This window comes from Streptomyces inusitatus (assembly GCF_014651115.1).
GTDB classification, from domain to species: domain Bacteria; phylum Actinomycetota; class Actinomycetes; order Streptomycetales; family Streptomycetaceae; genus Streptomyces; species Streptomyces amakusaensis.
The window spans coordinates 1-187,426 of record NZ_BMWG01000013.1 but is presented as its reverse complement, the minus strand read 5'-3'; the positions used below and the strand labels follow the sequence as shown (position 1 = coordinate 187,426).

The following is a 187,426-nucleotide window of genomic DNA, read 5'->3' as shown; positions in this document are numbered from 1 at the left end:
ACCCGCGGTACCCCCGGGACGGCGGGGGCGCGCCCGTGGAGCGGCCCCGCCCGGTCCCGCGGGGAGGCCGGGACAAGTCTCCCGCCCGGGTGAAGCGCCCCGCGCCTTCGTCGTGTCCGGCGCACGGCCGGCGAGCCGGGACCCGGCGACGGGCCCCGAGCGCCCCCGCTCACTCCCCGCTCACTCCCGGATCTCTCCCCGATCCCTCCCGGGCTCCCTCCGGCCCCCTCAGAAGCGCCTCCCGATCCACCTCCCGATCCGCTTCCCGAACCGCCTCCCGAAGCGGCCCCAGGGCCCCGGCAGGGCTCGGGAAAGGCCTCGCGAAGCCCTCGGGCCGACCCCGCGAGCCCTTCGGAGGAGTGACCTTCCGTAGGGCCTCCGACACCCCCGCGACACAACATCTGGTGGGTGCCGCCACCCCCCGCCCCCACATGTATGCTCGTCTCGCTGTCGCCGCAGAGGAATCCGGTGTGAATCCGGAACTGTCCCGCAACGGTGTGCTGTGGTGCGCTTTGTCGTACCCGCGAGTCCGGGCGTCTGCCGACAGCGCACCCGGCTCGACCGACCCGGGTGCCGAGACGTCCGGGCCTCGCGGTTGGGTCGGCGGACGCCGTGCGGAGTGCTGCCCCGAAACGGGTACGCGCGCCCCGCGGCGCGCCTCCCTCCCGCCGGCCCGTGAGCCGAGCGAGTGGAGAGCACCACGTGACCATCGCGCCAGCCGATCCGGCTTCAGGCACCTCCGCGAACGCCTTCGGGCAGAGCGCCGAGAAGGTGTCGGAACAGCTTCCCGGACGGGTGCCCGCACCCGTCTCCGGGAAGCCCGGGGACGGACCGGGGACCGCTCTGCTGCGGACCCTGACCGACCTCACCGCCGATCTGCCGGACACCGACCCCGGCAAGGTCGCCGCGGCCGCGCTGCGCGGCCGCAACGCCGGGTCGGACGCGGCCGAGCTGCGCGGGCTCGCCACCGATGCCGCCGCGGGCCTCATCTCCGAGGACCCGGCCTACTCCCGGCTCGCCGCCCGGCTGCTCACCCGCACCATCGCGGACGAGGCCGCCTCCCAGGGCTCGGTCGCCTTCTCCGCGTCGGTCGCCGTCGGCCACACCGAGGGCCTGATCGCCGACCGCACCGCCGAGTTCGTCACGCTCCATGCCGCCGCCCTGGACGAGCTGATCGACCAGAGCGCCGACGACCGCTTCGGCTACTTCGGTCTGCGCACCCTCTACAGCCGCTATCTGCTGCGCCACCCGATCACCCGCCAGGTGATCGAGACCCCGCAGCACTTCCTGCTCCGGGTCGCCTGCGGCCTCGCCGAGGACGACTCCACCCGCGCGCTGAACGAGGTGGCGGCGCTCTACCGGCTGATGAGCCGGCTGGACTATCTGCCCTCCTCCCCCACGCTCTTCAACTCCGGCACCCGCCACCCGCAGATGTCCTCCTGCTATCTGCTGGACTCCCCGCAGGACGAGCTGGACTCCATCTACGACCGCTACCACCAGGTCGCCCGGCTCTCCAAGCACGCGGGCGGCATCGGTCTCTCGTACTCCCGCGTCCGCGCCCGCGGCTCGCTGATCCGCGGCACCAACGGCCACTCCAACGGCATTGTGCCGTTCCTGAAGACCCTCGACGCCTCGGTCGCCGCGGTGAACCAGGGCGGTCGGCGCAAGGGCGCCGCAGCCGTCTACCTGGAGACCTGGCACGCGGACATCGAGGAGTTCCTGGAGCTGCGCGACAACACCGGCGAGGACGCCCGGCGCACCCACAACCTCAACCTCGCGCACTGGATCCCCGACGAGTTCATGCGCCGGGTGCAGGCCGACACCGACTGGTCGCTCTTCTCCCCGGCCGACGTGCCCGAGCTGGTCGACCTGTGGGGCGACGAGTTCGACGCCGCCTACCGCGCGGCCGAGGCGGCGGGCCTGGCCCGCAAGACGATGCCCGCGCGCGAGCTGTACGGCCGGATGATGCGTACCCTCGCCCAGACCGGCAACGGCTGGATGACCTTCAAGGACGCCTCCAACCGGACCGCCAACCAGACCGCCGAGCCCGGCCACACCGTCCACTCCTCGAATCTCTGCACCGAGATCCTGGAGGTCACCGACGACGGCGAGACCGCGGTCTGCAACCTGGGCTCGGTCAACCTCGGCGCCTTCGTCGTCGGCGACGACATCGACTGGGAGCGGCTGGACGAGACCGTCCGCACCGCGGTCACCTTCCTCGACCGCGTGGTCGACATCAACTTCTACCCGACCGAGCAGGCCGGCCGCTCCAACAGCCGGTGGCGTCCGGTGGGCCTGGGCGCGATGGGTCTCCAGGACGTCTTCTTCCAGCTGAAGCTGCCCTTCGACTCCCCCGCCGCCCGCGCGCTCTCCACCCGGATCGCCGAGCGGATCATGCTCGCCGCCTACGAGGCCTCCGCCGACCTCGCCGAGCGCAACGGCCCGCTCCCCGCCTGGGAGAAGACCCGCACCGCGCGCGGCGTGCTGCACCCGGACCACTACGGCGTCGAGCTGAACTGGCCCGAGCGCTGGGCCGCGCTGCGCGAGCGCATCGCCACCACCGGGATGCGCAACTCGCTGCTCCTCGCCATCGCCCCGACGGCGACCATCGCCTCCATCGCGGGTGTGTACGAGTGCATCGAGCCGCAGGTCTCCAACCTCTTCAAGCGCGAGACCCTCTCCGGCGAGTTCCTCCAGGTCAACTCCTACCTGGTGGCCGAGTTGAAGAAGCTCGGCGTCTGGGACGCCCAGACCCGTGAGGCGCTGCGCGACTCCAGCGGCTCGATCCAGGACTTCACCTGGGTCCCGGCCGACGTCCGCGAGCTGTACCGCACGGCGTGGGAGATCCCGCAGCGCGGTCTGATCGACATGGCCGCGGCCCGCACCCCCTTCCTGGACCAGTCGCAGTCGCTGAACCTGTTCCTGGAGACGCCGACCATCGGCAAGCTCAGCTCGATGTACGCGTACGCCTGGAAGCAGGGGCTGAAGACGACGTACTACCTGCGCTCCCGTCCGGCCACCCGGATCGCCCGCGCCGCGTCCGCCGCCGCCGCTCCGGCCGCCGCCCCCGTACCCGTACCCACGCAGGCAGCCGACGACGAAGCGCTCGCCTGCTCCCTGGAAAACCCCGAGTCCTGCGAAGCCTGCCAGTAATTCCCGCCCGTCACCCGACCACCGCCCCCACTGGAGGACGGCGCTTCGCGCCTTACCCGTATGTCTCAGAAAAACCTGCTCGACCCCGGCTTCGAGCTCACCCTTCGCCCGATGCGCTACCCCGACTTCTACGAGCGCTACCGGGACGCGATCAAGAACACCTGGACGGTGGAGGAGGTCGACCTCCACTCCGACGTCGCCGACCTCGCCAAGATGACCCCCGCCGAGCAGCATCTGATCGGCCGGCTCGTGGCCTTCTTCGCCACCGGTGACTCGATCGTCGCCAACAACCTGGTGCTGACGCTCTACAAGCACATCAACTCCCCGGAGGCGCGTCTCTATCTGAGCCGTCAGCTCTTCGAGGAGGCGGTGCACGTCCAGTTCTATCTGACGCTGCTGGACACCTATCTGCCCGACCCCGAGGACCGTACGGCGGCCTTCGCGGCGGTGGAGAACATCCCGTCGATCCGCGAGAAGGCGCAGTTCTGCTTCAAGTGGATGGACTCGGTCGAGAAGATCGACCAGCTGGAGAGCAAGGCCGACCGCCGTCGCTTCCTGCTGAACCTGATCTGCTTCGCGGCCTGCATCGAGGGGCTGTTCTTCTACGGCGCGTTCGCCTATGTGTACTGGTTCCGCTCGCGCGGCCTGCTGCACGGCCTGGCCACCGGCACCAACTGGGTCTTCCGTGACGAGACCATGCACATGAACTTCGCCTTCGAGGTCGTGGACACGGTCCGCAAGGAGGAGCCGGACCTCTTTGACGACGCCCTCCAGCAGCAGGTCACCGACATGCTGAAGGAGGCCGTCGAGGCCGAGCTCCAGTTCGGTCAGGACCTGTGCGGCGACGGCCTCCCGGGCATGAACACCGAGTCGATGCGCGAGTACCTCCAGTGCGTCGCCGACCAGCGGCTGACCCGGCTGGGCTTCGCCCCGGTGTACGGCTCGGAGAACCCGTTCTCCTTCATGGAGCTTCAGGGCGTCCAGGAGCTGACGAACTTCTTCGAGCGCCGTCCCTCCGCCTATCAGGTCGCGGTCGAGGGCTCCGTCGACCTGGGCGAGGACTTCTGATTCCGAGCCGGCGCTGACACCTCAGCACCCCGCGCGGGGCCGCGGACCGCGGATCGGTCCGCGGCCCCGCCGCGTTCCCGGACCGCTCCGAGCTGCCGGTCGATCCTCCGCTCACGGGCGTGTCCGAACAGCGAAGGAAGGAGGACCAGGACGATCAGGACGAGGACGGCGAGCAGGCCGAGAAGTGTTTCCATGCCCTCAACTGTCTTACCCGGCAGGGTGATTCATCAGTGGCAGCACTGTCATGGGACATCGAATTGCTGCCACACTCTCCCCATGCTGAGAAACGTCGCCGCGGTCCTCCTCGAAGGCGTCCACCCCTTCGAACTGGGGGTGCTCTGCGAGGTCTTCGGCCATGACCGCAGCGCGGACGGGCTGCCGCTCTACGACTTCGCGGTGGTCTCGGCCGCCGGTCCCGCGCTGGCGACCGACGCCGGATTCGGCATCACCACGCCCCACGGCCTCGAACGGCTGGAGGAGGCGGACCTCGTCGCCGTGCCCACCGGGGACGCCTACCCCACCCGGGAGTTCCCCGGGGAGCTGCTCGAAGCGCTGCGCCGCGCCGTGGACCGGGGCGCGAGGGTGCTGGGCGTGTGCAGCGGCGCCTTCGTCCTGGGCGCGGCGGGCCTGCTCGACGGCCGCCGCTGCACCACCCACTGGCGGCACGCCGAGGCCCTCGCCGAGCGGTGTCCGCGGGCCGTCGTCGACCCCGATGTGCTGTACGTGGACGAGGGGCCGGTCATCACCTCCGCAGGCACCGCCGCCGCGATCGACGCCTGTATGCATCTGCTCCGCCAGGAGCACGGCCCCGAGGTCGCCAACCACATCGCCCGCCGGATGGTGGTGCCGCCGCACCGCGACGGCGGCCAGGCGCAGTACATCGAACGGCCGCTGCCGCGCGCCCGGTACGACACCGTGGGCGCCGTGCTGGCCTGGATGGAACGCCATCTGGACCGGGAGACGACGGTCGAGCAGCTGGCCGCGCGGGCGCACATGTCGCCGCGCACCTTCGCCCGCCGCTTCCACCAGGAGACGGGGACCACCCCGTACCGCTGGCTGCTGCGGCAGCGGGTGCTGCTGGCGCAGGAGCTGCTGGAGTCCACGGACGAGACGGTCGAGGCGATCGCGGCCCGCTCCGGATTCGGCAACGCGGCGGCGCTGCGCCACCACTTCCTCCGTACGCTCGGGACGACGCCGAACATCTACCGCCGGACCTTCCGGGGCCCGGTCCGTCTGGCGGCGGTCCCCGCGGAGACGGGACAGGGCCCGCTCACCGGTGTGAGCGGGCCCTGAACGGCGGGGAGGGTCAGTCGTTGGGGACGACCGGGTAGCGCGGGGTGCCCTCCGCCATCTGCTTCAGCGCGTCCTTGCGGTCGCGCTTGGAGAGGCGGTCGATGTAGAGGTACCCGTAGAGATGGTCGGTCTCGTGCTGGAGGCAGCGCGCGAAGTAGCCGTTGCCCCGGATCTTGACCGGGTTGCCGAACCTGTCCTGGCCGCGCACCACCGCGTAGTCGGGGCGGGCCAGCTCCGCGTAGGCGGTCGGCACGGAGAGGCAGCCCTCGTTGGAGTCGTCGAGCACCCGCAGCTCGGACGGCAGCTCCTCCAGGACCGGGTTGCAGATGTACCCGGTGTGCCGGTTTCCGTCGTCGTCCGGGCAGTCGTAGACGAAGACCTTGAGGTCGACGCCGATCTGGTTGGCGGCCAGGCCCACGCCCTCGGCGGTGCGCTGGCTGGCGAACATGTCGTCGATCAGCGACGCGAGCGCGTCGTCGAACTCGGTGACGTCCGCGCACTCCTTGTGGAGCACGGGATTGCCCACGACCGTGATCGGGCGCGAGGTGCCGCGCTCCCGGTGGGCGAGCTCACGTGCCTCGCAGTCCTCCGTGTCCACGACGTATCCCTCGTCGTCCACGACGGGACCCTCGTTGACCTGCTGGTCCGTCTCCTGCTGCGACGCCATGTCAGCCGTACGCCTTCCTCGGTCCCTCGTGGCCCGCCCGGCGGGGGGCCACTGTGTCCGTACAGCCTAAGGGCAGGGGTCAGCAGACTTCCTCAAGATCTCGCCACTCGCGGCTGTCGGGGCTGTCCGCGACCCAGCCGTCCAGGAGTCCGCGCACCAGGCCGGCGGGGGCCGCGATGCCGCATTCGCGCTCGGGCGACCACAGCTCCCCGGCGGTGCGGTGGCCGAGCGGCCCCGGGTGGCCCGGTTCGCTGTGGTCGTGGGGGTCGAGGTGCTCGCCCTCGCCCTCGGCGCTCGGCATCCGGCTCTCGGAGCAGGAGCGGCAGAGCAGCCGCACGGAGGAGGACCAGTCCTCGGCGGCGTATCCGGCGTCGGAGGCGAGCTGCTCCAGGGCGTCCCGGTCGGCCTCGGTGTCGGCCTCCAGCAGCACCACCCAGGTGGGGACGGGTGAGGGGGCCCACAGCTCGATCTCGTCGAAGACGGGGTAGGAGGGGCCCGCGGCGGTGGTCCGCTCGCCGTTGGGCACACCGTCGTGGAGGACGACCTCGCCCCAGCGGCGCCCGGAGGACGGCAGCGGGATCGACAGCACCTCCATCCGGGCCGGATCCAGTCTGCGGCCCCAGACCACCTCGGCCTCGCCCTCGGGCGAGAGCCGCACGGCGGCGCTGCCGAGGTCCATGGCGAGCGGCTCGCCGCCGGGCCCGGCCCCCACCCCGCCGGTGCGGGTGGGCACCCCGGGCACCTTGAGTCCGTAGGCCTGCCAGGCGCGGCGGGCCAGCGGCCAGTCCTGGAGGGCGGTGGCGGCGATGCCGACGTTCCACCAGTCGGGGGCTCCCGCCTCCTTGTCCAGCAGGGCCACGGCGCGCAGCCCGGCGGCCCGCGCCTGCTCCCAGTCGTGCCGGAATTTATGCAGGAGCGCCAGATTGAACCAGGACTCGGAGAGCCAGGGCTCAAGGTCGGCCGCCCGTGTCAGCAGCGCGCCGGCGTCCTCGTACCGGCCGTCGCCGATCAGCGTGAACGCGCGGTCGGTGGCCTGCCGCCACGAGGCTGAGGGCCGATGCCGTACCTTCCCGAAGATCCTCACGATTCCCGCCTGCCGGTCGTTCGGGTCACCGCCCCGGACGCTGTTGGTGTGATTCCCGATGCTGCTTCGTGTGTCTGCTTGACGCTGGTTGTCTCTCCTCTTTCGCATCCAACCATGCCCGGCAAAGGGGTGGCTCATTACCCATGGGTTACCCCTTCGGCACCGGGGTCAGACCCCTGGGGCTCACCGGCCGGAAAAAGGGCCGTAATCACAGGTCAGCCGGGGTGTGCCTCGGTGGCGGGGGCGGCGGGCCCGGTCTCGTCGCCCAAGGGCTCCCGGGGACCCTGGGCGGCGGGAGCGGCCGGGGCCGCCGGGGCGGTGCGGCGGCTCAGCACCTTCGCCAGGGCCTCGATCACCCCGGGGTGATAGTCCCGGCCGGTGCCGGCCCGCAGCCGCTCCAGCGCGCCGGGGGCGTGCGCGGGGTCTCCCCCGGTCAGATCGTCGTACGCGTTGACGGCCCGGACGATCCGGGCGGGCAGCGGCTGGTCCCGGTAGGGGTCGGCCTGCCGCTCGACCACGACGGCGACCTCGGCGGGCACCCCCGTCTGCCGGACGACGGCCCCGCCGAGCAGGGCGATCCGGCGCTGCCGGTCGGCCGGGAGCGGCGCGGTCGCGCCGCCGGGCACGGGGTCCACCAGGGAGAGCTGGCCAATGTCGTGCATCAGCGCCGCGTACTCCAGCACGGTCAGCCGGTTTCCGGTCAGCCCCATCTCCCGGCCGACGGCACAGCTCAGCTCGGCGACCCGGCGGGCGTGGCCGGGCGGGGTGTAACCGGCGATCTCGGTCGAGCGGGCGAGGGAGGCGATGGTCTGCCGGTAGGTGGTCCGGATCGCCTCGTACCGCCGGAAGGAGAGCTGGGCGAGGAGGAGGGGGGCGCAGAAGACGGGCAGCGCCCAGAGTCCGGCGACGGCGACGGCGAGCGCGATGACGGCCCCGGTGGCGCAGACGGCGGAGCCGATGCCGGGCAGCGCGCGCAGCTCCTCGCGGAGCAGCGGGCCGTAGGGGAATCCGCTGCGGACGCGCAGTACCAGCGCGGCGAGCACCGCGTCGCAGAGCGCGGTGAGCGCCATCAGGACCATGAGGAAGAGGGCGTACGGGGCGCCCTTGCCCCACTCCTGGAGTGCGCCGGAGTTGTAGAGCGGCTGGAAGCAGACGGCGGCGAAGGCGACGCTCAGCACCCGGCGTGCGACGTGGTCGAGCGCGGTCCGCTGGCCCCTGGCCAGTTGGGGGACGGCTCCGGCGAGGGTGCCGGCGAAGACGACGGCGACGACCTGGAGGACGCCGTGGGTGGTGGGGCGGCCGCCGCACTCGCCGAGGAGGGCGTAGGCGAGGGCTCCGGCGGCGCCGAGGGGGGCGGGTTCGCGTTCGCGGGGCGCGGCGCCCCAGCGGACGGTCTCGCCGATGGCGACGAGGGCGCCGAAGGCGAGGGCGTAGGCGGGTTCGTGGAGGCCGTGCCAGAGGGTGACGGAGAGCGCGGCGCAGACGAGGAGGGCGGCGGCGGTGTGGACGAGGGCGAGGACGGCGGTGCTGAGGGCGCTGTCGGGTCGGGCGGCCGTGCGGGGGGCGGGGACGGCTCCCCTCAGCGGCGGGTACGGTTCGTCGCCCTCTCTCACGCCGGGCCGCCCGGGGTGCGGTCGGCGACACGGACGGGCTGGGGCGGGATGCCCCGGACGTCGGGCGGACTCGCGGCGGCGGACTCGCCGGGGGCGATCTCGGTGCAGTTGGCCTCGGTGGAGGTGACCTCGGTCTCCCAGCCGTGCCGGTCCAGGGCTTTGACCAGCGCTTTGACCATGCGGGGGTCGAAGTGCGCGCCCGCGCACCGCTCCAGTTCGGCGAGGGCGACGGGGACCGGGCGGGCCCGTGAGTAGGAGCGGGTGGAGGTCATGGCGTCGAAGGCGTCCGCGACGGCGACCACCCGGGCGAATTCCGGGATGCGTTCGCCGGCCAGTCCGCAGGGGTAGCCGGTGCCGTCCATGCGTTCGTGGTGGTGCAGGATGGCGCCCCTCGCCTCGCCGAGGAAGCCGATGCCCCGGACGATCTCATGGCCGTACTCGGGGTGGAGCTGGATCACCCGTCGCTCCTCGGGGGTGAGCGGGCCGTCCTTGCGGAGGATCCGGGTGGGCACTCCGAGCTTGCCCACGTCGTGGAGGATGCCTGCGAACCGAATGATTTCGATTCGTTCCTCGTCCATCTCCAGTTCTCGGGCGATGAGCACCGAAGCGCGGCCCACTCTCTCGCTGTGGCCCCGGGTGTAGCGGTCCTTGAGGTCGACCGCCTGGACGAGGGCGCGGATGGTGGCCTGGTGGGCGGTGCGTTCGCGGTGGTACTGGGCGAAGAGCCAGCAGGAGATGTACATGGGCAGCAGGACCAGGAGCGCGGAGACGGGCCCGTAGGGGCTGGTCCACAGCACGGCCATCATCAGCCCCGCCAGTCCATGGACGAGGTGCGGGACCAGGGAGTGGAGCACCAGGCCGCGCCAGGCGACGCCCGCCGGCTGCCGTTCGGCGGTGGCGAGGATGCCCGCTTCGAGGAGGGTCAGCACCAGGCAGAAGACGACGGCCGCGGCGGCGGCGGGCGCGAGGGCGTGCGGGAAGTCGGGTTCGCTCAGGGTGCGCGCGCCGCCGAGGAGGGTGTGGGTGCTGGCCGCGCTCCAGGTGGCGAGGGCGAGCTGCGCGGCGCGCCAGATCCTGCGCGGCCCGGCGGGGGCGCGCTCGACCCTTCCGAGGAGTGAGCCGGGGACGGCGACGAGCATGGCGGCGGGGGCCGGCAGCAGGAAGGCCGCGGTGAGCAGGACCGGGAAGAAGGAGGCCGCGCTGATCGGGAGCGCCTTGCGCAGATGGCGGCAGCGCGGGGGCAGCTCACATCCCGCGTAGAGCGCGGCGAGCAGCGCCACGGCGCTCCAGCCGACGGTGGTCCGCTGCCCGAATAAGGGCAGCAGGCATGCCGCTGCGCAGAGCACGGCACCGAGAATGTACGCGCGTGCCGTCGCCGGTACGGACCTCACTGTCCCGCCCCCTTCGCGTCTGGCGCGTCACGGTAGCGAGTTGAGGAGGGGGGTGCGGGTGCGGCGACGGTTTGTTCGCACAGACGAGTGACAGCGGTGCGTACGAAGAGGGCGCGCCGCGGGATTCACGGCGCGCCCTCTTCGTACATCCGGGTCATGCGGGTACGGTCACTCGGCCCGGGGGGCCTGTGCGCGGGCGATGCTGATGTCCTCAGTGGGCACCGTCTCGCCGGAGCGGATCAGATCGATCCGGCCCATGACCTTGGCTCTCAGGTCGGTGGGGACGTCGTCGTGTCCGCAGCACCGCTTGACCAGCTTCTTCACGGCCTGCTCCAGCCCGTACTTCTCCAGGCAGGGGGAGCATTCCCCGAAGTGCACCTCGAATTTGGTGCAGTCGCTGTCGGGCATCTCACGGTCGAGGAACTCATAGAGGTGGTCGAGCACCTCCGAGCAGTCCGTCTCGTGCGGCTCTTCGCAGCTCATGAGCCCGAGCCTTTCGCTTCGTTCGACTCCCCTGCACCGGCCGGGACCAGCCCGCGCTCACGGGCGTAGTCCTCCAGCATGCCGCGCAGCTGGCGACGGCCCCGGTGCAGGCGGGACATCACCGTCCCGATGGGTGTACCCATGATGTCCGCGATCTCCTTGTACGCAAAGCCCTCTACGTCAGCGAGATAGACGGCGATACGGAACTCTTCCGGGATGGCCTGGAGCGCGGACTTCACATCGGAGTCCGGCAGGTGGTCGAGGGCCTGGGACTCGGCCGAGCGCAGTCCGGTGGACATGTGCGACTCGGCGCGGGCGAGCTGCCAGTCCTCGATCTCCTCGGCGGCGCTGCGCTGAGGTTCCCGCTGCTTCTTGCGGTAGGAGTTGATGAAGGTGTTGGTGAGGATGCGGTAGAGCCATGCCTTGAGGTTGGTGCCCTCGCGGAACTGGTGGAAGGAGCCGTACGCCTTGGCGTAGGTCTCCTGCACCAGGTCCTCGGCGTCGGCGGGGTTGCGCGTCATACGGAGCGCGGCCGAGTACATCTGGTCGAGGAAGCCGAGGGCGTCCCGCTCGAAGCGGGCATTGCGCTCGGCGGTCGTCTCGGCGGCGGCTCGCGCGGGCTGCGCGGCGCTGTCCGCCGGGGCTTCCGGCTGTCCCTGTCCCGGTGCCGCCCGGCCGTCGTCGGCCCCTGCGTCGGTCCCAGTGACCGGACCCACCTCCTCCAACGCTGTGACGGGCCCAAGTGCGGACCCGCTCGAATCGGAGAATAGTCGACCTTCGCCCGACGGCTCTTGCCGACCGGTGCCGCCCTGGGCCAGGACCGGGGCGGTCTTGGCCGCCGTGAGCACGGTCCACTCCAGGTCAGCGGGGTGCGTGCGGCGGGGGCAGATGGTCGGACCCATGCTTGGGACTCCCTACTCCATGCTCTGTTGCCTACGTCCTGACATCCGCTGCAACAGAGCCGGGCGGCTGGTCATTCCCGCAGGGGGAGGGCCCACTCGCGGACCGCCTCTGTGATGGTTTTCACGGTCCGCTCCTCGGTGATGGGGGCGCGCTTGGGGACGGCGAAGCCGTGGTCGGCGAAGGGGACTTCCACCAGGCCGTACGTCCCTTCGGGGAATTCGGCGGGCTTGCCGAAGGGGTCGCCCGCGCCCTGGACGACGAGGGTGGGCAGGTCCGTGCCGAGGAGTTCGGCGGCGCGGGAGCTCTCGGGTCGGCCGGGCGGGTGCAGGGGGAAGGAGAGCGCGAGCACGGCGGCGGCCCCCAGCTCCCGGCCGGTGCGGCAGGCGACCCGGGCCCCTGCGCTGCGCCCGCCCGCGACGACGGGGACGCCGGGGCGCTCCAGCGCGGGCCAGAGCGCGCGCCAGGCGGTGTCGAGGGTGCTGGGGGCGGGGGCGACCTTCTTTCCGGCGACCCGCCAGGGCTGCTCCACCAGGGCGACGGCGATCCCGTCGGCGGGCAGCGCCCCGGCGAGTGCGCGCAGGTCGCGGGCCTCGATTCCGCCGCCCGCGCCGTGGCCGAGCGCGAGGACGAGCCGCGCGCCGCCGGGGGCGCGGTGCCAGGTGATGCGCGCGGGGCCCGCGGGGGTGTCGACGAGCTCGGGGGGTTCGGTGGGCTCGGGCGGCTCGGTGTTCACGGGTTTCATCCTGCCGGGCGGGGGTGCGGGGGCCGGTGCGCGGTGACGGGGCCGTACGGGTGAGGCCGGGGCCGGGGCGGAAGTCGGGCCGCCGGGCCGTCGGGCTGCCGGGGCCGTCCCGGGGTCGTCGGAGCCGTCGGAGCCGTCGGGTTCAGAAGAGGGTGGCCTCCTCCGGGCCCTCCCACTCCGTCAGCAGCTCGGGCCCGTTGTTGCGGACATTGCTGACCGCCGTGCCCACCGCGTACGCCCGCATCAGCCCCTCGGGCGGCGGCTCCAGCAGCGCCCTGAGCGCCGCCGGGTCCGTGTGCGCGGGGTCGAGCCAGGCGTCCCAGCGGTCCGGCGTCAGCATCAGCGGCATCCGGGGGTGGATGTCGGCGAGCGAGCGCGGGCCGTCGGCGGGGGCCACTCCGAGCGGTGCCCGCTCCGCCTCGGTGGTGAGGATCGCGCACGTCACCCACCAGGCCGAGGGATGGTCGTCGGGCAGCGTCCGGTCGCGCCAGAACTCGTACAGACCCGCCATCGCGAACACCGACCCGTCGACCGGGGTCACGAAGTACGGCTGTTTACGGGCGCGCTTGCGTCTGCCCCGCTCCTCCAGCTCGCGTTCCGCCTCGCCGGTGACCCACTCGTAGTAGCCGTCGGCGGGGAGCACACAGCGCCGGGAGGCGAAGGCCCGCCGGAAGGAGGGCCTCTCGTGCACGGTCTCGGACCGGGCGTTGATCATCCGGGCCGCGCCCTCCGGGGAATTCGCCCAGGACGGCACGAGCCCCCACTTCAGGGTTCTCAGCTGGCGAACCGGACGAGGGTCTTCCGCGTCTTTCAAGGGGTGTTCGAGAATCGCGTGGACCCCTTTGGTGGGGGCCACGTTCCAGTCGGGGGCCAGCGTCTCGGCCGGCTCCCACTTCTGGACCCCGAAGATCCCCACCAGATCCTCGGGCCGACGGCTCACCGCATACCTGCCACACATGACTGCCAGACTGCCATCCCGTCCCGCCGCAGAAGGAGCCGCCCCAGAAATGGAAAGCACCTATTCCGCTTCCGCCGCGAGCGGCCTCTGGGACCGTGTGCTCGGCACCCAGCCCGCCCCCGAGGCCTGGCTCGTCATCGCCACCGGTGTGCTCGCCCTCGCGATCACCGTGCCCCGGCCGCTCTGGCGGCTCTCCCGCAACGCCGTCACCATCGCCCACGAGGGCGGCCACGGGCTGCTCGCCCTGCTCACCGGCCGCAGCCTGCAAGGCATACGGCTGCACTCCGACACCAGCGGGCTGACCGTCAGCCGGGGCAGACCGACCGGCCTCGGCATGGTGCTCACCGCCGCCGCCGGCTACCCCGCGCCCTCCCTGCTCGGCCTCGGCGGGGCCGCCCTGCTCGGCTCGGGACGCGTCACCCTGCTGCTGTGGCTGGCCACCGCCCTGCTCCTGGGGATGCTGGTGATGATCCGCAACGCGTACGGAGCGCTCACGGTGATCCTCACCGGCGCGGCCTTCCTGCTGGTCTCCTGGCTCGCGGAGCCCGAGGTACAGGCCGCCTTCGCCTACACCGCCGTCTGGTTCCTGCTGCTCGGCGGCGTACGGCCGGTCTTCGAACTCCAGAGCAAGCGCCGGCACGGCGGAGCGCCCGACTCGGACGCCGACCAGCTCTCCCGGCTCACCCATGTGCCGCCCGCCATGTGGCTCTTTCTCTTCCACGCGGTGTCGATCTGCGCGCTGCTCGGCGGCGGACGCTGGCTCCTGGACCGCTGACGGCCGGGTCCCCCGACCGTGCGCGGGGGCAGGGGCCGGGTCCGGGCACGGATGAGATCCGGCCTTTTATCACCTGAGGGTTACACCGCTGTTTCAGAGCATTTGATCAAGATACGGGTGTTCGGGGAGCCACTAAAGTGAGGGACATGACCGAAGCCCCCGTGCACCCTGCCCTCTGGCCCGCCCCCTTCGCGACCGGAGCCGTCGACGCGACGGTGACCGTGCCCGGTTCGAAATCGGTCACCAACCGAGCCCTGGTGCTGGCCTCCCTCGCCGCCGAGCCCGGCTGGCTGCGCCGCCCGCTGCGCTCCCGCGACAGCCTGCTGATGGCCGAGGCGCTGCGCGCCCTCGGCGTCGGCATCGAGGAGACCGTCTCCTCCAGCTCCTCCATCGCCGGCGGCCCCGAGTCCGAGGGCGAGGCCTGGCGGATCATCCCGGCCGGTCTGCACGGCCCCGCCACGGTCGACGTCGGCAACGCCGGCACCGTAATGCGCTTCCTGCCGCCCGTCGCCGCGCTGGCCGACGGACCGGTCCGCTTCGACGGCGACCCCCGCTCCTACGAGCGCCCGCTGCACGGAGTGATCGACGCGCTGCGCGCCCTCGGAGCCCGGATCGACGACGACGGGCGCGGCGCGCTCCCGATGACCGTCCACGGCGGCGGCGCGCTCGACGGCGGCGCGGTGGAGATAGACGCCTCCTCGTCCTCCCAGTTCGTCTCCGCGCTGCTGCTCTCCGCGCCCCGCTTCAACCAGGGGGTGGAGGTCCGGCACATCGGCGGACGCCTCCCCTCCATGCCGCACATCCGGATGACCGTGGACATGCTGCGCGCCGTCGGCGCGCAGGTGGACGAGCCGGAGACCGGGGGCGAGCCCAATGTCTGGCGGGTCTCCCCCTCCGCCGTGCTCGGCCGCGACGTCACCATCGAGCCCGACCTCTCCAACGCCCAGCCCTTCCTCGCCGCCGCGCTGATCACCGGCGGCAGGGTCGTCATCCCGGACTGGCCGAGCCGCACCACCCAGCCCGGTGACGCCCTGCGCGAGATCTTCACCGAGATGGGCGGCTCCTGCGAGCTGACCGACGAGGGCCTGGTCTTCACCGGCACCGGCAAGATCCACGGCATCGACGTCGACCTCGGCGAGGTCGGCGAGCTGACGCCGGGCATCGCGGCCGTCGCGGCGCTCGCCGACTCCCCCTCGACGCTGCGCGGCGTGGCCCATCTGCGACTCCACGAGACGGACCGGCTGGCCGCGCTCACCAAGGAGATCAATGAGCTGGGCGGCGATGTGACCGAGACCGAGGACGGTCTGCACATCCGGCCGCGCCCGCTGCACGGCGGGATCTTCCACACCTACGACGACCACCGGATGGCGACCGCCGGATCGATCATCGGCCTCGCGGTCGAGGGCGTCGAGATCGAGAATGTGGCCACCACCGCGAAGACCCTGCCTGACTTTCCGCGGATGTGGACAGCCATGCTCGGAGCGGGAAACTGAGCGGGGTCTGACATGCGTCGCTACGGCAAGAACCCCGACGAGGACGACATCCGCGTACGCCCGAATCGCAAGGGCAACCGACCGCGGACCAGCATCCGCCCCAAGCACGAGGACGCGGCGGAGGGCATGGTCCTCACCGTCGACCGGGGACGGCTGACCTGCCTCGTCGAGGATCGTGTCGTCATGGCGATGAAGGCGCGCGAGCTGGGCCGCAAGGCCGCCGTCGTCGGCGACCGGGTGTCCATCGTCGGAGATCTCTCCGGCGCGAAGGACACCCTGGCCCGGATCGTGCGCATCGAACCGCGCGCGTCCGTGCTCCGCCGCACCGCCGACGACGACGACCCCTTCGAGCGGGTCGTCGTCGCCAACGCGGACCAGCTCGCCATCGTCACGGCCCTGGCCGACCCCGAGCCGCGCCCGCGCATGATCGACCGATGTCTGGTGGCGGCGTACGACGGGGGGCTCACCCCGCTGCTCGTGCTGACCAAGTCGGACCTCGCCCCGCCGGACGAGCTGCTGGAGATGTACGGGGCGCTGGGCGTCCCCCATGTCGTCACCACCCGCGAGGAGTTCGTGGACGGGGTGGCCGCCGACCGGGTGCACGAGCATCTCTCGGGCCGGACCACCGCGTTCGTCGGCCATTCGGGCGTCGGCAAGACCACCCTGGTCAACGCGCTGGTCCCGGAGGACCGGCGGCGCACCACCGGACATGTCAACGCGGTCACCGGCCGCGGCCGGCACACCACCACCTCGGCGCTCGCCCTCCCGCTCGCCGACGCCAGGGGCGGCTGGGTGATCGACACCCCGGGGGTGCGCTCCTTCGGGCTGAACCATGTGGACCCCTCCCGGGTGATCCTCGCCTTCCCCGATCTCGTACCGGGCACGGAGGACTGCCCCCGCGGTTGCAGCCACGACGAGCCCGAGTGCGCGCTGGACGCGTGGGTGGCCGATGGACACGCCGATCCGGCCCGGCTGAACTCGCTGCGGCGGCTGCTCGCGACCCGTGAGCGACGCGAGGGCGACTGACGCGAGGGCGACCGGCGATACGAGGACCGCTAGCGCGAGGGCGATCGGCGCGGGCGAGCGCGATCGGCGCGGGCGAAATCGGCGCGAGGGCGATTGGTTCGTCTGCGTTTGCGGCGTCTGCGGTCTTTCCGGGGTCGGCGAGTGCATAATCGCACCAAGTCCGACGAAGCAGTCACCGACTGACGGGGAGGCTGTCCATGGCGTGGCTGCTGGTGGTGGTCGCCGGGATCCTGGAGACGGGATTCGCCGTCTGTCTGAAGCTGTCGCACGGATTCACCCGGCTCTGGCCGACGGTCGCCTTCGCCGCCTTCGCCCTCGGCAGCTTCGGACTGCTGACCCTGGCGCTGAAGAAACTGGACGTGGGGCCCGCCTACGCGGTGTGGACCGGGATCGGGGCGGCGGGCACCGCGATCTACGGGATGGTCTTTCTCGGGGATCTGGTCTCCACTCTCAAGATCGTGTCGATTTCGCTGGTGATCCTCGGTGTCATCGGTCTTCAGCTGTCGGGGTCGGCCCACTGAGCCGCAGATCGCCGACGACCGTGCGGACCAGCGGTCCGACGCCGTGGCCCGCCGGGGCGATCACACAGGAGAGGGCGAGCCGCACCGCCAGCTCACAGCGGTGGGCCAGATCGGGTGCCCCCTCCCCCGGCTCCCCGGAGTCGCCTGGGTCGTTCGGATCGCCGCCCGCGCACCGGCCCTGTTCCAGCGCGGCGACGGAGCGGTCCCGCACCAGGGCGACCACCTCGGACGGCACGGGCAGCCCGGCGTCCGCCCGGCGCTGAGCGGGGACCCCGGCCGGCGGCGTACCGCTCAGCACCGGTTTGGGGGCGGGCAGCCGCTCGCCCCAGCAGCCGGTGAGCAGCGCCTTCAGCAGTGGTTTCGCCGTGGCCTCGCCGACGGTCCACTCGGCGACGGCGACCAGTGGATCGACCGTCCCGCTCCACTGGTCCAGCAGTCGGTCCACCCCCTGGAGATAGGCGTCGGCCTCGCACCGCACCAGCGCCCTGGCCAGCCCGTCCTTGCTGCCGAACTCGTTGTACAGCGTCTGGCGGGACAGGCCGGCGGCGGCCGCGACATCGACCATCCGCACGCCTGACCAGGGTGTTTCGGCGAGTGCCGCATGTGCGGCGCTCAACAGGGACTCACGGGCCGTAGGCATCGTCGCCTCCCACTCCGCACGGCTCCCCGGGCCCACTGCCCACCCGCCGTACGGCGCTTCGCACAGAGTTGACGCGGCGTGCACGGGTGTCAAGAGATGCGGCGCCCGGAGGCCGGAGCACTCGCCCGGTTGGCGTTTTCCGGTCCATGTCCCGCTCCTCGATAGAGTGATGGTCATGCCCGACTACGACGACGATCTGCGTCTCGCCCATGTCCTCGCGGACGCCGCCGACGCCGCCACCATGGACCGCTTCAAGGCTCTGGACCTCAAGGTCGAGACCAAGCCGGACATGACTCCGGTGAGCGAGGCCGACAAGGCGGCGGAGGAGCTGATCCGCGGCCATCTCCAGCGGGAGCGCCCCCATGACGCGATCCTGGGCGAGGAGTACGGCCTTGAGGGCACGGGCCCCCGGCGGTGGGTCGTCGATCCCATCGACGGGACCAAGAACTATGTGCGCGGCGTGCCGGTCTGGGCGACGCTGATCTCGCTGATGGCGGAGGGTGCGGACGGCTATCGGCCCGTGGTGGGCGTGGTCTCGGCCCCGGCGCTGGGCCGGCGCTGGTGGGCCTCGGAGGGCGGGGGCGCCTATACGGGGCGCTCGCCGGCCTCCGCGACCAGGCTTCGGGTCTCCTCGGTGGGCAGGATCCAGGACGCCTCCTTCGCGTACTCCTCACTGACGGGGTGGGAGGAGCAGGGGCGACTGGGCGGCTTCCTGGACCTTACCCGCGCCTGCTGGCGCACACGCGGATATGGCGACTTCTGGCCATACATGATGGTGGCCGAGGGTTCGATCGACATCTGCGCGGAGCCGGAGCTGTCGCTGTGGGACATGGCCGCGAACGCGATCGTGGTCCAGGAGGCGGGCGGCTCCTTCACCGGCCTCGACGGGACCCCGGGCCCGCACAGCGGGAACGCCGCCGCGTCGAACGGCCTGCTCCACGAGGAGATGCTGAGCCGCCTCGCCCCGCGCCCCTGACGCCCGAGCGCGCCGGACACGGGTTCCGGGGCGGCGAACCGGAACCCGTCACGCCACCCCCTTGCCCTGCCCCGCCGGGGCTGCGACTCTGAGAGTCCCCCCACTTGTGAACTTGTGAATCGGTTCTCGAAAGAGCCGTTCCCCTTCAAGGAGTCCCCAGGACTCCCAAGGACTCTCAAGGAGGTGGCTCCATCCATGCTCGTCCGTGACGCCATGAGCACGGTGGTCCTCACCATCGGACCCGCCCACACCCTCCGCCAGGCAGCCCGGCTGATGTCCGCCCGCCGGGTCGGCGCGGCCGTCGTCCTCGACTGCGACGCCGAGGGCATGGGCATTCTGACCGAGCGCGACATCCTCACGTCCGTCGGCACGGGGCAGGACCCCGACCGGGAGACCGCGGGGGCCCACACCACCACCGACGTCGTCTTCGCCGCCCCGGCCTGGACCCTGGAGGAGGCCGCGGAGGCGATGGCCCACGGCGGTTTCCGCCATCTGATCGTCATGGACGGCCAGGGGCCCGTCGGCATCGTCTCCGTGCGCGACATCATCCGCTGCTGGGTCCCGGTGCGCCGCGAGCGGAGGACGCTGGTCGGCTGACCGCGGCCGGCCCGCGGCCCGTACCGCTCGCACCGCTCGCACCCGCGGGCACGCGGGCACGCCGAGAGGGCCGGACTCCCCTGGACAAGGATCCGGCCCTCAGCATCATCGGCAGTCGTCGTCCGTCAGCCCCGCAGGGCCTGGACCGCGGCGTCGAGCCGCTTGCCGAAGTCTCCGTCCGCCTGGCGGAAGTTGTTGATCGCGCGCTCGGCGATGTCGTCGCGCGAGACCTTGGCGATGAAACCGGACAGATTCTCGATCAGCCGGGCCCGCTCGTCCTCCGACATCAGCCGGTAGAGGTTGCCCGCCTGGACGAAGTCGGTGTCCTCGGCGTGGCTCGGGGCCGCCTGGCTGCCGGTGGCGCCCGTGACAGCCTCCCCGGACCACAGCGGCCGGTCGGTCTGGAAGGGGCCGCCGAAGCTGTTCGGCTCGTAGTTCTTCGCGCCCTTGTGGCGGCCGTCGTAGAGGAAGCCGTCCCGGCTGTTGGTCCGCGCCTCGGTGGCGTGCGGACGGTTCACCGGCAGATGGTCGGCGTTGATGCCGACGCGGTAGCGGTGGGCGTCGCCGTAAGCGAAGAGACGGCCCTGGAGCATCTTGTCCGGCGACGGACCGATGCCCGGGACGAAGTGCGCGGGCGAGAAGATGGACTGCTCGACCTCGGCGAAGACGTTCTCCGGGTTGCGGTTCAGCTCCAGCTTCCCGATCTCGACCGGCGGGTAGTCCTCGTGCGGCCACACCTTGGTGAGGTCGAACGGGTTGAAGCGGTAGGTCGCCGCGTCGGCCGCCGGCATGATCTGCACCTGCACCGTCCAGCTCGGGTAGTCCCCGCGCTCGATGGACTCCCGCAGATCGCGCTGGTGGCTGTCCGGGTCCGTGCCGGCCAGCTTGTCGGCCTCGGCCTGGGTGAGGTTCTTGATGCCCTGGTCGGTCTTGAAGTGGTACTTCACCCAGAAGACCTCGCCCGCGGCGTTGTTCCACTGGAAGGTGTGCGAGCCGTAGCCGTTCATGTGGCGCAGCGTGGCCGGGATGCCCCGGTCACCGAAGAGCCAGGTCACCTGGTGCGTGGACTCGGGCGACAGACCCCAGAAGTCCCATACGTTGTCGGCCTCCTGGGAGCCCGTGTACGGGTCGCGCTTCTGCGTGTGGATGAAGTCCGGGAACTTGATGGCGTCCTTGATGAAGAACACCGGGGTGTTGTTGCCGACGAGGTCGTAGTTGCCGTCCTCGGTGTAGAACTTCAGCGCGAAGCCCCGGGGGTCGCGCACCGCGTCGGCGGAGCCCAGGTTGCCGGCCACGGTGGAGAAGCGCAGAAACGTCTCGGTCTGCTTGCCGACCTCGGAGAGGAACGAGGCACGGGTGTACGCCGTGACATCGGCGGTGACGGTGAAGGTGCCGTAGGCGCCCGCGCCCCGCGCGTGGACCACCCGCTCCGGGATGCGCTCGCGGTTGAAGTGCGCGAGCTTCTCCATCAGCAGCTGGTCCTGCACCAGGACCGGGCCGCCGACGCCCGCGGTCTCGCTGTTCTGATTGTCGGCGACCGGAGCTCCGGCCTCCGTGGTGAGCGGTCCCTGCGTCACGTACGCCTCCTGCGTGATCCTTGTCCTGGCCCTTGTGCCGATCCGATCCTACGATGGACTTTGTCTAAGTCAAGTGAACATCCAAAGTCACACCCGTTCGGGATCACGGTCCCCCCGCTGTTAGGCTGGTCCTTATGAGTGACCTGTTGGAACGACTTCGCGGACGCGGCTGGCGGATGACCGCCCAGAGGCGTGTCGTGGCCGAGGTCCTCGACGGCGAGCATGTTCACCTGACGGCCGACGAGGTGCACTCGCGCGCGGTGGAGCGGCTGCCGGAGATCTCCCGCGCGACCGTCTACAACACGCTCGGCGAGATGGTCTCCCTGGGCGAGGTGCTGGAGGTCGCGACCGACCGCCGCGCCAAGCGCTACGACCCGAACGCCCACCGCCCCCACCAGCACCTGGTCTGCGGGCAGTGCGGCGCGATCCGCGACGTCCACCCCTCGGGGAACCCGCTGGCGAATCTGCCGGACTCGGAGCGGTTCGGCTTCACGATCTCCGACGTCGAAGTGACGTACCGGGGCCTCTGTCCGTCCTGCGCCGGCGCGTAGAACCCTCTTCCGCGCCGGTCGCGCCCCGGGGCCTCACGGCCCTTGGCGTCCCTATTGGCGTCTTCGCGGGCCTGAAACATGACGAAGGCCCGGATCCTGTTGGATCCGGGCCTTCGTCTTTTCAGTAGCGGGGACAGGATTTGAACCTGCGACCTCTGGGTTATGAGCCCAGCGAGCTACCGAGCTGCTCCACCCCGCGTCGTTGAACCCAACTCTACGGGAACCGACCGACCGGTGCAAATTCATGATCCAGAGGCCCGGGGCGGGCCCCTGGGCCGGGCCCGGGAGCGCCGCTCACGCGGTCAGCTCCTGGTGCAGGGCCTCCCGCAGCCGGGCCGCCCGCTCGGCCACCTCCGCCGGGCCCAGCTCGACCGCGCGGGCGCACCAGCGCTGCCCCTCGGTCAGCTCGCCCCGCCGCGCGGCGAGCAGCGCCAGCCGGAGCGCGGCCCGGCCGTGCCCCGCCCGGGCGGCCCGGCTCCACCAGAGCGCGGCCTCCCGCTCATTGCCCTCGCGCGCCAGCAGCAGCCCGAGGTTGAACGCGCCGTTGCGGCTGCCCGCCTCGGCGGCCTCCCGGTACCAGCGGGCCGCGTCCGTCATGTCGCCCCGGGACGCGGCGAGCATCCCCACCCGGACCTGGGCCCGGCGGTGCCCCTGCTCGGCGGCGCGCGCGTACCACTCCTCGCACTCCGTCTTCTCCGCCATCGGCTCGCCGAGCACCGGCGAGCCCGGCGGCGGCTGGCGCGCGTCCAGCAGCGAGGCGAGCCGGAACGCGGCCTCCGTGCTGCCGCCCCCCGCCGCGCAGCGCAGATGGCGCTCGGCGCCGAGGTCGTCGCCGTCCCGCAGCCGGGCGATGCCCACCTGGAGCGCGGCCTCCGTGTGTCCGGCCGCCGCGGCCCGCTCGTACCAGACCAGGGCCGTACGGTCGTCGTCCCGGCCCGCGTGGAGGATGCCCAGGTTGAACGCGGCGTCCACGCTTCCGGCCTCGGCCGCCTTGGAGAACCACGGCTCGGCCCCGATGGCGTCGCCGGCCTGGAGGAGGAGGACCGCCAGCGCGTTGGAGGCCTCCCGGTGGCCGGTGTAGGCGGCCTGGCGGTACCACTGCTCGGCCTGCTGGGTGCGGTCCTGGGAGGCGCAGAGCAGCCCGAGGTTGTACGCGCCGTTCACATCGCCCGCGGTCATGGCGGCGCGGTACCAGCGCTCGGCGGTCTGCTGCTGGCCCCGGGCCGCGTGCAGCGCGCCCAGGGCGTTGGCGGCGTTGCCGTCGCCCTCCTGGGCGGCGCGCAGCCACCAGATCGCGGCGCTCTCCTCGTCGCCCGCGTCGCGCAGCAGGAAGCCGAGCGCGCAGGCGGCGCGGGTCTCGCCGTCCTTGGCCGCGCTCAGGTACCAGCGGCCGGCCTCCTTGAGCTCGCCGCGCTTCTCCAGGATCGAGCCGAGGTGCAGGGCGGCACGGCGGTGCCCCCGGGCGGCGGCCTGCTGATACCACTGGGCGGCCTCGTCGAGGGTGGAGAGCCGGAGCCGGGCCGCGGTGTCCACCGGACCCGGCTCGGGCCCGGAGAGGCCCGCTCCCGGGCCCGGAGGGCGTACGCCCGCCCCGGGCGGCGGCGCGCCGGGGGCCGGGGGCCGCGCTCCCGGGCCGACGGCGCTCGCGAGCATGCCCGGACGCGCGGGCGGACGGGTCTCGTCCGCCGCGCGCAGCTCCAGTGTGCGGGCGAGGCGGTACGCGGCCTCGCGGTGCCCCTGTTCGGCCGCCGCGCGCAGCCAGCGCTCGGCCCCGGCGTCGCCCCGGTGCTCCAGCAGGTCGGCGAGGGCGTACGCCCCCAGCGCGTGGCCCTGCTCGGCGGACTGGCGCAGCCAGTACTCGGCGGCCGGCTCGTCGCCGCGCTCGCGGAAGTGCCGTCCCAGGGCGTGGGCCGCGGCGGCGGAGCCCGCGACGGCGGCGATCCGCCACCAGCCCGCCGCCTCGTCGGGATAGCCGCGCTGGTGGAGCAGTACGCCCAGGTTGTTGGCGGCGGCGCGGTCGCCCTCGGCGGTCGCGCCGCGCAGATAGGACTCGGCGCCGTCGAGGTCGCCCCGGCGCAGCAGGAGCGCGCCGAGCATGCTCATCGAGGCGGTGTCCCCGGCGTCGGCCGCGCGGCGGTGCCGCTCCTCGGCGCCGGCGCTCTCCAGGGTGTCGGCGATGGCCCCGTCGGCCGCTTCGACGTCGACCGGGTCCGTGTCGGAGCCCTCGCGCACAGTAGTGCCGGCGGTGCCGTCCGGGACGGGCTCGATCCCGTCCGCTGCTCCTCCGGCGTCCCGCTGCACAAACCGCCCTGTCTCCAACAGAGTTGCCCTGTCCCCCATATATTCCATCGTCGCACCACCCGCAACCCGCTCACACCCGGTATACCGCAACCAGGAAGGTCACTTCAGCGTTTTGTCGACATGCCCACAGGGAGACAAGTCAAAACGCTCACCCTGTCAACTCGCCGCGCCCCGTGTCTGGTTCCCGGCGGTCTTCATGGGCACATACGCATGAAGAGGGCCCGGATCCTCAAAGGATCCGGGCCCTCTTCGATTTCAGTAGCGGGGACAGGATTTGAACCTGCGACCTCTGGGTTATGAGCCCAGCGAGCTACCGAGCTGCTCCACCCCGCGTCGTTGTGTTCACACACTATCACGGCACGAGATGTTGCCTGCTCACAGGCGTTGCCGCGGGGGCCTCGACGGCCCCCGCGGCAGCCCCCGAAAGGGCTATGCGTCCGCTAGGGCGACTTTGACGCCGCCGGGCTCTTCTTGCCCTCGGCCGCCGACAGCCGCTCCAGGGCCGCGTCGAGATCCTCCTGGGCCCTGCCGTACGCGCCCCAGTCCTTCGGGTCCTTCGAGAGCGCCGCGTCGGCGTCCGTGTGGGCCTTCAGAACGTCGGCGATCGCCTTCTCCAGCGAGTCGCCCCCGGTGGCCGGCGGCTTGGTGGGCGGCGGCGTGGTGGTGCCGTCGCCCGGCGGCTCGGTGCCGCCCTTCTGCTCGAAGACCGCGTCGAGCGCCTCCGTCAGGCTGTCCTTGAAGACCGGCTTGCCACCGCCGTAGGCGACGGCGACCTTCTTGAGCAGCGGATAGTTGGCGCTGCCACCCCGGGCGTAGACCGGCTCGACGTAGAGGAACCCGCCGTCCAGGGGGATTGTCAGCAGGTTTCCGTACTCGATGTCCGAGTCGGTGCCCCTCAGGTCGCGGACGAAGGTGGCGACCTCCGGCACACCGTTCAGCTCGGACTGCACCTGGGACGGGCCCTGCACGGTCTTGGTGACCCTCAGCAGCCTTATCGTTCCGTAGCCCTTGCTGTTGGCGTCGGCGTCGACCGCCATGAAGGCGCCCAGATTCGGACGGCCGGCCGGAGTGAAGGTGGTCGTCAGCGAGAACTTCTGCTCACTCTCGCCGGGCATCTTCAGGCTCAGGTAGTACGGCGGTACCGCGCTGGTGTCCTTCTTGTTCGTCGGGTCGTCCGGCACCTGCCAGGCGTCACTGCCGCTGTAGAACTGCTCGGGCTCGGTCACGTGGTACCGGGTGAGCAGCTCGCGCTGGACCTTGAACATGTCCTGCGGGTAGCGCAGGTGGGAGCGGAGCTCGTCGGAGATCTCGCTCTTGGCCTTGACCGTGCCGGGGAACGCCTTCATCCAGGTCTTCAGGACGGGGTCCTGGGTGTCCCACTGGTAGAGCTTCACCGAGCCGTCGTAGGCGTCGACGGTGGCCTTCACCGAGTTGCGGATGTAGTTGACCTGGTTCTGCTGGGCGACGACCGCGCGCTGGTTGGTGGTCAGCGAGTCGGCGGTGGTGTCTCCCAGCGTGGTCCGCGAGGCGTAGGGGTAGCCGTTGGTCGTGGTGTAGGCGTCCACGATCCACTGGATACGGCCGTCGACCACCGCGGGGTAGGCGTCGCCGTCGATGGTGAGCCAGGGGGCCACCGCCTCCAGGCGCTCCTTGGGCGTGCGGTTGTAGAGAATCCGCGAGCCCTCGCCGACGGCTCCCGAGTACAGGATCTGCGGCTCGCCGAAGGCCACCGCGTACGCGGCGCGGTTCAGCGTGTTGGAGATGCTGACGCCGCTCTTGCCCTGGTAGCTGGTGTACTTCGTGGGGCCGGTGCTGGCCTCGTAGTCCAGCTCCTTCTGCGGACCGCCGACGATCGAGTACTGCTCGGTCTTCTCGCCGTAGTAGATCCGCTGCTCGTACTTCTTGCCCTTGTTGTCGTCGCTCAGCTGACCGGTGGTGGGCATTCCGGACTCGGTGAAGTCCGGCGAGCCCACCGTGCCCTCGGTCGGATCGGTGATCGCGCTGGTGCCCTTGGCCGCGATCGCGCCGTAGCCGTGGGTGTAGGTGAAGTGATCGTTGATCCAGTTCCGCTTCGGGATACCGGTGATGTCCAGCTCACGCAGGCCGATGACGGTGTCCTGCGGCTTTCCGTCGGGGCCGGTGTACCGGTCGACGTCCAGCGTCTCGGGGAACTGGTAGTACTTCCGCTCCTGCTGGAGCTGCTGGAAGGCCGGGGAGACGACATTCGAGTCGACCACCCGGTAGCTGGCCGCCGAGGTGGCCTCGTCCCGCTGCTGAGCCTTCCGGTTGGGGTCGCCCTTGCCCTCGTAGTCCTCGGGCTTGGCCCCGTCGATGCCGTACGCCTTGCGCGTGGCATCGATGTTCTTCTGGATGTACGGGCTCTCCTTGGCCTGCTCATTCGGCTGGACCTGGAACTTCTGCACGATGGCCGGGTACAGACCGCCGATGAGGATCGCCGACAGCACCATCAGACCGAAGCCGATCATCGGCAGCTGCCAGGTGCGCCGCCAGAGCGTCGCGAAGAAGAGCACGGCGCAGATGACGGCGATGCAGAAGAGGATCGTCTTCGCCGGGAGATAGGCGTTGGCGTCGACGTACCGAAGGCCCGTCCAGTTGCCGGTGGCCTTGAAGTCGCTGGACTTCACCGCGAGGCCGTACCGGTCCAGCCAGTACGCCACCGCCTTCAGCGAGACGAAGAGGCCGAGCAGGACCGACAGATGTCCGGTGGCCGCGGCCGTGGCGCGCGCGCCGGGGCTGGTGATGCGCAGCCCGCCGTACAGATAGTGGGTGAGCGCGGCGGCGATCAGCGAGAGCACCGCCGTGGCGAAGCCGAAGCCGAGCAGGAACCGGTACCAGGGCAGGTCGAACGCGTAGAACGACACGTCCATGCTGAACTGGGGGTCCTTCTGGCCGAAGGCCACCCCGTTGACCCACATCAGCCAGGTGCGCCACTGTCCGGTGGCGGAGGCTCCGGCGATCAGCCCGACGAGGGCGGTGATCGCGAGGAGCACCCACTTCTTGAACGGGGCGATCCCCATCCGGTAGCGGTCCAGGCTCTGCTGCTCCAGCGACATGGCGCTGAGCGGCGGGCGCAGCCGGTGCGCGAGCCAGATGTTCACCCCGACGGCTGTCGCCATCAGCAGACCGAAGACGGCGAACAGGCCGATCTTGGTCCACAGGGTGGTGGTGAACACCGATGAGTAATCGACGGAGCGGTACCAGAGCCAGTCGGTCCAGAACCCGGCGAACATGACGAACGCCATGGCCAGGACCGCCAGCACGCCCAAAGTCATCAGCAGGGTGCGGACACGCCGAGACGGCCGGCCCACTCTGATCCGTGGCCCGGTCGGGGGGCCTCCGCCGCGGTCCGGCATCTGGAAAGCCAACGTGCGCACCTCGAAGTTCGCGGTTGTGTAGATATTCGCGGTCTGTCGTACGGGCCCCGCGATCCTAGAGCCCCACTGATGCAACTTACCGAGGCTTTACCTAGTTCCCATATCGGGGCCGGAAGGAGGCAGGATATTGGGCATGTCCAATGTTTCCCCTTCCACCCCCTCTTCCGGGGGCCCCGGCCAGACGCCTTCCGCGCCGGGTCCCATCGCCGCCAGCCCGCTCACCCGTGCCGTACTGGAGATCGACGAGTACGCCTCGGGGCTCGGCTGGGACCAGCCCGCCAGGCTCTTCGCCCTGGTCGACACCGCGAAGCTGCGCACCCAGGAGCCGGGCCTCGCGGCTCAGCTCGGTCTCGACGGGGACGAGGCGGCCTCGCCGCTGACCCCGATCGAGCAGGACGAGATCCCGCCGGGCACCGCGCTCGACGAGTTCCTCGGCCGGATCGCCTGGCCGGACGCGATCGTCGGCTGCGCGCTGACGGTGGAGCGCCACATGCTGCCCTCGACGGCGGAGGCCGCCGTTCCCAAGGGACTCGACGATGCCTCGCTGAGGAAGTGGGTGGCCGCTCACCCGGACCGTCAGGAGGTCCGGATGACGGTGGCGGTCCTCCGTGACGGCGCTCGTGAGTCCGCGCTGCGGCTGCGCGAGAAGGACTCCCCGAAGGAGGTTCTGACCGGCTCCGACCTGGTGCCCGGGCTGGCGGACGCGCTCTCGGCGACGTTCGAGGGATAGCGCGCCCGCCCTGCCTCGGCCCGCGCGGGCCGAGGCAGGGCGGTACAGAGCGGTACGGAGCGGTACGGGTCGGTACGGGGTCAGCGGGCGGAGCAGCTCGGCAGCTTCGCCGTGTCCCCGGATTTGATCTTCTTCAGCGATTCCGTCGCGTCGGCGATGTTCTCCACCTTCACCAGGGTCAGTCCGTCGGGAACGTCCGACACCGCCGTCGCGCAGTTGTCGCTGGGCGTCAGAAAGTACTTCGCCCCGGCCTCCCGGGCCCCGACCAGCTTCATCTGGATGCCGCCGATCGGGCCGACCTCGCCCGCGTCGTCGATCGTCCCGGTGCCCGCCACGAACTCCCCGCCGGTCAGATCGCCCGGGGTCAGCTTGTCGACCAGGCCCAGCGCGAACATCAGACCGGCGCTCGGCCCGCCCACATCGGCGAGATTGATGTCGATGGTGAACGGGAACGCGTGATCGGTCCCGGCCTGGATGCCGACGATCGCCCGGTCGCCGCTCTCCGACTTCGCGGTGGTGATCGTCACCTTCTCGGTCGTGTCAGGTTCCTTGCCGGCCTTCTCCGCCGCGGCGGCCTCCTTGGCCGGGACGATGGTGAAGACGACGTCCTGGCCCGGCTTGTGCCGGGTGACCAGCTTGGCGACATCGGCCGGCGCCTTGACCCGCTCGCCGTCCACGGCCAGGATCACATCGCCCGCGTGGAGTCTGTCCTCGGCGGGGGTGTCCTTGACGACCGTGGAGACCACCGTCTGCGTCCGTACCGGAATCTTCAGCTGCTTGAGTGCGGCGACTTTCGCGCTCTCCTGCGACTGGGTGAACTCCTCGGCGTTCTCCTGCGTCGACTGCTCCTCGGTCTTCCCGTCCGGGTAGAGCGTCTCGTGCGGCACCACGACATTGTCATGAGCCAGCCAGCCGTAGATCGTCTCCACCAGGTTCAGCCGGTAGTCCGCGCCCGTGACCCGGACCGTCGTCATATTGAGATGACCGGTCGTGGGGTAGGTCTTGCGTCCGGAGATCCGCAGAACCGGTTCACCGCCGGCGTTGCCGAGCGTGTTGACCGTCGGTCCGGGAGACATCTCCGAGTACGGCACGGGGATGAGCACCCCGGCACAGAGCAGCGCGATGAAGATCAAGGTGGAGGCGAGCATCGTCGCGGTGCGGCGTGGCATGGAACGACAGTACGGGACCTTGCTGTCAATGCACTGTCGGGGCCGGGCCGTACGAGGGCCGCTCCGGGGCGGCGTACGGCGGGCGGCGCGAAGGGCCTGGCCGGTCGGCCGGCACCGCTACTCGGCGGGCCTGTCGGCGGAGCCCGCTTTCTCCATCGCATCACGGAAACGCGCGTAGCCCGCCAGCTCGGCCACGTCTCCGGTGGTCCGGTTCCGAGAGGCCCAGCCTCCCCATATCGCTGCACCGACAACAGCGAAAAGCGGAATCAACAACCAGGCAAGTGCTGCCATCGCGACCTCCCTACCCCATGGGTGAACTCGACTGAATGATCAGCAGATTAGCCATCCGCCAGTTCAACGCTCGTGGCAGGGGGGCGGTTACGCAAATCGGGGCGCTTGAGCACTCTGAGGGTTTCAGCCGCCCCCCGTCCCCCGAACGATCCACCAGTGCGAGGGCGCTACGCGCCCACCCTCCCACCCGTCGCCCGACCACCGCCCCCAGAAGAGGGGCGCTACGCGCCCACCCACTCGTCTGTCCCGTCCGAGAAGGTCTGGTGTTTCCAGATGGGGACCTCGCGTTTGAGGTCGTCGATGAGGCTGCGGCAGGCCTCGAAGGCATCCCCCCGATGGGCACACGCCACCGCCACGACGACCGCGAGATCGCCGACCTTCAGATCCCCCACCCGGTGGACCGCGGCCAGCGCCCGGACCGGGAACTTCTCGGCGACCGCTTCGGCTATCCGGCGTATCTCCGCCTCGGCCGTCGGATGACAGGAGTACCCGAGGGCCGCCACGTCCGCGCCGCCGTCATGATCGCGCACGGTGCCGACGAAGAGCGCGGTGCCGCCCGCCGAGTCCTCCCCGACCGCGGCGAAGACCTCGTCGAGCGAGAGCGGGGTGTCACGGATCGCGATCAGCCGGACCGGATCCCGCCCCGTCTGTTCACCAGGATGGTCGTACCTGTTGCCGTTGTGCCCCACCGTGCCCAAGGGCACTGACAGGGGGTAACCGCCCTGGGGGGGGCGAGTGCCGCGGGCCGGGCGGGCCGGGCGGCGGGCCCGCCCCGGCCGCTACAGCCGCCGCCTCGCCTTGCGGGCTCGGCGTACCAGTGCCGCCGTGCCGAGCAGCGCGACGGTGGCCCCGGCCGCACCCGCGGCGGTGGCGTCCTTGCGGCCGAGACGGCGGCCCGCGAGGGTGTGGCGGCCCTCCACCTCTTCGAGCAGGGCGGCGAGGACCTCCTCGTTCGTCCAGCGCGGACGCCAGCCCGCGTCGTGGAGGCGGCTCACGCTCACCACCCAGGGGTGCATGGTGTACGCGAGGTCCCCGGCCGGGGACGGGGTCAGACCGATGCGGTGGAGCCGGGCGGCCGCGCCGAGCGCCACCGCCGAGGGCAGCTCCATCCGCCGGATGCCGCTGAGCTCCTCGACCTGGTCCTGTTCGAGCCAGCCGTCGCAGCCGACGGCGAACTCTCCGTCGACCTTCTCCAGGGCCGCGTACTCCAGGGCGCTCACCAGGTCGTCGACATGGCAGAACTGCCAGGTCGGACGCGACCCCGCGACCACCAGCAGCCGGGGTGACTCGAAGTAGCGGGTCAGCGCCGTGTCGGTGCCGCCCACCAGGACAGTGGGCCGCACCACGGTCACATTGAGCCCGGGGTGCGCGCGCGGGGCCCGTCGGCCCAGACGCTCGATCTCCAGGAGATCGCCCACGCCGGTGGCCTCGGCTGTGGCGCGCAGCTCGGCATCCTCGGAGAGCGGCACATCATTGTCCGGCAGTGCTCCGTAGACCATGGCGGAGGTGCACAGGACCACCCTGTGCACACCGGCCGCCGCGGCGGCCGTCAGCACGGTCTGTGTACCGCGTACGTTGTACGCGGTACGGGCGGCGGCGTCGGCCTCCAGGTCGAGATCGAGCGCGAGGTGCACGACCACGTCCACGCCGCGCAGCTTCTCGGCGATCGCGGGGTCGCGAACGTCGAGAATGTGCCACTGCGCCTCGGAGACCTCGCCCCGGCGCTCGTCGATCGCGATGACCTGCTTGACCTCGTCGGACGCGGCCAGCCGTCGGGCGAGCAGTTCGCCGATGCCGGTGGCGGCTCCGGTGACCGCGACAACGGGCCCCCTGTTCGGGGGCCCGTCGCCGATGGCCGGGGTTGAGCGGTTTCGCGCTCCGCGAACCTGCGGATCTGGGGAACTCACCAGGCGTCTCCAGCGGTTGTCTTCAGTACGTTAGCGAATGACGCGTACGTACCAGGTGGCGTCCATCCTGCCCCAGGCCACGAGCCGACGGAGCACCGAGCCCGCCCGCGGGCTCGGGTGTCTACGCTGGGAGTGTTGTCGGGCATTCGCCGCCGGCCCGGAGCCGGCGGCCCTACGAGCCGAGGAAACCCGTGAGTGACACCCCATTCGGATTCGGCCTTCCGCCGGAGGAGCCGGAGAACGGCGACGAAGGCAAGAAGAAAGATCCCGCCGGCGGTGGCCCCACCCCGGGGAACCCCTTCGGATTCGGCGGCTTCGGCGGAGACGGCGGGGACAATCCCTTCGCCGCCATGTTCGGCTCGCTGAACCCCAATGACCTGGGCGCCGCCTTCCAGCAGCTCGGCCAGATGCTGAGCTACGAGGGCGGCCCGGTGAACTGGGACATGGCCAAGCAGATCGCCCGCCAGACGGTCTCCCAGGGCACGGCGGACGGCACCAAGGACGAGAGCGTGGGCCCCGCCGAGCGCACGGCGGTCGAGGAGGCCCTGCGGCTGGCCGATCTCTGGCTGGACGGGGTGACCTCGCTGCCGTCCGGCGCGAGCACCGCCGTGGCCTGGAGCCGCGCCGAGTGGGTCGAGCAGACCCTGCCCGCGTGGCAGCAGCTCGCCGACCCGGTCGCCGAGCGGGTCGGCATGGCCATGGGCGGCGTACTGCCCGAGGAGATGCAGGCCATGGCGGGCCCGCTGATCGGCATGATGCGCTCCATGGGCGGCGCGATGTTCGGCCAGCAGATCGGCCAGGCCGTGGGCGTGCTGGCGGGCGAGGTGGTCGGCTCGACCGACATCGGTCTGCCGCTCGGCCCGGCCGGCAAGGCCGCCCTCCTTCCGCTGAACATCGAGGCGCTCGGCAAGGACCTCGGGGTGGCGAAGGAGGAGGTCCGCCTCTATCTGGCGCTGCGCGAGGCCGCCCATCAGCGGCTCTTCGCCCATGTGCCGTGGCTGCGGTCCCACCTCTTCGGCGCGGTCGAGGGATACGCCCGGGGCATCAAGGTCGACACCACCAAGCTGGAGGACGTGGTCGGGCAGTTCGACCCCTCGCACCCCGAGCAGCTTCAGGAAGCCCTTCAGCAGGGCATGTTCCAGCCCGAGGACACCCCCGAGCAGAAGGCCGCCCTGGCGCGTCTGGAGACGGCGCTCGCGCTGGTCGAGGGCTGGGTCGACGCGGTGGTGCACGAGGCCGCCTCGACGCGCCTCACCTCCGCCGGAGCCCTGCGGGAGACCCTGCGCAGGCGGCGGGCCTCCGGCGGTCCCGCCGAGCAGACCTTCGCGACGCTGATCGGGCTCCAGCTGCGTCCGCGCAGGCTGCGGGACGCCTCGCGGCTGTGGGCCTCGCTCACGGACGCCCGCGGGGTGGACGGCCGGGACGCCCTCTGGGAGCACCCGGACATGCTGCCGACGGCGACCGACCTGGACGACCCCGACGGCTTTGTCCACCGTGAGCACCTCGACTTCTCGGAGCTGGACAAGATGCTCGGGGAGGCCGCCTCCAAGGACCGGTACTCCGACCCGGGCTCCGGTTCCGGTTCCGCTTCGGAGGACGACGAGGGCAGCGACGGCGACGAGGACGGCAAGGGCGGCAAGGGCGGTTCCGGCCGGTGAGTCTGCACGACGACGCCCTACGGACGCTGAAGGAGTACGCGGACGGGGACCAGGAGGAGCTGCGCGGGCTCTATCTGGACCACCTCGCCGCGTACCCCGACGGGATGTGGAAGGCCTGCACGGCGGGCCATCTCACGGCCAGCGCGCTGGTGATCGATCCGGCGCGTGAGCAGGTTCTGCTGACCCTGCACAAGAAGCTCGGGATGTGGCTCCAGATGGGCGGCCACTGCGAGCCCGGCGACACCACGGTGGCGCGCGCCGCGCTGCGCGAGGCCGCCGAGGAGTCCGGCGTGGCGGGTCTGACGCTGCTGCGGGGAGGGACCCCGGTGCGGCTGGACCGGCATCCGATCCCGGCCCCGTGCCACTGGCACCTGGATGTGCAGTACGCGGCGCTCGCCCCGGCCGGCTCGGTCGCGGAGATCAGCGACGAGTCGCTGGATCTGCGCTGGTTCGGCTACGACGAGGTGGCGAATGTGGCCGATGTCTCAGTCGTACAGCTGCTGGAGCGCACTCGCGCGCTGCTGTGAGGTCCGGTCGACCGGTCTGAGTCGTGGGCGCGGTAAGGGGCGGTCTCCCTGGAGACCGCCCCTTACGCATGCTCTCGGTGCTCAGCTCCAGGCGTTGCCCTGGTTCTGCCCGTCGTTGCCGTACCGGCCGCGCAGGCCCTCGCCGATCCGTGCCTCCTGGGGCGGCATGACCTCGCTGGGCTGGACCAGTGCGAAGCCCTGGCCGAGGAAGTTCAGCTCCCAGCCCTCCCCGGTGCTGCCGCGCCGGCGCAGGACGTTGAAGGAGTGCGTCTGGGCCTGCATCTGCACCCTCAGCGCGGTGGACCAGGCGACGATCGCGTCGGAGTCGACATTGACGTACTTCTCCGGGGTGACCGTCATCATGAGCGGCCGTCCCGAGGTCATCAGCGCGATCCTACCCCGGCCGGTGACATTGAGCTGGTACTTGCCGGATCCGGAGATTCCGTACTGGCTGTCCACCGCGATGACCTCGGTGTGCAGGGTGGAGTCCAGGGCCAGGACGTAGTCACTGTCGACCGTGATGCCCTCATGGTCCACGTCCACGACATGGATGTACTGCGCGAGATTGGCGAAGTAGACGGTGCCCTGGCCCGAGCAGCGCATCAGATCCAGGCCCTCGCCGGTGCTCCGCCGGGCTCCCCGGTGGTGGGCGGACTCGTACTCGGCGTCGAAGTCGATCAGCCCCTGGTGGGCGACCATCGCGCCCTTGCGGGCGAGCACATCGTCGTGGCCGGTGAGGGAGACCCTGAGCAACTGCGGGTTCTGCACCGTGTAGCGGTCCTGGGACTGCTGCTCGGCGTGGTTGAAGAGTGGACTCTGCATGGTGTGTTCTCGCTCCCTCAGCCCCGGATCCGCAGCCGGTCGGAGCTGTCCTCACTCGGCTGTACGACGACGATTCCCTGGCCCGAGAAGGCCATCTGGAAGGCCTCACCGCTGCCCCGCCCGATCAGGGAGGACGCCTTGAAACTGCGCTTGCCCTTGACCTTGAGCTTCGGGGACCAGGCGACCAGGGCGTCCGGGTCGACATAGGTCTCGTCCTCGCCCCTGCCGCAGTCCACGACGATCGGGGTGCCGCGCGAGGTCAGTGCGACCCAGCCGGTGCCCGAGATCTCCACGTTCCACAGGCCCTGGCCGGCGAGCTTGGCGAGGCCCTTGACCCTTTCGACGCGCCACTGGAGATGGGCGTCGAAGGCGAGCAGATTGGAGCCGTTGACCGAGATGGAGTCGTTGTCGAGATTGACGACGACCACATCGGCGCCGTAGTCGGCGAGATAGAGCAGTCCGTCGCCGGAGCACTTCATGACGGGCGAGCCCTCGCCGGTCATCCACTGGGCGGCGGCCTGCCGGGCGGCGGGCGGATTCGGCTCGTACTGGATGAAGCCCTCGTACGCCACGATCGAGCCGGTGCGTGCGAACAGGTCCTGGCCGGTGGCCATGGCGACCTTGAGCATGGTGCGGCCGTGGTTCTCCATCCGGGCTGTGACGGGGGTCGGGGCGTGGCCCGCGAGTTGCTGGTTCATGTCCGGGCTCCCTCAGACCTCGTAGGGCTGAACGACGATGAAATTGCCGGGGGCGCCCCGGAACTGGAGGTTGACCGCCTCGCCGCTGTGCCCGGGATAGGCGTTGCGGCGCAGCCTGACCTGGCTGGAGAGGATCACCTGCGACGCGGCGGACCAGGCGACGACCGCGTTGGCGTCGGCGAAGGTGGTCGGGGTCACGGGCAGTACGACGGGGATGCCCCGGGTCTTGACGACGACGGTGCCGGTGCCGGTGAACTGCATGGTGAACAGCGCACCGCCGGGAATGCCGTGGCCCTCGATACGGCGGACCTCGTAGTGGAGTTCCTCGTCGAAGGCGAGGACGTTCTCGGCGGAGACGCAGATGCCGTCGCCCTGGAGCTCGATGGGGTGCAGATGGGCGGCGTTCTCGGCGAGGAAGACCTGCCCCCGGCCGGAGCAGCGCATCAGCTGCATCTCCTGGCCGGTGGCGTCGCCGATCACCCGGCCGGCGAACCCCGCGCTCTTGTGGCTGAAGTCGACCTTGCCCTGATACATCACCATGCTGCCCTGCCGGGCGAGGACGGCCGAGCTGCCCACGGCCAGCTCGACGCGCATGAGCTGCTCATTCTGCGCGGCCCAGCGAAGGCCCGCGGGCGTCTCGCGGTACGGCCGAAGCGCGGCCTCAAGACCGGGGCCCGCCGTCGTCGGCACCCCCTGGGGGACACCCTGCGGAAGCCCGGGGGGCTGTGCGTACGGAGGCGGGGTGTGCTGCCCGTACGGCGCGGGCGCGCTCGGCGGCGCGGCCTGCGCCGGGAACGGCGCAGGTGCCGGGGGTGGTGCCGGGGGCGGCGGCACGGTGCCGGTGAGCGGGGGCATCGGGGCCATGACGGTGGGCGCGCTGTGCGTATGCGCCGGTGCGGGGGCCGGTGCCGGTGCCGGTACGGGGGCCGGTGCGGCGGGCGTGCCGAAGGCGGGCGCGGGCGGCGGCTGGGGTGCCGACGGGACGGCCGGGGCGGCCGGGACTCCGAATGCCGGGGGCGCGTCGGACGGGGGCGCGAAGGCCAGCACTCCGCCCTGCGCGGGCTGCTCGGGCGGCTCCTCGTCGGCGACCTCGCCGCCGAAGTTCTTCAGCAGGGCCTCCAGGCCGCCGTCGAAGCCCTGTCCGATGGCGGCGAAACGCCAGACGTCCTTCAGATAGAAATCGCCCAGCATCACCGCGCGCTCGGTGGTGAACTCCGAGCCGTCGAAGGGGTAGCGGGCGACTTCCTGCCCACCGGCCACGATACGGAGGTAACCGGGGCCGATCTGCGACATCTGACCGGCGCCGTCGAGGGTGGCGGTGAAGGAGAGCTTGTGGATGTGCGGGGGAAGGCGGTCGAGCGTGACACGGAAGGACTCGGTGTCACCGGCCTGCGCGCCCAGTAGCTGAATCGACTCTTCCGGCGACTTGGGCTGGTTGAAGAAGATGAAGTAGCGGTCGTCGGAAAGCTGTTCATCGGCATCCAGACCGAAACAGCTGATGTCGAAGGTCAGCCCCGGGGCCGTGATCTGGACGCCCACGTACAGATCGATTCCTGCTGTGAGATCACTGATCCTGGCCTTGTGGCCGCGTTGAAATTCCCTGGCCATACGTAACGACCGTCCCCCATCCCAATAATATGAATACGTCGCGCCAGGCTAACCGTTGTCCACTGCATTGAGGCAGGGTCGGCCGCGGCTGGGACACATTCGATACGGTGCGGACGCACCGCCCGGTCATGAGCCGTCCGGCTCGCTTCCGACCGGCTCGCCCTCCGAGCGACTCGCGCCCGGGGCCGGGGCCGGGGCCGGCCCCTCGTCGTCGCTCTCGTCGCCGTCGCCGTCGGGGGCGGAGTGCCGCAGTCGGTCGGCCGCCACGATGCCCTCCAGATATCCACGGGCCCGCTCGGTGCGGGGATACGCCTCCAGAAGCCGCCAGAAGCGCGGCCCGTGTCCGGGGACCAGGAGATGCGCCAGCTCGTGCACGAGTACGTAGTCCACGACGTACTCCGGCATGCCCTGGAGACGGTGGGAGAGCCGGATGCTTCCCTCGGCGGGGGTGCAGGAGCCCCAGCGGGTGTTCTGATTGGTCACCCACCGGACGGAGGCGGGCCTCGCCCGGCCGCCGAAGTACTGACCGGACAGACGCTCCGCCCGCTCGGCCAGTTCACCGTCGCCGAGAGTCCGTTTGCTCTCCTGGGCCGCGAGTTTGTCGAGCATGACGCCGACCCAGCGCTGTTCCTCCGCCTCGGACATCCGGGCGGGGATCAGGACGATGGTGCGATCGCCCTCCCGATAGGCGGAGACCGTGCGGCGGCGGCGCGCACTTCTGCGGACCTCGACCGCGCTCGTCCGCGATCCGCGGGACGGACGGGGCGGGGTCTCCCCGGCGACGCTGGGGGATGGGTCGACTGACACGCCCCGACGTTACCCGCTGACCATGGGGGAAGTCCCGCCTCCGGAAGGGTTCAGACATGATCCACTTCATGACTGCACCATTTGAACGACTAATACCCCGGACCTGTGGACAACTTTTCACAGGCTTCGGCGCGGGCGGGCATTCTGGCGACTGAACCGCGAAGGATCCACGGGGAGATCCGAGCGCGTTCTTCTGTACACGCACAAACGGGGGAAGCTGAAATGCATCCGATGCTGAAACCCGCCCTGCGGCGGGCATGGCGTGAACGGCAGAGTGTTCAGTTCGGGGTGACACCGGCACACGCGGTGACGGTCGGCCCGATCGACACCACCACCGGCACACTGATCGAACTGCTCGACGGGACGAGGGGGCTGCCGCTGCTGCGCCAGGAGGCCCGCGCGATGGGGCTGCCCGAAGGACACCTGGACGCCCTGGTGCGGCGGTTCTCGGCCGCGGGGCTGCTGGACGACGCCACGGCGGGCGGCCCGGCCGTCGACGCCCTGCGCGGCAGGGCGGAGGGCCTCGACCGGCTGCGCCCCGATCTGGCGGCGCTCTCGGTGGTCCACCCGGAGCCGGGCGAGCCGATACGGCGGCTGGCGGCGCGCCGGGCCGTCCGGGTCCGGATCCGGGGCGCGGGCAGGGTGGGCGCGGCGGTCGCGGGGCTGCTGTCCGCCGCCGGGGTGGGGCGGATCGAGGTGCTGGACGGCGGGAGCGCCGAGCCCTGGGACGTGTCGCCCGGCGGGCTGCCTCAGGAGGCGGTCGGCGAGCGGCGGGAGGCGGCGGCGCGGCGGCTGGTCCGCCGGTCCGCGCCGATACCGCAGCCGCGCTCGGCCGGTGCCGGGCGGGACGGCGCACGGGCGGAGGGAGGTGGCGAGGCCGGGCTGTCACTGATCGTCGTCTGCCCTCGTGACGGGCTGGCGGCCTACGCTCCCGATCCGGCGGCGGCTTCGGAGTGGATCGCCACCGGGACCCCTCATCTCTACGCGGGGGTCATCGAGGCGACGGGTGTGATCGGCCCGCTGGTGCTGCCCGGCGGCACCGGATGCGCGGGCTGTCTGGAGCTGAACCGGACCGGGGAGGACCCGGGCTGGCCGAGGCTGCTGGCCCAGTGGCGCTCGGGGCGGCGGCGGAATCCGGTGCCGGCCTGTGACATCGCTCTCGCCGCCGCGGTCGCGGGCACCGCCGCGGCCCATGCGCTGTCTTTCCTGGACGGGGAGCTGCCGACGAGCACGGGAGCCCGCTGGGAGACCTCGCTGCCGCTGCTCGACTGGCGGTCCGAGCGGATCACACCGCATCCGGAGTGCGTCTGCGGCTCACGGGGGAAAAGTGAGGGGCAGGACACCTCGGGCTTCGGCCCTCCTCACGAGACAATGGCCGGGTAATCGCCGTCGACGGACTCGGGCCGTACGGCGCACACGGCAGGGCCTGCTGGGTTTTTGGAGGGGTATATGTCTGATCTTCCCCGGAAAGCGGTCACCCGTACCGCCAAGTTGGCCGCACTGCCATTGGGGTTCGCCGGCCGGGCGACCTGGGGGCTGGGCAAACGGATCGGCGGCAAGTCCGCCGAGATAGTCGCCCGCGAGCTTCAGCAGCGCACGGCGGACCAGCTCTTCCGGGTCCTCGGTGAGCTGAAGGGAGGGGCGATGAAGTTCGGGCAGGCCATGTCCGTCTTCGAGTCCGCGCTCCCGGAGGATGTCGCGGGCCCCTACCGCGCGGCCCTGACCAAGCTTCAGGACGCCGCGCCCCCGATGCCGACGCGCACACTTCACACCGTGATGGCCGAGCGGCTGGGCGAGGAGTGGCGGGAGCTGTTCCTGACCTTCGAGGACAAGCCCTCGGCCGCCGCCTCCATCGGGCAGGTGCACCGGGCGGTGTGGCAGGACGGCCGCGAGGTCGCGGTGAAGGTGCAGTACCCCGGGGCGGGTGAGGCACTGCTCTCCGATCTGACCCAGCTCAGCAGGTTCGCCAAGCTGCTGGGGCCGCTGATCCCGGGCATGGACATCAAGCCCCTGATCAACGAACTCCGCGACCGGGTGGCGGAGGAGCTGGACTACGCGCTGGAGGCCCGGGCCCAGGCCGAGCACGCGGCCGAGTTCGCGGACGATCCCGATGTGCTGGTGCCGGATGTGGTGTTCCAGTCGGACCAGGTGCTGGTGACCGAGTGGATCGACGGGATCCCGCTGGCCGAGGTGATCTCCGAGGGCACCGAGGAGCAGCGGGACCGGGCGGGGCAGCTGCTGGCCCGCTTCCTCTTCTCGGGCCCCGCCCGCACGGGGCTGCTGCACGCGGACCCGCACCCGGGGAACTTCCGGCTGCTCCCCGAGGAGGACGGCGAGGGCTGGCGGCTCGGGGTGCTGGACTTCGGCACGGTGGACCGGCTGCCCGGCGGTCTGCCGCGGCCCATCGGCGACTGTCTGCGGATGACGCTGGAGGGTCAGGCCGACACGGTGTACGAGCTGCTGTGCGAGGAGGGCTTCGTCAAGGAGGAGATAGAGCTCGACCCGGACGCGGTGCTGGAGTATCTGCTGCCGATCATCGAGCCGGCCCAGGCCGAGGAGTTCACCTTCACCCGGGGCTGGATGCGCGCGCAGGCCGCCCGTATCGCCGACATTCGCTCCCCCGCGCACCAGCTGGGCAAGCAGCTCAATCTGCCCCCGTCCTATCTGCTGATACACCGGGTGACGCTGAGCACGATCGGGGTGCTCTGCCAGCTGAACGCCACGGTGCGGCTGCGGGACGAGCTGGAGTCGTGGCTGCCCGGGTTCCTCCCCGAGTACGAGACGGCCCCCGGGCACGAGGCGGAGGAGCCGGGCCCGGCGGAGAAGGCGGCGGAGGCCGAGGATCCCGACGGCACGGCGGTCGAGGCCCCGGCGTAACCGGGGCGGGCCGCCGGGGGCCGCCGGGGGCGGGTCACCACCAGGCGGAATCGAGGCGGCTCTCGATGGCGCGGAGGTTGGCCCGGGCGCAGGCCTCGCAGAAGTAGTGACGGGTGTGGTTCTCCACGGAGCAGGTCCAGGTGGGCTGGGTCCCCTCCGCGACCTCGCCGCAGTGGGAACACACGGTGCTCTCGGCACCCGGTCGCACCGGGCGGGGGCTCTGCTGCTGGTCCACCCGGTGACGATAACCCCGCACCGGCCCCGGGGCCGGGACAACGCACCGCGGGGACCGGTCCGTTCGGACCGGTCCCCGCGGGAGTACTGGGCCGTCGTCAGTTCATGACGGCCATGGCGAGCGCACGACGGGCGCGCAGGGAGACACGCTCCGCGCGGCGCTGCATGCGCCGGGCGGCGACCAGGCGCACGGCCCGGCGTTCCGCGTCGGCTTCCCGCATGCGCTCGTGCATATGCGCACGGGCGAGCGCTTCTGGGATGAGTTGCATCTCACGGGTCCTGTTCTGACGCGAGGCGGTCGCGCCGATGGTGGTGACTACTGGGGCGGCGGAGCCGGAGGGCTCGCTCGTGGAAGTGGGCATGGGGGCCTGCTTCTTGGGATCGTGCGTGGAGGGGCGGTCGATGGTCCCGATGACGTTCATGCCGAGACCGGGTTCTTGCGCGGACGGCCACGCGGACGCTTCCGGGCGACGACGACACCCTGGACGAAGAGCTCTCCGCCCCAGACGCCCCAAGGCTCGCGACGCTCCTGAGCGCCCGCGAGGCATGCCTCCATCAGCGGGCAGGTGCGGCAGAGAGACTTGGCGTACTCCACGTCCGCGGGCGACTCGGCGAAGAAGACCTCCGGGTCGTTGGAACGGCAGGGCACGGGCACGCCGAGGTTCTCGATGGCGTCATCGAGCGCGGTCAATGCGGTGAGTGGAGTGAGCGGGGCGAGCGGGGTCAAGGTGGAGTCCTCCGTGAGGGCGGGCGGCGGAACGATCTCGGAATGCGGTACGGACGGGGCGTGCGCTTCGAGTTGCACGGTGGTGTCGTTCCTCGTCTGGTCGGTCCGGCCTGTCGGCCGGTTGCGGGTCCCCCGGCGGGGCCGGGGGGCTGGTACCGGGGTGCTGCTGTCCCGAGGCCCCTTCGCTCCGGTTCCCCTGGTTCAGGGAAAACAGAAGGGCCGCGGATCCCGAGTGGGATTCCGCGGCCCTGAAGGCGCCGGCCTGATCAGATCAGGCTGGATCGCTCCAGGGTTCGAGCCCACGGAAGGCCCACTTCGTGTGGTGCTGGTTGTGCTTCTGGTTTTTGGCACCGGCCGCCGCAAAGGCATAGGTCCTGGCCTCTGCCGCCGCTGCTTCGCCTGCTTCCAGTGCCTTGGTCGGTCGCTCGCCGCCCGTCCGAACGGGGAACCCGTTCGGAGGAAGCAGGCGGGACATCTCTGCCAGGGCACCCGGGACGACAGCGGACAGACCGGTCCCGTTGAGCGAAGCGGAGAAGCCGAGCGAGAAGACGGAGGCGGCCATCGAGCGATCGGTCACTCGGGCGCACTTGACGGAGCTGGTCTGGATAATCGTGATCACTGGGCTCGCCTCCTCTCGGCGTCTCGGGACCGGCCGGAGCCGGTCACTGCTATTCGGATAAGTACAACACGAACACAGGGCTTCGGAGAAGCCGCTGTTTCCCGTGGTTAAGAACCTATGGGGACGGTCGGGGCGGGCGCAAACTATTTTTCCCACGAGTTTGGCTCAGTCTTCGACGTCGTCCCCCTCCGAGCCCTCCTCCAGCTCCTGACCTGTGCAGATGGCGAGCACATCGGCCCCGAAGCGCTCCAGCTTCCGGCCTCCGACGCCGGAGATACGGGACAGCTCCCCCTCGTCCGAGGGGACGGTCTCGGCGATGGCCATCAGCGTCTTGTCGGTGAAGACGCAGTACGCGGGCTGGCCCAGCTGCTTCGCCTGCTCGGAGCGCCAGTCCCGGAGGCGCTCGTACAGCGCCTCGTCCATGTCGGAGGGGCAGCCCTCGCAGCGCATCAGCTTCATCTCGCCCGCGTCGGTGAGCGTCGTGCCGCAGACCCGGCAGAGCACCGGGCCGCGCCGCTTGCGGCGGCCGGCGCGCTCGGTGCCGGCCGCGGCCCCCGCGCCCCGGGCCCCGGGAGCGGCCGAGCCGGGGCGGAGCCCGCTCAGGAAGCGCGTGGGGCGGCGGGAGGCACGGCCGCCCGGGGAGCGGGAGAGCGCCCAGGACAGACAGAGATGGAAACGGGCCCGGGTGACCCCCACATAGAGCAGCCGGCGCTCCTCCTCGACCTGCTCGTCGGTCTTGGCATAGGTGATCGGCATCATGCCCTCGGTGAGCCCGACGAGGAAGACCGCGTCCCACTCCAGGCCCTTCGCCGCGTGCAGCGAGGCGAGGGTGACGCCCTGGACGGTGGGGGCGTGCTGGGCGGCGGCCCGCTCGTCCAGCTCGGTGACCAGATCGGCGAGGGTGGCCCCCGGCCGGACCCGGACGAAGTCCTCCGCGAGACGGACCAGCGAGGCCAGGGACTCCCAGCGGTCCCGCACCGCCCCCGAGCCGGCGGGCGGCTCGCTGGTCCAGCCCTTGGTGGAGAGCACCGCGCGGACCTGCGAGGGCAGATCCTCCGCGTCGTCGAGCAGGGAGTCATTGGATCCGGCGCGCGCGGCCCCGCGCAGCGCGACACCCGCCTCCCGGACCTCCTGGCGCTCGAAGAACCGCTCCGCCCCGCGCAGCTGGTAGGGGACTCCGGCGTCGGCGAGGGCCTGCTCGTAGACCTCCGACTGGGCGTTGATCCGGTAGAGCACGGCGATCTCTCCGGCGGGCACGCCCGCGTCGATCAGATCGCGGATCCGGCGGGCGGTGCCCTCGGCCTCGGCGGGCTCGTCCGCGTACTCCTCGTAGGAGGGGTCGGGGCCGGCTTCCCGCTGCGAGATCAGTTCGAGCCGGTGCTCGGCGGCCCGGCCCCGGGCCTGATTCAGCAGACCGTTGGCGAGCTGGACGACCTGGGGGGTGGAGCGGTAGTCGCGGACCAGCTTGACCATGGTCGCGGAGGGATGGCGGGTGCGGAAGTTCAGCAGATGGTCGGGGGTGGCCCCGGTGAAGGAGTAGATCGTCTGGCTGGCGTCGCCGACGACGCAGAGACTGTCGCGGTCGCCGAGCCACAGATCGAGCAGCCGCTGCTGGAGCGGGCTGACGTCCTGGTACTCGTCCACGACGAAGTGCTGATACTGGCCGCGGATCTGGTCGGCGATGTCGTGCCGGTCCTGGAGGATGCCGACCGTGAGCAGCAGGACGTCCTCGAAGTCAATCACCGTGCGATCGCGCTTGAGCTGCTCGTACATCGCGTAGATCTGGCTGATTTCAGCCGGGTCGCGCGGGGCGTCACGGAGGGACTTGGCGACCGCCGCCGGGTAGTCGCCCGGCACCGTCTGGGTGACCTTCGCCCATTCGATCTCGCTTGTCACATCGCGCAGTTCATTGCGGTCGAGCCGGATCCGGCAGCGGGCCGCGGACTCGGCGACCAGCTGGATCTTGCGCTCCAGCAGCCTGGGCAGCTCTCCACCGACGGCTTTCGGCCAGAAGTACTGAAGCTGGCGGAGGGCGGCGGCGTGGAAGGTGCGCGCCTGGACGCCGCCCGCGCCGAGCTGGCGCAGCCGTCCCCGCATCTCGCCCGCCGCCCGGCTGGTGAAGGTGACGGCCAGCACACTGGCGGGCGGAAGTATCCCGGCGCGGACGCCGTAGGCGATGCGATGGGTGATCGCGCGGGTCTTGCCCGTGCCGGCTCCCGCCAGCACGCACACGGGGCCGTGCAGGGCGGTCGCGACTTCGCGCTGCTCGGGGTCGAGCCCGTCGAGCACCGCGTCCGCCGACTCGGGGACCTGCGGGAAAAGCGAGGAGTGCGTTGCTGCTGTCACCCTGCCATGCTGCCAGGTCCAGGGGGGCGGGTGCGGCGGTTGTCCACAGCGGGGCGAATCCGGTCGTACCAATCCGCCCCGTGCCCGCCCCGGGGCGGGAATGGGGGACGGTCCACGTATGTTCTATGCGGTGCGCGGAACCACCGCGTGTGGGCGATGGCACACTCAGCGGGCCAGTGAAGGAGCCGGAAAAGATGTCGGGCACTGTGACGATGTACAGCACCACCTGGTGCGGATACTGCCGTCGGCTGAAGAGCCAGATGGATCGCGAGGGCATCGCGTACACCGAGATAAACATCGAGCAGGACCCGGACTCCGCGGCCTTCGTGGAGAAGGCCAACGGTGGGAACCAGACCGTCCCGACGCTCCTCGTGGTCTCCCCCGCCGGCAGCGAGTCGGTCATGACCAACCCGAGCCTCGCCCAGGTCAAGCAGGCGCTGAGCGCCTGACGCCACCCCGTTTCGCCGAGAGGGCCCCCGCCGCGGCGGGGGCCTCTCCGTTTTCCGGCGTCTCCGTGTTTCCGGCGTCTCCGTGTTCCCGGCCCGGCGCTCGGTCAGAGGGGGTTTCCGGGCCTGGGCAGGGGCTCCCCGTACCAGAGCTCGATCAGCCGGGCCGCGATCGAGATGCCGAACGGGGGCAGGACCTCTCCGGACTCGAAGGCGGCGCGCAGATCGTCCCGGGAGAACCAGCGCGCCTCGTGGAGTTCCTCGCCGTCGACGGTGATCCGGGAAGAGGTGGCCCGGGCCGTGAAGCCGAGCATGAGGCTGGAGGGGAAGGGCCAGGGCTGGCTGGCGATGTACTCGACCTCGCCGACCGTCACCCCCGCCTCCTCCCAGACCTCGCGGCGCACCGACTGCTCGATGGACTCGCCCGGCTCCACGAAGCCCGCGAGCGTCGAGAAGCGGCCCTCCGGCCAGTGCACCTGCCGGCCCAGCAGGGCGCGGTCCTCCTCGTCCGTGACCAGCATGATCACGGCGGGGTCGGTGCGCGGGTAGTGCTCGGCCCCGCACGCCTGGCAGCGGCGCACATGGCCGGCCGCCGCGATCACGGTGCGCTCGCCGCAGCGCGAGCAGAAGCGGTGCAGCCGCTGCCAGTTCTCCAGCGCCACCGCGTGGACCAGCAGACCCGCGTCCCTCGGGGAGAGCAGCAGCCCGGCCTCCCGGAGACCGGCCGGGCGGGCCGACTGGTCCATCCGGCCCGGCAGGCTGTCCTTCTGGAGCGCGAAGTAGCGCACGCCCTTCTCGTCGGTGCCCAGGAAGTAGCGGTGGGTCTCGGTGACGGGGGCCTCGAAGGCCGGGGTCATGACCAGCTCGGTGCGGCCGTCAGGGGTGTCGTCGATCAGCGCCTGCCCGCCGCAGACCACGAAGACCCTGGTCGTGGGGTGGCTCCAGGCGGCCGCGAGCCATGCCTCGTCCAGCCGGTGATGCGCCTCACGGTCGATCCCGCTGGGCACGGTCAGGCTGACGGGCGGTGCGGTGAGGCCGGTGGCTGGGCTCGCGGTGACACGGCCGTTGGTACTCACGTACTTCCAACTCCCCCGGTGGATCGGGTCGACATCAGACGGATCGGCTAAGGGCTGCGGCGAGGTCGTCCCAGAGGTGCGCGGCGGTCTCCACGCCCTTGAGGAGCAGTTCGACCTCGACCTTCTCGTTGGGCGCGTGCCAGCCGTCGGACGGTACGGAGATCCCGAGGAACAGCACGGGCGCGCCCAGCACGTCCTGGAGATCGGCGGCCGGTCCCGAGCCGCCCTCACGGGTGAAGAGGATCTTCTGCCCGTCGAAAGCGCGGCTCATGGCCCGGGCCACCGACTGGAGCGCGGGGTGGTCCAGCGGCGTCAGACAGGGGCGGGTGGAGGCCCCGAAGGCGAGGTCGTAGCGGATGCCCGCCGGGACGCGCTGGGCGATCCACTGGCTCACCGCGACCTCGATCAGGTCCGGGTCCTGCCCGGCGACCAGCCGGAACGAGAGCTTCAGCGTCGCGGACGAGGGAATGATCGTCTTGCCGCCGGGGCCCTGGTACCCGCCGCCGATGCCATTGACCTCGGCCGTGGGGCGGGCCCAGATCCGCTCCAGGGTGGAGTAGCCGTCCTCGCCGAGCGTGCCGTGCGACTTCGCCGTGGACAGCCAGGCCTTCTCGTCGAAGGGCAGCTCGGCGAAGAGCGCGCGCTCGGCGTCGGTGAGCGGGGCGACCCCGTCGTAGAAACCGGGGATGGTGACCCGTTCGTCGGCGTCGTGGAGCGCGGCCACCAGCCGGGCCGCGACGGTGGCCGGGTTGGGCACCGCGCCGCCGAAGGAGCCGGAGTGGATGTCCTGGTCGGGGCCGTACAGCTCGATCTCGCAGTCGGCGAGCCCGCGCATCCCGGTACAGACGGTGGGGGTGGTCTCGGACCACATGCCGGTGTCCGAGACGATCACGGCGTCGGCGGCCAGCCGGTCCGCGCCTGCCTCCACCAGGGCGCGGAAGTGCGGGGAGCCCGACTCCTCCTCGCCCTCGATCAGCAGCTTCAGACGGACGGCGGGAGCGGTGCGCCCGGTGGCGGCGAGATGCGCCCGCACGCCCAGGGTGTGGAAGAACACCTGGCCCTTGTCGTCGGCGGCGCCCCGGGCGTGGAGCCTGCCGTCGGCGAGGACCGGCTCGAAGGGGTCCGTGTGCCAGCCGTCCGCGCGGGCGGCGGGCTGCACGTCGTGGTGGCCGTAGACCAGCACGGTGGGCGCTTCCGGGTCATCCGACGGCCACTCGGCGAAGACGGCGGGCGCACCGGCCGTCGGCCACACCTCGGCGACCGGGAAGCCGGTCTCCTTGAGCTTGGCCACCAGCCAGTCGGCGCTGCGCGCCACGTCCCCCGCGTGCTCGGGCTGGGCCGAGACGGAGGGGATGCGGAGCCATTCCGCGAGGTCGTCGAGGAAGGCGGCGCGGTGCTGCTGGATGTACGTACGGACGGCGCTGTCCGGGGTGTCGCTCATGTGTCTGAGCCTAACGGGCGCCGGTGACCCCGTCGTCTGCCGTCTCGCCCAGCAGGATGTTCTCCAGGCCCGCCCGGCCGGGCAGGGAACGGGGTCGGACGACCTCGCCGCCGCGTATGAAGACGAACGCGGCGTCGACCTCCTCCGGGCGCAGACCGTGCTGCTCGGCCCAGGCCAGCCGGTAGACGGCGAGCTGGACGGGGTCGGCGGCGAGGGCGTGCCCGGTCTTCCAGTCGACGATCTCGTAGCGATGCGTCTCGGTGCCGTCCTCGCTGGTCAGGGAGGTGCGGTAGACGGCGTCGATCCGGCCCCGGACGACCCGGCCGGCGAGGGTGATCTGGAAGGGCGTCTCGACGCGGTAGGGGGTGCGGCGGGCGTACGGGGTGCGCTCGAAGGCCTCTTTCAGCAGCTCCAGATCGCGTTCGTCGGCGATCTCGGCCCGGTCGGGGCCGGAGGTGTCGCCGCCGGGCAGCTCGTCGGGGCCGAGCATGGGCAGCGGGAGCTCCTCGAAGCGGGACTCCACCCAGGCGTGGAAGCGGGTGCCCCGGCGGGCCGCCGGGGCCGGGGGCCTGGGCATCGGCCGGGCCAGCTCCGCCGCGAATCCGTCCGGGTCGGCGGCGAGACGCATCAGCTGGGAGGCGGTGAGAGAGGCCGGGAGCGGGACGTCGTGGGTGGCGGCGCGAGTGTGGCGGAGTTCACGGGTGAGGGCGCGCAGATCCCGGTCCCAGGAGGCGATGGCACGCGCCTCCTCGGGGGTGAGCTCGCTCTCGGCCGGGTCCTCGGCGGCTTCCCTGGGAGCCGGTACGAGGTCGGCGGCGCCGGGGCCGGGCTCCTGCGGCTCGTCCCCCTCCCCGTACCCCTCCTCGGGCGCTTCCGGCTCGTACGGCTCGTACGGCTCGTACGGCTCGTACGGCTCGTACGGCTCGTACGGCTCCTCCAGGTCGTCCCAGAACAGCTGCCCGGCCTCGGCCTCCGGAGCCTCCGGGTCCTGCGGGAGCGGCGGGTCCTGCGGGAGCGGCGCGGGGCCGCCCTGGGCCGGCACCCGGGCGAGGTGGGCCAGCACCGTGTCGCGGGCCCTGCGGCGGCGGGAGAGTGAGTCAGGGTCCAGCGGGAGGGGCCAGGCCCGGTCGGGGGACGACTCCAGCAGATGCGGGTTCTCCGCGCCCTCCTCGGGTTCGTCCGCCCATGCCTCGATCTCGCCGAAGCCCTCCGCGCAGTGGTCGTGGAGCGCCTTCAGGAAGGACGAGGGGCCTCTTCTGCCCTTCTGGGTCGGGCCCCACCAGTGGCCTGAGCCCAGCAGCAGGGAGCGGGGCCGGGTGAAGGTGACATAGCCGAGGCGCAGCTCCTCGGTGTGCTGATGGGTCTTCATGGCGTCCTTGAACGCCTTCATGCCCTTGGTGTCCCACGCCTCGATGTCCGGGAGGGTCGCCGCGTCCCCGCGCAGGGAGTGCGGCAGGATCTGGGGATTGGAGGTCCAGCCCTCGCGCGGCCGCTCGCTCGGGAACTGTCTGGCGATCAGCCCGGGGACGGCGACCACGTCCCACTCCAGGCCCTTGGACTTGTGCGCGGTCAGCACCTTGACCGTGTTCTCGCCGCCGGGCAGGGCGTTGTCCAGGCCCTTCTCGTACTGCGCGGCGGTCCGCAGGAAGGCGAGGAAGGCGAGGAGCGAGGCCTCGCCGTCCAGACCGGCGAATCCGGCGGCCGTGTCGAGGAAATTGCCGAGGGTCTCGCGGCGGCGGGCGGCCAGGGCGTGCGGGGAGGCCGACAGCTCGACGTCGAGGCCGGTGGTGGAGAGCACCCGGTGCAGGACGTCCATCAGGGGGTCGGACAGCGAGCGGCGCAGATCGCGCAGCTCCCCGGCGAGATGGGCGAAGCGGACCCGGGCCTCGGCGGAGAACGGCAGGCCGTCGTCGGCGCCGGTCTGTTCGAGGAAGGTGTCCAGGGCGTCGGCGAGGGAGACGACCTCGGCCGGGTCGGTGCCCTCCACGGCGGCGGCGAGCCGCTCGTCGGCGTCGGCCTCGCCGGTGGGGGCGCGGTGGACCAGCAGCCGGGCGCGGCGGCCCAGCAGGGCGAGGTCCCTCGGGCCGATCCGCCAGCGCGGGCCGGTCAGCAGGCGTACCAGCGAGGCATTGGCCCCCGGGTCCTGGAGCACCTCGCAGACCGCGACGAGGTCGGCGACCTCGGGGAGCTGGAGCAGCCCGGAGAGGCCGACGACCTCGACCGGGACATCGCGGGCGACCAGTGCGCCCTGGATCTCGGGGAAGTCCCCGGCGGTGCGGCAGAGCACGGCGATCTCGCCGGGCTCCTTGCCGGTGCGCACCAGGTGCGCGATGGAGTCGGCGAGCCAGGCGATCTCCTCCGCGTGCGAGGGCAGCAGGGCGATGCGCACCGATCCGTCGCGCTCGGCCCCCGGGGCGGGGCGCAGCGCCTCGACTCCCGCGTGGCGGGCGCGCAGGGGCTCCGCCAGGCCGTTGGCGAGGTGGAGCAGCCGGCCGCCGCTGCGGCGGTTCTCGCTGAGCGAGAAGCGGGTGGCGGGGGTGCCGTCGGCGTGGGCGAAGTGCTCGGGGAAGTCGTCGAGGTTGGCCACGGAGGCTCCGCGCCAGCCGTAGATGGCCTGGCAGGGGTCGCCGACGGCGGTCACGGCATGGCCGCTGCCGTCGCCGAAGAGCCCGGACAGCAGCAGCCGCTGGGCGACCGAGGTGTCCTGGTACTCGTCGAGGAGGACGACCTTGAACTCCTCGCGGAGGATCGTCCCGACGGCGGGGCGGGTGAGCGCCAGCTCGGCGGAGAGGGCTATCTGGTCGCCGAAGTCGAGCAGCTCGCGGGCGCGCTTGGCCTCCCGGTAGCGGAGGGTGAGATCGAGCAGCTCGCGGCGGGCGGCGGCGGTCTCGGGGACGGCGCGCAGCTCGGCGTTGGAGAGGCGGACGCCGTCCAGGGCGCGCAGCAGCCCGGCGTCGTGGGAGCCGAGGCGCTCGGGCGGGACCAGATGCTCGGACAGCTCGCCGTCGAGCGCCAGGAGATCGCTCACCAGGGTGGAGAAGGACCGGGTCAGCGCCGGATACGGGCCGGGGGCCTCGCGCAGCACCCGGGCGGCGAGCTGGTAGCGGGTGGCGTCGGCGAGGAGCCGGGCGGTCGGCTCCAGTCCTATGCGCAGTCCGTGGTCGGCGAGGAGCTGTCCGGCGAAGGCGTGGTACGTGGAGATGCGGGGCTCGCCCGGGGGGTGGTCCGGGTCGATGACGTCGGGGTCGGTGACGCCCGCGCGGACGAGCGCGGTGCGCACCCGCTCGGACAGCTCGCCCGCGGCCTTGTTGGTGAAGGTGAGGCCGAGGACCTGCTCGGGGGCGACCTGCCCGGTGCCGACGAGCCAGACCACGCGGGCGGCCATGACCGTCGTCTTCCCCGAGCCGGCTCCGGCCACGATGACCTGCGGGGCGGGCGGCGCGGTGATGCAGGCCGTCTGCTCCGGGGTGAAGGGGATCCCGAGGAGCTCCTTGAGCTGCTCGGGGTCGCTGATGCGAGCGGTCACATCAAAGAGGCTACTGGCGGCCACTGACACTCCGGCTCCGCGCCGGTCCGGCGCGGAGGCGGGAGGGCTCATTCGACGATGTGGCGGCCCTCGGGCTGGGCACTGCACGAGGCGCGGAAGGCGCAGTTCGAGCAGTGCGCGCCGGTGGACGGGGTGAAGCGCTCGTCCAGGACGCGGCCCGCGGCGGTGGCGAGCAGCTCCGAGACCCACTCCCCGTCGAGCGGCGGCTGTGTCTGCACCTTGGGCAGAGCGTCGCCGCCCTCCTTCTTGATCGCGCCCTGCCGCAGATGGACGAGTTCCGCGCCGCCGGACTCGGTCGGCGGCGCGCCGGAGGCGGAGTCCGCGCCGGAGGCCGAGTCCGGGTCGGTGGCGGAGGCCGGGTCCGAGTCCGGGTCGAGGGCTCCCTCGCGCACGGCGAGCTGGTAGACGGCGAGCTGGGGGTGGCGGGCGACCTGGGGGCCGGTGGGGGCCTGCTTGCCGGTCTTGAAGTCCACGACATAGGCGCGTCCCTCGGCGTCCCTCTCGACACGGTCCATGGAGCCCCGGATGCGTACCGCGTACTCCCCGGCCTCCAGGGTGACGTCGAAGCCGTGCTCGGTGGCGGTGGGGATGCGGCCGCCCCGGTCCATGACGTGCCAGCGCAGAAAGCGCTCCAGGGCGGCGCGGGCGTGCTCCTTCTCCTGCCGCGACTTCCAGGGCGCGTCGAAGACGAGGGCGTCCCAGACGGAGTCGAGGCGCTCCATGAGGACGGCCAGATCGGCGGGGGTACGGCCGGAGGCCACCTCGTCGGCGAGGACGTGGATGACGTTTCCGAAGCCCTGGGCGGTGGTGGCGGGGGCGTCCGCCTTGACCTCGCGGCCCAGGAACCACTGGAGGGCGCAGGCGTTGGCGAGCTGGTCCAGGGCGCTGCCGGAGAGCGCGACGGGCTGGTCGCGGTCGCGCAGCGGCTCCGGGGCCCGGGTGGGGTCGTGCAGGCCCCACCAGCGGTCGGGGTGCGCGGCGGGTACGAGGGGCATGTCCTCGTCGTCGCGGAGCGCGGCGAGGGCGGCGAGCCGCCGGGCGGCGGCGTCGCGGAGCGCCGGGGTGGCCCCGGGGTCGACGGTGGTGGCGCGCAGTTCGGCGACGAGCGCGGGGACGGCGAGGGGGCGGCGGGGGCGTCCGGTGACGTCCTTGGGCTCCGCGCCCAGTTCGGCGAGGAAGCGGGAGGGCTGGTCGCCGTCGTCGGCGGGGGCCTTGACGGCGGTGACGACGAGGCGGTCGCGGGCGCGGGTGGCGGCGACGTAGAAGAGCCGGCGCTCCTCGGCGAGGAGGGCCCCGGGGGAGAGCGGTTCGGCGAGGCCGTCGCGCCCGATGCGGTCGGCCTCCAGGAGGGAGCCCCGGCGGCGCAGATCGGGCCAGAGGCCCTCCTGGACCCCGGCGACGACGACGAGGCTCCACTCCAGGCCCTTGGCGCGGTGGGCGGTCATCAGCCGGACCGCGCCGGAGCGGGTCTCCCGGGTGGAGAGGGTGTCGGCGGCGATGTCCTGCGCCTCGATCTCCTCGATGAAGTTGAGCGCGCCCCGGCCGCCGGTGCGCTCCTCGGCGCGGGCGGCGGTGTCGAAGAGCGCGCACACGGCGTCGAGGTCGCGGTCGGCGTTGCGCCCGGCCGCGCCGCCGCGCCGGGCGGCGCGCTCCAGCCTGCCGGGCCAGCCGGTGCCGTCCCACAGCTCCCAGAGGGCCTCTTCGGCGGTGCCGCCGCCTTCGAGGAGTTCCCGGGCGGCGCCGAGCAGCCTGCCGAGCCGCTGCGCGCCGAAGGCGTACGAGGGGTCGTGCGCGACGAGCCGGGCGGGCTCGGCGAGGGCGCGGGCTATGAGCAGGTCGGAGGGGGGCGGTACGCGATTGCCCGCCGCGCGCTCCTCGTCCCGCAGGGCCCGGCCGAGCCGGCGGAGGTCCGCGCTGTCCATCCCGGCGAGGGGCGAGGCGAGCAGGGTGAGCGCGGTCTCGGTGTCGAGCCAGGGGGCGGTGCTCGCGCTGCCCGGGACGGGGTGGTCCGTGCCGGAGGACGGCTCGGCGGCCCCGGCCGCCTCCCGGGGGCCGGACCCCGCCGCGCCGGGGGCCTCGGCGGAGGACTCGGCCGTGCGAGCCGTGGCGGGCGGCTCGGCAGCCGCCGCACGCTCGGCCCGGGCCTGCGGATACGCCGGGTCAGGGTCGGCCCCCGGCGCTGCGGCGGCGGCCGAGGCGACGGCGCGGAGGGCGGTCAGCAGGGGGGACACCGCGGGCTCGTGGCGGAGCGGGACGTCCGCGCCGTCGACCTCCAGGGGGACGCCCGCGGAGGTCAGGGCGCGGCGGATCGACGGGATCGTACGGCTGCCCGCCCGCACCAGGACGGCCATCTCGTGCCAGGGGACGCCGTCCTCCAGATGGGCGCGGCGCACGATGTCGGCAATGTTGTCGAGTTCGGCGGAGGCCGTGGGGAAGGTGTAGGTCTCGACCGTGCCGCCGTCGCGGACCGCCGCCAGCTCGCGGTGGGCGCGGACCTTGTCGGAGGGCAGCCGGGTCAGCGGCATCCGGCGGGTGAGCAGCCGGGTCGCCGCCAGGAGCTGTTTCCCGCTGCGCCGGGAGGCGGTGAGGACGGCCACCGCCGACGGGGTGCCGTCGGCGTGCCGGAAGGTGTCGGGGAAGTCGAGGATGCCGTTCACGTCCGCGCCCCGGAAGGCGTAGATCGACTGGTCGGGGTCGCCGAAGGCGACCAGGGTCCGCCCGCCGCCCGCCAGCGCCTGGAGCAGCCGCACCTGGGAGGGGTCGGTGTCCTGGTACTCGTCCACCAGGACCAGGTCGTACGGGAAGGCCCGCGGCGACGCGGTCCGCTCGGCCAGCAGCACAGCCCGGTGCACCAGCTCCGCGTAGTCCAGTACGCCCTGCATATCCAGAACGTCCAGGTACTCCGCGAGGAAGGCGGCGGCCGCCCTCCAGTCCGGCCGCCCGATGCGGACGGCGAAGCGGCGCAGCGAGTCGGGGCCCAGCCCCAGCTCCCTGCTGCGGGCCAGCACCGCGCGGACCTCGTCGGCGAATCCCCGCGTGGTGAGGCACGCCCGCAGCTCGTCGGGCCACTGCTCGCGGGCGAGTCCGTGCGCCTCCAGGTCGATCTGTCCGGTGAGGAGTTCTCGTACGGTGACGTCCTGCTCGGGGCCGGAGAGCAGCCGCAGCGGCTCGGCGAAGAGATCGGCGTCCTGGTGGGCGCGGACCAGGGCGTAACAGAACGAGTGGAAGGTGGTCGCCTGCGGGCCGCGCGCGCCGCCGAGCCGCAGCGCCATGCGGTCCCGCAGTTCCACGGCGGCCTTGCGGCTGAAGGTGAGCACCAGGATCCGCGCGGGGTCGGTCCCTTGGGCGACGCGGGAGGCGACCGTCTCCACCAGGGTGGTGGTCTTGCCGGTGCCGGGTCCCGCGAGGACGAGAAGCGGTCCCGAGACATGCTCAACCACGGCGCGCTGGGCCGCGTCCAGCTGAGGAGGGGCGACGGCTCCCGGAGGTGTGCGCACCAGCCGGTACGCGCCCGGAGTCCGCCGCCGTACCTGTCGCTGGTACGGCGGACGTCCGGTGGTGGAGGAGGAGCTCACGTGGATCGCCGGTCCTGGTGGGTCTGCTGGTGCTGATGGAGCGGCGCGTGCCGCGTGCCGACGACGCTACGCCAGCGCGGGGGGTGGATGCGGCGGTCCGGTCGCGGCCCTCGCGTACTCCGTACGGTCCTTCCGCCGCCCGCCGGGCACTCGATGGGCTGAAGCTGTCATATGTGAGCGCCCTCACCGTCCCAGCGGGCCCGCCGCATGTCGAGGCGGGGCACATGCCCCTCGGCGCTCCGCGGCGCCTCGCGCAGCGGTGTGCCCTCCGCGCGGTACTCCGCGAGGGCGCTCGGCTCGTGCCCGGGCAGCAGGGTGCCGTCCGCGCGCACCACGCGCCACCAGGGCACCGCGCCTCCGTAGAGCGCCAGGACCCGGCCGACCTGGCGCGGGCCGCCCTCTCCCAGCCACTCGGCGATGTCGCCGTAGGTCATCACCCGGCCCGGCGGGATCAGCTCGGCGACTTCGAGCACCCGCTCCGCGTACTCCGGCAGCTCTTCCACCCGGCCCATCCTGCCGTACGCCACCGACAACGCACCGGACTCCCGGGGACGGCCACCCGGGGTGCAGAATGGTGCGCAGCAGGTGATGTGGCGTATTTCGCACCGCTCGGATCCCCCCATCACCCCCTCCGGCCCCCGCCGACCGCCCGGTCGTGCCACCATCGTGCGGGCGGTGACTGGTGATACGAGATCAAGAAGAGACCGAGACGGCGAAGGAGCGGGGCGTGCAGCCTGGCAGGGCGGCGAGCACCCCTGAGCCGCAGTCGTACCCGGAGCCGCCCGGCGGCCCCGAGGACGGTCCGGAGGACGGTTCCGCGGACGGGCCGGAGGACGGGCCCGAGGACGGGCCCGAGGACAGCCCCGGGGACGGGAAGACGTCCCTGAGGAAGCGGCGGACCCCGGCCCCGGAGAGCGCGGAGAGCACGGAGAGCGCGGAGAGCACCGTCCCCGAGCCCGAGGACTGTCCCGACGTCCCCGACGTGGCGGGCGCGGACCGGGTCTCGGGCGACGAGCCCCTGCTCGCCGCCCGTGTCCACCGCCCCTCCGACCTGATGCGGCTGCTCGGCGGCATCCTCGCGATCGCCGTGGTGCTCGGCGTCGCCGCCTTCGCCCAGGGCACCGCCACCGGCCTCGCGTCGGACATCAGCAAGGGCACCGGCCAGGCCCCCGACCTGCTGGTCAAGCTGGCCGGCCTGGTCTCGTCCATCGCCGTCCTGCTGGTCCCGGTCGCCTTCGCCATCGAACGGCTGATCAAACGGGACGGGCTGCGCATCGCCGACGGCGTGCTCGCCGCCGTGCTCGCCCACGGCGTCACCCTCGCCACCGACCTCTGGGTCGCCAAGGCCGCGCCCGGCAGCATCCAGGACGCGCTCACCCAGCACCACAACGGCGAGCTGACCGACCCCGTGCACGGCTATCTCGCACCCGTCATCGCCTATATGACCGCCGTCGGAATGGCCCGCAGACCCCGCTGGCGCGTGGTCCTGTGGGTGGTGCTGCTGCTCGACGCCTTCGCGATGCTCGTCGCCGGTTACACCACCCCCTTCTCGATCATCCTCACCGTCCTCCTCGGCTGGACCGTCGCGTACGGAACGCTGTACGCCGTCGGCTCGCCCAACGTCCGCCCCACCGGGCAGACCCTGCTGGCGGGCCTGCGCCACGTCGGCTTCCACCCGGTCACCGCGATGCGCGCCGAGGACGTACTCGGCACTCCCGGGGCCTCCGACGGCGGCGGCGAGCGCGGCCCCGCCGAACAGGGCGACCGGGGGCGGCGCTATCTCGTCACCCTGGAGGACGGACCACCGCTCGACGTCACCGTCGTCGACCGGGAGCAGCAGGCGCAAGGATTCTTCTACCGGGTCTGGCGGCGGCTGACGCTGCGCTCCATCACCACCCGCCGCTCGCTCCAGTCGCTGCGCCAGGCGCTCGAACAGGAGGCGCTGCTCGCCTACGCGGCGATCGCCGCCGGGGCCAACGCCCCCAAGCTGATCGCCACCTCGGAGCTGGGCCCCGACGCCGTGATGCTGGTCTACGAGCACCTGGGCGGCCGCTCGCTCGACGCCCTGGACGACGACGAGATCACCGACGAGGTCGTCCACGGGGCATGGCGGCAGGTCAAGGCGCTCCAGTCGCGCCGGATCGCGCACCGCAGGCTCAACGGCGACGCGATCCTGGTGGCCGGAGACGGCGAGGTCATCCTGACCGATCTGCGCGGCGGCGAGATCGCCGCGGGCGATGTGGTGCTCCGTATGGACATCGCCCAGCTCCTCACCACCGTGGGACTGCGGGTGGGCGCGGAGCGCGCGGTGGCCACCGCCGTCGAGGTGCTCGGCCCGGACACGGTCGCCGACTGTCTGCCGCTGCTCCAGCCGATCGCGCTCACCCGCTCGGCCCGCGCGACCCTGCGCAAGCTCGCCCGCGAGCGCGCCCACCGCGAGCGGGAGGCGCTGCTCGAAGCGGCCGCCGCGGCGAAGCGGGCCCGCGCCGAGGCCGCCGCCCAGACCGCCCGGGGCGAGAGCGCGGACACGGCGGCCGACGGCCGCAGGACCGGCCGGAAGTCGGAGCGCGCCGAGAAGCAGGCCGACAAGCGCGCCATGGACGAGGCCATGGACGAGGTCCGCGAGGAGGATCTGCTCTCCCAGATCCGCCATCAGGTGCTGCTGATCCGGCCGCAGGCCCCGGTGGAGCCGGTGCGGCTGGAGCGCATCAGGCCCAAGACCCTCTTCAGTCTGATCGCGGGCGCGATCGCCGCGTACTTCCTGCTCACCACGATCGCGGGCAATGACTTCGTCGCGGACTTCAGCCACGCCCACTGGGGCTGGGTGGCTGCCGCCGCCGCCTTCTCCGCGCTCAGCTATGTGGCGGCGGCGATGAGCCTGCTGGGCTTCGTGCCCGAGCGGGTGCCGTTCCTGAGGACCGTCGCGGCCCAGGTCGCCGGCTCCTTCGTCAAGATCGTCGCCCCGGCGGCGGTCGGCGGGGTCGCGCTGAACACCCGGTTCCTCCAGCGCGCGGGGGTGCGCCCGGGGCTCGCGGTGGCGAGCGTGGGCGCGTCGCAGCTCTTCGGGCTCGGCGCGCACATCCTGCTCCTGCTCACCTTCGGCTATCTGACCGGGACCGAGAAGACCCCGTCGCTCAACCCGTCCAGAACGGTGATCGCGGGCCTGCTCACGGTCGCGGTGCTGGTGCTGGTGGTGACCGCGATCCCGTTCCTGCGCAAGTTCGTCGTCACCCGGCTGCGGTCGCTGTTCGCCGGTGTGGTGCCGCGCATGCTCGATGTGCTCCAGCGCCCGGTGAAGCTGCTCACCGGCATCGGCGGCATGCTGATGCTGACCGGCGTGTTCGTGATGTGCCTGGACGCCTCGGTACGCGCCTTCGGCGACGGCACCCAGCCGCTGAGCTACGCGAGCCTCGCGGTCGTCTTCCTCGCGGGCAACGCCCTGGGCTCGGCCGCGCCCACCCCCGGCGGCGTCGGCGCGGTCGAGGGCGCGCTGATCCTCGGCCTGATCGCGGCGGGCGTCCCCAAGGAGGTCGCGACCCCCGCGGTGCTGCTGTACCGGACGCTGACGCTCTGGCTGCCGGTGCTGCCCGGGTGGTTCGTCTTCAACCATCTGACCCGCAAGGGCGCGCTCTAGACCGCTCGCTCTGGACCACGGAAGGGTCCCCGGCGAGCCGGAGGGCGGCGAAGCACTCGCATGGCCCTCCGCACGGGCACCGCGCGCGCCCCCGGCGCACGATGGGGACATGCCGACCACTTCTTCCGCACTGCGCGCCGTGGCCCTCACCGCTTCGCTCGCCGTGCTGCTGGCCGCGGGGTGCTCCGACAGCGGCGAAGGGGGCCGGGCGGGCGGGGACACGAACACCACGGGCGCGGGCGGGCTGAAGGGGCTCGCCGCCCAGGAACTGACCTGGCAGAAGTGCCCGGCGCCCTCCGAGGCGGAGGGCGGCGGCCCCGCGCCCTCGGCGCTGCCCGGGGGCACCGCCTGGGAGTGCTCCTTCATGGATGTGCCCCTCGACTACGCGAAGCCCGACGGCGAGACCATGGAGCTGGCCCTGATCCGCGCCGCCGCCGTGGACCAGCAGAAACGAATCGGCTCGCTGATCTTCAACTTCGGCGGGCCCGGCGGCTCCGGAGTCGCCTCGCTGCCCGGCTTCGGCGAGGACTTCGCCGATCTGCGCACCCGCTACGACCTGGTCAGCTTCGACCCGCGCGGGGTCGGCCGCAGCGTACCCGTGGAGTGCGAGGGGAACCGGGAGCTCGACGTGTACTACGCCAAGGACTCCTCGCCCGACGACGCCGCCGAGGAGAAGGCGTACCAGGACAGCCAGCGCGCCTACACCGACGCCTGCGAGCGGAACTCCGGCCCCGAACTGCCGCATGTGGGCACCGCCAACGCGGCCCGCGACCTGGATCTGATGCGCCAGGTCCTCGGCGACAGGAAACTCCACTACTTCGGCATCTCCTACGGCACCGAACTCGGCGGCGTCTACGCCCATCTCTTCCCCAAGAATGTCGGCCGGGCGGTGCTCGACGCCTCCATCGACCCCACCAAGACCTCCGAACAGGCCTCCCTCGGCCAGGCGAAGGGCTTCCAGCTGGCCTTCGAGAACTTCGCGAACGCCTGCGTCGACCGGGGCGACGACTGCCCGCTGCCGGGGAACTCGGCGCGGGAGATCCAGGACTGGGTCGTCGAGCTCCTCGACCGGCTGGACGAGAAGCCGATCCCCGCCATCGGGGAACGGAAGCTGACCCAGTCCCTCGCCACCACCGGCATCGCGCAGACGCTGTACGCCAAGGAGCTGTGGCAGTACCTGGAACAGGGGCTGGACGAGGCCGACGGCGGCAACGGCGGGCTGCTGCTGACCTTCGCCGACCTCATGAACGGACGCGGCGACACCGGGCACTACGACAACAGCGCCGCCGCCAACACCGCCATCACCTGCGCCGACTTCACGGGCCGCTACTCCCTGGCCCAGACGAAGGCCAGACTCCCCGAATTCCGCGCGGCCTCCCCCCTCTTCGGCGACTTCCTGGGCTGGGGCCTGATGGGCTGCGACGGCTGGCCCGTCCCCGGCGAGTGGGCCCACCCCGACGTCTCCGCGCCGGGCTCGGCCCCCATCGTCGTCATCGGCGCGACCGGCGACCCGGCGACGCCGTACGAGGGGACGAAGGCGATGGCCGACGCGCTCGGCGAGGGCGTCGGCGTCGAACTCACCTACAAGGGCGAGGGACACGGCTCGTACAACAGCGGCGACAAGTGCGTACGCGATGTGGTCAACGCCTATCTGCTGGACGGCGAGGTCCCGCCGAACGGCAAGGTCTGCCCGTAGCGCCCCGGGCCGCGGGCGTCCCGGGGCGCTGTCAGTGCCCCTGCTTAGGATGGCGGGACAGTACGGAGAGTCTTGGGGGCGGAATGACGATGAGGGTACGGATGGGGGCCCTGGCCGCGGCGGCGGCGCTGCTGGCGGTCACCGGCTGCGGCGGCGGGGACAAGCCGGGCGCGCCGGAGAAGAGCGCGTCCAAGAGCGCCGCCGCCCCCGCCGCCGCCTCGGACACCGCCGGGGTGTCGCTGCCCGCCGCGCTCACCGGCCAGCGGCTCGACTGGAAGCGGTGCGAGGCCCCCGTGGCGGCGCACGGCAGCTATGCCGAGCGCCCCGGAAAGCTGTGGCAGTGCGCCACCCTCAAGGCCCCGCTCGACTACCGCGAGCCGGCCGGCGAGACGATCGGCATCGCCCTGGTCCGCGCCGAGGCGAAGGGCCCCGGAAAGCGCATCGGCTCCCTGCTGTTCAACTTCGGCGGGCCCGGCGGCTCCGGAGTCGCCTCGCTGCCCGCCTCCGGCGAGGACTTCGCCGAGCTGCGCACCCGCTACGACCTGGTCAGCTTCGACCCGCGCGGAGTCGCCCAGAGCTCCGCCGTGGTCTGCCGCGACAGCGAGCAGACGGAGGCCGCCCACCGGCTGGACGGCACCCCGGACACCCCCGCCGAGCAGAAGGCGTACATGAAGAACGCCGCCGCCTTCGGCGCGGGCTGCGCCGAGCGGTCCGGCAAGGTGCTGCCGCATGTCGGCACTGTCAGCGCCGCCCGGGACATGGATCTGCTGCGCCAGGTCCTCGGCGACGAGAAACTCCACTATCTGGGCTTCTCCTACGGCACGGAGCTGGGCGCGGTCTACGCCCATCTCTTCCCCGCCAAGGTCGGTCGGCTCGCCCTGGACGCCGTGGTCGACCCCACCGCCGACTTCGCCGGCGGAGCTCGCAATCAGGTCCTCGGCTTCCAGCGCACCCTGGAGAACTACTTCAAGAGCCGCGGCGTCTCCGCCGAGGACGGCACCGACCGCATAGTGCGGCTGCTGGCGAAGGCGGACCGCGAGCCGCTGCCCACCGACACCGACCGCGAGCTGACCGAGAGCCTGGCGCTCACCGGCATCATCCTCCCGCTGTACTCGGAGAAGCAGTGGCCCTATCTGACCGCCGCCCTCAAGGCGGCGGAGGACGGTGACGGCACCCAGCTGCTGATGCTCGCCGACTCCTACAACAACCGCGACGAGAACGGCGAGTACTCCACCCAGGACCACTCGCAGCGCGCCATATCCTGCGCCGACAGCAAGGGCCGGATGACGCCGGAGCAGGTCACCTCCCGCTATCTGGCCGAGTTCACCGAGGTGTCGCCGGTCTTCGGGCCGTTCCTGGCCTGGGATCTGGCCGGCTGGTGCGCCGACTGGCCGGTGCCCGGGGAGTGGGAGACGCCGGACGTCTCCGCGAAGGGCGCGGCCCCGATCCTGGTCGTCGGCACCACGGGCGACTCGGCGACCCCCTACGAGGGCGCGAAGAAGATGGCGGACGAGCTGGGCCCGGGCGTCGGTGTGCTGGTCACCAACAAGGGCGACACCCATGGCGCTTACGGCACTTCGGAGTGCACGACCCGCACGATGAACGACTATCTGCTGGACGGCGAGGTCCCGCCGAACGGCAAGGTCTGCTCCTCCTGAGCGGCTGAACCGCTCAGCGGCTCAGCCGCTCAGCCGCCGCGCCCCGGCGGACAGCGCGAGGGCCCCGGACCGCCGAAGCGGTACGGGGCCCTGGCGAGCGGCCTGTCGGTGTTGTGCGGCTCGTCTAGTAGACGGGCTTGCTCGGCTCGATCTGGTGGACCCAGCCGATCACTCCGCCGCCGACGTGCACGGCGTCGGCGAAGCCCGCCGACTTGAGCACCGCGAGGACCTCCGCGCTGCGGACGCCCGTCTTGCAGTGCAGAACGATCTTCTTGTCCTGCGGCAGGGTCGCCAGGGCGGTGCCCATCAGGAACTCGTTCTTGGGGATCAGCTTCGCGCCGGGGATCGAGACGATCTCGTACTCGTTGACCTCGCGGACATCGATGATCTCGATGTTCTCGCCGTCGTCGATCCACTCCTTGAGCTGCTTGGGAGTGATCGTGGAACCGGCCGCCGCCTCCTGGGCCTCCTCGGACACGACGCCGCAGAAGGCCTCGTAGTCGATCAGCTCGGTGACGGTGGCGTTCTCGCCGCAGACCGCGCAGTCGGGGTCCTTGCGGACCTTGACCTGGCGGTACTGCATCTCCAGGGCGTCATAGATCATCAGCCGGCCGACCAGCGGGTCGCCGACCCCGGCCAGCAGCTTGATCGCCTCGGTGACCTGGATGGAGCCGATGGAGGCGCAGAGCACTCCGAGGACACCGCCCTCGGCGCAGCTGGGGACCATGCCCGGCGGCGGGGGCTCCGGGTAGAGGCAGCGGTAGCAGGGGCCGTGCTCGGACCAGAAGACGGACGCCTGGCCGTCGAAGCGGTAGATGGAGCCCCACACATAGGGCTTGTTCAGCAGCACACAGGCGTCGTTGACCAGGTAGCGGGTCGCGAAGTTGTCGGTGCCGTCCACGATCAGGTCGTACTGACCGAAGATGTCCATCACGTTCTCGGCTTCGAGCCGCTCTTCGTGGAGGACGACATTGACATACGGGTTGATGCCGAGGACCGAGTCCTTGGCGGACTGGGCCTTGGAGCGGCCGATGTCGGCCTGGCTGTGGATGATCTGGCGCTGCAGGTTCGACTCGTCGACCTCGTCGAACTCCACGATGCCGAGGGTGCCGACACCTGCCGCGGCGAGATACATCAGCGCCGGGGAGCCGAGGCCCCCGGCACCCACACACAGCACCTTCGCGTTCTTCAGCCGCTTCTGCCCGTCCATTCCGACATCCGGAATGATCAGGTGGCGGGAGTACCTGCGAACCTCGTCAACGGTGAGCTCATCGGCTGGCTCGACCAGGGGTGGCAGCGACACGGGGACTCCGTTGCGTCGATAAGTCAGTACGGTTGTTCCCTCGTAACACTGCCACGCGTCCCCTCATTCCGAGACACCCGGTCCGATCTGCGAGACGATTTCGTCCCAGTAGCCGGGCACCGTCTCATATGGCCCGACCTGCGCCCTCTGTCCGCGGAGGCCGATCGGGCCCGCGGCGGCGTCGTCATCGGCCGGGGCGGTGCGGTCGGTGCGGTCGGTGAAGAAGATCGTGCCCGCGCCCTGCCAGCGGGCGATCCGGGTGGCCTCGGCCAGATGGGTGCGGGGCACTCCGTGGACGAAGTGCGCGAATCGTTCCGGCGGGTACTCCGCCGTCCACTCCGCGACTTGGGACCAGCGGTAGTCGGTCCACGGCCCGGAGAAGGTCACCAGCTGGTCGGCGGCCTCGGCGTAGCCGGGGTACGGGTGGGCGCCGTGCCCCAGCACCACATGGCCGCCGTCCACCACCGCTTCCAGGGTCGCGGTGATCCGCCGCACGGCGGGCAGCCCGGCCCGGTCGCCGGGGCAGCGGTCCAGCAGGAAGCCGTCGACGCGATACCACTCCGCGAAGCGGTGGGCGTCCGCGATCACCTCGCCGAAGGGACGCGCGCCCCCGGCCAGATCGAGATGGCCGAGCACCCGTACGCCCGCGTTGCTGAGCGTGCCCGCCGCCGCCAGACAGTGCGGGTCGGGGCGGTCCCCGGGCCCGTCCGCGACATTGAGGACGACCCAGTGCAGCGGGGCCCTGGAGCGGGTGAGCCCGGTCCATTCGGCGGGCGCGAGCAGCGGGTGGGCGTAGCCGGGGACGCCGATCCCGAGGCCGCCCCAGCCGCCCCGGCCGCCCTCCTGCTCCGTCCCTCGTCCGTCCGCCGTGGAGAGCCCCGTGGAGCGCCCCGCGGGGCGGCCCGCGGAGAGCGCCGTTTCCCCGCCGGTCAGATGCGGCACGCCGCCTCCATCCAGATGTCGGCGAGTGACTCCTCCAGATTGATCCGGGGACGCCAGCCGAGCCGGTCGCGGGCGGTGCGCACATCCGCCTGCTGCCAGCTGCCGCAGCCGTCCGGGTAGGGCACCGGGGTCGCCGCCAGATGTTCGAGCACGGATTCGGAGCGCGGCGCGCCGATGCCGGGGGCGAGGGGCCTGCCGGGCGGGGTGTCCAGCTCATGGAGCGCGCCCGCGAATCCGGCGACCCTGGCGAGCACCGCGGCGGCGTCCCGCAGCCGTACGGCGCGGCCCGTGCCGATGTTGACCACGCCCTGCGCGGCCGAGAGCGAGGCCGCGTGGACCGCCCGGGCGACATCGCGCACATCGACGAAGTCGCGCTGGACGCCGAGTCCGCTGAGCTTCAGCTCTCCGTCGCCGGACTGCATCGCGCGCCGCATGGCCTCGGCGAGCCGGCCGAGCGGGGAGCCGGCCGGGGTGCCGGGGCCGACGGGCGAGAAGACGCGCAGGACGACGGCGTCCAGGCCGGAGCCGAGCACCAGCTCGGTGGCGGCGAGCTTGCTGACGCCATAGGGGCCGCCCGGCCTCGGAATGGCGTCCTCCGCTGTGGAGGAGCCCTGTTGGGAGGGTCCGTACTCCGAGGCGCAGCCGACCTGGACGAGACGGGCTCCGCAGCCGCTGCGGCGCAGCGCCTCGCAGACGGTGGCGACGGCGACGGTGTTGTGCCGGGTGAGGTCGCGGGCTCCGCCCCGGGTGGCTCCGGCGCAGTTGATGACCACTCCGGGGTGGACGGCGCTCAGAAAGCGGGTGAGCGCCCCCGGGCTGCCTCCGGCGAGGTCGAAGCGGACGTCCGCGTCGTCGCCCCGGCCGAGCGCGGTGAGGTGGACGGCGGGGTCGGCGAGCAGTCGGTCGGCGACGAACCGGCCGAGGAATCCGTTGGCCCCGAGCAGCAGCACCCTCATCGCGCGCTCCCTCTGTGCCGACGGGCCGCGGTTCGGGTTCGGGGTTGCGGTTGCGGTTGGGGTCGGGCAGTCATCTCGGTCTCTCCTTAGGGATCTTCGGTGGTGTGCGGCCGGGGCGGCCGGGATCTCAGCCGGGCCGCGGCGGAGCCCCGAAGAAGCGTTTGGCCTGTGGGACGGCGCGGCGGACCGCCCGGCGTGCGCCGGGGGCACTCACGAGCGGCGCGCCGGGGAGCCCGGTGTGCGCACGAGCGCGGGCCGGGGGGCGGGGGTCGAACACGGAAGGCGCGAGCCCGCGTGCGATCCGGTGGCACCGGGCATGGCGATCACCCGGGGCACGCGAATGATCACTGATGGTGAGCGGTCCATCCCGCACTGATCCCCCCCCCGATCTCCCTGGTGCCAGGGCCGCCCCCGCCCGGCGACCCGCGGCGCAAAGACCGTAAGCCGGTACGGCGGTGGCGCGAGGGACGGTTGCCCGTCGCGCCACCGGAAGGGGTGAATGCTCGTAACTTTCGCCCCCCGGTAGCGTTCTGTCGCGCTAAAGGGACGATCCGTCACCGCGGGCGCGGATCCGGGGGTTCACGGGCTCACGGGTTCAGGCCGCGGCCAGCTCCCCGCGGGCGGAGCGGCGGGCGCGGGCGAGCGCCGGGTCGAGGGCGGGGACGGCGGCGAGCAGCTCCCGGGTGTAGGGGTCGCGGGGCGCGCCGTACACCTCGTCCACCGGGCCCTGTTCGACGATGCGGCCGTGGCGCATGACGGCGACCCGGTCGCTGATCTGCCGGACGACGGCGAGGTCGTGCGCGATGAAGACGAGCGCCAGGCCGAGTTCGCGCTGGAGTTCCCGCAGCAACCCGGTCACCTGGGCCTGTGTCGTCACATCGAGCGCGGAGACGGGCTCGTCGCAGACGATGAGGCGGGGTTCGGCGATCAGGGCGCGGGCGATGCCGACGCGCTGGCGCTGGCCGCCGCTGAACTCGTGCGGATAGGCCGCGTACCGGTCGGGGTCGAGTCCGACCCGTTCCAGGGACTCCTGGACGCGCCGCCGGATCAGCTCTTCGTCGCGGACGCCCGCCGCGCGCAGCGGGTCGGCGATGGACTCGCCGACGGAGCGGCGGGGGTTGAGGGAGGCGACGGGGTCCTGGAAGACCATCTGGAGTTCGCGCCGGTAGGGCCGCAGGGCCTTCTCCGAGAGGCCGCCGATCTCGGTGCCGTCGTAGCGGACCTGTCCGGCGGTGGGGTCGAGGAGGCGCACGAGGACCCGGCCGAGGGTGGTCTTGCCGCTGCCGCTCTCGCCGACGACGCCGAGGGTGGTTCCGGCGTGGACGGTGAGGTCGACGCCGTCGAGGGCGACGACCCGGCCCTTCCCGCGCCCGAATTCGCGCCGCAGCCCGGAGACTTCGAGGAGCGCATCCCCGGGCCCGGAGCTCTCCCGCGCGCCCGGCACCGGCACCGGCACCGGAGCCGGCACCGGGGCCGGAGCCGGGGAGGGTACGGCGGTGATGCGGGGCACGGCGGCCAGCAGGGCCCTGGTGTACGGCTGCCGAGGGGCGGTCAGCACCTCGCCGACCGGCCCCCGTTCCACCTCCCGTCCCTCCTTCATCACCAGCACCTCGTCCACGCTCTCGGCCGCCACCCCCACGTCATGGGTGACCAGCAGCAGCCCCATCCCGGTCTCCTCGCGCAGCCCGTGCAGCAGATCGAGGATCTGCGCCTGCACGGTCACATCGAGCGCGGTCGTCGGCTCGTCCGCGATCAGCAGCCGGGGTTCGCAGGCCAGCGCCATCGCGATCAGGGCGCGCTGGCGCATCCCGCCGCTGAACTCGTGCGGGCGGGAGCGGGAGCGCCGGGGCGCGTCCGGGATGCCGACCCGCTCCAGCACCTCGACAGCGCGGGCGCGGGCGGCCCGCCGGGAGGCCCGGGTGTGCACCCGGTACACCTCGGCGATCTGGTCGCCGATCGCGTAGTACGGGTCCAGGGAGGAGAGCGGGTCCTGGAAGACCATCGCCGCGACCCCGCCGCGGAGTTCGCGCAGGGCGGCCGGGCTCGCCTCGGCCACGTCCGTGCCGCCGACCCGTACGCTCCCCGAGGTGAGCGCGCCGGTCCCCCGGTGCAGTCCGAGCAGCGCGCCCGCGACCGTGCTCTTGCCGCTGCCCGACTCGCCGACCAGGCCGAGCGCGCGCCCCTGCGGGAGGGTGAACGACAGCCCGTCGACCGCCCGCGCACCGCGACCGCCGCCACCGCCACCACTGCCGCCGCCGGGGAACTCCACGACGAGGTTCTCGACCTCGACCAGCGGTGTCGTCATGACAGGACCACCCTTCGGTCCGCGGCGGCGTACAGCAGATCCGCGACCACGTTCGCCAGCACCACAGCGGCGCCGATCACCAGCACCACACCCACCACCACGGGCAGGTCGATCACGCGTACCCCGTCGATCAGCGTCTTGCCGAGACCGGGGATGCCGAACAGCGACTCGGTGAGGACCGCGCCGCCGAACATCGTGCCGAGATCGAGCGCACTGAGCGCGATCACCGGCGGTACCGCGCCCCGCAGGGCGTGGCGTCCGACGATGGCCCGCTCCCCCACCCCGTACGCCCTGAAGGTACGGATGTGGTCCTCGGCCAGGGTCTCCAGCGTCGAGGCGCGGGTCAGCCGGGCGTACTTCGCCGACTCGAAGAATCCCAGGGTCAGCCAGGGCAGCAGCATGTTCCAGGCCCACTGCTCGGGGTCCTCGCCGAGCGGCACATAGGTCGGGAAGGGCAGCCACTGGAGATAGGCGCAGACGACCATGAGCATCAGCAGTCCGAGGATGAAGACGGGCGTGCCGGTCGCGGCCAGGGTGGCCACGGTCAGGGCCCGCTCGGTGAGGCCGCCGCGCCGGAGCGCGGAGAGCGCTCCGGTGCCGACGCCGACGGTCAGCCAGATGACCATCGCGCCCAGCGCGAGCGAGGCGGTGGCGGGCAGCCGGTCCAGGATCAGTTCGGTGACCTGCTGGTCGCTCTGGTACGAGAAGCCGAGGCAGGGCGCGTCGCAGCGCAGCGTCGAGACGCCGGTGCTGTAGTCGCGGCCGGTGAACACGCCCTGGAGGAACTGCGCGTACTGCGTCAGCACCGACTCGTCGAGTCCGAGCTGTTCGCGGACCTGGGCGATCTGCGCGGGCGAGCAGCGCTCCCCGCAGGCGAGCCGGGCGGGGTCGCTGGGGGCCAGATAGAACAGTCCGTAGACCAGTGCCGAGAGCACCAGCAGGACGAATACCGCGCCGCCGAGACGCTTGACGACGAATCTCGTCATGATGAGGTCTTCCTCCGCTCCTTGCGGGTGCCGATCCGCAGCCGGCTCGCCTCCCTGGGGTCCAGTGCCGTGCGGACCGCGTCGCCGAGGACGGTGAACGCGAGGACGGTCACGAAGAGCAGTCCGGCGGGGAGCAGGACGTACATCGGGTCGGCGCGGAACCAGGTCTGGGCGTTCGACAGCATCTGTCCCCAGGAGGGGGTCGGCGGCTTCACTCCGACGCCGACGAAGGACAGCGAGGCCTCGACCACGATGTTCACCGGCAGCAGGATCGCCGCGTAGGTGATCACGGGGGCGGCCAGCGAGGGCAGCAGTTCGCGCCGCGCCACCCGCCAGGGGCCGTTGCCGCCGAGCCGGGCGGCGGCGACGAAGTCGAGCCGTTTGAGGCTGAGGGTCTGCGCCCGGACGATTCTGGCGGTGCCGCCCCAGCCCAGCGCGCCGATGATCAGGATCAGCAGCAGCGGACGGGGGAAGTCCGGGTGGACGACGGCGGTGAGCGCGATGCCGAGGACCAGCATCGGGAGCGAGACCATCACATCGGTGACGCGGCTGAGCAGGGAGTCCACGAAGCGGTTGCCGAGTCCGGCCGCGAGGCCGACGGCGACGCCGATCGCGACCTGCACCGCCGTGGCTCCGACGGCGACCAGCAGCGAGATCCTGGCCCCGTACAGCAGCCGGGCGAACAGATCGCGCCCGGTGCCGGGCTCGACGCCGAGCCAGTGATCGGCGCTCACCCCGCCGAAGGAGCCGATCGGGACTCCGCCGCGCGCCGAGTCCACGAGCGAGTCGTGGTACGTGTGGGGGTCCTGGCCCTCCAGGGCGGTCAGCAGCGGAGCGGCGAGCGCGGCCACGACCAGCAGGGCGAGCACCCCGGCGGAGATCAGCGCGGCCGGCCGGGCGGCGAGCCGCCGCAGGGCGCCCCCGGCCGCGGGCGCCCGGTGGGCGTCCGCGGCCGGGAGGTCGAGGGTGGTGGTGCTCACTTGACCGAGACCTGCGAGATGTCGAGAACGCCGGTCCAGTCGCTGATGACGATGTTCTTGACGTTCTTGCCGTAGAGCCGCTTGTAGACGGGGTGGAAGAGCGGGACGTCGAGCGCCCGCTCGCCGATCTTCTTGTCGAGCGCGCCCCAGCGGGCGGCGGCGGCGTCCAGATCGGTCAGCTTGTTGATCTCGTCGATCTCCTTGTTGACCGCGGGGTCGTTCAGCTGGGCGTGGTTGTAGTTGGAGCCGTCCTTGACGATCTGGCGGCCGTCGAAGATCGGCGCGAGGAAGGGGGCTCCGGACGGCCAGTCCGCGCCCCAGCGGGAGAGGAAGAAGCCGGGGCCGCTCTTGGCGTTCCAGCGGGCCTCGTTGAAGGCGTTGTTCTCCAGCCCTTCGAGCTTGAGGTTGATCCCGGCCTTCTTGAGGGCCTGCTGCACGGCGGTGGCGACCTCGGGGCTGGTCTGCCGGTTCTGCTCGGTGGAGTGGGTCAGCGTGATGGTGAGGTTCTCGTGCCCGGCCTCCTTGAGGAGCTGGCGCGCCTTCTCCGGATCGCCCGTCTTCCCGGCCGGGAAGTGGTCGTACGGGGTGTACCCGAAGGCCTTGGTCTCGGGCAGGAAGGTGGTCGCGGGCTCGGCGAGGGCGGAGCCGCCGGCGGCGTTGATCACGCTGGTGCGGTTGATGGCGTACGAGATCGCCTGGCGCACCTTGATGTCGTCGAACGGCTTCACCTTCGGGTTGAAGGCGAGGTAGTTGACATAGCCGAAGCGGCCGGTGCCCACGCGGCCGGCCAGCTCCTTGTCGCCGCCGATCCGGGCCAGCTCGGCGGGGCCGAGGTTGGTGTCGGTGGTGACGGCGGAGGCGTCGGCCCCGGAGCCGGTGGAGAGCCGCTGGTTGATGACGGCGGAGTCGAGGCCGGAGGTGACGTCGATGGTGTCGGGGTAGGCCTTGCGCTCCGGGTCGGTCTTCTCGGACCAGTGCGGGTTGCGCTCCAGGACCAGCCGCTCGCCGTCGCCCTCGTTCTTGACGACCTTGTACGGGCCCGAGGAGATCGGGTGCTCCTCGTACTTGGCGCCGGTGTCCTTGGCCTTGGGCACGGGGGTGAACTGGGTCTGGGTGGCGAGGTAGGGGAACTCGCCCTCGGGCTTCCTCAGCTTGAAGACGATCGTCTTCGCGTCGGGTGTGACGATCGACGCGAGGCCCTTCTTGTCCTTGTAGGGGCCCTGGTAGGTGTCGCCGCCGATGAGCCAGTCCCGCAGATAGGGCGCGCCGCCGGAGAGTTCGGCGGCGAAGGAGCGCTCGATGCCGTACTTGATGTCGGCGGTGGTGATCGGGGTGCCGTCCTCGTACTTGAGCCCGTCCTTGAGGGTGTACGTCCACTCGGTGGCGTCCTTGTTGGGACGGCCGAGGTCGGTGGCGAGGTCGGGCACGACCTTGGTGCCCGCCTGGCCGTCCTCGCGGTTGCGGGTGGTCAGGGTGCGGAAGACGAGTGAGGGGACGTTTCCTCCGCCGGAGGTGTAGAGCCGGGCGGGGTCGAAGTCGGTCTGCGGCTCGCTGTTGAGCACGGTGAGGGTGCCGCCCCGGGCGGGCTTGTCGCCGCCGGCCGCGTCGTTCTTCTTCGCGCCGTCGTCCTGGGGTCCGGCGCAGGCGGCGGCGGACGAGACCACGACGAGGCTGACGGCGGCCGCTGCCACACGGCGGGATATGACGGACAGTTGACGCATTGGAAGAAGACCTCTCATTGAGCGCGGGAAATACGGAAATGTCCGCACAGGCGTCGACGAGGGGTGCGTGCGTCAAGCACACGGAAAGGCCGGAAGCCGCGCCTGCGGACGTGGGGAACGCCCGGGCGCGACCATCAGGAGAATTCGGCTTCGAATGAAGGGAATCGACTGAAGGGGCCGGCTCACTAAGGGCCGGCGGGCACCGGGGCAGGCTTCAGCGACAGTGGATGTCTGCCACGCTGTGCCCGGCCACGCCGATGAGCGCCAGCTCAATGGCGGCGCGTTCGAAGGCGGCGTGACGGTGCGACATGCCGAGAAATATGGACGACCCCGCCGCCGATGTCAAAGCTTTGGCGGCCAAACGTGAGACAGCCGTCTCACAGAGTGGACAGCGGGCGGAGCCGGGGACATACCCTCCCGGAGGGGGCGTGAGCCCTCAACTTCCGGGGTAGGGCCAGGGGTTGGGCCGGCATTCGATCCCGCCGATGTTCAGGGATTTCGTCTGCTGCTGCATCACCGGGGCGAGGGCCCCCTCGGTGCCGCAGTTCACATGGCCGTGGCCGAGCCGGTGCCCCACCTCGTGGTTGATGAGCATCTGGCGGTAGGCGTGCATCGCCTCGGGGCCGTAGGTCTCGGAGCCCTGGCCCCAGCGATAGGCGTTGATCATCACTCGATCGGTGGAGGCGGAATCACAGCTGACATCCTCGATGTCGGTGTTCAGTCCGGATTTCGCACACCAGATGTTCGTCGTACCGGGGCTGGCGAGTGTGACGACGAATTCCGGTTCGCCGGACGAGATGCGCTCGAATGTCACCGCGCCTTTTCCGGCCCAACTGCGCTCGTCGTTCAGAGTTCGCTGAATGGCATTGGCGAACAATGCGCCGTCCATGTCGAGCCCTTTTTCGATGTCGACGCGATAGCGGATCTTCTCTCCGCGGCCCGGGGCCCGGTCGTTGCCGGGAACAGCCTCGAATACGCCGTCGGCCTTCTCGTCGCGACTGATGGGAAATCGTTCGGCCATCAGCTCGGCATAGGCCGGGCGGGGAACCGTCTTCTGCACGGCCGGGGAGGGCACGGGGCCGGAGTGGATGTCCGGCCCGGAGGCGGGGGCGCTCTTGGGACGGTCGGGTTCGGAGGTGGTCGGGGTCTTCTTCCGGCCACTCTCCTCGGCGACCTGCCCGGCCACGACGACGGCGAGAACGGTGGTCACGGCGGCGGCCGCGATCCCGGTGAAGGTGCGGCCCTTGCCGCCCCCCTTGCCGCCTCCCTTGCCGCTCCTGCCCGCCCGGCCCGAACCGCTCGCGTCACCGCTGCCGCCGCCCTCACCCTCACCCTCGCTCTCGCCGGGATGGCGCTGGCCGGGGATCGGGCCGCCGGCCGGAGCCAGCGGCCCGGCCTCGGCGGCCGACCGGCCGCGCGGTCCCGGTATCCGGGCCTGGGCCGGGGGCGCCTCCGGCCGCTGCCGCCTCCGGCCGCCCGGCGCGGGCGGCTGGGGCCCGGCCGCCGCGGCGGCTTCCGGGCCGCCCCAGCCGCCGCCCGTCTCATGCTGCTCGGGATGGCCGCCGCGGGTCCGCGCCCCCGGCTGCCCGGCGGGGCCGGTGTGCTCGCCGCCCGGCTGCCCGGAGCGCCTGCGGCGTCCGCTGCCGGGAGCGACGGCCCCCGGGGCGGGGGCCGGGGCGGTGCCGTACGCCGGATCCGTGCCGTAGGAGGGGGCGGGCCGCTGATACGCGTGGGCCTCGGCCGCGGGCGGCCCGGCGCTCTCCCGGGGGGCCGGGCCGGGGTCCACCGGGGCGGCCTTGGGCGCGGGGCCCTTGCGGCTGTGTCGTCCCACGAGCTTCGATCAGCTCCTACCGGTGTCGTCGAGCAGTTCCCGGACGGCCTGCGCGACGGCCTCCGGATACTCCATCATCGCCACGTGTCCGGCGTCCGGCAGGGTCAGCAGCCGGGAGTCCCGGAAGGCGTTCGCCGCCTTGAGCGCCATACGGTACGCGACGAGCTTGTCCCTCCCGCCGTACACCAGCAGGGTCGGCGCGAGCACCCGCTCGGCCTGACGCCACAGCCCGTGCTGGCCGCCGAGGGTGTAGGCGTCGACGATGCCGCGCGCCGAACGGGCGGTCGCGTCCCAGAAGTGGGGCAGCCTGCCGCGCCGCTCCATCTCCGCCACCGCGTGGCGCAGCCCCTCCTCGGAGACCCGCCCGGGATCCCCGTAACAGAGCGCCATCACCCCCCGGGTGCGGCGCTCGGCCGTCCAGTCCCGGGAGACGCGGCCGAAGAGCCGGGCGACGCCCGGCAGCGCGAGCATCGCGGTGGGCACGGCGGTGCGCTGCACCCTCAGCTCGGGCAGCGCGGGAGAGATCAGAGTGAGGGTGCGCACCAGATCGGGGCGGACGGCGGCGACCCGGGTGGTGACCGCGCCGCCCAGGGAGTTCCCCAGCAGATGCACGGGGCCGCGGCCCGCCGCGTCGAGATGGCGGATGACCGCGCGGGCGTGACCGGTGATCGAGTAATCGCCGTCCACGGGCGGCGGGGAGTCCCCGAAGCCCGGCAGATCGACCGCCTCGCCGTCCACCGCGTCCGCGAGCAGCGGCATCAGCGCCGACCAGTTCAGCGAGGAGCCGCCCAGACCGTGGACGTAGAGCGCGGGCGGCAGCCCGGTGCGGGACGGCGGGCGCGACCGTACATTGAGGGTGAGCCCCGGCAGCGTCACGGAGCGCAGCGTCTCGCCCTCGGCGACCCGCACGGCCGCCACCACGGGATCCGCGGCGGCGGTGACGGCGCGGACGCCGGGCAGCTCGGTCGAAGACATGCGCCAATGTTACGAGACGATCACACCGGGAATCGTGTGTTCGGCGTCACAGGCCGCATAGCGCCCGGCCCCTTCAGCTTCTACGCTCTTGAGTAGGGCCGTACGCACAGTCCGCCGACCGGATTCGCCGGACCGTGGACGGGTCACTGAGGGGACGTGTCTTCCCCCTTCAGGGAAAGCGGTGCCGCATGGCTGTCGACCCCACCGACCCGGACATCCCCTACGACTACGACGAGAGCGCCGGGGACGGCGCGGACGCCGGAGGCGCGAGCGGGGAGACCGAGGCGCTCGGCACGGAGGTCCCGGAGGCCGACGCCGCCGAGCAGCGGACGGAGGTGAGCCCCGAGCCGGACGAGCCCCCGGCGCACATCGATTCGGACACCGCCAGCGAGGCGGACGCGGTCGAACAGGCGCGCGTGGTAGGTCTCGACGAGGACGACTATCGGTGACCTGCCCCTCTTTGCCCACCAATAGGGAACTACCGCGGCTGTCCGGTCCGTGAAATTCTGCGTCCGCGACGCGCGTGCCCGGGTTACCCAAAAGTACGATGGCGGCGCGGCGCACAGCGCGCACGGAACGAATTTGGGAGGCGGCGTGACAGCCATCGAGCAGACAGAGGCGACGCGCCCACGAGGCACGCGCCTGCCACGCCGAGCCCGCAGGAATCAGCTTCTGGGGGCCGCCCAGGAAGTATTCGTGGCGCAGGGTTACCACGCGGCCGCCATGGATGACATCGCCGAGCGTGCGGGGGTCAGCAAGCCGGTTCTCTATCAGCATTTCCCGGGGAAACTGGATCTCTATCTCGCCCTGCTCGACCAGCACTGCGAGGCGCTGCTGGCGGGGGTGCGCACCGCGCTCGCGTCCACCACCGACAACAAGCTGCGGGTGGCGGCCACCATGGACGCCTATTTCGCGTACGTGGAGGACGAGGGCGGGGCCTTCCGGCTGGTCTTCGAGTCGGACCTGACCAATGAGCCGGCCGTGCGCGAGCGCGTCGACCGGGTCTCCCTCCAGTGCGCCGAGGCGATCTCGGACGTGATCGCCGGCGACACGGGCCTGTCCAAGGACGAGTCCATGCTGCTGGCGGTGGGCCTGGGCGGAGTCTCCCAGGTGGTGGCCAGATACTGGCTCTCCAGCGAGTCGGCCATCCCTCGCGAGCAGGCGGTGCGGCTGCTCACCTCCCTCGCCTGGCGGGGCATCGCGGGCTTCCCGCTGCACGGCGCGGACGCCGGAGACGAGGAGCACTGACCCCGGGGGCGCCGGTTGTTCGCTCTTGGCGTTCCCCTGGGCGGTGGGCGAGTGCTCCGGCCCGGCTAATGTGTGCTGGGTACGGCGCGGCCGACCGCGCAACGCTGACCGTTCGGAGGGACATAGCCGTGGAGGTCAAGATCGGCGTGCAGCACGCACCCCGGGAGATCGTTCTGGAGAGCGGGCAGTCCGCCGAGGAGGTCGAGCGCGCGGTGGGTGACGCGCTCGCCGGCAAGGCGCGGCTGCTCAGCCTCGCGGACGACAAGGGCCGCAGGGTCCTGATCCCGGCGGACCGGATCGCCTACGTCGAGATCGGTGAGCCCGCGACACGGCGTGTGGGCTTCGGCGCGCTCTAGGGAGTCCCCTGGGCGCACCACGCGGGAGAAGAAGTACGGCCAAGGGGCCCGGGCGGGAGTGATTCCGCCCGGGCCCCTGGCGCGTGCCGGGGCGGGACTTCCGACACGCCGGTGCCCGCCGGAGGGTTGCTTGTCGAGGTCAGCGGGTAGTACGGGCTGTGACCGCCCCATCCCCACCCGTGTCCGCGAGGTGATCGGCAGTGCTGCTGGAAGTGCTCGGCTCGGTTCTGCTGGGTCTCGGCCTCGCCTGGGCGGCCCACCGCCAGTTCTCCGCCCGGCTCCCGGCCCGCCGGGCGGTCTTCCTCGCGGGCCCGATCGGCGCGCTCTTCGGAGCCTGGGTGACGCATCTGGCGCTCGGCCCCGGACAGCTGCTGGGGACCCTGGTGGGCGCGCTGCTCATCGGGGCCGTCCTGCTGTCGCTGCTGCTGAGACCCCCGGCGCGGCTGCGCGGGGCGCTGCGTTACTGAGCGGCCGCCGGCCTCCCCGTCCTCGACATGCCGTCCTCAGCAGCCGACGCCGCGCGGGTGACCTTCCGGCCGGACCGCCCCGGCGGGTCAGGCCGCGAGCCCCAGGGCCGCCATCCGCTTGGTGTGGGCCTTGGTGATCCTGGCGAACATCTCGCCGACCGCCGCCAGGTCGAAGCCGTCGGCGACCCCGCCGACCAGCATGGTGGAGAGCGCGTCGCGCTCCGCCACGACCCGCTGGGCCTGGGAGAGCGCCTCGCCCATCAGCCGCCGCGCCCACAGCGCGAGCCGTCCGCCGAGGCGGGGGTCGGCCTCGATGGCCGCGCGCACCTTCTCCACGGCGAAGTTCCCGTGGCCGGTGTCGTCGAGCACCGCGAGCACCAGGGCGCGGGTGTCGGAGTCGAGCCGGGCGGCGACCTCACGGTAGAAGTCACTGGCGATCGAGTCGCCGACGTACGCCTTGACCAGGCCCTCCAGCCAGTCGGACGGCGCGGTCTGGCGGTGGAAGTCGTCCAGCGCCTGGGCGAAGGGCTCCATGGCGGCAGTCGGGTCGGTGTCGATCGCGGAGAGCCGGTCCCGCAGCCGCTCGAAGTGATGGAATTCGGCGGAGGCCATCTTCGCCAGTTCCGCCTTGTCGCCGAGGGTCGGCGCGAGTTTGGCGTCCTCCGCGAGCCGTTCAAAAGCGGCCAGCTCTCCATAGGCGAGCGCGCCCAGGAGATCCACGACGGCGGCCCGGTACTGGGGCTCGACGGAGGCCGTGTCCCAGTTCTGGGCCGCGATACCGGTGTGCACCACCGTGTCGGTGGTGTCTGCGGAGTCAGTGGTCTCCGCGGGCTTTGCGGGGTCCTCGGGCTTTGCGGGGTCAATGGGCCGAGCGGCGTTGTCAGGCGTCTCCATGAAGCGCACAATAGCCCGCCCGCACCTCCTCGTAAGGGGCTGGTCAGCCGGGCCAGGGGCTCTCCCGTACCCCTTCGGCACCACGGTTCCTACGAAATCGCCCAACACACATGCGCGAATCCGGGGTACAGTGGTATTGCGCCCGCTGAGCGTTTTTCTGATTCTCGGTGGGCGATCACAGTGTTTGACTGAGGGATTCATTCCTTCTGATCTCTCATGAGGATGCCCGGTCGGTAGCACGATCGGCTCCGAACCGACCGCCCTCCACGCGGACCGTGCGCCAGTCGCGCAGACCGTGGATGAGGGGCCCCCTCAGCGGCGAAAGCGGCTAGAGCGACGGCAGTGGTCCCGCACCGTCCGGCCAACCCACGGCCGGCCCGATACCCGGGTGCGGTACGACCCCCTTCGTTCGCCTCGCGTCGCGTCTCACAGAAGAGGCAATACCCTGACTACGCAGCAAACGACGTTCCGGGATCTCGGCATCCTGGCCGAGACCGCCGAAGCGCTCGAAGCCGTCGGCATCGTGCACCCCTTCCCGATCCAGGAGATGACGCTCCCCGTAGCGCTCTCCGGTACCGATGTGATCGGCCAGGCCAAGACCGGCACCGGCAAGACGCTCGGTTTCGGCCTCCCGATCCTGGAGCGCGTCACCGTTCCGGCGGACGTCGAGGCGGGCCGGGCCAAGCCCGAGCAGCTGACCGACGCCCCGCAGGCCCTGGTGGTCGTTCCCACCCGCGAGCTGTGCACCCAGGTCACCAATGACCTGCTGACCGCCGGCAAGGTGCGCAATGTGCGCGTGCTGGCGATCTACGGCGGCCGGGCCTACGAGCCCCAGGTCGAGGCGCTCCGCAAGGGCGTCGACGTGATCGTCGGCACCCCCGGCCGGCTGCTCGACCTCGCGGGCCAGAAGAAGCTCGACCTCTCCAAGGTGCGGGTGCTCGTCCTCGACGAGGCCGACGAGATGCTCGACCTGGGCTTCCTCCCGGACGTCGAGAAGATCATCCAGCATCTGCCCCCGCGCCGTCAGACGATGCTGTTCTCGGCGACCATGCCGGGCGCGGTCATCGGCCTGGCCCGTCGCTACATGTCGCAGCCCACGCACATCCGCGCCACCGCGCCGGACGACGAGGGCGCGACCGTCGCCAACATCACGCAGCGCGTCTACCGCGCGCACTCGATGGACAAGCCCGAGATGGTCTCGCGGATCCTCCAGTCCGAGGGCCGCGGGCTCGCCATGATCTTCTGCCGTACCAAGCGCACGGCCGCGGACATCGCGGACCAGCTCGCCCAGCGCGGCTTCGCCTCCGGCGCGGTCCACGGCGACCTCGGCCAGGGCGCGCGCGAGCAGGCCCTGCGCGCCTTCCGCAACGGCAAGGTCGACGTCCTCGTCTGCACCGACGTCGCCGCCCGGGGCATCGACGTCGACGGTGTGACGCACGTCATCAACTACCAGTCCCCCGAGGACGAGAAGACCTATCTGCACCGCGTCGGCCGCACCGGCCGCGCCGGCAAGTCCGGCACCGCGGTCACTCTGGTCGACTGGGACGACATCCCGCGCTGGCAGCTGATCAACAAGGCGCTGGACCTGGGCTTCCCGGACCCGCCGGAGACGTACTCGACCTCGCCGCACCTCTTCGAGGAGCTGGGCATCCCGGCGGGCACCAAGGGTGTGCTGCCGCGTGCCGAGCGCACCCGGGCCGGGCTGGCCGCCGAGGCCGTCGAGGACCTGGGCGAGACGGGGCCGCGCAACCGCCGGCCCGCCGCCGCCCCGGTCCAGGAGGAGCGCCCCGCGCGCACCAGGACGCCGCGTCAGCGCCGTCGCACCCGTGGCGGCGCGGACTCGGCCGCCCCGGCCCCCGCCGCCGTCACCACGGGCGCCCCGAGCGCCCCGGAGACGGTGTCGGAGCCCCGCACCCCGAGGCGTCGCCGCCGTACCCGGGTCGGCGCCTCGTCGGAGGCCGTCGCCCAGCCCCAGGCCCAGGCCCAGGCTCCGGTCGCTGCCGTCGCCGTCGCCGAGGTCGTCGCGGACGCCGTGGCCGAGACCGAGGCCAGGCAGCCGCGCCGCCGCCGTACCCGCGCCGTCAAGGCCGTGGAGCCGGCGGAGGCCGCCCCGGCGGTCGTGGCGTTCGTCGAGCCGGTGGTGACCCCGGCGGCGGAGCCCGTCGCGGTCGAGGCCGAGACCAAGCCGCGCCGTACGCGCAAGGCCGCCGTCAAGGCCGTCGCCACCGCCGAGCCCGTCGCGGTCGAGGCGGAGCCGGAGCCGGAGGTCAAGCCGCGCCGCACCCGCAAGGCCGCCGTCAAGGCCGTCGCCACACCCGACGCCACGGTGGAAGCCGTCGAGACCGAGGTCAAGACCGAGACCAAGCCCCGCCGTACGCGCAAGGCCGCCGTCAAGGCAGTCACCACCGCCGAGCCCGTCGCGGCCGAGGCCGAGGCGGAGGTCAAGCCGCGCCGCACCCGCAAGGCCGCCGTCAAGGCAGTCGCCACCGCCGAGCCGGAAGCGGTCGAGGCCAAGCCCCGCCGTACGCGCAAGGCCGTCGCCAAGGCCGAGCCCGTCGCCGCCGAGGCGGCGGAGACCGAGGCCGAGGTCAAGCCGCGTCGCCGCACCCGCAAGGCGGCCGTCAAGGCCGTAGCCGCGCCCGACGCCTGATCGGTGCGCCCGAAAGGCCCGGTCCCCGATCAGGGGGCCGGGCCTTCGGCGTACCCCCCGTACCCCCGTGCCCGCGCGGCTCCCCCGTGCGGCCGGGGCGGGGCGGGATGGGTAGCCTCGGGGGCATGAGCCGGCCGCCGACCTTCCTGCCCCCCGCCTGCGCGCGAGCCCGTACGCTGCACACCTCGCGCGGCGGCTTCGCCGTGCTCGACGCGGTCCCCGACGGCGGGCCGGCCAGGGGCACCGCGCTCCTCCTCCCCGGTTTCACCGGGAGCAAGGAGGACTTCATCGCGATGCTCGAACCCCTCACCCTCGCGGGTTACCGGGCGGTCGCCGTCGACGGGCGCGGGCAGTACGAGACCGAGGGCCCCGCCGACGAGGACGCCTACGCCAGGACCGAGCTGGCGCTCGATGTGCTCGCCCAGGCCGAGGCCGTCGGCGACGGCCCGGTCCATCTGCTCGGGCACTCCCTCGGCGGCCAGATCGCCCGCGCCGCCGTACTCCTCGACCACACCCCGTTCCGTACGTACACGGCCATGTCCTCGGGGCCCGCCCGGGTCAGCCCCGCGCAGCAGGAGCGGATCCGGCTGCTCCGCGACGCGCTGACGGTGCTGGGGATGGGGATGGACGCGGTCTGGGACGCGATGCGGGCGGCCGAGCCGCCCGAGCAGGCGGCCCTGGAGGGCCGGGAGGATCTGCGGCTCCGCTGGCTGCGCCACAACCCCGTACAGCTGATCGCCACCGGCCGGCAGCTGGCGGCCGAGCCCGACCGCGTGGCGGAGCTGCACGCCGTACGGGCCCTGCCCAAGCATGTGATCAGCGGCGAGCGCGACGACACCTGGCCGGTACCGCTGCTCGACGAGATGGCGCTGCGGCTCGGCGCGCCCAGGACCGTGATCGCCGGGGCGGAGCACTCCCCCAACACCGACCGTCCGCGGGAGACGGCGGCGGCGGTCACGGCCTTCTGGGACCTGCACTGACCCGCGGGCCCTGGCAGGTGGCCGGGGGCGCGCGACGGCTCAGAACTGCGCCTGGAGGTGCTGCCAGAAGCCGTCCCGGAGCGCCCTTCTGAGCACCCCGTGTCCGCGCAGCGAGCGCTGGAGCAGCCGCTCCGCCTCATTCAGCAGATCCTGGTCGACCGGCCCCGGCAGATAGGGGTGGCCCGGCAGCAGCTCCGCCATCGCCTCCCGGCCGCGCTCCACCAGCCAGGTGGCCGCGATCTGCGCGCCGACGAACCGCACCTCGTCGCGGGACGGCGGCGGCGCGCCCTCGTTCTCGTACACCGTCACGGGACGGCGGGTGATGTACGGGCGGCAGAACTCCAGGTCGAAGGTGCGCTGGCTGTCGACCTCCCACAGCAGCGGCTCCGCCTGGTTGCGGCCGTCGCCCGCCTCGATGCCCCACAGATGGACGCGGGCCCCGTACCCCTGCGCCGCCTCCACCGCCGAGACGAGGTCCTCGTCGCCGCCGACGAGCGCCGCGTCGCTGATCGCGCGCTGGCGGGCGAGTGACTCCAGGTCCGTGCGGATGAGGGAGTCGACGCCCTTCTGCTGGTTGTTGGCGTTGAGATTGCCCAGCCGGACCTTCACATCGGGCAGTTCGGCGATGGACTGCTGCTCGGGTGTGTGGATGCGCCGCCGGGCGCCGTCGTACCAGTAGACGCGGAGCAGTCTGCTGTCCGCGAAGATCGTGCGGGCCTTGTCGATGAAGGCGTCGATCATGCCTTCGGCGTCGAGGTCGAAGGAGCGCCGGTCCTCGGTGCCCGTGACCAGCAGGCCGGCGGCGGCGTAGACATAGCCCGCGTCGACGAAGATCGCGTGGGTGGAGGGCGTCTTGGCGACCTCCGCGAGCATGCGCTGGAGCAGCTCGTTGGTGTGGTCGACCCGGGCGGCGAGCGCGGCCAGTGCGTCGCTCGTCTCCAGAGGGTGGTCCGGGTGGTGGTCCGGGTCGTCCGGGTGGTGGTCCGAACCGGTGGCCGGGGCGTACTCGGGGTCGTCGTTCATACGCAGCCCATTTTCCGGCCGTTCGCGGGTACCCGCCAGTAGTTAGACAAGGAAAGATTTTCTTTAGTGTAGGGAATATTTGCAGGCTACATCGCTGTTGTGCCTGGTGACACCCAGTTCTCCTCAGGAGGATCAGACGAAGGGAGAAGCCTTGCGCTTCGAGATCATGCGCCTGGACGACGTCGACGGCAGCGCCGTGGACAGTACCGTCGTGGACGCCGCCTCCGTCAATCGGATCGTGCAGCAGGCCGCCGCAACCGGCCAGCGCATTTATATCCGACCGGTCGAATCATCGGCCTTGTAACGCGTAAACGCGCTCATGATGTGAGACGCCCCCGTACGGATGATCCGTACGGGGGCGTCCTTGTGGTACCGGAGCGACGGTCGGGCTCAGGAGCCCTGGACGACCTGGGTGACACCGTTGATGATCTGCTGCACGGCGATCGCGGAGAGCATCATTCCGGCGAGCCGGGTCACCAGCACCACACCGCCGTCCTTGATCACCCGAATGATCAGCAGCGAGTAGCGCATGGCCACCCAGAGCACCGCGTGCATCGCCACGATCGCCGACCAGACCGCGATCTGCCCCGAGGCGCCGTCCGCGTTCTGCACCGCCAGGATCACCGAGACGATCGCGCCGGGCCCGGCCAGCAGGGGCATGCCCAGCGGTACGAGCGCGACATTGACGTCCTTGGTCTGCTTGGGCTCGTCGGTCTTGCCGGTGAGCAGATCCAGCGCGATGAGCAGGAGCAGCAGACCGCCCGCGATCATCAGCGCCGGGACGGAGACATGCAGATAGTCCAGGATCTGCTGGCCCACCAGACCGAAGACGGCGATCACGCCGAAGGCGACCGCGACGGCCTGCCAGGCCATCCGGCGCTGCACCTTGGCGGGCCGGCCGGAGGTCAGGGCGAGGAAGATCGGAGTGACCCCGGGCGGATCCATGATCACGAAAAGGGTCAGAAAGAGGGAGCCGAAGACGGCAGCGTCGAACACGTTGAGGGCCTTGCGAGGAGAAGCGGAAGAAGAGGTGGAGGAGGGGGCGCGGAGCCCGGTCGCTCACGGGAGCCGGTTGCTCACGGAAGCCGGTCGCTCACGCGCGTTACGCGCGGATTCCCCCCGCGCCGGGGACCGGGAAGGCCCCGGTGGCGCGCCGTGTGATCTCGCCGTAGATCTCCGGGTCGGTGGTGTACGCGCCGAGCGCGACGTCCTTGCGGCTGCCGTGGTAGTCGCTGGACCCGGTGGTGAGCAGCCCGAGGTCGGCGGCGAGAGCGCTCAGCCGGGCGCGGGTCGGACCGTCGTGGTCCATGTGGTCGACCTCTATGCCGTCCAGCCCTGCGGCGGCCAGCCCGGCGATCGCCTCATCGGACACCGTACGGCCGCGCTTGGCGGCTCCGGGGTGGGCGAATACGGCGACCCCGCCGGCCGCCTTGACCAGGCGGACCAGGGTGAACGGGTCGAGTTCGTGCTTGGTGACATGGGCCCGGCCGCCGTCGGCGATCCAGTCGGCGGTGAAGGCGTCGGAGACGGTCGGCACGACGCCCAGCTCGACCAGCGCGGTCGCGATGTGCGGACGGCCGACGGAGCCGTCACCGGCTATCTCGGCGACCCGGTCCCAGGTGAGGGGTACGCCCAGCTCCTGGAGCTTGCCGACCATGGCACGGGCGCGCGGCACCCGGTCGTCGCGGAGCAGCTCGCGCTCGCGCAGCAGCTCGGGCTCGGCGGGGTCGAAGAGATACGCCAGCATGTGCAGGCTCACCCCGTCGAGCGCGCAGGAGATCTCGGCCCCGGTGACCAGCGTGAGCCCTTCGGGGAGCGCGGCGAGCGCCGCCGCGTGGCCCCGGGTGGTGTCGTGGTCGGTGAGGGCGACGACGTCGAGGCCGGCCTCGGCCGCGTGGCGCACCAGCTCGGCGGGGGTGTCCGTACCGTCCGAAGCGGTGGAGTGGGTGTGCAGATCGATGCGCACGACGCTGACTCCAGTTGCTGAGGCCGGACAGAGGACGGAACGAGTGTATCGGGCAACCGGAACCGTCCGGTCCCGCGCGGGGGGCGGGGGCGTACGGCCGCGCGGGGGCGGGCTACGAGAGCAGTCTCGGCGAGAGCGCTCCGCAAGGCACCAGCTCCACCTCCGCGCCCGCGTCCCGGAGATCGGTGAGGACGAGTTCGTCGTACATCAGCAGTCCGGACTGCTCCGGCCAGACGATGGCCCACAGCCACAGCCCCCGCGCCTCGCCGGCGAAGACGGCCCGGTCGTCGGGGGCGGCGGCGACGTGCCACAGGGGGGTGGGGCGGCCGGCGGCGAGCACCTTGGTGTGCGGCGGTCCCGAGACATTGATGTACGGCCCGGGGTCGGGTCCGTCGATGCCCGCGTACCGCGCGCCGAGACCCACGCCCAACTCCTCTGCGACCAGCAGTAGTTCGCCGATGCCGCCGAGCGGTCCGGGCCCCGAGCAGGCGACGGCGGTGGCACGCCCGCCGCTGCGGTCGTCGCCCGCGTAGGCGACGCCGGTGAAGAGCCAGCCGACCGGCAGCGGCCAGGGCATCCACACCGGGACCCTGGCGCGGTGCACGACGACATTGAGGGCCTCGACACTGGGCGGGATCACCGGCTGGAGCGGATGCACCGTGCCGTGCACATCACACTGCCAGGATTCGGCGAAGAGACCGGGCGCCCTGACCCGGCCACCGCACTTCGGGCAACTGGGTTCGCCCCTCATAGCGCTCAACGGTCCTACCAGGCCGCCGCCGCGTCAAGGACGATCACCCGTCCGGCGTGTGCGCGTACGCTCCGCAGCCGTCCGTTCGACCCCGGCGGCCGGGGCGAACGGGCGGGGTCGAACGGGCGGGGCTCAGTCGAGGGCCACGGAGGCCCGCAGGGGGTCCCGCAGATCCGTCCCCCGGGCCAGCCAGCGCTCCTGGAGCGCCTGGGCCCCGTGCACCCGCTTCCAGGCGGCCTCGTTCGGGGTCATCGGCAGCAGCGGCAGGAATCGCACCGGGTCCATCGGGGCGGGTGTCTCCAGGTCCGCCACCAGCCCGCCGGGCTCCGCGACCAGGACCGAGGTGAAGGGCGCGGAGGGCCACAGCGGACCGCCGACGTCCAGGGAGGCCCCGGGGGCCACCACCAGGCCCTCGACCTGGGGCGAGGCGGCGAGCACGGCCAGCGGGCGCAGCACCTTGTCGGTGTCGGCGAGCCCGGCCCGTACCGACAGGACCAATTCGGCGCGGGGGCCCTTCACGGGGTCCGCGAGCGGCGATGTCGGGTCGCTCATCGGGTGCGCGGACATGCCGAGCGTGGCATAGCGGACCACGCCACCGGCGGGGCTTTCGGCCGGGTCTCCGGCGGGGTCTCCGGCCCGGTCGATGAACCGGAGTACCTCGATCCGATCCGTCCCGAGAAAGGTCACCGCGGCGCGGGCGTCCGGTTCGCCGAGCGCCGTGAACAGCCTGGCCTCGACCAGCTCAAGAACTTCTCCCATCCGGCGAGCATAAATCGCACGGCGAACGGGCAAACCCAGGGATTGGCCCTCAGTTGACTGCTAGTCTTGGCCGCTGGCCGGGGTGGCGTGCTTGGAGCACGCGGAGGCGGTACGCGAAAGCGGCGATCTCCACTCCCGGCGACACGTCTATCCCCTACGGGGGACCGGCCGGAGGAGGTGGGGTCCGCGGTGGATCGAAGTCGACCGTGCAGTACTGACCGCTCTTCCGTACGGCATCACTTCCCGGTGATCTGAGGCCTTCCAGCACAGGGCCCACGGCATTCCGTACGCGGCGCTCCGTACCCCGGCATCCCGTCCGGCAGCGTCCCGTCCAGCGGAATTTCGCACGACGGAAGAGCACTTCGTTTTTGCCTGTCTGTAGCGAACGCCGTCACCGCGACCCCGCGGTGCCGCCCGCTTTGCGGACGTAATGCTCACGTCCCCATTCCGGGCTGTGCCACGCCCCTCGCCGACGGCCTCTCCGTGAAGGAGCCAGCCATGTCGATGATCCGTGACCTGCGGGCGGCTGTCCGCCCCGCGCTGCGCAAGACCAGCGCCCCTTACCACTCGTACGACGCCACCCGCGATCCCTCCGCCTCCAGCGCCGTGGTCGACTGCGCCGTCTACCGCGACGGCCACCGGCTGGAGAGCCGGGGCGGCTGCCCCTCGCCGCGCGAGGCCATGCTGAAGGTGCGCGAGGGCGGCGGCTTCGCCTGGATCGGGCTGCACGAGCCCACCGAGGAGGAATTCGCGGGCATCGCCGCCGAGTTCGGACTCCACCCGCTCGCCGTCGAGGACGCGGTCCACGCCCATCAGCGGCCCAAGCTGGAGCGGTACGACGACACGCTCTTCACCGTCTTCAAGACGATCCACTACGTCGAACACGCCGAACTCACCGCGACCAGCGAGGTCGTGGAGACCGGCGAGGTCATGTGCTTCACCGGCCGGGACTTCGTCATCACCGTCCGGCACGGCGGCAAGGGCTCCCTGCGGGCCCTGCGCCACGGCCTCCAGAAGGACGCCGAACTGCTGTCGAAAGGACCGTCGGCGGTCCTCCACGCCATCGCCGACCATGTCGTCGACGGCTATATCGGGGTCGCGGCGGCCGTCCAGGACGATATCGACGAGGTCGAGATCGATGTCTTCTCCGCCCCCGCCAAGGGCCGGCAGCGCGGCAGCGACGCCGGGCGGATCTACCAGCTCAAGCGGGAGGTGCTGGAGTTCAAGCGGGCGGTCTCGCCGCTGCTGCGGCCGATGCAGCTGCTGAGCGAGCGGCCGATGCGGCTGATCGACCCCGACATCCAGAAGTACTTCCGCGACGTCGCCGACCACCTCGCCCGCGTACAGGAGGAGGTCATCGGCTTTGACGAGCTGCTGAACTCGATCCTCCAGGCCAATCTGGCCCAGGCGACCGTGGCCCAGAACGAGGACATGCGCAAGATCACCTCCTGGGCGGCGATCATCGCCGTACCGACGGCGGTGTGCGGGGTGTACGGGATGAACTTCGAGCACATGCCCGAGCTGAAGTGGGAGTACGGCTACCCGGCGGTCCTCACCGCCATCGCCGGGATCTGCTTCGCGATCCACCGCACACTCAAGCGCAACGGCTGGCTGTAGGCGCGGGTGTACACGCGGGGGCGGACGGGCGTATGCGCAGGTGCGGGCGCGGGTGCGGGTGTAGGTAGGGTGCGGGCATGACAGATCAGCTGCTCGGCCAGGCCCTCGTCGAGGAGGCCACCAAGAAGTCAGGGCTCGTCTGGGTCCGGGGCGAGGGCCCGGAGCGGGCACTGTGGCATGTGTGGCACGAGGGGGCCGCCCATCTCGTCGGCGACGGCCCGGGCGAGCAGCCGCTCACCGGCCTCGTCGACGGCGGTACGGCCACGGTCACCGTACGGAGCAAGGACAAGGGCGGCCGGCTCGTCGCCTGGACGGCCTCGGTGACCGAGCTGAAGCCGGGCTCCGAGCGGTGGGAGGAGGTGCTGCCGGAGCTGAAGGGCAAGCGCCTCAACGCGCCCGACGCGGAGCAGGTGCCCGAGCGCTGGGCCCGCGAGTGCCGGGTGCTGCGCCTGGAGCCGGTGGCCTCGACCACCGACCATCCGACCGGCTCCCTCGCCGCCGTCCCGCCCGTCACACCCGCCACCACCCGCAACGCCGTCCCGGCCGCCCTGCCCCGGCTGCTGCGGAAGAAGAAGCGGAAGCAGGGCTGAGCCGGCCCGGGACCTCAGGGCCCCGGGCCCCGGGCCCCGCCGTCAGTCGCTGCTCTTGGGGAGCTGCCCGCCGTAGTCCACCGTCTCCCCCTTGGCGGGCGCGGCCAGCTCGAACTCCGCGTCCCACTCCCCCAGGGTCAGTACGCCCTTCCCGCCGGCCCTGGCGAACTGGAGCGGATACGGCTCGCCCTCCAGCGAGACGTCCAGCACACCGCCCACGCCGTCCGCCGCCTGCACCTTGATCGTCTGGATGCCGCCGACCTTGGTGCGCTCCCCCTTGCTCAGCTCGCCCTGCATCCCCAGCAGCCCGTCCAGCAGGACGTCCATCTCGGTGAAGCCCCGGAACTCCTTGTACGCCGGATCGCCCTGAGGCACCTTCACATACTTGTCGCCGAGCTTCCCCGCCGCCTCCGCGTCGGCCTCGCTGAGCGGGGCGCCGGTGCCGCCCGGCGCGGCCTTGCCGTCCTTGCCGCCCTCGCCCCCGGCGCCGCCCGTGCCTCCGCCCGCGTCGCCGCTCCCCGCGCCGTCCTCATGGGTCCAGAAGCCCGCGTCGGCCTTGAGATAGAGATCGTCGGCGACCCTCAGCAGCTCGAAGGTGTTCTCCTTCGACGTCACGGAACCCGTGCCGCCGTCCTCCTTGAGCCGCATGTTCAGCTTGAAGGTGCCGCCCTTGCTCACCAGCGTCCCCGAGAGGCGCACCGCGGTCGCCGCCTCAGCCGCCGCGCGCGCCTTGTTCTCGATCTCCTCGGCGGTGAGTTTCCCGATGCCGTTGGTCCCCTTGTCGGGGTCCGGCTTCTCCTCGGCGGCGCAGGCCGTCGCCGAGAGGACCAGACCGGCGCAGAGCGCCAGGGCGAGCACGGCCCTGCGGGTCCGGGAGCCCCGGGAATCCGAAGAAACCGGGGAAACCGAGGGGAGGGAAGCCACCAGCACACTGCCTCTCATCTGCTTGTCATCCGCCTGATACGGGAGCGCAGTCCGCAGCGTACCGGTGCCGGAGACACCCCTACGCAGCCCGTCGTACCGACGCCGTACGGACCAGGGCCGACAGCGGCACGGAACGGTACGAGCTAGCCTTAAGCCCTTGAACAACGGCTTTTCCGGCAGGAGGGCCCAGAGGAGCACAGAGCGAGGCGGGAGGTGCGGACCATGGTCACGAGCGCGCACCGGATCTTCGTCTCCCATCTCGCCGGTGTGCCCGTCTTCGACCCCAACGGCGACCAGGTCGGCCGGGTCCGCGACCTGGTCGCGATGCTGCGCGTCGGCGGCCGCCCGCCCCGGCTGCTCGGCCTGGTGGTCGAGGTGCTCAGCAGACGGCGCATCTTCCTCCCGATGACCCGGGTCACCGGCATTGAATCCGGCCAGGTCATCACCACCGGAGTGCTGAACGTCCGCCGCTTCGAGCAGCGCCCCACCGAGCGGCTGGTCCTCGGCCAGCTGCTGGACCGGGGCGTACGGCTGGTGGACGCCGACGAGGAGGCCACCGTCCTCGATGTGTCGATCCGGCGGCTGCCCGCCCGCCGCGACTGGGAGATCGACAAGGTCTTCGTCCGCCGGGGCCGCGCCGGGGCGCTCCGCCGCCGGGGGGAGACGCTGACCGTCGAATGGTCGGCGGTCACCGGCTTCTCCCTGGAGGAGGACGCCCAGAGCGCCGAGAGCCTGATCGCCACCTTCGAGCGACTGCGCCCCGCCGACCTCGCCAACGCGCTGCACCATCTGACGCCCAAACGGCGCGCCGAGGTCGCGGCGGCCCTCGACGACGACCGGCTCGCCGATGTGCTGGAGGAGCTGCCGGAGGACGACCAGGTGGAGATCCTCGGCAAGCTCCAGGAGGAGCGCGCCGCCGACGTCCTGGAGGCGATGGACCCCGACGACGCGGCCGACCTCCTCTCCGAGCTGCCCGAGGCCGACAAGGAGCGGCTGCTCGCCCTGATGCGCCCGGACGACGCCGCCGACGTACGCCGGCTGCTGTCGTACGAGGAGCGCACGGCGGGCGGTCTGATGACCACCGAGCCGATCGTGCTGCGCCCGGACGCGACGGTCGCGGACGCCCTGGCGCGGGTGCGCCAGCAGGATCTGTCGCCCGCGCTCGCCGCCCAGGTGTATGTCTGCCGGCCGCCGGACGAGACGCCGACCGGCAAGTACCTGGGCACCGTGCACTTCCAGCGGCTGCTGAGGGATCCGCCGTTCACCCTGGTCGGCGCGGTCGTGGACAGCGATCTGCCGCCGCTGTCGCCGGACACCCCGCTGCGGGCGGTGACCAGCTATCTCGCCACGTACAACATGGTCGCGGCCCCGGTGGTGGACGAGAGCGGCTCACTGCTGGGCGCGGTGACGGTGGACGACGTGCTCGACCATCTGCTGCCCGACGACTGGCGGGAGACGGAGTTCGAGGAGTCGGCCCATGAGTAGCGCCGTCGTCACCACCGGCCGGCGGGGGGAGCGCGCCCATGGGTAGCGGCGACCCCGGTACGCCCGAGCGGGGCGAGCAGCAGCGGGAGCGGGTCCCCTCGGGGGCGACCGCCGCGCCCCGGACCCGGGTGCGGCTCGATCTGCCGCTGGCGCGGCGGCGCACGCTGCTGCCGGAGTACGACCCCGAGGCCTTCGGGCGGCTCTCCGAGCGGACCGCCCGCTTCCTGGGCACCGGCCGGTTCATCGTCTGGATGACGCTGATCGTCGTGGTGTGGGTGGTGTGGAATGTGGCGGCCCCCGAGGAGCTGCGCTTCGACCAGTACCCGTTCATCTTCCTGACGCTGATGCTCTCCCTCCAGGCCTCGTACGCGGCCCCCCTGATCCTGCTGGCGCAGAACCGCCAGGACGACCGGGACCGGGTCACCCATGAGCAGGACCGCAAGCAGAACGAGCGGTCGATCGCGGACACCGAGTATCTGACCCGGGAGATCGCCGCGCTGCGGATGGGCCTGGGCGAGGTCGCGACCCGGGACTGGATCCGCTCGGAACTGGAGGACCTCGTCCGGGAGATGCAGGAACGCCGCGCGGTATTCCCGCCGGAGGCCGGTCCGGGGAATCCGGGGAGTGACGAAGCTGACCGGTGAAGGGCTTCCCGGGCCCGGGAGTCAGCGCCGTACCATCGTCGTATGGCTACGGAAGACGCGGTGCTCGCGGCACTGGCGACGGTGAACGACCCCGAGATCCACCGACCCATCACCGACCTCGGCATGGTCAAATCAGTGGAGATCGGGGCGGACGGGACGGTCGCGGTCACCGTGTCTCTGACCGTCTCCGGATGTCCCATGCGAGAGACGATCACCAACAATGTGACGGACGCGGTGGCGCGCGTCGAGGGAGTCACCCGCGTCGATGTCACGCTCGATGTGATGAGCGACGAGCAGCGGCGGGAGCTGGCCTCCTCACTGCGCGGCGGCACCGCGGAGCGCGAGGTTCCATTCGCTCAGCCCGGGTCGCTGACCAGGGTGTACGCGGTGGCCTCCGGCAAGGGCGGCGTCGGCAAGTCCTCGGTGACGGTGAATCTGGCCGCGGCGATGGCGGCCGACGGGCTGAAGGTCGGCGTCGTGGACGCGGACATCTACGGCCACTCGGTGCCCCGGATGCTGGGCGCGGACGGGCGGCCCACCCAGGTCGAGAACATGATCATGCCGCCGTCGGCGCACGGTGTGAAGGTCATCTCGATCGGCATGTTCACCCCGGGCAACGCCCCGGTGGTGTGGCGCGGCCCGATGCTGCACCGGGCGCTCCAGCAGTTCCTGGCGGATGTGTTCTGGGGCGATCTGGACGTACTCCTGCTCGACCTGCCCCCGGGCACCGGCGACATCGCGATCTCGGTGGCCCAGCTGGTGCCGAACGCGGAGATCCTGGTCGTCACCACCCCGCAGCAGGCCGCGGCCGAGGTCGCCGAGCGGGCGGGCTCGATCGCCGTGCAGACGCATCAGAAGATCGTGGGCGTGGTCGAGAACATGTCCGGCCTGCCCTGCCCGCACTGCGACGAGATGATCGACGTCTTCGGCACCGGCGGCGGCCAGCGGGTCGCCGAGGGGCTGACGCAGACGACCGGGGCGCATGTGCCGGTCCTGGGAGCGATCCCGATCGACGTACGGCTGAGGGAGGGCGGCGACGAGGGCAAGCCCGTGGTCCTCTCCGACCCCGACTCCCCGGCGGGCGCGGCGCTGCGGGCGATCGCGGGCAAGCTGGGCGGCCGTCAGCGCGGTCTGTCCGGGATGAGCCTGGGGATCACCCCGAGGAACAAGTTCTAGCTCTTCCGGGGAAACGCACGGGAAAGCGCGTACGGGGGCGCGGGCGGGGCTTCGGCAGCCCGGCCCGCGCCCCCGGCGCGCACCGGCTCGTCAGGCGTACGGTGTGAGGTCGTCCACCGCGCTGAAGCCGAGGCCGAAGGCGCTCAGGCCCCGTCCGTACGCGCCGATGTGCACTCCCCCGGCGGCCGATCCGGCGAGGACCCAGCCGAACTCCGACTCCCGGTAGTGGAACGGCGTGGGCTCTCCGTCGACGGGCAGGGAGAGGGCGGACCACTCGGGTCCGTCGAGGTCGTCGGCGAGTTCGAAGGCGGCCTCGGTCTGCTGGTCCAGCCAGTCGTCCCGCAGGGAGTGGTCCAGCTGGGCGGGCCAGGTGTGGGCGAGCAGCCCGGAGCCGGCCAGCCAGGCGGCGGAGGAGGCGGTGGTGGCCTCCAGCACACCGGTGCCGTCGCCGGTGCGGCGGAGCGGGCTGGCGGCGACGGTGATGACCACCGCGAAGCGCTCCTTCTCGGCCGCGCCCGCCTCGGACCGTATCGACGGCTCGTCGCCGTGGCCGATGGAGCCGTGCTGGACGGCGCCGTCGGGCTCGGCGGCGATCTGCATCAGCCGGCGCGGGCCGGTGAAGGCCTCGTCCAGGGCGTACCAGGAGAAGGACGCCCCCGCGTACGCCTCGGCCGTACGGCGGGCCGCGGCGGCCGGGCCCGCGTCCGGGGCCCCGTCCGGAGCCTCGGCCCCGGCTTCGGCTTCGGCCTCGGGCGAGCCGGGCGCGTCCGGGCCGGGGGAATCGCCGACCGGGCTCTCCGCCGCTGTTCGACTGGTCGTCTCCATCTGGCCGGCCGCCTCCTCTTGTGTCCGGGGTCCGGAGCGGACCCGCCCCCCTCGGGCGTCCTCGCGTCCTGACAGATGGAGAGAATAGCCACCCCGGCCCGACTCACACGGATTGACCGCCGCCCGGCGGCGTGTACACCCGGCTCGGTCGGCACCCATTGGTGTATACGGCGGGACGGCTCAGGGGGGTACGGGGGAGGCGCACGGGGCCGGACGGGACCGGACGGGGGATCAGGTGGCGTCGGCGTCGAAGGGCGCGCGCTCGTCCGGGTCGACCTTGTCGCGCTTCTTGAACGGGTCGGGGGCGTCGGCCGGCTTCTTGAGGAGGTCCGGAGTCCCGGCGGAGCCGCCCGCCGCGGCCGGGACCGGGTCGGGGGACTCCTTGGTGTTCACCGCGTCCGCGACCTCGTTGATCTCCTTGCGGAGGTCGAAGGAGGCGCCGAGCTCTCTCAGCTCCTTGAGGTCGTCGCTCTCGCCGAGGTGCTTGCGGACGAAGGTCTTCGGGTTCAGGTCCTCGAACTCGAAGTCCTTGAACTCGGGGCCCAGCTCGGTGCGGATGTCCTGCTTGGCGTTGTCGGAGAACTGCCGGACCTTGCGGATGAATCCGGTGACGTCCTGGATGACCTTCGGCAGTTTGTCGGGACCGAAGACGAGCACGGCGAGCACCACCAGCGTCACCAGCTCCAGTGCGCCTATGTCGTTGAACACCCTGTCGCTCCTCGTGCTCTCGGCGGCCCGGGGGCCTGGTCGGTTCAGGACCCGCTCCACGGTACCCGCCGGGTCTCGGGTGAGTCACGTGCTACAGGAGGTCAGTCGTCCCCGCCCGCGCTGCCGAGGGTGAGGGTGACGGTCCGCTCGTCGCCGGAACGGGTGAGGGTCAGTTTCAGCCGGTCGCCCGGGCGATGGGCGCGAATCTTGACGATCAGCTCCTCGCCGCTGTGCACCCGCCGGCCGTCGACCTCGGTGATCACATCGCCGGGGCGGACCCCGGCCTTGGCGCTGGGGCCGTCCGGGGTGACCGAGGGGGTGCCGTCCTTGCCCTTCTCGCCGACGCGCGCGCCGTCGCCGGTGTACTTCATGTCGAGGCTGACGCCGATCACGGGATGGGTGGCCCGGCCGGTGTTGATCAGCTCCTCGGCCACGCGCTTGCCCTGGTTGATGGGGATGGCGAAGCCGAGGCCGATGGATCCGGACTGGGCTCCCTCGCCGCCGCCCCCGCCGGTGTCGGCGGCGCGGATCGCGCTGTTGATGCCGATGACCCGGGCCTTGGCGTCCACCAGCGGGCCGCCGGAGTTGCCGGGGTTTATCGGGGCGTCGGTCTGGAGCGCGTCGACATAGCTGACATCGCTGCCGTCGCCCTTCTCGCCGCCCGCGGTGATGGGCCGCTCCTTGGCGCTGATGATGCCGGAGGTGACCGTGTTCTGGAGGTCGAAGGGCGCGCCGATGGCGACGACGGGGTCGCCGACCCGCACATTGTCGGAGTTGCCCAGCGGCAGCGGGGTGAGGCCGGAGACGCCGGAGACCTTGACGACGGCGAGGTCGTAGCCGCTGTCCTTGCCGACGAGGGTGCCTCTGGCGGTCTCGCCGCCGCTGAAGGTGACGGAGATCTCGCCGCCGGGTCCGGCGGGGGCCACGACATGGTGGTTGGTGAGGATGTGGCCCCGGCGGTCGAGGACGAAGCCGGTGCCGGTGCCCTGTTCGCCGCCGCCGCTGACATGGAGGGTGACGACGCTGGGCAGGGCGCTGGCGGCGATCCCGGCGACGCTGTCGGGGGCGCGGTCCCGGCTCTCCCTGGGCGCCTGGTCCAGCTCGACCTGGGTGAGGCCGCCCCGGCGCTCGACGTACGCGCCGACGCCGCCGCCGATCGCGCCGGAGGCGAGCGCCAGCACCACCGCGCCGATCAGCAGCGCGCCCCGGCGGCTCTTGCGCCGGGGCGGCTCACCGGGGTGTGTGAGCGGCGCGGGGGCCGCCGGTGATCCCCAGGGGTCGTACTGGAGCCACTGCGGCGTCTGAGGGCCGGTGGGGGCGTCCTGGGGGTGCGGCTGGTGGGCGGCGGCGGGCTGGAGCGGCGGGTGCCCCGCGTACTGCGGGGGCACGGGCGGTACGGGGGTGCCCCCGGCGGGTGTGGGCACGGGCCGCTGCACGGGCGGGGCCGGGGCCCAGGGGCCCGGGCCGCCGTACGGCGGGGTGCCGTACTCGTCGGGCTCGTGGAGCGGCCGGGGCGGGGCCGCCTCGGCCGGGGCCGCCGGGGTGTCCTGAGGCGACGGGGTGTCCTGGGGTGAACTGTCCGGGACTGACGAGGTGGTGTCCCGGTCCGGGGCGGCGGCCGTCCCCGGCTCGTCCTCCCCCGCCCGGGCGGGCGGGGGCACGACGGGGCCGGGCACCGGCGGAAGCTGCTCCGGCCGCTGCGGAGGCCGCTCCGCGCTGGGCCGGCTCCACCACTTGGCCTTGGCTTCGGTGGGCTTCCCGTCGTCCATGCTCTCCCCGCAAACTGCCGTCCGCCGCGGCGCCCCGCGGGCACCCCTATCGAGGATTCAACCAGGTTCGTGAATCTCCGCGCAGGGGGCCGGACAGGGTGCCGCGTCAGCGGGTGGACGCGAGCGGCGGCGTGGGGTGCGCCGGGGCAACGAGGTGGGTGGGAGCGGGCGTTGCCGGCGGGGCGAGCACGGGGACCTCGGTGAGATGGAGCGCCGTGCCGGTGGGATGTATCAGCGGCGGCGGGGCGAAGGCCGCCCCGAGCGTGGCCGGGACGGTCAGCGGCCGGTGCGGCGATTCCCCGGGGGTGAGCGGCCCGGTGACGGAGCGGCCTATGGCCCGCTCCTCGGACCGGCCCGAGGACTGGCCCGAGGTGCGGCGGCGCTCGTAGTCGGCGCTCCTGGCGCTGGCGGAGGTGGTGGGGAGACCGCCCGCGGTACCGGCGGTACCGGCGGATCCCGTGCCGGTGCCCGCCTGCATGGGAGTGACGGTGTTGCCCGGGGCGCCGCCCCTGGCGGTGGCCGTGGTGTCGGCCGCGGGCAGCGCCCCGCCGAGGGCGATCGCCGCGAAGGAGACCGCGCTGGCCGCGGCGAAGGCGAACCTCCGGCCCCGCCAGGGAGAGCGCTCGCCCTCCGGGCGGCCCACCTCATGGATGCGGAAGCCCCCGGAGCGGCCGGGCAGCGCGGGCACGCCCGACGGACCCGACGGGCCGCCGGGGACGTATCCGAAGGTCTCCGGGCGGCCGCCGGGTCTTCCCGACGAGGGGGTCACCCCGGCGAACACGGAATCGATGACCCGGCCCCCGTCGAAGGGACCGCCCCGGTCCTCGCCGCCGGGGCCCGCGGGCAGGCCCTGGAGCCGGGCGAGCAGCCCTTCGGAGAGGGGCGGGGGCGCGGACTGCGCGAAGACGTCCTTCAGCCGCCGCTGGGCGTCGGCCTCGGCCTTGCACTTGGGGCAGGTCGCCAGATGCGCCAGCACCCGGTCCCTGGCGTCGTGTTTCAGCTCGCCGTCGACGAGGGCGGCGAGCCGGTCCCCCAGATGCTGTTCCGCCGGGGTCGGACCGAATCCACTCACGCGGCTCCGCCCTCCCCTGCCAATCCGACCGCTCCCGCCAGGGTGCGCTGCTCGGCGCGGGCCTCGGGGGAACGGTGCTTGAGGGCCTTGCGCAGATGCGAGCGGCCCCGGTGGATACGGCTGCGGACCGTGCCGAGCTTGACGCCCAGGGTCGCGGCGATCTCCTCGTACGACAGGCCCTCGATGTCGCAGAGGACCACGGCGGCGCGGAACTCGGGCGCGAGGGTGTCCAGCGCCTGCTGCACATCGGCGTCGAAGTGCGTGTCGTTGAAGACCTGCTGGGGGGAGGGCTCACGGCTGGGCAGCCGCTCGGCCGCGTCGTCCCCGAGGGCATCGAAACGGATGCGCTGCTTCCGGCGGACCATGTCCAGGAAGAGATTGGTGGTGATGCGGTGCAGCCAGCCCTCGAAGGTGCCGGGCGTGTAGGTGGACAGCGAGCGGAAGACCCGGACGAAGACTTCCTGGGTCAGATCCTCGGCGTCGTGCTGGTTGCCCGTGAGGCGGTAGGCGAGACGGTAGACCCGGCCGCTGTGCGTGCTGACGATCTCCTCCCAGGTGGGAGGGGTCCACGCCGGCGATTCCGCATCCGATGCGAAGGTCGCGGTTGCCGCGGAGTCGGTGGTGCGGGAGCGGTCAGCGGTGTTGGTCACGGATTTCGGCTCACCCGGTGACCTGAGGAAGCGCCGGAGCACTCCCTTACGATCCGCAGGTGCAGCCGCACCTCCCCTATCGGCTCTGGTGGTGTCCAGCGGAGCCCCTACCATAGCCACCTCGCCCGTTAGCTCCGGATAAGAATCTTTACGCGAATTTGGGTGCCGCTTCCAGCTCTGCTCCATTGCTCCCCCCTGCCTCCTACAACGCCCGGTCCCATCTGCGGGTTCCCGGGAGCAGCGGATACAGTCAACGTCGCGTTCAACTACGGGGACAGGAGAGGCCCATTACCGCCAACCGGCAGACAAGCTGGGCGTTCGCCGACGCCTTTGTCGCCGAGGACGACGCGCTGCACTGGGCCCGTGAGCGGGCCCGTGACTCAGGGCTCCCCTCGGTGTCGCCAGGGACCGGCGCCGCGCTGCGACTGCTGGCCGCCACCGCTGATGCGAAAGCGGTGGCGGAGATCGGCACGGGGACGGGCGTCTCCGGCATCTATCTGCTCCAGGGCATGCGGCCGGACGGGGTGCTGACCACGGTGGACCCGGAGCCGGAGCGCCAGCAGTTCGCCAAACAGGCGTTCCGCGCGGCGGGCTTCGCGAGCAACCGGGCGCGGTTCATCCCCGGCCGCGCCCTCGATGTGCTGCCGAGGCTCGCGGACGGCGGGTACGACCTGGTCTTCTGCGACGGCGACCGGATGGAGTCGCTGGAGTGTCTGGCGGAGTCGCTGCGGCTGCTGAGGCCCGGCGGGCTGGTCTGCTTCGAGGGCGTCTTCGCCCGCGGCCGTACGGTCGACTCGGCGGCGCAGCCGGCCGAGGTGCTGCGGCTGCGGGAGCTGCTGCGCGCGGTGCGGGAGAGCCAGGAGCTGCTGCCCTCGCTGCTGCCGGTGGGGGACGGGCTGCTCTGCGCGGTCCGCCGCGGCTGACCCGGCCGGCTTCCCCGCCGGCCGGGAAACAAACCGCCCCGGCGCCTGTACGGCACCGGGGCGGGATGACTGTGGCGCGTCGCGCGCTCGTCAGCCGACGACCTTCTTCAGAGCATCGCCCAGCGCTTCGGCTTCGTCGGGAGTCAGCTCGACGACTAGCCGACCGCCGCCTTCGAGCGGAACGCGCATGACGATGCCCCGCCCCTCCTTGGTCACCTCGAGCGGGCCATCACCCGTCCGCGGCTTCATGGCCGCCATGCTCGTTCCCCTTCCTGAAACCAGCTCATCGTCAGCCGACGGCCGCCCGGGTAGGCGCTCGCACCGGCATCGAACACATTGCTTCCAGGTCATTATCCCGCATCACGGGACCCGATGACCAACATCGGCCTGCATCGCTTAGGCAACGCGCTCTCGCAAAACCACTCAATTCGGCGATCCGCCTGCGATACTTCGCCGCCCCGCCAAGACTTTGCGGCCAAAGTCCGGCCGGTCCCGGTTTGACGCAGGTCACATGCCCGGAGTCGAAGATCTCCGCCATGCTGGGCCCGGACACCACCGCAGAGCCGCGAAGGGGAGCTGACAGACATGGCCGACTCCGTGCTGTACGAGGTGAGCGACGGGCTCGCGACGATCACGATCAACCGGCCCGAGGCCATGAACGCGATGAACATCGAGGCCAAGAACGCCCTCAGGGAGGCCGCCGAGGCCGCGGCCGGGGATTGCGCCGTACGCGCGGTGCTGCTCACCGCCGCCGGGCGCGCCTTCTGCGTCGGCCAGGATCTGAAGGAGCATGTGTCGCTCCTCGCCGAGGACCGGGAGTCCGGGGCGGGCGGCACCATGAACACCGTCCGGGAGCACTACAACCCGATCGTCCGGGCCCTGGCGGGGATGGCGAAGCCGGTGGTGGCCGGGGTGAACGGGGTGGCCGCCGGGGCGGGCCTCGGTTTCGCCCTCGCGGCGGACTACCGGGTGGTCGCCGACACCGCCACTTTCACCACGGCCTTCGCGGGGGTCGCGCTGACCGCCGACTCCGGGGTCTCCTGGGCGCTGCCCCGGCTGGTCGGCCGGAGCAGGGCCGCTGATCTGCTGCTCTTCCCGCGCTCGTTCTCCGCGCGGGAGGCGTACGACTGGGGCCTCGCGAACCGGCTGGTCCCGGCCGCCGAGCTGGCCGCCGAGGCCGCGGCGGTGGCCCGGGCGCTGGCGGACGGCCCGACCCTGGCCTATGCCGCGATCAAGGAGTCCCTCGCCTTCGGGGCCGATCACTCGCTCGACGAGGCCCTGGAGCGGGAGGGCGACCTCCAGGCGCGCGCGGGGGCGTCCGAGGACCACACGATCGCGGTCGAGGCCTTCATCGCGAAGGAGAAGCCGGTCTATCTGGGCCGGTAGGCACGGCTCCCCCCGGGGCCTCCAAGGCCCCGGGGAAGCCCTAGGGCCGGGCTTCGCGGGCGAAGCAGCCGGCCAGGTGGTCGTCGACCAGGCCGCAGGCCTGCATCAGGGCGTAGGCGGTGGTGGGGCCGATGAAGCGCAGGCCCTTCTTCTTGAGCTCCTTGGCGAGGGCCGTGGACTCGTCGGTGACGGCGGGCACGTCGGCGACGGTCGTCGGCGCCGGGCGCTTCGCCGGGTCCGGAGCGTACGACCAGATGAGGGTGTCCAGCTCGCCGGGGGCCCAGCCGGCCAGCTCCCGGGCGTTGGCGAGGGTGGCGTCGATCTTGGCGCGGTTGCGGATGATGCCCTCGTCGGCGAGGAGCCGCTCCCGGTCGGCCTCGGTGAACTCCGCCACCGAGGCGATCTTGAACTCGTCGAAGGCGCGGCGGAATCCCTCGCGCCGCCGCAGGATGGTGATCCAGGAGAGCCCGGACTGGAAGGCCTCCAGACAGAGCCGTTCGAAGAGCGCGTCGTCGCCGTGGACCGGACGGCCCCACTCCGTGTCGTGGTAGGCGATGTAGTCCTCGGTGGAGAGCCCCCAGGGGCAGCGGGGCATTCCGTCGGGCCCGGCCGCGGTGCCGCCGTCGCTCATCGGCCCGTCCCCTCGCCCTGCTCGGTGAAACCGCCCGGCTCGGTGCGCCCGCCGCCCGGTTCGGTGAAGAGGTCCGGCCCGGCCACTGCGGTGGCCTGCGCCCCGGCGAGGGCGGACTCCAGCTCGGCGATCCGGGCGTCCCGCTCGGCCAGCTCGGCCCCGAGGCGGCCGAGCGCGTCGTCGACGTCGGCCATCCGGTAGCCGCGCACGGTCACCGGCAGCCGCAGCGCCTCCACATCGGCGCGGCCGACCGGCCGGTTCGCCGGCAGGGGGTCCACCAGCCGCTCGGGCGCGACCTCGGGCAGCGCGGCGCTGTCGCCGCCGCCGACCACGGCCAGCGTGACCGCCCCGACGACCACGACCATCGCGATCAGCAAGAACAAGAACACGAACGATCCTCCCCGGCCTCCGGCGGGTCGCCGGACGGAAACTGTCCCGGCTGATCGTGCCACGCCGGTGTGACAGTTAGGGTCGCAGCCGGACGACCTGAGGAGGAATACCGCTGATGCTGCGGCTGGGACAGCGTGAATTCGACACACGTGAGCCGGTGATCATGGCGATCGTCAACCGTACGCCCGACTCGTTCTACGACCAGGGCGCGACGTTCCACGACGAGCCGGCGCTCGCCCGGGTCGAGCGGGCGGTGTCGGAGGGTGCCGCCATCATCGACATCGGCGGGGTCAAGGCCGGTCCCGGGGAGGAGGTCACGGCGGCGGAGGAGGCGCGCCGGACGGTCGGTTTCGTGGCCGAGGTGCGCAGACGCTTCCCCGATGTGGTGATCAGCGTGGACACCTGGCGGCACGATGTGGGCGAGGCGGTCTGCGAGGCGGGCGCGGATCTGCTGAACGACGCGTGGGGCGGGGTGGACCCGAGACTCGCGGAGGTCGCCGCGCGGTACGGCGCGGGTCTGGTCTGCACCCACGCGGGCGGCGCCGAGCCGAGGACCAGGCCGCACCGGATCGCCTACGACGACGTGGTGGCGGACATCCTGCGGGTGACGCTGGGGCTGGCCGAGCGGGCGGTGGAGCTGGGGGTGCGACGGGACGGGATCATGATCGACCCCGGTCATGACTTCGGGAAGAACACCCGGCACTCGCTGGAGGCCACGCGCCGGCTCGGGGAGCTGGTGGAGACGGGGTGGCCGGTGCTGGTCTCGCTGTCGAACAAGGACTTCGTCGGGGAGACGCTGGACCGCCCGGTGAAGGAGCGGGTGATCGGGACGCTCGCGACGACGGCCGTCTCGGCGTGGCTGGGGGCACAGGTGTACCGGGTGCACGAGGTGGCGGAGACCCGTCAGGTGCTGGACATGGTCGCCACGATCGCGGGCCACCGCGAACCCTCGGTGGCCCGCCGGGGCCTCGCCTGAGACCACCCGTGCGGGCCGGGCCGGATACCGGGACCGGCCCGCACCGGGTGGGACGAGGGCTCTAGAGCAGCTCTAGAGCCCCGTCTCCTTCGTCACCAGGGAGACCGCCTCGTCGACGTCGTCCGTCACATGGAAGAGCAGCAGATCCCGCTCCGAGGCCTTCCCCTGTGCCACCACCGTGTTCCGCAGCCAGTCCACCAGGCCGCTCCAGTACTCCGTCCCGAACAGCACGATCGGGAAGCGGGTCACCTTGCCCGTCTGCACCAGGGTGAGCGCCTCGAACAGCTCGTCGAGGGTGCCCAGGCCGCCGGGGAGGACCACGAAGCCCGAGGCGTACTTCACGAACATCGTCTTGCGGACGAAGAAGTAGCGGAAGTTCACCCCGATGTCGACATGCTGATTGATCCCCTGTTCGAAGGGGAGCTCGATGCCCAGGCCCACCGAGATGCCCTTGGCCTCCCGGGCGCCCCGGTTCGCCGCCTCCATCGCGCCCGGGCCACCGCCCGTGATCACCGCGAAGCCCGCGTCCACCAGGGCCTTGCCGATGCGGATGCCCGCCTCGTACTCGGGGGTGTCGACCGGGGTGCGGGCCGAGCCGAAGACGCTGATCGCGCTGGGCAGTTCGGCGAGCGCGCCGAAGCCCTCCACGAACTCGGACTGGATGCGCATGACCCGCCAGGGGTCGGTGTGCACCCACTCGGAGTCGCCCTCGGTGTCCAGCAGCCGCTGGTCCGTGGTCCCGGGCTGCACCTGCTCCCTGCGGCGCAGCACCGGTCCCTGCCTCCGCTCCTCGAACGATCGCGCACCCTCGGGGTTGCCCATGACCTGCTCCCTCCGCCGAACATCGTTGCCGGTCCCCAGGGTAGGTCGACGAAGGCGACAAGAGGGGAAACTCAGGACGTCAGCCACTCCCGTAGCCGATTTTCACAGTGTGTGATCTTCTCCACGGCCACGTGCTCGTCCCGCTTGTGGGCGTAGAGCGCGTCCCCCGGTCCGTAGTTCACGGCGGGCACGCCGAGCGCGCTGAAGCGCGAGACGTCCGTCCAGCCGAATTTGGGCCGGGCGCTGCCGCCGACGGCCGCCATGAAGGCGGCGGCGGCCGGGTGCGAGAGCCCGGGCAGCGCGCCGCCCGAGTGGTCGTCCACGGTGAACCCGGCGACGCCGCAGCCCTCGAAGACCTCCCGCACATGGGCGATGGCCTCGGCCTCGCTCCGGTCCGGCGCGTACCGGTAGTTCACGGTGACGACGCACTCGTCGGGGATGACGTTGTTGGCGACGCCGCCCTCGATCCGTACCGCGTTGAGGCCCTCCCGGTACTCCAGCCCGTCGATCACCGGCCGCCTCGGCTCGTACGCGGCGAGGCGGGCCAGGATCGGCCCGGCGGCGTGGATCGCGTTGGAGCCCATCCAGGAGCGCGCGGAGTGCGCCCGCTCCCCCTCCGTCCGCAGCAGGACCCGCAGGGTGCCCTGGCAGCCCCCCTCGACCTCGGCGTCGGAGGGCTCCAGGAGTACGGCGAAGTCGCCCTCCAGCCAGTCGGGATGCGCCTCGGCGACATGGCCGAGACCGTTGAGGTGGGCCGCGACCTCCTCGTTGTCGTAGAAGACGAAGGTGAGATCGCGGTTGGGCGCGGGCACGGTGGCGGCGATCCGCAGCTGGAGCGCGACACCGGACTTCATGTCGCTGGTGCCGCAGCCCCAGAGCACGCCGTTCTCGTCCAGCCGGGAGGGGACGTTGTCGGCGATCGGCACGGTGTCGATGTGCCCGGCGAGCACGACCCGCTCGGCACGGCCGAGCCGGGTGCGCGCGACCACATTGTTCCCGTGCCGGTCGACGGTGAGGTGGGGCAGCGCGCGCAGGGCCTGCTCGATGGCATCCGCGAGAGGTTTCTCCTGGCCGCTGACGGAGGGGAAGTCGACCAGTGCGGCGGTCAGCGCGGGAGCGTCGAGGGTGAGGTCAAGCGCGGTGTGGGACATGCCCACGACGATAGCGCGGCCCTTCCCGCCCGGGCCCGGACCGAACCCGTCCGACTCCCGGCACCGGCCCGGGTCCAACTCCGCCCGACCCTAGTACGGTGGGCGGGTGTCCGAGCCCGTCTCTCCCGTCCGGCGCAGCCGTCTCACGCGTTTCACGGCTGCGTTCGTCGTACTGCTGGCGCTGGTCGGCTATGTCGTGGTGCAGCACGTCTCGGACGGGTCGCCCCCGGGCTGTGTCGTCCGCGCGGGCTCCGGCGGCGGTCCGCGCTATGAACTCCAGCCGGAGATGGCGGCGAACGCCGCGACCATCTCGGCCGTGGGCACCACCCGGGGCCTGCCGGAGCGGGCGGTGACCATCGCGCTGGCGACCGCTCTCCAGGAGTCGGCGCTGCGCAACATCGAGCACGGCGACCGGGACTCGCTGGGGCTCTTCCAGCAGCGGCCGTCCAAGGGCTGGGGCACTCCGAAGCAGATCCTCGACCCGGTGTACTCGGCGGGGAAGTTCTACGAGCATCTCGTCCAGGTGCCCGGCTATTCGCGGCTGCCGCTGACGGTCGCCGCCCAGCGGGTGCAGCGCAGCGGTTTCCCGCAGGCGTACGCGAAGCACGAGCCGGACGCCGCGCTGCTGGCCGCCGCGCTCACCGGGCGCGCGGGCGCGACGCTGAACTGCGTCGGGAGCGACGGCGCGGCCGAGGCGGGCGATCCGGCGCGGGTCCGCTCCGAGCTGGTGCGGGCGTTCGGCCCCAAGGTGCTGCCCGCCGTCTCCGGGGGGCCGGGCCGTACGGCGGCGCCCGGCGTACGGGAGATCAGCGTCCCGGTGCCGGCGGCGGGCGGCGCGGACAAGGGGGCTGCGGCCAGGCGCGGCTGGGAGCTGGCGCACTGGGCGGTGGCCCGCGCCGACGGGCTCCGGATCGAGGAGATCGCCTACGGGGGGCGGGTCTGGAGCGCCGCCAGGGCCGACGAGGGCTGGCGCGCCGAGGACCGTTCCGGGCCTTCCGCGTCGTCCGCGTCGTCCGGGCAGAGCAGCGGCGTCCGGCTGCGCGTCGCACGCTGATACGGACGCTCCCCCTCAGGAGGGAGGTTCGCCCGCGCCGCCGGCCGCCCGGCCGGACCGTGCCGGTCCCCGCGCCCGGTTCGGGCCGCACCCCTTGGCGGCACTGGGGAGCAACGCTTCGGCGGCCTTGGGCGACCCCTCGAAGAAGAGTGGCGTTTGCCCGTTTTTATCCATGACTGATAATGCGACGCATTGCCAATTCTTTACCTTGGCCCACCGCAACTTCCCCCGCCCCCCGAGCGGTTGTCACGGCGTCCGACGGCACGGACCGGCGGCACCGTCCGGTGGGCCGGTCCATCCGCTCGCCGGACGACAGAGACCTTCCAGCACTTCTCGTGCACTTCTCGTCCCAAGGAGCATCATGTCCCTCCCCCTGACCCGTCGGATCGCCCGTGTCGCGCTGATCGTCGCGGCGGGCGCGGCTCCCGTGATCGGCGCGGCCTCGTCCGCGAGCGCCGTGGAGCTCTCGTCGGCCAACCCGCTCGGCGGCATCTCCTCCGTCGACGCGGGGAGCGTCGCCGCCACCGCCGACGGCACCGCGTCGAAGGGCTCGCAGCTCGTCGGGAACACCGGCGGCGACGCGGTCAAGAAGGCCGTGCCGACCGCGGGCAAGACCGTCGGCAAGGCGGGCAGGACGGCCACCCCCGCCGCCCAGAAGGCCGCCGGGGAGACCGCCGCCACGGCGGGCGGCGTCATCGGCGACACCGCGAGCGGCGCGACCGGCGCCCTGGGCAACGCCTCCACCGGCCCGACGGGCGGCCTGCCCACCGACCAGCTGCCGGTGAACGCCCTGCCGCTGGGCTGAGCCGCGTACCGAAAGGCACGCGAAGGGGCCCGGGAGCCGCACACTCCCGGGCCCCTTCGCGTACACGTCCTCAGCCGCCGAGGCGCTTGACCGCCGCCTCCACCCGCTCGTCGGTCGCGGTGAAGGCGACCCGGACGAACCGGTCGCCGGCGGGCCCGTAGAAGTCCCCGGGCGCGACCAGGATGCCCAGCCCCGCCAGGTGCGCCACCGTCTCCCAGCACGGCTCGTCGCGGGTGGCCCACAGATACAGACTGGCCTCGCTGTGCTCGATCCGGAAGCCGTGCCCCTCCAGCGCGCCCCGCAGCGCGGCCCGCCGGGCCGCGTACCGCGCGCGCTGCTCGGCGACATGGGCGTCGTCGCCGAGGGCGGCGACGGTGGCCGCCTGGACCGGCGCGGGGACCATCATCCCGCCGTGCTTGCGGATCTGGAGCAGCTCGCCCAGCACCCGCTCGTCACCGGCGATGAAGGCGGCACGGTACCCGGCCAGATTGGAGCGCTTGGAGAGCGAGTGGACGGCGACCACTCCCTCGTACCCGCCACCGCACACATCGGGGTGCAGCACCGAGACGGGGTCGGCCTCCCAGCCCAGTTCGAGATAGCACTCGTCGCTGAAGACGAGCACCCCGTGCTCACGGGCCCAGGCGACGATCCGGATCAGCTCGTCCTTGGCGAGGACACGACCGGTGGGGTTGGAGGGCGAGTTCAGCCAGAGCAGCTTCAGCCCGGCCGGGTCCAGGTCCGTCGGGTCGTCGTAGGCGACCGCGTTCGCGCCGCAGAGCCGCGCGCCGACCTCGTACGTCGGATAGGCGAGCCGGGGATGGGCCACCGTGTCCCCGGGGCCCAGGCCGAGCTGGGTCGGCAGCCAGGCCACCAGCTCCTTGGAGCCGACGACGGGCAGCACATTGGCGTGCGTCACGCCGGTCGCGCCGAGACGCTCCCCCACCCAGCCGGTGAGCGCGTTCCGCAGCGCGACCGTCCCCCACACGGTGGGGTAGCCGGGCGAGTCGGCGGCCTCGATCAGCGCCTTCTGGATCAGCTCCGGGACCGGGTCGACCGGCGTCCCCACGGAGAGATCCACGATGCCGTCGGCGTGAGCCGCGGCCGTCGCCTTATAAGGCTCCAGCCGGTCCCAGGGAAAGACGGGAAGGCGGGAAGAGACTGCGGACACGGGCTTTCTCTCTCTCGTACGCGTGACGGTGCGCCCGGGGCCGCACGAGGCCCCGAACACCTCGGCCCCGCACGGACGACGACCGTACGGGACCGGAAGGTGATGGACTCGGGCTGCTAGGCCTGCGGCGGCAGCGAGGCCACGAAGGGGTGGTCGCGCTCGATCAGCCCCAGCTTGGAGGCGCCGCCGGGCGAGCCCAGCTCGTCGAAGAACTCGACGTTCGCCTTGTAGTAGTCCTTCCACTCCTCCGGAGTGTCGTCCTCGTAGAAGATCGCCTCAACGGGGCACACCGGCTCGCAGGCTCCACAGTCGACGCATTCGTCCGGGTGGATGTACAAGGACCGGGAGCCCTCATAGATGCAGTCGACGGGGCACTCCTCGATGCATGCCTTGTCCTTGACGTCGACACAAGGCTGCGCGATGACGTAGGTCACGCTGTCGTTCCTCCTCGGTAGGGCTGGCATTTGCGCGGGAGCGCGGCGTCGTCGATGCCCGCCTCTAGTATCTCCGTTCCTGAGGACGATCCGAACAGGAGGGGCTCGCAGACCTGTGGAATTCATCGGCTCCGGACGACTCGAAGTCCGTATTACACCCCTTGACGTAGGCAAACGGGTATCAATCAGACGCCTTGTCGACATGGCGACCGAAAGCCCCACCTTCACCGACGTGGTCGGCGTTCTCACATCCTGGGACAACGGTGTGCTGCTGATCACACGGAAAACCGGTGAGACCGTCGGCGTCCCGGAGGAATCCCTGGTCGCGGGCAAGGTCGTCCCCGCCGCGCCCGCCCGCAGACGGGGGCCCGCGACGGACTTCGCGGAGCTGACCCGGGTGACCGCGAGGGCCTGGCAGCCGGTGGAGAGCGAACCGCTCGGAGAGTGGCGGCTGCGGGCCGCCGCCGGGTTCACCCGGCGGGCGAACTCGGCGCTGCCGACCGGCGACCCCGGAGTCCCGCTCTCCGAGGCACTGGCACAGGTGAACGACTGGTACCGGGCGCGGGATCTGCCCCCGTACGTACAGGCCGCGACCGGGGCCGCCGGGACCCAGGAGGAACTCGCCGCCGAGCTGGCGGCGCGCGGCTGGCGGCGCGAGGTCTCGGCCGACGTACGGATCGCGGGGCTCGCGCCCGTCGCCGATCTCGACGCCGATGTGGACCGGGTGACCCTGGCGCGCTCCTTCGACGAGGCGTGGCTGCGCCGCTACCAACGCTCCGGCGAGGCCGGCGCGCATGTGCTGAAGGTGCTGGGCAGCGGACCCTCCGTGTGGTTCGCCTCGGTGTCCGGCGGCGGCGACGTGCCCGCGGCGATCGGCCGGTGCGTGGTCGACGGCCGGTGGGCCGGGTTCATGGCCGTGGAGGTCGACCCTGCCCACCGCAGACAGGGGCTCGCCACGGCCGTGATGGCCGCGCTCGCCCGGCGGGCGCTGACGGAGGGGGCGTCCGCCGCCTGGCTCCAGGTGGAGACGGACAATGAAGGGGCACGCGCGCTGTACCGGGGCATGGGCTTCGAGACCCACCACAGCTACCACCACTTCCGGCCCGGCCCCTGAAACCCCCGACAGACGGGTACGAGTGAACATGCACGACGATCGCGCCGAGCACCGGAACCGGTTCGCCGAGGAGGCCCGCTCGGAGCACCCCGACCTCTCGCTGCTCGCCCTGCTGATCGGCGCGGTCGCCGATCCGGCGATGGGCGAGACCGGGATCGACGCGGCCCAGATTGAACTGGACCGGCTCGCCGGACAGCTGCCGTACGGGGCGAAGAGCCCGCACGGCTGGGCGGCGGCCCTGGCGGAGCTGCTGGGCGGCCGCGAGGGCTTCCACGGCACCGCGGGCGACTACGAGCGCCTGGAGTCCTCCCTGCTGCACGAGGTGCTGCGCCGCCGCCGGGGACTGCCGATCCTGCTCTCCGTGGTCTGGTCGGAGGTGGCCCGGCGGGCCGGGGCGCCGGTGTACGGGGTGGCTCTCCCCGGCCACTTCGTGGTCGGCTTCGGGGAGAGCGACGCCCTCGCCGGGCCGGTGCTCGCGGACCCCTTCGCCGGTGGCAGGCCGCTGACCGGGACCGACGCCGAGCTGCTGGTGACAGGGGCGACGGGCGCGCCGCTCGACCCCGCGTCGCTGGCCCCGGCGTCCACGCTCGATGGGGTGCTGCGGATCCTGAACAACATCCGCGCCTGGGCGGCGGCCCGGCCGGAGCGCTCGGAGGTCGGCCTCTGGGCGGTGGAGCTGGCGCTGCTGCTGCCCTCCCATCCGGCCCGGCTGCGCCACGAGCGGGCGGAACTGCTCGTGCGGCGCGGAGACTTCCTGACCGGCGCGGCGGAGCTGGAGGCGTACGCCGAGCTGGTGGCCGCGGTGGATCCCCCGGCCGCCGAGTCGATCCGGGGACGGGCCAGGGCGGCCCGAGCGAGGCTGAACTGAGCGCGCACCGCGCTGCCGCTGCCGCTGCCGCTGCCGCTGCCGCCCGAGCACCGGTGTATCCGGAAAGCGCGATGCCCGGCCGGGCCTGACGGCCTGGCCGGGCATCGGGTCAGCCCTGGTACAGCTCGGTTCAGCTCGGGTTCAGCGGAATCTCCACCGTGCGCTCCTCGGGCGTCTTGCCGCGCAGCGCCGGTCCCATCGCCTGGGCGATGTCGGTGGGGGTGAGCTGGTGCTGCTTGCCGTCGCCCTTGGTGATCAGCACGCCGACGAAGGTCTGCCCCATGAGCCGCTCGATGGCCTCCTTGTCGTAGACCTCGACCAGCTTGCCGTCCACCGGCTTCATGGAGAGGATCTGCGGCAGTGAGATCGAGGGGCCGAAGGGGATGTCCCTGCCGCCGGCCTTGATGGTGATCAGACCGGACATCGCGGGCTCGGCGAACTCCTTCATGGCCCGGTCGATCTCGTCCTGGCCGATCGTCGGCTCGCGCTTGGCGACCGGAAGCTGGACCTCGCTGGGCTTCCCCGTCTCGACCTGGGCGCGGAACGCGTCCTTCACCGAGATCATGGAACGGGAGACGTCCAGCGTCTGGCCCGGCTTCCCGGGGACGGCGACGGCCTTGCCGGGCTCGAACTTGATCGTGCCCTCGACCGCCGAGCCCGACTCGCCCGCGAGGTCGGTGAGCGCGACGCTCAGCTTCTCCTCGTCCACCGGGATCTCCGGCTCCACGACCCGCGCATCGCCGAAGAGCGAACCGATCACCGAGACGGGGTTGTAGTCGCTGCCGGCCGCCTTGCGCACGGTCTCCTGGCTGTCCAGCACCAGACCGGCCTTGTCCGGGGCGAGCTGGACCTTCTTGCCGCCGACGGTGAGCTGGAGGGGGGTGGCCGCCCGCTTGCCGAGGGCCTGTTGCAGCTTGACGACCGCCTGCTCCTTGGTGCCGCCGCCGATGTCCACACCGAGAACCTTGGTGCTCTTGGGCACCTCGGAGTGGTTCAGCAGCAGACCGGCGCCGTAGGCGACACCGGCGAGACCGACCACGGCGACGCCGAGGAGGACCAGCTTGGAGCGGCCCTTCTTCTTGTTCTTGGCGGGCGGCGCGGAACGCGCGGGCGCGGGCGTCGGGGCCGGGAAGGGGAACGCGGGGGCGGCGGACCCTTCAGGACCGGCGGAACCCGCGGGACCCGCTGAGCCGCCCGGGCCACCGGCCGGACCGGGACCGGGACCGGGACCGCTGGGGAACGCCGACGCCGGGGGAGCCCCGCCGCCCTTGGCCTTGGGACCGCCCTTGGTCTTGGGGCCGCGCGCGCCCGGACCCCGCTGCTCGGCCGGGACGACCGGGATGCCGCTGGTGAGCGTGTCCCCGGAGACCTGGCCGCCGGGGCCGGGTCCGGCCGCCGGTCCGGGGGCGGGCTTCTGCGGGGTGAGCACGGCGGTGTCGTCGGACATCCGGGGCGGGCCGCCCGCGGGACCGCCGGGGCCCGCCGGAGCGCCCTTGCCGGAGCGCCGGCCCAGCGGCATGGTGCCGCGCGCCGGTCCCGAGGTCGCTCCGGTCGGAGCCGCCGGGCCGTCGGAGGGCATGCCGCCGCCCGCCGCCAGATCGCTCAGCGCGCTGCGGGGCTGGGAGGCCCCGGCCGGGTGGGCGCCGCCCTGCGGACCGGGGACCGGGCCCCGGGGCGCGGGCAGCGCGTCCTGCGCGGCGGGCTGCGTGGGCGCGGTGCCCTGGAGGCCCGCCATCATGCCCTGCGCGCCGGACGCGGGACGCCGCGGGGCGGGCACCGCGTCGGGACCGGCCGGAGCCGCCCCCCGCGAGCTGTCCGCCGGGCCCTGGGACTGGCCCTGCGCCTGGCCCTGTGCCTGTGTCTGGAAAGGGTCCTGAGGGCCGGGAGCCGTACCCGCGAAAGCGCCGCCCGGGACCGGGCCCTGGTAGCCGGACGGAATGTCCAGCGGACCCGGCGGCAGACCGTGCGGGGTCGGCGGAAGGCCCTGGGCGGGCGTCGGAGGCTGCGGAGCGGCCGGGACGCCCGGCGGAGCGGGCTGCGCCGCCGGGGCGTCGGCCCCGGCCGCCGGGGACGGCATGCCGGCCCCATTGGTGGAGCCCCGCCGTGGCGCGAACCAGTCGTTGGGCGCGGCCTTCTCCTCGGCCGGCGGAACGGCGGCCGGCGCGGGGGCGGGTGCGGGCGCGGCGGGGGCCGAGGCGTCCGGACCGCCTATCACCGGCATCGCCGCCGTACGCTCGATGTCCGCCTCGGCGGCTCCCGGAGCCCCCGGAGCGCCGGGAGCGGAATCCGCGTCGGCCATCGGCTTGCGCATCACCACGGGCGGAATCGGCCGCGATCCCGGAATGTTGATCCGGATGCGCGTCGTCAGCGTCGTCTCCGTCTTCGGCTCGGACTTGGTCCTGGCGCCGTCCGCCCGCTGCTCGGGGGACCCGTCGGCGGCACCGGCCGCCGCGCCGTCAGGAGTGTCCTGCGTCGATTGCGGGGACGGATACTGGCGCGATCCGTACGGCGGTGTCCCCGAGGGGTACGCGGCTCCACCGCGCCCCTGGGGCCCGGAGGACGAACTGTCAGTTTCACGACTCAAAGCAGGTTCTCCCGGTTGGCTTCGCCGCCCGTTTCTTACTGGATAGCTACTGCTGTGGGCGGCTCGGCGGCGCGCACCACCATACTGGCCGCCACGGACACTGATCTCTGCGACGGTACGGAGCGCCATGCCGTCCGGCCGTACGGGCATGGCCGGCACGGGAATGCGACGCTCTCCGTGGCGACACCCTAGTTCGTGTCCTCGAAGTTCCGCCTGCCCGCCCTACGGGCGGACGACGCCACTTCGACGACACTCCTGGGCGGACCCGGCGAACGCCGGACCCCGGGGGTGCCGCACGTCCTTTATCTGTCAAGTCGGGTGCTGGTGCCGCCCGGTTGCGTCGAACGCGCCATGGTGGCACACATCACAGCGAGGGTCATCCCTCCGATGATGTAGATGATCGGTCCGATTCCGGCGGAGAAGACCCCGTCCCCCTCCGGGCGTCCACCGCTCAGCCACAGGACGGTGACCAGCCATCCGGCACCGGAGGCGAGGACCGCGAGCTGGGTGCCGACGGCCCGGGCGGAGCCCAGGAAGAGGCCCGCCGAGGCCAGCAGCGCGAGCAGCAGACCGCCGGGGAACCAGCCTCCCTGGACCAGGGATCCGGCCGCGCCGACCACCGCGCCGAGCAGCAGAAGTCCCAGGTACGCGGCGATCCGCAGGGGTCCCGCGGCCTTGGCGCGCCCGCTCCCGGCGGGGGTCTCGCGGGCGCTCATCCGGCGATTCCCGCGAAGAGGTCGCGCTCACGTTCGCCGGTGGGCGCGCCGGGCGCGCCCTGGACCAACTCGTAGTACTCGGTCGTGAAGATCGGCTGGGCGAGATGGTTGGAGAGCGCGAAACGGTCGCCGTCGACCACGACTTGGGTGGCGTGGGCGCGCATGGCCGCCGCCTTGGCCTCGGCGTGGGCGGTGCCGTCGATCTCGGTGGTGATCAGGGTGTCGTCCACGACTCCGGGGACGTCGTCGACGCGGGCGACGCCGTCCGCGAACCCCGTCAGGGACTGGGCGCGCAGGCGCTCGAAGCTCTCCTCGGCCACCGAGCGCGGCACCCGGTTCCAGTAGATCTTCGCGATGGTGTGGGGTTCGCCGAGGTCCTGGCGGTGGCCGGGGTCCGCGGCGAGTCCGGCGGCGAGCGTGGCGACCCGGTGTGCCTGGATGTGGTCGGGGTGGCCGTAGCCGCCGTCGGGGTCGTAGGTGACCAGGACCTGGGGACGCACCGATCGGATGATCTCCACCAGGGGTGCGGCGGCCGTCTCGACGGGGGTGCGCCAGAAGACGCCCTCGCGCTCGTTCTGTCCGACGCCCATCATCCCGGAGTCGCGAAAGCGTCCCTGCCCGCCGAGGAAGCGGTGGTCGGTGACGCCCAGCTCTTTCATCGCGGCGGCCAGTTCGGTCGCCCGGTACGGGCCCAGCCGGTCCTCGCGGTCGGAGGTGAGGGCGGCGAGTTCCGGCGGGATGACCTCGCCCTCTTCCCCGAGGGTGCAGGTCACCAGGGTGACCTGGGCGCCCGATGCGGCGTACCGGGCCATCGTCGCGCCATTGTTGATCGACTCGTCGTCGGGGTGCGCGTGCACCAGGAGCAGACGACGGGCGGAAGGATCCTTCATGGGGACACCCTACGAGGCAAGGGGGTGCCACCGCGCCGGCTCGGCGAGCCGGCGGTCCTTACGGGTACGGCGGGTGGGACGGCTCAGAACTTGAAGTCGCCGATCATCCCCGCCACGTTCGACGTCAGATCGGCGATCGTCGGCGCGATGGACGAGCTGGCGAGATAGAACCCGAGCAACATGCAGACCGCGGCATGTCCCCCCTTGAGTCCGGACTTCCGGATCAGCAGGAAGACGATGATCGCCAGCAGCAGCACCGCCGAAATCGAGAGTGCCACGGCGGTTCACCTCCACAGATATTCGGTCGGGACAGGCAGCTTGCATGTGCCAGATGGTTCTACCCACCTTGCGCTACGGATCATAACTATCCGTGCGAACGCATTGATCGGTGCACGGCAGCACACGGGGGCGCACGACCGACGGGAGTGTCTTCAATGTGACGTCGTCCGACCGGAATACGAGCACCGGTGACGGGAGGGGGAGTTGGGCGCAGGGCGGACCGTCGCCGCCGGGGCCCTGTCGGGCCTCCTCGGTGGGCTCTCAGATCTGGCCGAATCTTTTCCCCGGCACCGGCACCGGACATGGCCCCGGACATGGCCCCGGACATGGACACGGGGCGGGCCCGACCGTCCGGAAGTGACATGACGAACTTCCGGACGGTCCACGGCACCCGCACGGCCGTACGCGCCCCAGCCTGGCGAGTCCGTGTGTCAGGCCGGCGACGGGCGCGTTGCCCCGGCGTAAAAGAGGCCGCTCAGGCGCTTGGACGTGCTCGGGCGCTCAGCCGTCCGGACCGCCCGGGCCGCCCGGGCCGCTCAGTCGCTCGGGCCGGCGGTCGGCACGACGCGCTTCTCCTCGGCGAAGTGGCAGGCCGAGGGGTGTTTCGCCGGGCCCTCGGCGAGTCTGAACTCGGCGGGGACCGCGAGCAGGGGCACCTCCAGGGCGCATCTCTCCCGCGCCTTCCAGCAGCGGGTGCGGAAGCGGCAGCCGGAGGGGATGTGCGCGGGCGAGGGGACGTCGCCGCCGAGCAGGATCCGTTCGCGGTGCTCGCGGGCGAGCGGGTCCGGCACGGGCACGGCGGAGAGCAGGGCCTGGGTGTACGGGTGGGTGGGGTGGTCGTAGATCTCCTCGTCGCGGCCCAGCTCCACCACCCGTCCGAGGTACATCACCCCGACCCGGTCGGAGATGTGGCGGACGATCGACAGATCGTGGGAGATGAAGACGAGGCTGAGGCCCAGTTCCCGCTGGAGCGCGGCGAGCAGATTGATGACCTGGGCCTGGACGGAGACGTCGAGCGCCGAGACGGGCTCGTCGGCGACGATGATCTCCGGCCGGAGCGCCAGTCCCCGGGCGATGCCGATGCGCTGGCGCTGGCCGCCGCTGAACTGGTGGGGGTAGCGGTTGATGTACTCGGGGTTGAGTCCGACCACGTCGAGCAGTTCGCGCACCCTGCGCCGACGGTCGCCCTTGGGGGCCACTTCGGGGTGGATGTCGAACGGTTCGCCGATGATGTCGCCGACGGTCATCCGGGGGTTGAGCGAGGTGTACGGGTCCTGGAAGACCATCTGGATATTGCGGCGCACCCGCTTCAGGGCGCGGCCGGAGAGCTGGGTGATGTCCTCGCCCTTGTAGCGGAGCACCCCGGCGGTGGGGCGTTCGAGATGGACCATCATCTTGGCGAGGGTGGACTTCCCGCAGCCGGACTCGCCCACGATGCCGAGGGTCTCGCCGGGCAGCAGATCGAGGTCGACGCCGTCGACGGCCTTGACCGCGCCGATCTGCTTCTTGAACAGGATGCCCCGGGTGAGCGGGTAGTGCTTGACCAGTCCGCGCATTTCGAGGATCGGCTCACTCATCGGCCTTCTCCTCGCTCGTGGCCCCGGGCCCGCCCCCGGGTTCGCCCCCGGGCTTCCCCCGCGGCTTCTCTCCGGGCTTCTCCCGGCCGAGCGTCTCCCGCCAGAAGTGGCAGGCGCTGCGGCGCCCGGGGGCGACCTCGTACAGCGGTGGTTCGTCGGTGCGGCAGATGTCCTGGGCGATGGGGCAGCGGGGGTTGAAGGCGCAACCGGGCGGGATGCGGGTGAGATTGGGCGGCAGGCCCTTGATCGCGTACAGCTCCCGGCCCTTCTGGTCCAGGCGGGGGATCGATTCGAGCAGGCCCCGGGTGTAGGGGTGGGCGGGGGCCCGGTAGATGTCGTGGACGGGGGCGGTCTCCACGATCCGGCCCGCGTACATCACCGCGATCCGGTCGGCGACGTCGGCGACGACTCCGAGGTCGTGGGTGATGAGGATCAGCCCCATGTTCAGCTCGCGCTGGAGTCCGGCGAGCAGCTCCATCACCTGGGCCTGGACGGTGACGTCGAGGGCGGTGGTGGGCTCGTCGGCGATGATCAGGGCGGGCTCCAGGGCCAGCGCCATGGCGATCATGATGCGCTGGCGCATGCCGCCGGAGAACTGGTGGGGGTACTGCCGTACGCGCTCCTCCGCGCCGGGGATGCCGACCCGCTCCATCAGCTCGACGGCGCGGGCGCGGGCCGCCTTGCGGGACAGTCCCCGGTGGACGGTGAACATCTCGCCGAGCTGGTCGCCGACGTTGAGCACCGGGTTGAGCGAGGAGAGGGCGTCCTGGAAGATCATCGCCATTCCCGCGCCGCGGATCCTCCGCCGCTGTTCCTCCTTGAGTTTCAGCAGGTCCTCGCCCTGGAAGAGGATCTGGCCGCCGGTGATCCGGCCCGGGGGCGTGTCGAGGATGCCCATGACGGCCTGGGCGGTGACGGACTTCCCGGATCCCGACTCGCCGAGGACGGCGAGGGTCCGGCCCTCCTCGACGGCGTAGTCGACGCCGTTGACGGCCCGCGCGGTCCCCTCCCTGGTACGGAACTCGACGTGAAGATCTCGTACTTCGAGCAGCATCGCGGGCTCCTCAGCGCAGCTTGGGGTCGAGGGCGTCGCGCACCGCGTCGCCGAGCATGATGAACGCGAGCACCGTGACGGCCAGCGCGCCGGCCGGCCAGAGCAGCATGTGCGGGGCGTTGCGGATGTAGGGCGAGGCGGAGGAGATGTCGATGCCCCAGGAGACGGTGGGCGGTCTCAGCCCGACGCCGAGGTAGGAGAGGGTCGCCTCCAGGGAGATGTAGGTGCCCAGCGCGATGGTGGCGACGACGATGACGGGGGCGATCGCGTTGGGCGCGATGTGGCGGAGCAGCATCCGGGCGTTGGACGCGCCGAGGGCGCGGGCGGCCTGGACGTAGTCGTTGTGTTTGGCGGTGATGACCGAGCCCCGGGCGATGCGGGAGATCTGGGGCCAGCCGAGCAGCACCATGAATCCGACGACGGGCCAGACGGTGGTGGACTGGACGACAGAGAGGAGGACGAGTCCGCCGAGGATGACGGGGATGGCGAAGAAGACGTCGGTGAGCCGGGAGAGCACGGCGTCCGGCGCTCCCCCGTAGAAGCCCGCGAGCCCGCCGAGGGCGCAGCCGAGGAGCGCGACGCCGAGGGTGGCGCAGACGCCGACGGTGACGGAGGTGCGCGCGCCGTAGACGGTACGGGTGTAGACGTCGCAGCCCTGGCCGTTGAAGCCGAAGGGGTGGCCGGGCTGGGAGCCCTCCTGGGCCTTGGCCAGATCGCACTGGAGGGGGTTTCCGGAGGCGATCAGGGAGGGCCAGATCGCGATGGTCACCAGGAAGAGGATGAACAGCGCGGAGAGGATGAAGACGGGGTTGCGGCGCAGATCGCGCCAGGCGTCGGACCAGAGGCTGCGGGCTTTCTCCGGGCCGGTGCCGAGGGGGCCGCCGGGGAGGTGTTCCAGGCTCCCGCCCTCTTCGGTGGCGAGGTCCATCGTGCCGCCCGCGCCGGTCGGCGCGATGGCTCCTTGGTCGTCGAACGGCGGCTCAGGCATAGCGGATCCTCGGGTCGAGTACGGCGTACAGCAGGTCCACGAGCAGATTCGCCAGGAGGAAGACCAGCACCAGCACGGTGACGAAGCCGACGACGGTCTGGGTGCTCTGGCGGAGGATGCCTTGGTAGAGCTGGTAGCCGACGCCGTGGATGTTGAAGATGCGCTCGGTGACAATCGCTCCGCCCATCAGCGCGCCGATGTCGGTGCCGATGAAGGTGACGACGGGGATGAGGGAGTTGCGGAGCAGATGGCGGGTGATGACCCGGCGGCGGGGCAGTCCCTTGGCCTTGGCGGTGCGGACGTAGTCGGAGCGGGCGTTCTCGGCGATGGAGGTCCGGGTGAGCCGGGTGACGTAGGCGAGCGAGACGGAGGCGAGGACCAGGCCGGGGACGATCAGCTCGTCGAGGGGGGCGGCGGGTGAGACGGCGGGCTTGATGATGCCCCATTCGACGCCGAGGAGGAGTTGGAGCAGCAGGCCGGTGACGAAGGTGGGGACGGAGATGACGACGAGGGTGAGGAGGAGGACGGAGGTGTCGACGGGGCGGCCCCGGCGCAGTCCGGTGATCACTCCGAGGGTGATGCCGATGACGATCTCGAAGAAGATCGCGACCAGGGTGAGCCGGATGGTGACCGGGAAGGCGTCGGCCATCAGCTCGATGACGGGCTGGCCGTTGAAGGCGGTGCCGAAGTCGCCGGTGAAGACGTTGCCCATGTAGGTGAGGTATTGCTGCCACACCGGCTTGTCGAGGCCGAACTCCTTGCGAAGCTGGGCGGCGGTGGCGGGGTCGCAGGCCCGCTGGCCGCAGAGGCCCTGGACGGGGTCGCCCATCACATTGACCATGAGGAAGATCAGCAGCGTGGCGCCGAAGAAGACGGGGATCATCTGCAGCAGCCGCCGGATCACATAGCGTCCCATCAGGGGCTCCCGGGGTCGTGGTCACGGTGGAAGGGGTGGTCCGGCGGGGCGGGTGGGCGCGGGGGCCGGGGGCCTTCCGGTCAGGCGACCTTGATCTCGTTGTAGACCGGGACGCTGAACGGGTTCAGGGCGACGTTGGAGATCCGGTGCGAGTAGCCCGCGCTGCCGTTCTGGTACCAGAGCGGGATGGCCGCCATCTGGTCGCGCAGGACCTCTTCGGCCTGTTGGAAGAGGGCCACGGCCTTGGCGGTGTCGCTCTCGGCGTTGGCCCGGTCGACGAGGCGGTCGAAGTCCTTGTTGCTCCACTTGCCGTCGTTGGAGGAGGCGTTGGTGTAGTAGAGCGGCTGGAGGAAGTTCTGGATCAGCGGGTAGTCCATCTGCCAGCCGGCCCGGAAGGGGCCGGGCATCTTGGACTGGGTGATCTGGCCGCGGAAGTCGGCGAAGGTGCCGATGGGGTTGCCGACGCACGCCTGGTCCTCGCCGAGGGCGTTGTTGATGCTGTTGCAGACGGCGTCGACCCAGTCCTTGTGGGAACCGGTGTCCGCGTTGTAGGTGATCTTCATCTGGCCGCCGGGGATGCCGCCGGCCTCGTCGATCAGTTTCTTCGCCGCGGCGGGGTCGTACTCGCAGGAGGCGCCGCAGAGGGTGTCCTGGAAGCCGCCCTCGGTGCCGAGTACGGGGGAGGTCCAGTCCTTGGCGGGGGTGCGGGTCTTCTGGAAGATGGTGTCGGTGATCTGCTGCCGGTTGATCGCCCGGGAGAGCCCGGTGCGGAGCTTCGCGCCGTCGGGGGCGTTCCAGGCCTTGTCGTAGTAGGGGAAGGCGAGGGTCTGGATGATGCCGGCGGGGGTGTTGATGTACCGGCCTTCGAGGTCGGTCTTCACATTCTTGAGCTGGGCGGCGGGTACGTCGTCGACGAGGTCGAGGTTGCCCGCGAGGAGATTGGTGTAGGCGGTGTTGTTGTCGGTGTAGACGACGAGGTCGACTCCCCCGTTGAGGGCCTTGTCGGAGCCGGGGTAGCCGTCCCATCTCCGCAGGGACATCTGCGAGCCCCTGGCGTACGCGTCGACGGTGTACGGGCCGTTGCCGACGGGTTTGGCGAGCCAGCCGGCGTGGTCGTCGAAGAACGCCCTGGGCAGCGGGGCGAAGGCGGCGTAGCCGAGGGTGTCGGGCCAGGTGGAGAACTTCTGGCTGAGTTTGACGGTGAAGGTGCGCTCGCCGGTGATCTTGAGGCCGGAGAGGGTGGTGGCGGTGGGGTCGCCGGAGTCGGGGTGGAGCGCGGTGTAACCGTCGATGTAGCCGAAGAAGTAGGCGTTGCGCTGGTTGTTGCGGAGGTCCGCGCCGTAGTTCCAGGCGTCGACGAAGGAGCGGGCGGTGACCTTCTCGCCGTTGCTGAAGGTCCAGCCGTCCTTGACGGTGATGGCGAAGTTGACCGAGTCGGAGGTGTCGATCTTCTCGGCGAGCATGTCCTTGGCCTCGCCGGTTTTGGGGTCGTATCTCTTGAGCCCCCGGAAGACCATGTCGAGGACCTTGCCGCCCTGCACCTCATTGGTGTTCGCGGGCTCCAGCGGGTTCTGCGGATCGCCCCAGGAGGCGCTGACGACGCCGTCGACCCCGCTGCCGCTCGCGCCGCCCCCGCCGCAGGCCGTCGCCGTGAGGGCGGCGGCCATCGCGCAGGCGGCCCATGTGGCGTGCCTGGCTCCACGCATGGGCGCCTCCTCGGTCCGCAGTGTCACTTAGGACCGAATATCACCCCGAAGTACGGCGATCCGCATGCCGGAGACCGCCGGACGGACGAGCGCGGGGGTGCCGGGAGGCGGAGGAGAGGCGTCGGGAGGCGGGGAGGGAGGCGTCAGGAGGCGGGGGCCGGGGTGACCGGCAGGGTGACCTCCCAGGTGTCCGCGGCGAAGTGCTGGGCCATGCCGTGCGCCTCGTACAGCCGCAGCGCGCCGGTCTCGTTCCCGGTGTCCACGCCGAGGCCGATCTCGGCGCGGCCCAGCCCCGCGTACACCCCGAAGGCGTGGCGCAGCAGATACGAGGCGATGCCGCGGCCCCGGGCCCGCTCGCGCACCCCGAGGCTGTTGATCCAGCCCTGGGCCTCGCGGTGGTTCGAGGTCACCAGTACGGCGACGTCACCGGAGCCGTCGCCCTTGCCGTCGCCGTCGCCGTCGAGGGAGGCGATCCACACCAGCGACCAGTCGATGGTCTCGCCGAGGTCGTCGAGCCACTGCCGGTAGGTGCGCGGCTGGTGGTCGAAGTGCCGGGCGAAGGTGTCCTGGATCAGCTCGTGGGCGATGACGCGGTCGGCCTCGGCGCGGCAGTCGCGCAGGGTGAGGCCCGGCGGGAGCGGGGGGGCGGGGTCGGCGGCGGGGTCGAGCGGGCGGGTGAGCACGTGGTAGCGGCGCACGGTGCGCCAGCCCCGGCGGACGGGGATCGCGGTGTCCAGGGTGGGGTGCGCGTTCAGATGCAGATGGACGACGGCCCGGTCCGCGCCGTTGCCCGCCGCCCGCCGGACCGCCTGGGCCTCCATCAGCTCGAAGAGCCGCTCCGCCGCGTCCTGGCGGTCCGGGAGGATGTACTGGTCCATGTCGATGCGCTCGGCGCCGGAGTCGTCCCACATCAGTCCGTACCCGACCGGCTCGCCGCCGGCGAGGGCCAGCCAGGAGTTGTCGGGGAGGCCCGCTTCGGGGTGGGAGAGATCGGCCTCGACGGAGCGCAGGTCGGTCTCCGCCCGGCCGATCTCGATCATGTCCACGGCGTTGAGGAGGCGGCAGATCGCCGGCGCGTCCCCCGGGACCACAGGTCTGATGGTGAGATCGTCCATCGGATCACTGTCGGGGGTGCGCGACGGGCCGCGCAACGCGTTTTCCGCCCCAGAGGCCGCCGGAGGCCCCCAGCGGCCCCTGGCGGCCCCTGGCGGCCTCCGGAGCCCCCGTCGGTCTCCGGACATGGCGAAGGGCCCCGGGCCGCCCGTGAGGCGGCCCGGGGCCCTTCGCCGCCGTGGATCAGTCCTTGGCGGTGTGTCCGTCTTCCAGCGCGGCGAGCGCGGGGTCCAGGACGACGTCCTTGCCGCGGGAGAGCGTGGGCTCCTCCGGGAAGTGGCAGGCGGTCAGGTGACCCTCCCGGTTGCCGGAGATCTGCACCAGCGGCGGGTCCTCCGACGCGCACTTCTCCGTCGCCTTCCAGCAGCGGGTGCGGAAGCGGCAGCCGGAGGGCGGCATGATCGGCGAGGGGACGTCTCCGGAGAGCCGGATGCGGTCCTTCTTCGCCGAGTCCACGTCCGCCTCGGGCACGGCCGAGAGCAGGGCGTGGGTGTACGGGTGCCGGGGCCGGGTGTAGAGGGAGTCGCGGTCGGCGACCTCCACCACCTTGCCCAGGTACATCACGGCCACGCGCTGCGAGAAGTGCCGGACGATCGCCAGGTCGTGGGCGATGAACATGAAGGCGATGCCCAGCTCGCTCTGCACCTTCTGGAGCAGATTGACGACCTGTGCCTGGATCGAGACGTCCAGCGCCGAGACCGGCTCGTCCGCGACGATCAGCTTCGGCTCCAGCGCGAGGGCCCGCGCCACGCCGATGCGCTGCCGCTGACCGCCGGAGAACTCGTGCGGGAAGCGGTTGTAGTGCTCGGGGTTGAGACCGACGGTCTCCAGCAGCTCCCGCACCCGGGTCTCGCGACCGCCGGGCGGGTTGATGCCGTTGACCTCCATCGGGCTCTTGATGATGGTGCCGACGGTCTGCCTCGGGTTCAGCGAGGAGAACGGGTCCTGGAAGATCATCTGGATCTCGGACCGGATCGGCGCCAGCTGCTTGCGGCCCGCGTGGGTGATGTCCTGACCGGCGTAGGTGATCTTGCCGCCGGTGGGCTCCAGCAGCCGGGTCACCAGCCGTCCGGTGGTGGACTTGCCACAACCGGACTCGCCGACGACGCCGAGCGCCTCGCCCGGGTAGATCTGGAGGTCGACACCGTCGACCGCCTTGACCGCGCCGACCTGCTTGCGGAAGGGGAAACCGCCGTAGATCGGGAAGTGCTTCTCCAGTCCTTCGACGGAGAGAAGCGGCTCACCCGGCCCGGCGTCCGTTGATCCCTGCTGATGCGGCAGGGTGACATTCTTGCTCATGTCTCTGCGTCTCCCTAGCCCAGCCTGGGCTTGATCTGATCGATGAAGATGGTCTGCTTCTGCTCGGCCGAGAGGTGGCAGGCAGCGGCCCGTCCGGTGGCCAGCAGCGGCTTCTCACTGGAGCACAGCCCGCCGTTCACCTCGTCCGTGAAGGCGCAACGCGGGTGGAAGGCACAGCCCGGAGGCGGGTTGAGAAGGCTCGGCGGGGATCCGGGGATCGGCACCAGCGGCTCGTCGAGGTCGCCCCCGAGGCGGGGCATCGAGCTGAGCAGGCCCCAGGTGTAGGGGTGCTTGGGCGTCTGGAGCACCTCGCGGACGCTGCCGCGCTCCACGGCCCGGCCGCCGTACATCACCAGCAGGTCGTCGGCCATGTTGGCGATGACGCCCAGGTCGTGGGTGATGAAGATGATCGCCGAGCCGAACTCCTGCTGGAGGTCCTTGAGCAGATCGAGGATCTGGGCCTGAACGGTCACATCGAGCGCGGTGGTCGGCTCGTCGGCGATCAGGAGGTCGGGGTCGCAGATCAGCGCCATGGCGATCATCGCGCGCTGGCGCATACCGCCGGAGAACTGGTGCGGGTAGTCGTTGAAGCGCGTCGCGGGCTGCGGGATGCCGACCTTGTCGAGCATCTCGATGGCCCGCGCCTTCGCCTCCTTCTTGGAGGCGCCGGTGTGCTTCATGAACGGCTCGGCGATCTGCCGTCCGACCGTGTAGTACGGCGAGAGCGCCGTCAGCGGGTCCTGGAAGATCATCGCGGCCTTGTTGCCGCGGATCTTCTCCATCTCCTTCTCGGAGGCGCTGACCAGCTCCTGGCCGTCCAGGATGATCTCACCCTCGACGGCGGAGCTCTTCGGGTTGTGCAGTCCGAGCACCGCGAGGTTGGTCACGGACTTTCCGGAGCCCGACTCGCCCACGATGCCCAGCGTCTTGCCGCGCTCGACATCGAAGGAGAGGCCGCTGACCGCGTTGACGACGCCGTCCTCGGTGGAGAACCGCACCCGCAGGTCGCGAACCGAGAGGAAGGCCTCCGGCCCGGTCGGGGCCGGTGTGTCTTCGGTCTTGGTCAGTGTGGTCACGGTCGATCTCCTAGGCGAGGCGCACGCGCGGGTCGATGTAGGCATAGGCGAGGTCCACGATGATGTTCAGGATCAGGATGAAGAACGCTCCGAACAGCATCACCCCCATCGTCAGCGGCAGGTCCTTGCTGAGCGAGGAGTTCACGGCGAGACGGCCGATGCCGGCCAGGTCGAAGGTGAACTCGGTGACGACCGCGCCGGCGAGCAGACCGCTCAGGTCCATGCCGAGGATGGTCACGATGGGAGTCAGCGAACCGCGCCAGGCATAACGGAAGAATACGTAGCCCTGCTTCATGCCCTTGGCCCGGGCGGTGCGGACATGCTCTTCCTGAAGCTGCTCGATCATGGTCGAGCGCGCCATACGCGTGTACTGGGCGGTGAAGATGGTCGCCATGACCGCCCAGGGGATCAGCAGACCCAGGGCCCAGGCCGCCGGATTCTCGGTGAACGGCACGTACTTGGGATTCTCCAGCCAGCCCGTGCTGTAGACGAAGATGCCGAGGACGATCGGCCCCAGGAAGTAGATCTGGAAAGAGCTGAGAACCATCGAGGTGCTGCTGACCAGCTTGTCGACCCAGGTGCCGCGCTTCCAGGCGGCGAGCAGACCCGATCCGAGTCCGAGAACCAGGAAGATGACCAGACCACCGACGGTCAGGGAGAGCGTCAGCGGGAAACGGTCGATGATCGAGGCCCAGACGAATTCACTCGTCTCGAAAGAGACACCCAGACACGGCGCGGGGCAGTGCCCGGTGGCGAAGTCACGGCCGGTCAGGATGCCGCCCATGAACTCCCAGAACTGGGTGGTGATGGGCTTGTCGAGGCCGAGATTCTCACGGATGACCGCGATGCTCTGCGGCGAGCAGTTCTTGCCGCAGGCGAGTTCGGCGAAGTCCTGGGGGATTGTGTAGAACAGGAAGAACGTGAACGCGCCGATCAGAAACATGATCACTACGGCGCCGGTCAACCTGCGGAGAAGGAACTGAAGCATCGCGGGAGGCTGCTCTCTTCGGTAGGCGGCGGGGGTTGTGAGAAAAAGGGCCCGTGGGGGTGCGCTCCGCCTGGCGCGCACCCCCACGGATCAACCGTGAGCCGGTGAGGTGTGGACCGGGGTTACGGGTTCTTCAGGAACAGGTCGTTGATGTCGATGTAGCTCGACTCAACGCTGTACTTGACGCCGCCGACATTCGAACCGGTCAGCTGGATCTGCTTCGAGTAGTAGACCGGGGCAGCCGGGTTGATCTCTTCCACGATGCGCTTGTGGATCTCGGTCCACTTCTTCGCGGCAGCCGCGGGCTCCAGCGTCAGAGCCTCGTCGATGCCCTTGTTGACCTGCTCGTCGTTGATGTGCGAGTAGTTCGACGCACCGTCGGAGATCAGGTCACCGTCGTAGACGGGGGTGATGACGGTGGACGGCGACGGCCAGTCCTGGCCCCAGCCGCTCATGTACAGGTCGAACGGGTTGTCCAGCTTGCCGATCTGCTGGTAGTACGTCGCCCGGTCGATCTCCTTGGCCTGCACGTCGAAGCCGAGCTTCTCCAGCATGCCGCGGACGACGACCATCTGCTTCTGGCTGCGCGGGGCGCTGGAGTACGCGTAGGTCAGCTTGGTGCCTTCCTTGACACCCGCCTCCTTCAGCAGCTCCTTGGCCTTGGCCAGGTCACCGTTCGGCTTCTTCAGCTTGCCGAAGGGGTCGTACGAGGGGTCGAAGCCCGGCAGGGTCGGACCCATCAGACCGCCGGCCAGCTCGCCGCCGTACTTGCCGCCGTCCTGCGCGATCATGCGCTGGCTCGGCATCGCGTGCGTGATGGCGTCGCGGACCTTCTTGTCCTTCATCTTGTCCAGGTTGAAGGAGAGCTGCCAGACGTAGGGCTGGTAGCCCTTGATGCTGCGCTTGTTGACGTCGGGCTTGGAGATGACGTCCTTGATCATGGTCGGGTCGACCTGGTCGGTCCACTGGATGGCGTTCTTGGCGTCACCCTGGTCCGCGATCAGGCGCTTGCTCTGGCTGGCCTGGTCGATGGTGAGCGAGAAGTCGTAACCGTCGACGTACTGGTGACGGACGGAGTCGGTCTTCGGGTCCCAGTTGGTGTTCTTGACCAGCTTGAGGGACTTGCCCGGCTTGTACTCGGCGATCTTGTAGGGGCCGAGGGCGACCGGGGCCTTGTCGTACTTCGCCTTGGTGTCGGCCTTCTCCGGAACGACGGAGTAGCCGGCCATCGCGAGGGCCTGCGGCAGGTCGGGCTGCGCCTTCTTGAACTTGAAGACCACGGTCTTCGCGTCCGGGGTCGCGAGCACGCTGTCCGGGAGGTGCTTGCCCTTGTAGGGGCCGTCCGGGAGCGCCTTGCGGTAGTCGTCGCCGGAGAGCCAGCTCTGGACGTAGGGCGGGCCGTCGAAGATCACCTTCGAGTACATGCGCTCGATGGAGTGGCGGACGTCGGCGGACGTGATGGCGTTGCCATTCTGGTCCTTGACGCCGTCCTTGAGCGTGTACGTCCAGACCTTGCCGCCCTCGGAGGGGGTACCCGAGTCGGTGGCGATGTCGCCGACGACGGTCAGGTTGCCCTTGTCGTCCTCCTGGAAGTTGGTCAGACCCCGGTGGAGCAGGTTGGCCAGCTGACCCGCGTCACTGACGTAGATCTGACCCGGGTCCATGTGGCTCATGTCGGACTCCATCAGCACGTTGATCGTGCCGCCCGACTTGGCGCCCGGAACCTCGGCCGCGGGGCCGGTGGACTCCGCCGCCTTGGCGTAGACAACCGGCTTCGACTGCGAGGCCGCGTCCTTCTGGCTCTTGGACTCGTCCTTGGTGTTGCCGGTTTCGTTCTTGGAGCACCCGGTGAGCGCCAGGGAGCCGGCCGCAGCGGCGACGACTATGACGCGCGCGGAACGTGAGCGAAGGGGCTTCATGATGCGCGTTGCACCTACCTGTCCGTTGTTATCCATCAAGAGCTGCCATGACCGACCGGTTGCCCGGCGACGCGGGGGCGGCAGCCACCCCCGCCCAAGGACGTCATCGTCCGGTCTTGGGGTCGAACGCGTCCCGGACGGAGTCGCCGAGAAGGTTGAAGGCGAGAACGAAGATCACCATGGCGACGCCGGGGAAGAACATGAACGCGGGGTTCTGCTCGTAGACCTTGGCGCCGATGGCGAACATGCGTCCCCAGTCCGGGGTGGGCTCCACGAAGCCGACGCCTACATACGAGAGGAAGGCGATCGTCAGGATGGAGCTCGGAAGGGTGTAGGTGCCCTGTACCAGGATCGGCGTGACGATGTTGGGCAGGATCTCCTTGCGGACGATCCGCCAGCGGGAGGCTCCGGAGACCTTGGCGGCCTCCACGAACTCGCGCTCACGCAGGGACAGTACGGAGCTGCGCACCAGACGGGCCATGCCCATCCATCCCAGGAACCACATCACCAGGATGATCGAGACGGCGCGCAGATAGGTGGGGGTCTCGTCCGTCGGGGAGACGAACAGCGCGGTCACGACGGGCATGAAGGCGATGAAGAAGAGCTGGTTCGGGAAGGCGAGGAAGAAGTCCGTCGTCCGGCCGATCCAGTAGTCCGCCTTGCCGCCGAAGTAGCCGCCGACCATGCCGATGATCACGCCGGTCATCACGGCCAGGAAGGTGATGACGAGCGCCATGTAGAGCGAGGTGCGCATGCCGTAGAGCAGCATGGTGAACACATCGCGACCCAGCTCCGGCTCGATGCCGAACCAGAAGTCCCCGGAGACTCCGCCGAAGGTGCCCACGGGCATCGAGAAGTCGTCGAGCAGCTCGGGGAACTCGTCCGGGTAGAGCGTGTACGGATCCTTGCCGTACAGCTTGGAGATCACGGGCGCCAGTGCGGCGATCGCGAAGAAGAAGATGACGACGCCGGCGGAGATCATTCCGACGCGGTCGCGCTTGAAGCGCGACCACATCAGCTGACCGGGCGAGCGACCGGTGTGGTTGGTGCCGTCCGCGGCGTCGTTCTTGGTCGCGGTCTCTTTGTCCAAGGCGACAGAGGCTTCCGTGACCTCGGCCTCGATTGGACTGGTCATGATGTGTCCATTCACGGGTGTCGGGTGACCCGCGATCCTGCGCACGTCGGCGGTGACGGTCGAGTGGGTGCACTCGTACCGTCGGTTCCGCCGCCGCATGACGATCCCCTCGCCGGCCGTACCGCCCTGGGCGGGCGGATGGCCGTACTGCCTACGCCTGTGGATCAGCCACGGGCGTATCAGCTGGAAAGTGCGTCAATGGGGATAGATTCCACCCTCAGGAGCGCGAGCCGAGCGGTTGACCGGGGCTCAGGATCGGCGGCCGACGTCGGCGGCCTGACCGGATGGAATGCGCTGGAAACCGGCCGTACAAGCCATCTGTGACGACCCGACCCCACTGGCGCTCGTGGCACCGCGCATGGGTTCCTCCTCATGAGTCCACGTGTTCACTGCAAGGCTGGGCACAAGACACCCACCGACACCCCTGACGGCGAAGAGCTGTACCCCGTGTGCTCGTGAGTCGGCGCTCCCCACAGCGCATGACCCGTTGACCCGAGCTCAGTGAAGCCAACTATTGGGTAAGTTCGGGCTGTAAACCACACTTAAAGCATCTCGTTTTGGCAACATCGATGCGGGCCCGGGGACCACAATTCGGACAAAGGGATCGCAGACAGACACCCCCGAAACGGACTGTTAATGCAGGTTTCCGGTGAGCTACGCCCGATAGTCGGACAGACGGGGTAGGAAAACCTGTTGACGGGCTTCCGGAGACCGCTGGCCCAAACTGTCAGTTTCCCACGGGACGGGCGAACGAGAACGGCCCGGGTGACCCCTCGTGGAGGGGTCACCCGGGCCGTTTTCAGCCAGAAGGGCACCTGACGGGCTCGGAGCGCGTCAGGGGGTCTGTCAGGAGCTTGTCAGCCCTGCTCGGCCCTGCTCAGCCGTGCTTGGCGCGGGAGGCGGCGCGGGCGCGCTCGCGGCCGTCCAGGTTGACCTTGCGGATGCGCACGGCCTCCGGGGTGACCTCGACGCACTCGTCGTCGCGGCAGAACTCCAGCGACTGCTCCAGCGACAGCTTCCGCGGCGGAACGATCGCCTCGAAGGAGTCGGCCGAGGAGGAGCGCATGTTGGTGAGCTTCTTCTCCTTGGTGATGTTGACGTCCATGTCGTCGGCGCGGGAGTTCTCGCCGACGATCATGCCCTCGTAGACCTCGGTGCCGGGCTCGGTGAAGAGCACACCGCGCTCCTGGAGGTTGGTCATCGCGAAGGCGGTGACCGCGCCCGAGCGGTCGGCGACCAGCGAGCCGTTGTTACGGGTCTTCAGCTCGCCGAACCAGGCCTCGTGGCCCTCGTGGATGGAGTGGGCGATTCCGGTGCCGCGGGTGTTGGTCAGGAACTCCGTACGGAAGCCGATGAGGCCCCGGGACGGGACGACGAACTCCATGCGGACCCAGCCGGAGCCGTGGTTGGACATGTTGTCCATCCGGCCCTTGCGGGTGCCCATGAGCTGCGTGACCGCGCCCATGTGCTCCTCGGGGACGTCGACCGTGAGGCGCTCGACCGGCTCGTGGACCTTGCCGTCGACCAGCTTGGTGACCACCTGGGGCTTGCCGATGGTCAGCTCGAAGCCCTCACGGCGCATCTGCTCGACCAGGATGGCCAGCGCCAGCTCACCGCGGCCCTGCACCTCCCAGGCGTCCGGGCGCTCGGTCTCCAGGACACGGAGCGAGACATTGCCGACCAGCTCGCGCTCCAGACGGTCCTTGACCTGGCGGGCGGTGACCTTGCGGTCCTTGACCGCGGCCTTGTTGTCCGCGCCCTTGCCGGTGCCGCCCCGGCCGACCAGCGGCGAGGTGTTGGTGCCGACGGTCATGGAGATGGCGGGCTCGTCCACCGTGATCAGCGGCAGCGCGATCGGGTTCTCCGGGTCGGCCAGCGTCTCGCCGATCATGATGTCGGGGATGCCCGCGACGGCGCAGATGTCGCCGGGACCGGCCACCTCGGCCGGCTTGCGGGTGAGCGCCTCGGTCATCATCAGCTCGGAGATGCGGACATTGGCGATGGTGCCGTCCCGCTTGATCCAGGCGACGGTCTGGCCCTTGCGCAGCTCGCCCTGCTCGACGCGGAGAAGCGCGATACGGCCGAGGAAGTTGTCGGCGTCCAGGTTGGTGACATGGGCCTGGAGCGGCGCGGACTCGTCGAACTCGGGGGCCGGGACCGTCTCCAGGATGGTGGAGAAGAAGGGCTCCAGGCTGTCGCTGTCGGTGGGGACCGTGCCGTCGGCAGGCTTGGTCAGCGACGCGACGCCGTCACGGGCGCAGGCGTAGACGATCGGGAACTCGATCTGGTCCTCGTCGGCGTCCAGGTCGAGGAAGAGGTCGTAGGTCTCGTTGACGACCTCGTCGATACGGGAGTCGGGACGGTCCGTCTTGTTGATGCAGAGGATGACGGGCATCCGGGCCTGGAGGGCCTTGCGCAGCACGAAGCGGGTCTGCGGAAGCGGGCCCTCGGAGGCGTCGACCAGGAGGACGACCGCGTCGACCATGGACAGACCGCGCTCCACCTCGCCACCGAAGTCGGCGTGGCCGGGGGTGTCGATGATGTTGATCGTGATGGGCGCCCCGCCGGCCTTGGGGTGGTACTTCACCGCCGTGTTCTTGGCGAGGATCGTGATGCCCTTCTCGCGCTCCAGGTCGTTCGAGTCCATGACCCGGTCATCGACCTGCTGGTGCGCTGCGAAGGCTCCGGCCTGCTTCAGCATGGCGTCGACCAGGGTGGTCTTGCCGTGGTCGACGTGGGCGACGATGGCGACGTTACGAATGTCATGGCGCGTGGGCATGCTGGCTGGCGCTTCTCTCGATCGTGGGATGCGGCGTCGAATGCGGCGATTTCCTCGTACGCCCCGCCGGGGCGGACGCGCCGCGGCTCTGTCCCATGGTACGGGGCCCGCGCGCGCGGGGCCTCCCGGTCCGGTTTCGGGGCCCCGGACACGGGCGGGAGAGGGGGGTGGGGGGCCTGGCCAAAGGGCGTGAACCGTGGTCAACGGGTGGGCATGATCTTGCCCGCCGGGGAATCCGGCGGGCAAGGGAGTTGAGCCAGTTCTGAGGTTTTGGCAATGAGGTTGCGGAAGTGGGCGGGTCCCGGTCAGTGCTGGTCAGAGCGGTTCTGGTCGGTTTCGACGCGGTGGGCGGGGGCCGCTGCGGCCTTCGCCTTCGCCTTGGGCTTCGGGGCGGCGAAGCCGATGTCCTGGTAGCGGGGAGCGGCGAAGCCGAAGGCCCCGGCGTTGCGTACGGCGGGCCTGGCCGCGACCAGCTCGGGCCGCTGATAGAGCGGGATCGACCCGGCGGCGGCCCAGATCCGGGCGTCGGCCCGGCGCACCAGGTCCCGGGCCTCCTCCTCGTCCAGCTCGGACGCCGCCTGCTCGAAGAGCTGGTCGATGTAGTCGGTTCCCACCCGGGTGTAGTTCTGCTCCACCAGCAGCGAGCCGTCGCCCGCGGGCTCGGGCTTGGCGTAGATGGGGCGGGCGTCCGTCGCCGGGTAGGCGGTGGCGGGCCAGGAGTAGAGCGCCAGGTCGTACTGGCCCGAGGCGATGTGGTCCTTGAAGTAGTTCTCGTCCGGGACCTTGCTGATCTCCGTGCGGATGCCGATGCGGTCCAGCATTCGGGCGATCTTGCTCCCGACGGCGCGCAGCGACTCCGAGCCGGGGCCCGACGGCAGGACGAACCGCAGAGTGAGCGGCTTGCCGTCCTTGCCCAGCCGTCCCCCGGCGGCGACGGCAGGGGGGCCCCCCGGGGGGCCCGCGCCCCCCGGGGGGGCATGGGCCCCCGCGCCCCCCCCCGGGGCGCCGCCGCGCGCCCGCTGGGACGCCGCCGCTCTGACGCGGCTCTCGCGCGGAGCGGCGGCGGTCCGGGGCTGGACGGCCAGCTCCTGGAAGGTCACCGGGGCCGGGGCGAGGACGTACGCGGTGCCCGAGCCGCTGCCGTGGGCGGCCCTGGCCTCACCGGCGGCCTCGTCGTCACCGACGATGTACAGACCGTCATTGGAGGGGACGTCGGCCTCCTCGGCCTTCGCCGCGCGTCCGGTGTTCTTGCCGTCCCCGCTCTTCCCGTCCTCTCCGTCTTCCGCGTCCTCCGCGTCCTCCGCGTCCCCGTCCTCGGGGGACGCGCTCTCCTCCGCCTCGCCGCCCGCCTTGGCCGGCTGGGGCTTCTTGAGCGCGCCGCCGGGCACCCAGCCCGCGTCGGCGAGGAGGGCCTGTGCCTCCTGGGTGTTCTGTTCGCCGAGCGCCCCGCTGTTGTCGGTGTACGCGCGCTGGCCCGCGAGCGCCAGATGGCTTCCGGGCGGGGCAGCGGGCAGCCCGAGCGGGCCCAGCACGGTCTCGGCGAGTTCCTCGCGGTCCAGCGCGCGGGCGATGGCCCGGCGCACCCGGTCGTCGGCGAGCGGGCCCGACTCCCCGTTCAGCGCGAGCTGGGTGAAGGCGGGCTCCAGGGATTTGCGGACCACCAGGCCGCGCAGACCCTGCTGCTCCCCGGCGTAGGCGGTGACGGCCTTGGCGTGCCGTGCGCGGGCGGCCTGCGCGGCTTCGGCCTTCTCCTCGTCGGAGCCGTTGGCCAGCGCCCAGGAGCGCAGGACGGCGGAGGTGGTGAGGGCGGCGGCGGGGCCGTGGGCGGGCCGGGCGGCGCTCGTGTCCCCCTCTTCGCGGGCGGCCGAGGCGCCCTCGGTGGCCCGGGCGGCCTGTGCGTTCCGTGCGTCCTCGGCGTCCCGCTCGGCCAGGGCGATCCGGTTCACGGTCGTCCGGTCGATCTCCGCGAGGTCGACCTTTCCGCTCGCGAGGGCGGCGGCCCGCTTCTCGCGCGGTACGGCGGTGAGCACCAGCGAGTCGAGTTTGGCCTGCTCGCCCCACCAGCGGGGGTTGCGTACGAGGGTGGTGGTGCCCGCCTTGCGGTCGAGCGCCGCAAGCTGGAACGGGCCCGCCGTGGCCTTGAGCTTGTTCCGCGCCCCGTCGTTGAACGCGTTCGGGGAACCGGTCACGTCCTTGGGATAGAGGGGGGTGAACAGGGACCGCCAGTCGGCGTAGGGCTTCTTGAAGGTCACCTTGACCTCCAGGTCGTTGGCGCCCTTCTGGATCTCCTCGATCCGGTCGTACCCGGCGTTGCGGGCGGTCCAGAACGCGGTGTCCCGGCCGCTGAGGGCGCGCCACTGGGCGACGAAGTCGGGGGCGCCGATCTCCCGGCCGTCGCTCCAGACCCCCTTCTGGTTGAGCTTGTAGAGGACGACCTGTTTGGGTTCGCGCTCCACGATCTCGGCCGACTCCACATAGTCGGGGTTGCGCTGCGGGCGGCCGGCCGCGTCGATCGTGAAGAGAGAGGGGAGTACGGCCCCGGCGACCCGGGCGGTGGCGGCGTCGGCGTCGGCCTGGAAGGCGTTCAGGGTGGCGGGGGTCGCGTCGACCGCCCAGCGGAGCTTCCCCCCGTCGGCGACCTTGTCCCGCTTCGCCGCCGCGATGTCCTGGGCGGCGGCGCGGCCGGCTGAGTCGTCGGCCGCGCACCCCGACAGGGCGGGCAGCGCGAGCGCTCCGCCGGCGAGCAGCGCGACGGAGCGGAGCGCCCGGGAGGCCCGGATGCCGCCGGTGGCCCGCGAGGTCCGGGAGCCGGGCCTCCCGTTTGGCTCGTCGACCTGGGACATGGTCTATACCTCTTCATCCTGTTTTACGGAATTGGGATGATCACACTGGTCTCACTTCACTGAAGGGGAAGGAGGCGCGCCGCCACCGCAGACACGGCGCGCCCCACCCCGAAACCACCCGTGCGGTGCAATGACCAGCCGCACATCTTCCGGTAAAAACGGTGAAAATGGGGTCACCACGGCAGAACCCATCAGGGGAGCGTCGGGCGCAGGCGACGAGAGCGCATGAGAGGGGATGAGAATCCCGCGCATCCCCTTCCCAAGGGGGATGTGAGGCGCAACACTCGCAGGCGCATGAGCGACGCCACCCGCACCCTGCGGAAGTGAGGGCAAGTCATGTCCCAGCAGGCAGAACTGGACACACTGAGAAACCGCCTCGACGAGCTGGCACAGCGGGTCGAGGAGCTGGAACGGACCGTCGGCCGGCCGCCCGGCCGCGGCGACCTGCCGCCGGTCCGCGAAGCGGCCGGGCAGACCCGGCAGGACCGCCCGGAGCTGGTCACCATCCCCGACACGCCCTACGACACCGCACTGTGGACGGACTCGGACGACGAGGGTCTGGGAGTCCGCGACCGGCACGCTCCCTGATCCGCTCTGCCCCAACCGGCAGGTTCTAGGAGAACTCGTTGGCCACTGGTACGGAACCACCTCCTACTCATTCGGGCGTGCACGGCGCGACGCGCGCCACCATCGGGGCCCGTCATCTGCGGACGGACCGATGGTGGCTCTCCCCGGCGCTGACCGCCGGCGGACTGCTCGCCTTCGTCCTCTACTCGACCTGGCGGGCGTTCGCCAACGCGGACTACTACGCCGCGCCCTATGTCTCGCCCTTCTACTCGCCCTGCCTCTCGGAGAACTGCGCACCGATGAGGGGCGGCCCGAACTGGGAGATCATCGGCGGCTGGTGGGGGCTCTCCCCCGCGCTGCTGATCCTGATCTTCCCGCTGGGCTTCCGGCTGACCTGCTACTACTACCGCAAGGCCTACTACCGGGGCTTCTGGGCCTCACCGCCGGCCTGCGCGGTCGCCGAGCCGCACAAGAAGTACACCGGGGAGACCCGCTTCCCGCTGATCCTCCAGAATCTCCACCGGTACTTCTTCTACGCGGCTCTGCTGGTCGCCGGGATCCTCACCTACGACACCGTGCTCACCTTCCGCGACGAGCAGTACGCCTGGGGACACATGGGCCTCGGCACCGTCGTCTTCCTGGTGAACATCGTGCTGATCTGGGCGTACACCCTCTCCTGCCACTCCTGCCGGCACATCGTCGGCGGACGGCTGAAGCACTTCTCCCGGCATCCGGTGCGCTACCGGCTGTGGGGCTGGGTCAGCAAGCTGAACGCACGTCATATGCAGCTCGCCTGGGCATCGCTGATCAGCGTCGGACTCGCCGACTTCTATGTCTATCTCGTCGCCTCCGGCGCCTTCGACGATCCGAGGTTCTTCTGATGACGCGGCTCGAACGACAGCAGTGGGACGTCGTCGTGGTGGGCGCGGGAGGGGCCGGGCTGCGGGCCGCGATCGAGGCCCGGGAGCGGGGCGCGCGTACCGCCGTGATCTGCAAGTCCCTCTTCGGCAAGGCCCACACCGTGATGGCGGAGGGCGGCATCGCCGCCTCCATGGGCAATGTGAACTCCGGGGACAACTGGCAGGTCCACTTCCGCGACACCATGCGCGGCGGCAAGTTCCTCAACCAGTGGCGGATGGCCGAGCTCCACGCCCAGGAGGCCCCGGAACGGGTCTGGGAGCTGGAGACCTGGGGAGCGCTCTTCGACCGCACCGCCGACGGCAGGATCTCCCAGCGCAACTTCGGCGGCCATGAGTACCCCCGGCTCGCCCATGTCGGCGACCGGACCGGTCTGGAGCTGATCCGCACCCTCCAGCAGAAGATCGTCTCGCTCCAGCAGGAGGACGAGAAGGAGTTCGGCGACTACGAGGCACGGCTCAAGATCTTCCAGGAGTGCACCGTCACCAGGATTCTCAAGGACCACGGCCCCGGAGACGATCCCGGGAACGGGAACGGGAACGGGGGCGCGGGCCGGGTCGCGGGGGCGTTCTGCTACGAGCGGGAGTCCGGCCGCTTCTTCGTGCTGGAGGCCCCCGCGGTCGTCCTCGCCACCGGCGGGATCGGCAAGTCCTTCAAGGTGACCTCCAACTCCTGGGAGTACACCGGCGACGGACACGCGCTGGCACTGCTCGCCGGAGCGCCGCTGCTCAACATGGAGTTCGTGCAGTTCCATCCGACCGGGATGGTCTGGCCCCCCTCGGTCAAGGGCATCCTCGTCACCGAGTCGGTGCGCGGCGACGGCGGGGTGCTGCGCAACTCCGAGGGCAAACGGTTCATGTTCGACTATGTGCCGGACGTGTTCAAGGAGAAGTACGCGCAGACCGAGGCCGAGGGCGACCGCTGGTACGAGGACCCGGACCACAACCGCCGCCCGCCCGAGCTGCTCCCCCGCGACGAGGTCGCGCGCGCCATCAACTCCGAGGTGAAGGCGGGCCGGGGCTCCCCGCACGGCGGGGTCTTCCTCGATGTCTCCACCCGGATGCCGGCCGAGGTGATCCGGCGGCGGCTGCCGTCGATGTACCACCAGTTCAAGGAGCTGGCGGACGTCGACATCACCGCCGAGGCCATGGAGGTCGGCCCCACCTGCCACTACGTCATGGGCGGCATCGCGGTCGACTCCGACAGCGCGGCCGCCCTCGGCGTCCCCGGGCTGTTCGCGGCGGGCGAGGTCGCGGGCGGGATGCACGGATCGAACCGGCTCGGCGGCAACTCCCTCTCCGATCTGCTGGTCTTCGGCCGACGCGCCGGACTCCACGCGGCCGGCCACGCGACGGCCTCCGCCGTCCGGCCGGAGGTGAGCGAGGCCGAGATCGAGACCGCCGCCGCCGAGGCGCTGCGCCCCTTCAGCGCCCCGGACACGACGGACGGCGCTCCCCCGGAGAATCCGTACACCCTCCATCAGGAGCTCCAGCAGACCATGAACGACCTGGTCGGGATCATCCGCCGGGAGGGCGAGATGACCCAGGCCCTGAAACGCCTGGCCGAGCTGCGCGTACGGGCCGGGCGGGCCGGGGTGGAGGGACACCGGCAGTTCAACCCCGGCTGGCACCTCGCCCTGGATCTGCGGAACATGCTGCTGGTCAGCGAGTGTGTGGCCCGGGCCGCCCGGGAGCGCACCGAGAGCCGGGGCGGGCACACCCGGGAGGACTGCCCCACGATGGAACGCGACTGGCGGCGGGTGAATCTGCTCTGCCGGCTGACCGGCCCCGACACCCCCGGTGACGAACCGGCGCGCGGCCGGATCGCACTGGAACGCCGCACCACCGAGCCCATCCGTCCGGACCTGCTCGCTCTCTTCGAGAAGGAGGAGCTGGTCAAGTACCTCGCCGAAGAGGAGCTCTACGAGTGAGTTCGTACCAAGCCGGCTTCAGGGTGTGGCGGGGCGACCAGGACGGCGGGGAGCTGGAGGACTTCACCGTCGAGGTCAACGAGGGCGAGGTGGTCCTGGACATCATCCACCGGCTCCAGGCCACCCAGGCCTCCGATCTCGCGGTCCGCTGGAACTGCAAGGCGGGCAAGTGCGGCTCGTGCAGCGCGGAGATCAACGGCAGGCCGCGGCTGATGTGCATGACCCGGATGTCCGTCTTCACGCGTGAGGAGACGATCACCGTGACCCCGCTGCGGGCCTTTCCCGTGGTGCGCGATCTGGTGACGGACGTGTCCTTCAACTACGCCAAGGCCAGGGATGTGCCCTCCTTCGTCCCGCCGCCCGGGGTGGCGGCGGGCGACTACCGGATGCGGCAGGTCGATGTGGACCGCTCCCAGGAGTTCCGCAAGTGCATCGAGTGCTTCCTCTGCCAGGACACCTGTCATGTGGTGCGGGACCACGAGGAGAACAAACCGGCCTTCGCCGGTCCGCGCTTTCTGATGCGGGTGGCCGAACTGGACATGCACCCCCTGGACGCGGCGGCCGAGTCGGGCCTCGACCGCAAGAAGACCGCTCAGGAGGAGCACGGGCTCGGCTACTGCAACATCACCAAGTGCTGCACCGAGGTGTGCCCCGAAGGGATCAAGATCACGGACAATGCGCTGATTCCTCTCAAGGAACGGGCCGCGGACCGGAAGTACGACCCTCTGGTGTGGCTGGGGAACAAGATCAGACGGCGGGGGGAGTGAGCTCCGGCCTTCACGCACCACGGTAGACGCCACCACTGACAGTGACGGCCGCCCGCCCCGGCGGGCGGCCCGTCATGCGGCCGGGTCGCGCGGCCCGAGTGGCGGACATAGCCTCCCAAATGTGACACGAACAGCCGCCCGGGCCCTGCCTGCCTCACTGGTGGCGGCGTGCTGGCTGCTCGTGCCCGCCGCTCCCGGCTCCACCGCCGCGGGAGACGCCACCACGGGGAACGCCGTCCGGGCGCTGCCCGCCGACGAGCCGGTGACCCTCTCCCGCGAAGGCCAGATCACCGACCGGGTGAACGCCCTCGGCGACCGCGAACCCGAGGTCGCGGCGGCCCTCGACCGCCTCTACGACGAGCAGCGGATCCAGCTCTTCACCGTCTATGTCCGGGACTTCTCCGGCCGCTCCGCCCAGGAGTGGGCCGACGCCACCGCCCGGAAGAACGGCCTCGGCCAGAACGACGTACTCCTCGCGATCGCCACCCACGACCGCCAGTACGCCTACCGGGTGGACGCCTCCTCCCGCCTCACCGACGCCCAGCTCGCCCGGGTCGCGAGCACCGCCGTCGAACCCTCGCTCCGGCAGAGCGACTGGGCGGGCGCGGCCATCGGCGCGGCCGACGGCTACGCGGCGGTGCTGAGCGGCCGGCCCGTGCCGACGCCCGCCGTCACCCCCGGTCCGCGCGACCCCGGCGGACCGGGCTCCGGACCGGACTCCGGGGCGGGCGCGAGCGATCTGGTGCTCCCCGTCGCCCTGCTCGGCGGGGCCGCCGCGATCGGGGCGTACGCGTACACCAGACGCCGAAGGCGCGCCACAGCCCGGACCACCCCGCGCGGCGACGGCGGCTGGAGCGGCGGGCCGCCCCCGCCGAAGCCGCTCGCCGAGCTGGACGCGGACGCCCGGCAGGCGCTGGTCGACACGGACGACGCCCTGCGCACCAGCCAGGAGGAGCTGGGCTTCGCCGCGGCCCAGTTCGGCGACGACGCGGCGAGACCGTTCCAGGAGGCGGCCGGATACGCCAAGACCCAGCTGATGGCCGCCTTCCGGCTGCGGCAGCAGCTCGACGACGCCCACCCGGAGGACGACGGGACCCGCCGGCGGATGCTCGACGAGATCCTGTCCCGCTGCGCGGACGCCAACCGCCGCCTCGACTCGGAGTCGGCCGCCTTCGACCGGCTGCGCGATCTGGAGCGGAACGCCCCCGCCGCGCTCGCCGGGGCCGCCGCGGCCTTCACCCGGCTCGACGGACGGCTGATCACCGCCGAGGCGACCCTCTCGGTGATGCGCGAGCGGTACGCCCCCTCCGCCGCCGCGCCCGTCGCCGACAGCGCCGTACAGGCCAAGGAGCGCCTGGACTTCGCGCGCGCCGGTCTGGACCGGGCCCAAGAGGCGGTCGCGGCCGGCGACAACGGGGCGGCGGCCGTGCGGGTGCGCGCGGCGGAGGGGGCGCTCGCCCAGGCCGGACAGCTGATGGACGCCGTGGAGCGGCGCGCCGGGGAACTCGCCGAGGCGGTGGGCCGGCTGCCGGGCGCGCTCACCGAGACCGACAGCGATCTCGCCGAGGCGCGCGGGCTGCTGAAGGGCGTTCCCACGGGCACCCCGACCGCCGCCCTCCAGGGCCGGATCGCCCGCGCCGAGACGGTCGCGGCGGAGGTGCGTACGGAGCTGGCGGCAGGTCCCTACGACCCGATCGACGCGCTGCGGCGGGTCGAGGAGGCGGACGCGGGGCTGGACGAGGCGCTGGCCGGGGCCCGGGAGAACGAGCGCGGGACCCGGCGGGCCAGGGCGCTGCTGGAGCAGGCGACGCTCACCGCCGGTTCGGCGATCGGCGCGGCGGCCGACTACATCACCACACACCGGGGGGCCGTCGGCAGCGAGGCCAGGACCCGGCTCGCGGAGGCCCAGCGGCGGCTGCGCCGCTCCGGCGAGCTGGCCGGGGCGGCGGCGGACCAGGGCGACGTCCAGGGCGCGCTGGCCGAGGCGCAGCAGGCGGACGCGCTGGCGCGGCAGGCGCAGAGCCTGGCCGAGAACGATGTACGGGGGTACGGGGGCGGCGGCGGCTTCGGTCCGGGCGGCGGCTTCGGCGGGGGCCGGGCGGGCGGCCCCGGCGGCGGGCTCGGCGGCGCGGTGCTCGGCGGGATCATCCTCGGCGGGCTCTTCGGCGGCGGCGGTGGGGGCGGCGGCTTCGGCGGCGGCGGGCCCGGCAGCTTCGGCGGCGGTGGGACGCGCGGCCGGATGGGAGGCGGCCGGTTCTGAGACGACCTGGGCCCCCTTTCCCGTACCCCCCACGCACAAGGAGAAGCGCCATGACCAAGCAGACCGTACTCGGCCGGGTCACCCGGTTGGCGAAGGCCAACATCAACGCCCTGCTCGACCAGGCCGAGGATCCGGAGAAGATGCTCGATCAGCTCATCAGGGACTACACCAACAACATCGCCGACGCGGAGCAGGCGGTGGCGGGCACCATCGGCAATCTGCGGCTGCTGGAGCTGGATCATCAGGAGGATGTGGAGGCGGCGCGGGAGTGGGGCGGCAAGGCGCTGGCGGCCAGCCGCAAGGGGGACGGGCTGAGGGCGGCCGGGCAGATCGCGGAGGCGGACAAGTTCGACAATCTCGCGAAGGTCGCGCTCCAGCGGCAGCTGGCCTCCGAGGGGGAGGCGAGGACGGCGGAGCCGGTGATCGCCTCCCAGACAGAAGTCGTGGAGAAGCTCAAGACCGGGCTCGATCAGATGAAGTCCAAGCTGGCCCAGTTGGGGTCCAAGCGGGACGAGCTGGTGGCCCGCTCCCGGTCGGCGCAGGCCCAGAACCGGATGATGGACGCGGTGAAGAGCGTCGATGTGCTCGACCCGACGAGCGAGCTGCACCGGTTCGAGGACAAGGTGCGCCGAGAGGAGGCGAGGGCGCTGGGCAAGCAGGAGCTGGCCGCCTCCTCGCTGGACGCGCAGTTCGAGCAGCTGGACAGCCTCGGCGACACAGCGGAGGTGGAGGCGCGGCTGGCGGCCCTGAAGGCGGGCTCCGGCTCCGGGTCCGGGGGCTGAGGCCGTCAGTACATGCTCAGCAGCTGATCCACCGTGGGTTCGGACGGGGAGCCGTCGCCGGGCAGGGCCAGTTCGAACCAGACCGTCTTGCCGCGCGGGGTGCGGCGCGAGCCCCAGGCCGCGCTCATCAGATCGACCAGCTGGAGCCCCCGGCCGCCCTCGTCGGTGTCGCGGGCCCTTCGGCGGCGGGGCTGGACCAGACCGGCGTCCCACACCTCGCAGACGAGGGTGCGGTCGAGCAGCAGCCGCAGCCTGATCTCGCCCTCGCCGTACCGCAGCGCGTTGGTGACCAGCTCGCTGACGAGCAGTTCGACCGTGTCGACCAGGGCGGAGAGCCCCCAGGAGGCCAGCAGCGCGCGGGCCAGCTCGCGGGCCCTGCCCACCGAGCGCGGCTCGCGCGGCAGCTGCCAGTCCCCGACGGCCTCCGCGGGCAGACCCTGGACCCTGGCCATCAGCAGGGCGATGTCGTCCTCGCCGTGCCGGGTGTCGAGGGTGCTCAGCACATGGTCGCAGATGCCCTCCAGCGACCTGGGGAGTCCGGCGGGGGCCGGCTCCGCCGGGGGCTGCTCGCGGCGCGGGCTCACGGGCCGGGCGGGCGCGGGCACGGGCACGGGCCTCGCCGCCGCGGGCCCGGGGGTCTCGGGCCGCCTGGGGAGTCCGGGGAGTCCAGGGGGTCCGGGCCTCGGGACGAGGGGCCCGGGGCGGCCGGCCGGCCGGGGGCCCGGGGGGGCCGGGGGGAGCGCGGCGTTCGGCCCGGCCGGTTCCGGGCGGGCCTCCGGCCTGGCGCGAGTGGCGGTGAGGGCGGTGCGGAAGGCGCTGAGGCCCTCGTCCAGCGGGTGGTGCCGGGACTCGACGAGACCGTCGGTGTAGAGGGCGAGCAGCGCGCCCTCGGGAAGCTCCACCTCGACCTCCTCGAAGGGTTCGCCGCCCACCCCGAGCGGCATCCCCGGCGGCACGTCGAGCAGCAGCGCCTCCTGGCCCGGCTCCACCACCACGGGCGGCAGATGCCCGGCGTTGGCGAAGGTGCAGCGGCGGGTGACCGGGTCGTAGACCGCGTAGACGCAGGTGGCGAGGTAGACCTCGGAGAGGTCGGCCTCGCGGGACTTGTGGGCCACCCTGGAGGCCTGCTGGGTGCCGCTGGGGCTGCCCAGGCCGCGGGCGATCTCGTCGAGCGCGGAGAGCACCTCGGCGGGCTCCAGGTCGAGCAGCGCCAGGGTCCGCACGGCGGTGCGCAGTTCGCCCATGGCGACCGCGGCGCGCAGCCCCCGGCCCATCACATCGCCCACCACGAGGGCGGTCCGGTGGCCGGGGAGTTCGATGACGTCGAACCAGTCCCCGCCGACCTCGGTCGCGGCGTTCGCGGGGAGATAGCGGGCGGCGATGGTGAGCCCCGCCGCCTCCGGGTCGCCGGGCGGGAGCAGGCTGCGCTGGAGGATCAGCGCGCGCTCGTGCTCCCTGCGGTAGAGCCGGGCGTTGTCGATGCAGACGGCGGCGCGGGCGGCCAGCTCGACGGCGAGCGCCCGGTCGCGCTCGCCGAAGGGCTCGCTGCCCTTCGTCCGGGAGAACTGGACCAGTCCGACGACGCTGTCGTGGGCCACCATCGGCACAGCGAGCGTGGAGTGGACGAGGCTGCCCTCCTCGCCCGGGATGGACCGCACCCTGGCGGTGCGCAGGGCCTCGGCGCAGGGCGAGTGGAAGGTGTAGCGGTGGACCTCGCCGACCGCGGTGGGGTGGCCGTCCCGCGAGCCGCAGCCCGGGGTGGTGACCAGCGGGGCGTCGGAGACGGCGCTGGCGAAGGCGACCCTGCGCAGGGCGGCGCTGCCGCCGTGGGCCTCGGAGCCGGGTGAGCCCCACCGTCCGGGCGGCGCCTCGTCGCCGGTCACCAGGGACTGGTAGAGATCGACGGAGGCCAGGTCGCAGAAGCCGGGGACGGCCACGTCGAGCAGTTCGCGGGCGGTGGTCTCCAGATCGAGGGAGTTGCCGATGCGGGCGCTCGCCTCGTTGAGGAGGGCGAGATTGCGGCGGGCGCTGGCCGCCTCGCGGGCGGCGACATTGCGGCGGGTCACATCGGTGCCGACGCCCGCCACTCCGATGGGCCGGCCGGATCCGCTGTGCACCCGGTAGAGGTTGACCGACCAGTGCCTGCGCTCCGCGCTGTTCGGCGCGGTGCCGACGAGCTGGAGCTCGACGGCGGGCTCCCCGGTCTCCAGCACCCGGCGCAGCGAGGCGTTCATCCGCTCGGCCTCGGGCCGGGAGAGATAGTCGTGGACGGTGCGTCCCCGGTGGTCGTCGACCTCGCCGCCGAAGACGGTGGCGAACCGCTGGTTGGCGCGCTGGACCCGCAGATCGGTGCCGAAGAGAAGAAACCCGAAAGGAGACTGGCCGAAAATGGCCTGTGAAGCGGCGAGGTCGGTCTCGATCTGCCGCAGCGCGTGAACGTCGACGACGATACAGAGCGCTGCGCGTTCGCCGGCCTCCGTCTCGCTGGGCATCACATAGACCTCGGCGACCCCGTGGCCGGCCCCGTGGCCGCGGTCCTCCCGGCGGCCGGGAATCCGGAAGGGGACCAGCCCCGTCCACTCCTTGCCGTCGAGGATCTCCGCGACATGGCGTCGGCCGCGCGGGCGCAGCTCCGCCGCGAGGAAGACCTCGACCGGGTCCTTGCCCCTGACCTCGGCGGCAGTCACGCCGAAGAGGTCGGCGGCGCGCCGGCTCCACTGGTCGACCCGGCCGTCGGGGCCTATCGAGAAGGCGGCAGCCCTGATGTAGTCATAGATCGAGCCAGGCGGGCTGCTCTGCCACACGACGCCGCCCGTCGTCCCGGATATCTCGCTCACGCGACCGTCCCCTCCAGCTCACCGCACCGGACCGGCCATGACCGCAGTATTCAGCACTACGGCTCCGAGGCACACGGCGTTCACGATCACAGCACGGTCTCGTTCATTTTGCGCCGCCCACAGCGGTGATCGTTATCTCTTCAGACTCTTAACCAGGAAGTGGCAGCTCGAACCACACCGTCTTGCCCGTCCTGCCGCGCCGGGTCCCCCAGCGGCGCGCGGATCCGGCTACCAGCTGGAGCCCGCGCCCCCCTTCGTCATCCGGCGCCGCGGTCCGCTCGGTCGGCGGATCCGGAAGCGGATCGGAGACCTCCACCAGCAGAAAGGGAGCGTTCTCGCCCGGTGGTTCACAGAGCGTCAGCCCCACTCCGATGGGGCCGGAGGCATAGCGCAGCGAGTTGGTCACCAACTCGCTGACCAGCAGGACCGTCACATCACCGAGTACCGGATCGAGCCCCCAGGCCCGCAGGGCGTCCCGTACGGAGTGCCGGGCGGTGCGCACCGCTCCGGGCTCGGCGGGGAAGGTCCATTCGGCGCGCGCGCCATCGGTGTCGATCACGCCGCTCACTTCCAGAACCAGCAGCAGACACAGACCCCTTTTCAGGGGCTTAATCAGGACATACCCGATAATCGGTCTGGGGTACCGTGTGCGGCCCGGTAAGAGGTGCGTGGTTGACGCGAACGGCGTACGGACCGCGCCTCGGCGCCCCCGCGCTCCCCGGCGGCCGGTCCGCTCGCGCCGGTCCGTACGGTCGTCATGCCTTCCTCGCGGCTTCGCGCAGCCGGCGGGCGGCCTCGGCCACGGCGGGGCGGTCCTGATCCAGCCAGTCGACGGTGTCGATCTCGTCGGGGCCGAGCCAGCGCAGCTCGTCGTGGTCCTCCAGCGGCCGGGGCTCGCCGGAGACCAGCCGGGCGGTCCACGCCTGGAGCACATAACCGGGGCGGTTCAGCGGCCACTCGCCGGGGATCCGCTCCAGCGGCTCCGCCTCGACGCCCAGCTCCTCGCGCAACTCGCGGACGAGGGCCTCCGGCGCGCTCTCGCCCGGCTCCAGCTTGCCGCCGGGCAGTTCCCAGCGGCCGGCGACTTCCTGGGGAGCGCTGCGGCGCGCGGCCAGCAGCCGCCCCCGGTCGTACAGGGCTCCGGCGACCACCACCACGCGATCCGTCATGCGCCGGAGCGTACTGTGCCGCGCCGTTCGGTGCGCCCCCGGGGGTTCGGGACGGCGCGGGGCCGGCCCGGGACCGGCCTAGAGAGGGGTCGGCCGACCCGCCCGCTCCACCCAGTAGAGCTGCTTGTGCCCCTTGGCCTCAAGGGTGTCGGCGAGCTGCCGCGCCTCCTCCTCGGTGGCGTAGCGGCCGACCCGATAGCAGTTGTCGTTGTCGTCCTGACGTATGACGAGCCAGGGCAGCACAGGGCTTCCGTCGTTCATCGCACCCCTCCCTCAGTGGGTCCGCATGTCATCGGCAATGGCCCGGAAACCGCACTACGCATATGCCCGAGCCTACGCCTGACCTTCACTCAGCGGATACGGGTTTACACAAAGAGAGAGAAATGAGGGGGCGCATCCGGCCGAACGCGCCCCCTTGAAGGGGTCGCCCTGAGGGTCGCCCCGAGGGTCGCCCGAAGGGGTCAGCGCACCGGAAGGCGGTAGCCGATCCGGAAGCGGTCCGCGGGGACGACGATGTCCGCCGTCTCCACCGCGCGCCCCGAGGCGTAGTACGTACGCTCCACGACCATCACCACATGGCCCGGCACCCCCCCGAGCGCCAGCAGCTCCTCGGCCAGCCCCGGACGGGCCCCGACCTCCTCCGACACGTTGTCCACGACGATGTCGATCGCGGCCATCCGCTCCACCACCCCGCAGCCGCCGAGCGGCCCCTCCTCGGGCAGCATCACCGGCGTGCGCCCGGTGACGGCGAGCGGCTCCCAGGAGGTGGAGAGCATCATCGGCTCGCCCCCGTCGCGGAACACATAGCGCGTACGCATCACCCGCGCGCCGGTCTCGACGCCGAGCCGGTCCGCGATCTCCGCCGGGGCCTGTTCCTGCTCGCTGCTGGACTCCCAGGTGCCGCGCGCGCCGCCGACCGCCTGCTCCTGCCGGAAGGGGTTGGCCCCGGCCGCCGGGCGGTGGCCGGAGCGGGAGATACGGCGGGGCTCGGGGCGCTCCCGCACATAGGTGCCCGAGCCGGAGCGGCCCTCGACCAGCCCCTCCGCCATCAGCACCTTGCGCGCCTCCAGGGCGACTGTGTCGGAGACCCCGTACTCCTCGCGGATCCGGGCCTGGGAGGGGAGCCGGGTGTGCGGCGGCAGCGAGCCGTTGACGATCTGATGACGGAGATCGCTCGCAATGCGCAGATACGCGGGCTGCTCACCGAATGCCACTGAATCACTCCCATCACCTTGACAGACGGCAACAGACTGACAACGGTGGGTTGTTGGCCGCAACCATGGGCCAAAGTTTCACCCGAAGTGATGAGTTGGGACTTCATCGGCGGTTACCCCGGGTACTGCGCGCAAGACCATTGACCTCAATGGTCCAGACCAATACGGTCCTGAGCTGCACGACGCCCCGTTCACGGAAATGTTCCGGCATCCGCGCATGCCGCGAGCACGCACAGGAATGAGTCCCATGCGTCGAAAAACCCTCGTACGTACGGCCGTCGGAGTCAGCTCCCTCGCGCTCCTCGCGACGATCGCCCCCGCCGCCACGGCCGACGTGTCCGCCGAACCCGGTCCGCGCGCGACGCGGCCCGCCGCTCCCGCCCCGGGCGCGACGCAGGCCGCCGTCCCCGACCGGAACGGCGACGATGACGACGACGACAAGCGCTCGTACAAGCGCGTCGGCTACTTCAGCCAGTGGGGCATCTACGGCCGGGACTACCACGTCAAGAATCTGGACACCAGCGGCCAGGCGGCGAAGCTCACCCACATCAACTACGCCTTCGGCAATGTCAGCGCCGAGGGCAAGTGCTTCATCACCGGCCCCCTCGGCGAGGCGGACTCCTGGGCCGACTACGTACGCCCGGTGGACGCGGCCGGATCGGTGGACGGCGTCGGCGACACCGCCGACCAGAAGCTCGCGGGCAACTTCAACCAGCTGCGCGAGCTGAAGGCGAAGAACCCGAACCTCAAGGTCCTGATCTCGCTGGGCGGCTGGAGCTGGTCCACCCACTTCTCCGACGCGGTCCTCACCGAGGCCAAGCGCAAGGCGCTGGTCTCCTCCTGCATCGACATCTACATCAAGGGCAATCTGCCCGCGGACGGCGCGCGCGGCGGCCAGGGCGCGGCGGCCGGGCTCTTCGACGGCATCGACGTCGACTGGGAGTGGCCCGGCTCCTCGGGCGAGGCGGACACCCCCTACCGCCCGGAGGACAAGAAGAACTTCACCGCCCTCATCCGGGAGTTCCGCGTCCAGCTCGACGCGTACGCCAAGAGCGAGGCGCGCCGGACCGGCGCGAAGAAGGCCAAGCACTACGACCTCTCCGCGTTCGTGCCCACCGCCCCCGCGAAGATCGACGCGGGCTTCGAGGTCCGCAAGATCATGAAGGACTTCGACTGGGTCAACCTCCAGGGCTACGACTTCCATGTCTCGGGCGAGAAGACCACCGCGCAGCAGTCCGCGCTCTACGCCAAGAACGACTTCAGCGTCCACCAGACCGTGGGCGACTGGCTGAAGCGCGGCGCACCGGCCCACAAGCTCGTGGTCGGCATGCCCTTCTACGGCCAGGGCTGGACGGGTGTGACCGGCGGCGGCGACGGCATGGGGCAGCCCGCCGAGCGGCCCGCGCCGGCGATCCACCAGCCGGGCTTCGAGGACTACAAGGTCCTCAAGGGACTGGCCGACTCGGGCAAGTACAAGATCCACCGGAAGTACGGCCAGGCCTGGCTGTTCGACGGCAAGACCCTGTGGACGTACGACGACCCCAAGGTGCTCAACGCCAAGACCTCGTACATCCGTGACCTGGGTCTCGGCGGCGCGATGTTCTGGTCCCTGGACGGGGACACCGCCGACGGCCAGCTGGTCAAGGCCGTCGACCGCGGGCTGAAGCGCCGCTAGCGGCGCGCGGCGCCGCCGCGACCGCGACCGTGTGTCCCCGGGCCCTTCCGGCCCGGGACGCGCGCCCTGAGCGAGGCCGGTGTTCCGCGGGCTGTCGGTGGCCCCGGGACGCCGGCCTCTTCCGTGCTTCTTCGCCCTTTCCCTCAGGCCTGCGGAGCGCCTTCCTCCGGTGCCTCCGAGGACTCGGATCCCTCCGGCTCCTCCGGCGGGGGTACGTGGGCCAGCCCCAGCGCGCGGCGGGCGGCGACCCCCTTGGGCCCGTCCCCCGGCGCCTCCAGGGCCGCACTGGCATGGATCCAGTAGTCGTCCGCACCGCCCCGGACCGCCTTGTCCCACTCCGTCCGGGCCTTCTCCAGCTGCGCCGCGCGCGCGGCCACCGCACCGGCGGCCTTCCCCGGCCAGTCGTGCTCCCGCAGGGCGCGCGCCTTGTCCCCGAAGACCTCGGACGCCTCCCGCGCATAGCTCCGGTGCGCCTCGGGATCGTCCTCGTACTCCGCCTCGGGCATCTTGCCCGAGGCCTCCTCGACCGCCTGCTCGGCCTTCAGATAGAGCAGCTGGTGCGCGTCGAGAACGGTGGCGTCCCGCCGCGCCGAACCGGCCGTCCGGTCACCGTCGGAGCTGACGAGACCGCAGGTGATGCCCCGGTCGCCGAGCCGCCAGCTCTGCTTGGTGGGCATGAGGTAGTAGCCGTCCAGCTTGCCCTCGACCGCCCAGGGGTCCAGCGCGTACGCGCTGTTGATCCCGTCGCAGCGCTCCGAGGCCAGCGTCTCGATCGGGTCCGTGCCGGGGAACTTCTCGTACCCCGTGACCTTGAAGGTGCCCGTGATCTCCAGCTCGTGCTTCTCGGCGCAGTCCACCACCTCGGCGGTCTCGGCCTCCCCGCTGGCCGCCGCGACGCCGGCCGGCAGATTGACGCACTCCCCCTTGCGCAGATCCAGCGTGCTCCGGGTGCGGGAAACGTCCTCCATCCCCTCCTGGAGCCCGTCCCAGGCATCCCCCGCCACACCGCTGACCAGCAGGACTCCCACCAGCGCCGTGCTCACGGCCGACAGCGACGCTCCCGCGATCGCCATCCCCCGCCCGCGCTGCCCGTGCTTCTTGATCCGCGCCAGCGCCACCAGCCCCAGAACGAGCCCGAGCGGCGGCAGACAGCAGACGAGCCCGGCCACCAGGGAGCCGACCGAGAGCCCGCTGAGGGGAGGGACCGCCGGGGGCGCGGGATATCCGGGAGGCTGCTGGTGCGGTGGGTACGCCTGGTACGCGGGGTGCTGGGCCGGGCGGGGTGCGAGGTGCGGCGCGAAGGGCGGTGCCGGACTGGGCGCGGGACTCGGTGCGGGGTCGGGCTGGGGCGGCGGGTTCTCGCCCGGCTGCGCTGGGTCCACGGGTGGAGTGCTCCTCGTCGGAGTGGAGTTCGGGGACAGTTCGCGATCGTATAAACCGACCGATGCTCCCCGATACGCCGGGTTCCGTAAAAAGCGCGCCCACGACGGAAGGGGCGGCCGCCCAAGGCGACCGCCCCCGTCTCTCAGGGCCGTACGGATCTCAGAGGTTCAGGGCCTCAGAACTGGAGCGCCCAGGAGTCGATCTTCCCGGTGTCCTGCGCGGCGTTGTCGTTGACCCGCAGCTTCCAGACACCGTTGGCGACCTCGGAGGAGGCGTTCACCGAGTAGGTGGTGATCACATTGTCGGCGCTGCCGCCGGTCCCGTGCGCCTTCAGGTTGTAGACGGTGCCGTCGGGCGCGACCAGGTCGATCCGGAGGTCGCCGATGTAGGTGTGCTTGATGTCGACCGGCACGCTCAGGGCGGCGGGAGCGTTACCGGAGACCCCGCTGACCGTGATCGGGGACTCCGTGGTGGCGTTGTCGCTGATCGCGTAGTCGTTGATGTTCTCGAAGCGGTCGCCGGGGGGCTGGGTGTCGCCCGATCCGACCTTGAGCAGACGGTTCGGCGAGCCGGTACCCGGGGAGGTCACGACACCGCTGGTGGCGGCCGTGGTCAGCGCGGTGGCGACCTGCGCCGGGCTCGCGGTCGGGTTCGCCGCGAGATGCAGCGCCGCCGCGCCCGCGACGTGCGGCGCGGCCATCGAGGTGCCGGAGATCGTGTTGGTCGCCGTGTCGTTGGTGTTCCAGGCCGAGGTGATCCCCGTGCCCGGGGCGAATATGTCCAGCACACTGCCGTAGTTGGAGAAGCTGGAGCGCGCGTCGGTATTGGTCGTCGAGCCGACCGTGAGCGCCTCGCTCACCCGGGCGGGCGAGTAGTTGTTGGCATCGGCGTTGGAATTGCCCGCCGCGATCGCGTACGTGATGCCGGAGGCGATCGAGTTCCGCACCGCCGCGTCGAGCGTCGCGTCCGCCCCGCCACCGAGGCTCAGGTTCGCCACCGCCGGCTTGACCGCGTTCTGCGTCACCCAGTCAATGCCCGCCACGACCTGCGCGGTCGTACCCGAGCCCTGGTTGTTCAGCACCCTGACCCCGACGACCTTCGCCTTCTTCGCGACCCCGTACGCCGTGCCCGCCACGGTGCCGGCCACATGCGTGCCATGACCATGGCCGTCCTGCGCGGTGTTGTCGTTGTCGATCGCGTCATAGCCGTAGCTGGCCCGGCCGCCGAAGTCACCGTGCGAGATCCGCACACCGGTGTCGATGACGTACGCCGTCACCCCCTCACCCGCCGTGTCCGGATACGTATAACTCTGATTCAGCGGCAGCGCCGACTGATCGATCCGGTCCAGCCCCCACGACGGCGGATTGGTCTGCGTCGCCGTCGTTCTGAACACCCTGTTCTGCGCCACCGACGCCACCGCCGGGTCCGCCGCGAACTTCTTCGCCTGCGCCTCCGACAGGCTCACCGCATAACCGTTCAGCACCGCCTCATACGTCCGGTCGATCTTCGCCCCGTACCCGGCCGCCAGCGCCTTCCCCGCCTTCGAGCCGGCGTCCACCGCCGACTCCCTCAGCGTCACGATGTAACTGTCCTTCACCGCTCCCGGAGCGCCCGCGTTCTGAATCACTCCCTCCGCCGCCCGGCCGGCCGCTGTGGCGGCGGTGGCCGGTAACGCGGAGACCGTACCGAGCGCGAGGGCCGCTACGGCCGCCGCGCTGACCGTGGTGAGTACTCGACGCGAGTTGCGCATCACTGACATGTGGGGGGTCCTCCTCGTTGGATGACACATCACCGAGCAAATCATCAGGTACATGACATGAAATGGCCCCTGGATCTGCCATGTCCATGTCTTGCCTGCCAGCGAAAGATTGGCCGATCCATAGGAATGGCACAAGAGCGCCTGTGATGCTGTAACACGTGCGCCACACAGGTCATCCGCCTGTCACGCCCCGCAAGCTCGCCGTCTCCCCCGTCCACACCGGGGACACAGAAGCCCCCTCCGACCCGAGCCGTGGACCGCTACCGTGGAGCCATGACCGCACCGCCCGACTGGATGCGCCCACCGCGCGCGGAAGGCTGGTTCGCGGAGGCTGAAACGAAGGATGCCACCCGCCACCCCCATCCCAGTTGTGTACACATGGGACACTCGGTACGCTTGAGCGCATGACGCAGCCGCTGCCCATAGAGTCCATCCGTGACGTGCGCGCGCATCTGGCGGAGGTCGTGGAGCGCGCCGACCGCGATGACGTGCCCACCGTGATCACACGCCGCGGCAAGGAAGTCGCCGCCGTCGTCTCCATCGAGGTACTGCGCAAGTACCAGGAATGGGAAGAGCGCGAGATCAACCGGATCATCGACGAGCGCATGGCCAATCCCGCACCCGGCATCCCGATCGAGGACATCATGAGGGAGACGCTGGCCCGCAGTGAATGAGCACAGCGTGAGCGAGTACCGAACCGTCTTCCACCCCGAGGCGCAGGCCGAGCTTCGGAAGATCCCGCGCGAGATGGCGCTGCGCATCCTGGCCAAGCTGACCGAGCTGGAAAGCGACCCGCTCGGCTTCAACACCACCGCACTCGTGTCCCAGCCAGACCGCCGGCGCCTACGGGTTGGCGACTACCGCGTCGTCTACACGATCGACAACGGGGAACTGGTGGTCTGGGTCGTTCACGTGGGGCACCGGTCCACCGTTTACGACACCTGACCACCGCTGACCACACGTCAGGATATCCAGCACCCATCCAGCACAGGGACGACGAAGGGGTCGGGCTCAACAGAGCCCGACCCCTTCTGACATGCACGTTCGACTCAACACCTAACATGCAGTAACCACACGGCTACACGTTGAAACGGAACTCCACGACGTCCCCGTCCTGCATCACATACTCCTTGCCCTCCATGCGCGCCTTCCCCTTCGCGCGCGCCTCCGCCACCGAGCCGGTCTCGACCAGGTCGGCGAAGGAGATGACCTCGGCCTTGATGAAGCCCTTCTGGAAGTCGGTGTGGATCACACCGGCGGCCTCGGGGGCGGTGGCGCCCTTCTTGATGGTCCAGGCGCGGGTCTCCTTGGGGCCTGCCGTGAGGTAGGTCTGGAGGCCGAGGGTGTCGAAGCCGACGCGGCCGAGGACGGCGAGGCCGGGCTCTTCCTGGCCCATGGACTGGAGGAGTTCGAGGGCCTCCTCGTCGTCGAGTTCGATCAGCTCGGACTCGATCTTGGCGTTGAGGAAGATGGCCTCGGCGGGGGCGACGAGGGCGCGCTGCTCGTTCTTGAAGTCCTCGTCGACCAGCTCGTCCTCGTCGACGTTGAAGACGTAGAGGAAGGGCTTGGTGGTGAGCAGGTGCAGCTCGTGGAGGAGGGCGCCCTGCTCGGTGCCGTGGGTGATGCCGGCGGAGAAGAGGGTGTCGCCGGCCTCAAGGATCTTCTGGGCGGCCTCGACGGCGGCGAGGACGGCGACCTTCTCCTTCTGGAGGCGGGACTCCTTGGTCAGGCGGGGGATCGCCTTCTCGACGGACTGGAGGTCGGCGAGGATCAGCTCGGTGTTGATGGTCTCGATGTCGTCCTTGGGCGAGACCTTGCCGTCGACGTGGACGACGTTCTCGTCCTTGAAGGCGCGGATGACCTGGCAGATCGCATCCGACTCACGGATGTTCGCCAGGAACTTGTTGCCCAGGCCCTCGCCCTCGCTCGCGCCGCGCACGATGCCGGCGATGTCGACGAAGTCGACCGTGGCCGGGAGGATGCGCTGGGACCCGAAGATGCCGGCCAGGACGGCGAGGCGGGGGTCGGGGACGCCGACGACGCCCACGTTGGGCTCGATGGTGGCGAACGGGTAGTTGGCCGCCAGCACGTCGTTCTTGGTCAGGGCGTTGAACAGGGTCGACTTGCCGACATTCGGCAGACCGACGATTCCGATCGTGAGCGACACGTTGGCGACTTCCTGAGTGAGAGCTGGGTGTGGGCGGCGGGAGGCCGGGCGGTGAGGCCGGCCGGGGCCGTACGGCAGCGACCCGAACGGGGGCCGATCCCCCAGTTTACGGGCGGGCGGAAGCGGGCAGCGACGGCAGCGGGCGGTCGAACCTTTCGCCAAGGTCACCCAAAGGGCGTGTCCTGTGCCTGATTACTCCCCGCTCCCCGCCTACGTTGGTCGCGTGGAGCAGCCCAGGACCCGTCACCCCCAGAGCCGACAGCGGCCTCAGCCGCCGCTGTCGTCGCAGAGCGCACTCGCCGACGGCCCCGCCGTGTACGGCGTACGGCCCCCCGCGCGGCCCGGCCGCCCGGTGCCCCCGGTGGTGCTGGCGCTGCGGAGACTGCCCAGTCCCCGGCTGACCGGGCTGGGGGCCGGGCTCTTCGCCTCGGTGGCCATGGTGGTGATCGGGACGCTGGACTGGCTGCTGCTGGACGGCTCGCCGGTGGCGTACGGGCTGCTCTTCCTGCCCGTGTGCGCGCTGACGGCGCTCTGGGTGCGGGAGGCGGACATCGTCACCGCGCCCATCGGTGTGCCGATCGCCTTCGCCGCCGGGATCGTGCCGATCTCCGGCGGGGAGGGCGGGCTCGGCGGGCAGATCATGGCCGTGGTGACGTCGCTGGCCGTGCACGCAGGCTGGCTGTACGGCGGGACGCTGATCGCCGGGGTGATCGCCTCCGTACGGAAGGTGCGGCAGATGGGCCGCCGCAGACGGCGGCCCCGCCCCGGACCGCCGCCATCGGCGTCGGCGTCGCCGAGCCGACGCTAGCGTCCGCCGCGGCCGTTGGACGAGGAGGCCATCGCCGCTCCCACGATCCCCGCGTTGTTCTGGAGCTGCGCCGGGACGACCTCCGCCCGGATCCCCTCCAGGTGCGGGATGAACTTGTCCGCCTTTCGGCTGACCCCGCCGCCGATGATGAACAGCTCCGGCGAGAAGAGCATCTCCACATGGGCCAGATACTTCTCCAGCCGCCGCGACCAGTGGGGCCAGCTGAGGTCCTCGTCCTCCTTGGCCTTGGTCGAGGCGTGCTTCTCGGCCTCCCGGCCGTGCAGCTCCAGATGGCCCAGCTCGGTGTTGGGCACGAGCCGCCCGTCGATGAAGACGGCGCTGCCGATGCCGGTGCCGAGGGTCAGCAGCATCACGGTGCCCTTGCGGCCCCGGCCGGCCCCGAAGGTCATCTCGGCGACGCCCGCCGCGTCCGCGTCGTTGAGCAGGGTGACCGGAGCGCCGTCGAGCCGGTTGCTCAGCAGTGTGGCGGCGTCCCGGTCGATCCAGCCCTTGTCGACATTGGCCGCGGTGCGGGTGACGCCGTCCGTCACCACGCCCGGGAAGGTGATGCCGACCGGACCGGACCACTCGAAGTGCCGCACCACCTCGGCGACCCCGTCCGCCACCGCGTCCGGCGTCGCCGGATGCGGTGTCAGCACCTTGTGGCGCTCCTGCGCCAGATCGCCGCGCTCCAGATCCACGGGAGCGCCCTTGATGCCCGAGCCGCCGATGTCCACTCCGAAGACGTTCATGGAGTCAACGTTAAGGGCAGCCCCCGGCTGTTACTTGTCGAACGGCTCGGACGCACCGGCGGACGCACCGGCGGAACCGGCCGCACCGGCGGACGCACCGGCGGAGGCGTCGGCCATCAGCCGTGCCGCCTCGGCGCGCAGATCGCGGCGCAGCTCCTTGGGCAGCGAGAAGGTGATCGTCTCCTCGGCGGCCTTCACCAGCTCGACGTCCTCGAAGCCGCGCTGGGAGAGCCACTCCAGCACCTCTTCGACCAGCACCTCCGGCACGGAGGCGCCCGAGGTCAGACCGACCGTGGAGACGCCTTCCAGCCAGGCCTCGTCGATCTCCTTCGCGTAGTCGACCAGATGGGCGGCGCTCGCGCCGGCGCCCAGGGCGACCTCGACCAGACGGACCGAGTTGGAGGAGTTCTTCGAGCCGACGACGATGACCAGGTCCGCCTCGGCGCCCATCTGCTTCACGGCGGTCTGGCGGTTCGAGGTGGCGTAGCAGATGTCGTCGCTCGGCGGCGCGATCAGCTGGGGGAACTTCTCCTTCAGCCGGTCCACGGTCTCCATGGTCTCGTCGACCGAGAGGGTGGTCTGGGAGAGCCAGACGACCTTGGACTCGTCGCGGACCTCGACCTTCGCGACATCGTCGGGGCCGTCGACCAGGGTGATGTGGTCGGGGGCCTCGCCGGAGGTGCCGATGACCTCCTCGTGGCCCTCGTGGCCGATGAGCAGGATGTCGTAGTCCTCGGCCGCGAAGCGGACGGCCTCCTTGTGCACCTTGGTGACCAGGGGGCAGGTCGCGTCGATGGTCGCCAGATTGCGCCGGGCGGCCTCGTCGTGGACGACGGGGGCGACGCCGTGCGCGGAGAACATGACGATGGATCCCTCGGGGACCTCCGCCGTGGTGTCGACGAAGATCGCGCCTTTTCGCTCCAGCGTCTGGACGACGTACTTGTTGTGGACGATCTCATGGCGGACATAGACCGGTGAGCCGTACTGCTCCAGGGCCTTCTCCACGGCGATCACGGCGCGGTCCACGCCCGCGCAGTAGCCACGGGGAGCGGCGAGAAGGACGCGGCGGGCCGGAGACGTAGCAGTCATGCCTCCCATCGTAAGGCCGCTCAGAAGAGGCGGGATCTCACCGCCCGGGGGAAGACTTGAGGACGCACGCGACCCGCACGCGGCAGACACGGCGGCGGGCACGACGGCGGGCACGACGGCGGACGCGCCGCCCGCGACGGACGGAGGGCCGGATGGCCACAGCTGAAGAGGTCCCCGGCCCGGCCGGGGAGGGCGGCGGGCTGCGGCGGACTCTCGGCTTCCGCGATCTGGTGGTGTACGGGCTGCTGTTCATCGCCCCGATGGCCCCGGTCGGGGTCTTCGGCACGCTCGACGCCAAGTCTCACGGCGCGGTGGCGCTGGTGTACGCGGTCGCCACGGTGGCCATGGCGTTCACGGCGCTGAGCTACGCGCAGATGGTGCGGGTCGCGCCGCAGGCCGGGTCGGTCTTCACCTATGCCCGCAAGGCGCTGGGCGAGGGGCCCGGGTTCATCGCCGGGTGGATGGCGCTGCTCGACTATCTCCTCATCCCGGCCGTCGCGTACCTCTTCTCGGGGATCGCGATGGAGGCGCTGGTACCGCAGGTCGACCGGTGGGTGTGGACGGGGATCGCCGTCGTGGTGACCACGCTGCTGAATCTGTGGGGCGTACGGGCGGCGGCCCGGGTCGGCTTCGCGGTGCTGGCGATGGAGATCGTGGTGCTGGTGGTGTTCGTAGTGTCGGCGGTGGTCGTGCTGGCCCGGGACGGGGCGCGGCGGGACTGGCTCTCGCCGCTCGTCGGGGACACCGCGTTCTCGATGGCGGCCGTGTTCGGCGCGGTGTCGGTGGCGGTCCTGTCGTATCTGGGCTTCGACGCCATCGCCTCCTTCGCGGAGGAGGTGACCGGCGGGTCGCGGAAGGTCGCGAGGGCGGTGCTGCTCTGTCTGGCCCTGGCGGGGGTGCTCTTCTTCGTGCAGACGTATCTGGCGGCGCTGCTGGAGCCGGTGTCCTCGGCGGAGCTGGCGGCGAATCCGGCCAAGCAGGGCGCGGCGTTCTACGACGCGGTGGACGCCTCGGTCGGCTCCTGGCTGCACGATCTGATCGCGGTGAGCAAGGCGATCGGGGCGGCCTTCGCGGCGCTGGCGGGGCAGGCGGCGGCGGGCCGGCTGCTCTTCGCCATGGCGCGGGAGCAGCGGCTGCCGCGCGTGCTGGCCCGTACGGACGGCGGTACGCCCCGGGTCGCGCTGCTGCTGGCGGCGGCGGTGAACCTGGTGGCGGCGGTGTGGGCGGCGCGGCGGGCGGACGGTCTGGGCCTGCTGGTGTCGGTGGTGGACATCGGCGCGCTGACGGCGTTCGTGCTGCTGCACGCGAGCGTGATCGGCTGGTTCGTGGTCCGGCGGATGGAGGGCCCGCCGCACTGGCTGCGCCATCTGGTGGCCCCGGCGCTGGGCGCGGCGATCCTGATCGCGGTGATCGTGGAGGCGTCCGGCACAGCGCAGCTGGTGGGTGTGGTGTGGCTGGGGGTGGGTCTGGTGGTGCTCGCGGTGCTGTGGGGGCGTGCGGTGCGCCCAGGGGGCGGGGACGGGCCCCAGGAGCCCCGGAGGGCCCGGAGGCTCTGAGGCGGGGCCTGAGGCGTGTCGCGCGGCGGGGTACGCGCGCGGCCGGCCGGGTCCCCCGGGGCGGGCTCAGGTCGTCGGGGGGCATTGTCGGACCCGGCCGTTACGCTCGCTCGTATGGCTCTCAACACGTCCCCGGACGCCCCGCTCCCCGTCGGCGAGGTGTCCCGGCTGATCGGCGGCTGGATCGACCGGCTCGGGGCGGTCTGGGTGGAGGGGCAGATCACCCAGTTGTCGCGGCGGCCCGGGCAGGGCGTGGTCTTTCTGACCCTGCGGGATCCCGCGCACGACATCTCGGTGGGCGTCACCTGCTACCGGCAAGTGTTCGACGCCGTGGCCGACATCGTGACCGAGGGCGCCAGGGTCGTGGTGCACGCCAAGCCGGAGTGGTACGCGCCCCGGGGGCAGCTGTCGCTGCGGGCCGTGGAGATACGGCCGGTGGGCATCGGCGAGCTGCTGGCCCGGCTGGAGCAGCTGAAGCGCCGCCTCGGCGCCGAGGGTCTCTTCGCCGCCGACCGGAAGAAGCCGCTCCCGTTTCTGCCGCACCGGGTGGGGCTGGTCTGCGGCCGGGCCTCCGCCGCCGAGCGCGATGTCCTGGAGAACGCGCGGCGGCGCTGGCCCGCCGTCCGCTTCGAGGTGCGCAATGTCGCGGTCCAGGGGGTGCGCGCGGTCAGCCAGGTGGTCCAGGCCGTCCAGGAGCTGGACGAGCTGGCCGAGGTGGATGTGATCATCGTGGCGCGGGGCGGCGGCAGCGTGGAGGATCTGCTGCCGTTCTCGGACGAGCGGCTGGTGCGCGCGGTCGCCGAGTGCCGTACGCCGGTGGTCTCGGCGATCGGGCACGAGCCGGACGCCCCGCTGCTCGACCTGGTCGCCGATCTGAGGGCCTCGACGCCGACCGACGCCGCCAAGAAGGTGGTGCCGGACGTGGGCGAGGAGCTGGAGCGGGTGCGGCAGCTCAGGGACCGTTCGCTGCGGACGGTCCGGTCGCTGCTGGAGCGCGAGGAGCGGGGGCTGGCCCATGCCCTCTCCCGTCCCTCGATGGAGCATCCGCACCGGATGGTCGACCAGCGGGAGGCGGAGGCCGACGCCCTGGTCGCCCGCAGCCGGCGGGTGCTGGGGCATCTGCTGGACCGCGCGGACTCGGAGCTGGCGCACACCCGGGCGCGCGTGGTCTCGCTCTCCCCCGCCGCGACCCTGGAGCGGGGGTACGCGGTGCTGCGGCGCGACGACGGCACGGTGGTGCGCTCGGCCGGCGAGGTGACGGCGGGCGAGGCGCTGCGGGCCCGGGTCTCGGAGGGCGAGTTCGCCGTACGGGTCACGGACTGAGCCCCGCACCGCCGTCCCCGTACCCCCAGGAAGCCCCGCATCCCGCGGAAAACAGTAGCCACAGGCAGGAATGGATCGCATGACCGCTGACACGGACGAGACCGCGCTCGGATACGAGCAGGCCAGGGACGAGCTGATCGACGTCGTACGCCGGCTGGAGGCGGGCGGCACCACGCTGGAGGAGTCGCTGGCGCTCTGGGAGCGCGGCGAGGAGCTGGCCCGGATCTGCCGCCACTGGCTGGAGGGCGCGCGCGCCCGGCTGGACGCGGCACTGCGCGGCCCCGCACCGGACACGGAGGGCGACGAGGAAACCTCGGAGTGAGAGAAGAGGCAGGTGGGGCCGCCCGGGGGTGAAGAGCGGCCGATGTGAGGCGGCTCACCCGAGCAGATTAGTTGAAATTTAATCTACTGCGCTACGGTTGCACCCGGTCGTACACCCCCACCGCCCTGAAAGGTGCGCCGCATGTCTCTCGTCCTTGACCCCGTCGCCCAGGACCTCCTCTTCCGCGAGGCTCGTACCGCCAACACGTTCACCGATGAGCAGGTGACCGATGAGCAGGTCCAGGCGATCTACGACCTCGTCAAGTTCGGGCCGACCGCCTTCAACCAGACCCCCATGCGGGTCGTCCTGGTCCGCTCGGAGGAGGCCCGTGAGCGTCTGGCGCCCCACATGTCCGAGGGGAACCGGGCCAAGACCCGCACCGCGCCGCTCGTCGCGATCCTCGCCGCGGACAATGAGTTCCACGAGGAGCTGCCCCGGCTGCTCCCGCACTTCCCGCAGGCGAAGGACGTCTTCTTCTCGGAGCGTTCGACCCGCGAGTCGAACGCCGGCATGAACAGCGCGCTCCAGGCCGCGTACTTCATCGTCGGCGTGCGCGCCGCCGGTCTGGCCGCGGGCCCGATGACCGGCTTCGACTTCGCCGGCGTCCAGAAGGAGTTCCTGGACGACGACCACACCCCGCTGATGATCGTCAACATCGGCCGGCCGGGCGAGGGCGCCTCCCTCCCGCGCCTGCCGCGCCTCGACTACGACGACGTGGTCACCACCGTCTGACCGGTCGACGCCACCGGCCCACCGGCCGGTACGCACAAGGGCCGCCGCACCCCTGCCGGGTGCGGCGGCCCTTGCGCAGGGGAAGCCTCAGGTCTTGGGGATCGCCGGGGAGGGCTTCGGCACGGGCTTCGACTCCAGCGCCGCCGCCATCTCCGTCAGCCGGGACAGCGGGGCGGTGCCCGTCACCACCGTGATCGCGCCCTTCTCCTCGCGCACCAGGGCGTCGTACTTCGGCCCCTCCCAGCGCTGCCAGGCCTCGCCGTTCACCTGCTGCGTCTTGCCGGTGTTCTCGGCCCGGTGGGTGACCTTGGGAATGAACTTGGCCTTGACCTCGGTCGACTGCTCGACCGCCACATACTCCTTGTCCGGGTCGAGGAACCCGAGGTGCCAGGCGTCGCCGTCGTACCCCTTGTAGGAGACCGAGGTCGGCTTCCACGCCTCGGGCAGGCCCTTGGGCGCGACGATCGGATACGGCGCGGCGCGCTGTGCCGTCACCTGCTCCACGCGATAGTCGACCCGCTTGAGCGGATCGCCCTCGTCGTCGTTGGGAAGAGCCGTGTAGTAGATCACGCCGACGACGCCTCCGATGGCCAGCATCGAAAGAATCATGTCGCGGATCGTCTGTCTGCCTCGCATACCTGCCACGACACCATCGTCGCATCCGAGGTGCGCGCTCAAACGTGGGCCCCACTGCTCATTCTGTCGGTGGGCGGATAATGTGTCTTCCTGGGGGCACCCCCGGAAACCCCCTCAAAACCCTCATTCCGGCCGTCGTCGTACAGAAAGGTGCGCTCCGATGACCGAGCACATGCCGTCCCAGCTGGAGGTCTCGCCCGAGGCCCCCGACCGCAACCTCGCCCTGGAGCTGGTCCGGGTCACCGAGGCCGCCGCCATGGCCGCCGGCCGCTGGGTGGGGCGCGGCGACAAGAACGGCGCCGACGGCGCGGCCGTCAGGGCCATGCGCACCCTCGTCCACACCGTCTCGATGAACGGCGTCGTCGTCATCGGCGAGGGCGAGAAGGACGAAGCGCCCATGCTCTTCAACGGGGAGCGCATCGGCGACGGCACCGGGGCCGAGTGCGACATCGCCGTGGACCCGATCGACGGCACCACCCTGGCGGCCAAGGGCATGCCGAACGCGATCGCGGTGCTCGCCGCCACCGACCGGGGCGCGATGTTCGACCCGTCGGCCGTCTTCTACATGGACAAGCTGGTGACCGGCCCGGAGGCGGCCGACTTCGTCGACATCAACGCCCCCGTTCAGGTCAACATCCGCCGCGTCGCCAAGGCCAAGGGCGTCGCCCCCGAGGATGTGACCGTCGTCGTCCTGGACCGGCCGCGCCACGAGTCCATCGTCAAGGAGATCCGCGAGACCGGCGCGCGCATCAAGTTCATCTCGGACGGCGATGTGGCCGGCGCGATCATGGCGGTGCGCGAGGGCACCGGCGTCGATCTGCTGATGGGCGTCGGCGGCACCCCCGAGGGCATCATCACGGCCTGCGCGATCAAGTGCCTCGGCGGCACGATCCAGGGCAAGCTCTGGCCGAAGGACGAGGCCGAGCGCCGCCGGGCGCTGGACGCGGGCCACGACCTGGACCGGGTGCTCCTCACCGACGACCTGGTGAAGGGGGACAACGTCTTCTTCGTCGCGACCGGGATCACCGACGGCGAGCTGCTGCGCGGGGTGCGGTACGGGGGCGCCACGGCCACCACCCAGTCGCTGGTGATGCGCTCCAAGTCGGGCACCATCCGCCAGATCGACTCCACGCACCGGCTGTCGAAGCTGCGCGCCTACAGCCAGGTCGACTTCGACCGCGCCCAGTAGAGAACAAGCCCGGAAGAGACGACACAGACGAAAGACGCAGACGAAAGGGGTCGCCCAGTGCGGTGGGCGACCCCTGGCCGGGAATCCGGCTCAGGCCGCGGACTGGGTCTTCTTGACGTCGACATCGCGCCGCCTGCGCCGGGCCAGCACCACCCGGCGCTCCGCGGCCGTCAGCCCGCCCCACACCCCGTAAGGCTCGGGCTGGAGCAGCGCGTGCTCCTGGCACTCGACCATCACCGGGCAGCGGGCACAGACCTGTTTGGCGGCCTCCTCACGGGACAGCCGCGCGGCTGTCGGCTCCTTGGACGGGGCGAAGAACAGCCCGGCCTCGTCCCGACGGCACACCGCCTCCGCGTGCCAGGGTCCGTCCTGGTCTTCCCTCGCGGGGACACGCTGAGACGGAACAGCGGTCACCTGCAAGGACTGGTACGGCAGTTGCAGCACGGTCTACTCCTGACGACGGCTTCGCGAGCGAGAGACGATGCAGCACTCCCTACCCGCTGTACGCACTCCTATGCACTGAGTGGCGCAGAGGCCGGGGGCGCGAAACCGCGCGCGGGCGCTCAAGGCCGAAAACCGCTCCGGAGCGCGCGGCCGTCAGCCGAGGTATTTGCGCAGGCGATCCTGGAGGTCGGAGACCCTGTGCCCCCGCTTGGGCCGGGCCTCGACATTTCCGAAAACCGAGTATCCGTTGACGATCACCACCGGAGCATCCGGATTGGCCGCCTCCAAGGTGCTGACCTCGAAGTTCCCGAAGATCCCGTTCCCATTGCCGCGCAGGGTGATGTTCTCCGGGACGCGCACCTCGACATTGCCGAAGACCGAGGTCGCATTGATCACCGTGGTCCGCTGCTCGAACAGGGCCTGGGTGAGGTCCAGCTCGATGTTCCCGAAGAGGGCGAAGGCATTGGTGCGGCGGCCGACGCGCCAGCGCCCCTTGCGGACGGAGGAGGAGAAGACGGCGACCAGATTCTCACCGGCCTCCCCCTCGGCCTCGGGGCCGTACGCATAGGTCTCGGAGGTCTTCTCCGCCGGGACCGCGGGGAGGTCCTGGACGATGGGCTGGAGCTCGCCCACGGTCTTGGCCCGGTAGACGCGGTCGATCCGCTCGGAGTGCTCCTCGGGGTCGAGCCGCCCCTCCGCCAGGGCGTCCCGGAGAATGTCGGCGATCCGGTCACGGTCGGCGTCGGACGCGCGAAGGGCATCGGAAGCACGGGAGGGCGCGCCGGGCTCCAGGGGGGCGACAGGCTTCTGGGGCTGCTTTTCGAGGTCCACAGAGCCAGGGTAGCGAAACGCGATAGATCGCGACCAGGGGCCACACGGCACAGCGCGCCCCGGGCCTCGGCGACTGAGCCTTACCTCACCGAACCCCACCGCCGGGCGCGCTCTACGCTGGAAGCCGCCCCGCCGCCCGCCAAGTGTGTTATGTCCGTCAAGTCTGCCGAGTGAGGAATGGCCGCGATGCCAGAGTTTACGTACTCAGATCTGCTCCCCCTGGGAGAAGACACCACGCCGTACCGGCTGGTGACCGTCGAAGGCGTCTCCACCTTCGAGGCGGACGGACGTACATTCCTCAAGGTCGAGCCGGAGGCGCTGCGCACCCTCGCCGCCGAGGCGATGCACGACATCTCGCACTATCTGCGCCCCGCCCATCTGGCGCAGCTGCGCCGGATCGTGGACGACCCGGAGGCCTCGTCCAACGACAAGTTCGTCGCGCTCGACCTGCTGAAGAACGCGAACATCGCGGCGGCGGGCGTGCTGCCGATGTGCCAGGACACCGGCACGGCGATCGTGATGGGCAAGCGCGGCCAGCAGGTGCTGACGGCGGGCGGTGACGAGGCGGCGCTGTCGCACGGCATCTACGACGCGTACACCAAGCTCAACCTCCGCTACTCGCAGATGGCTCCGCTCACCATGTGGGAGGAGAAGAACACCGGCTCGAACCTGCCCGCGCAGATCGAGCTGTACGCGACCGACGGCGGCGCGTACAAGTTCCTCTTCATGGCCAAGGGCGGCGGCTCGGCGAACAAGTCCTTCCTCTACCAGGAGACCAAGGCGGTCCTCAACGAGGCCTCCATGATGAAGTTCCTGGAGGAGAAGATCCGCTCGCTGGGGACGGCCGCATGCCCGCCGTACCACCTGGCGATCGTCGTCGGCGGCACCTCCGCGGAGTTCGCGCTCAAGACCGCGAAGTACGCCTCCGCGCACTATCTGGACGAGCTTCCCGCCGAGGGCTCCCCCACCGGACACGGCTTCCGGGACAAGGAGCTGGAGGAGAAGGTCTTCGAGCTGACCCAGCGGATCGGGATCGGCGCGCAGTTCGGCGGCAAGTACTTCTGCCACGATGTGCGCGTGGTGCGGCTGCCCCGGCACGGGGCCTCGCTGCCGGTGGCGATCGCGGTGTCGTGCTCGGCCGACCGCCAGGCGGTCGCGAAGATCACCGCCGAGGGCGTCTTCCTGGAGCAGCTGGAGAAGGACCCGGCGCGGTTCCTCCCCGAGACCACGGACGAGCACCTCGAAACCGACGGCGACGTGGTCCGGATCGACCTCAACCGCCCGATGGACGACGTCCTGGCGGAGCTGACCAAGTACCCGGTCAAGACCAGGCTCTCCCTCTCCGGCCCGCTGGTGGTGGCGCGGGACATCGCCCACGCCAAGATCAAGGAGCGGCTGGACGCGGGCGAGGAGATGCCGCAGTACCTCAAGGACCACCCCGTCTACTACGCCGGTCCCGCGAAGACCCCCGAGGGCTACGCCTCCGGCTCCTTCGGCCCCACCACGGCGGGCCGGATGGACTCCTACGTGGAGCAGTTCCAGGCGGCCGGCGGGTCGAAGGTGATGCTGGCGAAGGGGAACCGCTCACGGCAGGTGACGGACGCGTGCGGCGCGCACGGCGGCTTCTACCTGGGGTCGATCGGCGGACCCGCGGCGCGGCTGGCGCAGGACTGCATCAAGAAGGTCGAGGTCGTGGAGTACGAGGAGCTGGGCATGGAGGCGGTGTGGCGGATCGAGGTGGAGGACTTCCCCGCGTTCATCGTCGTCGACGACAAGGGCAACGACTTCTTCACCGAGCCCGCGCCCGCGCCGACCTTCACCTCGATCCCGGTGCGGGGCCCGGGTCTCGGCTAGCAGCGGAACGCCTCGCTCTCGTCCCTCCGGCGAGAGCGAGGCGTTTCCGGCGAGGAGGCGGATCACTTGGGGACTCCGGCGAGCTTGGCCTGAAGTCTGCTCTCCACCTCGGTGAGCGCCGCCAACTGGGCCTGGACGGCTCGAAGCCGCTGTTGGTACAGGACGTACGCCTCGCAGTTCGGAATATGCTCAAGTTGCTTCTCGTCCAGGGACAGGTTGAGTTCGCGGATGTCGTCGACTTTGAGACCCGCGTCCAGGAGCGCCCGGACGTTGTGCACACGGATGACGGCGGAATCGTCGTACTCGCGGTATCCATTGTCCCGGCGACGGGCTTGGAGCAGTCCGCGCTGTTCGTAGTACCGGAGAGCCCGCGTCGAAACGCCGGCCGCCCTGGCGAGTTCCCCGATCCGCACCGCGCCCCCCTTTTTTTCAAAGACCTGTCTGCTGTCCAGTGTGCTGGTGAACCTCTTCGTCCCGGCCGGTGAGGTGGTGACGGGAAGGGCCCTCGGCATCGGTGTCGCCCTCGGGCACGCGGGTGGGAGAGGGGTAGCGGCGTACGGACAGCGCCATCACCACGATGGTGATCAGGCCGGCGGCGCAAGCGGCCGCCAGGACGCCGATGCCGCCGGAGGCGTTGACCGTGCCGCCGCCGATGGCACCGGCCAGTGCGATGCCCGCGTAGAGTCCGCTGGTGTTCAGCGCCAGCGCCTCGGTGGCGGCGTCGCCGCCCAGGTGCATGGCCCGGGCGTTCATCGGGGGGTTGTTGCCCCATCCGGGGACCCCCCACAGCACCAGCACGACCCCGACCGCCCACACCGGCACCGCCCCCTGCCCGACGGCGCCGACCACGAGCAGCACCAGAACGGCCGCCACCACGCCGCCGAACATGGTCAGCAGGGTGCGGTCCACACCCCATCGGTCGGTCAGCCGTCCGCCCAGCACGGTGCCCACCGCGCCCGAGACGCCCACGATCGCGATGAACACGCCCACGTACTGGCCGCCGACGCCGGTGAGATCGTGGGTGATGGGGGCCATGTAGACATAGGGCATCAACCCGCCGCAGGCCGCGAGCATCGTGCCCAGCACACACAGCAGCACCGGGGGCCGACGCAGCAGCCGCAGCCGCTCGGCGACCCCGATCACCCGGGCCCGCGGGATCGAGGGGAGCATCAGCGCCGTGACGGCGACCGCCAGACAGGAGAGCGCCCCCACCGCGATGAAGGCGGCCTCCCACCGCCACACACCGCTCACCCACGAGCCGAGGGGCACGCCTGCCACCAGCGACAGGGTCAGCCCCGCGGCCACGGTGCCGATCGCCCTGCCGGTGCGCTCCGGCGCGGCGAGCCGGCCCGCGGCCGCGAAGGCCGCCGGTGAGAGTGTGGCGGCCACCAGCGCCGCCACCACCCGGAGCGCCATCAGCGTCCCGAAGGAGGGCGCCAGCGCGGTGATGAAGTTGACCAGCGCGAACACCGCCAGCCCTGCCACGATCAGCGCCTTGCGCGGGACCCGGCCGGTGGCGACCGCGAGTACCGGACAGGCGATGGCGTAGGTGATCGAGAACACCGTCACCAACTGGCCCGCCGCCCCCTCGCTCACCCCCAAGTCGGCGGAGATCTCCGGGAGGATCCCCGCGATGATGAAGTCGTCCGTGCCGATGACGAAAGCCGTCAGCAGCAGGCCCGAGAGCCACCCCGAACCGGTCGGGAGCGGTGTCGGTGTGCGCTCGTGTCGCGATTCCATGTGTTCACTGGTCCTTCGTGCGTCCCGTGTTTACCGAGTCGCACGCCACGCTAAAACTTTGACACTGCGTCAATGTCAACCCTCGAAAGCCGCCGGGGCAGGCCGGGGCCGGGCCGGATGTGCCCGGCCCGGCCCCGGTGGCTGAGGGCCCGCGCGGAGGCGGGGATCAGGACCAGCGCTGGGACGGGGTGTCGGTGCAGGGCTGGAGGCGGAGGGGCTCGCGGGGGCCGCCGTGGGTGACGCAGAGCTGTGGGGCGTCGGCCGGGCGCAGGGTGGCGCCGGAGGTGAGGAAGCGCTGGTTGGCGGAGCCGGAGCAGTTCCAGACGATCAGGGCGGCTCCGGCGCGGTAGTCGGAGCCGGGGACGTCGAGGCAGCGGTCGTGGCTGAGTTCGGTGTGGAGGGAGCCACGCGCCGGGTCGTGCCACCAGCCCTGGTTGCGGCCGTTGTGGCACTCCCAGCCGACCACGGCGCTCCCGTTGCGCGTCACCGAGCCGGTGACGTCCGCGCAGGCCCCGGTCCCGGCGTTCCGCAGGGGCCGGTAGAGGTCGTCCCACGCCCCGGTCACCAGCTCGGCCCGGCCGGTGGACGCGCCGTCGGCGCAGCTCGCCTCGCGGGCGCCGGAGGCGTACAGCTGGGTGAGGCAGGAGGCGAAGGCCGCGTGGCCCCGGGCGTTGGGGTGGAAGGACTGGCGGACGGAGTTCTCGTCCGGCGGGAAGTGGCCGAGGTCGATGAAGAGCCCGCGCGCCCAGGTGTTGTCGGAGCAGACCTCGTGGCCGTGGAAGAGCCGTGAGTTGTCGAGGTAGACCGCGCCGGTGGCGGCCGCCGCCCGGCGCATTCCGCGTTCGAAGACGGGGACGGCCGTGTTCCGGCCCCAGGCGGTGTCGGAGTCGTACCCCTGCCCCCCGCAGATCAGTTTGCCGGGGAAGTTCGGGTTGTCGCGGAAGTCCGGGCCGATCGGGCTGGGGTAGCCCATGACCACGAGCTTGTAGTCGCCGTCCGCGTACCCCGCGTCCCGCATCACCGTGCGCAGATCGCGGACGGTCGCCTCGACCTTGGGGACGAGCGCGTCCACCCGGGCCTGCCAGCCGCCGGCGTACTTCGGCTCGCAGGGGCCCTGGAGGGTGACATAGCGGGTGACGCAGTCGGTCATCACCGGGGCGAATTCGAGGTCGTCGTTGGCCCCGGCGACCAGCAGGACCATCTTGACGCGGGTGTTGCGCGCCTTCACGGCGAGGCTGTCGCTCTGGACCGGCTCGTCCGCGTACTGCCGGACGCCGCCGATGCGGATGTTCCCGGTGTCCGCCCCGGAGCAGGCGACGTTGTACGTCACATCGGCGGGGATCCCGGTCCGGTGGATCGCCGCGTCGGGCGAGCGGTGGCACCAGTTGGCGGGGCCGTCGGTGCCGGGCTCGTAGGAGCCGATGCCCTCGCCGGAGATCTCGCTGTCGCCGAGCGAGATCAGCGCGGTCCTGCGCTCGGCGAGCGGGCGCTCGCCGGGGCTGCCGTACAGCTTCACGGCCTCGGCGGCGCGCACCGCCTCCAGCGGGGGCGGGAGCGGCACGGCGGCGGTCCGTACGGGGTTCCCCGCGCCCCCGTCGGCGGCGGCCGGGGCCGTCAGCCCCAGCAGCCCGGCGGTCAGCGCGGCAGCGGCGGCGGCCGCCGCCGTACAGCGAAGTCGGTGCCCGGTGGTACGTGCGGTACGTCTCACAGCGCCTCCCCGGCGATCGGCCGGCCGCGTCGGCCGACCTCATCGGTTGACGTCATCGGTTGACCCCCGATGTTTACTGGCCGGTAGCCAAGATGGGAATAGGCTCGTCACGACGAATGCTCAAGCTCGGTACGGGGGCGCCCCCCGTTCGAACCCAGCCAGGAGGCAGAGCGGCCATGACCGACGCCGGCGACGACTACCGCATCGAGCACGACTCCATGGGCGAGGTGCGGGTGCCCGCGCACGCCAAGTGGCGGGCTCAGACACAGCGCGCCGTGGAGAACTTCCCGGTGTCGGGGCAGCGGCTGGAGCGGTCCCACATCGAGGCGCTCGCCCGGATCAAGGGCGCCGCCGCCCGGGTCAACGCGGAGCTGGGCGTCGTCGACAAGGACATCGCGGCCGCCGTCGCCGACGCCGCCGAGGAGGTCGCCGAGGGCCGCTGGGACGAGCACTTCCCGGTGGACGTCTTCCAGACCGGCTCGGGCACCTCGTCCAACATGAACACCAACGAGGTGCTGGCGACGCTGGCCACCGAGCGGCTGGGCCGCCCGGTCCACCCCAACGACCATGTGAACGCCTCGCAGTCCTCCAACGACGTCTTCCCCTCCTCGATCCACATCGCGGCCACCGCCGCCGTGACCGCCGATCTGATCCCGGCGCTGGAGCATCTCGCGGCCGCCCTGGAGCGCAAGTCGGCCGAGTTCGCCGAGGTCGTGAAGTCCGGGCGGACCCATCTGATGGACGCCACCCCGGTCACCCTGGGCCAGGAGTTCGGCGGCTACGCCGCGCAGATCCGGTACGGGGTGGAGCGGCTGCGCTCCGCCCTGCCCCGGCTGGCCGAACTGCCCCTGGGCGGCACCGCCGTCGGCACCGGCATCAACACCCCGCCCGGGTTCTCGGCCGCCGTCATCGCCGAGGTCGCGCGCGCCACCGGGCTGCCGCTGACCGAGGCCCGCGACCACTTCGAGGCGCAGGGCGCGCGGGACGGGCTGGTGGAGACCTCCGGCCAGCTCCGGACCGTCGCCGTCTCCCTCACCAAGATCGCCAACGATCTGCGCTGGATGGCGAGCGGCCCGCGCACCGGCCTCGCGGAGATCAACCTCCCCGACCTCCAGCCCGGCTCCTCGATCATGCCCGGCAAGGTCAACCCGGTGATCCCCGAGGCGGTGCTGATGGTCGCCGCCCAGGTGACCGGCAACGACACCACCGTCGCGATCGCCGGCGCCGCCGGCAACTTCGAGCTGAACGTGATGCTCCCGGTGATCGCCAAGAATCTGCTGGAGTCGATCCGGCTGCTGGCCGCCGCCTCCCGGCTGCTCGCGGACCGTACCGTCGACGGCGTCACCGCCAACGTCGAACGGGCCAGGGAGTACGCCGAGTCCTCGCCGTCCGTGGTCACCCCGCTCAACAAGTACATCGGCTACGAGGAGGCCGCCAAGGTCGCCAAGAAGTCGCTCGCCGAACGCCGGACGATCCGTGAAGTCGTCCTGGAATCGGGTTACGTGGAGCGCGGCGACCTCACTCTGGAGCAGCTCGACGAGGCCCTGGACGTGCTCCGGATGACGCGCCCGTGATCCGCGTCGCTGCGCGAACGGACGGGTACTCCTAAAATCCGCTCATGACAGGCACGGATCGCACCGCACGCTGGAGCCCGGGGGACCACATCCTCTGGCGCTATCGCGGCCATGCCCCGGACCGCTCGGGGCGTGAACACGTGGACATCTGCCGTCCCGTGACCGTTGTCCAGGACACCGAGGAGATACTCGCGGTGTGGATGGCCCCGGGCACGGAGTGCGTCAAACCGGTCCTCGCCGACGGCACCCCCGTCCATCAGCAGCCCCTCGCCACCCGCTACACGGCCCCGCGCAAGATCGTGCGGGACCGCTGGTTCGGCAACGGGGTGCTGAAGCTCGCCCGGCCCGGGGTGCCGTGGTCGGTCTGGCTCTTCTGGGACGCCGGCTGGGAGTTCCGCAGCTGGTACGTCAACCTGGAGGAGCCTCGTACCCGATGGGCTGGCGGAGTGGACTCCGAGGATCATTTTCTGGACATCTCGGTCTACCCCGACCGCAGTTGGCTCTGGCGGGACGAGGACGAGTTCGAGCAGGCGCAGCGGGTGGGGCTGATGAGCCCGGAGAAGGCCCGCCGGGTGCGGGAGGCGGGCGACGCGGCGGTCGCGGCCATCAGGGCCTGGGAAAGCCCCTTTCCGGACGGCTGGGAGGAGTGGCGGCCCGATCCCTCGTGGCGGGTGCCCGAGCTTCCCGAGGACTGGAGCCGTGTCCCGGCCCGGCTGGCGTCATGAGCGGTGCCGGGGTCCGGCCGGTCCGGACGGGCGGCCGGGCCGCCCGCGCAAGATGTCCGACTCCCGTACGGGAAGACGCTCCGGCGTATACGGCGTCGTGAGACTCTTGATACGCCCCCTGGGGGCAAACGTAGGATCGTCGTCCGCAGGCTGCGCCGTTCGGCAGGTGTTCGGTAATCATTGAGCGCAGCACCGGATCTGACCGCAAGTCATCACGAGTCACTTCTAGGGGGTGGAGCCGTGCCGGATGCCCGCCACCCTGTCGACGCCACCCGTAGAGCGGGTATACCGCCTCACGAGGCGTTTGCATCGCACACCCGGCCCAGACGGACGGAAGCCCACGCGTGACGGAGCAGCCCACCTCCCACGAAGGCCGGCAGCCCTTGGCTGCCCGGCCGCAGGAACGCACCCGGCCCCGGGCCGAGGCGGCCGGTGCCACGGCCGTGCCCGGGCCTGCCGTCCCCGCGCCCAACGGGCCGCCGCAGGATCTCCAGGATCTCGCGGCGACGGCCCGGCGCGAGGGGGACCGACTGCGTTTCGTCGGCGCCGCCACCCGTCGGATCGCCCGCGGGATAGACCTGGACGAGATCGTGCTGGGGCTGTGCCGGGCCACCGTGCCCACCTTCTCCGACGCGATCCTGGTCTATCTGCGCGATCCGCTGCCGGTCGGCGACGAGCGCCCGGTCTCGCCGTTCGTGCTACGGCTGCGCCGTACCGACCGGCTGCGTTTAGCCGAAGACATCGCCGACTTCGGCGCGGCCTCCGCGATCCCGGTCATCGACCCGCACAACGACCTCACCCCGGCCGCCGAGCTGTGCGAGGTGCGCTCCGGCGGGGCGCTCTCCGAGGTGCTGCGCGGGGTGCGGCCGGTCTTCGGCGACTCCGCCGCGGCCCGGGCGGCCCTGCCCGAGCTGCTCGGCGCGGACCGTACGGTGCCCAACGGCCACCGCGCCATACTGGCCCCGCTGCGCGGCCGGCGCCGGGTGATCGGCGCGGCCGTCTTCCTGCGCAGGCCCGACCGGCCCGCGTTCGAGCCCAATGATCTGCTGGTCGCCGCCCAGCTCGCGACCCACACCGCGCTCGGCATCGACAAGGCGGTGCTGTACGGCCGGGAGGCGTACATCGCGGACGAGCTCCAGCGCACCATGCTGCCGGACTCGCTGCCGCAGCCGACCGGGGTGCGCCTCGCCTCGCGGTATCTGCCCGCCGCCGAGACCGCGCGGGTCGGCGGCGACTGGTACGACGCGATCCCGCTGCCCGGCAGCCGGGTGGCGCTGGTCGTCGGCGATGTGATGGGCCACTCGATGACCTCGGCCGCGATCATGGGCCAGCTTCGGACCACGGCGCAGACCCTGGCGGGTCTGGATCTGCCGCCGCAGGAGGTGCTGCACCATCTGGACGAGCAGGCCCAGCGGCTGGGCACCGACCGGATGGCCACCTGCATGTACGCGGTGTACGACCCGGTATCGCACCGGATCACCATCGCCAACGCGGGCCATCCGCCGCCGGTGCTGCTGCATCTGGGCGGGCGGGCCGAGGTGCTGCGGGTGCCGCCCGGAGCGCCGATCGGTGTCGGCGGGGTGGACTTCGAGGCGGTGGAGCTGGACGCTCCGGCGGGCGCGACCCTGCTGCTGTACACGGACGGTCTGGTGGAGTCCCGGCTGCGGGACGTGTGGACCGGCATCGAGCAGCTCCGGGAGCGGCTGGCCGCGGCCGCCCAGCTCACCGGCCCGGACCACTCGCCGCCGCTGGAGGCGCTCTGCGACGACGTCCTGGACATGCTCGGCCCCGGCGACCGGGACGACGACATCGCGCTGCTCGCGGCCCGTTTCGACGGGATCGCGCCCAGTGATGTCGCCTACTGGTTCCTGGAGCCGGAGGACGCCGCTCCGGGCCGGGCCAGGCGGCTCGCCCGCAGGGCGCTCGCCCGATGGGGTCTGGAGGAGCTGAGCGACGCGGTGGAGCTGCTGGTCAGCGAGGTGGTCACCAATGCGGTGCGGTACGCGGAGCGGCCGGTGACCCTGCGGCTGCTGAAGACCGACGTACTGCGCTGCGAGGTCGGCGACGACTCCCCGCAGCTGCCCAGACAGCGCAAGGCGCGGGACACCGACGAGGGCGGGCGAGGGCTCTTCCTGGTGAACCGGCTGGCGCGGAGGTGGGGCGCGACCCGGCTCTCCAGCGGCAAGGTCGTCTGGTTCGAGCTGCCCACCCGTCCCTAGGGACCGCGGAAAGACACATATGAGCGCCGGTGCGGGGAGACTCCGCACCGGCGCTCAAATGTTGCCGACAACGTGTCGGCGGCGTTGACTGGGGAACACGGCCGAAGCGGCAGCACCCTCATCCCTCAAGGACGGAGGACGCTCGTGACCGAGTCATCCCCCAAGGTCGCGTACACGACTGACAACGCCGGGATCCCGGTGGAGAGCGACGAGCACTCGCTCACCGTGAGCCCCGACGGCCCGATCCTGCTCCACGACCACTATGTGATCGAGAAGATGGCCCAGTTCAACCGTGAACGGGTCCCGGAGCGGGTGGTGCACGCCAAGGGCGCGGGCGCGTACGGCTTCTTCGAGGTCACCCAGGACATCAGCCAGTACACCAAGGCCGATCTCTTCCAGCCGGGCAGGCGCACCGAACTGCTGGCCCGGTTCTCCACGGTCGCCGGTGAGCAGGGCTCCCCGGACACCTGGCGGGATCCGCGCGGCTTCGCGCTGAAGTTCTACACCGACCACGGAAACTACGACATGGTCGGCAACAACACGCCGATCTTCTTCGTCCGGGACCCGCAGAAGTTCCAGGACTTCATCCACTCGCAGAAGCGCCATCCGGCCACCGGGCTGCGGAACAACGAGATGCAGTGGGACTTCTGGACCCTCTCCCCCGAGACGGCCCACCAGGTCACCTGGCTGATGGGCGACCGGGGCATCCCCAGGTCGTACCGGTTCATGAACGGCTACAGCTCGCACACCTATATGTGGGTGAACGGCGGCGGTGAGCGGTTCTGGGTGAAGTACCACTTCAAGACCGATCAGGGTGTCGACTTCATCCCGCAGGCGGAGGCGGACGAGCTGGCCGGGCACGACGCGGACCGGCACCGCAGGGATCTGCACGAGGCGATCGAGTCGGGCGACGCGCCGAGCTGGAGCCTGAAGGTGCAGATCATGCCCTTCGAGGACGCCCCGGACTACCGCTTCAACCCCTTCGATCTGACCAAGGTGTGGCCGCACGGCGACTACCCGCTGATCGATGTGGGCCGCTTCACGCTGAACCGGAACCCGGAGGACTACTTCGTCCATATCGAGCAGGCGGCCTTCGAGCCCTCGAATCTGGTGCCGGGCATCGGCCCCTCCCCGGACAAGATGCTGCTGGGCAGGCTCTTCTCGTACCCGGACGCCCATCGGTACCGGATCGGCACCAACTACAGCCAGCTGCCGCCGAACCGGCCGCGCTCGGGTGTGAACTCCTACGCCAAGGACGGCTCGATGCGGTACTTCCCGTCGAACGCGTCGATGCCGTACGCGCCGAATTCCTTCGGCGGGCCCGCGGCCGATGTGGAGCACTTCGGCACACCGGCGGGGTGGGCCAGCGCGGGCGAGATGGTGCGCGCGGCGTACACGCTGCACTCCGAGGACGACGACTGGGGGCAGGCGGGCACGCTGGTCCGTGAGGTGATGGACGAGGCGGCCCGGGACCGGCTGGTCTCCAATGTCGCCGGGCATCTGAGCCAGGGAGTCTCCCGGCCAGTCCTGGAGCGGGCCTTCCAGTACTGGCGCAAGGTCGACAAGGAGACCGGCGACCGGATCGCCAAGCAGGTGAACGGCGGCTGATCCGCAGGAGCGGCCCCGGAACCACGACCGCGCCCGTGCCCCCGGTGAATTCCGGGGGCACGGGCGCGGTCGTTACGCCGTTCGGGTGGTGTCTGTCCGGGTCAGCGGCCGGGGCCGCCTGCCGCGGCTCCGCCGCCGGGCTGGCCCGTCGCTCCCGGCCCGCCCGTCGCGGGCGGCGAGGAGGACGAGGTCTGGCTCGGCCGGCCGGACGTGGACATGGTCGGCAGCGTCGGCAGCGAGGGCTCCGTCGGAGGCGCGGACGAGGTGGCGGGCGGGGAGGTCATCCGGGTCTGCTCCTCCTCGGGCTCCTCCTCTTCCTCCTCCCGGGTCGCGGACGTCGTCGGCGTGGGGGACGGCGAGACGGGGGCCGAGGACGAGGCGGCGGGCGAGGGCTTGGTCTTCACGGGCGCGTTGACGTCCAGGTCGAACCTGGCGCTCGCGTCGGCCCCGAGGGCTCCGGTGGTGTACGCCTTCCAGATCTGGGCCGGGATCGCGCCGCCGTTGACACGGCCCTCGCTGATGGTGTCGGTGAGGGTGACCTGGCTGGTGCCGTCGGGCCGCTCGCCGAACAGGGCGACGGCGGTGACCAGCTTGGGCGTGTAGCCGACGTACCACGCCGACTTGTTGTTCTCCGAGGTGCCGGTCTTGCCCGCGGCCTGGTAGGCGCCCGCGGCGGCCATGCCCGAGCCCTCCTGGACGACGCCCTCCAGGGAGCGGGTCACGGTGTCCGCGGTGCCCCGGCTGATGGCCTCGTCGGAGGCGGGGTCCTTCAGCTCCGCCTCACGGACCTCGTGCTCGGCGGACTTCACGATGGTCGGCGTGATCAGCTTTCCATGGTTGGCGAAGGTCGCGTACACCCCGGCCATGTCCCAGGTGGAGGCGTTCATCGTGCCGAGCGACATGGCGGGCTGGGCGGGCCAGCCCGCGCCGTCGCGCATGCCCATCGCGAGCGCGGTCTTCTTGGTCTCCGCCGGGCCCGCGTCCACGATCATCTGCGCGTAGACGGAGTTGACCGAGTTGTTGGTCGCCTCCTGGACGGTGATCTCGCCGTGGTCCTTGTCATTGATGTTCTCGGGCGCGAAGGCGATGTCGCTGCCCTCGACCGGACGCTTGCTGTCGCCGTTGTAGATGGTCTCCAGCCCGATCGGCAGCTCGTCCTGCGTCAGCGACTCGTTCTCCAGCGCGGTGGCGAGCACCACGGGCTTGAAGGTCGACGCGGGCTGGTAGTCGCGGCGGGTGGCGTTGGAGAGCCAGTGCTCCGTCGCGCCGACGCCGCCGTAGAGGGCGAGGACCTCGCCGGTCTCGGGGTGGACCGAGGTCGCGCCCGCCTGGACGGTGGCGTGCTTCTTGTTGCCCTTGCGGTCGAGCTTGCTCTCCAGCTCGCCCTTGACCGCCCGCTCCAGCGTCTGCTGGCGCTTCTTGTCGACGTTGAGGGTGATCGTCCAGCCGCCGGCCTTGATGTCCTTCTCGCCGATGCCCTGGCGCGCCAGCTCGGCGTTGGCCGCCTCCACCAGATAGCCGACCTGGCCCTCCATGCCGGGGGCGGCCTGCGGGGCCTTGGGCACCGCGAACTTCTGCGCGTCGCGCACGGAGTCCTCCAGCCAGCCCTCCTCGACCATGTTGTTCAGGGCGTAGGCCCAGCGCTCCTTGGCCAGGGCCTTGCCGTTCTCCGTGGCGATGGCCCAGTCGTACTGATTGGGAGCCTGGAGCAGGGCCGCGAGATACGCGCCCTGGGAGAGGGTCAGCTTCTCGGCGTCGACGCGGTAGTACGCCTGGGCCGCGGCCTGGATGCCGTAGGCCCCGCGGCCGTAGTAGCTGGTGTTGATGTACCCGGCGAGGATCTCTTCCTTGCTCTTCTCGTCGTCGACCTTGAGCGAGATGACCAGTTCCTTGAGCTTGCGGCTCACCGTCTGGTCCTGGTTGAGGTAGTAATTCTTGACGTACTGCTGGGTGATGGTCGAGCCACCCTGCTTGCCCTTGCCGGTGACGGTGTTCAGCAGACCGCGCGCGGTGCCCTTGAGGTCGACCCCGTGGTCCTTGAAGAAGGACTTGTTCTCGGCGGCGACGAAGGCGTCCTGGACGTCCTTGGGTATCTTCTCCAGGCCGATGATCTCGCGGTTGCGCTCACCGGTGCGGGCGAGGATCGAGCCGTCCCGGTACTTGTAGACATTGCTCTGCAACTCGGCCTCGGCGTTGGCCTTCGGCACCGGGACCATCACATAGACGGCGTAGAACGCGCCCATGGCGAGCAGGCAGACCCCGAGGAATGTGCCCAGAACCTTCTTCCAGGTGAAGAAGCGCCGTATGCCCTTGGGCTTGCCGGCCCGTCTGGTCTCCCGCGCCCCGCGCTCCCGCGCCTTCCGCGCCTCAGCTCGGCCCATCGCTCGTTCCGCTCCGCTCTTCGCTTCTTCGGTCTCGTCCACAGGTGCCGCACCGCCGCCGTGATCTTCTCTGCCCGCCGTCGGCACCCCGCTCCACCGAATACCCCGCGCGCATGAGCAGCTCAGAAAACTAGCACCGGCCGCTACGACAAAGGTCGACCGATCCGGACTTTCCCGACGTGACAATCAGCACCTCGTTCCCTGGAACCGACTCACGAGAGGTGCACAAGGTTGCGAGAACGATTAATGTGTAATCACATTGCTAGCACGTGGCACGACACGGAAGACGGGGGAACGGCATGGCCGACACCGGCACCACTACGGACAACAACACAGCGCGGACGACGGCGCCCGGAGTCAGGGAGTTCGCGGCCCACAGCATCGGCGGCGGGCTCGCCCTGCTGCTCGGGCTGGTCGGCCTCGCCTCCGGCATCGCGCTCGTCGTCGCGGGCGCGGCGGCCGCCGCGGCCGGTCTGAAGGTCGGCCTGATCGTCGCCGGAGTGGCCGTCGGCCTCGCTGCGGTCTTCGCGATGGGCGGGCTGAACATGGTCGCCCCCGGCGAGGCCCGCGTCGTCCAGCTCTTCGGCCGCTACCGGGGCACCATCCGCACCGACGGTCTGCGCTGGGTCAACCCGCTGACCTCCCGCGAGAAGATCTCCACCCGGGTGCGCAACCACGAGACCGCCGTCCTCAAGGTCAACGACGCCTACGGCAATCCGATCGAGCTGGCCGCCGTCGTGGTGTGGCGGGTCGAGGACACCGCGCAGGCGCTCTTCGAGGTCGACGACTTCATGGAGTTCGTCTCCAGCCAGACCGAGGCCGCCGTCCGCCACATCGCCATCGAGTACCCGTACGACGCGCACGAGGAGGACGCCCTCTCGCTGCGGGACAACGCCGAAGAGGTCACCGAGACGCTCGCGACCGAGCTGCGCGCCCGGGTCGAGGCGGCGGGCGTGCACATCATCGAGTCCCGCTTCACCCACCTCGCGTACGCCCCGGAGATCGCCTCAGCGATGCTCCAGCGCCAGCAGGCCGGCGCGGTCGTCGCGGCCCGGCGGCTGATCGTCGACGGCGCGGTGGGCATGGTCGAGGAGGCCATCGACCGCATCACCGAGCGCGACATCGTGGAGCTGGACACCGAGCGCAAGGCCGCGATGGTCTCCAATCTGATGGTGGTGCTCTGCGGCGACCGCTCCGCGCAGCCGGTCCTCAACACGGGCACGCTCTACCAGTGACCCCGCCCCCCGAGCGCAAACAGGTACTGCTGAGGCTGGACCCGGCGGTGTACGAGGCGCTGGCCCGGTGGGCGTCGGACGAGCTGCGCAGCGCCAACGCGCAGATCGAGTTCCTGTTGCGGAAGGCGCTGGCCGACGCCGGACGGCTGCCCGGCGGCGCGGCGCCCATCCGCCGGCGCGGCCGGCCGCCCAAACCGCCCGAGAAGTGAGCGGCGGGGACCTGTGCCACGGTGTCGCACGGGTCCCCCCGGTCGTCTGTGTCACGGTGTCGCACGGTCCCCTCGGTCGTCTGTGTGCGCGCTATACACACCCCGTACAGTGCTGGGCATGTCCATCGGCCACACCCTCCTCGCGCTTCTGGAGTCCGGTCCGCGCCACGGTTACGACCTCAAGCGCGCCTTCGACGAGAAGTTCGGTCACGACCGGCCGCTCCACTACGGCCAGGTCTACTCGACCATGTCCCGGCTCCTGAAGAACGGCCTGGTCGCCGTGGACGGCGTCGAAGCAGGCGGCGGTCCCGAGCGCAAGCGCTACGCCATCACCGAGGCCGGTGTCACCGATGTCTCGCAGTGGCTCGCCCAGCCGGAGAAACCCGAGCCCTATCTCCAGTCGACCCTGTACACCAAGGTCGTCCTCGCGCTGCTCACCGGCCGCAGCGCCGCCGAGCTGCTGGATCTCCAGCGCACCGAGCATCTGCGGCTGATGCGGATCCTCACCGACCGCAAGCGCCAGGGCGACCTCGCCGACCAGCTCATCTGCGATCACGCCCTCTTCCATCTGGAGGCGGATCTGCGCTGGCTGGAGCTGACCTCGGCCAGGCTCTCCCGGCTGGCCTCGGAGATCGGCGCACCCGGCCGGCCGGGGCCGGGCGACCAGAAGAAGGCGGGCGCATGATCCCCGCGGGCTCGCTCCTCGTCGCCGAGGATCTGCACAAGACCTACGGCCGCACCACCGCGCTCGACGGGGCCGGCTTCTCCATCCACCCCGGCGAGGTCGTCGCCGTGATGGGCTCCTCCGGCTCCGGCAAGTCGACCCTGCTGCACTGCCTCGCCGGAATCGTCCCGCCCGACTCGGGGACGCTCCGCTACGACGGGCAGGACCTCGTCGCCATGACGGACGCCCGGCGCAGCGCGCTGCGGCGGACCGAGTTCGGCTTCGTCTTCCAGTTCGGCCAGCTCGTGCCCGAGCTGACCTGCACGGAGAATGTGGCGCTGCCGCTGCGGCTGGCGGGGGTCCGGCGCAGGGCCGCCGAGCTGACCGCGCTCCAGTGGCTGGAGCGGCTGGAGGTCGAGGACATCGGCCATCAGCGCCCCAGCGAGGTCTCCGGCGGGCAGGGCCAGCGGGTCGCGGTCGCCCGCGCGCTGGTCACCTCGCCCCGGGTGGTCTTCGCCGACGAGCCCACCGGGGCCCTGGACACCTACAGCGGCGAGCGGGTGATGCAACTGCTGACGGACGCCGCCCGCACCACCAACGCCGCCGTGGTGCTGGTCACCCACGAGCCCCGGGTGGCCGCCTACTCGGACCGCGAGATCGTGGTGCGCGACGGACGGACCCGGGATGTGGACCACACCGTATGACCCTGCTGAACGAGGCCGACGCGATCACTCCTCCGGTACGGGAGGAACTCGGCCCGCTCCGGTCACGGCTGCGGGACATCGGGCTCGGGATCCGCTTCGGCGCGTTCGGCGGCCGTGAGGGCTGGATCCGCAACGCGCTGACGGCCACCGGGGTCGGGCTCGGGGTCGCGCTGCTGCTCATGGCCGCCTCGCTGCCCCAGATCATGAGCGCCCGCGAGGACCGGCTGCACGCCCGGACCCAGAACTGGGAGACGGCGACCGAGCGGATCGAGCGCTCCGACTCGACGGTGGTGTGGCTGAACGTCTCCACCGAGTACCGCGACAACGTCATCGGCGGCCGGCTGCTGCGGGCGGACGGCGACCGGCCCGCGCTGCCGCCGGGGGTGGACCGGATGCCGGGCCCCGGCGAGATGCTCGTCTCCCCCGCGCTGGCCGACCTCCTCGCCTCGCCCGACGGCAGCTCACTGGCCGACGGACGGCTCGATTACCGGGTGGTCGGCGTCATCGGGGAGGCCGGTCTGATCGACCCCGGGGAGCGCTTCTTCTACGCGGGCAGCTCGACCCTGACCGCGGAGAGCGGCGGCGAGCGGAGCGACGGCTACGGCCGCAGCAGAATGGCGATGGGGCCGGTCGACCCCATGCTCACCGCGCTGGCGACCCTCATCTCCGTGGTGCTGCTGGCCCCGGTCGCGGTCTTCATCGGCACCAGCGTCCGGTTCTGCGGCGACCGCCGGGACGGCAGACTCGCCGCGCTCCGGCTGATCGGGGCCGACTCCAGGACCATCCGCCGGATCGCCGTCGGCGAGTCGCTGTTCGGCTCCGCGCTGGGACTGGCCGTCGGCGTCGCGACCTTCGCGGTGGCCCGGCTCTTCGCCGGTTCGGTACGGATCTGGGGGCTGAGCGCCTTCCCCTCGGACGTGGTCCCGGCACCCGCGCTGGGCGGGCTGATCCTGCTGGCCGTTCCGGTGGTGTCCGTCGTGGTCACCCTGGTCACCCTGCGCTCGGTACTGATCGAGCCGCTCGGCGTCGTCCGCAGATCGGCGCCGCGCCGGCGGCGGCTGTGGTGGCGGCTGGTGCTGCCGTCGGCGGGGGTGCTGGTGCTGCTGACGGCGGAGCGCACCGTCACCCCGGGGTACACGACGGGGATCGTCCATCCGCTGCCGCTGGCGGGCGGCGCGATCCTGGTGCTCCTCGGGGTCACCGCGCTCTTCCCCTGGGTGGTCGACGCGGTGGTGTCCCGGCTGCGGGGCGGTCCCGTCTCCTGGCAGCTCGCCGTGCGCGGGCTCCAGCTCCGGGGCGGTTCGGCCGGGCGCGCGGTGAGCGGGATCCTGGTCGCGGTGGCCGGGGCCATAGCCCTCCAGATGGTCTTCGCGGGCATGCACGACGCCTCCCGGCAGAGCGTGGGCAACAGTCCGATGTGGGGCAGGGTGGACATATCCGCCGGGTATCCGAGCAGCGAACTCGCCGCCCGGATGAACCACGAGCTGCGCAGGACGCCGGGGGTCAGCGAGGCGATCGGCTTCGTCCGCTCCTGGGTCAGGCCCTCGGCCCGCCCCGCCGACCAGCCTCCGCACGTGTCCGAGGAACAGTGGCCCGCGGCCTCGCTGGTGGTCGCCGACTGCCCGGTGCTGCGGAAGCTGGCCCGGATCGGCGCCTGCGCCGACGGCGACACCTTCATCGTCAACAACAGCTGGAGCCAGTCCGAGACGGATTGGCTCGAACGGGCCGCCCGCGACGGCGACCGGCTGACGCTGTCGGGCGGCGGTCCCCGTACCGGGCCCGGGGCCGGGGCCGAGCCGGACGCCTGGCGGCTCCCTTCCGGCACGCGGACCGTGAAGGCTCCCCCGGGGTCCGGTGTGAGCTGGGAGTACGAGGGGATCTACGCGACCCCCGGCGCGCTCGACCCCGCCCGGCTCACCGAGGGCGCGACCACCGCCCTGGTCACCTCGGACGAGAACGTCCCCCACGCGCACGACCACATCCGCGACACGGCCTCCCGGCTCGATCCCATGCTCCAGGTGTGGACGGTCCGGATGCCCGAGCGGGACCAGAAGTACGCCAGCATCCACAACGGGCTGCTGGCGGGCGCGACCGGCACGATGGCGCTGATCGCGGTCTCGATGCTGGTCTCCCAGATCGAGCAGTTGCGGGAGCGCCGCCGGCTGCTGCCGGTGCTGGTGGCGTTCGGCACCCGGCGCTCCACACTGGCCCGGTCGCTGCTGTGGCAGACCGCGCTGCCGGTGGCGCTGGGGACCGTGGTCGCGGTGGCGGGCGGGCTGGTGCTCGGTGTGGTGATGCTGAGGCTGACGGGCAAGCCGATGGTGGACTGGTGGATGTTCCTGCCGGTGTCGGCGACGGCGGTGGGGGTGATTCTGCTGGTGACGGTGTTGAGCCTGCCGGCGCTGTGGCGGATGATGCGGCCGGACGGGCTGCGTACGGAGTAAGCGGTACGCAGCCCGTCCTCGCGGCTCAGTCCGGGACGCGGACCGGCAGTGGGCGCAGGGAGGTCCGCAGCGCGGCGGCGAACTCCTCGAACTCGTCCTGCCGGGCGGCCCCGGTGCGCATCGCCAGCGCGATCCGGCGGGCGGGGGCGGGGTCGGCGAAGTACGCCGTCTGAAGCCCTCCCCGGCCGGTCTCCACCTCGACGGCGATACGCGGCAGCAGGGTCACCCCGAGCCCCCCGGCCACCAGCTGGACCAGGGTGGAGAGCCCGGCGGCGGTGGTGGTGACGGGGGTGTCCTCCCCGCGCCCGGCCTCCCGGCAGACGTCGAGCGCCTGGTCACGGAGGCAGTGCCCCTCGTCGAGCAGCAGCAGCGGCAGCTCCCGCAGCGCCTCGCGGGGCAGATCCTCCCGCCCGCCGAGCCAGTGGTCCTGCGGGGTGACCAGGACGAAGTCCTCGTCGAACAGCGGCAGCTCAGTGACCCCGGGGACCCCGAGGGGGACCGCCAGCAGCAGCAGATCCAGCCGCCCGCCGGTCAGCCCCTCCAGCAGCGAGGAGGTCTGCTCCTCGTGCACCTGGAGATCGAGATCCGGGTACGTGCTGTGCACCAGCCTCAGCACATTCGGCAGCAGATAGGGCGCGACGGTGGGAATCACCCCGAGCCTCAGCACACCGGTGAAGGGCGCGCGCACCGCCTCCGCCTCCTCCATCAGCGCGCCGACGGCTTCGAGTACGGCCTTGGCACGGACCGCGAGACGCTCCCCGGCCGGGGAGAGCAGCACCTTGCGGGTGGTGCGCTCCAGCAGCTGTACGCCGAGGACCTCCTCCAGCGCGGAGACGGCCCCGGAGAGCGCGGGCTGGCTCATGCCGATCGCGGCGGCGGCGTCCCGGAAGTGCAGATGCTCGGCGACGGCCGCGAAGGCGCGCAGCTGCGCGACGCTGGGCTGTTTGCCCCGGGCGACCCCGCTCATTGATAGCCTCCTCCGATCAAGAATCCTTCTTCTCATCGTAGGCTCTCGTCGGCTCTCGTCGACGGACGAGCGGGATCGCGGGGGCAGTGTTGGGCAGGGGTGGGTCCGGGGCCGGGGAACCGTCGGCGGAGGTGCTCCGCTCGGGGGACGAGAACGCCTTCGCCGAGCTGGCCGAGCGGTACCGCCACGAGCTGCGGGTCCATCTCTACCGGATGCTGGGCTCCTTCACCGAGGCCGAGGACCTGGTGCAGGAGACCCTGCTGAGGGCCTGGCGCAAGCGCGCCGACTTCGCCGGACGGTCGACGTTCCGCGCCTGGCTGTACGGCATCGCCACCCACGCCGCCCTCGACACACTGGCGAGCCCCGCCCGCCGCCGCGAGGTGACGTCCGCCCTCGACGCCTCCGGCGGCCCCGCCCGCTCGGCCGTGGCCGAGGTGACCTGGCTGGAGCCCTACCCGGACGAGCTGCTGGACCTCGCCGCCCCGGCCGACGGCGAGCCGGAGGCCGCCGCCATCGCCCGGGAGACGATCGAGCTGGCCTTCCTCGCCGCGATCCAGCACCTGCCGCCCCGGCAGCGCGCCGTGCTGATCCTCCGCGACGTGGTCGGCACACCCGCCCCCGAGACCGCCGAGACCCTCCGCATGAGCGTCGCGTCCGTCAAGAGCGCCCTCCAACGGGCCCGCGCGACCCTCCGCGAACAGCTCCCCCCGCGCCGCGCCGAATGGGGCGCGGCGACCACCCCCAGCGACTCCGAGCGGGCCCTGCTGCGGCGCTATGTCGACGCCTCCCGGCGCGCCGACCTCTCCGCCCTCTCCGAGCTGCTCCGCGAGGACGCCCGGCAGACCATGCCCCCGGCCCACCTCGTCTTCGAGGGCCGCGCCGCGATCCTGGACCTGTGGCGTCCGGTCCTGACGGGCGAGAGCGCCTGGGGCGACTGGCGCCCGGTCCCACTGACCCTGAACCGGATGCCCGCCGTGGCCAACCATGTCCGCCGCCCCGGCGAGCACTCCTTCTCCCCCGTCAACATCGACGTCCTCCGCATCGAGGACGGCCTCATCGCCGAGATCACCACCTTCGGCCCGGAGCTGCTCCCCCGTTTCGGCCAGGGACTCCCCGGGTGACGCGGGACCTGTGACGCGCACCACACTCCCGTACCGATTCCTTCTCCCGGCCCCACCCGTCACATGAACGCCGCCGCACCCCGCGCCGGCATTCCGGCCCCGGCGAAAGGCCCGCCCTCATGTCCCATCCCCGCCCCGACGCCTCCCTCCAGCGCCTCGACCGCCTGACCGGCACCTGGCGCGTGACCGGCGGAGTGGAAGGCACCGTCACCTACCGCTGGCTCGAAGGCGGCTTCTTCCTCCTCCAGGACATCGACATGACGCAGTACGGCCGGCGCGTCACCGGCCTCGAAGTCATCGGCCGCGAGAAGCCCTTCGGCTCGGACGAGCCCGGCGAGGACATCAAGTCCCGCTTCTACGACAGCCTCGGCCACACCTTCGACTACGTCTACGAACCCAACGGCGACACCCTCACCATCTGGGGCGGCGAAAAGGGCTCCCCCGCCTACTACCAGGGCGCCTTCAGCCCCGACGGCGACACCCTCACCGGCTCCTGGGTCTACCCGGGCGGCGGTGGCTACGAGTCCGTGATGACCCGTATTCGCTAGACATCGCACAGGAAGGGCGTGACAGCATGCCCGTCATGCCCTTCCCCCACCCCGGCGGCGACTACGCGATCACCACCATGTACTCCGTGCCCGACGACGCCTGGTACCTGGAGCTGGACCTCGTCGGCAAGCAGCGAAACCTTCTCACCGCGATCGTCCCCGACGAGGACCCCGCCCGAGAACCGACGATCTGCTCCGACCCCCAGGGCCCGCACCAGGACATCCCGTACGAGATCGTGCGCTGGTTCATGGGCTAGGTCGAGAAGGAGATCCACACCTCCCGCTCCTGGATGCTGCTGCGCCCCGAGATCGTCGAGGTCATCCACCGACTCCGCCAGGAGCACCAGGGAGCCATCAGCGACGACGACTTCCCCGACGTCCTGACGGAGATCCGCGCCACGGTCCCCGAGGCCGACCTCCCCGACGTCCTCTCCGCCGCCTTCGGCCGCGATCCCGACGGCAGCACGGGAACCTCCGGCTGAACCCTCCGCGTTCATCCGACATGACGAGCACGGTGTGGCAGGCCATCGCCGGATTATGCGCCCTGGGCGCGGCCCTGTTCCTCCTGGACCGCGTTCTGTTGTGGGTGGAAGCACGCGGCTGGATCTACTGGCGCAAACGCAAAAGCATGACCTCCATCGGCACGGAATTCCTCCAGGAGATCACCCCCGGCGCCCAGGCCCAGAAACACGCCCTCCAACAGGAACGCGTCCGCAAAAACATCCGCCCCGCCGAGGAACCCCCCTTCCACGTCGACCTCGACGCGAACCTCGTCCGCATCCGCCACCCCGACCGGCCGGCACCCTAACGCCCTCTACCCTGCCCCCATGACCCCCGCCGACCTCGCCCTCGTAACCACCACCACAGCCACCGAGCCCCAGGCCCGCGCCCTCGCCGACGCCGCCATCACCGAACGCCTCGCCGCCTGCGCCCAGATCCACCCCATCTCCTCGGTCTACCGCTGGGAGGGGAAGATCCAGCACGACCAGGAATGGCGCATCGACTTCAAAACGCGCGGCTCACTGGTGCGGTCCCTGACCGACTTCATCCTCGACCACCACGACTACGACACCCCCGAGGTCATCGCCGTCCCGGTGACAGGGGGGTCGGCGGCCTATCTGGAGTGGGTGGCGGCGGAGACCCGGGTCATGTGAGGTGTCCAACCGGGCACGGACGCGACGATGAGTTTTCCCGGCCCGGCGAGTCTCACCACTGTTGCCGACAACACAGGAGGAACACATGGCTCAGCTGCTGAGGGTCCAGAACTTCAATGTCTCAAGCGACGGAATCGGTGCCGGTGAGGACCAGACCCTGAAGAGGCCGTTCGGCCATGTAGAGCCGGAGCGGCTGTTCGCCTGGGCCGGTGCCACGGCGAGCTGGCCCATGCGGACCGACCCCGGGGGCAGCCGGGGCCTGGACGACTACTTCACTCGGGACTACGGCCGCAACATCGGTGCCGAGATCATGGGCCGCAACAAGTTCGGCCCCCAGCGTGGACCCTGGCTCAACCACGAGTGGCAGGGCTGGTGGGGTGACGAGCCCCCTTTCCACACCCCGGTGTTCGTCCTGACCCACCACAAGCGTCCCTCGCTCACCCTCTCCGACACCACCTTCCACTTCGTCGACGCCGACCCGGCCACGGTCCTCGAACAGGCCCGGGAGGCAGCACAGGGCAAGGACGTCCGTCTCGGCGGCGGAGCCACCACCATCCGGGAGTTCCTCGACGCCGACCTCGTCGACACCCTGCACGTGGCCGTCTCCCCCATCAAGCTCGGCTCCGGGGTCCGGCTCTGGGAGTCCCCCGACGAGCTGCTCGACCGCTTCCACCTGGAGGTCGTCCCCAGTCCCAGCGGGGTGGCACACCATCTGTTCTGGCGAAAGTAACCCACCCCCGGGGCCGCCGCCCGGGCCAGTGACCACCCGCCCCACCCGGATCACCCCCGGCGTACGGCCCCCTCCGGCCACACCACATCCACCGGCACCCCCGCCGCCCTGGCCAGCTCCACCGTGTCCGCCGTCCCGCCCTTCCCGGACGGCGGACCGCCGTCCCACACCGCGACGAGCCGATCGGCCCGCCTGAGCAGCTCGGCATTGGCCGACTCGTACGCGTCCCGGTTCGCCGCCTCGTGCGGCAGCGTCACCACCTCCACAGCCGCACCGACCAAACGGTCGAAGAGCGGGGCGTGCGCGGGCTTCACCTTCCTGGCCCGGTAGTCCTGCGACGGGATCACGACGACCAGCCGGCCGCCTGCGGCAACCAGCTCCTCCGCGAAGACGGAGTCGGAACCGGCGGCGATGCACGACACGCCCGTGAGGTCGTCGTGTCCGACGAGGAGGTCGCGGAGCGCGGCCCTCACCGCAGGCACGCTTTCGGCGGCCAGGTCCATGTGTCCGGTCACGGCCAGGGTCGTCATATCTACTCCTCAGCTCGACAGTGGAAGGGATCAACAACCGGATGCCCCATCTGAAGGGCCCGTCATATCGGCGGGCCCTTTTTGCGCTATGCGAGCGCCAGACGCGACCGCTCGTAGATCTCGCGCGCGCCCGCGTTCGCCAGATGCGGCCGGAGCAAAGCGCGAATGCCGAAGATCGCCCTGTCCACCCGTCCGGAATGGATCGTCGGATGCTCGTCCAGGACACCGCTCCATGTGGCACACGCGGCGTCCAGGTGACCCAGCTGAAGCTGCCGTTCGGCAAGCATCGCGCTGAATCGCATCCGGGACACATGGGTGTCAGTGGAGTCCCGAAGCCGAAAATGCGCGTGCAGTGACTCGACGCTCCCCTTTACGTCCCCAGCCGCGTACCGGACTTGCGATGTCGAGTAGGCCAGTGTGGCGTAGTTGAAGCCACCAAACGAGCCCGTTCCGCTCTCAGCCACGTCTAGAGATCGCTCTGTCTCTCGCAGGCTGTGGAGCGCGGCCGTGCGGTCGCCGGCCACGGCATAGCTGTGCGCCATCTGGCCTCCCATGAACGCGCGCATTCGGGGTCCAGTAGTCGGGGACGCAGCTGAGGCAGCCTCTGCCAGTCGTACGGCAGTGGGACCGTGTCCTAGATCGGCGGCTTGGACGCTCATCCCCCGAAGGACATGACAGTACGCCAGATGGTCACCACTGGCTCCGGCCAGCTCCAGCCCCTTGACGTAGTACCTCTGGGCCAGGCCGTGAAGACTTTCGTCCACCGCCATCCAGCCCGTCAGATAGCTGAGGAACGAAGCTGCGGACATCATGGATTTGCGTACGTTCTCGGGACCGTCGGCGCGCAGATACGGAGCCACGGTGTTGATGAGGAATGCCGCAGCCATGGGCCTCGCGTGCCTTCCGCCGAAATCATCGTAGAGAGCCCCCAGCCGGTCCGTCATATCCGAGACCATGGTGACGTCGGGCATACCGATGCGACGATGGCTCGCCGCCGACGCGGCCTCCATTCTTCCCACCACGTCCGGCCATCCAGGAACCGTCAGTGCAACGGAGAACAGTGCGGCACCTATAACGCCGCGCCGCCCGGGAACGGCGTCCACCGATCCCAGATTGATAAGTCCGTCAATGGTTCCCGGGGACGTCGATGACGGAGGCGTCGACGGAAAACCTGCGTCTGCCTCTGTGATTGGCCTGCGCAGGCGACGGGACAGGGCTTCGATGATCAGCGGCCGGACCGATGCTTTGGGCATGTGCCCCTTCAGCCACTGGCTCACGGAAGGGCGCTGGTACTGAGTGGTGGTTCCCCGTTCAGTACCGAGCCTGTTCACCTCCTGGCAGAGCTGCCGCATGGTCCATCCGCTCTCGATGAACAGCGCGGCCAGGCGCTCGTTGGGCTCCGGTGACGTCATCGTGTTCAGCTCCTTCACGCGGCTGTCTTCACGCTTTTACGCCGTGGTGCGCCATCCACGGTACCGCTCTACGTGACAGCGCAGTTGCCTAGAGCGAGGAGAAGCCGCCACACGAGAGGACCCCGCTCGGCATGACCGTTGATCGCCCACCCGCCGCCGAATCACCTCCGGGCAATGCTCTGCCCCGGCGACGACGTCTGCTGACCGGCCCCGAGATGCGGCCCCGCGAGATGGTCCGTCAGCACCACCTGGCAGCCCAGTGGGATGTACCGGAGGAAACACATCAGGGGCGCAGACATGACGAACGTTAGGCATCGGCTGGTGCGGGCCACCGTCGCCCCGGCCGGCGGGTGGGCACCCCGCTCGCGGAACCTGCTGACCAGGATGCTCGCCGGTCTGGCCGACATACGGAACCGGCTGCCCATCCGCAGCGGTGAACCCGTACCGCCCGATCCCGTGACCGCCGAGCCGGAAGTACCACTGGTAAGAATGCCCGCCTCCCCCACACACCCCGAGCGCCACCGCCGCGTCTACCTCTCAACCATCCACGCCCCCGGGCTGGCCCGCGCCGACACCACCCGGTACCTCGACACCTGGGGCCTCGCCCACGGCACGGACGACCTGGCCGTCCTCGTCACGGAACTCGTCACCAACTCCGTCACCCACACCGAAACAGAACAGGTCGGCGTCTCCCTCACCCGCACCGGCCCCTCCACCGTGCGGCTGGTGGTCACCGACACCTCACGCGAACTCCCTCCCCCATGCCCGACGGCGGCGGGCGAGAGCGAGGTCCACGGCCGGGGGCTGATCCTGGTCGACGCACTCGCCTCCCGGTGGGGCGCAGAACGGGTCGTCACCGGGAAGCGGGTCTGGGCCGAGCTGGACATCCCACCGAAGAGCCGGGATCCGCACGGGCGGAGCGGGCTGTGAGCGGGGTCGCGACCGGGATACGGAGTCGCCGGGACGACCGGGAGTGGAGCACGGGCATGTGCTGGCTCTACTGCCGCATGTCCGAGATACCCGTGCTGCGACTCGGACCCATCACCGCCGCAGGGCTGGAGACAGGGATGTACGGGTGCGAGATGTGCGTGGCCGAACTGGAACACATGGTCAAGGACGCCGCGACAGGACGGGACACATGACCACCGAACCCCACCCAGTCGTCGCACGCCTCGGCGAGGACTTCCTCACCAAGGTGTACGGCCACACCTACCGCTTCCTCCCCGGCGACGCGAAGTCCATCCCCGGACTCCCCACCTGGGACGACCTCAACGACACCCTCGCCCGCCACCACCACCTCGCCCACGGCACCACGCTGACCATCGAGTCGTTCGACGAACTCCACCCCGGAA

General features: G+C 71.4%; 167 protein-coding genes, 2 tRNA genes, 2 pseudogenes and 1 riboswitch. Of the genes and pseudogenes, 74 read left to right on the top strand and 97 right to left on the bottom strand.

Annotated features, from left to right (window positions below; all coding sequences use genetic code 11):
- The first annotated feature begins 434 nt into the window (after nucleotides 1-434).
- Nucleotides 435-559, top strand: a riboswitch (cobalamin riboswitch).
- 143 nt (nucleotides 560-702) lie between these two features.
- The 3 genes from IE247_RS20635 (at nucleotide 703) to IE247_RS20625 (ending at nucleotide 5,514) form a co-directional block, all read left to right on the top strand.
- The gene (locus IE247_RS20635) at nucleotides 703-3,153 is read left to right on the top strand and encodes a ribonucleoside-diphosphate reductase subunit alpha (RefSeq protein ID WP_190124669.1); all 2,451 of its coding nucleotides are present in this window, start codon (nucleotides 703-705) and stop codon (nucleotides 3,151-3,153) included.
- A gap of 60 nt (nucleotides 3,154-3,213) precedes the next feature.
- The gene (locus IE247_RS20630) at nucleotides 3,214-4,221 is read left to right on the top strand and encodes a ribonucleotide-diphosphate reductase subunit beta (RefSeq protein ID WP_190124668.1); all 1,008 of its coding nucleotides are present in this window, start codon (nucleotides 3,214-3,216) and stop codon (nucleotides 4,219-4,221) included.
- 276 nt (nucleotides 4,222-4,497) lie between these two features.
- Nucleotides 4,498-5,514 (top strand): GlxA family transcriptional regulator, encoded by a 1,017-nt coding sequence (locus IE247_RS20625; protein WP_190124667.1) that lies wholly within the window; start codon nucleotides 4,498-4,500, stop codon nucleotides 5,512-5,514.
- Between the two features lie 13 nt (nucleotides 5,515-5,527).
- Here the strand turns inward: IE247_RS20625 and def are convergent, their stop codons facing one another.
- The 8 genes from def to IE247_RS20585 form a co-directional block, all read right to left on the bottom strand.
- Nucleotides 5,528-6,181, bottom strand: coding sequence for a peptide deformylase (gene def, locus IE247_RS20620; RefSeq protein WP_190124666.1), 654 nt, complete (start codon nucleotides 6,179-6,181; stop codon nucleotides 5,528-5,530).
- A gap of 79 nt (nucleotides 6,182-6,260) precedes the next feature.
- Nucleotides 6,261-7,265 carry a tetratricopeptide repeat protein gene (locus tag IE247_RS20615; protein WP_190124665.1) on the bottom strand — a complete coding sequence of 335 codons (1,005 nt, stop codon included), beginning with the start codon at nucleotides 7,263-7,265 and terminating at the stop codon, nucleotides 6,261-6,263.
- A 215-nt stretch (nucleotides 7,266-7,480) separates the two neighbouring features.
- Nucleotides 7,481-8,878, bottom strand: coding sequence for an HD-GYP domain-containing protein (locus tag IE247_RS20610; RefSeq protein ID WP_373305587.1), 1,398 nt, complete (start codon nucleotides 8,876-8,878; stop codon nucleotides 7,481-7,483).
- Nucleotides 8,875-10,269 carry an HD-GYP domain-containing protein gene (locus IE247_RS20605; RefSeq protein ID WP_190124664.1) on the bottom strand — a complete coding sequence of 465 codons (1,395 nt, stop codon included), beginning with the start codon at nucleotides 10,267-10,269 and terminating at the stop codon, nucleotides 8,875-8,877. The genes IE247_RS20610 and IE247_RS20605 overlap by 4 nt, the downstream gene beginning before the upstream one ends.
- Nucleotides 10,270-10,437: 168 nt before the next feature.
- Entirely contained in the window at nucleotides 10,438-10,752 is a 315-nt protein-coding gene (rsrA, locus tag IE247_RS20600) for a mycothiol system anti-sigma-R factor (protein ID WP_190124663.1), read from the bottom strand.
- The gene (locus IE247_RS20595) at nucleotides 10,749-11,468 is read right to left on the bottom strand and encodes a sigma-70 family RNA polymerase sigma factor (RefSeq protein ID WP_190124662.1); all 720 of its coding nucleotides are present in this window, start codon (nucleotides 11,466-11,468) and stop codon (nucleotides 10,749-10,751) included. The genes rsrA and IE247_RS20595 overlap by 4 nt, the downstream gene beginning before the upstream one ends.
- Nucleotides 11,469-11,725: 257 nt before the next feature.
- Nucleotides 11,726-12,397 carry an alpha/beta hydrolase family protein gene (locus IE247_RS20590; RefSeq protein ID WP_190124661.1) on the bottom strand — a complete coding sequence of 224 codons (672 nt, stop codon included), beginning with the start codon at nucleotides 12,395-12,397 and terminating at the stop codon, nucleotides 11,726-11,728.
- 142 nt (nucleotides 12,398-12,539) lie between these two features.
- Nucleotides 12,540-13,355, bottom strand: a complete 816-nt coding sequence (locus IE247_RS20585) for an SOS response-associated peptidase (protein ID WP_190124660.1) — start codon at nucleotides 13,353-13,355, stop codon at nucleotides 12,540-12,542.
- Nucleotides 13,356-13,404: 49 nt separating this feature from the next.
- Between IE247_RS20585 and IE247_RS20580 the strand changes: the two genes are divergently transcribed.
- The 4 genes from IE247_RS20580 to IE247_RS20565 all read left to right on the top strand — a co-directional run bounded on the left by IE247_RS20580 (nucleotide 13,405) and on the right by IE247_RS20565 (nucleotide 17,170).
- On the top strand, nucleotides 13,405-14,130 hold the full coding sequence (locus IE247_RS20580) for a M50 family metallopeptidase (RefSeq protein ID WP_190124659.1): 726 nt from the start codon (nucleotides 13,405-13,407) through the stop codon (nucleotides 14,128-14,130).
- Nucleotides 14,131-14,276: 146 nt separating this feature from the next.
- A complete protein-coding gene (gene aroA, locus IE247_RS20575) occupies nucleotides 14,277-15,623 on the top strand; it encodes a 3-phosphoshikimate 1-carboxyvinyltransferase (RefSeq protein ID WP_190124658.1) in 1,347 nt (448 codons plus the stop codon).
- A 12-nt stretch (nucleotides 15,624-15,635) separates the two neighbouring features.
- Nucleotides 15,636-16,649 (top strand): ribosome small subunit-dependent GTPase A, encoded by a 1,014-nt coding sequence (gene rsgA, locus IE247_RS20570; protein ID WP_190124657.1) that lies wholly within the window; start codon nucleotides 15,636-15,638, stop codon nucleotides 16,647-16,649.
- Between the two features lie 197 nt (nucleotides 16,650-16,846).
- On the top strand, nucleotides 16,847-17,170 hold the full coding sequence (locus IE247_RS20565) for a DMT family transporter (protein WP_190124656.1): 324 nt from the start codon (nucleotides 16,847-16,849) through the stop codon (nucleotides 17,168-17,170).
- Here the strand turns inward: IE247_RS20565 and IE247_RS20560 are convergent.
- On the bottom strand, nucleotides 17,136-17,810 hold the full coding sequence (locus tag IE247_RS20560; protein WP_190124655.1) for a TetR/AcrR family transcriptional regulator: 675 nt from the start codon (nucleotides 17,808-17,810) through the stop codon (nucleotides 17,136-17,138). The two genes, IE247_RS20565 and IE247_RS20560, sit on opposite strands and share 35 nt — an antisense overlap.
- Before the next feature lie 175 nt (nucleotides 17,811-17,985).
- Here IE247_RS20560 and hisN point away from each other — a divergent pair, with 175 nt between their 5' ends.
- Complete coding sequence (gene hisN, locus IE247_RS20555; protein WP_190124654.1) at nucleotides 17,986-18,786, top strand: histidinol-phosphatase; 801 nt, start codon at nucleotides 17,986-17,988, stop codon at nucleotides 18,784-18,786.
- A gap of 195 nt (nucleotides 18,787-18,981) precedes the next feature.
- On the top strand, nucleotides 18,982-19,383 hold the full coding sequence (locus IE247_RS20550; RefSeq protein WP_190124653.1) for a CBS domain-containing protein: 402 nt from the start codon (nucleotides 18,982-18,984) through the stop codon (nucleotides 19,381-19,383).
- A 125-nt stretch (nucleotides 19,384-19,508) separates the two neighbouring features.
- Here the strand turns inward: IE247_RS20550 and IE247_RS20545 are convergent, their stop codons facing one another.
- Nucleotides 19,509-20,978 carry a catalase gene (locus IE247_RS20545; protein WP_190124688.1) on the bottom strand — a complete coding sequence of 490 codons (1,470 nt, stop codon included), beginning with the start codon at nucleotides 20,976-20,978 and terminating at the stop codon, nucleotides 19,509-19,511.
- A gap of 116 nt (nucleotides 20,979-21,094) precedes the next feature.
- Here IE247_RS20545 and IE247_RS20540 point away from each other — a divergent pair, with 116 nt between their 5' ends.
- Complete coding sequence (locus tag IE247_RS20540; protein ID WP_190124652.1) at nucleotides 21,095-21,511, top strand: Fur family transcriptional regulator; 417 nt, start codon at nucleotides 21,095-21,097, stop codon at nucleotides 21,509-21,511.
- Nucleotides 21,512-21,636: 125 nt separating this feature from the next.
- Here IE247_RS20540 and IE247_RS20535 read toward each other — a convergent pair.
- From IE247_RS20535 to IE247_RS20520, 4 genes are all read right to left on the bottom strand, one after another.
- A tRNA-Met gene (locus IE247_RS20535) sits at nucleotides 21,637-21,710 on the bottom strand.
- 95 nt (nucleotides 21,711-21,805) lie between these two features.
- On the bottom strand, nucleotides 21,806-23,860 hold the full coding sequence (locus tag IE247_RS20530) for a tetratricopeptide repeat protein (RefSeq protein WP_190124651.1): 2,055 nt from the start codon (nucleotides 23,858-23,860) through the stop codon (nucleotides 21,806-21,808).
- 211 nt (nucleotides 23,861-24,071) lie between these two features.
- A tRNA-Met gene (locus IE247_RS20525) sits at nucleotides 24,072-24,145 on the bottom strand.
- A gap of 107 nt (nucleotides 24,146-24,252) precedes the next feature.
- Entirely contained in the window at nucleotides 24,253-27,186 is a 2,934-nt protein-coding gene (locus IE247_RS20520) for a UPF0182 family membrane protein (RefSeq protein WP_190124687.1), read from the bottom strand.
- A gap of 154 nt (nucleotides 27,187-27,340) precedes the next feature.
- Between IE247_RS20520 and IE247_RS20515 the strand changes: the two genes are divergently transcribed.
- Nucleotides 27,341-27,937: a PPA1309 family protein gene (locus IE247_RS20515; RefSeq protein ID WP_190124650.1), complete on the top strand. Its 597-nt coding sequence runs from the start codon at nucleotides 27,341-27,343 to the stop codon at nucleotides 27,935-27,937.
- Nucleotides 27,938-28,017: 80 nt separating this feature from the next.
- On the opposite strand, the gene IE247_RS20510 is transcribed toward IE247_RS20515, so the two are convergent.
- The 3 genes from IE247_RS20510 to IE247_RS20500 form a co-directional block, all read right to left on the bottom strand.
- Complete coding sequence (locus tag IE247_RS20510; protein ID WP_190124649.1) at nucleotides 28,018-29,106, bottom strand: YlbL family protein; 1,089 nt, start codon at nucleotides 29,104-29,106, stop codon at nucleotides 28,018-28,020.
- Between the two features lie 512 nt (nucleotides 29,107-29,618).
- Entirely contained in the window at nucleotides 29,619-30,095 is a 477-nt protein-coding gene (locus IE247_RS20505) for a molybdenum cofactor biosynthesis protein MoaE (RefSeq protein WP_229869250.1), read from the bottom strand.
- Nucleotides 30,096-30,176: 81 nt separating this feature from the next.
- A complete protein-coding gene (locus tag IE247_RS20500) occupies nucleotides 30,177-31,304 on the bottom strand; it encodes an SDR family oxidoreductase (RefSeq protein ID WP_190124648.1) in 1,128 nt (375 codons plus the stop codon).
- 191 nt (nucleotides 31,305-31,495) lie between these two features.
- Here IE247_RS20500 and IE247_RS20495 point away from each other — a divergent pair, with 191 nt between their 5' ends.
- Both IE247_RS20495 and IE247_RS20490 read left to right on the top strand, forming a co-directional pair.
- A complete protein-coding gene (locus IE247_RS20495; protein ID WP_190124647.1) occupies nucleotides 31,496-32,962 on the top strand; it encodes a zinc-dependent metalloprotease in 1,467 nt (488 codons plus the stop codon).
- On the top strand, nucleotides 32,959-33,489 hold the full coding sequence (locus tag IE247_RS20490; protein ID WP_190124646.1) for an NUDIX hydrolase: 531 nt from the start codon (nucleotides 32,959-32,961) through the stop codon (nucleotides 33,487-33,489). Before IE247_RS20495 ends, IE247_RS20490 begins: the two co-directional genes overlap by 4 nt.
- 81 nt (nucleotides 33,490-33,570) lie before the next feature.
- Here IE247_RS20490 and IE247_RS20485 read toward each other — a convergent pair whose 3' ends face one another.
- The 4 genes from IE247_RS20485 to IE247_RS20470 form a co-directional block, all read right to left on the bottom strand.
- Nucleotides 33,571-34,311, bottom strand: coding sequence for an AIM24 family protein (locus tag IE247_RS20485; RefSeq protein ID WP_190124645.1), 741 nt, complete (start codon nucleotides 34,309-34,311; stop codon nucleotides 33,571-33,573).
- Nucleotides 34,312-34,328: 17 nt separating this feature from the next.
- Nucleotides 34,329-35,009 (bottom strand): AIM24 family protein, encoded by a 681-nt coding sequence (locus tag IE247_RS20480; protein WP_190124644.1) that lies wholly within the window; start codon nucleotides 35,007-35,009, stop codon nucleotides 34,329-34,331.
- Between the two features lie 12 nt (nucleotides 35,010-35,021).
- Nucleotides 35,022-36,617, bottom strand: a complete 1,596-nt coding sequence (locus IE247_RS20475; protein WP_190124643.1) for a TerD family protein — start codon at nucleotides 36,615-36,617, stop codon at nucleotides 35,022-35,024.
- Between the two features lie 126 nt (nucleotides 36,618-36,743).
- Nucleotides 36,744-37,424: a M48 metallopeptidase family protein gene (locus IE247_RS20470; protein ID WP_229869242.1), complete on the bottom strand. Its 681-nt coding sequence runs from the start codon at nucleotides 37,422-37,424 to the stop codon at nucleotides 36,744-36,746.
- Nucleotides 37,425-37,646: 222 nt separating this feature from the next.
- On the opposite strand from IE247_RS20470, the gene IE247_RS20465 reads away from it, so the two are divergent.
- Together IE247_RS20465 and IE247_RS20460 are read left to right on the top strand one after the other, a co-directional pair.
- Complete coding sequence (locus tag IE247_RS20465; protein WP_190124642.1) at nucleotides 37,647-38,807, top strand: TOMM precursor leader peptide-binding protein; 1,161 nt, start codon at nucleotides 37,647-37,649, stop codon at nucleotides 38,805-38,807.
- A gap of 66 nt (nucleotides 38,808-38,873) precedes the next feature.
- Nucleotides 38,874-40,301 (top strand): ABC1 kinase family protein, encoded by a 1,428-nt coding sequence (locus IE247_RS20460; RefSeq protein WP_190124641.1) that lies wholly within the window; start codon nucleotides 38,874-38,876, stop codon nucleotides 40,299-40,301.
- Between the two features lie 34 nt (nucleotides 40,302-40,335).
- On the opposite strand, the gene IE247_RS20455 is transcribed toward IE247_RS20460, so the two are convergent.
- The 5 genes from IE247_RS20455 to IE247_RS20435 all read right to left on the bottom strand — a co-directional run bounded on the left by IE247_RS20455 (nucleotide 40,336) and on the right by IE247_RS20435 (nucleotide 44,227).
- Nucleotides 40,336-40,536, bottom strand: a complete 201-nt coding sequence (locus IE247_RS20455) for a hypothetical protein (RefSeq protein WP_190124640.1) — start codon at nucleotides 40,534-40,536, stop codon at nucleotides 40,336-40,338.
- A 97-nt stretch (nucleotides 40,537-40,633) separates the two neighbouring features.
- A complete protein-coding gene (locus IE247_RS20450) occupies nucleotides 40,634-40,957 on the bottom strand; it encodes a putative WhiB-interacting protein (RefSeq protein WP_190124639.1) in 324 nt (107 codons plus the stop codon).
- On the bottom strand, nucleotides 40,954-41,340 hold the full coding sequence (locus IE247_RS20445; protein WP_190124638.1) for a WhiB family transcriptional regulator: 387 nt from the start codon (nucleotides 41,338-41,340) through the stop codon (nucleotides 40,954-40,956). The genes IE247_RS20450 and IE247_RS20445 overlap by 4 nt, the downstream gene beginning before the upstream one ends.
- A gap of 193 nt (nucleotides 41,341-41,533) precedes the next feature.
- The gene (locus tag IE247_RS20440) at nucleotides 41,534-41,878 is read right to left on the bottom strand and encodes a hypothetical protein (RefSeq protein ID WP_190124685.1); all 345 of its coding nucleotides are present in this window, start codon (nucleotides 41,876-41,878) and stop codon (nucleotides 41,534-41,536) included.
- Between the two features lie 168 nt (nucleotides 41,879-42,046).
- The gene (locus IE247_RS20435; protein WP_190124637.1) at nucleotides 42,047-44,227 is read right to left on the bottom strand and encodes an ATP-dependent DNA helicase UvrD2; all 2,181 of its coding nucleotides are present in this window, start codon (nucleotides 44,225-44,227) and stop codon (nucleotides 42,047-42,049) included.
- A gap of 194 nt (nucleotides 44,228-44,421) precedes the next feature.
- Between IE247_RS20435 and IE247_RS20430 the strand changes: the two genes are divergently transcribed.
- A complete protein-coding gene (locus tag IE247_RS20430) occupies nucleotides 44,422-44,676 on the top strand; it encodes a mycoredoxin (RefSeq protein ID WP_190124636.1) in 255 nt (84 codons plus the stop codon).
- Between the two features lie 104 nt (nucleotides 44,677-44,780).
- Here the strand turns inward: IE247_RS20430 and nudC are convergent, their stop codons facing one another.
- The 5 genes from nudC to IE247_RS20405 all read right to left on the bottom strand — a co-directional run bounded on the left by nudC (nucleotide 44,781) and on the right by IE247_RS20405 (nucleotide 54,824).
- On the bottom strand, nucleotides 44,781-45,749 hold the full coding sequence (nudC, locus tag IE247_RS20425) for an NAD(+) diphosphatase (RefSeq protein WP_190124635.1): 969 nt from the start codon (nucleotides 45,747-45,749) through the stop codon (nucleotides 44,781-44,783).
- Nucleotides 45,750-45,783: 34 nt separating this feature from the next.
- Nucleotides 45,784-47,190, bottom strand: coding sequence for a dipeptidase (locus tag IE247_RS20420; RefSeq protein WP_190124634.1), 1,407 nt, complete (start codon nucleotides 47,188-47,190; stop codon nucleotides 45,784-45,786).
- A 10-nt stretch (nucleotides 47,191-47,200) separates the two neighbouring features.
- The gene (locus IE247_RS20415) at nucleotides 47,201-50,716 is read right to left on the bottom strand and encodes an ATP-dependent helicase (RefSeq protein WP_190124633.1); all 3,516 of its coding nucleotides are present in this window, start codon (nucleotides 50,714-50,716) and stop codon (nucleotides 47,201-47,203) included.
- Between the two features lie 68 nt (nucleotides 50,717-50,784).
- Nucleotides 50,785-54,312 carry an ATP-dependent helicase gene (locus tag IE247_RS20410; RefSeq protein ID WP_190124632.1) on the bottom strand — a complete coding sequence of 1,176 codons (3,528 nt, stop codon included), beginning with the start codon at nucleotides 54,310-54,312 and terminating at the stop codon, nucleotides 50,785-50,787.
- Between the two features lie 167 nt (nucleotides 54,313-54,479).
- Complete coding sequence (locus IE247_RS20405; protein WP_229869249.1) at nucleotides 54,480-54,824, bottom strand: MGMT family protein; 345 nt, start codon at nucleotides 54,822-54,824, stop codon at nucleotides 54,480-54,482.
- Between the two features lie 215 nt (nucleotides 54,825-55,039).
- Between IE247_RS20405 and IE247_RS20400 the strand changes: the two genes are divergently transcribed.
- The 3 genes from IE247_RS20400 to IE247_RS20390 all read left to right on the top strand — a co-directional run bounded on the left by IE247_RS20400 (nucleotide 55,040) and on the right by IE247_RS20390 (nucleotide 61,300).
- The gene (locus tag IE247_RS20400) at nucleotides 55,040-57,946 is read left to right on the top strand and encodes a lysylphosphatidylglycerol synthase domain-containing protein (RefSeq protein ID WP_190124630.1); all 2,907 of its coding nucleotides are present in this window, start codon (nucleotides 55,040-55,042) and stop codon (nucleotides 57,944-57,946) included.
- A gap of 109 nt (nucleotides 57,947-58,055) precedes the next feature.
- Nucleotides 58,056-59,642 (top strand): alpha/beta hydrolase, encoded by a 1,587-nt coding sequence (locus IE247_RS20395; protein WP_190124629.1) that lies wholly within the window; start codon nucleotides 58,056-58,058, stop codon nucleotides 59,640-59,642.
- An 83-nt stretch (nucleotides 59,643-59,725) separates the two neighbouring features.
- Nucleotides 59,726-61,300 carry an alpha/beta hydrolase gene (locus tag IE247_RS20390; RefSeq protein WP_229869241.1) on the top strand — a complete coding sequence of 525 codons (1,575 nt, stop codon included), beginning with the start codon at nucleotides 59,726-59,728 and terminating at the stop codon, nucleotides 61,298-61,300.
- Between the two features lie 124 nt (nucleotides 61,301-61,424).
- Here IE247_RS20390 and moeZ read toward each other — a convergent pair whose 3' ends face one another.
- From moeZ to IE247_RS20345, 10 genes are all read right to left on the bottom strand, one after another.
- A complete protein-coding gene (moeZ, locus tag IE247_RS20385; RefSeq protein ID WP_190124628.1) occupies nucleotides 61,425-62,603 on the bottom strand; it encodes an adenylyltransferase/sulfurtransferase MoeZ in 1,179 nt (392 codons plus the stop codon).
- A 63-nt stretch (nucleotides 62,604-62,666) separates the two neighbouring features.
- Nucleotides 62,667-63,545, bottom strand: a complete 879-nt coding sequence (locus IE247_RS20380; protein WP_373305586.1) for a spherulation-specific family 4 protein — start codon at nucleotides 63,543-63,545, stop codon at nucleotides 62,667-62,669.
- Nucleotides 63,533-64,501, bottom strand: coding sequence for an NAD-dependent epimerase/dehydratase family protein (locus tag IE247_RS20375; RefSeq protein ID WP_190124627.1), 969 nt, complete (start codon nucleotides 64,499-64,501; stop codon nucleotides 63,533-63,535). The genes IE247_RS20380 and IE247_RS20375 overlap by 13 nt, the downstream gene beginning before the upstream one ends.
- Before the next feature lie 595 nt (nucleotides 64,502-65,096).
- Nucleotides 65,097-66,806 (bottom strand): dipeptide ABC transporter ATP-binding protein, encoded by a 1,710-nt coding sequence (locus tag IE247_RS20370; protein ID WP_190124626.1) that lies wholly within the window; start codon nucleotides 66,804-66,806, stop codon nucleotides 65,097-65,099.
- A complete protein-coding gene (locus IE247_RS20365) occupies nucleotides 66,803-67,792 on the bottom strand; it encodes an ABC transporter permease (protein WP_190124625.1) in 990 nt (329 codons plus the stop codon). The genes IE247_RS20370 and IE247_RS20365 overlap by 4 nt, the downstream gene beginning before the upstream one ends.
- Nucleotides 67,789-68,772, bottom strand: coding sequence for an ABC transporter permease (locus IE247_RS20360; RefSeq protein WP_373305585.1), 984 nt, complete (start codon nucleotides 68,770-68,772; stop codon nucleotides 67,789-67,791). Before IE247_RS20360 ends, IE247_RS20365 begins: the two co-directional genes overlap by 4 nt.
- On the bottom strand, nucleotides 68,769-70,493 hold the full coding sequence (locus IE247_RS20355) for an ABC transporter substrate-binding protein (RefSeq protein ID WP_190124624.1): 1,725 nt from the start codon (nucleotides 70,491-70,493) through the stop codon (nucleotides 68,769-68,771). The genes IE247_RS20360 and IE247_RS20355 overlap by 4 nt, the downstream gene beginning before the upstream one ends.
- Nucleotides 70,494-70,707: 214 nt before the next feature.
- On the bottom strand, nucleotides 70,708-70,803 hold the full coding sequence (locus tag IE247_RS35040; protein WP_344476763.1) for an Ms4533A family Cys-rich leader peptide: 96 nt from the start codon (nucleotides 70,801-70,803) through the stop codon (nucleotides 70,708-70,710).
- A 126-nt stretch (nucleotides 70,804-70,929) separates the two neighbouring features.
- The gene (locus IE247_RS20350) at nucleotides 70,930-72,324 is read right to left on the bottom strand and encodes a DUF3152 domain-containing protein (protein WP_190124623.1); all 1,395 of its coding nucleotides are present in this window, start codon (nucleotides 72,322-72,324) and stop codon (nucleotides 70,930-70,932) included.
- 9 nt (nucleotides 72,325-72,333) lie between these two features.
- A complete protein-coding gene (locus tag IE247_RS20345) occupies nucleotides 72,334-73,299 on the bottom strand; it encodes an alpha/beta fold hydrolase (RefSeq protein ID WP_190124622.1) in 966 nt (321 codons plus the stop codon).
- Between the two features lie 188 nt (nucleotides 73,300-73,487).
- On the opposite strand from IE247_RS20345, the gene IE247_RS20340 reads away from it, so the two are divergent.
- From IE247_RS20340 to IE247_RS20325, 4 genes are all read left to right on the top strand, one after another.
- Nucleotides 73,488-73,748 (top strand): Rv3202a family protein, encoded by a 261-nt coding sequence (locus tag IE247_RS20340; protein WP_190124621.1) that lies wholly within the window; start codon nucleotides 73,488-73,490, stop codon nucleotides 73,746-73,748.
- A 145-nt stretch (nucleotides 73,749-73,893) separates the two neighbouring features.
- A complete protein-coding gene (locus IE247_RS20335; RefSeq protein ID WP_190124620.1) occupies nucleotides 73,894-74,547 on the top strand; it encodes a TetR/AcrR family transcriptional regulator in 654 nt (217 codons plus the stop codon).
- Nucleotides 74,548-74,675: 128 nt separating this feature from the next.
- Nucleotides 74,676-74,903 carry a DUF3107 domain-containing protein gene (locus tag IE247_RS20330; protein WP_190124619.1) on the top strand — a complete coding sequence of 76 codons (228 nt, stop codon included), beginning with the start codon at nucleotides 74,676-74,678 and terminating at the stop codon, nucleotides 74,901-74,903.
- Nucleotides 74,904-75,103: 200 nt separating this feature from the next.
- Nucleotides 75,104-75,370: a hypothetical protein gene (locus tag IE247_RS20325; protein ID WP_190124618.1), complete on the top strand. Its 267-nt coding sequence runs from the start codon at nucleotides 75,104-75,106 to the stop codon at nucleotides 75,368-75,370.
- 87 nt (nucleotides 75,371-75,457) lie between these two features.
- On the opposite strand, the gene IE247_RS20320 is transcribed toward IE247_RS20325, so the two are convergent.
- On the bottom strand, nucleotides 75,458-76,264 hold the full coding sequence (locus IE247_RS20320; protein ID WP_229869240.1) for a ferritin-like fold-containing protein: 807 nt from the start codon (nucleotides 76,262-76,264) through the stop codon (nucleotides 75,458-75,460).
- Nucleotides 76,265-76,811: 547 nt separating this feature from the next.
- Between IE247_RS20320 and IE247_RS20315 the strand changes: the two genes are divergently transcribed.
- Together IE247_RS20315 and IE247_RS20310 are read left to right on the top strand one after the other, a co-directional pair.
- Nucleotides 76,812-78,914, top strand: coding sequence for a DEAD/DEAH box helicase (locus IE247_RS20315; protein WP_229869239.1), 2,103 nt, complete (start codon nucleotides 76,812-76,814; stop codon nucleotides 78,912-78,914).
- A gap of 125 nt (nucleotides 78,915-79,039) precedes the next feature.
- On the top strand, nucleotides 79,040-79,894 hold the full coding sequence (locus IE247_RS20310) for an alpha/beta fold hydrolase (protein WP_190124616.1): 855 nt from the start codon (nucleotides 79,040-79,042) through the stop codon (nucleotides 79,892-79,894).
- Between the two features lie 39 nt (nucleotides 79,895-79,933).
- Here IE247_RS20310 and IE247_RS20305 read toward each other — a convergent pair whose 3' ends face one another.
- Nucleotides 79,934-80,767, bottom strand: a complete 834-nt coding sequence (locus IE247_RS20305) for an NYN domain-containing protein (RefSeq protein ID WP_229869246.1) — start codon at nucleotides 80,765-80,767, stop codon at nucleotides 79,934-79,936.
- Between the two features lie 301 nt (nucleotides 80,768-81,068).
- On the opposite strand from IE247_RS20305, the gene IE247_RS20300 reads away from it, so the two are divergent.
- Entirely contained in the window at nucleotides 81,069-81,221 is a 153-nt protein-coding gene (locus IE247_RS20300) for a DUF8834 family protein (RefSeq protein WP_190124615.1), read from the top strand.
- An 86-nt stretch (nucleotides 81,222-81,307) separates the two neighbouring features.
- Here the strand turns inward: IE247_RS20300 and IE247_RS20295 are convergent, their stop codons facing one another.
- The 4 genes from IE247_RS20295 to IE247_RS20280 all read right to left on the bottom strand — a co-directional run bounded on the left by IE247_RS20295 (nucleotide 81,308) and on the right by IE247_RS20280 (nucleotide 84,393).
- On the bottom strand, nucleotides 81,308-81,913 hold the full coding sequence (locus IE247_RS20295) for a MarC family protein (protein ID WP_190124614.1): 606 nt from the start codon (nucleotides 81,911-81,913) through the stop codon (nucleotides 81,308-81,310).
- A 106-nt stretch (nucleotides 81,914-82,019) separates the two neighbouring features.
- Nucleotides 82,020-82,883, bottom strand: a complete 864-nt coding sequence (locus tag IE247_RS20290; protein WP_190124613.1) for a PHP domain-containing protein — start codon at nucleotides 82,881-82,883, stop codon at nucleotides 82,020-82,022.
- Between the two features lie 112 nt (nucleotides 82,884-82,995).
- Nucleotides 82,996-83,634 (bottom strand): DUF6758 family protein, encoded by a 639-nt coding sequence (locus IE247_RS20285; protein ID WP_190124612.1) that lies wholly within the window; start codon nucleotides 83,632-83,634, stop codon nucleotides 82,996-82,998.
- 132 nt (nucleotides 83,635-83,766) lie between these two features.
- Nucleotides 83,767-84,393 carry a suppressor of fused domain protein gene (locus tag IE247_RS20280; RefSeq protein WP_190124611.1) on the bottom strand — a complete coding sequence of 209 codons (627 nt, stop codon included), beginning with the start codon at nucleotides 84,391-84,393 and terminating at the stop codon, nucleotides 83,767-83,769.
- A gap of 498 nt (nucleotides 84,394-84,891) precedes the next feature.
- Between IE247_RS20280 and IE247_RS20275 the strand changes: the two genes are divergently transcribed.
- Nucleotides 84,892-86,010 (top strand): magnesium and cobalt transport protein CorA, encoded by a 1,119-nt coding sequence (locus IE247_RS20275; RefSeq protein WP_190124610.1) that lies wholly within the window; start codon nucleotides 84,892-84,894, stop codon nucleotides 86,008-86,010.
- Between the two features lie 77 nt (nucleotides 86,011-86,087).
- Entirely contained in the window at nucleotides 86,088-86,600 is a 513-nt protein-coding gene (locus tag IE247_RS20270; RefSeq protein ID WP_190124609.1) for a hypothetical protein, read from the top strand.
- Between the two features lie 42 nt (nucleotides 86,601-86,642).
- Here the strand turns inward: IE247_RS20270 and IE247_RS20265 are convergent, their stop codons facing one another.
- Nucleotides 86,643-87,542: a hypothetical protein gene (locus IE247_RS20265; protein WP_229869238.1), complete on the bottom strand. Its 900-nt coding sequence runs from the start codon at nucleotides 87,540-87,542 to the stop codon at nucleotides 86,643-86,645.
- 204 nt (nucleotides 87,543-87,746) lie between these two features.
- On the opposite strand from IE247_RS20265, the gene IE247_RS20260 reads away from it, so the two are divergent.
- From IE247_RS20260 to IE247_RS20250, 3 genes are read left to right on the top strand one after another with little or no spacing between them, the layout of a single operon-like run.
- On the top strand, nucleotides 87,747-89,009 hold the full coding sequence (locus IE247_RS20260) for a magnesium transporter MgtE N-terminal domain-containing protein (RefSeq protein ID WP_190124608.1): 1,263 nt from the start codon (nucleotides 87,747-87,749) through the stop codon (nucleotides 89,007-89,009).
- 38 nt (nucleotides 89,010-89,047) lie between these two features.
- Nucleotides 89,048-89,653, top strand: a complete 606-nt coding sequence (locus tag IE247_RS20255) for a DUF1003 domain-containing protein (RefSeq protein WP_190124607.1) — start codon at nucleotides 89,048-89,050, stop codon at nucleotides 89,651-89,653.
- Between the two features lie 42 nt (nucleotides 89,654-89,695).
- A complete protein-coding gene (locus IE247_RS20250) occupies nucleotides 89,696-90,829 on the top strand; it encodes an Mrp/NBP35 family ATP-binding protein (RefSeq protein WP_190124606.1) in 1,134 nt (377 codons plus the stop codon).
- A gap of 90 nt (nucleotides 90,830-90,919) precedes the next feature.
- On the opposite strand, the gene IE247_RS20245 is transcribed toward IE247_RS20250, so the two are convergent.
- From IE247_RS20245 to sigE, 5 genes are all read right to left on the bottom strand, one after another.
- Entirely contained in the window at nucleotides 90,920-91,654 is a 735-nt protein-coding gene (locus IE247_RS20245; RefSeq protein ID WP_229869237.1) for a hypothetical protein, read from the bottom strand.
- A 231-nt stretch (nucleotides 91,655-91,885) separates the two neighbouring features.
- Nucleotides 91,886-92,362, bottom strand: coding sequence for a sec-independent translocase (locus IE247_RS20240; protein WP_190124605.1), 477 nt, complete (start codon nucleotides 92,360-92,362; stop codon nucleotides 91,886-91,888).
- 101 nt (nucleotides 92,363-92,463) lie between these two features.
- The gene (locus IE247_RS20235) at nucleotides 92,464-94,131 is read right to left on the bottom strand and encodes a S1C family serine protease (RefSeq protein WP_190124604.1); all 1,668 of its coding nucleotides are present in this window, start codon (nucleotides 94,129-94,131) and stop codon (nucleotides 92,464-92,466) included.
- 106 nt (nucleotides 94,132-94,237) lie between these two features.
- A complete protein-coding gene (locus IE247_RS20230; RefSeq protein ID WP_190124603.1) occupies nucleotides 94,238-95,203 on the bottom strand; it encodes a zf-HC2 domain-containing protein in 966 nt (321 codons plus the stop codon).
- Nucleotides 95,200-95,967 carry an RNA polymerase sigma factor SigE gene (gene sigE / locus IE247_RS20225; RefSeq protein WP_190124677.1) on the bottom strand — a complete coding sequence of 256 codons (768 nt, stop codon included), beginning with the start codon at nucleotides 95,965-95,967 and terminating at the stop codon, nucleotides 95,200-95,202. Before sigE ends, IE247_RS20230 begins: the two co-directional genes overlap by 4 nt.
- Before the next feature lie 107 nt (nucleotides 95,968-96,074).
- Between sigE and IE247_RS20220 the strand changes: the two genes are divergently transcribed.
- Nucleotides 96,075-96,776, top strand: a complete 702-nt coding sequence (locus IE247_RS20220) for an O-methyltransferase (protein WP_308433253.1) — start codon at nucleotides 96,075-96,077, stop codon at nucleotides 96,774-96,776.
- A 90-nt stretch (nucleotides 96,777-96,866) separates the two neighbouring features.
- Here the strand turns inward: IE247_RS20220 and IE247_RS20215 are convergent, their stop codons facing one another.
- On the bottom strand, nucleotides 96,867-97,034 hold the full coding sequence (locus IE247_RS20215; RefSeq protein WP_009997451.1) for a DUF3117 domain-containing protein: 168 nt from the start codon (nucleotides 97,032-97,034) through the stop codon (nucleotides 96,867-96,869).
- A gap of 327 nt (nucleotides 97,035-97,361) precedes the next feature.
- Here IE247_RS20215 and chcB point away from each other — a divergent pair, with 327 nt between their 5' ends.
- On the top strand, nucleotides 97,362-98,162 hold the full coding sequence (gene chcB, locus IE247_RS20210) for a 2-cyclohexenylcarbonyl CoA isomerase (protein ID WP_190124602.1): 801 nt from the start codon (nucleotides 97,362-97,364) through the stop codon (nucleotides 98,160-98,162).
- 40 nt (nucleotides 98,163-98,202) lie between these two features.
- Here chcB and IE247_RS20205 read toward each other — a convergent pair whose 3' ends face one another.
- Nucleotides 98,203-98,793, bottom strand: a complete 591-nt coding sequence (locus IE247_RS20205; RefSeq protein WP_190124601.1) for a DNA-3-methyladenine glycosylase I — start codon at nucleotides 98,791-98,793, stop codon at nucleotides 98,203-98,205.
- Entirely contained in the window at nucleotides 98,790-99,182 is a 393-nt protein-coding gene (locus IE247_RS20200) for a DivIVA domain-containing protein (RefSeq protein ID WP_190124600.1), read from the bottom strand. Before IE247_RS20200 ends, IE247_RS20205 begins: the two co-directional genes overlap by 4 nt.
- A gap of 116 nt (nucleotides 99,183-99,298) precedes the next feature.
- On the opposite strand from IE247_RS20200, the gene folP reads away from it, so the two are divergent.
- Nucleotides 99,299-100,159, top strand: coding sequence for a dihydropteroate synthase (folP, locus tag IE247_RS20195; protein WP_190124599.1), 861 nt, complete (start codon nucleotides 99,299-99,301; stop codon nucleotides 100,157-100,159).
- A 72-nt stretch (nucleotides 100,160-100,231) separates the two neighbouring features.
- Here the strand turns inward: folP and IE247_RS20190 are convergent, their stop codons facing one another.
- Together IE247_RS20190 and dapE are read right to left on the bottom strand one after the other, a co-directional pair.
- A complete protein-coding gene (locus tag IE247_RS20190; RefSeq protein WP_190124598.1) occupies nucleotides 100,232-100,981 on the bottom strand; it encodes an LOG family protein in 750 nt (249 codons plus the stop codon).
- 71 nt (nucleotides 100,982-101,052) lie between these two features.
- Nucleotides 101,053-102,132: a succinyl-diaminopimelate desuccinylase gene (dapE, locus tag IE247_RS20185; protein WP_190124597.1), complete on the bottom strand. Its 1,080-nt coding sequence runs from the start codon at nucleotides 102,130-102,132 to the stop codon at nucleotides 101,053-101,055.
- A 106-nt stretch (nucleotides 102,133-102,238) separates the two neighbouring features.
- On the opposite strand from dapE, the gene IE247_RS20180 reads away from it, so the two are divergent.
- Nucleotides 102,239-103,186, top strand: coding sequence for a VldE C-terminal domain-containing protein (locus IE247_RS20180; RefSeq protein ID WP_190124596.1), 948 nt, complete (start codon nucleotides 102,239-102,241; stop codon nucleotides 103,184-103,186).
- 361 nt (nucleotides 103,187-103,547) lie between these two features.
- On the top strand, nucleotides 103,548-103,991 hold the full coding sequence (locus IE247_RS20175) for an ATP-binding protein (RefSeq protein ID WP_190124595.1): 444 nt from the start codon (nucleotides 103,548-103,550) through the stop codon (nucleotides 103,989-103,991).
- A gap of 70 nt (nucleotides 103,992-104,061) precedes the next feature.
- Here IE247_RS20175 and dapC read toward each other — a convergent pair whose 3' ends face one another.
- Both dapC and fdxA read right to left on the bottom strand, forming a co-directional pair.
- The gene (gene dapC / locus IE247_RS20170) at nucleotides 104,062-105,159 is read right to left on the bottom strand and encodes a succinyldiaminopimelate transaminase (RefSeq protein WP_190124594.1); all 1,098 of its coding nucleotides are present in this window, start codon (nucleotides 105,157-105,159) and stop codon (nucleotides 104,062-104,064) included.
- Nucleotides 105,160-105,275: 116 nt separating this feature from the next.
- Nucleotides 105,276-105,593: a ferredoxin gene (fdxA, locus tag IE247_RS20165; RefSeq protein ID WP_190124593.1), complete on the bottom strand. Its 318-nt coding sequence runs from the start codon at nucleotides 105,591-105,593 to the stop codon at nucleotides 105,276-105,278.
- A 115-nt stretch (nucleotides 105,594-105,708) separates the two neighbouring features.
- Here fdxA and IE247_RS20160 point away from each other — a divergent pair, with 115 nt between their 5' ends.
- Nucleotides 105,709-106,707, top strand: a complete 999-nt coding sequence (locus IE247_RS20160; RefSeq protein ID WP_190124592.1) for a GNAT family N-acetyltransferase — start codon at nucleotides 105,709-105,711, stop codon at nucleotides 106,705-106,707.
- Between the two features lie 28 nt (nucleotides 106,708-106,735).
- Nucleotides 106,736-107,575, top strand: coding sequence for a transglutaminase family protein (locus tag IE247_RS20155; RefSeq protein WP_190124591.1), 840 nt, complete (start codon nucleotides 106,736-106,738; stop codon nucleotides 107,573-107,575).
- A 130-nt stretch (nucleotides 107,576-107,705) separates the two neighbouring features.
- Here IE247_RS20155 and IE247_RS20150 read toward each other — a convergent pair whose 3' ends face one another.
- From IE247_RS20150 to IE247_RS20070, 17 genes are all read right to left on the bottom strand, one after another.
- On the bottom strand, nucleotides 107,706-110,159 hold the full coding sequence (locus IE247_RS20150; protein ID WP_190124590.1) for a hypothetical protein: 2,454 nt from the start codon (nucleotides 110,157-110,159) through the stop codon (nucleotides 107,706-107,708).
- Between the two features lie 302 nt (nucleotides 110,160-110,461).
- A complete protein-coding gene (locus IE247_RS20145; RefSeq protein WP_190124589.1) occupies nucleotides 110,462-110,875 on the bottom strand; it encodes a DUF6113 family protein in 414 nt (137 codons plus the stop codon).
- Nucleotides 110,872-111,765 carry an N-acetyl-1-D-myo-inositol-2-amino-2-deoxy-alpha-D-glucopyranoside deacetylase gene (gene mshB, locus IE247_RS20140; RefSeq protein ID WP_190124588.1) on the bottom strand — a complete coding sequence of 298 codons (894 nt, stop codon included), beginning with the start codon at nucleotides 111,763-111,765 and terminating at the stop codon, nucleotides 110,872-110,874. Before mshB ends, IE247_RS20145 begins: the two co-directional genes overlap by 4 nt.
- Before the next feature lie 83 nt (nucleotides 111,766-111,848).
- Complete coding sequence (locus IE247_RS20135; RefSeq protein WP_190124587.1) at nucleotides 111,849-112,043, bottom strand: hypothetical protein; 195 nt, start codon at nucleotides 112,041-112,043, stop codon at nucleotides 111,849-111,851.
- A 537-nt stretch (nucleotides 112,044-112,580) separates the two neighbouring features.
- A complete protein-coding gene (locus tag IE247_RS20130; protein WP_190124586.1) occupies nucleotides 112,581-113,621 on the bottom strand; it encodes an ABC transporter ATP-binding protein in 1,041 nt (346 codons plus the stop codon).
- The gene (locus tag IE247_RS20125; protein ID WP_190124585.1) at nucleotides 113,614-114,675 is read right to left on the bottom strand and encodes an ABC transporter ATP-binding protein; all 1,062 of its coding nucleotides are present in this window, start codon (nucleotides 114,673-114,675) and stop codon (nucleotides 113,614-113,616) included. The genes IE247_RS20130 and IE247_RS20125 overlap by 8 nt, the downstream gene beginning before the upstream one ends.
- Before the next feature lie 10 nt (nucleotides 114,676-114,685).
- On the bottom strand, nucleotides 114,686-115,663 hold the full coding sequence (locus IE247_RS20120) for an ABC transporter permease (protein WP_190124584.1): 978 nt from the start codon (nucleotides 115,661-115,663) through the stop codon (nucleotides 114,686-114,688).
- Complete coding sequence (locus IE247_RS20115) at nucleotides 115,656-116,579, bottom strand: ABC transporter permease (protein ID WP_190124583.1); 924 nt, start codon at nucleotides 116,577-116,579, stop codon at nucleotides 115,656-115,658. Before IE247_RS20115 ends, IE247_RS20120 begins: the two co-directional genes overlap by 8 nt.
- A gap of 80 nt (nucleotides 116,580-116,659) precedes the next feature.
- Complete coding sequence (locus IE247_RS20110; RefSeq protein WP_190124582.1) at nucleotides 116,660-118,285, bottom strand: peptide ABC transporter substrate-binding protein; 1,626 nt, start codon at nucleotides 118,283-118,285, stop codon at nucleotides 116,660-116,662.
- Nucleotides 118,286-118,428: 143 nt separating this feature from the next.
- Nucleotides 118,429-119,400, bottom strand: a complete 972-nt coding sequence (locus IE247_RS20105) for a GNAT family N-acetyltransferase (RefSeq protein ID WP_190124581.1) — start codon at nucleotides 119,398-119,400, stop codon at nucleotides 118,429-118,431.
- A gap of 181 nt (nucleotides 119,401-119,581) precedes the next feature.
- Complete coding sequence (locus tag IE247_RS20100) at nucleotides 119,582-120,697, bottom strand: ABC transporter ATP-binding protein (protein ID WP_190124580.1); 1,116 nt, start codon at nucleotides 120,695-120,697, stop codon at nucleotides 119,582-119,584.
- 14 nt (nucleotides 120,698-120,711) lie between these two features.
- Nucleotides 120,712-121,773 (bottom strand): ABC transporter ATP-binding protein, encoded by a 1,062-nt coding sequence (locus IE247_RS20095; protein ID WP_190124579.1) that lies wholly within the window; start codon nucleotides 121,771-121,773, stop codon nucleotides 120,712-120,714.
- A gap of 10 nt (nucleotides 121,774-121,783) precedes the next feature.
- Nucleotides 121,784-122,761 (bottom strand): ABC transporter permease, encoded by a 978-nt coding sequence (locus tag IE247_RS20090; RefSeq protein WP_190124578.1) that lies wholly within the window; start codon nucleotides 122,759-122,761, stop codon nucleotides 121,784-121,786.
- A gap of 122 nt (nucleotides 122,762-122,883) precedes the next feature.
- Entirely contained in the window at nucleotides 122,884-124,680 is a 1,797-nt protein-coding gene (locus IE247_RS20085; RefSeq protein ID WP_190124577.1) for an ABC transporter substrate-binding protein, read from the bottom strand.
- Nucleotides 124,681-124,783: 103 nt separating this feature from the next.
- On the bottom strand, nucleotides 124,784-125,815 hold the full coding sequence (locus IE247_RS20080; RefSeq protein WP_190124576.1) for an ABC transporter permease: 1,032 nt from the start codon (nucleotides 125,813-125,815) through the stop codon (nucleotides 124,784-124,786).
- Nucleotides 125,816-126,692: 877 nt separating this feature from the next.
- Nucleotides 126,693-128,594 (bottom strand): translational GTPase TypA, encoded by a 1,902-nt coding sequence (typA, locus tag IE247_RS20075; protein ID WP_190124575.1) that lies wholly within the window; start codon nucleotides 128,592-128,594, stop codon nucleotides 126,693-126,695.
- A 305-nt stretch (nucleotides 128,595-128,899) separates the two neighbouring features.
- Nucleotides 128,900-131,437: an ABC transporter family substrate-binding protein gene (locus tag IE247_RS20070; protein ID WP_190124574.1), complete on the bottom strand. Its 2,538-nt coding sequence runs from the start codon at nucleotides 131,435-131,437 to the stop codon at nucleotides 128,900-128,902.
- Between the two features lie 336 nt (nucleotides 131,438-131,773).
- Between IE247_RS20070 and IE247_RS20065 the strand changes: the two genes are divergently transcribed.
- From IE247_RS20065 to IE247_RS20040, 6 genes are all read left to right on the top strand, one after another.
- A complete protein-coding gene (locus tag IE247_RS20065) occupies nucleotides 131,774-132,025 on the top strand; it encodes an Rv0250c family protein (RefSeq protein WP_190124573.1) in 252 nt (83 codons plus the stop codon).
- Nucleotides 132,026-132,063: 38 nt separating this feature from the next.
- Complete coding sequence (sdhC, locus tag IE247_RS20060) at nucleotides 132,064-132,885, top strand: succinate dehydrogenase subunit SdhC (protein WP_190124572.1); 822 nt, start codon at nucleotides 132,064-132,066, stop codon at nucleotides 132,883-132,885.
- Nucleotides 132,885-134,852, top strand: a complete 1,968-nt coding sequence (locus IE247_RS20055; RefSeq protein WP_190124571.1) for a fumarate reductase/succinate dehydrogenase flavoprotein subunit — start codon at nucleotides 132,885-132,887, stop codon at nucleotides 134,850-134,852. Before sdhC ends, IE247_RS20055 begins: the two co-directional genes overlap by 1 nt.
- Entirely contained in the window at nucleotides 134,849-135,619 is a 771-nt protein-coding gene (locus IE247_RS20050) for a succinate dehydrogenase/fumarate reductase iron-sulfur subunit (RefSeq protein ID WP_190124570.1), read from the top strand. The genes IE247_RS20055 and IE247_RS20050 overlap by 4 nt, the downstream gene beginning before the upstream one ends.
- Nucleotides 135,620-135,740: 121 nt before the next feature.
- On the top strand, nucleotides 135,741-137,879 hold the full coding sequence (locus tag IE247_RS20045; protein ID WP_190124569.1) for a TPM domain-containing protein: 2,139 nt from the start codon (nucleotides 135,741-135,743) through the stop codon (nucleotides 137,877-137,879).
- Nucleotides 137,880-137,929: 50 nt separating this feature from the next.
- Complete coding sequence (locus IE247_RS20040; protein WP_190124568.1) at nucleotides 137,930-138,661, top strand: PspA/IM30 family protein; 732 nt, start codon at nucleotides 137,930-137,932, stop codon at nucleotides 138,659-138,661.
- Nucleotides 138,662-138,666: 5 nt separating this feature from the next.
- On the opposite strand, the gene IE247_RS20035 is transcribed toward IE247_RS20040, so the two are convergent.
- The 5 genes from IE247_RS20035 to IE247_RS20015 all read right to left on the bottom strand — a co-directional run bounded on the left by IE247_RS20035 (nucleotide 138,667) and on the right by IE247_RS20015 (nucleotide 143,881).
- Nucleotides 138,667-141,498, bottom strand: a complete 2,832-nt coding sequence (locus IE247_RS20035) for a SpoIIE family protein phosphatase (protein WP_190124567.1) — start codon at nucleotides 141,496-141,498, stop codon at nucleotides 138,667-138,669.
- 148 nt (nucleotides 141,499-141,646) lie between these two features.
- Entirely contained in the window at nucleotides 141,647-142,066 is a 420-nt protein-coding gene (locus tag IE247_RS20030) for an ATP-binding protein (protein ID WP_190124566.1), read from the bottom strand.
- A gap of 187 nt (nucleotides 142,067-142,253) precedes the next feature.
- Entirely contained in the window at nucleotides 142,254-142,667 is a 414-nt protein-coding gene (locus IE247_RS20025; RefSeq protein ID WP_190124565.1) for a (deoxy)nucleoside triphosphate pyrophosphohydrolase, read from the bottom strand.
- Nucleotides 142,668-142,745: 78 nt separating this feature from the next.
- On the bottom strand, nucleotides 142,746-142,928 hold the full coding sequence (locus IE247_RS20020) for an SPOR domain-containing protein (RefSeq protein WP_190124564.1): 183 nt from the start codon (nucleotides 142,926-142,928) through the stop codon (nucleotides 142,746-142,748).
- Between the two features lie 200 nt (nucleotides 142,929-143,128).
- Nucleotides 143,129-143,881, bottom strand: coding sequence for a GntR family transcriptional regulator (locus IE247_RS20015; protein WP_190124563.1), 753 nt, complete (start codon nucleotides 143,879-143,881; stop codon nucleotides 143,129-143,131).
- A gap of 247 nt (nucleotides 143,882-144,128) precedes the next feature.
- Between IE247_RS20015 and IE247_RS20010 the strand changes: the two genes are divergently transcribed.
- Complete coding sequence (locus tag IE247_RS20010) at nucleotides 144,129-145,556, top strand: glycoside hydrolase family 18 protein (protein ID WP_190124562.1); 1,428 nt, start codon at nucleotides 144,129-144,131, stop codon at nucleotides 145,554-145,556.
- Nucleotides 145,557-145,699: 143 nt separating this feature from the next.
- Here IE247_RS20010 and IE247_RS20005 read toward each other — a convergent pair whose 3' ends face one another.
- Together IE247_RS20005 and IE247_RS20000 are read right to left on the bottom strand one after the other, a co-directional pair.
- Nucleotides 145,700-146,938, bottom strand: a complete 1,239-nt coding sequence (locus tag IE247_RS20005) for a DUF4190 domain-containing protein (protein ID WP_229869236.1) — start codon at nucleotides 146,936-146,938, stop codon at nucleotides 145,700-145,702.
- A 176-nt stretch (nucleotides 146,939-147,114) separates the two neighbouring features.
- On the bottom strand, nucleotides 147,115-148,698 hold the full coding sequence (locus tag IE247_RS20000; protein WP_190124561.1) for a S8 family peptidase: 1,584 nt from the start codon (nucleotides 148,696-148,698) through the stop codon (nucleotides 147,115-147,117).
- Nucleotides 148,699-148,971: 273 nt separating this feature from the next.
- Here IE247_RS20000 and IE247_RS35035 point away from each other — a divergent pair.
- From IE247_RS35035 to IE247_RS19990, 3 genes and pseudogenes are all read left to right on the top strand, one after another.
- A pseudogene (locus tag IE247_RS35035) lies at nucleotides 148,972-149,055 on the top strand (Uma2 family endonuclease); the annotation flags it as partial.
- 47 nt (nucleotides 149,056-149,102) lie between these two features.
- Nucleotides 149,103-149,372 carry a type II toxin-antitoxin system Phd/YefM family antitoxin gene (locus IE247_RS19995; RefSeq protein WP_007266282.1) on the top strand — a complete coding sequence of 90 codons (270 nt, stop codon included), beginning with the start codon at nucleotides 149,103-149,105 and terminating at the stop codon, nucleotides 149,370-149,372.
- A 7-nt stretch (nucleotides 149,373-149,379) separates the two neighbouring features.
- Nucleotides 149,380-149,643, top strand: coding sequence for a type II toxin-antitoxin system RelE family toxin (locus tag IE247_RS19990; RefSeq protein ID WP_190124560.1), 264 nt, complete (start codon nucleotides 149,380-149,382; stop codon nucleotides 149,641-149,643).
- A 133-nt stretch (nucleotides 149,644-149,776) separates the two neighbouring features.
- Here the strand turns inward: IE247_RS19990 and ychF are convergent, their stop codons facing one another.
- Nucleotides 149,777-150,865, bottom strand: a complete 1,089-nt coding sequence (ychF, locus tag IE247_RS19985) for a redox-regulated ATPase YchF (RefSeq protein WP_190124559.1) — start codon at nucleotides 150,863-150,865, stop codon at nucleotides 149,777-149,779.
- 223 nt (nucleotides 150,866-151,088) lie between these two features.
- Between ychF and IE247_RS19980 the strand changes: the two genes are divergently transcribed.
- Entirely contained in the window at nucleotides 151,089-151,673 is a 585-nt protein-coding gene (locus IE247_RS19980; protein ID WP_190124558.1) for a DUF6542 domain-containing protein, read from the top strand.
- On the opposite strand, the gene ppgK is transcribed toward IE247_RS19980, so the two are convergent.
- Both ppgK and IE247_RS19970 read right to left on the bottom strand, forming a co-directional pair.
- On the bottom strand, nucleotides 151,670-152,425 hold the full coding sequence (gene ppgK / locus IE247_RS19975; RefSeq protein ID WP_190124557.1) for a polyphosphate--glucose phosphotransferase: 756 nt from the start codon (nucleotides 152,423-152,425) through the stop codon (nucleotides 151,670-151,672). The two genes, IE247_RS19980 and ppgK, sit on opposite strands and share 4 nt — an antisense overlap.
- A 30-nt stretch (nucleotides 152,426-152,455) precedes the next feature.
- Nucleotides 152,456-153,514, bottom strand: a complete 1,059-nt coding sequence (locus IE247_RS19970; protein WP_190124556.1) for a 4-hydroxy-3-methylbut-2-enyl diphosphate reductase — start codon at nucleotides 153,512-153,514, stop codon at nucleotides 152,456-152,458.
- 152 nt (nucleotides 153,515-153,666) lie between these two features.
- Here IE247_RS19970 and IE247_RS19965 point away from each other — a divergent pair, with 152 nt between their 5' ends.
- From IE247_RS19965 to IE247_RS19950, 4 genes are all read left to right on the top strand, one after another.
- Nucleotides 153,667-155,070 (top strand): APC family permease, encoded by a 1,404-nt coding sequence (locus IE247_RS19965; protein ID WP_190124555.1) that lies wholly within the window; start codon nucleotides 153,667-153,669, stop codon nucleotides 155,068-155,070.
- A 114-nt stretch (nucleotides 155,071-155,184) separates the two neighbouring features.
- Entirely contained in the window at nucleotides 155,185-156,393 is a 1,209-nt protein-coding gene (gene xseA / locus IE247_RS19960; RefSeq protein WP_190124554.1) for an exodeoxyribonuclease VII large subunit, read from the top strand.
- A 79-nt stretch (nucleotides 156,394-156,472) separates the two neighbouring features.
- Nucleotides 156,473-156,715 carry an exodeoxyribonuclease VII small subunit gene (locus IE247_RS19955; RefSeq protein WP_190124553.1) on the top strand — a complete coding sequence of 81 codons (243 nt, stop codon included), beginning with the start codon at nucleotides 156,473-156,475 and terminating at the stop codon, nucleotides 156,713-156,715.
- 141 nt (nucleotides 156,716-156,856) lie between these two features.
- Nucleotides 156,857-157,447: a malonic semialdehyde reductase gene (locus IE247_RS19950; protein ID WP_190124552.1), complete on the top strand. Its 591-nt coding sequence runs from the start codon at nucleotides 156,857-156,859 to the stop codon at nucleotides 157,445-157,447.
- An 87-nt stretch (nucleotides 157,448-157,534) separates the two neighbouring features.
- Here IE247_RS19950 and IE247_RS19945 read toward each other — a convergent pair whose 3' ends face one another.
- A complete protein-coding gene (locus IE247_RS19945; protein ID WP_373305584.1) occupies nucleotides 157,535-158,092 on the bottom strand; it encodes a DUF4245 domain-containing protein in 558 nt (185 codons plus the stop codon).
- 151 nt (nucleotides 158,093-158,243) lie between these two features.
- On the opposite strand from IE247_RS19945, the gene glpX reads away from it, so the two are divergent.
- Complete coding sequence (gene glpX, locus IE247_RS19940; protein ID WP_190124551.1) at nucleotides 158,244-159,272, top strand: class II fructose-bisphosphatase; 1,029 nt, start codon at nucleotides 158,244-158,246, stop codon at nucleotides 159,270-159,272.
- Nucleotides 159,273-159,362: 90 nt separating this feature from the next.
- Here glpX and IE247_RS19935 read toward each other — a convergent pair whose 3' ends face one another.
- Both IE247_RS19935 and IE247_RS19930 read right to left on the bottom strand, forming a co-directional pair.
- On the bottom strand, nucleotides 159,363-159,716 hold the full coding sequence (locus tag IE247_RS19935) for a WhiB family transcriptional regulator (RefSeq protein ID WP_190124550.1): 354 nt from the start codon (nucleotides 159,714-159,716) through the stop codon (nucleotides 159,363-159,365).
- Nucleotides 159,717-159,869: 153 nt separating this feature from the next.
- The gene (locus IE247_RS19930) at nucleotides 159,870-160,547 is read right to left on the bottom strand and encodes a DUF1707 SHOCT-like domain-containing protein (RefSeq protein WP_190124549.1); all 678 of its coding nucleotides are present in this window, start codon (nucleotides 160,545-160,547) and stop codon (nucleotides 159,870-159,872) included.
- A 186-nt stretch (nucleotides 160,548-160,733) separates the two neighbouring features.
- Between IE247_RS19930 and IE247_RS19925 the strand changes: the two genes are divergently transcribed.
- Entirely contained in the window at nucleotides 160,734-162,401 is a 1,668-nt protein-coding gene (locus tag IE247_RS19925; RefSeq protein ID WP_190124548.1) for a fumarate hydratase, read from the top strand.
- 62 nt (nucleotides 162,402-162,463) lie between these two features.
- Here the strand turns inward: IE247_RS19925 and IE247_RS19920 are convergent, their stop codons facing one another.
- From IE247_RS19920 to IE247_RS19910, 3 genes are all read right to left on the bottom strand, one after another.
- Nucleotides 162,464-162,814: a MerR family transcriptional regulator gene (locus IE247_RS19920; RefSeq protein ID WP_190124547.1), complete on the bottom strand. Its 351-nt coding sequence runs from the start codon at nucleotides 162,812-162,814 to the stop codon at nucleotides 162,464-162,466.
- 16 nt (nucleotides 162,815-162,830) lie between these two features.
- Entirely contained in the window at nucleotides 162,831-164,141 is a 1,311-nt protein-coding gene (locus tag IE247_RS19915; RefSeq protein WP_190124546.1) for an MFS transporter, read from the bottom strand.
- A gap of 166 nt (nucleotides 164,142-164,307) precedes the next feature.
- Nucleotides 164,308-165,849, bottom strand: a complete 1,542-nt coding sequence (locus IE247_RS19910) for a ricin-type beta-trefoil lectin domain protein (RefSeq protein WP_190124545.1) — start codon at nucleotides 165,847-165,849, stop codon at nucleotides 164,308-164,310.
- Between the two features lie 176 nt (nucleotides 165,850-166,025).
- Here IE247_RS19910 and IE247_RS19905 point away from each other — a divergent pair, with 176 nt between their 5' ends.
- From IE247_RS19905 to IE247_RS19890, 4 genes are all read left to right on the top strand, one after another.
- Nucleotides 166,026-167,423, top strand: a complete 1,398-nt coding sequence (locus IE247_RS19905) for a class II fumarate hydratase (protein ID WP_190124544.1) — start codon at nucleotides 166,026-166,028, stop codon at nucleotides 167,421-167,423.
- 44 nt (nucleotides 167,424-167,467) lie between these two features.
- The gene (gene fomD / locus IE247_RS19900; protein WP_190124543.1) at nucleotides 167,468-168,148 is read left to right on the top strand and encodes a cytidylyl-2-hydroxypropylphosphonate hydrolase; all 681 of its coding nucleotides are present in this window, start codon (nucleotides 167,468-167,470) and stop codon (nucleotides 168,146-168,148) included.
- 344 nt (nucleotides 168,149-168,492) lie between these two features.
- Nucleotides 168,493-170,367, top strand: a complete 1,875-nt coding sequence (locus tag IE247_RS19895; RefSeq protein WP_190124542.1) for a SpoIIE family protein phosphatase — start codon at nucleotides 168,493-168,495, stop codon at nucleotides 170,365-170,367.
- A 144-nt stretch (nucleotides 170,368-170,511) separates the two neighbouring features.
- Nucleotides 170,512-171,975 carry a catalase gene (locus IE247_RS19890; RefSeq protein ID WP_190124541.1) on the top strand — a complete coding sequence of 488 codons (1,464 nt, stop codon included), beginning with the start codon at nucleotides 170,512-170,514 and terminating at the stop codon, nucleotides 171,973-171,975.
- Between the two features lie 101 nt (nucleotides 171,976-172,076).
- On the opposite strand, the gene IE247_RS19885 is transcribed toward IE247_RS19890, so the two are convergent.
- Nucleotides 172,077-174,356, bottom strand: a complete 2,280-nt coding sequence (locus IE247_RS19885) for a transglycosylase domain-containing protein (RefSeq protein WP_190124540.1) — start codon at nucleotides 174,354-174,356, stop codon at nucleotides 172,077-172,079.
- 299 nt (nucleotides 174,357-174,655) lie between these two features.
- Between IE247_RS19885 and IE247_RS19880 the strand changes: the two genes are divergently transcribed.
- The 5 genes from IE247_RS19880 to IE247_RS19860 all read left to right on the top strand — a co-directional run bounded on the left by IE247_RS19880 (nucleotide 174,656) and on the right by IE247_RS19860 (nucleotide 179,612).
- Entirely contained in the window at nucleotides 174,656-175,591 is a 936-nt protein-coding gene (locus tag IE247_RS19880; RefSeq protein WP_190124539.1) for an SPFH domain-containing protein, read from the top strand.
- Nucleotides 175,537-175,800, top strand: coding sequence for a type II toxin-antitoxin system antitoxin (locus IE247_RS19875; protein ID WP_190124673.1), 264 nt, complete (start codon nucleotides 175,537-175,539; stop codon nucleotides 175,798-175,800). The genes IE247_RS19880 and IE247_RS19875 overlap by 55 nt, the downstream gene beginning before the upstream one ends.
- A 118-nt stretch (nucleotides 175,801-175,918) precedes the next feature.
- Nucleotides 175,919-176,485, top strand: coding sequence for a PadR family transcriptional regulator (locus IE247_RS19870; RefSeq protein ID WP_190124538.1), 567 nt, complete (start codon nucleotides 175,919-175,921; stop codon nucleotides 176,483-176,485).
- Complete coding sequence (locus IE247_RS19865; RefSeq protein WP_190124537.1) at nucleotides 176,482-177,168, top strand: ABC transporter ATP-binding protein; 687 nt, start codon at nucleotides 176,482-176,484, stop codon at nucleotides 177,166-177,168. Before IE247_RS19870 ends, IE247_RS19865 begins: the two co-directional genes overlap by 4 nt.
- Nucleotides 177,165-179,612: an FtsX-like permease family protein gene (locus tag IE247_RS19860; RefSeq protein WP_190124536.1), complete on the top strand. Its 2,448-nt coding sequence runs from the start codon at nucleotides 177,165-177,167 to the stop codon at nucleotides 179,610-179,612. The genes IE247_RS19865 and IE247_RS19860 overlap by 4 nt, the downstream gene beginning before the upstream one ends.
- A gap of 25 nt (nucleotides 179,613-179,637) precedes the next feature.
- On the opposite strand, the gene IE247_RS19855 is transcribed toward IE247_RS19860, so the two are convergent.
- Nucleotides 179,638-180,579, bottom strand: a complete 942-nt coding sequence (locus IE247_RS19855; RefSeq protein WP_190124535.1) for a LysR substrate-binding domain-containing protein — start codon at nucleotides 180,577-180,579, stop codon at nucleotides 179,638-179,640.
- 131 nt (nucleotides 180,580-180,710) lie between these two features.
- Here IE247_RS19855 and IE247_RS19850 point away from each other — a divergent pair, with 131 nt between their 5' ends.
- The 7 genes from IE247_RS19850 to IE247_RS19825 all read left to right on the top strand — a co-directional run bounded on the left by IE247_RS19850 (nucleotide 180,711) and on the right by IE247_RS19825 (nucleotide 184,132).
- A complete protein-coding gene (locus IE247_RS19850; RefSeq protein WP_229869234.1) occupies nucleotides 180,711-181,700 on the top strand; it encodes an RNA polymerase subunit sigma-70 in 990 nt (329 codons plus the stop codon).
- Between the two features lie 119 nt (nucleotides 181,701-181,819).
- The gene (locus IE247_RS19845) at nucleotides 181,820-182,248 is read left to right on the top strand and encodes a hypothetical protein (RefSeq protein ID WP_190124534.1); all 429 of its coding nucleotides are present in this window, start codon (nucleotides 181,820-181,822) and stop codon (nucleotides 182,246-182,248) included.
- A 35-nt stretch (nucleotides 182,249-182,283) separates the two neighbouring features.
- Nucleotides 182,284-182,505: a hypothetical protein gene (locus IE247_RS34425; RefSeq protein WP_229869233.1), complete on the top strand. Its 222-nt coding sequence runs from the start codon at nucleotides 182,284-182,286 to the stop codon at nucleotides 182,503-182,505.
- Nucleotides 182,506-182,538: 33 nt separating this feature from the next.
- On the top strand, nucleotides 182,539-182,730 hold the full coding sequence (locus IE247_RS34420) for a hypothetical protein (protein WP_229869232.1): 192 nt from the start codon (nucleotides 182,539-182,541) through the stop codon (nucleotides 182,728-182,730).
- 20 nt (nucleotides 182,731-182,750) lie between these two features.
- Nucleotides 182,751-183,056: a hypothetical protein gene (locus IE247_RS19835; RefSeq protein WP_190124533.1), complete on the top strand. Its 306-nt coding sequence runs from the start codon at nucleotides 182,751-182,753 to the stop codon at nucleotides 183,054-183,056.
- Nucleotides 183,057-183,075: 19 nt separating this feature from the next.
- Nucleotides 183,076-183,402 (top strand): divalent-cation tolerance protein CutA, encoded by a 327-nt coding sequence (cutA, locus tag IE247_RS19830; protein ID WP_190124532.1) that lies wholly within the window; start codon nucleotides 183,076-183,078, stop codon nucleotides 183,400-183,402.
- Between the two features lie 85 nt (nucleotides 183,403-183,487).
- Nucleotides 183,488-184,132: a dihydrofolate reductase family protein gene (locus IE247_RS19825; RefSeq protein WP_190124531.1), complete on the top strand. Its 645-nt coding sequence runs from the start codon at nucleotides 183,488-183,490 to the stop codon at nucleotides 184,130-184,132.
- 50 nt (nucleotides 184,133-184,182) lie between these two features.
- Here IE247_RS19825 and IE247_RS19820 read toward each other — a convergent pair whose 3' ends face one another.
- Nucleotides 184,183-184,662: a hypothetical protein gene (locus IE247_RS19820; RefSeq protein ID WP_190124530.1), complete on the bottom strand. Its 480-nt coding sequence runs from the start codon at nucleotides 184,660-184,662 to the stop codon at nucleotides 184,183-184,185.
- Nucleotides 184,663-184,748: 86 nt separating this feature from the next.
- Complete coding sequence (locus tag IE247_RS19815; protein ID WP_190124671.1) at nucleotides 184,749-186,074, bottom strand: NsdA family TPR-like regulatory protein; 1,326 nt, start codon at nucleotides 186,072-186,074, stop codon at nucleotides 184,749-184,751.
- Nucleotides 186,075-186,371: 297 nt separating this feature from the next.
- Here IE247_RS19815 and IE247_RS34415 point away from each other — a divergent pair, with 297 nt between their 5' ends.
- The 3 genes and pseudogenes from IE247_RS34415 to IE247_RS19800 form a co-directional block, all read left to right on the top strand.
- Nucleotides 186,372-187,004 carry an ATP-binding protein gene (locus tag IE247_RS34415; protein WP_229869231.1) on the top strand — a complete coding sequence of 211 codons (633 nt, stop codon included), beginning with the start codon at nucleotides 186,372-186,374 and terminating at the stop codon, nucleotides 187,002-187,004.
- Nucleotides 187,001-187,216 (top strand): hypothetical protein, encoded by a 216-nt coding sequence (locus IE247_RS19805; RefSeq protein ID WP_190124529.1) that lies wholly within the window; start codon nucleotides 187,001-187,003, stop codon nucleotides 187,214-187,216. The genes IE247_RS34415 and IE247_RS19805 overlap by 4 nt, the downstream gene beginning before the upstream one ends.
- Nucleotides 187,213-187,426: pseudogene (locus IE247_RS19800) on the top strand (hypothetical protein); the annotation flags it as partial. The gene IE247_RS19805 and the pseudogene IE247_RS19800, both read left to right, overlap by 4 nt.

Bases quoted from the DNA above. Each gene is read 5' to 3' on its own strand.
- IE247_RS20115 (WP_190124583.1), bottom strand. From the start codon at position 116,579: ATGGGACGCTATGTGATCCGGCGGCTGCTGCAGATGATCCCCGTCTTC.
- IE247_RS20305 (WP_229869246.1), bottom strand. From the start codon at position 80,767: ATGCTCGCGGAGGTCGCCAAGACGCCCTCCACCCACGCGATCTTCGTC.
- IE247_RS20125 (WP_190124585.1), bottom strand. From the start codon at position 114,675: ATGCTGCTCGAAGTACGAGATCTTCACGTCGAGTTCCGTACCAGGGAG.
- IE247_RS20395 (WP_190124629.1), top strand. From the start codon at position 58,056: ATGCCGACCACTTCTTCCGCACTGCGCGCCGTGGCCCTCACCGCTTCG.
- IE247_RS20265 (WP_229869238.1), bottom strand. From the start codon at position 87,542: ATGAGAGGCAGTGTGCTGGTGGCTTCCCTCCCCTCGGTTTCCCCGGTT.
- IE247_RS19925 (WP_190124548.1), top strand. From the start codon at position 160,734: ATGCCAGAGTTTACGTACTCAGATCTGCTCCCCCTGGGAGAAGACACC.
- IE247_RS19855 (WP_190124535.1), bottom strand. From the start codon at position 180,579: ATGAGCGGGGTCGCCCGGGGCAAACAGCCCAGCGTCGCGCAGCTGCGC.
- ppgK (WP_190124557.1), bottom strand. From the start codon at position 152,425: ATGAACGTCTTCGGAGTGGACATCGGCGGCTCGGGCATCAAGGGCGCT.
- IE247_RS20105 (WP_190124581.1), bottom strand. From the start codon at position 119,400: ATGGACGATCTCACCATCAGACCTGTGGTCCCGGGGGACGCGCCGGCG.
- glpX (WP_190124551.1), top strand. From the start codon at position 158,244: ATGACCGAGCACATGCCGTCCCAGCTGGAGGTCTCGCCCGAGGCCCCC.
- IE247_RS20020 (WP_190124564.1), bottom strand. From the start codon at position 142,928: ATGAACGACGGAAGCCCTGTGCTGCCCTGGCTCGTCATACGTCAGGAC.
- IE247_RS19825 (WP_190124531.1), top strand. From the start codon at position 183,488: ATGGCTCAGCTGCTGAGGGTCCAGAACTTCAATGTCTCAAGCGACGGA.
- IE247_RS20515 (WP_190124650.1), top strand. From the start codon at position 27,341: ATGTCCAATGTTTCCCCTTCCACCCCCTCTTCCGGGGGCCCCGGCCAG.
- IE247_RS20355 (WP_190124624.1), bottom strand. From the start codon at position 70,493: ATGCGTCAACTGTCCGTCATATCCCGCCGTGTGGCAGCGGCCGCCGTC.
- rsrA (WP_190124663.1), bottom strand. From the start codon at position 10,752: ATGAGCTGCGAAGAGCCGCACGAGACGGACTGCTCGGAGGTGCTCGAC.
- IE247_RS20070 (WP_190124574.1), bottom strand. From the start codon at position 131,437: ATGTCCCAGGTCGACGAGCCAAACGGGAGGCCCGGCTCCCGGACCTCG.
- IE247_RS20510 (WP_190124649.1), bottom strand. From the start codon at position 29,106: ATGCCACGCCGCACCGCGACGATGCTCGCCTCCACCTTGATCTTCATC.
- IE247_RS20110 (WP_190124582.1), bottom strand. From the start codon at position 118,285: ATGCGTGGAGCCAGGCACGCCACATGGGCCGCCTGCGCGATGGCCGCC.
- IE247_RS20580 (WP_190124659.1), top strand. From the start codon at position 13,405: ATGGAAAGCACCTATTCCGCTTCCGCCGCGAGCGGCCTCTGGGACCGT.
- IE247_RS20065 (WP_190124573.1), top strand. From the start codon at position 131,774: ATGTCCCAGCAGGCAGAACTGGACACACTGAGAAACCGCCTCGACGAG.
- IE247_RS19965 (WP_190124555.1), top strand. From the start codon at position 153,667: ATGGCCACAGCTGAAGAGGTCCCCGGCCCGGCCGGGGAGGGCGGCGGG.
- IE247_RS20530 (WP_190124651.1), bottom strand. From the start codon at position 23,860: ATGGAATATATGGGGGACAGGGCAACTCTGTTGGAGACAGGGCGGTTT.
- IE247_RS20475 (WP_190124643.1), bottom strand. From the start codon at position 36,617: ATGGCCAGGGAATTTCAACGCGGCCACAAGGCCAGGATCAGTGATCTC.
- IE247_RS20255 (WP_190124607.1), top strand. From the start codon at position 89,048: ATGGGTAGCGGCGACCCCGGTACGCCCGAGCGGGGCGAGCAGCAGCGG.
- IE247_RS20090 (WP_190124578.1), bottom strand. From the start codon at position 122,761: ATGCTTCAGTTCCTTCTCCGCAGGTTGACCGGCGCCGTAGTGATCATG.
- IE247_RS20010 (WP_190124562.1), top strand. From the start codon at position 144,129: ATGCGTCGAAAAACCCTCGTACGTACGGCCGTCGGAGTCAGCTCCCTC.
- IE247_RS34415 (WP_229869231.1), top strand. From the start codon at position 186,372: ATGACGAACGTTAGGCATCGGCTGGTGCGGGCCACCGTCGCCCCGGCC.
- IE247_RS20365 (WP_190124625.1), bottom strand. From the start codon at position 67,792: ATGACGAGATTCGTCGTCAAGCGTCTCGGCGGCGCGGTATTCGTCCTG.
- IE247_RS20145 (WP_190124589.1), bottom strand. From the start codon at position 110,875: ATGAGCGCCCGCGAGACCCCCGCCGGGAGCGGGCGCGCCAAGGCCGCG.
- IE247_RS19845 (WP_190124534.1), top strand. From the start codon at position 181,820: ATGTCCCATCCCCGCCCCGACGCCTCCCTCCAGCGCCTCGACCGCCTG.
- IE247_RS19970 (WP_190124556.1), bottom strand. From the start codon at position 153,514: ATGACTGCTACGTCTCCGGCCCGCCGCGTCCTTCTCGCCGCTCCCCGT.
- fomD (WP_190124543.1), top strand. From the start codon at position 167,468: ATGACAGGCACGGATCGCACCGCACGCTGGAGCCCGGGGGACCACATC.
- IE247_RS20590 (WP_190124661.1), bottom strand. From the start codon at position 12,397: ATGAAACCCGTGAACACCGAGCCGCCCGAGCCCACCGAACCCCCCGAG.
- IE247_RS19905 (WP_190124544.1), top strand. From the start codon at position 166,026: ATGACCGACGCCGGCGACGACTACCGCATCGAGCACGACTCCATGGGC.
- rsgA (WP_190124657.1), top strand. From the start codon at position 15,636: ATGCGTCGCTACGGCAAGAACCCCGACGAGGACGACATCCGCGTACGC.
- IE247_RS20130 (WP_190124586.1), bottom strand. From the start codon at position 113,621: ATGAGTGAGCCGATCCTCGAAATGCGCGGACTGGTCAAGCACTACCCG.
- IE247_RS19885 (WP_190124540.1), bottom strand. From the start codon at position 174,356: ATGGGCCGAGCTGAGGCGCGGAAGGCGCGGGAGCGCGGGGCGCGGGAG.
- IE247_RS20550 (WP_190124653.1), top strand. From the start codon at position 18,982: ATGCTCGTCCGTGACGCCATGAGCACGGTGGTCCTCACCATCGGACCC.
- IE247_RS19865 (WP_190124537.1), top strand. From the start codon at position 176,482: ATGATCCCCGCGGGCTCGCTCCTCGTCGCCGAGGATCTGCACAAGACC.
- aroA (WP_190124658.1), top strand. From the start codon at position 14,277: ATGACCGAAGCCCCCGTGCACCCTGCCCTCTGGCCCGCCCCCTTCGCG.
- IE247_RS20315 (WP_229869239.1), top strand. From the start codon at position 76,812: ATGACGCTCCCCGTAGCGCTCTCCGGTACCGATGTGATCGGCCAGGCC.
- IE247_RS19870 (WP_190124538.1), top strand. From the start codon at position 175,919: ATGTCCATCGGCCACACCCTCCTCGCGCTTCTGGAGTCCGGTCCGCGC.
- IE247_RS20250 (WP_190124606.1), top strand. From the start codon at position 89,696: ATGGCTACGGAAGACGCGGTGCTCGCGGCACTGGCGACGGTGAACGAC.
- IE247_RS19995 (WP_007266282.1), top strand. From the start codon at position 149,103: ATGACGCAGCCGCTGCCCATAGAGTCCATCCGTGACGTGCGCGCGCAT.
- IE247_RS20465 (WP_190124642.1), top strand. From the start codon at position 37,647: ATGCATCCGATGCTGAAACCCGCCCTGCGGCGGGCATGGCGTGAACGG.
- IE247_RS20630 (WP_190124668.1), top strand. From the start codon at position 3,214: ATGTCTCAGAAAAACCTGCTCGACCCCGGCTTCGAGCTCACCCTTCGC.
- IE247_RS20405 (WP_229869249.1), bottom strand. From the start codon at position 54,824: ATGGGCCGGGTGGAAGAGCTGCCGGAGTACGCGGAGCGGGTGCTCGAA.
- IE247_RS20245 (WP_229869237.1), bottom strand. From the start codon at position 91,654: ATGGAGACGACCAGTCGAACAGCGGCGGAGAGCCCGGTCGGCGATTCC.
- IE247_RS19950 (WP_190124552.1), top strand. From the start codon at position 156,857: ATGTCTCTCGTCCTTGACCCCGTCGCCCAGGACCTCCTCTTCCGCGAG.
- IE247_RS20205 (WP_190124601.1), bottom strand. From the start codon at position 98,793: ATGAGCGACGGCGGCACCGCGGCCGGGCCCGACGGAATGCCCCGCTGC.
- IE247_RS20025 (WP_190124565.1), bottom strand. From the start codon at position 142,667: ATGACGGATCGCGTGGTGGTGGTCGCCGGAGCCCTGTACGACCGGGGG.
- IE247_RS20040 (WP_190124568.1), top strand. From the start codon at position 137,930: ATGACCAAGCAGACCGTACTCGGCCGGGTCACCCGGTTGGCGAAGGCC.
- IE247_RS34425 (WP_229869233.1), top strand. From the start codon at position 182,284: ATGCCCTTCCCCCACCCCGGCGGCGACTACGCGATCACCACCATGTAC.
- IE247_RS20390 (WP_229869241.1), top strand. From the start codon at position 59,726: ATGACGATGAGGGTACGGATGGGGGCCCTGGCCGCGGCGGCGGCGCTG.
- IE247_RS20370 (WP_190124626.1), bottom strand. From the start codon at position 66,806: ATGACGACACCGCTGGTCGAGGTCGAGAACCTCGTCGTGGAGTTCCCC.
- IE247_RS20345 (WP_190124622.1), bottom strand. From the start codon at position 73,299: ATGTCTTCGACCGAGCTGCCCGGCGTCCGCGCCGTCACCGCCGCCGCG.
- IE247_RS20175 (WP_190124595.1), top strand. From the start codon at position 103,548: ATGTCCCTCCCCCTGACCCGTCGGATCGCCCGTGTCGCGCTGATCGTC.
- IE247_RS20080 (WP_190124576.1), bottom strand. From the start codon at position 125,815: ATGACCAGTCCAATCGAGGCCGAGGTCACGGAAGCCTCTGTCGCCTTG.
- IE247_RS20520 (WP_190124687.1), bottom strand. From the start codon at position 27,186: ATGCCGGACCGCGGCGGAGGCCCCCCGACCGGGCCACGGATCAGAGTG.
- IE247_RS20430 (WP_190124636.1), top strand. From the start codon at position 44,422: ATGTCGGGCACTGTGACGATGTACAGCACCACCTGGTGCGGATACTGC.
- IE247_RS20120 (WP_190124584.1), bottom strand. From the start codon at position 115,663: ATGCCTGAGCCGCCGTTCGACGACCAAGGAGCCATCGCGCCGACCGGC.
- IE247_RS20155 (WP_190124591.1), top strand. From the start codon at position 106,736: ATGCACGACGATCGCGCCGAGCACCGGAACCGGTTCGCCGAGGAGGCC.
- IE247_RS20625 (WP_190124667.1), top strand. From the start codon at position 4,498: ATGCTGAGAAACGTCGCCGCGGTCCTCCTCGAAGGCGTCCACCCCTTC.
- folP (WP_190124599.1), top strand. From the start codon at position 99,299: ATGCTGCGGCTGGGACAGCGTGAATTCGACACACGTGAGCCGGTGATC.
- mshB (WP_190124588.1), bottom strand. From the start codon at position 111,765: ATGAAGGATCCTTCCGCCCGTCGTCTGCTCCTGGTGCACGCGCACCCC.
- hisN (WP_190124654.1), top strand. From the start codon at position 17,986: ATGCCCGACTACGACGACGATCTGCGTCTCGCCCATGTCCTCGCGGAC.
- IE247_RS35040 (WP_344476763.1), bottom strand. From the start codon at position 70,803: ATGTCGCACCGTCACGCCGCCTTCGAACGCGCCGCCATTGAGCTGGCG.
- IE247_RS20055 (WP_190124571.1), top strand. From the start codon at position 132,885: ATGACGCGGCTCGAACGACAGCAGTGGGACGTCGTCGTGGTGGGCGCG.
- IE247_RS20540 (WP_190124652.1), top strand. From the start codon at position 21,095: ATGAGTGACCTGTTGGAACGACTTCGCGGACGCGGCTGGCGGATGACC.
- IE247_RS20585 (WP_190124660.1), bottom strand. From the start codon at position 13,355: ATGTGTGGCAGGTATGCGGTGAGCCGTCGGCCCGAGGATCTGGTGGGG.
- IE247_RS20565 (WP_190124656.1), top strand. From the start codon at position 16,847: ATGGCGTGGCTGCTGGTGGTGGTCGCCGGGATCCTGGAGACGGGATTC.
- IE247_RS20100 (WP_190124580.1), bottom strand. From the start codon at position 120,697: ATGAGCAAGAATGTCACCCTGCCGCATCAGCAGGGATCAACGGACGCC.
- IE247_RS20280 (WP_190124611.1), bottom strand. From the start codon at position 84,393: ATGGGAGAAGTTCTTGAGCTGGTCGAGGCCAGGCTGTTCACGGCGCTC.
- IE247_RS20460 (WP_190124641.1), top strand. From the start codon at position 38,874: ATGTCTGATCTTCCCCGGAAAGCGGTCACCCGTACCGCCAAGTTGGCC.
- IE247_RS20450 (WP_190124639.1), bottom strand. From the start codon at position 40,957: ATGAACGTCATCGGGACCATCGACCGCCCCTCCACGCACGATCCCAAG.
- IE247_RS19820 (WP_190124530.1), bottom strand. From the start codon at position 184,662: ATGACGACCCTGGCCGTGACCGGACACATGGACCTGGCCGCCGAAAGC.
- chcB (WP_190124602.1), top strand. From the start codon at position 97,362: ATGGCCGACTCCGTGCTGTACGAGGTGAGCGACGGGCTCGCGACGATC.
- IE247_RS20310 (WP_190124616.1), top strand. From the start codon at position 79,040: ATGAGCCGGCCGCCGACCTTCCTGCCCCCCGCCTGCGCGCGAGCCCGT.
- IE247_RS20560 (WP_190124655.1), bottom strand. From the start codon at position 17,810: ATGCCTACGGCCCGTGAGTCCCTGTTGAGCGCCGCACATGCGGCACTC.
- IE247_RS20320 (WP_229869240.1), bottom strand. From the start codon at position 76,264: ATGGAGACGCCTGACAACGCCGCTCGGCCCATTGACCCCGCAAAGCCC.
- IE247_RS19815 (WP_190124671.1), bottom strand. From the start codon at position 186,074: ATGACGTCACCGGAGCCCAACGAGCGCCTGGCCGCGCTGTTCATCGAG.
- IE247_RS20480 (WP_190124644.1), bottom strand. From the start codon at position 35,009: ATGAACCAGCAACTCGCGGGCCACGCCCCGACCCCCGTCACAGCCCGG.
- IE247_RS19835 (WP_190124533.1), top strand. From the start codon at position 182,751: ATGACGAGCACGGTGTGGCAGGCCATCGCCGGATTATGCGCCCTGGGC.
- IE247_RS20235 (WP_190124604.1), bottom strand. From the start codon at position 94,131: ATGGACGACGGGAAGCCCACCGAAGCCAAGGCCAAGTGGTGGAGCCGG.
- def (WP_190124666.1), bottom strand. From the start codon at position 6,181: ATGGCGTCGCAGCAGGAGACGGACCAGCAGGTCAACGAGGGTCCCGTC.
- IE247_RS19915 (WP_190124546.1), bottom strand. From the start codon at position 164,141: ATGGAATCGCGACACGAGCGCACACCGACACCGCTCCCGACCGGTTCG.
- dapE (WP_190124597.1), bottom strand. From the start codon at position 102,132: ATGTCCCACACCGCGCTTGACCTCACCCTCGACGCTCCCGCGCTGACC.
- cutA (WP_190124532.1), top strand. From the start codon at position 183,076: ATGACCCCCGCCGACCTCGCCCTCGTAACCACCACCACAGCCACCGAG.
- IE247_RS20270 (WP_190124609.1), top strand. From the start codon at position 86,088: ATGACAGATCAGCTGCTCGGCCAGGCCCTCGTCGAGGAGGCCACCAAG.
- IE247_RS20485 (WP_190124645.1), bottom strand. From the start codon at position 34,311: ATGCAGAGTCCACTCTTCAACCACGCCGAGCAGCAGTCCCAGGACCGC.
- IE247_RS20085 (WP_190124577.1), bottom strand. From the start codon at position 124,680: ATGAAGCCCCTTCGCTCACGTTCCGCGCGCGTCATAGTCGTCGCCGCT.
- IE247_RS19955 (WP_190124553.1), top strand. From the start codon at position 156,473: ATGACCGCTGACACGGACGAGACCGCGCTCGGATACGAGCAGGCCAGG.
- IE247_RS20285 (WP_190124612.1), bottom strand. From the start codon at position 83,634: ATGAGGGGCGAACCCAGTTGCCCGAAGTGCGGTGGCCGGGTCAGGGCG.
- typA (WP_190124575.1), bottom strand. From the start codon at position 128,594: ATGCCCACGCGCCATGACATTCGTAACGTCGCCATCGTCGCCCACGTC.
- IE247_RS20275 (WP_190124610.1), top strand. From the start codon at position 84,892: ATGTCGATGATCCGTGACCTGCGGGCGGCTGTCCGCCCCGCGCTGCGC.
- IE247_RS19860 (WP_190124536.1), top strand. From the start codon at position 177,165: ATGACCCTGCTGAACGAGGCCGACGCGATCACTCCTCCGGTACGGGAG.
- IE247_RS19880 (WP_190124539.1), top strand. From the start codon at position 174,656: ATGGCCGACACCGGCACCACTACGGACAACAACACAGCGCGGACGACG.
- IE247_RS20340 (WP_190124621.1), top strand. From the start codon at position 73,488: ATGGCTGTCGACCCCACCGACCCGGACATCCCCTACGACTACGACGAG.
- xseA (WP_190124554.1), top strand. From the start codon at position 155,185: ATGGCTCTCAACACGTCCCCGGACGCCCCGCTCCCCGTCGGCGAGGTG.
- IE247_RS20190 (WP_190124598.1), bottom strand. From the start codon at position 100,981: ATGGGCAACCCCGAGGGTGCGCGATCGTTCGAGGAGCGGAGGCAGGGA.
- IE247_RS20260 (WP_190124608.1), top strand. From the start codon at position 87,747: ATGGTCACGAGCGCGCACCGGATCTTCGTCTCCCATCTCGCCGGTGTG.
- IE247_RS20000 (WP_190124561.1), bottom strand. From the start codon at position 148,698: ATGTCAGTGATGCGCAACTCGCGTCGAGTACTCACCACGGTCAGCGCG.
- IE247_RS20375 (WP_190124627.1), bottom strand. From the start codon at position 64,501: ATGAGGGTGCTGCTGCTCGGGGCCAACGGATTCCTCGGCCGGTTCGTC.
- IE247_RS34420 (WP_229869232.1), top strand. From the start codon at position 182,539: ATGCTGCTGCGCCCCGAGATCGTCGAGGTCATCCACCGACTCCGCCAG.
- IE247_RS20420 (WP_190124634.1), bottom strand. From the start codon at position 47,190: ATGAGCGACACCCCGGACAGCGCCGTCCGTACGTACATCCAGCAGCAC.
- IE247_RS20215 (WP_009997451.1), bottom strand. From the start codon at position 97,034: ATGGCGGCCATGAAGCCGCGGACGGGTGATGGCCCGCTCGAGGTGACC.
- sigE (WP_190124677.1), bottom strand. From the start codon at position 95,967: ATGGTAGGGGCTCCGCTGGACACCACCAGAGCCGATAGGGGAGGTGCG.